213 protein-coding genes and 1 tRNA gene (2 of these 214 only partly in view) are annotated in these 230,686 nt (G+C 37.2%); 123 read left to right on the top strand and 91 right to left on the bottom strand.

Annotation, left to right across the window (positions count from 1 at the left end; translation table 11 throughout):
• The 6 genes in view from G530_RS0101750 to G530_RS0101725 are tightly spaced (at most 25 nt apart) and all read left to right on the top strand, a layout consistent with a single transcriptional unit that may run on beyond the window.
• A protein-coding gene (locus G530_RS0101750) for a GH3 auxin-responsive promoter family protein (RefSeq protein WP_026932890.1) crosses the window boundary here: on the top strand, positions 1 to 474 show its 3' portion. Its footprint begins 1,020 nt before the window's first position; the window shows 474 of its 1,494 coding nt (coding positions 1,021–1,494); the start codon falls outside the window, past its left edge; it ends in the stop codon at positions 472 to 474.
• Positions 475 to 483: 9 nt separating this feature from the next.
• Positions 484 to 2,172 (top strand): DUF6909 family protein, encoded by a 1,689-nt coding sequence (locus tag G530_RS0101745; RefSeq protein ID WP_026932889.1) that lies wholly within the window; start codon positions 484 to 486, stop codon positions 2,170 to 2,172.
• A 9-nt stretch (positions 2,173 to 2,181) separates the two neighbouring features.
• Complete coding sequence (gene rfbC, locus G530_RS0101740; RefSeq protein WP_026932888.1) at positions 2,182 to 2,727, top strand: dTDP-4-dehydrorhamnose 3,5-epimerase; 546 nt, start codon at positions 2,182 to 2,184, stop codon at positions 2,725 to 2,727.
• Positions 2,724 to 3,572 carry a dTDP-4-dehydrorhamnose reductase gene (gene rfbD / locus G530_RS0101735; RefSeq protein ID WP_026932887.1) on the top strand — a complete coding sequence of 283 codons (849 nt, stop codon included), beginning with the start codon at positions 2,724 to 2,726 and terminating at the stop codon, positions 3,570 to 3,572. The genes rfbC and rfbD overlap by 4 nt, the downstream gene beginning before the upstream one ends.
• A gap of 25 nt (positions 3,573 to 3,597) precedes the next feature.
• Positions 3,598 to 4,587, top strand: a complete 990-nt coding sequence (locus G530_RS0101730; protein ID WP_026932886.1) for a UDP-glucuronic acid decarboxylase family protein — start codon at positions 3,598 to 3,600, stop codon at positions 4,585 to 4,587.
• Positions 4,588 to 4,589: 2 nt separating this feature from the next.
• The gene (locus tag G530_RS0101725) at positions 4,590 to 5,375 is read left to right on the top strand and encodes a glycosyltransferase family 2 protein (RefSeq protein WP_026932885.1); all 786 of its coding nucleotides are present in this window, start codon (positions 4,590 to 4,592) and stop codon (positions 5,373 to 5,375) included.
• On the opposite strand, the gene G530_RS0101720 is transcribed toward G530_RS0101725, so the two are convergent.
• On the bottom strand, positions 5,356 to 6,666 hold the full coding sequence (locus G530_RS0101720; protein ID WP_026932884.1) for a phenylacetate--CoA ligase family protein: 1,311 nt from the start codon (positions 6,664 to 6,666) through the stop codon (positions 5,356 to 5,358). The two genes, G530_RS0101725 and G530_RS0101720, sit on opposite strands and share 20 nt — an antisense overlap.
• Positions 6,667 to 6,750: 84 nt before the next feature.
• Here G530_RS0101720 and purD point away from each other — a divergent pair, with 84 nt between their 5' ends.
• Positions 6,751 to 8,022 (top strand): phosphoribosylamine--glycine ligase, encoded by a 1,272-nt coding sequence (purD, locus tag G530_RS0101715; RefSeq protein ID WP_026932883.1) that lies wholly within the window; start codon positions 6,751 to 6,753, stop codon positions 8,020 to 8,022.
• Here purD and G530_RS0101710 read toward each other — a convergent pair.
• The gene (locus tag G530_RS0101710) at positions 8,014 to 8,244 is read right to left on the bottom strand and encodes a DUF6341 family protein (RefSeq protein ID WP_026932882.1); all 231 of its coding nucleotides are present in this window, start codon (positions 8,242 to 8,244) and stop codon (positions 8,014 to 8,016) included. The two genes, purD and G530_RS0101710, sit on opposite strands and share 9 nt — an antisense overlap.
• Before the next feature lie 43 nt (positions 8,245 to 8,287).
• Here G530_RS0101710 and G530_RS0101705 point away from each other — a divergent pair, with 43 nt between their 5' ends.
• From G530_RS0101705 to G530_RS0101695, 3 genes are all read left to right on the top strand, one after another.
• Complete coding sequence (locus G530_RS0101705) at positions 8,288 to 9,211, top strand: DUF6427 family protein (protein ID WP_026932881.1); 924 nt, start codon at positions 8,288 to 8,290, stop codon at positions 9,209 to 9,211.
• Positions 9,212 to 9,331: 120 nt separating this feature from the next.
• Positions 9,332 to 9,940, top strand: coding sequence for a DUF4254 domain-containing protein (locus tag G530_RS0101700; protein WP_026932880.1), 609 nt, complete (start codon positions 9,332 to 9,334; stop codon positions 9,938 to 9,940).
• A 4-nt stretch (positions 9,941 to 9,944) separates the two neighbouring features.
• Positions 9,945 to 11,012 carry a glycosyltransferase family 9 protein gene (locus G530_RS0101695; RefSeq protein WP_026932879.1) on the top strand — a complete coding sequence of 356 codons (1,068 nt, stop codon included), beginning with the start codon at positions 9,945 to 9,947 and terminating at the stop codon, positions 11,010 to 11,012.
• A 3-nt stretch (positions 11,013 to 11,015) separates the two neighbouring features.
• Here G530_RS0101695 and G530_RS0101690 read toward each other — a convergent pair whose 3' ends face one another.
• The gene (locus tag G530_RS0101690; RefSeq protein WP_026932878.1) at positions 11,016 to 12,065 is read right to left on the bottom strand and encodes a ferredoxin--NADP reductase; all 1,050 of its coding nucleotides are present in this window, start codon (positions 12,063 to 12,065) and stop codon (positions 11,016 to 11,018) included.
• Positions 12,066 to 12,160: 95 nt separating this feature from the next.
• Between G530_RS0101690 and G530_RS0101685 the strand changes: the two genes are divergently transcribed.
• From G530_RS0101685 to G530_RS0101595, 19 genes are all read left to right on the top strand, one after another.
• On the top strand, positions 12,161 to 13,645 hold the full coding sequence (locus G530_RS0101685; RefSeq protein ID WP_026932877.1) for a DUF5687 family protein: 1,485 nt from the start codon (positions 12,161 to 12,163) through the stop codon (positions 13,643 to 13,645).
• A gap of 10 nt (positions 13,646 to 13,655) precedes the next feature.
• Positions 13,656 to 14,366, top strand: coding sequence for an ABC transporter ATP-binding protein (locus G530_RS0101680; RefSeq protein WP_026932876.1), 711 nt, complete (start codon positions 13,656 to 13,658; stop codon positions 14,364 to 14,366).
• Positions 14,367 to 14,461: 95 nt separating this feature from the next.
• On the top strand, positions 14,462 to 16,993 hold the full coding sequence (gene porW / locus G530_RS0101675) for a type IX secretion system periplasmic lipoprotein PorW/SprE (protein ID WP_026932875.1): 2,532 nt from the start codon (positions 14,462 to 14,464) through the stop codon (positions 16,991 to 16,993).
• Between the two features lie 12 nt (positions 16,994 to 17,005).
• Entirely contained in the window at positions 17,006 to 17,404 is a 399-nt protein-coding gene (locus tag G530_RS0101670; RefSeq protein WP_026932874.1) for a bactofilin family protein, read from the top strand.
• Positions 17,385 to 17,600 carry an AtpZ/AtpI family protein gene (locus tag G530_RS0101665; RefSeq protein WP_026932873.1) on the top strand — a complete coding sequence of 72 codons (216 nt, stop codon included), beginning with the start codon at positions 17,385 to 17,387 and terminating at the stop codon, positions 17,598 to 17,600. The genes G530_RS0101670 and G530_RS0101665 overlap by 20 nt, the downstream gene beginning before the upstream one ends.
• Positions 17,601 to 17,984, top strand: coding sequence for a hypothetical protein (locus tag G530_RS0101660; RefSeq protein WP_026932872.1), 384 nt, complete (start codon positions 17,601 to 17,603; stop codon positions 17,982 to 17,984). It begins immediately after the preceding gene.
• 135 nt (positions 17,985 to 18,119) lie between these two features.
• Positions 18,120 to 19,223 (top strand): F0F1 ATP synthase subunit A, encoded by a 1,104-nt coding sequence (gene atpB / locus G530_RS0101655; RefSeq protein ID WP_026932871.1) that lies wholly within the window; start codon positions 18,120 to 18,122, stop codon positions 19,221 to 19,223.
• Between the two features lie 24 nt (positions 19,224 to 19,247).
• Complete coding sequence (atpE, locus tag G530_RS0101650; protein ID WP_011711113.1) at positions 19,248 to 19,469, top strand: ATP synthase F0 subunit C; 222 nt, start codon at positions 19,248 to 19,250, stop codon at positions 19,467 to 19,469.
• 85 nt (positions 19,470 to 19,554) lie between these two features.
• Positions 19,555 to 20,049: a F0F1 ATP synthase subunit B gene (locus tag G530_RS0101645; RefSeq protein WP_026932870.1), complete on the top strand. Its 495-nt coding sequence runs from the start codon at positions 19,555 to 19,557 to the stop codon at positions 20,047 to 20,049.
• Positions 20,050 to 20,052: 3 nt separating this feature from the next.
• Entirely contained in the window at positions 20,053 to 20,607 is a 555-nt protein-coding gene (gene atpH, locus G530_RS0101640) for an ATP synthase F1 subunit delta (RefSeq protein ID WP_026932869.1), read from the top strand.
• Positions 20,608 to 20,652: 45 nt separating this feature from the next.
• Positions 20,653 to 22,233 carry a F0F1 ATP synthase subunit alpha gene (gene atpA / locus G530_RS0101635; RefSeq protein WP_026932868.1) on the top strand — a complete coding sequence of 527 codons (1,581 nt, stop codon included), beginning with the start codon at positions 20,653 to 20,655 and terminating at the stop codon, positions 22,231 to 22,233.
• Positions 22,234 to 22,350: 117 nt separating this feature from the next.
• Positions 22,351 to 23,211: an ATP synthase F1 subunit gamma gene (atpG, locus tag G530_RS0101630; protein ID WP_026932867.1), complete on the top strand. Its 861-nt coding sequence runs from the start codon at positions 22,351 to 22,353 to the stop codon at positions 23,209 to 23,211.
• 147 nt (positions 23,212 to 23,358) lie between these two features.
• Positions 23,359 to 23,802 (top strand): hypothetical protein, encoded by a 444-nt coding sequence (locus G530_RS0101625; RefSeq protein ID WP_035715688.1) that lies wholly within the window; start codon positions 23,359 to 23,361, stop codon positions 23,800 to 23,802.
• A 60-nt stretch (positions 23,803 to 23,862) separates the two neighbouring features.
• Positions 23,863 to 25,314 (top strand): oligosaccharide flippase family protein, encoded by a 1,452-nt coding sequence (locus tag G530_RS0101620; protein ID WP_026932865.1) that lies wholly within the window; start codon positions 23,863 to 23,865, stop codon positions 25,312 to 25,314.
• A gap of 3 nt (positions 25,315 to 25,317) precedes the next feature.
• The gene (gene dut, locus G530_RS0101615; RefSeq protein ID WP_026932864.1) at positions 25,318 to 25,752 is read left to right on the top strand and encodes a dUTP diphosphatase; all 435 of its coding nucleotides are present in this window, start codon (positions 25,318 to 25,320) and stop codon (positions 25,750 to 25,752) included.
• Positions 25,753 to 25,772: 20 nt separating this feature from the next.
• Positions 25,773 to 26,783 (top strand): sugar nucleotidyltransferase, encoded by a 1,011-nt coding sequence (locus G530_RS0101610; protein ID WP_026932863.1) that lies wholly within the window; start codon positions 25,773 to 25,775, stop codon positions 26,781 to 26,783.
• A gap of 9 nt (positions 26,784 to 26,792) precedes the next feature.
• Positions 26,793 to 28,157 carry a tetratricopeptide repeat protein gene (locus G530_RS0101605; protein WP_026932862.1) on the top strand — a complete coding sequence of 455 codons (1,365 nt, stop codon included), beginning with the start codon at positions 26,793 to 26,795 and terminating at the stop codon, positions 28,155 to 28,157.
• Positions 28,157 to 28,927 (top strand): lipoprotein insertase outer membrane protein LolB1, encoded by a 771-nt coding sequence (lolB1, locus tag G530_RS0101600; protein WP_026932861.1) that lies wholly within the window; start codon positions 28,157 to 28,159, stop codon positions 28,925 to 28,927. The genes G530_RS0101605 and lolB1 overlap by 1 nt, the downstream gene beginning before the upstream one ends.
• Positions 28,924 to 30,147, top strand: coding sequence for a murein hydrolase activator EnvC family protein (locus tag G530_RS0101595; RefSeq protein ID WP_035715687.1), 1,224 nt, complete (start codon positions 28,924 to 28,926; stop codon positions 30,145 to 30,147). Before lolB1 ends, G530_RS0101595 begins: the two co-directional genes overlap by 4 nt.
• Positions 30,148 to 30,168: 21 nt before the next feature.
• Here the strand turns inward: G530_RS0101595 and G530_RS0101590 are convergent, their stop codons facing one another.
• Positions 30,169 to 30,678: an acyl-CoA thioesterase gene (locus G530_RS0101590; RefSeq protein WP_026932859.1), complete on the bottom strand. Its 510-nt coding sequence runs from the start codon at positions 30,676 to 30,678 to the stop codon at positions 30,169 to 30,171.
• A gap of 61 nt (positions 30,679 to 30,739) precedes the next feature.
• A complete protein-coding gene (locus G530_RS0101585) occupies positions 30,740 to 31,669 on the bottom strand; it encodes an HU domain-containing protein (protein WP_026932858.1) in 930 nt (309 codons plus the stop codon).
• Positions 31,670 to 31,768: 99 nt separating this feature from the next.
• On the opposite strand from G530_RS0101585, the gene dprA reads away from it, so the two are divergent.
• Positions 31,769 to 32,869 (top strand): DNA-processing protein DprA, encoded by a 1,101-nt coding sequence (gene dprA / locus G530_RS0101580; protein WP_026932857.1) that lies wholly within the window; start codon positions 31,769 to 31,771, stop codon positions 32,867 to 32,869.
• On the opposite strand, the gene trpS is transcribed toward dprA, so the two are convergent.
• Entirely contained in the window at positions 32,866 to 33,834 is a 969-nt protein-coding gene (gene trpS / locus G530_RS0101575; RefSeq protein WP_026932856.1) for a tryptophan--tRNA ligase, read from the bottom strand. The genes dprA and trpS overlap by 4 nt on opposite strands.
• A gap of 75 nt (positions 33,835 to 33,909) precedes the next feature.
• On the opposite strand from trpS, the gene G530_RS0101570 reads away from it, so the two are divergent.
• On the top strand, positions 33,910 to 34,650 hold the full coding sequence (locus tag G530_RS0101570; RefSeq protein WP_035715686.1) for a lysophospholipid acyltransferase family protein: 741 nt from the start codon (positions 33,910 to 33,912) through the stop codon (positions 34,648 to 34,650).
• Here the strand turns inward: G530_RS0101570 and G530_RS0101565 are convergent.
• The 4 genes from G530_RS0101565 to recA all read right to left on the bottom strand — a co-directional run bounded on the left by G530_RS0101565 (position 34,647) and on the right by recA (position 38,210).
• Complete coding sequence (locus G530_RS0101565; RefSeq protein ID WP_026932854.1) at positions 34,647 to 36,086, bottom strand: porin family protein; 1,440 nt, start codon at positions 36,084 to 36,086, stop codon at positions 34,647 to 34,649. The genes G530_RS0101570 and G530_RS0101565 overlap by 4 nt on opposite strands.
• The gene (locus G530_RS0101560; protein WP_026932853.1) at positions 36,083 to 36,628 is read right to left on the bottom strand and encodes an RNA polymerase sigma factor; all 546 of its coding nucleotides are present in this window, start codon (positions 36,626 to 36,628) and stop codon (positions 36,083 to 36,085) included. The genes G530_RS0101565 and G530_RS0101560 overlap by 4 nt, the downstream gene beginning before the upstream one ends.
• Before the next feature lie 41 nt (positions 36,629 to 36,669).
• Positions 36,670 to 37,110 (bottom strand): hypothetical protein, encoded by a 441-nt coding sequence (locus tag G530_RS17215; RefSeq protein WP_051199646.1) that lies wholly within the window; start codon positions 37,108 to 37,110, stop codon positions 36,670 to 36,672.
• 86 nt (positions 37,111 to 37,196) lie between these two features.
• Entirely contained in the window at positions 37,197 to 38,210 is a 1,014-nt protein-coding gene (gene recA / locus G530_RS0101550; RefSeq protein ID WP_026932852.1) for a recombinase RecA, read from the bottom strand.
• Between the two features lie 198 nt (positions 38,211 to 38,408).
• On the opposite strand from recA, the gene trhO reads away from it, so the two are divergent.
• The 6 genes from trhO to G530_RS0101515 all read left to right on the top strand — a co-directional run bounded on the left by trhO (position 38,409) and on the right by G530_RS0101515 (position 45,107).
• The gene (gene trhO / locus G530_RS0101545) at positions 38,409 to 39,440 is read left to right on the top strand and encodes an oxygen-dependent tRNA uridine(34) hydroxylase TrhO (RefSeq protein ID WP_026932851.1); all 1,032 of its coding nucleotides are present in this window, start codon (positions 38,409 to 38,411) and stop codon (positions 39,438 to 39,440) included.
• A gap of 213 nt (positions 39,441 to 39,653) precedes the next feature.
• Positions 39,654 to 40,829 carry a PSP1 domain-containing protein gene (locus G530_RS0101535; RefSeq protein ID WP_026932850.1) on the top strand — a complete coding sequence of 392 codons (1,176 nt, stop codon included), beginning with the start codon at positions 39,654 to 39,656 and terminating at the stop codon, positions 40,827 to 40,829.
• A complete protein-coding gene (locus G530_RS0101530) occupies positions 40,822 to 41,310 on the top strand; it encodes a gliding motility lipoprotein GldH (protein WP_026932849.1) in 489 nt (162 codons plus the stop codon). The genes G530_RS0101535 and G530_RS0101530 overlap by 8 nt, the downstream gene beginning before the upstream one ends.
• A gap of 15 nt (positions 41,311 to 41,325) precedes the next feature.
• A complete protein-coding gene (locus G530_RS0101525; protein WP_026932848.1) occupies positions 41,326 to 43,635 on the top strand; it encodes a penicillin-binding protein 1A in 2,310 nt (769 codons plus the stop codon).
• Positions 43,636 to 43,743: 108 nt separating this feature from the next.
• The gene (locus tag G530_RS0101520; protein ID WP_026932847.1) at positions 43,744 to 44,445 is read left to right on the top strand and encodes a CoA transferase subunit A; all 702 of its coding nucleotides are present in this window, start codon (positions 43,744 to 43,746) and stop codon (positions 44,443 to 44,445) included.
• A 2-nt stretch (positions 44,446 to 44,447) separates the two neighbouring features.
• Complete coding sequence (locus tag G530_RS0101515) at positions 44,448 to 45,107, top strand: CoA transferase subunit B (RefSeq protein ID WP_026932846.1); 660 nt, start codon at positions 44,448 to 44,450, stop codon at positions 45,105 to 45,107.
• A gap of 41 nt (positions 45,108 to 45,148) precedes the next feature.
• Here the strand turns inward: G530_RS0101515 and G530_RS0101510 are convergent, their stop codons facing one another.
• The 18 genes from G530_RS0101510 to hemA all read right to left on the bottom strand — a co-directional run bounded on the left by G530_RS0101510 (position 45,149) and on the right by hemA (position 61,280).
• Positions 45,149 to 45,508, bottom strand: coding sequence for a DUF6616 family protein (locus G530_RS0101510; protein WP_026932845.1), 360 nt, complete (start codon positions 45,506 to 45,508; stop codon positions 45,149 to 45,151).
• Between the two features lie 173 nt (positions 45,509 to 45,681).
• Complete coding sequence (locus G530_RS0101505; RefSeq protein ID WP_026932844.1) at positions 45,682 to 46,962, bottom strand: tetratricopeptide repeat protein; 1,281 nt, start codon at positions 46,960 to 46,962, stop codon at positions 45,682 to 45,684.
• 72 nt (positions 46,963 to 47,034) lie between these two features.
• The gene (locus tag G530_RS0101500; protein WP_026932843.1) at positions 47,035 to 47,748 is read right to left on the bottom strand and encodes a DUF4331 family protein; all 714 of its coding nucleotides are present in this window, start codon (positions 47,746 to 47,748) and stop codon (positions 47,035 to 47,037) included.
• A 26-nt stretch (positions 47,749 to 47,774) separates the two neighbouring features.
• Positions 47,775 to 48,452: a DUF4331 family protein gene (locus G530_RS0101495; RefSeq protein ID WP_026932842.1), complete on the bottom strand. Its 678-nt coding sequence runs from the start codon at positions 48,450 to 48,452 to the stop codon at positions 47,775 to 47,777.
• Between the two features lie 151 nt (positions 48,453 to 48,603).
• Positions 48,604 to 49,320, bottom strand: coding sequence for a 3'-5' exonuclease (locus tag G530_RS0101490; RefSeq protein ID WP_026932841.1), 717 nt, complete (start codon positions 49,318 to 49,320; stop codon positions 48,604 to 48,606).
• A 22-nt stretch (positions 49,321 to 49,342) separates the two neighbouring features.
• Complete coding sequence (locus G530_RS0101485) at positions 49,343 to 51,073, bottom strand: DUF4153 domain-containing protein (RefSeq protein WP_035715685.1); 1,731 nt, start codon at positions 51,071 to 51,073, stop codon at positions 49,343 to 49,345.
• A 1-nt stretch (position 51,074) separates the two neighbouring features.
• The gene (locus G530_RS0101480; protein ID WP_026932839.1) at positions 51,075 to 52,217 is read right to left on the bottom strand and encodes a serine hydrolase domain-containing protein; all 1,143 of its coding nucleotides are present in this window, start codon (positions 52,215 to 52,217) and stop codon (positions 51,075 to 51,077) included.
• A 65-nt stretch (positions 52,218 to 52,282) separates the two neighbouring features.
• Positions 52,283 to 52,753 carry a methylated-DNA--[protein]-cysteine S-methyltransferase gene (locus G530_RS0101475; protein WP_026932838.1) on the bottom strand — a complete coding sequence of 157 codons (471 nt, stop codon included), beginning with the start codon at positions 52,751 to 52,753 and terminating at the stop codon, positions 52,283 to 52,285.
• Positions 52,734 to 53,882, bottom strand: a complete 1,149-nt coding sequence (locus tag G530_RS0101470) for a CNNM domain-containing protein (protein WP_026932837.1) — start codon at positions 53,880 to 53,882, stop codon at positions 52,734 to 52,736. Before G530_RS0101470 ends, G530_RS0101475 begins: the two co-directional genes overlap by 20 nt.
• A gap of 130 nt (positions 53,883 to 54,012) precedes the next feature.
• Positions 54,013 to 54,489 (bottom strand): hypothetical protein, encoded by a 477-nt coding sequence (locus G530_RS0101465; RefSeq protein WP_156888583.1) that lies wholly within the window; start codon positions 54,487 to 54,489, stop codon positions 54,013 to 54,015.
• Between the two features lie 99 nt (positions 54,490 to 54,588).
• Complete coding sequence (locus tag G530_RS0101460) at positions 54,589 to 54,945, bottom strand: hypothetical protein (protein ID WP_205619185.1); 357 nt, start codon at positions 54,943 to 54,945, stop codon at positions 54,589 to 54,591.
• Between the two features lie 62 nt (positions 54,946 to 55,007).
• On the bottom strand, positions 55,008 to 55,997 hold the full coding sequence (gene hemB / locus G530_RS0101455; RefSeq protein WP_026932834.1) for a porphobilinogen synthase: 990 nt from the start codon (positions 55,995 to 55,997) through the stop codon (positions 55,008 to 55,010).
• 21 nt (positions 55,998 to 56,018) lie between these two features.
• The gene (gene hemF, locus G530_RS0101450; protein WP_026932833.1) at positions 56,019 to 56,921 is read right to left on the bottom strand and encodes an oxygen-dependent coproporphyrinogen oxidase; all 903 of its coding nucleotides are present in this window, start codon (positions 56,919 to 56,921) and stop codon (positions 56,019 to 56,021) included.
• Between the two features lie 9 nt (positions 56,922 to 56,930).
• Positions 56,931 to 57,413, bottom strand: coding sequence for a DUF6973 domain-containing protein (locus tag G530_RS0101445; protein ID WP_026932832.1), 483 nt, complete (start codon positions 57,411 to 57,413; stop codon positions 56,931 to 56,933).
• A complete protein-coding gene (hemE, locus tag G530_RS0101440) occupies positions 57,414 to 58,439 on the bottom strand; it encodes a uroporphyrinogen decarboxylase (protein WP_026932831.1) in 1,026 nt (341 codons plus the stop codon).
• Between the two features lie 13 nt (positions 58,440 to 58,452).
• A complete protein-coding gene (locus tag G530_RS0101435; RefSeq protein ID WP_026932830.1) occupies positions 58,453 to 59,106 on the bottom strand; it encodes a uroporphyrinogen-III synthase in 654 nt (217 codons plus the stop codon).
• 3 nt (positions 59,107 to 59,109) lie between these two features.
• Positions 59,110 to 60,027 (bottom strand): hydroxymethylbilane synthase, encoded by a 918-nt coding sequence (hemC, locus tag G530_RS0101430; protein ID WP_026932829.1) that lies wholly within the window; start codon positions 60,025 to 60,027, stop codon positions 59,110 to 59,112.
• A complete protein-coding gene (hemA, locus tag G530_RS0101425) occupies positions 60,024 to 61,280 on the bottom strand; it encodes a glutamyl-tRNA reductase (RefSeq protein ID WP_026932828.1) in 1,257 nt (418 codons plus the stop codon). The genes hemC and hemA overlap by 4 nt, the downstream gene beginning before the upstream one ends.
• Positions 61,281 to 61,482: 202 nt before the next feature.
• Here hemA and G530_RS0101420 point away from each other — a divergent pair, with 202 nt between their 5' ends.
• From G530_RS0101420 to G530_RS0101390, 7 genes are all read left to right on the top strand, one after another.
• On the top strand, positions 61,483 to 62,373 hold the full coding sequence (locus tag G530_RS0101420) for an AraC family transcriptional regulator (RefSeq protein ID WP_026932827.1): 891 nt from the start codon (positions 61,483 to 61,485) through the stop codon (positions 62,371 to 62,373).
• Between the two features lie 5 nt (positions 62,374 to 62,378).
• A complete protein-coding gene (locus G530_RS0101415; protein WP_026932826.1) occupies positions 62,379 to 63,089 on the top strand; it encodes a ThuA domain-containing protein in 711 nt (236 codons plus the stop codon).
• A gap of 86 nt (positions 63,090 to 63,175) precedes the next feature.
• On the top strand, positions 63,176 to 64,210 hold the full coding sequence (hemH, locus tag G530_RS0101410) for a ferrochelatase (RefSeq protein WP_026932825.1): 1,035 nt from the start codon (positions 63,176 to 63,178) through the stop codon (positions 64,208 to 64,210).
• A complete protein-coding gene (locus G530_RS0101405; RefSeq protein ID WP_026932824.1) occupies positions 64,210 to 65,550 on the top strand; it encodes an MATE family efflux transporter in 1,341 nt (446 codons plus the stop codon). Before hemH ends, G530_RS0101405 begins: the two co-directional genes overlap by 1 nt.
• Before the next feature lie 143 nt (positions 65,551 to 65,693).
• The gene (locus tag G530_RS0101400; RefSeq protein ID WP_026932823.1) at positions 65,694 to 66,242 is read left to right on the top strand and encodes a CopD family protein; all 549 of its coding nucleotides are present in this window, start codon (positions 65,694 to 65,696) and stop codon (positions 66,240 to 66,242) included.
• Between the two features lie 41 nt (positions 66,243 to 66,283).
• Positions 66,284 to 67,738: a sensor histidine kinase gene (locus tag G530_RS0101395; RefSeq protein WP_026932822.1), complete on the top strand. Its 1,455-nt coding sequence runs from the start codon at positions 66,284 to 66,286 to the stop codon at positions 67,736 to 67,738.
• A gap of 5 nt (positions 67,739 to 67,743) precedes the next feature.
• The gene (locus G530_RS0101390) at positions 67,744 to 68,526 is read left to right on the top strand and encodes an enoyl-CoA hydratase/isomerase family protein (RefSeq protein ID WP_026932821.1); all 783 of its coding nucleotides are present in this window, start codon (positions 67,744 to 67,746) and stop codon (positions 68,524 to 68,526) included.
• 130 nt (positions 68,527 to 68,656) lie between these two features.
• On the opposite strand, the gene G530_RS0101385 is transcribed toward G530_RS0101390, so the two are convergent.
• The 4 genes from G530_RS0101385 to G530_RS0101370 form a co-directional block, all read right to left on the bottom strand.
• Complete coding sequence (locus tag G530_RS0101385; protein ID WP_026932820.1) at positions 68,657 to 69,106, bottom strand: hypothetical protein; 450 nt, start codon at positions 69,104 to 69,106, stop codon at positions 68,657 to 68,659.
• A 10-nt stretch (positions 69,107 to 69,116) separates the two neighbouring features.
• Positions 69,117 to 70,682 carry an energy transducer TonB gene (locus G530_RS17770; protein WP_051199641.1) on the bottom strand — a complete coding sequence of 522 codons (1,566 nt, stop codon included), beginning with the start codon at positions 70,680 to 70,682 and terminating at the stop codon, positions 69,117 to 69,119.
• A 291-nt stretch (positions 70,683 to 70,973) separates the two neighbouring features.
• Positions 70,974 to 71,723, bottom strand: coding sequence for a LytR/AlgR family response regulator transcription factor (locus G530_RS0101375; RefSeq protein WP_026932819.1), 750 nt, complete (start codon positions 71,721 to 71,723; stop codon positions 70,974 to 70,976).
• Between the two features lie 2 nt (positions 71,724 to 71,725).
• Positions 71,726 to 72,598, bottom strand: a complete 873-nt coding sequence (locus G530_RS0101370) for a sensor histidine kinase (RefSeq protein WP_084519362.1) — start codon at positions 72,596 to 72,598, stop codon at positions 71,726 to 71,728.
• A 176-nt stretch (positions 72,599 to 72,774) separates the two neighbouring features.
• Here G530_RS0101370 and G530_RS0101365 point away from each other — a divergent pair, with 176 nt between their 5' ends.
• The 3 genes from G530_RS0101365 to G530_RS16435 all read left to right on the top strand — a co-directional run bounded on the left by G530_RS0101365 (position 72,775) and on the right by G530_RS16435 (position 77,012).
• Entirely contained in the window at positions 72,775 to 73,848 is a 1,074-nt protein-coding gene (locus G530_RS0101365; protein ID WP_026932817.1) for a PA0069 family radical SAM protein, read from the top strand.
• A 197-nt stretch (positions 73,849 to 74,045) separates the two neighbouring features.
• Positions 74,046 to 74,828, top strand: a complete 783-nt coding sequence (locus G530_RS0101360; protein WP_026932816.1) for a DNA-formamidopyrimidine glycosylase family protein — start codon at positions 74,046 to 74,048, stop codon at positions 74,826 to 74,828.
• Between the two features lie 237 nt (positions 74,829 to 75,065).
• Entirely contained in the window at positions 75,066 to 77,012 is a 1,947-nt protein-coding gene (locus G530_RS16435) for an alpha/beta hydrolase family protein (protein WP_240472119.1), read from the top strand.
• A 51-nt stretch (positions 77,013 to 77,063) separates the two neighbouring features.
• Here G530_RS16435 and G530_RS0101350 read toward each other — a convergent pair whose 3' ends face one another.
• The 3 genes from G530_RS0101350 to G530_RS0101340 all read right to left on the bottom strand — a co-directional run bounded on the left by G530_RS0101350 (position 77,064) and on the right by G530_RS0101340 (position 78,964).
• A complete protein-coding gene (locus tag G530_RS0101350; protein ID WP_026932815.1) occupies positions 77,064 to 77,717 on the bottom strand; it encodes an HD domain-containing protein in 654 nt (217 codons plus the stop codon).
• An 11-nt stretch (positions 77,718 to 77,728) separates the two neighbouring features.
• The gene (locus tag G530_RS0101345) at positions 77,729 to 78,460 is read right to left on the bottom strand and encodes a lysophospholipid acyltransferase family protein (protein WP_026932814.1); all 732 of its coding nucleotides are present in this window, start codon (positions 78,458 to 78,460) and stop codon (positions 77,729 to 77,731) included.
• Positions 78,461 to 78,553: 93 nt separating this feature from the next.
• On the bottom strand, positions 78,554 to 78,964 hold the full coding sequence (locus G530_RS0101340) for a BrxA/BrxB family bacilliredoxin (protein WP_026932813.1): 411 nt from the start codon (positions 78,962 to 78,964) through the stop codon (positions 78,554 to 78,556).
• A gap of 184 nt (positions 78,965 to 79,148) precedes the next feature.
• Between G530_RS0101340 and G530_RS0101335 the strand changes: the two genes are divergently transcribed.
• Positions 79,149 to 79,883, top strand: coding sequence for a TerB family tellurite resistance protein (locus G530_RS0101335; RefSeq protein WP_026932812.1), 735 nt, complete (start codon positions 79,149 to 79,151; stop codon positions 79,881 to 79,883).
• Positions 79,884 to 79,967: 84 nt separating this feature from the next.
• Here G530_RS0101335 and G530_RS0101330 read toward each other — a convergent pair whose 3' ends face one another.
• Positions 79,968 to 80,435, bottom strand: coding sequence for a thioredoxin family protein (locus G530_RS0101330; protein WP_026932811.1), 468 nt, complete (start codon positions 80,433 to 80,435; stop codon positions 79,968 to 79,970).
• An 11-nt stretch (positions 80,436 to 80,446) separates the two neighbouring features.
• On the bottom strand, positions 80,447 to 82,804 hold the full coding sequence (locus G530_RS0101325) for a TonB-dependent receptor (protein ID WP_026932810.1): 2,358 nt from the start codon (positions 82,802 to 82,804) through the stop codon (positions 80,447 to 80,449).
• 102 nt (positions 82,805 to 82,906) lie between these two features.
• Between G530_RS0101325 and G530_RS0101320 the strand changes: the two genes are divergently transcribed.
• Genes G530_RS0101320 through G530_RS16430 form a run of 3 tightly spaced genes read left to right on the top strand, consistent with a single transcriptional unit; the run spans position 82,907 to position 84,891 of the window.
• Positions 82,907 to 83,563 carry a metal-dependent transcriptional regulator gene (locus G530_RS0101320; protein WP_026932809.1) on the top strand — a complete coding sequence of 219 codons (657 nt, stop codon included), beginning with the start codon at positions 82,907 to 82,909 and terminating at the stop codon, positions 83,561 to 83,563.
• A complete protein-coding gene (locus G530_RS0101315) occupies positions 83,564 to 84,385 on the top strand; it encodes a ZIP family metal transporter (protein WP_026932808.1) in 822 nt (273 codons plus the stop codon).
• A gap of 50 nt (positions 84,386 to 84,435) precedes the next feature.
• Positions 84,436 to 84,891, top strand: a complete 456-nt coding sequence (locus tag G530_RS16430; RefSeq protein WP_051199639.1) for a hypothetical protein — start codon at positions 84,436 to 84,438, stop codon at positions 84,889 to 84,891.
• Here the strand turns inward: G530_RS16430 and G530_RS17675 are convergent.
• The 4 genes from G530_RS17675 to G530_RS0101290 all read right to left on the bottom strand — a co-directional run bounded on the left by G530_RS17675 (position 84,888) and on the right by G530_RS0101290 (position 88,151).
• On the bottom strand, positions 84,888 to 85,037 hold the full coding sequence (locus G530_RS17675) for a hypothetical protein (RefSeq protein ID WP_169514026.1): 150 nt from the start codon (positions 85,035 to 85,037) through the stop codon (positions 84,888 to 84,890). The genes G530_RS16430 and G530_RS17675 overlap by 4 nt on opposite strands.
• Positions 85,038 to 85,069: 32 nt before the next feature.
• Positions 85,070 to 87,172, bottom strand: a complete 2,103-nt coding sequence (gene feoB, locus G530_RS0101300; protein ID WP_026932807.1) for a ferrous iron transport protein B — start codon at positions 87,170 to 87,172, stop codon at positions 85,070 to 85,072.
• A 1-nt stretch (position 87,173) separates the two neighbouring features.
• A complete protein-coding gene (locus tag G530_RS0101295; protein WP_026932806.1) occupies positions 87,174 to 87,404 on the bottom strand; it encodes a FeoA family protein in 231 nt (76 codons plus the stop codon).
• Positions 87,405 to 87,479: 75 nt separating this feature from the next.
• Positions 87,480 to 88,151 (bottom strand): SCO family protein, encoded by a 672-nt coding sequence (locus tag G530_RS0101290; protein ID WP_026932805.1) that lies wholly within the window; start codon positions 88,149 to 88,151, stop codon positions 87,480 to 87,482.
• 153 nt (positions 88,152 to 88,304) lie between these two features.
• Between G530_RS0101290 and rseP the strand changes: the two genes are divergently transcribed.
• From rseP to G530_RS0101275, 3 genes are all read left to right on the top strand, one after another.
• Entirely contained in the window at positions 88,305 to 89,621 is a 1,317-nt protein-coding gene (gene rseP / locus G530_RS0101285) for an RIP metalloprotease RseP (protein WP_026932804.1), read from the top strand.
• Between the two features lie 228 nt (positions 89,622 to 89,849).
• Positions 89,850 to 89,923 (top strand) — tRNA-Asn (locus G530_RS0101280).
• 233 nt (positions 89,924 to 90,156) lie between these two features.
• Positions 90,157 to 91,353 (top strand): site-specific integrase, encoded by a 1,197-nt coding sequence (locus G530_RS0101275; RefSeq protein WP_026932803.1) that lies wholly within the window; start codon positions 90,157 to 90,159, stop codon positions 91,351 to 91,353.
• Between the two features lie 72 nt (positions 91,354 to 91,425).
• Here G530_RS0101275 and G530_RS0101270 read toward each other — a convergent pair whose 3' ends face one another.
• A complete protein-coding gene (locus G530_RS0101270) occupies positions 91,426 to 91,656 on the bottom strand; it encodes a helix-turn-helix domain-containing protein (RefSeq protein ID WP_026932802.1) in 231 nt (76 codons plus the stop codon).
• An 84-nt stretch (positions 91,657 to 91,740) separates the two neighbouring features.
• Between G530_RS0101270 and G530_RS0101265 the strand changes: the two genes are divergently transcribed.
• The 3 genes from G530_RS0101265 to G530_RS0101255 are packed head-to-tail and all read left to right on the top strand — an operon-like array spanning position 91,741 to position 93,447.
• Complete coding sequence (locus tag G530_RS0101265) at positions 91,741 to 92,193, top strand: hypothetical protein (RefSeq protein ID WP_026932801.1); 453 nt, start codon at positions 91,741 to 91,743, stop codon at positions 92,191 to 92,193.
• 19 nt (positions 92,194 to 92,212) lie between these two features.
• The gene (locus G530_RS0101260) at positions 92,213 to 92,926 is read left to right on the top strand and encodes a hypothetical protein (protein ID WP_026932800.1); all 714 of its coding nucleotides are present in this window, start codon (positions 92,213 to 92,215) and stop codon (positions 92,924 to 92,926) included.
• A 26-nt stretch (positions 92,927 to 92,952) separates the two neighbouring features.
• The gene (locus G530_RS0101255) at positions 92,953 to 93,447 is read left to right on the top strand and encodes a hypothetical protein (protein WP_026932799.1); all 495 of its coding nucleotides are present in this window, start codon (positions 92,953 to 92,955) and stop codon (positions 93,445 to 93,447) included.
• A 90-nt stretch (positions 93,448 to 93,537) separates the two neighbouring features.
• Here the strand turns inward: G530_RS0101255 and G530_RS0101250 are convergent, their stop codons facing one another.
• Genes G530_RS0101250 through G530_RS0101235 form a run of 4 tightly spaced genes read right to left on the bottom strand, consistent with a single transcriptional unit; the run spans position 93,538 to position 103,250 of the window.
• Positions 93,538 to 95,049, bottom strand: coding sequence for an argonaute/piwi family protein (locus G530_RS0101250; RefSeq protein ID WP_205619184.1), 1,512 nt, complete (start codon positions 95,047 to 95,049; stop codon positions 93,538 to 93,540).
• Positions 95,039 to 96,394 carry a toll/interleukin-1 receptor domain-containing protein gene (locus G530_RS0101245; RefSeq protein WP_035715682.1) on the bottom strand — a complete coding sequence of 452 codons (1,356 nt, stop codon included), beginning with the start codon at positions 96,392 to 96,394 and terminating at the stop codon, positions 95,039 to 95,041. Before G530_RS0101245 ends, G530_RS0101250 begins: the two co-directional genes overlap by 11 nt.
• A gap of 45 nt (positions 96,395 to 96,439) precedes the next feature.
• Entirely contained in the window at positions 96,440 to 98,302 is a 1,863-nt protein-coding gene (locus G530_RS16425) for a DUF262 domain-containing protein (RefSeq protein ID WP_051199637.1), read from the bottom strand.
• 46 nt (positions 98,303 to 98,348) lie between these two features.
• Positions 98,349 to 103,250 carry a DEAD/DEAH box helicase gene (locus G530_RS0101235; protein ID WP_026932796.1) on the bottom strand — a complete coding sequence of 1,634 codons (4,902 nt, stop codon included), beginning with the start codon at positions 103,248 to 103,250 and terminating at the stop codon, positions 98,349 to 98,351.
• Between the two features lie 408 nt (positions 103,251 to 103,658).
• Here G530_RS0101235 and G530_RS16420 point away from each other — a divergent pair, with 408 nt between their 5' ends.
• From G530_RS16420 to pncA, 12 genes are all read left to right on the top strand, one after another.
• Positions 103,659 to 104,027 carry a hypothetical protein gene (locus tag G530_RS16420; protein WP_035715680.1) on the top strand — a complete coding sequence of 123 codons (369 nt, stop codon included), beginning with the start codon at positions 103,659 to 103,661 and terminating at the stop codon, positions 104,025 to 104,027.
• Positions 104,028 to 104,145: 118 nt separating this feature from the next.
• Entirely contained in the window at positions 104,146 to 105,036 is an 891-nt protein-coding gene (locus G530_RS0101225; protein WP_026932795.1) for an AAA family ATPase, read from the top strand.
• Positions 105,017 to 106,000: a DUF3871 family protein gene (locus tag G530_RS0101220; RefSeq protein WP_026932794.1), complete on the top strand. Its 984-nt coding sequence runs from the start codon at positions 105,017 to 105,019 to the stop codon at positions 105,998 to 106,000. The genes G530_RS0101225 and G530_RS0101220 overlap by 20 nt, the downstream gene beginning before the upstream one ends.
• 22 nt (positions 106,001 to 106,022) lie before the next feature.
• Positions 106,023 to 106,268 (top strand): hypothetical protein, encoded by a 246-nt coding sequence (locus tag G530_RS16415; protein ID WP_026932793.1) that lies wholly within the window; start codon positions 106,023 to 106,025, stop codon positions 106,266 to 106,268.
• 157 nt (positions 106,269 to 106,425) lie between these two features.
• Positions 106,426 to 107,298 (top strand): hypothetical protein, encoded by an 873-nt coding sequence (locus G530_RS0101210; RefSeq protein WP_026932792.1) that lies wholly within the window; start codon positions 106,426 to 106,428, stop codon positions 107,296 to 107,298.
• 186 nt (positions 107,299 to 107,484) lie between these two features.
• The gene (locus tag G530_RS0101205; RefSeq protein WP_026932791.1) at positions 107,485 to 108,876 is read left to right on the top strand and encodes a primase-helicase family protein; all 1,392 of its coding nucleotides are present in this window, start codon (positions 107,485 to 107,487) and stop codon (positions 108,874 to 108,876) included.
• Between the two features lie 6 nt (positions 108,877 to 108,882).
• Positions 108,883 to 109,542, top strand: coding sequence for an NUMOD1 domain-containing DNA-binding protein (locus G530_RS0101200; protein ID WP_026932790.1), 660 nt, complete (start codon positions 108,883 to 108,885; stop codon positions 109,540 to 109,542).
• Between the two features lie 584 nt (positions 109,543 to 110,126).
• On the top strand, positions 110,127 to 111,332 hold the full coding sequence (locus G530_RS0101195) for a porin (RefSeq protein ID WP_026932789.1): 1,206 nt from the start codon (positions 110,127 to 110,129) through the stop codon (positions 111,330 to 111,332).
• 70 nt (positions 111,333 to 111,402) lie between these two features.
• Positions 111,403 to 113,646: an inorganic phosphate transporter gene (locus G530_RS0101190; protein WP_026932788.1), complete on the top strand. Its 2,244-nt coding sequence runs from the start codon at positions 111,403 to 111,405 to the stop codon at positions 113,644 to 113,646.
• A gap of 209 nt (positions 113,647 to 113,855) precedes the next feature.
• Positions 113,856 to 114,392, top strand: coding sequence for a macro domain-containing protein (locus G530_RS0101185; RefSeq protein WP_026932787.1), 537 nt, complete (start codon positions 113,856 to 113,858; stop codon positions 114,390 to 114,392).
• A gap of 15 nt (positions 114,393 to 114,407) precedes the next feature.
• Complete coding sequence (locus tag G530_RS0101180; protein ID WP_026932786.1) at positions 114,408 to 115,817, top strand: nicotinate phosphoribosyltransferase; 1,410 nt, start codon at positions 114,408 to 114,410, stop codon at positions 115,815 to 115,817.
• A complete protein-coding gene (gene pncA, locus G530_RS0101175; RefSeq protein WP_026932785.1) occupies positions 115,817 to 116,428 on the top strand; it encodes a bifunctional nicotinamidase/pyrazinamidase in 612 nt (203 codons plus the stop codon). Before G530_RS0101180 ends, pncA begins: the two co-directional genes overlap by 1 nt.
• Here the strand turns inward: pncA and G530_RS0101170 are convergent.
• On the bottom strand, positions 116,425 to 117,201 hold the full coding sequence (locus G530_RS0101170; protein WP_026932784.1) for a THC0290_0291 family protein: 777 nt from the start codon (positions 117,199 to 117,201) through the stop codon (positions 116,425 to 116,427). The genes pncA and G530_RS0101170 overlap by 4 nt on opposite strands.
• Positions 117,202 to 117,402: 201 nt before the next feature.
• On the opposite strand from G530_RS0101170, the gene gdhA reads away from it, so the two are divergent.
• From gdhA to G530_RS0101135, 7 genes are all read left to right on the top strand, one after another.
• Positions 117,403 to 118,746 carry an NADP-specific glutamate dehydrogenase gene (gdhA, locus tag G530_RS0101165; RefSeq protein WP_026932783.1) on the top strand — a complete coding sequence of 448 codons (1,344 nt, stop codon included), beginning with the start codon at positions 117,403 to 117,405 and terminating at the stop codon, positions 118,744 to 118,746.
• Between the two features lie 77 nt (positions 118,747 to 118,823).
• Entirely contained in the window at positions 118,824 to 119,543 is a 720-nt protein-coding gene (gene recO, locus G530_RS0101160) for a DNA repair protein RecO (RefSeq protein WP_026932782.1), read from the top strand.
• On the top strand, positions 119,544 to 121,943 hold the full coding sequence (locus G530_RS0101155; RefSeq protein ID WP_026932781.1) for a TonB-dependent receptor: 2,400 nt from the start codon (positions 119,544 to 119,546) through the stop codon (positions 121,941 to 121,943). It begins immediately after the preceding gene.
• Positions 121,944 to 122,081: 138 nt separating this feature from the next.
• Positions 122,082 to 125,483 carry an isoleucine--tRNA ligase gene (gene ileS / locus G530_RS0101150; RefSeq protein ID WP_026932780.1) on the top strand — a complete coding sequence of 1,134 codons (3,402 nt, stop codon included), beginning with the start codon at positions 122,082 to 122,084 and terminating at the stop codon, positions 125,481 to 125,483.
• Between the two features lie 3 nt (positions 125,484 to 125,486).
• Positions 125,487 to 125,870: a TraR/DksA family transcriptional regulator gene (locus tag G530_RS0101145; RefSeq protein WP_026932779.1), complete on the top strand. Its 384-nt coding sequence runs from the start codon at positions 125,487 to 125,489 to the stop codon at positions 125,868 to 125,870.
• 73 nt (positions 125,871 to 125,943) lie between these two features.
• Positions 125,944 to 126,564 (top strand): DUF4097 family beta strand repeat-containing protein, encoded by a 621-nt coding sequence (locus G530_RS0101140; protein WP_026932778.1) that lies wholly within the window; start codon positions 125,944 to 125,946, stop codon positions 126,562 to 126,564.
• Between the two features lie 43 nt (positions 126,565 to 126,607).
• Complete coding sequence (locus G530_RS0101135) at positions 126,608 to 127,231, top strand: lipoprotein signal peptidase (RefSeq protein ID WP_026932777.1); 624 nt, start codon at positions 126,608 to 126,610, stop codon at positions 127,229 to 127,231.
• Here the strand turns inward: G530_RS0101135 and G530_RS0101130 are convergent.
• The 7 genes from G530_RS0101130 to G530_RS0101100 form a co-directional block, all read right to left on the bottom strand.
• Positions 127,228 to 127,644, bottom strand: a complete 417-nt coding sequence (locus tag G530_RS0101130) for a response regulator (protein WP_026932776.1) — start codon at positions 127,642 to 127,644, stop codon at positions 127,228 to 127,230. The two genes, G530_RS0101135 and G530_RS0101130, sit on opposite strands and share 4 nt — an antisense overlap.
• Before the next feature lie 12 nt (positions 127,645 to 127,656).
• Positions 127,657 to 129,111, bottom strand: a complete 1,455-nt coding sequence (locus G530_RS0101125) for a sensor histidine kinase (protein WP_026932775.1) — start codon at positions 129,109 to 129,111, stop codon at positions 127,657 to 127,659.
• Positions 129,112 to 129,164: 53 nt separating this feature from the next.
• Complete coding sequence (locus G530_RS0101120) at positions 129,165 to 129,737, bottom strand: 5-formyltetrahydrofolate cyclo-ligase (RefSeq protein ID WP_026932774.1); 573 nt, start codon at positions 129,735 to 129,737, stop codon at positions 129,165 to 129,167.
• Positions 129,718 to 130,719 carry a succinylglutamate desuccinylase/aspartoacylase family protein gene (locus G530_RS0101115; protein WP_026932773.1) on the bottom strand — a complete coding sequence of 334 codons (1,002 nt, stop codon included), beginning with the start codon at positions 130,717 to 130,719 and terminating at the stop codon, positions 129,718 to 129,720. Before G530_RS0101115 ends, G530_RS0101120 begins: the two co-directional genes overlap by 20 nt.
• Before the next feature lie 3 nt (positions 130,720 to 130,722).
• A complete protein-coding gene (gene rimK, locus G530_RS0101110) occupies positions 130,723 to 131,595 on the bottom strand; it encodes a 30S ribosomal protein S6--L-glutamate ligase (protein ID WP_026932772.1) in 873 nt (290 codons plus the stop codon).
• Positions 131,564 to 132,016 carry an ATP-dependent zinc protease family protein gene (locus G530_RS0101105; RefSeq protein ID WP_026932771.1) on the bottom strand — a complete coding sequence of 151 codons (453 nt, stop codon included), beginning with the start codon at positions 132,014 to 132,016 and terminating at the stop codon, positions 131,564 to 131,566. The genes rimK and G530_RS0101105 overlap by 32 nt, the downstream gene beginning before the upstream one ends.
• 114 nt (positions 132,017 to 132,130) lie before the next feature.
• Positions 132,131 to 134,356 (bottom strand): TonB-dependent receptor, encoded by a 2,226-nt coding sequence (locus G530_RS0101100; protein ID WP_026932770.1) that lies wholly within the window; start codon positions 134,354 to 134,356, stop codon positions 132,131 to 132,133.
• A 251-nt stretch (positions 134,357 to 134,607) separates the two neighbouring features.
• Between G530_RS0101100 and uvrC the strand changes: the two genes are divergently transcribed.
• From uvrC to G530_RS0101050, 10 genes are all read left to right on the top strand, one after another.
• Complete coding sequence (gene uvrC, locus G530_RS0101095; RefSeq protein WP_026932769.1) at positions 134,608 to 136,401, top strand: excinuclease ABC subunit UvrC; 1,794 nt, start codon at positions 134,608 to 134,610, stop codon at positions 136,399 to 136,401.
• On the top strand, positions 136,402 to 138,630 hold the full coding sequence (locus tag G530_RS0101090; RefSeq protein WP_026932768.1) for a patatin-like phospholipase family protein: 2,229 nt from the start codon (positions 136,402 to 136,404) through the stop codon (positions 138,628 to 138,630).
• Between the two features lie 172 nt (positions 138,631 to 138,802).
• Positions 138,803 to 139,975: a homogentisate 1,2-dioxygenase gene (locus G530_RS0101085; protein ID WP_026932767.1), complete on the top strand. Its 1,173-nt coding sequence runs from the start codon at positions 138,803 to 138,805 to the stop codon at positions 139,973 to 139,975.
• A 103-nt stretch (positions 139,976 to 140,078) separates the two neighbouring features.
• Positions 140,079 to 141,221, top strand: coding sequence for a 4-hydroxyphenylpyruvate dioxygenase (hppD, locus tag G530_RS0101080; RefSeq protein ID WP_026932766.1), 1,143 nt, complete (start codon positions 140,079 to 140,081; stop codon positions 141,219 to 141,221).
• Between the two features lie 302 nt (positions 141,222 to 141,523).
• Positions 141,524 to 142,300: a DUF3108 domain-containing protein gene (locus G530_RS0101075; protein ID WP_026932765.1), complete on the top strand. Its 777-nt coding sequence runs from the start codon at positions 141,524 to 141,526 to the stop codon at positions 142,298 to 142,300.
• A 2-nt stretch (positions 142,301 to 142,302) separates the two neighbouring features.
• Positions 142,303 to 143,268 (top strand): tryptophan 2,3-dioxygenase family protein, encoded by a 966-nt coding sequence (locus tag G530_RS0101070; protein ID WP_026932764.1) that lies wholly within the window; start codon positions 142,303 to 142,305, stop codon positions 143,266 to 143,268.
• A 6-nt stretch (positions 143,269 to 143,274) separates the two neighbouring features.
• Entirely contained in the window at positions 143,275 to 144,510 is a 1,236-nt protein-coding gene (locus G530_RS0101065; protein WP_026932763.1) for a peptidoglycan DD-metalloendopeptidase family protein, read from the top strand.
• Positions 144,511 to 146,142 (top strand): glucose-6-phosphate isomerase, encoded by a 1,632-nt coding sequence (gene pgi / locus G530_RS0101060; RefSeq protein WP_026932762.1) that lies wholly within the window; start codon positions 144,511 to 144,513, stop codon positions 146,140 to 146,142. It begins immediately after the preceding gene.
• Positions 146,143 to 146,489: 347 nt separating this feature from the next.
• On the top strand, positions 146,490 to 149,222 hold the full coding sequence (locus tag G530_RS0101055) for a TonB-dependent receptor (RefSeq protein ID WP_026932761.1): 2,733 nt from the start codon (positions 146,490 to 146,492) through the stop codon (positions 149,220 to 149,222).
• A 90-nt stretch (positions 149,223 to 149,312) separates the two neighbouring features.
• Positions 149,313 to 149,750, top strand: coding sequence for a 50S ribosomal protein L27 (locus G530_RS0101050; protein WP_026932760.1), 438 nt, complete (start codon positions 149,313 to 149,315; stop codon positions 149,748 to 149,750).
• Positions 149,751 to 149,890: 140 nt separating this feature from the next.
• Here the strand turns inward: G530_RS0101050 and G530_RS0101045 are convergent, their stop codons facing one another.
• The gene (locus G530_RS0101045; RefSeq protein ID WP_240472117.1) at positions 149,891 to 150,874 is read right to left on the bottom strand and encodes an endonuclease/exonuclease/phosphatase family protein; all 984 of its coding nucleotides are present in this window, start codon (positions 150,872 to 150,874) and stop codon (positions 149,891 to 149,893) included.
• 175 nt (positions 150,875 to 151,049) lie between these two features.
• Here G530_RS0101045 and G530_RS0101040 point away from each other — a divergent pair, with 175 nt between their 5' ends.
• The 3 genes from G530_RS0101040 (at position 151,050) to G530_RS0101030 (ending at position 155,699) form a co-directional block, all read left to right on the top strand.
• Entirely contained in the window at positions 151,050 to 153,869 is a 2,820-nt protein-coding gene (locus G530_RS0101040; protein WP_026932758.1) for a carboxypeptidase-like regulatory domain-containing protein, read from the top strand.
• 11 nt (positions 153,870 to 153,880) lie between these two features.
• Positions 153,881 to 155,260 carry a DUF5689 domain-containing protein gene (locus G530_RS0101035; protein WP_026932757.1) on the top strand — a complete coding sequence of 460 codons (1,380 nt, stop codon included), beginning with the start codon at positions 153,881 to 153,883 and terminating at the stop codon, positions 155,258 to 155,260.
• Between the two features lie 76 nt (positions 155,261 to 155,336).
• The gene (locus tag G530_RS0101030; protein ID WP_026932756.1) at positions 155,337 to 155,699 is read left to right on the top strand and encodes an endonuclease domain-containing protein; all 363 of its coding nucleotides are present in this window, start codon (positions 155,337 to 155,339) and stop codon (positions 155,697 to 155,699) included.
• 118 nt (positions 155,700 to 155,817) lie between these two features.
• On the opposite strand, the gene mfd is transcribed toward G530_RS0101030, so the two are convergent.
• On the bottom strand, positions 155,818 to 159,195 hold the full coding sequence (gene mfd, locus G530_RS0101025) for a transcription-repair coupling factor (protein ID WP_026932755.1): 3,378 nt from the start codon (positions 159,193 to 159,195) through the stop codon (positions 155,818 to 155,820).
• Positions 159,196 to 159,339: 144 nt separating this feature from the next.
• Here mfd and G530_RS0101020 point away from each other — a divergent pair, with 144 nt between their 5' ends.
• Positions 159,340 to 160,695 carry a dihydrolipoyl dehydrogenase family protein gene (locus tag G530_RS0101020; protein WP_026932754.1) on the top strand — a complete coding sequence of 452 codons (1,356 nt, stop codon included), beginning with the start codon at positions 159,340 to 159,342 and terminating at the stop codon, positions 160,693 to 160,695.
• Here the strand turns inward: G530_RS0101020 and G530_RS0101015 are convergent, their stop codons facing one another.
• The 6 genes from G530_RS0101015 to G530_RS0100990 form a co-directional block, all read right to left on the bottom strand.
• The gene (locus G530_RS0101015; protein ID WP_026932753.1) at positions 160,696 to 161,490 is read right to left on the bottom strand and encodes a hypothetical protein; all 795 of its coding nucleotides are present in this window, start codon (positions 161,488 to 161,490) and stop codon (positions 160,696 to 160,698) included.
• A 9-nt stretch (positions 161,491 to 161,499) separates the two neighbouring features.
• The gene (gene pdeM, locus G530_RS0101010; protein WP_026932752.1) at positions 161,500 to 162,135 is read right to left on the bottom strand and encodes a ligase-associated DNA damage response endonuclease PdeM; all 636 of its coding nucleotides are present in this window, start codon (positions 162,133 to 162,135) and stop codon (positions 161,500 to 161,502) included.
• The gene (locus tag G530_RS0101005; protein ID WP_026932751.1) at positions 162,136 to 163,290 is read right to left on the bottom strand and encodes a methionine aminotransferase; all 1,155 of its coding nucleotides are present in this window, start codon (positions 163,288 to 163,290) and stop codon (positions 162,136 to 162,138) included.
• An 80-nt stretch (positions 163,291 to 163,370) separates the two neighbouring features.
• Complete coding sequence (locus tag G530_RS0101000; protein WP_026932750.1) at positions 163,371 to 164,114, bottom strand: succinate dehydrogenase/fumarate reductase iron-sulfur subunit; 744 nt, start codon at positions 164,112 to 164,114, stop codon at positions 163,371 to 163,373.
• Positions 164,115 to 164,173: 59 nt separating this feature from the next.
• Positions 164,174 to 166,177: a fumarate reductase/succinate dehydrogenase flavoprotein subunit gene (locus tag G530_RS0100995; RefSeq protein ID WP_026932749.1), complete on the bottom strand. Its 2,004-nt coding sequence runs from the start codon at positions 166,175 to 166,177 to the stop codon at positions 164,174 to 164,176.
• Between the two features lie 3 nt (positions 166,178 to 166,180).
• Positions 166,181 to 166,897, bottom strand: a complete 717-nt coding sequence (locus tag G530_RS0100990) for a succinate dehydrogenase cytochrome b subunit (protein WP_026932748.1) — start codon at positions 166,895 to 166,897, stop codon at positions 166,181 to 166,183.
• A gap of 267 nt (positions 166,898 to 167,164) precedes the next feature.
• On the opposite strand from G530_RS0100990, the gene G530_RS16405 reads away from it, so the two are divergent.
• Genes G530_RS16405 through G530_RS0100975 form a run of 3 tightly spaced genes read left to right on the top strand, consistent with a single transcriptional unit; the run spans position 167,165 to position 168,896 of the window.
• Positions 167,165 to 167,674: a DinB family protein gene (locus G530_RS16405; protein WP_035715672.1), complete on the top strand. Its 510-nt coding sequence runs from the start codon at positions 167,165 to 167,167 to the stop codon at positions 167,672 to 167,674.
• 17 nt (positions 167,675 to 167,691) lie between these two features.
• Positions 167,692 to 168,609: a DnaJ C-terminal domain-containing protein gene (locus tag G530_RS0100980; RefSeq protein ID WP_026932746.1), complete on the top strand. Its 918-nt coding sequence runs from the start codon at positions 167,692 to 167,694 to the stop codon at positions 168,607 to 168,609.
• On the top strand, positions 168,606 to 168,896 hold the full coding sequence (locus tag G530_RS0100975; protein WP_026932745.1) for a chaperone modulator CbpM: 291 nt from the start codon (positions 168,606 to 168,608) through the stop codon (positions 168,894 to 168,896). Before G530_RS0100980 ends, G530_RS0100975 begins: the two co-directional genes overlap by 4 nt.
• Here G530_RS0100975 and G530_RS0100970 read toward each other — a convergent pair whose 3' ends face one another.
• The gene (locus G530_RS0100970) at positions 168,897 to 169,415 is read right to left on the bottom strand and encodes a GNAT family N-acetyltransferase (RefSeq protein WP_026932744.1); all 519 of its coding nucleotides are present in this window, start codon (positions 169,413 to 169,415) and stop codon (positions 168,897 to 168,899) included.
• A gap of 136 nt (positions 169,416 to 169,551) precedes the next feature.
• Between G530_RS0100970 and G530_RS0100965 the strand changes: the two genes are divergently transcribed.
• A complete protein-coding gene (locus G530_RS0100965; RefSeq protein WP_026932743.1) occupies positions 169,552 to 170,844 on the top strand; it encodes an aminopeptidase P family protein in 1,293 nt (430 codons plus the stop codon).
• 91 nt (positions 170,845 to 170,935) lie between these two features.
• Positions 170,936 to 171,715 carry an alpha/beta fold hydrolase gene (locus G530_RS0100960; protein ID WP_026932742.1) on the top strand — a complete coding sequence of 260 codons (780 nt, stop codon included), beginning with the start codon at positions 170,936 to 170,938 and terminating at the stop codon, positions 171,713 to 171,715.
• A gap of 320 nt (positions 171,716 to 172,035) precedes the next feature.
• Here G530_RS0100960 and thiL read toward each other — a convergent pair whose 3' ends face one another.
• Positions 172,036 to 173,091, bottom strand: a complete 1,056-nt coding sequence (gene thiL, locus G530_RS0100950) for a thiamine-phosphate kinase (RefSeq protein WP_026932740.1) — start codon at positions 173,089 to 173,091, stop codon at positions 172,036 to 172,038.
• A gap of 225 nt (positions 173,092 to 173,316) precedes the next feature.
• Here thiL and G530_RS0100945 point away from each other — a divergent pair, with 225 nt between their 5' ends.
• The 15 genes from G530_RS0100945 (at position 173,317) to G530_RS0100875 (ending at position 185,561) form a co-directional block, all read left to right on the top strand.
• Positions 173,317 to 173,646, top strand: a complete 330-nt coding sequence (locus G530_RS0100945; protein ID WP_026932739.1) for a HesB/IscA family protein — start codon at positions 173,317 to 173,319, stop codon at positions 173,644 to 173,646.
• A gap of 99 nt (positions 173,647 to 173,745) precedes the next feature.
• Entirely contained in the window at positions 173,746 to 174,081 is a 336-nt protein-coding gene (locus G530_RS16400; RefSeq protein WP_240472128.1) for a four helix bundle protein, read from the top strand.
• A 37-nt stretch (positions 174,082 to 174,118) separates the two neighbouring features.
• Positions 174,119 to 175,564 (top strand): Fe-S cluster assembly protein SufB, encoded by a 1,446-nt coding sequence (gene sufB / locus G530_RS0100935; protein ID WP_026932738.1) that lies wholly within the window; start codon positions 174,119 to 174,121, stop codon positions 175,562 to 175,564.
• 23 nt (positions 175,565 to 175,587) lie between these two features.
• Positions 175,588 to 175,974: a hypothetical protein gene (locus G530_RS0100930; protein ID WP_026932737.1), complete on the top strand. Its 387-nt coding sequence runs from the start codon at positions 175,588 to 175,590 to the stop codon at positions 175,972 to 175,974.
• Between the two features lie 50 nt (positions 175,975 to 176,024).
• Positions 176,025 to 176,774, top strand: coding sequence for a Fe-S cluster assembly ATPase SufC (gene sufC / locus G530_RS0100925; protein ID WP_026932736.1), 750 nt, complete (start codon positions 176,025 to 176,027; stop codon positions 176,772 to 176,774).
• 77 nt (positions 176,775 to 176,851) lie between these two features.
• Positions 176,852 to 178,165, top strand: a complete 1,314-nt coding sequence (gene sufD, locus G530_RS0100920; RefSeq protein WP_026932735.1) for a Fe-S cluster assembly protein SufD — start codon at positions 176,852 to 176,854, stop codon at positions 178,163 to 178,165.
• A gap of 24 nt (positions 178,166 to 178,189) precedes the next feature.
• Complete coding sequence (locus G530_RS0100915) at positions 178,190 to 179,428, top strand: aminotransferase class V-fold PLP-dependent enzyme (RefSeq protein ID WP_026932734.1); 1,239 nt, start codon at positions 178,190 to 178,192, stop codon at positions 179,426 to 179,428.
• A 302-nt stretch (positions 179,429 to 179,730) separates the two neighbouring features.
• Positions 179,731 to 180,705, top strand: coding sequence for a zinc metalloprotease (locus G530_RS0100910; RefSeq protein WP_026932733.1), 975 nt, complete (start codon positions 179,731 to 179,733; stop codon positions 180,703 to 180,705).
• 79 nt (positions 180,706 to 180,784) lie between these two features.
• A complete protein-coding gene (locus G530_RS0100905) occupies positions 180,785 to 181,216 on the top strand; it encodes a hypothetical protein (protein ID WP_026932732.1) in 432 nt (143 codons plus the stop codon).
• A 37-nt stretch (positions 181,217 to 181,253) separates the two neighbouring features.
• Complete coding sequence (locus G530_RS0100900; RefSeq protein WP_026932731.1) at positions 181,254 to 181,676, top strand: SufE family protein; 423 nt, start codon at positions 181,254 to 181,256, stop codon at positions 181,674 to 181,676.
• A 1-nt stretch (position 181,677) separates the two neighbouring features.
• Positions 181,678 to 182,001 carry an iron-sulfur cluster assembly protein gene (locus G530_RS0100895; protein ID WP_026932730.1) on the top strand — a complete coding sequence of 108 codons (324 nt, stop codon included), beginning with the start codon at positions 181,678 to 181,680 and terminating at the stop codon, positions 181,999 to 182,001.
• A 9-nt stretch (positions 182,002 to 182,010) separates the two neighbouring features.
• On the top strand, positions 182,011 to 182,523 hold the full coding sequence (locus G530_RS0100890; RefSeq protein WP_026932729.1) for a DUF2480 family protein: 513 nt from the start codon (positions 182,011 to 182,013) through the stop codon (positions 182,521 to 182,523).
• A 2-nt stretch (positions 182,524 to 182,525) separates the two neighbouring features.
• Positions 182,526 to 183,425: a DUF3078 domain-containing protein gene (locus G530_RS0100885; protein WP_026932728.1), complete on the top strand. Its 900-nt coding sequence runs from the start codon at positions 182,526 to 182,528 to the stop codon at positions 183,423 to 183,425.
• A 120-nt stretch (positions 183,426 to 183,545) separates the two neighbouring features.
• The gene (gene hflX, locus G530_RS0100880; RefSeq protein WP_026932727.1) at positions 183,546 to 184,769 is read left to right on the top strand and encodes a GTPase HflX; all 1,224 of its coding nucleotides are present in this window, start codon (positions 183,546 to 183,548) and stop codon (positions 184,767 to 184,769) included.
• Positions 184,770 to 184,838: 69 nt separating this feature from the next.
• Positions 184,839 to 185,561, top strand: a complete 723-nt coding sequence (locus G530_RS0100875) for a hypothetical protein (protein WP_026932726.1) — start codon at positions 184,839 to 184,841, stop codon at positions 185,559 to 185,561.
• On the opposite strand, the gene G530_RS0100870 is transcribed toward G530_RS0100875, so the two are convergent.
• Both G530_RS0100870 and G530_RS0100865 read right to left on the bottom strand, forming a co-directional pair.
• A complete protein-coding gene (locus tag G530_RS0100870) occupies positions 185,562 to 186,368 on the bottom strand; it encodes a Rossmann-fold NAD(P)-binding domain-containing protein (protein ID WP_026932725.1) in 807 nt (268 codons plus the stop codon).
• A gap of 4 nt (positions 186,369 to 186,372) precedes the next feature.
• Positions 186,373 to 188,691, bottom strand: coding sequence for a M28 family peptidase (locus G530_RS0100865; RefSeq protein WP_026932724.1), 2,319 nt, complete (start codon positions 188,689 to 188,691; stop codon positions 186,373 to 186,375).
• A 123-nt stretch (positions 188,692 to 188,814) separates the two neighbouring features.
• Here G530_RS0100865 and G530_RS0100860 point away from each other — a divergent pair, with 123 nt between their 5' ends.
• The gene (locus G530_RS0100860) at positions 188,815 to 189,282 is read left to right on the top strand and encodes a CBS domain-containing protein (protein WP_026932723.1); all 468 of its coding nucleotides are present in this window, start codon (positions 188,815 to 188,817) and stop codon (positions 189,280 to 189,282) included.
• On the opposite strand, the gene G530_RS16395 is transcribed toward G530_RS0100860, so the two are convergent.
• The 4 genes from G530_RS16395 to G530_RS0100835 form a co-directional block, all read right to left on the bottom strand.
• Positions 189,279 to 189,704: a DUF4174 domain-containing protein gene (locus tag G530_RS16395; RefSeq protein WP_051199633.1), complete on the bottom strand. Its 426-nt coding sequence runs from the start codon at positions 189,702 to 189,704 to the stop codon at positions 189,279 to 189,281. The two genes, G530_RS0100860 and G530_RS16395, sit on opposite strands and share 4 nt — an antisense overlap.
• A 46-nt stretch (positions 189,705 to 189,750) precedes the next feature.
• Positions 189,751 to 190,098 carry a hypothetical protein gene (locus G530_RS0100850; protein ID WP_026932722.1) on the bottom strand — a complete coding sequence of 116 codons (348 nt, stop codon included), beginning with the start codon at positions 190,096 to 190,098 and terminating at the stop codon, positions 189,751 to 189,753.
• 317 nt (positions 190,099 to 190,415) lie between these two features.
• The gene (locus G530_RS0100840) at positions 190,416 to 191,039 is read right to left on the bottom strand and encodes a class I SAM-dependent methyltransferase (protein ID WP_026932721.1); all 624 of its coding nucleotides are present in this window, start codon (positions 191,037 to 191,039) and stop codon (positions 190,416 to 190,418) included.
• A 2-nt stretch (positions 191,040 to 191,041) separates the two neighbouring features.
• Positions 191,042 to 191,596 (bottom strand): PepSY domain-containing protein, encoded by a 555-nt coding sequence (locus G530_RS0100835; protein WP_276202545.1) that lies wholly within the window; start codon positions 191,594 to 191,596, stop codon positions 191,042 to 191,044.
• A gap of 167 nt (positions 191,597 to 191,763) precedes the next feature.
• Between G530_RS0100835 and G530_RS0100830 the strand changes: the two genes are divergently transcribed.
• Entirely contained in the window at positions 191,764 to 192,096 is a 333-nt protein-coding gene (locus G530_RS0100830; protein ID WP_026932719.1) for a single-stranded DNA-binding protein, read from the top strand.
• A 69-nt stretch (positions 192,097 to 192,165) separates the two neighbouring features.
• On the opposite strand, the gene G530_RS0100825 is transcribed toward G530_RS0100830, so the two are convergent.
• Positions 192,166 to 193,068 carry a histone deacetylase family protein gene (locus tag G530_RS0100825; RefSeq protein WP_026932718.1) on the bottom strand — a complete coding sequence of 301 codons (903 nt, stop codon included), beginning with the start codon at positions 193,066 to 193,068 and terminating at the stop codon, positions 192,166 to 192,168.
• Between the two features lie 101 nt (positions 193,069 to 193,169).
• A complete protein-coding gene (metG, locus tag G530_RS0100820) occupies positions 193,170 to 195,245 on the bottom strand; it encodes a methionine--tRNA ligase (protein WP_026932717.1) in 2,076 nt (691 codons plus the stop codon).
• Positions 195,246 to 195,368: 123 nt separating this feature from the next.
• Between metG and G530_RS0100815 the strand changes: the two genes are divergently transcribed.
• A complete protein-coding gene (locus G530_RS0100815) occupies positions 195,369 to 195,950 on the top strand; it encodes a hypothetical protein (protein ID WP_026932716.1) in 582 nt (193 codons plus the stop codon).
• A gap of 14 nt (positions 195,951 to 195,964) precedes the next feature.
• Positions 195,965 to 196,324 carry a YraN family protein gene (locus G530_RS0100810; RefSeq protein WP_026932715.1) on the top strand — a complete coding sequence of 120 codons (360 nt, stop codon included), beginning with the start codon at positions 195,965 to 195,967 and terminating at the stop codon, positions 196,322 to 196,324.
• Here the strand turns inward: G530_RS0100810 and G530_RS0100805 are convergent, their stop codons facing one another.
• The 4 genes from G530_RS0100805 to G530_RS0100790 form a co-directional block, all read right to left on the bottom strand.
• Positions 196,325 to 196,789 (bottom strand): DUF6265 family protein, encoded by a 465-nt coding sequence (locus G530_RS0100805; RefSeq protein WP_156888580.1) that lies wholly within the window; start codon positions 196,787 to 196,789, stop codon positions 196,325 to 196,327. It lies immediately after the preceding gene.
• 182 nt (positions 196,790 to 196,971) lie between these two features.
• Positions 196,972 to 199,038, bottom strand: coding sequence for a M13 family metallopeptidase (locus G530_RS0100800; RefSeq protein ID WP_026932713.1), 2,067 nt, complete (start codon positions 199,036 to 199,038; stop codon positions 196,972 to 196,974).
• Positions 199,039 to 199,185: 147 nt separating this feature from the next.
• Positions 199,186 to 199,716, bottom strand: coding sequence for a nuclear transport factor 2 family protein (locus G530_RS0100795; RefSeq protein ID WP_026932712.1), 531 nt, complete (start codon positions 199,714 to 199,716; stop codon positions 199,186 to 199,188).
• A 51-nt stretch (positions 199,717 to 199,767) separates the two neighbouring features.
• Positions 199,768 to 200,313, bottom strand: a complete 546-nt coding sequence (locus tag G530_RS0100790; protein ID WP_026932711.1) for a hypothetical protein — start codon at positions 200,311 to 200,313, stop codon at positions 199,768 to 199,770.
• Between the two features lie 153 nt (positions 200,314 to 200,466).
• Here G530_RS0100790 and G530_RS0100785 point away from each other — a divergent pair, with 153 nt between their 5' ends.
• Positions 200,467 to 201,426 carry an NAD-dependent epimerase/dehydratase family protein gene (locus tag G530_RS0100785; protein WP_026932710.1) on the top strand — a complete coding sequence of 320 codons (960 nt, stop codon included), beginning with the start codon at positions 200,467 to 200,469 and terminating at the stop codon, positions 201,424 to 201,426.
• 52 nt (positions 201,427 to 201,478) lie between these two features.
• Here the strand turns inward: G530_RS0100785 and G530_RS0100780 are convergent, their stop codons facing one another.
• The 4 genes from G530_RS0100780 to aspS form a co-directional block, all read right to left on the bottom strand.
• Positions 201,479 to 201,673: a cold-shock protein gene (locus G530_RS0100780; protein WP_026932709.1), complete on the bottom strand. Its 195-nt coding sequence runs from the start codon at positions 201,671 to 201,673 to the stop codon at positions 201,479 to 201,481.
• Positions 201,674 to 201,766: 93 nt separating this feature from the next.
• On the bottom strand, positions 201,767 to 201,994 hold the full coding sequence (locus tag G530_RS0100775) for a hypothetical protein (protein WP_240472116.1): 228 nt from the start codon (positions 201,992 to 201,994) through the stop codon (positions 201,767 to 201,769).
• 45 nt (positions 201,995 to 202,039) lie between these two features.
• Complete coding sequence (locus G530_RS0100770) at positions 202,040 to 203,830, bottom strand: chloride channel protein (protein ID WP_026932707.1); 1,791 nt, start codon at positions 203,828 to 203,830, stop codon at positions 202,040 to 202,042.
• Between the two features lie 57 nt (positions 203,831 to 203,887).
• Entirely contained in the window at positions 203,888 to 205,636 is a 1,749-nt protein-coding gene (gene aspS / locus G530_RS0100765) for an aspartate--tRNA ligase (RefSeq protein ID WP_026932706.1), read from the bottom strand.
• A 230-nt stretch (positions 205,637 to 205,866) separates the two neighbouring features.
• On the opposite strand from aspS, the gene G530_RS0100760 reads away from it, so the two are divergent.
• Positions 205,867 to 206,232, top strand: a complete 366-nt coding sequence (locus G530_RS0100760) for a toxin-antitoxin system YwqK family antitoxin (protein ID WP_026932705.1) — start codon at positions 205,867 to 205,869, stop codon at positions 206,230 to 206,232.
• Positions 206,233 to 206,312: 80 nt separating this feature from the next.
• Here the strand turns inward: G530_RS0100760 and G530_RS0100755 are convergent, their stop codons facing one another.
• Genes G530_RS0100755 through G530_RS0100740 form a run of 4 tightly spaced genes read right to left on the bottom strand, consistent with a single transcriptional unit; the run spans position 206,313 to position 213,059 of the window.
• Positions 206,313 to 209,828: an efflux RND transporter permease subunit gene (locus G530_RS0100755; protein ID WP_026932704.1), complete on the bottom strand. Its 3,516-nt coding sequence runs from the start codon at positions 209,826 to 209,828 to the stop codon at positions 206,313 to 206,315.
• Between the two features lie 10 nt (positions 209,829 to 209,838).
• Complete coding sequence (locus G530_RS0100750; protein WP_026932703.1) at positions 209,839 to 211,011, bottom strand: efflux RND transporter periplasmic adaptor subunit; 1,173 nt, start codon at positions 211,009 to 211,011, stop codon at positions 209,839 to 209,841.
• A 19-nt stretch (positions 211,012 to 211,030) separates the two neighbouring features.
• Complete coding sequence (locus G530_RS0100745; protein WP_026932702.1) at positions 211,031 to 212,470, bottom strand: TolC family protein; 1,440 nt, start codon at positions 212,468 to 212,470, stop codon at positions 211,031 to 211,033.
• A complete protein-coding gene (locus tag G530_RS0100740) occupies positions 212,460 to 213,059 on the bottom strand; it encodes a TetR/AcrR family transcriptional regulator (RefSeq protein ID WP_026932701.1) in 600 nt (199 codons plus the stop codon). Before G530_RS0100740 ends, G530_RS0100745 begins: the two co-directional genes overlap by 11 nt.
• A 140-nt stretch (positions 213,060 to 213,199) precedes the next feature.
• Between G530_RS0100740 and G530_RS0100735 the strand changes: the two genes are divergently transcribed.
• The 3 genes from G530_RS0100735 (at position 213,200) to odhB (ending at position 218,440) form a co-directional block, all read left to right on the top strand.
• The gene (locus tag G530_RS0100735; protein WP_026932700.1) at positions 213,200 to 214,174 is read left to right on the top strand and encodes a polyprenyl synthetase family protein; all 975 of its coding nucleotides are present in this window, start codon (positions 213,200 to 213,202) and stop codon (positions 214,172 to 214,174) included.
• A gap of 166 nt (positions 214,175 to 214,340) precedes the next feature.
• Positions 214,341 to 217,121 (top strand): 2-oxoglutarate dehydrogenase E1 component, encoded by a 2,781-nt coding sequence (locus tag G530_RS0100730; RefSeq protein WP_026932699.1) that lies wholly within the window; start codon positions 214,341 to 214,343, stop codon positions 217,119 to 217,121.
• Positions 217,122 to 217,165: 44 nt separating this feature from the next.
• Positions 217,166 to 218,440, top strand: coding sequence for a 2-oxoglutarate dehydrogenase complex dihydrolipoyllysine-residue succinyltransferase (gene odhB / locus G530_RS0100725; protein WP_026932698.1), 1,275 nt, complete (start codon positions 217,166 to 217,168; stop codon positions 218,438 to 218,440).
• Between the two features lie 243 nt (positions 218,441 to 218,683).
• Here the strand turns inward: odhB and G530_RS0100720 are convergent, their stop codons facing one another.
• Positions 218,684 to 219,118 (bottom strand): retropepsin-like aspartic protease, encoded by a 435-nt coding sequence (locus G530_RS0100720; RefSeq protein WP_026932697.1) that lies wholly within the window; start codon positions 219,116 to 219,118, stop codon positions 218,684 to 218,686.
• A 107-nt stretch (positions 219,119 to 219,225) separates the two neighbouring features.
• Here G530_RS0100720 and G530_RS0100715 point away from each other — a divergent pair, with 107 nt between their 5' ends.
• The gene (locus G530_RS0100715) at positions 219,226 to 220,785 is read left to right on the top strand and encodes an NAD(P)/FAD-dependent oxidoreductase (RefSeq protein WP_026932696.1); all 1,560 of its coding nucleotides are present in this window, start codon (positions 219,226 to 219,228) and stop codon (positions 220,783 to 220,785) included.
• 108 nt (positions 220,786 to 220,893) lie between these two features.
• On the opposite strand, the gene G530_RS0100710 is transcribed toward G530_RS0100715, so the two are convergent.
• Positions 220,894 to 223,878, bottom strand: a complete 2,985-nt coding sequence (locus G530_RS0100710; protein WP_026932695.1) for a DNA polymerase III subunit alpha — start codon at positions 223,876 to 223,878, stop codon at positions 220,894 to 220,896.
• 168 nt (positions 223,879 to 224,046) lie between these two features.
• Positions 224,047 to 225,267 (bottom strand): DNA polymerase IV, encoded by a 1,221-nt coding sequence (gene dinB, locus G530_RS0100705; protein ID WP_026932694.1) that lies wholly within the window; start codon positions 225,265 to 225,267, stop codon positions 224,047 to 224,049.
• A gap of 161 nt (positions 225,268 to 225,428) precedes the next feature.
• Between dinB and G530_RS0100700 the strand changes: the two genes are divergently transcribed.
• Entirely contained in the window at positions 225,429 to 225,662 is a 234-nt protein-coding gene (locus G530_RS0100700; RefSeq protein ID WP_026932693.1) for a hypothetical protein, read from the top strand.
• A 53-nt stretch (positions 225,663 to 225,715) separates the two neighbouring features.
• Here G530_RS0100700 and G530_RS0100695 read toward each other — a convergent pair whose 3' ends face one another.
• Positions 225,716 to 226,213: a YybH family protein gene (locus tag G530_RS0100695; RefSeq protein ID WP_026932692.1), complete on the bottom strand. Its 498-nt coding sequence runs from the start codon at positions 226,211 to 226,213 to the stop codon at positions 225,716 to 225,718.
• Between the two features lie 153 nt (positions 226,214 to 226,366).
• On the opposite strand from G530_RS0100695, the gene G530_RS0100690 reads away from it, so the two are divergent.
• A complete protein-coding gene (locus G530_RS0100690; protein ID WP_026932691.1) occupies positions 226,367 to 226,990 on the top strand; it encodes a peptidase associated/transthyretin-like domain-containing protein in 624 nt (207 codons plus the stop codon).
• 126 nt (positions 226,991 to 227,116) lie between these two features.
• On the opposite strand, the gene G530_RS0100685 is transcribed toward G530_RS0100690, so the two are convergent.
• Positions 227,117 to 228,913 (bottom strand): DUF885 domain-containing protein, encoded by a 1,797-nt coding sequence (locus G530_RS0100685; protein ID WP_026932690.1) that lies wholly within the window; start codon positions 228,911 to 228,913, stop codon positions 227,117 to 227,119.
• Between the two features lie 152 nt (positions 228,914 to 229,065).
• A complete protein-coding gene (locus G530_RS0100680) occupies positions 229,066 to 229,434 on the bottom strand; it encodes a TM2 domain-containing protein (protein WP_026932689.1) in 369 nt (122 codons plus the stop codon).
• 52 nt (positions 229,435 to 229,486) lie between these two features.
• On the opposite strand from G530_RS0100680, the gene G530_RS0100675 reads away from it, so the two are divergent.
• Positions 229,487 to 230,359, top strand: coding sequence for a hypothetical protein (locus G530_RS0100675; RefSeq protein WP_026932688.1), 873 nt, complete (start codon positions 229,487 to 229,489; stop codon positions 230,357 to 230,359).
• A 72-nt stretch (positions 230,360 to 230,431) separates the two neighbouring features.
• On the opposite strand, the gene ahcY is transcribed toward G530_RS0100675, so the two are convergent.
• Positions 230,432 to 230,686, bottom strand: partial view of an adenosylhomocysteinase gene (gene ahcY, locus G530_RS0100670; protein ID WP_026932687.1) — the 3' end only. 1,062 nt of this gene lie beyond the right edge of the window; the window shows 255 of its 1,317 coding nt (coding positions 1,063–1,317); the start codon falls outside the window, past its right edge; the stop codon is at positions 230,432 to 230,434.

The raw sequence follows: 230,686 nt of genomic DNA, 5'->3' as shown, positions 1-230,686 counted from the left end.
ATTGGAGATACCGTTCAATTTACTTCAACAAAACCTTACCGGGTCATAGTTTCAGGTAGAATTAAGCATTTTATTTCTGCCTTTGGAGAACATGTGATCGCGAAGGAAGTAGAAGAAGCGATGCAGGACGCCGTAGCCGAAACAGGTGCTGAAATTAGCGAATTTACCGTGGCGCCTCAGATAAATCCTGAAGGAGAACAACTGCCTTATCACGAATGGTTTATAGAATTTGAGCAGGAACCGGAAGATTTGAATAGATTTGCTGACATTATTGATAGATCTTTACAGAAGCAGAATTCATATTACCTGGATCTCATAGAAGGCCATATTCTACAGAGATTAAAGATCACCAGGATTCCCAGGAATGGCTTTCAGGACTATATGAAATCCATTGGTAAACTTGGAGGACAGAATAAGCTTCCACGATTATCTAATGATCGTAAGATCGCAGATCAACTCAAAGAGATTATTTAAAAAACTACTATGTCGATATTAAAATTACAGGGACGAACTAGAGCACAGGAGAGTTCTGGAGCTATAGAACGCATGTACATAACCATGAGACACCTCTTTAACAGAGGATTCTACAAGCCTATGGGTGTTTCAGGAGATACTTTAAGAGAATCACTTTTAACCTTAAGGCCGGAAATTTATGGTTCTATTGCTAACGATAAAGCAGAACTGGAAGGATTGTTATATGTAATAGACAGGCTTCCACATGGAATTGAAGAATGTCGTTTTATTAATCTAACCAGTGATGAAGGCTACGGAAATTCACATTTTAAGCCTATAGTTCCGCCAAAAAGGAGAAGGAATTGTTATAGGATAGATGATGAACAAATGAATATTGAGATCACCAGAGGGAGATCTGAAATTTATGATATTCTCACCCACCTAACTTTTCTTTTTGTAGAATCTCACAAGATCATGAAGAGGGTTCTTATAGACGAAGATGGCAGTGTAAATCGTGATTGGGAAAAGCTGGAATTTGCGGTTAAACACCAGGGAGACCTTACCCAGGCTCAGCGTGAAGTGGCTCTAACTCATACCGCGAGTATCTTAGGAAGAACATTTCATGAGATCTCCAATCTCTATCCAAAGTTCTCTACACCCAATAACCCAGATCGTTTTCTAAGAATTATATGGTCACTTGGGAATATGGCTATCAGGGAAGGGGTTAAAAATGAAAAACGAATTATCACCTTTAGTCCGGTGCTAAGAGAGCGCCTTGGACACCATATTCATGGAGAGATTTGGGCAAATGACATCAAGAGTTGCCTGAAGGAAAATAATCTAATGGATCGCCCGCTACATATTATTAGTGCGAACATGCACAGTGTAATGAACACCCTATACACTCCTTACGCTCTTAAGGCAGAACTTAAAAAGAAAAAAGCTCTGGATATTTATGAAGAATTAAGTGATAGTGGGAATGGTTCGCTTAGAAATAAGGTTAATAAAGCCGCATTAGATAAGGGCATGTTCTTTATAGAAGATAAAAGTGGAACCAATATAGATGTGCAGATCTTTGATACTGCAAAACTGGAAGAAGGTTTTAATAACACGAAATTCAGTGATCTTAAGCCGGAAGAGAAACCTGTTATTATTGTAATGGATTATGCATTTGGAGAGCAGGCCTATGAGACTATGGATGAGTTACTGAAGCCATATAGTCTGAAAGATGAAGATCTGAAGATGAACGTAAAATCCATTTCAATTATGGGTAAAGCGGGAATTCTAGAAGGTGGTAAAGGCGATATTATGATTCCTGATGCTCACCTTTTTGAGGGTACGGCAGATAATTATCCGTTTGAAAATCAGCTGAAAAAATCTGATCTTGAAGGGCACGATATTAATGTTGTTGATGGAGCGATGATCACAGTACTGGGAACTTCACTTCAGAATAAGGATATATTAAGGTTTTTCCATGATTCTACATGGAATGTCTGCGGATTGGAAATGGAAGGAGCTCATTATCAAAAGGCAATCCAGGCTGCTTCCAGGCTTAGACGTAGCATTTCTGAAGATGTGAAGGTAAGATATGCATATTATGCTTCAGATAACCCGCTGGAAACAGGAAGTACGCTGGCATCTGGAGGACTGGGAACTTCTGGGGTTAAGCCTACATATCTTATTACTGAAAAGATACTGGATCAAATTTTTAATTCTTAAAGAAATATAATGCAGGTAGAAGAAACACCTTTAAAAGATTGTTTTCTTGTAAAACCTCGAATTTTTGAAGATCACCGGGGAATTTTTCTAGAAACTTACCACAGGGAGCGTTTTGCTGAACTTACCGGGATAGACACAGAATTTGTCCAGGATAATCAATCGGTTTCCTCTTTCGGTGTGTTAAGGGGAATACATTACCAAAAAGGAGAATTTGCCCAGACCAAACTGGTTAGGGTGATCTACGGAAAAGTACTGGACGTAGTGGTAGATTTAAGACCAGGTTCGCCTACTTTCAAAAAAACGTATAAGGCGATTCTTGATGATAAAAACCTTCATCAACTTTATATTCCAAAAGGTTTTGGCCATGGATTTTTAACCCTTTCAGAAAAGTCGGTGTTTGCATATAAGTGCGATGATTATTATAAACCTGGATCTGAAGGTGGGATTATTTTCAATGATCCAGACCTGAATATTGATTGGGACTTTCCAACCAAAGAAATGATCCTGTCTGACAAAGACAGAATTCAACCAACTTTTAAGGAAGCATTTGGATGAAAACCATTTTAGTAACGGGTGCAAATGGACAGTTGGGCCAATGTTTACAAAAACATTCAAAGAAATACCCCAATTTTACCTTTCTATTTTGCAGCTCTAAGGAACTGGATATTACTTCGAAGGAGGACCTGGAGGTCTATTTTCAGAATCACGAAATAGACTATTGCATTAACGCTGCGGCATACACAAATGTTGAGCAGGCCGAAAATGAAAGGGAAAAAGCTTTCCTGGTAAATGCTGAAGGGGCAGAGAATATAGCTGCCATCTGCAAGGCAAATAATGCGATATTAATCCATATTTCTACCGATTATGTTTTCAACGGAAAGGCTAATGAACCTTATAAGGAAACAGATGAGGTTGGGCCTATAAATGTTTATGGAGCGTCTAAATTGAAAGGAGAGGAGGGAATAACTTCAATCCTGAACGAACATTTCATTTTTCGAACCTCATGGTTGTATTCAGAATTCGAACACAACTTTTATAACACTATTCAAAGAAAAGCTGATGAAAAGGCTGAATTGAATATTACAACTTCTCAATTGGGAACTCCTACCAATGCTAATGATCTGGCAGAATATATTCTCGATATCATTAATTCTGGATCCACAGACTATGGTATTTACCATTTTAGCAATGAGGGAGAAGCTACCTGGTATGATTTTGCTGAAGAGATCCTGGATTATTCTGAAAAAAGAGACAGAGTTATATTGAATAAAACAGGTTTTTTTAAGACCTTGGCAGAGAGGCCTGAATATAGCGTACTTTCAAAGGAGAAAGTTATAAATCATTTCGGACCGATAAAAGATTGGAGAATTAGTCTGCATCAACTTATTGATGAAAAATGATTAATTTTTAATCAATTTTACCACTATGGCTAAAAGAATATTGATTACCGGTGCTGCCGGATTTTTAGGTTCACATCTATGCGACCGCTTTATTAAAGAAGGTTTTGAAGTGATTGGAATGGATAATCTAATCACGGGTGACCTAAGAAATATAGAACACCTTATCAAGAATAAAAATTTCGAATTCCATCACCATGATATTACAAAGTTTGTACATGTGGCCGGGGAGCTCGATTATATTCTGCATTTCGCATCTCCGGCGAGCCCGATAGATTATTTAAAGATCCCTATTCAAACTTTGAAAGTTGGTTCTATAGGAACTCTGCATTGTCTAGGTCTTGCCAAAGAAAAGAATGCCCGAATCTTGATAGCATCAACTTCTGAAGTCTATGGAGATCCTTTGGTGCATCCTCAAAATGAGGAATATTACGGAAACGTAAACGCTATTGGTCCACGTGGAGTTTATGATGAAGCAAAGCGTTTCCAGGAATCTATAACCATGGCCTATCACAGGTTTCATGGCTTAGAAACCAGAATTGCACGGATCTTTAATACCTATGGCCCAAGAATGAGGCTCAATGATGGCCGCGTAATACCGGCGTTTATTGGTCAGGCGTTAAGAGGAGAGAACCTAACCGTATTCGGTGATGGTACCCAAACCAGGTCATTCTGTTTTGTAGATGATCAGGTAGAAGGTATCTACAGGTTGCTTTTAAGTGATTATTCAGACCCTGTAAATATTGGAAACCCTCATGAAATAACTATTCTAGACTTTGCTAAAGAGATCATTAACCTTACCGGGACAGATCAGAAGATAGTTTATAAAGAACTTCCCAAGGATGACCCTATGCAAAGGCAGCCGGATATCACCAGGGCTAAAGAGATCCTAAACTGGGAGCCCAAAGTTAGCAGGGCAGAGGGAATGAAGATCACCTATGAATATTTCAAAGGTCTTAGTGACGATGAACTTCAAAAAAGGGAGCACAAGGATTTTTCAGAACACATTAGAAGGTAGTGATGGAAAATAACGGATTGGTTTCAGTGATAATGCCGGCTTATAATTCGGCAGATTTTATTTCTGAATCTATCCAATCTGTAGTCGCTCAAAGTTATGTGAACTGGGAACTTTTAGTTATAGATGATGCTTCAATAGATTCTACAAAGGAGATCATTCAGCAATTCGCCGAAAAAGACGCCCGAATTTATCTTTTAGCAAACGCAGTTAATAAAGGAACCCATCACACCCGTAATAAGGGAATTAAAGTAGCTCAGGGAGATTTTATAGCGTTCCTGGATGCAGATGATCAATGGAAGCCTGAAAAGCTTAAAAAGCAGTTAGATCTTCTTACACGCGAAAATATAACGGCCTGTTTTTCCAGTTATGAGCTGATCTCTAAAAATGGAGACAAATTGAACAAAAAGATACAGGCTTTACCAATTCTTACTTACGATAAACTTCTAAAAGCAAATTATGTAGGAAATCTTACCGGGATTTACAGTGCTAAAGCCCTGGGGAAAATATATTGTCCTGAAATTTCAAAAAGGCAGGATTGGGTCTTATGGCTGAAAGTGATCGAAAAGGGAGGTCCCTTAACTGGAATTCAGGATTCTCTGGCAATTTACCGGGTAAGAAAAAATTCAATTTCAGGGAATAAAGTTGAAATGTTGAAATATAACTTCAATGTATATCATAAGATCTTGGGCTATGGTCTCTTCACAAGCGTATGGAAAATGTTAGTTTTTCTCAACGAGCAGTTCTTTGTGAAGACTAAGCAGATGAAAACTATGAAAGTTGAGAAGTAAACTGTTTTAACTTTCCGCTTCCACTGCGCTTTAATATATCTTTCCTTTCAAATACGATCCTAAGATCTTTTCCCACGTATGTTCCTACCGCCTCAAGAATCTTACTTTTTTGATCTGAAGAAAGTTCGTTTAAACTAACATATTCAATTTTGAATTCATTGATCTTCGTCTGGATGATCACAAACTCCTTGATGTTTCCATTATCCTCAATGATAGTTTTAGTAACGTAGTAAAAAGTTAATCCCGGTACTACTTTGCCATCAGGAAGCCTGGCGATATCATTGGTTCTACCAATAAGTTTTTCCAGAATTGGTTTTTTGAGCGTGCTTTTAGTAGAAAGGCATCCAATATCACCAATATCATAGCGAATCATAGGATGAGCCTTGTTGTAAAGTGAAGTAATAACCACCCGACCTTCCACACCGTAGGGCAGAATCTTATCCTTTTCGTCCAGAATTTCAATATAAAGATCTTCAGAATTTACGATCCAGTGATTTTCTGAATCTTCAAAAGCGATCAACCCAACTTCACTCGCTCCGTATTCATTAATAACTGGTACACCCAGAGCCTGCTCAATGAGCTGCTTATCTTTTTCAAAAAGCCTTTCAGAAGTAACAATGCAGATTTTCAAACTAGGGCAGTGTTCCTTGAGAATAATGCTCTTATCTTTTAGAAACCTTGCAAATAATACAATTGCACTGGTATAACCATTAAGGTAATTGAAATCTGATTTTTTAAAACGCTCCAGAAAAATCTCCATTTTCTTTTCGCTGAGGTCGAAAATATTAAAACGCCTACGTAAACTTATCCTGTCTTTTAATCGTTCCTGAACATTTCCGTAGAAATCCAGCGGAATACCGTAAAATCTCGCCTGTAGTGATTTATTCAGGTCTATATCATACCAGTTATACCTGTCCTGAAAACCAGCCCAGCTTAAAGCATGGGCAAACCGGTTCTTGGCAAAAATAAAAGGATGACCGCTGCTTCCAGATGTTTTTCCAATATAAGCCGTCTTGGTATTATAAGTGGAACTTAGACGATCTTTCAGCGGTTGCTGAAGATCAGATTTTTTCATTATCGGCACATGTTCCCAATTGTCAAATCCTTCCCACTTGAAGAATTCCCTGTAAAATGTATTATGCTGTATATGATAATCTATAATGGAATTCCTTCGTTTTCTCTGGAATTCAGCATAGTGTTCTTCCGGAATACTTTGAATTTTTTCCAGGGTACTTTGTGCCCTTTTTATCGGGAATTTATTAAGCTGTAAAGAAAGTTTAAACCAATCCAAGGGCAGAAAAGCTTTTTTAACGAATTTATTCGTGCTTCAATTTACAAACAATTATTTTTGAAGCAATAATTTAAAACACAACTAATGAATATTCTAATCCTTGGCTCAGGTGGGCGTGAACATACTTTTGCTTATAAGATCGCTCAAAGCAGTAAATGTAGTAAGTTATTCGTAGCGCCGGGGAATGCTGGAACTTCCCAGGTAGCCGAGAATCTGCAATTAAATCCTATAGATTTTGCTGCCGTTGGTAATACAAGTTTAGAGAAGAATATTGATATGATCGTGGTTGGTCCCGAAGATCCTTTAGTAAAAGGGATCGTGGATTATTTTGCCAATGATGACCGGTTAAAGAATATACAGATCATAGGTCCTTCCAGTCGTGGAGCACTATTAGAGGGAAGCAAGGAAAGAGCTAAAGAATTTATGGCTATGCATAAGATCCCTACTGCTGCCTATGAAAGCTTCAGTTATGAAAGTCTTGGTGCGGGTAGGAACTTTCTGGAAACACTAAATCCTCCATATGTTCTAAAAGCTGATGGATTGGCCGCGGGTAAAGGTGTTTTAATTATAGATGACCTGGAAGAAGCTAAGAAAGAGCTGGAGAATATGTTGTCTGGAAAATTTGGTGCTGCCAGTGAAAAGGTGGTGATAGAAGAGTTTCTTGACGGAATAGAGTTAAGTGTTTTTGTACTTACCGATGGTAAGAACTATAAAATTCTTCCCACAGCAAAAGATTATAAAAGAATAGGCGAAGGAGATACAGGATTAAATACAGGCGGGATGGGAGCTATTTCTCCGGTTCCATTTGCAGATGAAACCCTGATGAATAAGATCGAGGAAAGGATAGTTAAACCTACGGTTAACGGGTTACTTGAAGAAGAAATAGACTATAAAGGCTTTATTTTTATTGGTTTAATAAAAGTTAATAATGAGCCTTATGTAATTGAATATAATGTTAGGATGGGTGATCCTGAAACTGAAGTTGTTCTTCCAAGAATAAAGACAGACCTGGTAGGACTTTTTGAAAGTACCTGGAAAGGCGATCTTGATAAGGTAAATCTTGAGATAGATGAAAGATCGGCAACTACCGTGATGATGGTTTCTGGAGGATATCCTGAATCCTATCAAAAAGGAAAAACTATTTCCGGTTTAGACGATATAAAAGATTCTATCGTTTTCCATGCCGGGACTAAGATTGAAGACGGTGAAATTGTAACTAGTGGAGGCCGGGTTATTGCTTTAACCTCCTTTGGGGAAGATTACAAAAAGGCACTAAAAAAATCTTACCAAAGTGCAGAAAAGCTGCAATTTGATAAGATGTATTTTAGAAAAGATATAGGGTTCGATTTATCCTAAGAAAGAGTGAGAAGTAGATTCTCTGTTTTCTTCATTTCTATCGTTGAAAATCTTTAATTGCTTCATCCAGTATAGAAAAGCTAAAAAACCAACGATCATAAATACCCAGTTAAGGATATTTGCAAGAAACCACGAATCTAACTCAAGAGCTCGTAATGCATCTAGAGGATAAAAAAGTATATTTTCAAAAACCCACTGTATTCCCTCAAAAAAATCTTTCATTGTCTGAACTTTATTTGTGATTACAAAAATATAAAAAACCCTAATGCTAACAAGCTTTTTTAGCAAATCGAAGCCTTTTAACCTTGCCGCCATCATTTTATTGATGGGTCTTTTCTACATAGGCGCCAATTTTACTCATTGGGAAAATGGTTTTAACTGGTTAGAATTTCTTGAAAAACTCGGTGTTCTTTTAATTCTGGTTTTAAGCCTGTTGGTATTGAACTTCATTGCAAAAAAGAATGAGCTAACCAAGAGAAGTGCTTATAAAACATTGTTGTTCACGTTATTCTGTATTTCCTTTTTCAGTCTTTTACGCAATGAATCTATTATCATTGCCAATTTATGTGTGCTTTTTGGTCTAAGGAGGATTATAAGTTTGAAATCACATATCTCGGTTCAGAAGAAAATATTTGACGCCACTTTCTGGATTTGTATAGCCACCTTGTATCATTTCTGGTCTGTTTTATTTCTAGCTCTGGTATTCTTTGCGATCCTTAATTTCTCTTCAGCTTTTAAGAACTGGTTAATTCCATTTATAGGATTTCTGGCAGTAACTTCGCTTACAATATGCTTCCATTTAATTGCATATGATGAATTCTACACATTTTCAGACTGGTTCCAGGCGAGTAACTTCGATTTCTCAAAATACGGCGAGTTAAGAATGCTCATCCCGTTAAGTATTTTTCTAGGCTTACTCATTTGGACCTTATTTCAATACTTTTCAGCAATTCAAAAAGCCAGTATTACGAGGAGACCGGTTTTAAGTATGATATTATTTGGTTTAGCCATATCGGCAGCTGTTGCTATATTTTCACCAACCAAGAATGGAAGTGAACTTATATTTTTCTTTATTCCGTTAAGTATTATTGCATCAAATTATTTTGATAGTAAAAAGGATAAGATCTTTAAAGAGATCATTCTGGCAACATTAATATTAATGCCGATAATCGTGGCTTTTTTCGTTTAATTAGGAATGATTGCAACCGGTAGCAGTCCTACTCTTTTTAAAAATAATATCTTTGCAGGGACTTTTATGATCTATAAAAGCAGCTTAAGAACAAAAAAGAATTAGTACAAAAAATACCATATGTTTTCAGATAAGGCAAACACTATTTTTAGAGAGGTAATAAAGAAATATCATGAAATTGACAGTGTAGATCAGGAGTTTAAGAATCCTTATGATGCTGAAAAGAACACGATAGAACATCTATTATATAGAAAATGCTGGATTGATACGGTACAATGGCATTATGAGGATATAATTCGCGACCAGAATATAGATCCTGTCGCGGCTCTTGAATTAAAGAGAAAAATTGATGCCTCTAACCAGGATCGTACAGATACTGTAGAATATATTGATAGTTACTTTCTTGAAAAATACAAAGATGTACAGCCAAACACAGATGCTAAAATAAATTCTGAAAGTCCAGCATGGGCTATAGACAGGCTTTCTATTCTTGCTTTGAAGATTTTTCATATGGATGAAGAGGCGAAACGCGAAGATGCATCTCAGGAACACCAGATGAAGTGTAAGGCTAAGTTGGATGTATTACTGGAGCAAAGAGTAGATCTTTCTAAGGCGATAAATCAACTACTAGAAGATATAGCCAAGGGTGAGAAATACATGAAGGTTTATAAGCAGATGAAAATGTATAATGATGATGAGTTGAACCCGGTACTTCGAGGAAATAAATAATTTTATGAATAGATCTGGCAATTCTTTAGCTGAAAATCAGGGAAAAGGAATGCATATTTTAGTGATCCGTTTCTCTGCAATGGGAGATATAGCTATGATCGTTCCTGTTTTAAGTGTACTGGTAAAGAAATATCCCCAGCTTACAATTACGGTTCTTACACGTCATTTTTACGCGCCACTTTTTAGCCATATCCCGAATGTTAGAATATATGAGGCAGATCTTGAGGGAGTTCATGACGGAGTTCTTGGGCTTGGTACACTTGCCCGTGAGTTGAGGGAAGAGGAAATAGATGCGGTTGCAGATCTTCATGATGTATTAAGAACAAACGTTTTAAAATCTCTTTTCTTTTTCTACGGAATACTTTTTAAACAGATTAATAAAGGAAGGCCTCAAAAAAAGGCGTTGACCAGGGAAAATAATAAGGAATTCAAACAGCTAAAATCTACCCATCAGCGTTATGCAGATGTTTTTGAAGAGTTGGGATTTCCAATAGATCTTTCTGATTATACCCCCCCTCCCAGAAGGGAATTGTTGCCTAAGGTTTATGAAGTAATGGGTAAACAGTCCCAGAAATGGCTTGGTTTAGCGCCATTTGCGCAACATGATTCCAAGTGCTATCCTAAAGATCTTATGGAAGAGGTATTAGCTGAACTTTCTTCCAGAGGCAATATCAAGATTATCATGTTTGGTGGTGGAGATGCTGAAAAGGAGCAATTAGAAGAATGGGAAAACAAATTCAGTAATTGTATTAGTGTAGTAGGTAAACTAAGATTCTCTGAAGAATTGAGCTTAATATCCAATCTTGATGCGATGTTGTCTATGGATAGTGGTAATGCTCATCTAGCTGCTATATTCGGAATTCCGGTAATTAGTATCTGGGGGGTAACGCATCCATTTGCAGGATTCAGGGCTTTTAATCAGCCTATGGAGAATTGTATTTTACCCGATCTGGAGAAATATCCCAAGATCCCGACTTCGGTATATGGAAATAAAGTTCCGGAGGGCTACGAAGATGTTATGCGCAGCATTCCTCCGGAAAAAGTTGTTCAAAATGTACTGGAGAATCTTTAAGACTTAAACGTCGTCAAAATCTACTTTCAGAGTAGGAGTAGTTGGGTGAGCCTGGCAGGTAAGCACAAAACCTTCTTCGATCTCTTCGTCTGTAAGGATCTGGTTCTTGCTCATTTCAGCCTTACCTTCAGTAATTCTAGCCATACAGCTGCTGCAAATACCACCCTGACAGGAGTAAGGTACATCAATATCATTTTCCAAAGCAATATCAAGCACTACCGCTTTTCTATCCATTGAGAAAGTATAGTCCTCATCATCTACGGTAATAGTAACAGCAGTTGCACCATCAGTATCGCCCTGTATCTCTTTTTCTTCCTCGGTAGTAGTGAAAAGCTCGAATAGGATATTTTCCTTCTGAACTCCGTTTGTAGTTAAAACTTCAGAAACATGGTTTATCATTGATTCGGGTCCACATAAATAGAACTTATCAAAAGGATGGTCCTTGAACTTATTCTTAACTATATAATTCACCGTGCTGGTTTCAATACGCCCAAAATGAGCATTGTCTTCACGGGTCCTGCTATAAATGAATTCCACAAATAACCTGTGAGGGAATTCAGCCTGAAGTTCCAGAAGCTCTTTGAAGAAAATTGTGTCATCTACAGATTTATTCCCATAGGTAAGCACAAATTTACTGTGAGGCTCATCTCTAAGTACTGTTTTTATGATCGAAAGTACCGGGGTAATTCCACTTCCTGCAGCAAAAGCAGCATAATTTTTTATTTCTGAACCAGGTTCAAATAAAAATTTACCTTCAGGTGGATGTACATCCAGAACATCACCGGCCACAAGTTTATTATTTGCAATTACAGAGAACCGGCCCCCTTCAACCTCCTTAACCGTTACCTTGAATTCATCTGAATTAGGAGCGGAACAAAGAGAATATGCTCTTCTCAATTCTTCACCGTCTGCTTCGGTCTTAATAGTAATATATTGCCCTGCAGAAAAACTAAATTCCTCTTTTAGATTTTCAGGGATCTCAAAAGATAAACTTACCGCCTGGGAAGTTTCGCGAATTATTTCCTTTATTTTTAGCGGATAGAACTTACTCATTATTTTTTATTTGTGCGCAAAAATACAAAGTATGGTGGTTTTAGAAATGTAACAAAAGTTTAAATTTCAATACCAATTAATTAAATACAGTATTTATGTTCAAAAAATTTGCCTGGCTGGAGTGGAAATCCTTTCTGAGATCTGCCAGTTTTGGAAAAAGTTTAGGCCTTAAGATTCTAATGGTATTTCTGGCTTTATACTTTTCAGCCATGTTTCTTTTCTTTGGGGTAGCTCTTTTTCCGCTTCTTAAAGAATTATTTCCAGGGCAGGATCCATTAGTGATCGTGAACAAATTCGCCCTGGTATATTTCACATTCGAATTAATCTTCAGGTTTGTTCTTCAAAGCTTGCCGGTAATGGATATAAAACCTTTAATGGTCTTACCTTTTAAAAAAACCAAGGTTGTAAATTTTGTACTCGTAAAGTCATTATTTTCCTTTTATAACTTTCTGCCCTTATTATTGATCATTCCTTTCGGATTATTCTGTATTCTGAAAGAAGGTTATAGTACCTCTGGAATGATTGGCTGGATGGTGGCTATGTATGCTACCACCTTATGTATGAATTTCTTCAATTTTATAATTAAGAAGCGATTCACAGAGAATCTGAAAGCTTTGATACCTATTGTAGCTGCAGGAGTTATAATAGCATTACTGGATTATCTGGACTTATTTGATCTTACCGGCTACTTTGGACAGTTGCTTAATTACCTTGTTTTGAATCCTTACCTGGCCGTTGTTCCATTAGTCTTGTTGGTTATACTTTACTTTTGGAACCATCAGAATCTCAAGGGGAAATTTTATCTGGATGCAGATCTTAAAGGTAAGAGTAAAGCTGCAAACACCAGGGAGTTTGGTTGGACCAAAAGGTTTGGCAGCATCGCGCCTTTTCTGCAGCAGGATCTAAAACTTATCTGGAGAAATAAAAGACCTAAAACTACTATATACCTCTCGTTTATTTTCCTGGCTTATGGACTAATTTTCTATCCTAATGATACATATCAGGATATGCCGGCATTTTTTGTTTTCGTGGGAATATTTATAACGGGCATTTTCATGATCAACTTCGGGCAGTTTATACCTTCCTGGGATGCATCTTATTATTCCATGATCATGGCTCAGAATATCCCAATGCGACAATATCTGGCTTCAAAAATGGGACTTATTACTGTTAGTGTGGTAATTCTTGCCATTCTATCTACCCCTTATGTTTATTTTGGCTGGAATATTTTATTGCTGAACCTGGCTTGCGCGCTGTACAATATGGGGGTAAATATCCCTCTATTACTATATTCCGGATCATTTAATAAAAAAAGGATAGACCTGGATAAAAGTCCGTTTATGAACTATCAGGGGACCGGTGCTTCACAATGGCTGGTAGGTTTACCATTAGTATTGATCCCGATTTTCTTTTTCTGGATCTTGAATAAATTTATTAGTTACGAGGTAGCTGTTGGTTTTCTGGCTGGGCTAGGAGTAATAGGCTTAATATTAAGGCCTGCTTTACTTACCTATCTTGCTCAAAGATATCGCAAAAGGAAATATGTAATGCTACAAGGATTTAAACAAAAAGGAGACTAAAAAAATTAAAATGATCACAGCAACAAATCTTTCAAAAGTATACAATGGCACTAAGGTGCTGGATATAGAACACCTGGATATTCCTTCAGGGCAAAATTTTGGTTTAGTAGGAAATAACGGAGCGGGAAAAACGACATTTTTCAGCCTATTGTTAGACCTTATTCAACCTACCACGGGGAATATTTTTAATAAAGATATTACCGTTAGTGAAAGCGAAGACTGGAAACCTTTTACAAATTCTTTCATCGATGAGAGTTTTTTGATAGGTTATCTTACCCCAGAAGAGTATTTCTATTTTATTGGTGAATTAAGGAACCGGAATAAAGCAGATATCGATTCCTTTCTTATGCAATTCGAAGATCTTTTTAACGGTGAAATTATTGGCCGAAAGAAATATCTGAGAGACCTTTCTAAAGGCAATCAGAAAAAAGTGGGAATTGTGGCAGCGCTAATAGGAAATCCTGAAGTTGTTATTCTGGATGAACCTTTTGCAAATCTTGATCCTACCACCCAGATAAGACTGAAGAAATTACTGAAGGATCTTTCTCAAACTACAGGAACCACGGTTCTTATTTCCAGCCATGATCTAATACATGTGACTGAAGTCTGTGAACGTATCGTAGTTCTGGATAAAGGAGTGATTGTTCGTGATCTTGAGACTTCTGAGGCTACTTTGAATGAACTTGAGACCTACTTTTCAGCAGAGATTGCCGAAAGCTAGGGGATCCATCTTATTGGACTTTAGAAAAAGAAGTTTACTTTTACATACTAAACTAGCTGTATCAAAGTTATTCATGATACCACAAAAGGTTCATTTTGAATACGTTTACTCGTTATACCCTTTTTCTGTTGCTTTCGGCGGCAATTTTTAGCTGTTCCAGAAAGAAAGACACGTTTATTAACCGGAATTATCATGCGATAACTTCTGAATATAACACCCTGTATAACGGTCAGTTGGCTTTTGAGCAGGGGAGGGAAGAGATCAATCAGAACTACGCCGATAACTACTGGGATATTTTACCAATTGAACGACTGGATGTAGATGATAAGATCCTGCTTCCAGACAGTATTCGAAATCAGAATTTCGGAATAGCAGAGGAGAAGGCTGTAAAAGCCATCCAGAAACATTCCATGCAGATTAGTGGTAAAGAACGAAATCCACAAATGGATGAGGCCTATATGCTACTGGGTAAATCACGGTATTTTGACCAGCGTTTTATTCCGGCTCTCGATGCCTTCAACTATATTCTTTACAGGTATCCAGCAAGTGATAATATTAATCATGCCCGTATCTGGCGGGAAAAGACCAATGTTAGTATAGGGAATGAAAAGTTGGCTATTAAAAACTTAAAAAAGATCCTTGATTCAGACAGGTTAAAAGAACAGGATCTGGCAGATGCAAGTGCCAGTCTTGCCCAGGCTTATATAAACCTTAATCAGATAGATTCGGCTGTAGCCCCATTATATAACGCGGCAGATTTTACTGATATCAATGCTGAAAAGGGTCGGTATTTCTATATTCTGGGACAACTACATAACCGTTTAGGTGAAACTTCAACGGCAAATGCTGCTTTCGATGAGGTGATAGATCTTCATAGAAAGTCACCAAGGATTTACTATGTGAACGCATATGTCCAGAAGGCGAGAAACTTTGATTTCAACTCAGGTAACAATCAGTATTTGCTTGATCTGTTAACAGAATTGGAGCAGGATAGAGAAAACAGGCCTTATCTGGATAAGATTTATTTTCAGCTAGGAGAATATTACAACAGACTGGATTCTACAGATCTTGCTTTAGAATATTACAATAAATCGCTGAGGTCACCATCCAGCGATATTTTTCTAAAGTCTGTAAATTATGAGATCCTTGCTAATATCAATTTTGACCGTGCACGCTACCAGGATGCCGGGAAATATTATGATAGCACGCTTACATATATGTCTCCAAATTTGCTGGAATACAGAACTATCAAAAAGAAAAGGACCAATCTGGATGATGTGATCAAATATGAGCAGATTGCAGAGGAAACCGATAGTATCCTGAGATTGGCCGGGTTGCCTGACGAGGAACGTTTAGCATATTTCACTACCTATACAGATGATCTAAGAGCGAAAGCTTTAAAAGATATTGAAGAAGGACAATTGCCGGTATATACCGCCAGTATTGGGTCCCAGAATAACTTCCCATCTGCTGGAGCACCACCTGCGGGACAGGGGAATACATTTTATTTTTATAATCCTTTAAGAATTTCGAGAGGAGCACAGGAATTTCTAAGAGTTTGGGGAAGTAGGGAATTAAAAGATAACTGGAGATGGGGATCAAATGCATTAAATCAAAGCTCGGTTAATGCACAGGAAACTTTGATGGATATCAACCTTGACAACGATCCTCTTTATGACCCTATGACTTATGTGGAACAGATTCCGGGTGAACAATCTGTTCTTGATAGCCTGGCAACTCAAAGGAACCTGGCTTATTTTCAATTAGGGGTAATTTACAACGAGAATTATAAGGAATATGACCTTGCTGCCGAGAGACTGGAGTTTCTTCTGGAAAACGATCCCCAGGAGCGCTTGATCCTTCCGGCAAAATATAATTTATATAATATTTATGCTGCGCAAGGAAGAATTCAGGATCAGGAAGCGATTAAGAATGATATACTTCAGAATTATTCAGATTCACGATATGCAGCATTTATAATAAATCCTGAAAGTATTCAAAGAGATGAGAATAGTCCTGAAGTATTATATAATGCACTTTATAAAAAATATGAAGTCCAGGATTATCAGGAAGTGATCGATAAATCTAATGAGTATGTTTCCAGATTTACAGGAGATCCTATAGTGCCGAAATTTGAATTGTTAAAGGCTCGTGCTGCTGCAAGACTGATGGGGGTAGATGCGTATGAACAGGCATTGAATTATGTAGCTTTTACCTATCCTCAGACTTCTGAAGGCAAAAAAGCACAGGATATTATAAATACCAGTATTCCGGAATTGAAGGCTTTAGAATTTACTAAAGACAGTTTACAATCTAATTTCAAGCTTGTCTACCCAGTAGAAAATCCTGTTGATGGGGAAGCAGAGGAATTAAAGGAAACTATTGAAAAGGCTTTGTCAGAATTAAATTACAACAAACAAACAGTTTCTATCGATGTTTATGATGTTGAGCAAACTTTTGTTGTTGTTCATGGGTTATCGAATAAATCCCGATCTCTGGGCTTTCAGGAGTTATTAAAGAAAAATAAAAAATATAAAATAGACAGGGAAGCTTTTGTCATGTCGGCAGAAAATTATAGAATTGTACAAATTAAGAAAACTTTAAGAAGTTTTATGGACAATTACTAAACCCTGCCAACTATGTTCTCTGAGCCCAAAAAATCAAAATCTACTTCTAATCAAAATGAGCAGAATCGTATTTCTGCCGGAACCATAATCAAAGGTGAAATTTCGGGAAAAGGTTGTTTTAGAATAGAAGGTACGCTTGATGGAAGCCTTAAAACTACAGGTAAAGTGGTTATAAGTAAAGGTGGTTTGATCACTGGAACCCTGGAATGCGAAAACGCAGATGTAGAAGGAAGTTTCAAAGGTAAACTTTTTGTGAAGGATGTTTTAGCCCTTAGAAGTCTTGCAAATATTGAAGGGGAAGTAGTAGCCGGAAAACTGTCCATAGAACCGGGAGCGGTATTTAATGCCACATGTGAAATGAATGGGGGCGTAAAACCTCTTACAAAAGAGAATGAAAAAAGATCAGCGTAACAAATATATTGGCTTCGTTAATATTGCCTTTCAAATGGGTATAATTATCGCGGTTGGAGTATTTGCAGGTATCTGGTTAGATGGGAAATTCCCGAATAAATATTCAGTTTATACAATCTCACTATCACTTTTAGGTGTATTTATTGCTCTTTACCAGGTTTACAGGGCGGTTAAAGACCTTAATGAAGAAGAATAAATGCAAGCAAAACTTATTTCCTTTTTAAAGACATTTATACCGTTTTCTATTCTTTTATTTTCAATTCAATTTGCACTGCTCAATTATTTTTTTGAGATAGAGCTTTACTATTCTACCATAGCGATCTATAGCTTTCATGTACTGGCTACATTTTTAATTTTCCTTTTTCTTACGTTCGTACATAAAACTTTTAGTGATAAAACCGGATTCGCTTTTATGGCCTGTAGTCTTTTGAAGATGCTTGCGGCCGTTCTCTTTTTATTACCTATGATGCTGAATGATGTAGCGAATCCATTTATAGATATGATCACTTTTTTTATCCCATATTTCTTATTTCTTATTTTCGAAACTATTTACGCGGTAAGGCTTATCAATACTAAATAACTAACTGTAATTCAGTAAAATCGTTAAAATTCCCGAAACTGCTAAAAAATTATACTGTGTACTTTCAGATAAAAATTAAAAGTATACCTTTGCACGGAAATTTAGAGCCCATAATTTTTAAGTAGAACAGGTACTATGACAGCACATAAATCTTTAGTGATTAGGGTGTACTTTACATTGGCTTTGGCCATTCTTCCTTTATTTACATTTGCACAGGAGCATAATGAAGAGCAAACCTCTGTTGAGGAAGCTAGTGAAGAGTTTAATGCAACCGAGATGATCATGCACCACATTGGTGATTCTCACGAGTGGCATTTCTTTGGAGCTGATGAAAGCTCTGTTACCCTTCCGTTACCTGTAATTCTTTATACAGACAATGGGTTGGTGACGTTCATGTCCAGCGAATTTCATCACGATGCCACTGGTAATACGGTAGTAGAAAAAGATGGGATGCGCTTTGTGAATCTTCATGAGGATATATATAGGTTAAATGCGGGAGCAGAGGCTGTTGAGTTTGATGCAGAGCATCACCCGGTAAACGCTTCTAAGCCCTGGGATCTTTCTATCACTAAAAATGTTGCTGCAATGTTTTTAACGGTGATTTTAATGATTCTTTTCTTCTCTGTAGGATTGGCAAGACACCATAAAAAGAATGAGCACGCTCCTAAAGGATTTAATAATGTTCTGGAGACTTTGGTTCTTTTTGTAAGGGATGAGATCGCAATTCCTCAGATAGGTCAGAAAAAATATATGAAATTCATGCCTTTCCTGTTAACTGTGTTCTTCTTTATCTGGATCACAAATTTAATGGGGCTTTTACCTGGGGCAGCTAACGTAACAGGAAATATAGCAGTTACCGTTTCATTAGGTCTTTTCACGATGTTGATCATGATCTTCAACGGAAATAAGGATTTTTATAAGCATACCTTCTGGATGCCAGGGATTCCTACCTGGGTAAAACCAATTCTTGCGATTGTTGAGGGATTAGGATTGCTTATTAAGCCTGCAGCGCTTATGATTCGTTTGTTTGCGAACATTACTGCGGGGCACATTATCATCCTGAGTTTAATTGGATTGATATTTATACTAGAAAATGCAGGTATCGCTGGAGTTTCGGTTCCCTTTGCCTTATTTATAACAGTACTGGAATTGTTAGTAGCATTCCTTCAAGCGTTTATTTTTACGATTCTGTCGGCCCTGTTTATCGGGATGGCAGTTGAGGAACATGAACATCATTAATTTTAATTTTTAAATTTTTCTATTATGGAATTATTGTATGTAGGTCTTGCAGCTTTAGGAGCTGGACTAGCGGTTCTTGGAGCCGGAGTAGGTGTTGGTAAAATTGGTGGTTCTGCCATGGATGCTATCGCACGTCAGCCAGAAGCTTCTGGAAAAATCCAGACAGCTATGATTATCGCTGCTGCACTTGTAGAAGGTGTTGCTCTTTTTGGAGTAGTTGCCTCTTTACTAGGTGTATTAAGATAATTAATTTCAAAGAGTCCCTTTCGCAACGGTTGGTTGCGAAAAGGACTTCTTTAAATGATGTTTTTAACTATTATTATTTAAAACTATGGATTTAATAACTCCCGAAATTGGCTTGTTCTTCTGGCAAACCATCGTTTTCTTAGTATTACTTTTCCTTATGGCGAAATTCGCCTGGAAACCTATTCTTAGCTCTGTTAAGAATAGAGAGCAGTCTATTAACGATGCTTTAGCTTCAGCGGAAAATGCTCGTAAGGAAATGCAGAATCTTCAATCAGACAATGAACAACTTCTAAAAGAAGCTCGTGCTGAAAGAGATGCTATCCTTAGAGAAGCCCGTGAGTTAAAAGAAAAAGTGATTGCAGATGCTTCAGATGAAGCTAAAGTAAAAGCTGATAAGATTGTTGCAGATGCAAAAAGAAGTATTGAGCTTGAAAAGCAATCTGCAATGGCCGAGTTGAAAAACCATGTGGCTGAACTTTCAGTAGAGATCGCTGAGAAAATTGTTCGTAAAGAACTTTCAGGAAAAAATGAACAACACCAAATGATCGAGAAGATGATTGGTGATGCTAAGCTAAACTAAGTTATGAGAGGAACCAGAGCCGCACAACGTTATGCAAAGGCGATCCTTTCTTTAGCAAAGGATAAGAATTCGGCGGAAGCTGTAAATGAGGATATGATCTCAATTTCCAAAACTGTTAAGAACAGTAGGGATCTTGAAAATATGCTTACCAGTCCTGTAGTAAAAAATAGTATTAAGAAAAGCGCCCTACTTGAAATTTTCAAGGGTCTTAATGCAGTTACCAAAGGTGCTATAGATATTCTGCTGGAAAATGGAAGAATTAATATTCTTCATACCGTTGCCAGCCAGTATATCATTTTATTTAATGAAATGAATAATGTACGGCAGGCGGTTGTTACCACTGCAGTACCTTTAGATAAAGAACTTGAAGCTGTAATTCTCGCCAAGGTGAAAGAATTAACAGGTTCAGAAGCCAGCCTAAAAAGTATCATTGATGAAAGTATCATTGGTGGTTTTGTGTTAAGAGTCGGGGATCTGCAATATGATGCGAGCATTTCACGTAACTTGACCAGGCTAAAAAGAGAATTAAAAGACAACACATACGTTTCAAAAATTTAATTAAAACCGGTACGCCTTTGGCGTCCCATTTTATCTTGAATAATTATGGCAGAAGTAAATCCTGCTGAAGTATCAGCAATATTAAAACAACAATTATCAGGTTTTGAATCCAAGGCCTCTCTAGACGAAGTAGGTACCGTTCTAACTGTAGGTGACGGTATTGCGAACATTTATGGATTGGCTAATGCCCAGTATGGGGAATTAGTGCAATTTGAAAGTGGTCTGGAAGGGATCGTTCTTAACCTTGAAGAAGATAATGTTGGGGTAGTACTTTTAGGTCCTGCAAAAGAGATCAAAGAGGGTTCTACAGTTAAAAGAACTCAGCGAATTGCTTCCATTAATGTAGGTGAAGGTATTGTTGGCCGTGTGGTTGATACACTTGGAGCTCCTATTGATGGTAAAGGTGCAATTGAAGGTGAGACATATGAAATGCCACTTGAACGTAAAGCTCCCGGGGTAATTTATCGTCAACCTGTAACTGAACCTTTACAGACAGGTATTAAATCTATCGATGCGATGGTACCGGTAGGAAGAGGACAGCGTGAGCTTGTGATTGGTGACCGTCAAACAGGTAAGACTGTGGTTGCTATTGATACCATCCTTAACCAGAAAGAATTTTACGATGCCGGTGAACCGGTATACTGTATATATGTTGCTATTGGTCAAAAAGCTTCAACTGTTGCTGCTATTGCAAAGACTCTTGAAGATAAAGGAGCTTTAGCTTATACTACTATTGTTGCTGCAAATGCATCAGATCCTGCTCCTATGCAGGTGTATGCTCCATTTGCCGGTGCTGCGATTGGTGAATACTTTAGAGATACAGGTCGTCCTGCGTTGATCGTTTATGATGATCTTTCTAAGCAGGCGGTTGCTTACCGTGAGGTTTCCCTTTTACTTCGTCGTCCACCAGGACGTGAAGCATATCCTGGGGATGTATTCTTCCTTCACTCAAGACTTCTTGAGCGTTCTGCGAAGGTGATCGCCGATGATGATATTGCAAAACAAATGAACGACCTTCCAGATAGTCTTAAAGACAAGGTAAAAGGTGGCGGATCACTTACTGCTCTTCCAATTATCGAGACTCAGGCCGGTGACGTTTCCGCATATATTCCTACCAACGTAATTTCGATTACAGATGGACAGATCTTCTTAACTTCAGATCTATTTAACTCGGGTGTACGTCCTGCAATTGATGTGGGTATTTCTGTATCTCGTGTAGGTGGTAACGCTCAGATCAAGTCTATGAAGAAGGTTGCTGGTACATTAAAGCTTGACCAGGCTCAGTATCGTGAACTAGAAGCATTTGCTAAGTTTGGATCTGATCTTGATGCGGCTACAATGAACGTGATCTCAAAAGGTAAGCGTAACGTGGAGATCCTTAAGCAGGGACAAAACGATCCTTACCCGGTAGAAAAGCAGATCGCTATCATTTATGCAGGTTCTAAGAACTTATTAAGAGATGTACCTGTAGAAAAGGTAAAAGAGTTTGAAAGAGATTATCTTGAATATCTTGATGCGAAGCACAGAGATACATTAGATACGCTTAAAGCAGGGAAATTAACTGATGAAGTGATTGACACTTTAACTCAGACTGCGAAAGAACTTTCGGCTAAATACAAGAACTAGTATTGAGTACAGAGATCTGAGGTTTAAGATCTTGGATGGTAGTATTTATAAATGAAAATAAAAAGGTATTGAGTAATTATTAAAATCTAATTACTCAATACTCAATACTAAATAAAAATGGCAAACTTAAAAGAATTACGTAGCAGGATTACTTCAGTTTCCTCAACGATGCAGATCACCAGTGCCATGAAAATGGTATCGGCTGCAAAATTGAGCAAGGCTCAGGATGCAATTACATCTATGAGACCTTATGCTGAAAAGTTAACTCAGTTGCTACAGGATTTAAGTGCTACTCTGGATGATGACTCTGGAAGCAAATTTGCTGAAGAGCGTGAGGTGAAAAAAGTTTTGATCGTGGCTATTTCCTCTAATAAAGGTTTGGCTGGTGCTTTTAACACCAATATCATCAAGAAGGTAAAAAATAAGATTCAGAACGAATATCAGGGGAAAGACGTTGAAGTTTATACTCTTGGTAAAAAAGGTAATGATATCCTTAAAAAGACTTTTGAAATTCATAAGAATAACAATGGCATTTTTGATGAACTTACCTTTGAAAACGTATCTGATATCGCTGAAGAATTAATGCAGCTATTCCTAGACGGGAAATACGACAAGATCGATATTGTTTATAACCAGTTCAAAAATGCAGCTACTCAGTATGTGATGGATGAGCAGTTTCTTCCTATCCAGAAATTCGAAAGTGAAGATAACAAGCAGTTAGATTATATATTTGAACCTTCTAAACTGGAGATCGTTAAAGATCTTATTCCTAAGTCTCTTAAGATGCAGCTTTTTAAAGGCCTTAGAGACTCTTTCGCTGCAGAACACGGTGCTCGTATGACTGCGATGCATAAAGCGACAGATAATGCTAAGGAGCTTAGAGATGATCTTAAACTTTCTTACAACAAAGCAAGACAGGCTTCTATTACCAATGAGATCCTTGAGATCGTTGGTGGTGCTGAAGCATTGAACGGATAAAACACGTCAAGCTGAACTTGTTTCAACTTCTTTGAGAACCTGGATCGAGTTCAGGATGACGTTAGGAAATAAGGCCCTCATTTATGAGGGCTTTTTTATTTGGTACAGGTTTTGTTTTCATACCTTCAAATCTTAAAATAGATCGTTATGACTAAAATTTTATTCTTTTTCGCCGCAATCTTTACACTGGCTCTATTTGCTTCCTGCGGAAGCAATAAGGATTTACAGGAACGTGCTCCGGCTCAATTCAGTGATGTTTATTATACCTATAACTCAGATGGCATAGAATTGAATATTCCTGTGGTTAGTATCCAGGATCAGCTAATAAGTCTCGATGCTGTCTACTTTCATGGAATGAAGTCTGCGCTTAAGAAAAGCGAGGAACAGGCAAATCTTTATGTAGCTAATTTCCGCATGGGAATGGGAGATACGGTAATGCATGAAGATCCTGAAGAGGAATATGGAAACACACCGCCACAATTACCAGAGGAAAGTCCATTTTCAATAGAAAAGGATGAAGCTATAATTGTTTTTACTCAGGACGATAAGATCAAATATTATAAACTAACAGGAATTGTCGAAAAGGATTAAGGCTAAAGCTTTTATAATCCTGATTTATTCAGATATTTGTATTAAACCAACCCGCTCCTGTTGAGTACCTTTAAGAAACTCTTTCAACAAACCTTCATTTATGGTTTGGCAACTGTGTTGCCGAGAATGCTTAGTTTTTTATTGATTCCATTATACACCGAAGTTTTGCCGAAAGAAGAATATGGTGAAATTTCGGTGATTTTTGCTTATTTCGTTTTATTCAACGTAGTGCTTGCTTATGGTATGGAAACTGCTTTTTTCAGGTTTTACCATAAAAAGGAAGATCGTAATGACGTTTTAAATACTTCCGGACTAAGTCTAGTGGTTACTTCGCTGGTATTTTTCGGAATTGCCTTTTTGGTAAAAGATTATATCTCACAGATTACTGGAATTGGCATCGAATATATTAGGCTTGCTATTTGGATCCTTCTACTAGACGCATTGGTGATCATACCGTTTGCCTGGTTGCGAGCTTCTGAACGCCCAATGCGCTATGCAGTAATTAAAATATTGAACGTTGCAGTAAATCTTGGACTCAATGTTTTCTTTTTACTTTATCTGGCAGATCTTTCCAAGGATTCAGCCTTTTTTGAAAGTATTTATATTCCCGATTTTGAAATAAGCTACGTCTTCATTTCGAATGTCATTGCCAGTGGGCTAACCTTGCTGTTGATGCTTCCATTTTATTTTAAAATTGAATTTAGATTTAATCCTGTTCTGTGGAAATCTATGATGAAATATGCTTTTCCGGTGCTGATTGCTGGAATTGCCTTTTCTGTAAATGAGGTTTTTGACAGGATCATGCTGGATTATTTGTTACCAGCAGATATTGCCAGGTCTGAAATCGGTGCATACGCGGCCTGTTACAAATTAGCGCTTTTTATGACACTTTTTGCTACAGCATTTAGATTAGGGATCGAACCCTTTTTCTTTAGTCATGCCGGTTCTAAGAATGCGTCTCAAACTTACGCTCAAATTACTAATTACTTCGTGGTCTTCGGTAGTATGATCCTTTTGGCTGTGATAGTATTTGTTGATTTATTGAAAGTTCTATTAATTCAGAATGACACCTACTGGGAGGCAATGGAAATTGTCCCTCTCATACTTTTAGCCAATTTATTTCTGGGTATATATCATAACCTTTCGGTTTGGTACAAGATAACTGATAGAACAAAATTTGGAGGTTATATATCTGTTGCCGGTGCTGTTCTCACCATTGTGCTGAATATACTATTGATTCCTATAATTAGTTACACTGGTTCTGCGATTGCAACTCTAGCGGCCTATGGTTTAATGATGATATTGTCATTTTATTTCGGACAGAAATATTATCCAATACCTTATGATCTCAAAAAGATAATTGGATATCTATGCCTTTCAATAATATTATCAGCCCTTTCATTTTATGTATTCCCGGGAAATTATTTAGTGGGAATACCGTTATTATTACTTTTTATCGGGATAGTCTACGTTTCCGAAAAAGATCAAATTCTCAAAATCATACAATCATAACAGATGGAAATAAAAGTTATCAATAAGTCGGCACATAAATTGCCGCACTACGAAACAGATTTTTCAGCCGGAATGGATCTTCGGGCAAATATAGAAGAGCCTATTACTCTAAAACCTTTAGAAAGGGCTATCGTAAAAACAGGTCTTTTCATGGAATTACCTTTAGGCTATGAAGCCCAGGTAAGACCAAGAAGCGGTCTCGCGGCAAAAAAGGGAATTACCGTTCTAAATGCTCCGGGAACAATTGATGCAGATTATCGCGGAGAGATAGGAGTGATACTCGTAAATTTGTCTAATGAGGAATTCGTCATCAACAGTGGTGAGCGAATTGCTCAAATGGTGATCGCGAAACATGAGCATATTTCCTGGCAAGAAGTTGATATTCTTGGCGAAACATCAAGAGGAGAAGGAGGCTTTGGTAGTACCGGCCATAAATAATTAATTATTAAAAAATTGAAATGAAAATAATCGTACCAATGGCAGGTCGTGGTTCACGACTTCGTCCACATACTTTAACCGTACCAAAACCGTTAATTCCTATAGCAGGGAAACCAATCGTTCATAGACTTGTAGAGGATATCGCGAAGGTTTTAGATGAAAAGATAGATGAAGTTGCATTCATTATAGGCGAAGATTTTGGTGAGAAAGTAGAACAGGATCTAATGAAGATCGCGAATAGTCTAGGCGCAAAGGGAACTATTTATTATCAGGATAAACCTCTGGGTACAGGCCACGCGATCATGTGTGCTAAAGAATCATTGACTGGTCCTGCCGTTGTTGCTTATGCCGATACTTTATTTAAAGCAGATTTTAACCTGGATAAATCGGCAGATGCTGTGATGTGGGTGAAAAAGGTCGAAAACCCTTCGGCTTACGGTGTGGTGAAGCTGAATGATAATAATGAAATTACAGATCTTGTTGAGAAACCTGAAGAATTTGTTTCAGATCTTGCCGTAATTGGGATCTACTATTTTAAAGATGTTGAAGTTTTAAAAAATAAACTTCAGGAAGTTCTTGATGCTAAACTTACCCGTGGAGGCGAATACCAGATAAATGACGGTATTGAAGCTATGCGTAAAAGCGGCCTAAGATTCGTTCCGGGAAAAGTTGATGAGTGGATGGACTGCGGAAATAAGAACGTTACTGTTGAAACTAATGGAAGAATGCTTAATTTCCTTCATCAGGATGGTGAAAAACTGATCTCAGATTCAGTAAAGATCAAAGATTCAGAGATCACGGAGCCATGTTATATAGGAGAGAATGTAGAGCTGATCAATGCGAAGATAGGTCCAAATGTTTCTGTAGGAGACGGTACAAAAATTGAAAATTCAAATATTAAGAATAGCCTTATTCAGACTTTTGCAGACATAAAAAATGCAAATCTTGATAATGCTATGATTGGGAATCATGCTAAATTTGATGGTAAATTCACTCAGATAAGCATTGGAGATTACTCGGTATTAGAATAAACTTTTTATATGAGAAACCTGATTATCATTTTTTTGGCGGTGTTTATGGTATTTCCAGCAAAAAGCCAGGAATTGCCGCAGCTGTTTTTGGATGTTAATCAGGATGATCTTGGAAATGTAAGCAATGAGTTTCAGGAATATTTCTTTAAAGCCTTAAAACAAAAAGGCATTGAAAATTACGAAAAGGCGATCACTGCGTTGGAGAAATGTCTGGAACTAAATACAGAAAAAGCGGTTGTCTATTTTGAATTGGGAAGGAATTACAGAGAACTGGAACAATTTGATAAGTCTATAGAGAATTTAAAAAAGGCCAGGGAACTCGCTCCTAAAGAGGAGTCTATACTGGTTTATTTATTTCAGACATATGGAATGACCAAGGACTATGAAGGTGCAATTTCAACTGTAAAAGAACTTATACCAATAGATGAGGCCTACAAGGAAGATCTTGCTAATCTTTATTTTTTGAATGAAAATTACGATGAGGCGCTAAGTCTTCTGGATAAGCTGGATGAAAATCTGGGAGCTAATAGTTATAGAAATTCTTTGAGACGCCAGGTTTATGCCCGTACAAAGAATAATGGTGCACAGATCAATAATCTGCAGGAAAGTATAACTGCCAATCCAGATATTGAACAGAATTACCTGAACCTTATTTACATTTACACAGAACAAGGAGAGGATGAAGAAGCCTTTCGTGTAGCTCAGGAGCTTTTAGAGACAAATCCCGGATCTTCACTGGCTCACCTGGCTCTTTATAAGTTTCAATTGGATAAAGGCGAAACAGATGCGGCCGTGGCTTCTATGAAAGTTGTTTTCAAAAGTGAAGAAATAGATACAGAATCTAAATTTAAAGTTCTGAATGATTTTTTAAGTTTTGTACAGGATAATCCCGAATATGAAGAGCAGCTTATCGAAGTTGCAGGAAATTTGACTGAATGGGAGAATGCTCCAAAACTATATGAACAGGTTGGGCAGTATTATCTAAAAAAGAATAATAGGGAAGATGCTTTAAAATTCTTTGAATTGGGATTGAATGAAAACCCGGGAAATTTTGAGTTGATCAAAAATACCTTATTGCTTCAACTAGAGTTTAAAAAATATGAATCGGCAAAAGAAGTAAGTGAAGATGCCCTGGAAAGTTTTCCGTCTCAGCCAATGTTATATCTATTACAGGCGGTTGCCTTGAATGAGCTGGAAGATTTTGAAGCTGCTGAAGAGAGCCTTATTTTTGGATTAGATTACCTCATAGATGATAAGAGAATGGAATTTGATTTCTATTCCCAATTGTCAATTAGTTATAGTGGTATGAATAATGCAGATAAGGCAGAAGAATATCGCCGCAAAGCGGAAAATTTGAAAAAAGAAATAAACTGATGTTGAAGAAAATATTTGCCCTGATCCTGCTTTCCACTTTTGTAATATCCTGTGGAAGTCGAAAATCTACTGGAAAGATAGTCACTAAAAACGCCGAAGCGGTTTCGGTTATAGAGAAGCATTACTCTACAGAGACGCAATTTAATACGGTTTCTGGAAAGTTAAGAGCAGTATATCAGGATGATGAGAAGACCCAGTCTGTAAATCTTAGTTTCAGAATGGAGAAGGATAAAGCTATCTGGATGAGTGCCAGTATTCTGGGTTTTCCGGTAGCAAAAGCTTACATCACGCCTACCAGTGTTAGTTACTACGAAAAAGTATCTCAGACTTACTTTGATGGTGATTTCAGCCTGGTAAGTGATTTCCTGGGAACACCTCTTGATTTTCAAAAACTTCAGAATTTATTAATCGGGCAGGCTATTTATGACCTGCGCACCGAAGAATATGACTTTGTGCAATCTCCTCGCGGGCTTCAATTCGTTAAGGATGATGCGATGTTGATGAAAAAGATGTTTTTGCTTAATGCTAGTAGTTTTAAGGCAGAAGCTCAGCAGCTAATTCAGGATAAAGATAATAGAGGATTAACGGTAACTTATGATGAATATCAAAAGGTAGATGGCCTTGTGTTTCCAGAGAATATCAGGATCATTGCCAATGAAGGCGGTTCAAACACTAACATAGATCTTACTTACCGATCTTTGACCTTTAATGAAGAAGTAAGTTTTCCATTTGACATCCCTTCAGGTTATGAAGAAATCAGCTTAAAATGATTGCATTGAATTATCCCAAAACCCTATTTTGTTTACTGGTTTTATTTTTCAGCCTTAATATTTCAAATGCTCAAACCAATAGGGAGGAGCTTGAAAAAAGACGAATTGAACTTCGTAATGAGATCACTCGTATAAACGAGTTAAGGATCTCTAATCAAAAGAAACAACGTTCGGTACTTGGGCAGGTTGAAGATCTTAACCAGCAAATAAAAAGTACAGAAGATCTTATAAAATTAACCAATCAGCAGGCTAATTTACTTAACCGCGAGATCAATACGAATACCAACAAAATTGGTCAGCTTAGAAAGGAGTTGGAAAAACTCAAAGAGGATTATGCCAGGATGATCGAGAAATCCTATAAAAGTAAATCCCAGCAAAGCAGGGTGATGTTTCTCTTGTCTTCCAAAAACTTCTTACAGGCTTATAAGAGGCTACAGTATATGAAACAGTATACGAACTATAGAAAACAACAGGGAGACGAAATTAAGGCTAATACACAGGAATTACAGGAGCTTAATGCCAGGCTGGTTCGGCAAAAGGAGGAAAAGGATAAATTGATTGCCGAAAACCGTAAAACCAGGGCTGAATTAGAAAAGAATAGAAAGTCTCAGCAAACGTTGATGGCGACAATAAGGCAGCGTGAAGGTGAGTTCGCTTCCCAGATAAAAAGTAAGCAACAGGAAATTGATGAGATAGACCGCGCGATAGATAAAATGATACGTGAGTCTATTGCCAAGGCCAATAAGGAAAGTGGTTCAACTTCCAGAAGTACTTATAAACTTACTCCGGCGGCAGAAGCTCTGGCGGCAGATTTTAATAATAACAAAGGGAAATTACCATGGCCGGTACAATCTGGGGTGGTAACTATGAAATTTGGTAAGCAGCCGCACCCGGTTGTAAGATCTGTTATGGTGAACAATAACGGCGTAAGGATAGATACCGATAAAGGCGGAAAGGCCCGTGCGGTATTTAACGGAACCGTAAGTGAGGTTCAAGCCGTAAAAGGCGCCAACCAGGCGGTAATGGTAAGGCACGGAGATTATATCACCATTTACAATAACCTTGAAAAGGTGTATGTAAAAAGAGGTGACAGGGTGGTCACTGAACAGGAAATAGGGGAAGTAGCAACCAGTAAATCTACAGGTAAAACTACTTTACACTTCTTGCTTTATAAAAATGATCAGAAGATGGATCCAGCAGCCTGGATCTACAGAATGTAATCTAAAACTATTCACAGAAGTTTAGTCGAAAAGCGCCTTGAGCTCCGTTGCATCTGCAGGTTTCATTTTGCCTGCAAGTACAAGACTCAATTGCTTTCTTCTTAAGGCAGCCTCAAAGCGTTCCTTTTCAAGATCGGTTTCAGGCTCTAAAGGTGGAATCTGTATTGGAGTTCCAGTTTCATCTACAGCAACAAAGGTGTAAATAGCCTCATTAGCCTTGCTTCTACGACCACTTTCACGATCTTCCACCCAAACATCTATGAATATCTCCATCGAGCTTTTAAAAGCTCTGGAAACAGCAGCTTCTACAGTTACAACACTTCCTAACGGAATTGCCTTATTGAAAGCAACATGATTTACAGATGCGGTAACTACTATTCTTCTGCTGTGTCTTCTTGCAGCAATACTTGCAGCACGATCCATACGAGCAAGTAACTCGCCTCCAAAAAGATTATTTAATGGATTGGTTTCGCTTGGTAGAACAAGATCTGTTAATGTAGTACGTGATTCGCTAGGTGGTTTAGCCTCCATATCAATTTTTTTGCAAAAGTAAGGAGGATTTAGGAGGTTTGGCCGTTAAGGAAGTATTAAATTAAAGTTCCTGAACCAATAACCAGGCAGCTTCATTGCTTCTTTTTACTTCGTACAGCTTATTTATAGCCTCTCTTCTTGACTGGTGACTTGAATAAACAACTTGATGAAGTCCATATTTATTAGCGCCAATAAGCCTTGCTTTATGACCGTCTTCGCGCAGCTCATCAACCTTTTTCTGAGCGTTTTCTTCCACTCTAAAAGCCCCGGCTACGATATGGTAGTCACCAGACTGTTTTTCTACTTCAAAAGTTACAGCTGGTAAAGGATTATCAATAACGAAAGTGGCCTGCTGAATTTGTTCCTGTAGTTTGCTTTCAGCTTCCTGCTGTTCTGCAATATTATGTTTGGATACCTGACTGCTATATATATTCAAGCCGGCGAAGCTAGATACTCCAAGGGCGATAAGGCCAATAGCAGCATATTTAAGGAAAGAAGATCTTCTTCTTTCAGGAGTGAATAATAATGGCGTTTTTTCTTCCAGCTCTTCAACCTGTTTCTTGTAAACCTCACGTTGAATAGGTGCTGTTTTATAAGATGCCAGTCCAAAAGACTGAGTAAGAAAATTGATCTCGCTAAAAGGATCAAACTGAAGTTTGTCTTCCTGGTCTAGATAAAACTTACCAATATTTGCCAATTCTGCCTTCGCATCATTTTGCAGTGAATTCTCCAGGTCGTAAACGAATTCCTGGATCATGTTATTGGCAGTGTTATATTTCACAGATTCCACATCTGCGACGTAATTCGCTAATAAGCCATCATTCTTGATCAACTGCCTGTTGAAAGAAATAACTTTATTTGGAGGATAAAACTCTTTGGAATTCTCGTCTATATATGCTGACTGCTTTTGCGAAAGGAAAGCACCGAAACCGGGCAAAACTACACATTCGTATCTATAAAGCAGGTCCTGGATGTGGTTGGAAATATTCATTGGTCGCAAAAATATAGGTTATTGGTAGTGGGTTAAAGTTACCCAAAGAAATTTTATTAACAAATGTTTTTTTCTGTAATTTTAATCAAATTATCCTGGATGAATTCTGAAGACCTATTATATGCAATGGCATTGCAACACATTCCAAATCTGGGAGATACAACTTCCAAAAAACTGATTGCTAAGTTAGGTGGTGCAAAAAATGTCTTCAAAGAAAAAAGATCAAATCTTCTCAAAATTGATGGAGTTGGCCAGGTTAGAATTCAGGAATTAAATGAATCCAGACATTTTAAGGCCGCGGAAGAAGAGCTTAAGTTTATTGAAGCGAATAATATCAAGGTTCATTATTTTCAGGATAAAAATTACCCCGAGAAACTTAAACATTGCCTTGATGGCCCGATCATTCTATTTTCAAAAGGGAATATAGAACTTGATAGAAGGAGAGTAATTAGCATTGTGGGTACTAGAAAAATATCTGCTCATGGAAGCTCATTTTGCGAGGAGTTTATAGAAAACCTGGCAGTATTGGATCCGGTTATTATCTCTGGATTTGCCTATGGAGTAGATATTACTGCTCAAAAGGCGGCCGTTAAGAATAATTTGCAAACGGTTGGTTGTCTGGCTCACGGATTAAACCAGATCTATCCAAAATCTCATAAAAAGTACATGGCAGAAATTGAAAAAAATGGAGGCTTTTTTACAGATTTCTGGAGTACCGACAATTTTGACCGCAATAATTTTTTGAAACGTAACCGTATCATTGCCGGCTTAAGTGAAGCAACCATAGTTATAGAAAGTGCCGAAAAAGGTGGTGCCCTGGTTACGGCAGATATTGCCAATTCCTATGATAGAGAGGTTTTTGCTGTCCCTGGACGGCCTGCAGATAAATACAGTATTGGTTGCAATAATCTCATTAAAGCACAAAAAGCACATGTATTAACTTCAGTTGCAGACCTGGTATATATTCTAAACTGGGAACTAAACGAGAAGCAACAATCTGTTCAGAAACAACTTTTTGTCGAGCTCGAAAAAGATGAACAAAAGATCTTTGACTTCTTGAAATCCAGCGGTAAAACCGAATTGGATCTCTTGGCTTTAAATTGCCAGTTCCCAACCTTTAAAACCGCCTCGTTACTGTTGAATATGGAATTAAAAGGCGCTATAAGACCTCTCCCTGGAAAACTATTCGAAGTTATTTAATATCCAGATTTAGCTCTAACCTTTTTTAGAACTTCATTAGCAACAAGCCTTGCTTTTTCAGCTCCTTTTTCAAGAGCTTTATCTACCTCTGCAGGATTATTAATGAAGTACTCATATTTTTCACGCGTTTCCTGAAATCTTTCTTTTACGAGTTCAAAAAGTGCTTGTTTGGCATGACCGTAACCATAATTCCCTGCTTCATAATTCTTTCTCATTACAGCTGTTTGTTCTTCATTAGCAATAAGCTTATAAAGAGCAAAAACATTACAGGTATCAGGATCTTTTGGTTCTTCCAATGGAGTGCTGTCTGTTGCGATTCCCATGATCTGTTTTCTCAATTTTTTATCTGTCTGGAAAATATTGATGGTATTACCCTTAGACTTACTCATCTTTTCACCATCGGTACCCGGAACATACATCGTGTCTTTTTGCACATTTGCTTCAGGGATAACAAATACCTCACCCATTTTCGCATGGAACCTGGCGGCTACATCTCTGGTCATTTCCAGGTGTTGTAATTGATCTTTACCCACAGGAACGATATCAGCATCATATAATAGGATATCTGCCGCCATAAGCATGGGATAACTAAATAAACCACTGTTAACATCTTCCAGCCTGTCTGCCTTATCCTTAAAAGAATGTGCAAGTGTTAACCGTTGATAGGGGAAGAAACAACTTAGATACCAGGATAATTCGGTAACCTGGGGAATATCGCTCTGGCGATAGAAAACACTTCTTTCTATGTCCAGACCACAGGCAAGCCAGGTCGCCGCAACAGAATAGGTATTTTGCCTAAGTGTTTCAGCATCTTTTATTTGAGTTAGAGAATGCAGGTCTGCAATAAAAATAAAGGAATCGTTATCTGGCTGATTAGCCATTTCTATAGCTGGTAATATTGCTCCTAATAAATTTCCTAAATGGGGTGTTCCTGTACTTTGTACTCCTGTAAGTATTCTGGACATTGACTTCTTGGATTTTGTTGCAAAGGTAATTTTTTTATAGAATTCGCTCGGTTCATTTTACTACTTTTGGATACTATGAGTTTTATTAAATCGGCGGCAATTTTATTATGGCGAATCTGGTTCTATATATTAATGATCGTGCCGATTATTATTATGCTTCCCTTTTTAATAGTTTTCACTTCTTCTGAAAAATTTTACCCGCAGTATTATGTTTGCGCCCGTATCTGGTCGAAGATCATAATTTATGGAATGGGTTTTCATATTAAAGTTGATGCAGATGAACTTCCCAAAAAGAACAAAAGTTACATGCTTGTTGCTAATCACACGTCTATGCTGGATATAATGCTAATGCTAAGCGTTATAAAACAACCCTTTGTTTTTATTGGTAAAAAGGAATTAGGTAAAATACCGATTTTTGGTTTTTTCTACCGGCGTACGTGTATACTTGTTGACAGGAAAAATCAAAAAAGTGGCAAGGCTGCTTTCGAGGAAGCCCAACGAAGATTAAAACAGGGTAACAGTGTTTGTATATTTCCGGAAGGAGGCGTTCCAGATGATCATACTATAATTCTGGATCAGTTTAAAGATGGGGCCTTCAGGTTAGCCATAGAACATAAGATCCCTATTATTCCTTTAACTTTTCACGATAATAAAAAACGCTTTTCCTATAAATTCCTTACCGGAAGACCTGGAAAATTAAGGGTGAAAATCCATAATTTCATCCATACGAAAGATCTGGAAATTACCTGCAGGAAAGAGTTAAAAGAAAAAACTCATAACATCATTCTGGAAGAGCTTCGTGATCCCAGTCTTTAAAATCTGAAATTCAGCCCGGAATATATTCCAAAATTTGTTGGTTGAACATTATCAACATTCTTAAAAGTGTTCAATTGATATTTAAAAATAGGCTCTACACTAATGCTGAATTTATCTGTAAGTTTATAGTCCATTCCCAGGCCAATATTTGTACTAAAGCTGGTACTGTTTATATTAGAGGCTTTTCCAAGTTTTGTTTTGTTATTTGCGGATATTAGATCAACGCGATTATTGTCCAGGAAGAGGCTACTACCTCCTCCAATAATATTTAATCCGAATTTTCTATTAATCAGGGCAAATTCAAGTTCTACAGGAATTTCTATATACCCGAATTTCTGACTTATTTCCCCGGGAGTAAAAACTGAAGCATTAACAGAATTGCTGAATCCCATAGTGCCTGTTGGAAGTCCGCTGTCTGAAGAGTTATTGTCTCTAATATCGATATTATCTGCTACCGGTGTTATATTGTCAAATCTAACAGAACTGGCTGCAGGAGAGTAAGAAATATCCTGAATGGTGTTGTTGATATCCACTTTGCTTATACCAGTTCTTATACTAAGCTTATTAGAAATTTGATAAGCAACTTTAACGCCATAAGAAAAAGTAACGTCAGAGGATGATGGGTTGCCTGAAAACTGATTGGAAAGCTCATTTCCGCTTCCAAGATTTTTATAGAATACAGGAGCGGCGAAAGTAGAAAGTCTTAATTTTTTTGAATTTACTTCGGCTAAATTTTCATTTTCTTCCTCTGTCTTTTTCTTGTCCTTTTCAATTTCAGCAAGTGCATTTTGTTCTTCGAGAACAGACTTTGTCTTCGTTGAATCTATTAACGTTTTTTCTGTCTGTGCAATTTCACCGGAAGTCTTATTTTGGACCTCTTCTGTTTGAATTGCTCGGTTTTCTGTTTCATATCTATTCTTTGAAGAATCGATTTGCTGAACCGGTATAGTTGCCTTTTTATTTTGATTGGACACAATAGAATTAGTAGTGGCCGATTTTGTTCCCACCGTATTATTTGGCTCTATTTCCTGATTATTCTCGAAAGATCTATTATCTGAATTAGAATTGTCTTTTCCTTTTTCTTCTATATAATTTTCAGAAACAATACCCTCTGAAGATCCACTTTGATTTTCTTTCTTTTTGGGTGTAACCTTTTGATCCTGACCCTGATTCGTTTTTTCAGGATTTTCAAAAACCACTTCAGGTTCATTAGTTAAGGGAGTTTCAGTATCTAAAAATAAAAGGCTGGAGATAATTAAAACCAATACCGCAGCTACACCTCCAATTTTCCACCAAAGTGGAATGATAAATGGTCTTTTCTTTTCTTTTTCATCAAGTCTTGACGAAATTTTCTTCCAAACCTCCTCATTAGGTTCCTGTTCAAAATCCTTGAACTTCTCCTGATAAATCCGGTCTATATTTTTTCTTTCTTTCATGATGATTGAGCCGAATTATGAATATTCTGTTTTCTTTCAATCTTATCTTTTAAAGCCATTCTTGCCCTGGCAAGGTTAGACTTCGAGGTTCCTTCAGAAATTTTAAGCAATTCTGCAATTTCTTTGTGTGAGTGGCCGTCCATCACATATAGATTAAATACCTGTCTATATCTGTCTGGAAGATTTTGAACACACTCCAGCAGAAAATCTACAGAGAGCTCATCGGTCTCTACTTCTATCTCTTCCTGTTGTAAATAATCTTCGTTAGTGATACCATACACCTTTTGTTGCCGGTGTTTCTGCAAAGCAGTGTTAATTAAGATCCTTTTCATCCAACCTTCAAAGGAGCCTTCATTCTTATACTGAGAGATCTTTTCAAAAATGGTTACAAATCCATCCTGAAGATTATCTTCGGCTTCCTGGCGACTATTAGAATATTTCAGACATACCCCGAAAAGCTTAGCCGCATATAAGCGATAAAGCTGTTCCTGTGCATCTCTATCATTATTTCTGCACTTGCGAATAAGCTCTTTTAATCCCAAGTAACTCTCTTTTTAAGTCTAATCTGAAAACTATTTTCAAATCATCCAGCTTCTGTTACGGGTACCGTAACTTCAGTGTAAATAGGCTGGTCATCTGCATCTGTACCTGTCCAAAAATAGAATTTATAATCTTCTGGTTCATCAATAAGGATATTAAAAGTAGTTGTGCCTGAATTACCGGCTACGTCCTCATTGCATTGAGCATTGGTTGATAATATAGAAACCACGGCTGCATAGATCTGTCTTTTTTCGTCTCCGGTACTGCCACCTCTTCTGGCATCAAGTGCCGCAAAACTATGGCATTGAGATGGTAGATCATAGTCTAGCGTAATTGTGTAAGATTTTCCTAATTCGAAGCTGTCTGGGAGATCGTTCCCAGTAATCGTTGCCAATTCATACTCTGCTGCCGGGCCATTATCATCATTAATAGAACAACTAGTTAGGGTGACTATTGATAATAAAATGAGTGCCAATTTTTTCATAAGTTTTTTGCTTTTATACTATAGATGCAGCAATAATTAAATGGTTGCGTAAAAAGCAAAAAAAATCCCCTTTCGGGGATTCTGGTTTATTCTTTAGCGATCTTGATCGCATTCTTGATCTTTTCTTCCAGTTCTTCCATGAGATCTGGATTATCTTTTAGCAATGTTTTAACCGCATCACGTCCCTGCCCCAGTTTGGTATCCTCATAACTAAACCATGAACCGCTTTTCTTCACGATCTCATAATCTACTCCTATATCGATGATCTCACCAATTTTTGAAACTCCTTCTCCGTACATAATGTCGAATTCGGCAGTTTTAAATGGAGGTGCAACTTTATTTTTCACAACCTTAACCCGGGTTTTATTACCCATTACGTTGTTTGCGCTATCTTTTATTTGGGTAGATCTTCTAATATCAAGTCTAACCGAAGCGTAGAATTTAAGAGCGTTACCACCAGTAGTTGTTTCAGGATTCCCGAACATCACCCCAATTTTTTCTCTTAACTGGTTAATGAAAATAACTGTACAGTTGGTCTTACTTATAGAAGAAGTAAGTTTTCTAAGCGCTTGAGACATTAATCTTGCGTGAAGACCCATTTTAGAATCTCCCATTTCCCCTTCGATCTCACTTTTTGGAGTAAGAGCAGCAACAGAGTCAATTACAATTATATCAATTGCCCCTGAACGTATAAGGTTATCTGTGATTTCAAGAGCCTGTTCACCATTATCTGGTTGAGAAATGATAAGATTGTCTATATCTACATCTAATTTTTCAGCATAAAACCTGTCAAAAGCATGTTCCGCATCAATAAAGGCTGCAATTCCACCTTTTTTCTGGGCTTCAGCAATAGCGTGAAGAGTCAGCGTTGTTTTACCTGAAGATTCAGGACCGTAAATTTCAATAACTCTTCCTCTAGGATATCCTCCAACTCCCAATGCAAGATCGAGGCCTAATGAACCTGTAGAAATAGCATCAACATCTACAACAACCTGGTCGCTCATCTTCATGACCGTACCTTTACCGTAGGTTTTATCCATTTTGTCAAGGGTGAGCTTCAGTGCCTTTAACTTCGCGTCTTTTTCTTTATCGTTGCTCATGAATGTATTTTATTATTGTATAAATAAGGTGTGCTAAAATAAGACAAGTTTTTTTGCAATACAATAAAACTTAAAGCTGTTTTTTGGAATTATTCCAAATATTTGGAAATTTGTGATATTTAAAGCTAATATTGGACTATTGAAGTAAAAATGTATCTTTGCAAAAATTTTCTTTAACACTTAAAATATTAGTATAGCATGCAACTGTACAATAAATTGAGCGCTAAAGAAAGAGAAGCCCTTTTAGAAGAAGCCGGAGAAGACAGGCTTACGCTCTCTTTCTATGCTTATGCAAAGATCGGAAATCCCGAATTATTCAGAAATCATTTATTCATTGCCTGGGACCAGATGGATGTTTTGGGTCGTATCTATGTAGCCCACGAAGGTATTAATGCCCAGCTTTCAGTTCCAGCAGATCGTTTTAATGAATTCAAGAAATTTCTTGATGAGATCTATTTCCTGGAAAATGTAAGATTGAATATCGCGATAGAACATGATATTAAATCTTTTCTGAAATTAAAGGTAAAGGTTAGGAAGAAGATCGTAGCCGACGGACTTAATGATGAAACTTTTGATGTTCGTAATAAAGGAGTTCATGTAGATGCTGCAAAATTCAATGATCTTATAAATGATCCTAACACGATCTTAGTGGATATGAGAAACCACTATGAGAGTGAAATTGGTCATTTTCAGGGAGCGATTACACCAGATGTGGATACTTTCAGGGATTCCCTGGATATCATTGAAGAAGATCTTAAGGAGCACAAGGAAGATAAAAACCTGGTGATGTATTGTACCGGTGGAATTAGATGTGAGAAAGCCAGTGCTTATTACAAACATCGCGGATTCAAGAATGTTTTTCAGCTGGAAGGTGGTATTATTGAATATACCCGCCAGGTGGAGAATCAAAAACTTGAAAATAAATTCATTGGAAAGAACTTTGTTTTTGATCATCGCAGATCTGAAAGAATTTCTGAAGATGTGATCGCCCAGTGTCACCAATGCGGTAAACCTTGTGATACTCATGTGAATTGTGCTAATGAAGCTTGTCATTTATTATTTATTCAGTGTAAGGAATGTGCTGAGAAAATGAATGATTGCTGTTCAGATGACTGTAAGGAGATCGCGGCATTGCCTTATGAAGAGCAAAAAGCACTTCGAAAAGGTAAGGGAGCCAGCAATAAGATCTTTAAAAAAGGAAGATCTGAGGTTTTACGATTTAAGCAATAGGTTTCTTTTCTAAAATGGTGGTGCCAATTAATATTGGTATATTTACTGTTGAAAATTTTTATGAACCTCAAGAAGGTGCTTTTATAATGCGTGTTTGGCTGAAATGATCGGCCTTTGAAGATGAAGGAGATTCTGCAATAATTGCCTGAAGGGCAGGACAGAATGATGTTTACTTATCACGCAATAAAGTAACTTCCTCAATATATATAATATATGGCTTGCACAAGTTGCTCGACCGGCAAAGACGGTCAGCCGAAAGGATGTAAGAATAATGGGACCTGTGGAACCGACGGATGTAATAAACTTACCGTTTTCGATTGGCTTTCAAACATGTCTCTTCCGGGAGGTGTAGAACCTTTCGATATCGTGGAAGTTCGCTTTAAGAACGGCCGCAAACATTTCTTTAAAAACACTGAAAAACTAAGTCTTAGTATCGGGGACGTGGTGGCGACTGAAGCCAGCCCGGGTCACGATGTAGGGATAGTTACTCTAACCGGGGAACTGGTACGAGTTCAGATGAAAAAGAAGAAAGTAGACCAGGATTCACCAGAAGTTCTTAAGATATACCGTAAAGCTTCTCAAAAAGATATAGACGTCTGGCAGGAAGCCCGTGACCGGGAAGCAAAGATCCAGCAAAGATCCAGACAGATCGCTATCAGGCTTAATCTTAGCATGAAAATTAGCGATGTGGAATTTCAGGGGGATGCTTCTAAAGCAACCTTCTATTATACTGCTGAAGATCGTGTGGATTTCAGACAGCTGATAAAAGAGTTCGCTCGAGAATTCAATACCAGAATTGAGATGAAGCAAATTGGCCTTCGCCAGGAAGCAGCACGTCTAGGAGGTATAGGTTCTTGTGGTCGTGAGTTATGCTGTTCTACATGGTTAACAGATTTTAGATCTGTTAGTACTTCTGCCGCTAGATACCAGCAATTGTCACTAAATCCGCAGAAACTAGCGGGACAATGTGGAAAACTTAAATGCTGCTTGAACTACGAATTAGATACTTATCTGGAAGCATTAAAATCTTTTCCAAAAACCGACGTTAAGTTAAAGACCAAGAAGGGAACCGCAGTATGTCAGAAAATTGACATTTTCAAGGGCCTTCTTTGGTATGCTTATGAAGGTGAATGGATGAACTGGCATACGCTAACCCCGGAGCAGGCGAATAAGATAATCGCTAAAAATAAAAAGGATGAGGCTGTTAGTAGTTTAGAGGAATATGCAGTTGAATTACAGATCGATGAATCTGAAACAAAAGGCTTTAATAATTCTGTTAGTGAGGATAGTCTAACAAGATTTGACAGACCTAAACAACAGCGTAAAAAGCGTAACAATAAAAAGAGAAAAAAACGTAAAGGTAATCCCTCAAGATCTAAGAATGCGTAGTGCTTTTTTCGTTTCTTTATTGGCTTCAGTAATTATTGCTTTTTCGTCCTGTGACAGGGAAAGGGTGTTTGATGAGTATGAATCATTAAAAGGCTGGAATAAAGATTCAATCGTAACTTTTGAATTTAACGATATAGATTCTTCCAGGGTTTATGATCTATTCATAAACGTTAGGAATAACAATGATTACAACTACAGTAATTTATTTTTGATCACCGAGATCAGGTTTCCGCAGGGAAAAGTGATCAGTGATACTTTGGAATATGAGATGACCAGACCCAATGGTGATTGGCTAGGTGTAGGGTTTGGGGATGTAAAGGAAAGCAAGCTCTGGTATAAGGAGAATGTTAGGTTTGAGGAACCTGGTAAATACAAAGTAACCATTCAGCAAGCAATGCGTAAAAATGGTGAAATAGAGGGGATTCAGGAATTGGAAGGAATCACTCATGTAGGATTCAGGATAGAAAATAGCGATAATTAATTTTTTGTAATATAAATGGCCCGCACTACTAAAAAAACTAAAAAACCTGCTCATAGCAATCGTAAATATATAGTAGGTTTCTGGACACTTTTCTTAATTGGTGTCCTGACTTCAGTATTTATCTTTTTACTTGCTGGATGGGGCGCATTTGGTAAGATGCCAAGCTTTGACGAACTCGAAAATCCCGAAACTAATTTAGCTACAGAAATATTTTCTTCAGACGGAAAAACCCTGGGAAAATATTACAGTGAGAACAGGACTCCTATAAAATATGAAGATCTTCCAGATCACCTTGTTCAGGCGTTGGTGGCCACTGAAGATGAAAGATTCTATCAACATGCGGGAATCGATGCTAAAGGTACATTGCGTGCGGCTGTTTACCTTGGAACCCGTGGAGGAGCAAGTACCATTACTCAGCAGCTGGCTAAACAATTATTTACTGAGGATGTGGCTCAGAATGATTTTGAGCGAGTATTTCAAAAAGTAAAAGAGTGGGTGATCTCTACCAGGCTTGAACGCCAGTATACTAAAGAAGAGATCATTACCATGTATTTCAATAAATACGATTTTGTTTATCAGGCGGTTGGAATTCGTTCTGCTTCAAAGATCTATTTTGATAAGGAGCCGAGAGAATTAAAGATCGAAGAATCTGCCGTTCTGGTTGGAATGCTTAAGAACTCAGCATTGTACAATCCTATGAGAAGACCTGAGTTGGTAAAATCAAGAAGAAACCAGGTCTTTGAGCAGATGAACCGTAATGGGTTTATTTCGGAAACCGAAATGGATTCCCTTCAGAATTTACCAATGAAGATCGAGTTTACTCCAGAGGGACATGATGAGGGAATGGCTACTTATTTCAGAGCTTACCTTCAGGGATTCATGAAAGACTGGATAAAAGAGAATCCTAAGCCAGACGGTAGTGAATACAGTTTATATAGTGATGGTTTAAAAATTTATACCAGTATAGACTCTAAAATGCAGGAGTATGCGGAGAATGCGGTTACAAAGCATATCGCAAATCTTCAGAAAGAATTTGATCGTCAAAATGAGAAAAATCCAACAGCTCCTTTTAGAGACCTGGATAAATCACAGATAGAAAATAGTATTCAAAGTGCCATGAGAGTTTCTGCCAGATGGAAAAAGATGAAAGCTCAGGGTAATTCTGAAGAAGAGATCAGGAATTCTTTTGAAGAAGATGCTGAAATGCGGGTTTTTAGCTGGAAAGGAACTATAGATACGGTCATGACACCGAGAGATTCTATACTTTACTATAAAGCATTTTTACAAGCCGGGATGATGTCTATGGTGCCGCAAACCGGAGAAGTTAAAGCATGGGTAGGAGGGATCAATTTCAAGCATTTCAAATACGAGCATGTAAAACAGGGGAAACGTCAGGTAGGCTCTACCTTTAAACCATTTGTATATGCCACGGCTATAGATCAGTTAAAATTTTCTCCATGTGATACCTTACCTAAAAGTAAGTTTACTATTGAAGCCGGGAAGCATGGTAATATGAATGACTGGGCTCCAAGGAACAGTGATGGGGAATATGATGGTATGTATACGCTTAAAAAGGCACTGGCTAGTTCTGTAAATACAATTACGGCCAGGTTAATAGATAAAACAGGACCAGAGCCCGTAATAGATCTTATTGGGAAGCTGGGGATAGATACCAGGAATATTCCTGCAGTACCTTCTATTGCTTTAGGTACAGCAGATATAAATCTTTTCGAGATGGTTTCTGCTTACAGCACTTTTGCAAATCAGGGAGTTTATATAAAACCGGTAATGGTGAACAGGATAGAAGACAAGAACGGTACTGTTCTTTATCAAAATGTGCCTGAAACCAGGGATGTTCTGTCAAAAGAAGCTGCCTATGTAACTATTAATTTACTTGAAGGGGTTACTCAGGGAGGTTCAGGAACCAGGTTAAGAGGAGTCTGGGGTACTAATAATGCTTTTTATAAAACAGCCATGACAGGTTATCCTTATGACCTGAAAAATCCAATTGCTGGTAAAACCGGTACTACGCAAAACCAGAGTGACGGATGGTTTATGGGAATGGTGCCAGACCTTGTTACAGGTGTTTGGGTTGGAGCAGAAGACAGAGCAGTTCATTTCCCAACGATCACCTATGGGCAGGGTGCAACTATGGCATTACCAATTTGGGGAATGTATATGAAAGATGTTTATGCAGACCCAGATCTTAAGGTTTCTAAAGAGGCATTTGAACGACCCGAAAATTTGAGTATCGCTGTAGATTGTGCGAATTATGGATCCTCTAAGGAAACTGATAATTCGGTTCCAGACGAACTCGATTTTTAAATTTTTCTCAAAAAAATTCATTAAAAATTCCAGATAAATCAGGGAAGTCACATTATAGCATTGTGACCACATTTTTATTTTCGTATTTTCGGGTAAAATTCTGAAAAAATGATCATAAAGACAGTTGATAATGTACAGGATGCTTTAAAGGACGCTAAGGACGGAATGACATTTATGCTGGGAGGTTTCGGTTTATCTGGAATTCCTGAAAATGCGATTTCTGAACTGGTACGTCTCAATTTAAAGAACCTTACCTGTATCTCTAATAATGCCGGTGTCGATGACTTCGGACTCGGCCAATTGCTTCATAAAAAACAAATAGATAAAATGGTTTCTTCATATGTTGGAGAAAATGCCATTTTCGAAAAACAAATGCTTAGCGGTGAACTCGATGTGGAGTTGATCCCGCAGGGGACACTTGCAGCAAGATGCCAGGCAGCTCAACAGGGTTTTCCGGCAATCTATACTCCTGCTGGGTATGGGACAGAAGTTGCACAGGGTAAGGAAACTCGTGAATTCGACGGAAAAATGTACGTTCTGGAAGAAGCTTTCAAAGCGGACTTTGCTTTTGTAAAAGCATGGAAAGGAGATAAAGCTGGAAACCTCATCTTTAAAGGTACAGCAAGAAACTTTAATCCAGTAATGTGCGGATCTGCAAAGATAACGGTAGCTGAGGTTGAGGAGCTGGTAGAGCCGGGAGAACTAGATCCAAATCATATCCATATACCGGGAATCCTGGTACAAAGGATCTTCCAGGGAAAAGACTATGAGAAAAGAATTGAGCAACGTACGGTAAGACAAAAAGCATAATTATGGCATTGGATAAAAACGGAATAGCACAGAGAATAGCCAAAGAGATAAAAGACGGATATTATGTGAACCTGGGAATTGGGATCCCTACTTTGGTAGCCAATTTTGTTCGTGACGATATTCAGGTTGAATTTCAAAGTGAAAATGGAATTCTGGGGATGGGACCTTTTCCTATCGATGGAGAAGAGGACGCCGATCTTATTAATGCAGGAAAACAAACAATTACGGCATTACCTGGGGCAAGTTTCTTTGATTCTGCCATGAGCTTTGGGATGATTAGAGGGCAACATGTAGACCTTACCATTCTTGGAGCTATGGAAGTAGCCGAAAACGGGGATATCGCCAACTGGAAGATTCCGGGTAAAATGGTAAAAGGAATGGGGGGTGCAATGGATCTTGTTGCTTCTGCAGAAAATATCATTGTGGCCATGATGCATACCAACAAGGCCGGCGATTCAAAATTACTGAAAAGATGCTCCCTGCCACTAACTGGTGTGGGCTGTGTTACTAAAATTGTAACCAATCTTGCGGTAATCGAGGTGACTGAAAATGGTTTCAAATTACTGGAAAGAGCTCCAGGAGTAAGTGTTGAAGAAATTGAAAATGCTACAGAAGGAAAACTTATTGTAGAAGGTGATGTTCCAGAAATGAAACTTCAATAAAAAATAGAAAAGCCGGATTTATGATCCGGCTTTTTTTATTTCTAACTCATAGAGGTCGAGTTTTCTTCTATATCTACCAGGAAGTCTATCGCATTATCTTGAGTTATCATTTCCCCTCTGGAATTAGCCTGCGAGAAATAGTCGTACCAGCCAGCATTAGCTAGATTACTTTCCAGTACCTTAACTTCTTCTACAGATGGCATTTTCCATACAGTCATATAGCGGTAATCACTCCTGTAAGGTGTATGCTCGTCATTTATTGCCCATCCAAGGTTTTCAACGCCACTGGCTTTCATATTATTGATACGTTTATGCATATCATCCATTAGCTTCCTTCTCTCCTCATGACTAAGTTTCATCCACTTTGTAGTAACGTTCCACATTTCAATGTATAAGTACATATCGTCTATTTTTGGTTCGAAAAAATGTTTAATTGTTATATAAAGTTAGCATCTATATTTGAGTAAAATCTTAATATTTCCTTATAAGTTGGTTGAAAATCAGATTTATAAAAAAGAACCCATGAAAAACATATAGAATTCCATGGGTTCAAAAATGAAAGAGTAAAAAGGTATTAAAGGTCCATAACTTCTTTATAGGTTACGGGTCCTAATTCAAATCTGGCTTCTAGTAGTTCTTTCTTAATTTTTTTAGCTTCTGAAGTCAAATTATTAGCCTTGTAAATATTGGCCAATGCTAATTGCGCTTCAGGTTCGTAAGTTTTGCCTTCAACTTTATCTTTAACGATCTTAAGAGCTTCTTTCTTGTTTCCGTTCTTAAGATGGGCCAGGGCAAGCAACTGATAAGTTTCGGGAGTTTCCCTGTTTGCTACTTCTTTTCTTGCGAGATCTAAAGCATCGATCTCTTTACCTTTTTCACCTAAAAAGACCTTTAAGTTATATGCATTGTACATTTCACCGTAAGCTGGTTTCTGGGTAAGATTTTTATATTTTGATAAGGAGGATTCATATAGTTCATTATCATCACTATGCTCCGCTATCTCAGCTTTTAAAAGGTAAAGATCGGGCGTACTATGACTTTCCAGAATTGAATCTATAATACGCAGAGCCTCGGTTTCATTATTCTCATGGGAAAAGACGATCCAGGCAATTCCCTTTTTTGCGTAAGAATTAGAAGGATCTATTTCCAGCGTCTTTAAATAATGATCGTAACTATCTTCAATTCTTCCGGCATGGCCGTAATAATCACCCAGGTTAGAATAAACCCAAAGCAATAGACTTCTGTTCTTACTTTCTTCAGCTTTATCTCTGGCTTTTTCCATAAACATAATGGTACGGTCCAGATCTCCCTCAAAGTCGTTCCATTTAGCTGCACGAATCATGTAATTGAAATCATAAGGATCTGCAAATAGCTTCTGAAGACTATCGACCTTTTTATAATTACCTAATTCCATATGTACATCAAAAAGTAAATGCTGATTTACAGTAAGATCTTTTCCTAACATAGCAGCAGAATCTGCATAGATGCGTGCTTCCTTAAAACGATGCTGAGAAATATAATTTCTGGATAGAGATCGGTAATATTTGTCTTTATCAATATTCGCTATTTCAACCGCCTTTAAAAGTGATTGTTCAGCTTTCTTTAAATAGGCTATATCACCCGTAGACTCAAAGAAGGTATTATATTGTCCTGCTACCGCTGCAAAACTTGGTAATTCAAGACTATCTTTCGTGATCTTGGAATTCCATAATTCAAAATATGGAGAGGTAGTTCTCGACTCTTTTACAGCAAGGTATTCGTTATAATCTTCAGGCGCTGTCACCTTTTTATCTGATTCCTGATCACAACTAATCATTAATACAGACATTAGTAAAAGAAAAATATTGATCTTCATGATTTCTGATTCATTAGTTAATAAAAGAGGCTGTAATAAATCATACTACAGCCTCAATTAGTATTGGAAATCTTATTCAGGTGCCCCTATATAAGGGAAACTGTTTGTAATATTATCTGCTGTTAAAGCAACACCATCGGTAACTAGTTGAGGTAATCCACCTTCGCCATTAAATCTGGCACCGCTTTCTCCACCAAATAATAGAATTAACGAGATGTCTATAACATCATCCTGTAGCATTCTTCCTGTAAGCCCTACAGCGCCTTCAAAATTAGGAGCTCCATTACCAGGATTAAAATAAGTAGTTGGAGCATCTGGAGCTACCTCAAGTACGTCTGAAGCCAATACTGTAGTTAATACAGTAGCAGAAACAGGATTTGGGTTATCTTCAGATGTTGGTTCTGATCCATTAAGGATATCACCAAGGATATTCGGTTCAAAATTGATTGCTGCTGGATCTGCTCCTAAAGCAACCGCATAGGCGTCATGTAATCCTTCCAGTTGAGCTTCAAAAGAAGCCTGAAAAGCAGCACCCATTTCTGAAGGGATCGTAGTATTATGCATATTCTTAATTTCTGCACTACTACTTAGGACGGTGTTTATTCCCGGACGTCCCATATGGTCTACCTGGCTATATGATCCACTAAAATCTACTTCCATCATTTCCACTGGAGGGTTTGGGGTAGGTGTTTCAGTCATCATAAAATCATCATCTTCACTACATCCAACCGCTACTACACTAATACATAGGGCAGAGAAAAGGATCTTTATATTATTTATTTTCATAATTCTAATTTTTAAAATTTGATTGACTATTGCTTACGATTAGTAGTAACCCAGGTCTTATAAACCGGAATCCCTAAAACATTGGTTGCCGTTGGAGTTCCAAGTAAACTGTTCGGTATTTCCAGGGCAATGGAAAGCGTGTTGGCGCCGTCAAAAGTATCTGTTCCCGGAACATTGAATCCTGAATTATCTTCAGCGGAAGGGGCTACAACTTCATTAAATCTCACAAAGTCAAAGTAAAATGCATCCTGTCTAGGTCCTGCAAATAGAGATACACCGTTAGAAGTAGTTTCAGTGATGGCACTAGTAGAAGATATTTCTACCATTCCTAAAGCATTATCAACGCTCACTTCACTATTAAGACCAGTAGCACTTGGGCTAAAAGGTCCAAAGAAATACATCATTCCGTCTCTCGGAATGGCTTGAATAACTCTGTCTTCAACCAGGTCACCATCGAGATCGATATTGATCTCTACCAGTACATCTTCATCAAATGCACCATAAGTTAAATCTGGTAAAACATTAGATTGAACATCTACAATGAATACCGTGTTACTGGATCCTGTTGTTGGTTCAAAAGCGTAGAAATCAGCAATATCTGCCGAAGAACCTGCAACACCAGGTGCGTCTACGTGATCTGCTGCGATAAAAATGGCGGCAGAAAGAGCTATTCCTAAAACTGTGAAAAGCTTAACTTTTTTCATAAGGTTTATAATTAAGAGTAAAAACTTTTTTGTCTTTACATACCTTATCTACGCCTTAAGAGATAGTTTGGGTTTTTTATATCTAGTTAAGCTTTTGTTAAAGAAATTCACCTGGTTTGTAAGTAACCTGCTGAGTAGGGAATTAGCTAAATTAATTTACAGCAATTATTTCTGAATCACTTAAAAGAACCTCCTGTCTTAATTTTAAAATTACCTGTGCAATGGCAATAACGTCTCTTTCGCAATATTCCACGATCCTGTTTAATTCTCCTTTTTCATAATATACCTCCCTAACCATAGAACCGTCTATGTCTTCTTTGGGAGAAGGGATGCCGAGTACGTGGGTAAGTAATTTAAGGGAAGTGAAATGTTTATAATCACCAAATTTCCATAGTTCTAATGTATCCAGATGCGGAACTTCCCAGGGTTTTTTCCCGAATAGATTAAGTTTTGAAGGTAAACGCATATTATGAATAAGCATTCTTCGGGCTATATAAGGGAAATCAAATTCCTTCCCGTTATGGGCACATAGCAGATGATAGGGCTGAAAAAAATATTCTTCCAGTAATACGGTGAAATCTCTTAATAATTTTTCTTCTTCGCCTTGAAAGCTGGTTATACGAAAACTTCTACTTCCATTTTTAAAACTGAAAAAACCAACCGAGATACAGATGATCTTCCCGAATTCACTCCAGATACCTGCCCTTTCATAAAACTCTTCCGGAGTAAAATCCTCTTTACGTTGATATTTAGATTTTTCGTCCCAAAGCAATTTTTTCTCTTCGCTCATTTCAGAATAATCCCGAAATTCAGGTACGGTCTCAATGTCCAGGAAAAGTATATTTTCCAGTTTAATCTTATGTAGCATATTTACCTATTAAAAGTTTTTGTTACCTAATAAAAATGTAGGCAGTTATACTTTCTATTTCTACTTTATTATTTTGGTTAATACCACTTAATGAAATAATAACTACTTTAAATTTAGCTTTCTTGTTGAACTCATATACAAAACTACCTTCAGGAATATTGCTAAAGGATTGATATTTTTGAAGTTTTTCAGTAATATCATTTTCCATATCCATTCTAAATAATTCATTAGATGAATTTCTAAGAATTATTTCACTTTGATCAATCTCCAGATTGTAAGTAGACCTTTTTTCTTGGTGTAGAATGGTTGAAGCAGATACTAATATAAACTTTTCGTATCCTTTAATATTTATTTCATCATGGAAGGTATAACTACTGTAGTTAAAACTTTTATCATCAAAATTAAAAGGCTTATTTTCTGTATAATTATTTTTCCCATAAATAGAGTCCAGCATATATTTGCCAGCACTATATGAATATCTTAAATAAGACGTTTCAAAACCAATTTCATCGTCAACTAATTTAAGCTTTTCTCGTGTTTTTAAATAGCGAGCAATATTCTTGAATCGCTCTACTTCATCTCCGGTTAATGCCTGCTCCCCATTATTAGTATTAATTATCAATTCTGAAAGTTCATTTACCTGTGCCTGGATAGAAATCTTGAATACATTCCAAGGCCCATAAATACTAAGTAAACACAGAATAAAGAGACTGATAGGCAGAAGGGATAACTTTCTTTTTTTGCTTATTAAAGTGAAAAGTGTAATGCCAAGTAACCAAAATGCTAATATTAAAAGGAAATACCTGTTCTCTGTAAAATTGTAAGCACTAATTCGAGCGTATATTGCTATAAAAAGCAGTATAAATAGTGGTAACAATGAGACCTGAAGAATTGGATGAAATTTTCTTATAATTAGGTTTTGATGCTTTTCTCGAATGGGATCTATTATGATATAGATTATAAAACCTGTAATTGCAAGAATTGATATTAGATAGGATACCCAACCTTCCGGAAGTTGCCATGTAAGCAATATTGTGAAGGAATAAGCATATACAATTAGAAGGTATAATATAAGTATCGGAATTAGAATATACTTAATTAAAACATCCAAAGCTTTAGAATAATGAAGCTTTTGAGTTTTATAAATTTCTTTTGGAAAATCTGAGAGGTAAATGAACGTATTAATGATTCCTAAACAGAAAATAAAAAGTTCGAAATAAATTTCTTCACCAAAATCGAATGTAAAAAGATTTTCTACCGCTAATAATGCGAGGGATAATCCTAAATATATAATTCCTGAAAAAAGAATACTTCGGGAAATAGCGACAATTATGCGCCGTAAGTAATTCCAGTAATCAACAGTGTTCCAATAAAAAATAAATGGGGCGAAAAATATAAATATATGGCCTGCTAGTAATAATATAAACCACCTAAGATAGATGAATGTCTGTGACGAATCATAAATATCCGGTAAATTAATATAATATATGATTAGAAGTAAAATTATCACTGTCTTTACTCCCCAACCAACTAATCTACTTCTTTGACTTTCTGTAATAAATTGAGCGCCAATTAACCAGCTGACTCCCAGTATTAAAGTGATAACCTCTTTATAATGGATGCCAAATATATTAATACGATTATGTATTAATGAAATAACAAAGAAACTTCCTATCGTAACCCATATTAATGTTAATGGGAAACGCTTGAATGCCATTATCATTTTCGTAGGCAATTCCTTAAAATAGCTCATATTAAAGGTTATTCAACATCTTGTAGATCTGGTCAATATACATATAAAAATCCTGGTAATGCTTATCATCCTTCTTTCGAATAAGTTTTCTTCCCAGTCTTACTATAACTAGATCATCCTCTGGGATCATTATAACGTACTGGCCTAAAATTCCGCGCATGTAGTAAATGTCTTTATCACGATAGTCACTTAACCAGAAACCATATCCATAATATGAAGTTTCAGAGAATCGTGGTTCTGAGGCAGTTTCTATAAAAGAGGAATCTAATAATTGCTCGCCATTCCATTTACCATTATTGATCAATAACTTTCCGAACTTCCCAAAATTCCTTGCATTGCTTGAAATACAGCAATAAGCCTTTTCCATTCCAGATTCCCGGCTATCAATTTGCCAAAGAGCATCATCATTCATTCCCATTGGTTTCCAGAAGGAATCACTTAAATATTCGCTCAAATTTTGTCCTGTGGCTTTTTCGATGACCATCCCTAATAATTGAGTATTTCCACTTAGATATTTGAATTCTTCACCAGGTTTCTCTATTACTTTTAACTCCATGACCTGTTCACGGATATCCTGACCAAAGTAAGCCCTGGCCGTAGATGCGAAAGGATTATAATAATTCTCATTCCAGTTTAATCCAGACGCCATGGAAGAAAGGTCGCCAATACTAAGTCTTGGATCGAATTGTGGAAAGAAATCTGCTACCGGTTGGTTTATATTCTCTAGAAAACCGTCCTGAATGGCTTTAAACATGAGGATCGTAACAAGGCTTTTGGCCATAGAAAATGAATTGGTCCTGGACAGCTTATCATACCCATGGTAATATTTTTCGAAAAGAATGCTATCATTTTTAATGATCAGGAAAGCCGCGGTTTCAAGTTTACTATTTAAACTATCCAGAGTTTTGGTAGCAGGTATAGTATTGTATTTGCTACCTATTGGCCATTTCTGGATACTATCTGAATTTTCGACCACGTGGTTATCAAAATAAGTATGATCGTCTATAAATGCAGTTTTATGACCTGTGAGGTAAGTTGTATTAATAGCTTTGAAAATATAACCATAGCCGGCTACATAGAGAATGAGGGAGGCTAAAAGTAAGAACCCAATGAATAGTAATAATGCTTTAAATAGCTTTTTCATCTATATAATTTTAATCCAGTTCAAATGAATTAGATCTAGGATACTGTTGCTGAAAAATACTAATTTTAGAAGAGGCTCTGCTGTTTAGGAGGGTTTTCATGATCTAGCAACCACTTTTTTCTATGCAAACCTCCGGCATAACCTGTAAGTGAACCATCGCTTCCAATTACCCGGTGACAGGGTATAATGATCCATAATGGATTTTTTCCGTTGGCAGATGCTACGGCTCGTATTGCTTTTTCATCTCCCAGTTGTCTGGATAATTCCAGGTAAGAAGTGGTTGTTGCGTACGGGATATCCAGCAGCTTATTCCATACCTTTTTCTGAAATTCAGTGCCTTGTGGATTCAGGAGGAGATTAAATTCTTTCAATTCACCATTGAAATAGGCTTCAATCTGTTCAACAGGCTTTTTTAGTTCTGCAGGAATTTCTGAAGAAATACTGCCCTCATCCAGTACTTTCACAGAGGCCAGTCCATCTAAGTCACCAGCAATTTCAGCGATCCCAAGAGGAGTTTTAATTCTGGCTGTTTTCATTCTTTTCTTCCTCTTCCTTCTTTTCCTTTTCGGTATTTGTTTCTATAGATTCTTCGGTCTCTTGGTCCTGTTTTCTCTGTATCAATCCCAGGCGTTTTGCTCTTCTTTCCCAGTTCTTCCGGGCGAGCATTTGCATATCTTCCACACTATCACTTTCGTCCATGATCTCCAGACCCAGTAAAGTTTCTATAATATCCTCCATGGTTACAATTCCGGTAACATTTCCATATTCATCCACGATCATGGAGATATGAGCTCTTTTCTGAACAAAGATTTCAAAAAGCTCAGGGATAGGAGTATTATCGTTGGTTACAAGGATATCACGTTTTATTTCGCTCAGCGGCTGATGACCTTTTTCATCTATAACTTCCTCTAGCACATCATCTTTCAGAATAAATCCTGAAATATTATTGGATCTTCCTTCATAAACCGGAATTCGGGAGAATTTCAGATTCTTGTGATTTTTGTGGAATTCCTTAAGTGATAGACTTTCATCCTCTGTAATAGCTACAGAAAACGGAGTCATTACATCCTTAGCTTCCACAGATTTAAAAACCAGTAGATTCTTTATCACAGTGGTTTCACTTTCTTCAAAAACACCCTCTTCTTCTGCTGCATCGGTAATAGCGGCAAATTCTTCCCTACTCATGGAACTTACGTGTGCCGATTTTCCAATCAGTTTTGTAGTGAGCATAAGCAGCCATAAAATCCCAGTGTATTTTAATGGAAAAATCATTATAGTGAGAGAACGTGCTGTGAAATTCCCCAGTGATTTCCAGTAGGTGGCTCCAATCGTTTTAGGAATGATCTCAGATAATATCAATATGGCCAGGGTCATAATGGCTGAAACGATTCCAACAGAATTACCTCCGTCGCCAAAAGTTTTTTCAGCCTGAACACCAACGAGAATAGCACCTACCGTATGTGCGATGGTGTTGATTGTAAGAATGGCAATTAAAGGTTTGTCTATATCCTGTTTAAGGCTGGCCAGTGTTTTAGCGTAAGGTTTACCTTCTTTTTTCTTGATCTTGATGTAAGATGGCGTAATACTTAGCAATGCCGCTTCCAGGATGGAGCACATAAATGAAAAGAAGATCGATAAAACTGCAAAAGTTAATAATAAGCCCATATGCTTAAATGACTGTTAGACTGGCTAATTTATATATTCTGAAAGCATTTTCTTAAAAAGAAATGATAAAAGGGCATTAAAAAAGCCTTCTCGATAATGAGAAGACCTTTAAATTAACCAAAACTAACCATTACACTGCAAGATTTTTCTGTAGTAGATCATCCCAGCGCTTTGCTTCATTTAACCGGATCTCAGCATCTGTACTGTCATGATCATCTTCATCGTAGAAAATTATTTCTGTGATTTTCGATGTATCACGATCTGCCAGCTCAAGGCCAAGATGAATAATTCTCTCTTTCTTGGATTGTTCACGTAGAGTGTTTTTGGTGATCCTAACCTGGCTGATTTCTTTCAAATCTATGACCCTGCGATCTACATCCATTTTAGGATCTAAGACTAAAAGCATCTTTTTAGTGCTATCAAGGCCAAGGGTTAAATGACCTAACGTTTCAAATTTGTCTAGTTTCAGGTCATTTGTTGAAGCCAGCTCAATAAGTTCTTTTTTCAGTTTCGCTTCTTTAGATCTTTGGTTGAGCAAAACGTAAATTATTGGGAACATGAAAATGAAGAACAGCATTGTGCCTATCATTAATGATGATTTATCCATTTTTATAGTATTTAAGGTAATTGAATAGTAACCCGGGACGCAATCATCTGCGCAGGGGTTGATTTTTTGCTTTTTAAAGCCGAAATATTCTTTATTTAATTACCAGAAAAAATGGAAAGGAAATATCTGTGTTTTTAAGATACTTCTATTGTTAGGCTGAAATTCTGAGGTTAATTGATTTTTAGAATCAGCCTTGACCTGGAAATATTCAAATTGTAGATTTGAATAAAACTGAGAAAAGTTATTTTCATTTTCAGGCGAAATCTGAAAACAGGCTTCAGCAATACTTTCTTCGAAAAGAACAGCCTTTCTGTTCTGTTTTGCTTTGAAATATTCCCCGGCTCTGGAATCAAGGTCTAAACCTGGTTCAGAATAGGCAAAAGTGTTGGTAGTTGAGATCAAAAATACGACCTGCAACAATAAAAGACTTACAAAAGAAAACCTTTGAATTTTCACATTACAAACGTACCACGAAAACCAATTCTCAACTCAAAAATTTAGTTATATTTTTCTTACACTTAGGAAATTAATTTCACCGCTTCTTTTGCGAAATAGGAGGCGATCATATCTGCCCCGGCACGTTTAATAGCAGTTAATTGTTCCAGTATCACCGCATCATGATCTAACCAGCCCTTTTCTGAAGCGGCTTTAATCATCGCATATTCTCCACTAACCTGGTAAACTGAAACCGGTACATTCACCGTATTCTTTATATCTCTAACGATATCTAAATAACACAATCCAGGTTTTACCATCACTATATCAGCCCCTTCGTCGATATCCATCAAGGTTTCTCTAATGGCTTCATCACGGTTGGAGGGATCCATCTGGTACGTTTTTTTGTCCTTCGGAATATTCTGCGCTTCAACAGGTGCTGAATCCAGGGCATCTCTAAACGGACCGTAAAACGCAGAGGCATATTTTGCCGAATAACTCATGATTCCTGTATCATGATAACCTTCATCTTCAAGCAGGCTTCTTATTTCGAAAATACGGCCATCCATCATATCACTTGGAGCAACAAAATCGGCACCGGCTTTTGCATGAGAAAGAGACATTTCAGCTAAAATGGCTGAGGTGTCATCATTTAATACTTTTCCGTTAGCAATGATCCCATCATGCCCAAACTGTGAATACGGGTCAAGAGCAACATCGGTCATTACGATCATGTCAGGAACGGCATTTTTCACAGTTTTTACTGCTCGTTGCATTAGGCCTTCAGGATTGATGGCTTCTTTTCCTGCATTGTCTTTAAGATCTTCAGAAACCTTTACAAAAAGTAAAACTGACTTTAATCCTAGCTTCCAGAGTTCCTTTACTTCTTTTTCGATATTATCAAGACTATACCTGAAATATCCGGGCATGGAAGCGATCTCGTCCTTTACATTTTTTCCTTCAACGATAAATAGCGGAACAATAAAATCATTTGGAGATATAATGGTTTCTCGAACCATAGATCTTATGGCTTCATTTGTTCTTAATCTGCGGTTACGTCTTAATGGATACATATTCAAATGGTTTTTCGTTATTTAAACCCAGTCTACAGGGTTTTCAAGAACTTTTAGAAGTTTTTCTTCCTGGCTGCCAGGTTCAGGATGATGGTCATAGACCCACTGTACATGTGGCGGTAAGCTCATAAGGATGCTCTCTATACGGCCATTGGTCTTTAAACCAAATAAAGTTCCTTTATCATGAACCAGGTTGAACTCCACATAACGACCCCTTCTTATTTCCTGCCATGTTCTGTTTTCCTGGGAATAAGGGAGATTTTTTCGTTTTTCGACAATAGGGACATAGGCCTCAAGGAAAGAATTACCAACATCGGTTACAAAATCATACCAGTCTTCAATTTTCATGTGGCTATCAGCCTTCAAATAGTCAAAGAATAAGCCGCCAATCCCGCGTGCTTCATCACGATGGGCATTCCAGAAATATTCATCACATTTCTGTTTATATTCAGTATAAAGGGAAAAGCCGTGAGGTGTACAGGCTTTTTTTGAAACCCTATGAAAATGCCTCGCATCTTCTTCAAATAGGTAATAGGGGGTAAGATCCTGACCGCCACCAAACCATTGGTCTATCACGGTCCCATCTTTATCATACATTTCAAAATACCTCCAGTTAGCATGTACCGTTGGAACCATTGGGTTTTTAGGATGCAGTACTAAACTAAGACCGCATGCAAAGAAATCTACATCTCCAACCTTAAAATATTGCTGCATAGCTGGAGCCAGGGGACCATAAACTGCAGAAATATTAACTCCGCCTTTTTCAAATACAGCTCCGTTCTCTATCACTCTGGTTCTACCGCCACCACCTTCTTTACGTTTCCAGATGTCTTCCTGGAATTTTGCTTTTCCATCGATCTCTTCAATTTTTGAAGTGATCCTGTCCTGTAGTTCCTGAATATATCGGTAAAACTTCTCTTTCATAACTAAAATTCAATCTTCTATATAAACCAACTCCGTTTTTGCCGCTTTAATATCTTCTGAAGAAGAAATTTTTACAGCATTCCTGGTCATTTTCTGTAATTCTTCCACATGATCCAGCTGAATTGTCTGATTTTCAGCAAAAAGATCCCGGCCAATCTTATTGTTATGGAGATCCATTTCTTTTGCCAGTTTTGAATTGGGCGACATATCTTCATGGAGATCGGTAATTCTTTTACTCCATTCCGTAGTCTTTTCGATAGAACCTGTGATTTCAAAACATTGCTCACAGATGAGGTAATTCCATAGTGCATGTCTAAATGCATTGGACCTGGTATCGCCATGATGTTTTTTGCCAAAACACTCATTGCAGGTTGATATGGTTTTCCTGGTTCCTTTATAAGTTGGAACAATTAGAAAAGGCTTTAAAATTAATACTCCCCCTAAAATGAAGAATTTTTTAAATGATAACTTTTTAAGCCTTTCAACGAGCACCTATCCTCTGTATTCTTTAACAGCATCTACAAAAGCCTTCGCGTTGTCTACAGGAATATCTGGAAGGATACCATGACCAAGGTTGGCAATATATCGGTCCTTACCAAAAGCTTTGATCATATCGTTCACCATATATTTTATTTCAATTGGCTTTGAATACAACCTTGCGGGATCAAAGTTTCCCTGCAGAGTGATTTGCCCACCACTTAAATTTCTTGCATTTCTAGCTTCACAAGTCCAGTCTACTCCAAGAGCAGCAGCTCCAGATTGTGACATTTCTTTTAAAGCAAACCAGCATCCTTTTCCGTAGGCGATCACAGGCACTTCATCTTTTAAAGCGTCGATGATCTGCTGCATGTATTTCCATGAAAACTCCTGGTAATCTTTAGGTTCTAATAATCCACCCCATGAATCAAAGAGCTGAACTGCATCTACTCCAGCTTTTACTTTCTCTTTTAAGTAAGCGATCGTAGTATCGGTGATCTTTTGAAGTAAGGTATGTGCTGCGATAGGTTCCATAAAGCAGAATTTTTTAGCCTTATCGAAGGTTTTTGAACCCTGACCCTGTACGCAATAACATAAAATCGTCCATGGAGAACCGGCAAACCCAATAAGAGGAACTTCATCATTTAGCTCCTGTTTGGTAAGTTTTATCGCATCAAAAACATAACCTAATTCCTCATTCACATCTGGAACAATAACCTGGTCTACTTTCTTTGCAGTATCTACGGGATTAGGCAACCATGGCCCAACTCCTGGTTTCATTTCCACTTCGATATTCATCGCCTGGGGAACCACAAGGATATCACTAAAAAGTATTGCCGCATCTGGACCTACTTGTTTTATAGGCATCACAGTGATCTCGGTAGCCAGTTCCGGAGTTCTGCATCGGGTGAAAAAATCGTATTTCTCCTTAAGTTTCATGAAATCTGGCAAATATCTTCCTGCCTGTCTCATCATCCATACCGGTGGACGTTCTACAGATTCTCCTTTTAATGCTTTTAAAAACAGGTCGTTCTTTATCATTTCCTGAGGTGTTTTATTTATTCTTAAAATGTGAAACCACTTTGGCGATCACATTTTCAATTGTTGGTTTTGTTGCTACGATGATAGTCTCAGTATATTTTTTGACTTCTGAAGCTGTTGTCTCACCTATGCAAAAAGCGGTTGTGCTTATCTTATTATTATTATTGGTAAAACTTTGTACTCCACTGGGACTAAAAAAAAGGATGCCATCAAATTCAGAGTCGAAATCCTTTAGATTTAATTCTGTCTTATATACGTTAAGCTCTTTATATTTTATATTTTTTCTTCTGAATAGATCTGGCAATTCCTCTCTGCGTTTATTGCCACTGAAAAATTGAAACTCTCTTTCATTATGATGCGTTACGATCTTAAGAGCCAGGTCCTTCGCATTTTCAGCATTCTCGAGAACCTTAAAATTTCGTTCTTCAAGGTAAGCTCTTGTTTTTTCACCTACACAAAAGCAATTTTCGATCTGTAAATCTTTCTTTTCGATTGCCTTTACCGCATTTTTACTGGTGAAAATGGCATTCTTAACAAATACATTCTCTAAATTAAAATCAATGAACTTTATATTGATCGCATCATATTCTACCAATCCTATTCCGCTATTCAGCAATAATTCCTTTTGATTAACCGCCAGGTTTTTTGTGGAAAGAACAGTAAGCATAGATCAGTTATTTAAAACCGATTTTATGCTGGCCATCAATTCTTTCCCTCCATTAGTCAGGATTTCCATGGCCGCTTCTTTTCCTAGATTTTCAATATCCCTGATCTCCACACTTTTTTCTACTTCGATCTTTTTAGTTCCATCCAGGCTGAATAAGGCTCCGTGGAAATGTACGTGATTGTCCAGAACTTTTGCCAAAGCACCTATTGGAGCGGTACATCCACCTTCCAGAACTTTTAGAAATTCACGTTCTATGTGCACGCAAATTTCAGATTCCTTATGATTTAACATCGCCAGAGCTTCCCTGCAATAATCATCATTTTCCATAGCAACGATAAGCATGGCGCCCTGAGCGGGAGCAGGAATCATCCAGTTAAGATCAATGAAATTTTCTGGCTTTATTTCGATCCTTTCCAGTCCTGCAGCAGCGAAAATTGCCCCGTTCCAGTCATTATCATTCAGTTTTTGCATGCGGGTATTTACATTCCCGCGAAGATCAACAACATTATGATCTGGGTATTTATTAAGCCACTGTGCTTTTCTACGTAGACTTCCGGTGGCTATAGTTCCTTCGCCGTTTTCCAGAAACTTAACCCCTTTATGAACAAGAATGTCCTTATTGCTGGCTCTTTTCATCACCGCACCTTCTACAATCCCTTTTGGCAAAGCCGTAGGAACATCTTTCATGGAATGTACAGCGATATCCACTTCACCTTTGATCATAGCAACATCAAGGGTCTTGGTGAAAATACCGGTAATGCCCATTTCGTATAAAGGCTGATCCAGATTGAGATCTCCGGTAGATTTTACAGGAACCAGTTCGGTTTTATGACCTGTTTTTTCAAGAGCATTTTGTACTGTTTTGGCCTGCCAAAGCGCTAATTCGCTATCGCGGGTTCCAATTCTAATCACTTTGCTCATTTTGTAACTTCTTCTAGTTGAAAGACTTTCTGGATAAGTTCCAGGCTTTCGTCGGTGGTTTCGCTGTCCTCCTTTAAATGATTGGCGAAATGCTTCATGATCTTTTGAATGATCCTGTTGCTTACAATTTCTGCCTGCTCATCATTAAAGTCGGATATTTTTCTACGCTGAAAATTCAATTCGTCATCCTTCATCATTTTAAGCTTTTTCTTCAAAGCCTTGATGGTAGGGGCGAATTTCCTGGTTTCCAGCCACTGGTTAAAGTCTTTTTCAACCTCAGCGATTATTTCTTTGGCTTGCGGAATAAACTGTTTTCTTCTTTCCAGGGTTTCATCGGTCATCTGTGAAAGATGATCCAGGTGAATAAGTTTTACGTTTTCAAGATCATTAACATCATCTGAAACGTTTTTAGGAATAGAAAGATCCAGGATCAAAAGTTCCTTTTTAGGATAGATTAATTCTTTGGAGATCGTAGGATTATGAGCACCTGTTGCGACAATTAGAATATCAGTATTTCTAATTTCTGCCTGTAGATCGGCATAATCTTTAACGATGAGGTTAAATTTTCCAGCGATCTTTTCAGCTTTATCCTTAGTACGATTTATTAAGGTAATATGATTGTTCCTGGTATGCTTGATTAGGTTTTCACAGGTATTACGCCCAATCTTTCCTGTTCCGAAGAGTAGAATATTCTTATCTGAAACATTTTCAACATGCTTCAGGATATATTGAACAGATGCAAATGATACCGAAGTTGCTCCACTGGAAATTTCGGTTTCGTTCTTAATGCGCTTACTTGCCTGGATCACGGCATTGACCAAACGCTCAAAAAAGGTGTTTACCAGGCCTAATTTTTTGGAACGAACAAACGCGATTTTAAGCTGACTTATAATTTCAAAATCTCCCAGGATCTGACTGTCAAGCCCTGTTCCTACTCTAAAAATATGAGATATTGCCTGCTTGTTTTTGTATACATACGCCACTTTTTCGAACTCCTCAACGGTACCATGAGTATGTTCACAAAGTAATTTAATAAGCTGAAATGGGTGCTGCGCGAATCCGTAAATTTCGGTTCGGTTACAGGTGGAAGTAACTAATATACCATCAATACCTTCATTTTTAGCTTGTTCAAGTAATCTCTGCTTAGATTCTTCAGTAAGGCTAAAATGGCCTCTAATCTCAGCATCAGCCTTCTTGTAGCTTAATCCTATAGTATAAAAGTGTTTTCCTGTAGAAATGTGATAATCTTCCATGTATCGGTTTAGGTGGACACGGGGGCAAAATTAATACAAGCATAAATGAAAAAGTAACGCTGGAGGCACTAAATATGTCGATAGATGATAATTATCATGAAAATAGGTCTGAAAAGTTCAAAATGCCATACTTTTGTAGTAATCATAGCGGGTTTAGAATGATTAGTTTAGATTGATTCTAAATAAATTAAAATTATATCCTATGGACGCACACCAAAAAAATAACGCTGTAAGTATCTCTGAAGAAATAAAAATCGAAGATGGTTTTTTTATACTGAAATTTCAGAACGATACAAGTGATACTAAGTTAATGACCAGGGATATAGATAATAGTTTTATCCAGTTTCATTTTAATGTGAAGGGGGGGAGCAAGTTTCTTTTTAATGAAGGGAATTACGAATTGCCATTACCCGAAGAAAATTCCTTGTTATTATATAATCCGCAAAGAGACCTTCCTCTAAATGTGTCTCTGGAATCTGAGTCCTGGTTAATTTCATTGGTGATCTCTATTAAAAAATTCCATGCATTATTTTCCCAGGAAGCAGATTATATAACCTTTCTAAGTGCAGATAATAAGGATAAGAAATATTACAAAGATGCGCCATTATCTCCTTCTATGGCGGTAGTTTTGAATCAATTAATGAATTTTAGCCTAACGCCCAGCATTAAAAATCTTTACTTTAAGGCTAAGGCGTATGAGTTATTGAGTCTTTATTTCAATAAAGCTGAAAATCCTGATCTGGAACAATGTCCTTTTTTAAGTGACGAGGAGAATATCAAGAAAATTAGGAGGGCTAAAGATATCGTGATCGCTCGAATGGCTGAACCACCTTCACTTCAGGAACTTTCAGATGAAATTGGTTTAAGTTTAAAGAAACTTAAAGAAGGTTTCAAACAGATATATGGGGATTCGGTTTACAGTTTTCTATTTGATTATAAAATGGAATATGCACGAAAATTATTGGAAACCGGTGAATATAATGTGAATGAAGTAGGTTTAAAGGTTGGTTATAGTACGGCCAGTCATTTTATCGCCGGGTTTAAGAAGAAATTCGGTACTACTCCTAAGAAATATACCCTTTCTGTAAATTAATATATATGCGTCTTATATTAGTTCTAAGCTTTTCCCTGTTGCTTTCATCTTCATTGACCTCTCAGGAAAATATACTTATTTTCTGCGAGACAGATGGTTTTGTACATAATTCGATTGATGCTGGAACCCAGGCTTTGCAGCAGCTAGGCAGAGAAGACGGTTTTAGTACTACAGTAAGCAGGGACAGCAGGTTTTTAGTTGAAAATGAGCTGAACCAATTCGATCTCATTATTTTCTTTCAAACCACCGGAGATGTTCTAAATTCAGAAGAGCAAATGGAATTTCAGAATTATATGGATAATGGGGGTAATTTCTTCGGAATACATTCCGCAGCAGATACCGAATATAACTGGTCCTGGTATGGAGACTTGGTTGGAGCTTATTTTGACGGTCATCCGGAAATTCAGCAAGCTGAGATCGTTGTGAAAATGCCAGATCACATAACAGTAGGGCATTTACCACGAAAATGGGAAAGGACAGATGAATGGTATAATTATAAAGACATTAATAAAGGCCTGAATGTTCTGTTGACCCTAAATGAGGATTCTTATAAAGGTGGTGAAAATGGTGATTTTCACCCTATAGCCTGGTATCAGAATTATATGGCCGGAGGCAAATCGGTCTATACGGGATTAGGTCATACAATAGAATCTTATTCTGAACCGGATTTCCTGGAACATTTAAGCAGGTGTATAAAATTTGCCATGGCAGATTGAAAATTATGAGACCATAGAAAACTCCGATTGAAAAGGAGTTGGTTAAAATATACAGAGTATTATTTTTGAGTTGAAAAAGAAAAATTATGAGCAAAGGCGTACTTATGGTGAACTTGGGATCTCCAGATAGCACCAATCCTAAAGACGTTAAAAAATATCTTGGGGAGTTCCTAATGGACGAGCGGGTTATAGATGTTCCATACTGGGCGCGAACCTTACTGGTAAAGGGAATAATCCTGAATACCAGGCCTAAGAAATCGGCAGAAGCATACCAGAAGATCTGGTGGGAAGAAGGTTCTCCTTTGATCGTGCTTTCAGAAAGGCTTCAGGCTAAAATTGACGATAATACTTCGGTGCCTATTTCATTAGCGATGAGATATGGTACTCCAAACATCAAGCAGGGACTTCAGGAATTACATGACCAGGGAGTAGATGAGGTTTTGCTATTTCCACTTTATCCTCAATTCGCAATGGCCACTACCGAAACTATTCTGGTACTGGCTGAGGAACTTAGAAAAGAACATTTTCCAGATATGAGCTTTACTACGGTTCCGCCGTTTTATAATCATTCAGATTATATTCGAACCCTAGGAAATAGTATTGCAGAAACTCTGAAAGATGTAGAATATGAACATTTACTATTCTCATATCACGGTGTTCCGGAAAGACACATCAGGAAATCTGATATAACCAATTCGCATTGTAAAATTGATGGTTCTTGTTGCCAGTCCGCTTCTACGGCTCACCAATTCTGTTACCGTCATCAATGTTTTGAAACTACCAGGCTGGTTGCAGAATACCTCGGTATGAAACCAAATACGTATAGCGTTTCTTTTCAATCTAGATTAGGATTTGATCCATGGTTAAAACCATATACAGACAGGACTATTGAAAGATTCGGGAAACAGGGAATGAAAAAGCTGGCTATCGTAACCCCTGCATTCGTTTCAGACTGCCTGGAAACACTTGAAGAGATCGCGATGGAAGGTGAAGAGATCTTTCATGAAGTGGGCGGAAAGGAATTTACGGTAGTTCCATGTTTAAATGACCGTGAGGAATGGGTTAAAGTACTTTCCAGGTGGATTGATGAATGGGCGCACCAAAAGCCGGTTGAGGCCTAATGGCCGTTCGAAATTCTAAAGAGCTAGGCGAAAAGCCTATCGGGAAATTGCTTATTCAGCAAGCTGTTCCTGCATCTATAGGGATATTAGTAATGTCTCTAAATATTCTTGTAGATACCATTTTTGTTGGAAACTGGATTGGCCCTATAGCTATTGCAGCTATAAATGTGGTTCTTCCGGTTTCGTTCTTTATAGCCGCCCTGGGGATGGCGATCGGTATTGGAGGTTCTTCGATTATTTCACGCGCTTTGGGTGCAGATGATCATAAAAAGGCATTGAAGACCTTCGGGAACCAGATCACTTTAACCATTTTGTTATCTACTTTACTGGTTGTGCCGGGGCTTATCTTTGTAGACAGTCTTATTCCCGCTTTTGGAGGTAAAGGGGAGATCTTTGATCCCGCCAAAATTTACTATATCATAGTGCTTTGTGGAGTGCCTTTACTTGCTTTGGCAATGATGGGTAATAATGTGATTAGGGCTGAAGGGAAACCCAGGTTTGCCATGATAGCCATGATCATTCCCTCTGTGGGAAACCTGTTTCTGGATTATATTCTTATAAATCAGTTGGAAATGGGGATGGAAGGAGCTGCAATTGCTACAACTGTGTCCTACTTTTTGTGTCTGGCATATATCGTCTGGTTCTTTCTCTCTAGGAATTCAGAATTGAGGCTAAGCTTTTCTCATTTCAGACTTGATTTCCCGATCTTGAAGGAGATCTCCTCTTTAGGTACGGTGACTTTAGCCAGGCAGGCGGTGGTAAGTGTTACTTATCTGCTAATGAATAACATTTTGTTTGATCTTGGGGGAGAAGACTCGGTAACTGTGTACGCGATAATTGCCAGAATGCTCATGTTCGCCCTGTTTCCAGTTCTTGGAGTTACCCAGGGATTCCTGCCCATTGCGGGCTTTAATTATGGCGCAGCTAAATATTCCAGGGTTCGAAAAAGCATAAATACCGCGATACTATATTCCTGTCTTATGGGATTATTGATATTTCTGGGGATCATGTTTTTTGCTCCAGATATCGTTAAAATATTTACTTCTGAAGCTTCCATTATAGAGCAAACCCCTTCAGCAATGCGCTGGGTATTTGCGGCAATACCTATTGTTGCGATTCAATTGATTGGTGCTGCTTATTTTCAGGCAATTGGGAAGGCTGTACCGGCATTTTTGTTAACCTTATCCAGACAGGGGTTTATCTTTATTCCTCTTATCCTGATCCTGCCTCACTATTATGGGGAGATCGGCGTCTGGATCTCATTCCCGATCGCAGATCTTCTTTCAACCTTTATTACTGCTTATTTCCTGAATAGAGAGATCGTAAAAACCCTTAAATAGGATTTATTGAAAATTCACTTAAATCCTTATCTTTAGAACTAAAGAAAACTGAAATTGAATGATTCCACATCTATTTAGGTCAAATTCGAGAGGTGAATTTTTAAGTTTTATTTTAGCTTTGGCCAATAACTTCTAATAGATTAATGGAATATTACAATTACATAAAGGCCTTGCATCTCATTTTTGTGATCACTTGGTTTGCTGGGCTGTTCTACATACCACGCTTGTTTATTTATCAGATCGAGGCATTTCATAAAGATGAGCCTGAAAAAAGCATACTTACCAATCAATTTAAACTAATGTCTAAAAGGTTATGGTATATCATTACCTGGCCTTCAGCGGTCCTTGCCAGCATATTTGCATTCACCCTTTTATTTATGATCCCGGAATGGTTACAGCAACCATGGATGCATGTAAAACTAGGATTCGTAATATTGCTATATGCTTATCACCTTAAATGTCATTTGATCTTTAAACAGCTACAAAACGATGTGGTAAAATGGAGCTCTAATAAAATGAGAATTTGGAACGAGGGGTCTACGCTCATCCTGTTTTCAGTAATTTTTCTGGTGATCGTGCGAGATGCAATTAACTGGATATATGGAGTGATCGGTATTTTTGTGCTTGCGATCATGTTAATGCTTGGTATTAAACTTTATAAAAGAATACGCTCTAAGAACCCCGAAGCCTGAAGTGGTTCGATAATTGTACGAACTGAGGCAAGTCAGCATCTATGAAACTGCTTAAATTATCCTTACGAACCCGGATTTTTATCTCCATGATCTTATTGGTGCTCGGCGCATCGATCCTGATATTCGGGGTCACTGTTTATCAATACAAGCAGGAAGCTGAAAATTATCATAAGGAACGTCTAGAGAGGAAACAAAAAGCGATTCTTGAGAACATAAAATTTGTTCTGGCAAGTACGACCTATGTTGTAGATACTGAAAATCTTGAACCTATTTTCAACGAACGGGACAAGATCTATGAAATGGCTGAAGTTCACGAAATGCAGATCCATATCTATGACCTGGATGGTAAACTTATTATTAAATCTGATGAATCTTTTTTTAAGGATTCTACTGAAGTAAGGATCGCCAGCGATGTACTGAAAAAACTGGAGGCTTCGGCCGATAAAAGGTTTCTGAAGAAGACCGAAATTAATGGTCAGAAATATCAGTCTTCATACTCCTATATTACAGATCAGCGATTCAAACCACTGGCGATATTGTATTTGCCGTATCTTCAGGATGATAGTCTTTTAAACAGGGATCTGAATAACTTCCTTATGAGGATGGCAGAGGTATATCTTTTCATGCTGCTTATAGCAATAATCCTCTCATTTTTCCTTTCAAAATATATTACGAAGTCGCTAAAAATAGTTTCAGAAAAGATAAATCAAACCCGTTTGGATAAACGGAATCAGAAGATCGAGCTTTCTAATGCCACAGAGGAGATATATGCGCTGGTTTCAGCTTATAATAGTATGATAGATGAACTGGAAGAAAGCGCCGTTAAACTGGCTACCAGTGAGCGGGAACAGGCATGGAGGGAGATGGCGAAACAGGTAGCGCATGAGATCAAGAATCCTCTAACGCCTATGAGACTGAGTGTTCAAAGTTTTCAGCGAAATTTTGATAAGGACGATCCCGAGATCCGGTCGAAAGTAGATGAGTATAGCAACACTCTTATAAACCAGATAGACACGATGAGTTCTATAGCTTCTGCTTTTTCAAATTTTGCCAAGATGCCTGCTCAGCAGAGCGAGGTGCTAAATGTTCCTAAGATCGTAAAGCTGGCGCTGGATATTTTCAATGAAAAATATATCGAGTTCAAATGTGAAAAAGAGGAGATACTGGCCAAATTTGACCGTACACAATTAATCAGGGTTATTACAAACCTTGTGAAGAATGCTACCCAGGCATTGAAAGATGAAGAGGATCCTCATATCCTGGTCATCGTAGAAGAAGAGGAAGCTATGGTTTGTGTTTCAGTGTCAGATAACGGATCAGGTATTTCAGAAGAGAATAAAGTAATGGTCTTTGAACCAAAATTCACCACTAAAAGCAGTGGGATGGGTCTTGGTCTGGCCATGGTAAAAAATATCGTGGAGACCTATAATGGTACCATTAGCTTTGTATCCAAACAAAATAAAGGCACTATATTTAACGTAAGATTTCCAAAATAAAATTTATGAGCTATCAAAACATTTTAGAAGAGATTGATGATAATATACTAACCATCACCATAAACAGACCAAAAAAACTTAATGCTCTAAATCGTGAAACCATACAGGAACTTCACGAGGCTTTTAAAGAAGCAAAAGCAGATGACGAGGTGAAGGTGGTAATAATTACCGGAAGCGGAGAAAAGGCATTTGTTGCCGGAGCTGATATTAGTGAATTTTCAGATTTCTCTCCCAAAGAAGGAAAGAAACTGGCGGCAGAAGGTCAGGAGAAATTATTCAATTATGTAGCGAACTTTCCTAAACCGGTAATCGCGGCGGTAAACGGATTTGCCCTTGGTGGCGGACTTGAACTTGCCATGGCCGCACATTTTAGAATTGCCAGTGATAATGCGAAAATGGGACTTCCGGAGGTTTCTCTTGGAGTGATCCCGGGATACGGCGGTACCCAGCGTCTACCGCAATTAGTAGGTAAAGGACGTGCCATGGAAATGATCATGACCGCAGGGATGATAGATGCAAACCAGGCTTTGCAATATAATCTTGTTAATCATGTGGTTGCTCTGGATGAATTGCAGGAATTTGCTGAAGGTATTGCTGGTAAGATCATGAAGAATTCTAGTGTGGCTATTGGTGCTGCGATCAAAGCTATAAACGCTAATTATGAAGATGGGATAAATGGTTTTGAGACGGAAATCAATGAATTTGGACGTTCTTTTGGAACTGAAGATTTCAAGGAAGGAACTTCAGCATTTTTGAACAAGAGAAAAGCTGATTTTCCAGGAAAATAGTATATGTCAAATAGAAACCGCATAATTTTCAAATTACTGCCTTAAGTCTTCTCCTAAAATTTTAGAGTGTAGATTTCTTACTTAGAGCAATCTGTATAAATTGCTATACTTACACTATTAAGGGCAATGCTTATGGGTTCTTTACTACCTCTGTTTCTACTTCATTAGTTTCTCCCAGGGTATATTTTTTCACGGTTTCAAGCATGTAAGTGATTGCTTTTCTAGACTTATTGAGACTTCCAGCTGCTCTGAGTTTTCTCATCACCGGAGCACTGTCTAAATCATCAATCATGTCGGGAATAATATCAGATAAACTATCGACTCTAGTTTCGATATTTGCAGCTATTTCGTCCTCTATTTCAGCTGGAACTTCTAATCCAGCCTGGGTTAAACTATCGTAAACAAAAATAGTGTTGTAGATATTAAAAGTATGGTCAGAAAAATCGTCTATACTTTTTACTTTACTTTCTTTTCTAGGAGGCGTTATTCTTTCAGTGTCCTGCGCTAATGAACCAAATGGAATAACGAATAATCCTATACTGAATAAAAATGCTGATGTTTTGAATGTGATAATTTTCATAATATGATTTTTAATTGTTGTCTTTTTTTTTCTCCAACTTTAAAAGGTTTCTGAGTTGATTGTTATTTAGGTCTTTGCTTTCAGGATCTTTCTGTTCTTTTTTCGGGGAAGAATTAAGATTCTTATTTGAATTTTCTGTTCTACTATCCTGGACCTTAAAGGCTATCGGAAGAGAATACATTACCCCTACAATTTCACCTCTTTGTTTTCCCGGAGTCATTCTGGGAATTAGGTTTACTACCCTTGCAGCTTCCTGTTCCAGTTTAGGATGGGGTGCCCGTGCTCTTATATCCTCAATTTCTCCCTTATGATTAATTCTAAACTGAACAATTACTCTATTGATCCCTGTTAGCCCTAATTCATTTGCTAAACCAGTATTGAAGTTTTTGTTAACTAGTTGATTTATTTTTTCAGAAGTGCATTTTTTCCTTTGGCTGTTGTCTGGTAAACCTTCACAAGATGGATAAACAGGTGGCTCTTCAATTACAGCAAAGGGTACGTCTTGAATCTGTGGAGTTGAAGATGTGTTTGAGATATAGACTTCTTGATTAGTATAGTTTTGGGCCGAACTGTTTTCTACATTAGGATGTTTTATTGATGTAGCATAATCATTTTTAGCATATGCCATAGCAATTTTTCGGTTTGCTGGTCTACAGGTCGTTGGAAAATCAAAGAAATATAGGCAGTCGGGGAGACCTTTATTATTAAAAACAAGTGTAACCGAACCATTTTTAGTTCCTCCAAATCCAGAAAAGGTATATGAACCTTTGACCTTTTTCGGTCTTCCGTCTAAATCTTTTGAAAGGATACTTATGTTTTTCAGGCTTCCTTTATGGTATTTGTTAAAATTCCATTGTCTAGAATTTTGATAGACTAAATCTTCCAGTAGTTTCTGGATATCCTGCTCCGGAGCGATCATATTATAGTTGGTTTTCCTTTCCGCAATTAGGTTTTCCATTTTAATAGGCTCAATACCATGAGCGTATCTTCTAAGGTTTTCTTGAAATCTTTGCAAGCCTGGGCTATCGCATGCGTTCATTTGTAATAGCCTTATCATATCTAGTTTTATGGCCTTGGTTTCACTCATTAGTTTTACTGAAGTTCCTAAAGCCTCACTACCACCCATCATTTCGCCCATCCATTGCAATTCAAATTGGCTTATAGCATCTTTTGCTCTGGCCATCTCTGGGGACATATACAGATAGAGCGGAACCTGTCTATAGCTTATACAAGTTTCGCTAATTACCGTTCCATAACCGTTTCTGGTAATTTGCTTTTCAGCACATTCCTGGCCGTAGAGCATTTCCTTATCTGCTGGGAGATAAGCATCACATTGCTCGGCAAAACTTTTCACATAAGAATTTAGAAGGAGCCCAAATAAAATATCGCCTCTCTGCCAGGGAACTTCAGGGAAGTTACCCATATAAATATCCATGATCTCCAATTCGTAAGTGAGACCCTCTGTATTAAATTCAATAGAGATAATCTCATTATTATTTGGATCAGTTTCTTCTGGGTTGCCAGTAATTAAAAACCCTGAAAATATGATTACTAAGAAGACAAGCGATGCTTTCATTTTGAAAAATTTTATTTTTCATTAATGGAAGCAGGAAGTTGAGCGGTTAAAAAGGTTAATGAATTTAGTTTATTATTATCTGAATTGAAGTAAGAATTAATAAGTGTGGCTAATTAATTAGCAGCTGCTAATTAAGATAATTTAAGTGTAGATTTCCTAGAGAAGATTTTGGATTTCGAAGCTTCAATATTTCAGTTTAATATAAAAAATGAGAATCAGACAATTAGCTAATATCTAAGTTCACATACAAATAACTATTGAACCTCTTTACATCAGGAGGAGTATATATTTTCAATATTGCTCAGAGAGATACTTCAATAATCCTTCTTTTTTTCGAATGGAGACATTAACTGAGGTGTCATCATCCATTACGAGATAGCCACCCTTACCTCTATAATATTTTTTTACAAGTGCCAAATTGATCATATGTGAATGATGAACTCTAAAGAAATTTGAGTCTGATAACATTTCCTCAAAAAATTTCAAGTTTTTAGAAGCGGTGATTTTTGTTCCCTTTTTCATGAAAATATGAGTGTAATTTCCATCTGCCTCTAATCGAACTATCTTGTTAAGATCTAAAAACTCCAGGCCCTCCTGAGAGGAAATTGCAATTTTCCTTTTGGAGATATCATTTTTGAGATTATTCAGTAAGACATTCATCTTATTTTTTAAATATTTTCGGGATTCTTTGTTTTTATATTCCCTGAGCGCACGTTTAAAATCCTCTGGATTAATAGGCTTTAATAGGTAATCCAAAGCACTAAATTTAAAAGCTTTGATGGCGTATTGGTCGTATGCGGTAATAAATATTAGTTCGAAGTCCCTTTTCTTTATTTTCGATAAAAAATCGAAACCCGTTTGATTGCCAAGGTGAATGTCAAGAAAAATAAGGTCTGGTTTAAATTCTTTGGTTTTATAAACAGCTTCCTCTACCGACTGTGCAGTTATAATAAAGTCAAATTCGAAACTGCACTGTGAGATAAGGTCGAGCATATTGTATATGCAGTGTTTTTCGTCATCAACTATTAGAGTAGTATCCATTTTTAGAATGCTTTTTCATAAGGTAATTCTGCTGTAACAGATACCCCTTCCGCAAGGTCAGATATTTTAAATTCACCATTGATTTCTTCAAGTTGATTTAAAAGTTTTATCCTTTCTTTAGTTATGTTAATACCTCGACTTTCTCGAGATTTAGTTTCTTTTTCCGTGGGCTTAAATCTTCCCACTCCGTTATCTTCTATGCAATAAATTAGCTTTCCGTTTTCTTTTTTAATGTAAATCTTTATCAGGCCATCTTTGGCCATTGGAACCAAACCATGCCAAATGCTGTTTTCTACTATCGGTTGCATTATTCCTGGGGGTACTAAGGTGTTATTTGCCTCAATCGAAGGTTCTATCTCTATGATATAATTGAATTTATTTTCCATTCTGACCGATTCTAAATCTAGGTATAGCCTCAACAGATCGAGATCATCCTCTAGAAGTATCTTACCTTTTTCCGAATTAATCAGAGTTTTGCGCATGATTAGCGCAAATCGATTTATAAAATCAGAAGCAAGTTGCTTTTCATTTTTACAAACGAATTGATTTATAGAGTTTAAAGCGTTGAAAATAAAGTGAGGATTCAATTTAGCACTTAAAATCTTCAATTCAGCTGAAGCTAATTCCATCCTTAAAGATTCGACTTTGTGGCTCAAGCCTTCGATGAGCTTTTTCCTGTGGAAAAGCTTTATCAGAGTTCCAGATATTACAGCTGAACTAATTAAAATACAAGTATAATGGAATGTGCTAGGTAAATAGCTTTTGGCAAAAACTCTTTTTGACTTTCTGTCCTTTCTGCCATTAGAATTTACCTTATCATTCCAAAATTTATACTGAGCGTCTCGCTCCCTACATTTGATAGTCTCAGTCATCATTATTGGATCGCAACAATTCTCTAAAATTGCCTATGAAATATAGTTACAAATAGTCTGATAAACAAACTGTTAGGTGTAAAAAAATTCCTTCTTTCGGTCTCAGGGTTAATAAAAGTCTTACATGATTAAAATTGGAAAAATTCCTTTAAATTGGATAAAATCCATATTTTTGCTTTATGTCTTCAGATGAATTTATAAAGGGAAGAGGAGCGCAACTGAATGTTTCTAATAGGTTTCATGAACACAGTCATGAAACCAGGGATGATTTTCTTAATTTTTGCGCTTCAGAAGGGGAGGAGCCAGAAAATAACCGGACCAGCATCATAGATACTTTTCCCAAAACGATTGTAAATAAAGTTACCAGTCCGGATGTGGGTATGGATTTTTCGCTTAATCCTTACCAGGGTTGTGAGCATGGTTGTATTTATTGTTATGCCCGAAATTCTCATGAATATTGGGGGTACAGTGCAGGTCTGGATTTCGAAAAGAAGATCCTCGTTAAAAAGAATGCGGTAGCGCTTCTGGAAAGAAAATTAAAAAGTAAGAATTGGAAAGCAAAGCCAATAGTGCTTTCCGGAAATACAGATTGTTATCAGCCAATTGAAAAAAAACTGAAGATCACCAGAAATCTGCTTAAAACCTTTCTGAAATACAGGCATCCTGTAGGGATGATCACTAAAAATGCACTTATTCAAAGGGATCTGGATCTTTTAAAGGAACTTGCTCAGGATAACCTGGTGAGTGTTGCGATCTCTATTACCTCCCTGCAGGAAGAAACGCGAAGGATTCTGGAACCAAGAACGGCCTCTATAAAAAAGAGATTGGAGACGGTTGAAAAACTTTCTTCTGTCAATGTTCCGGTTACGGTAATGATGGCACCTATAATTCCATCAATTAATAGTCACGAGATCTTACCACTTGTAAAGGAAATTGCAGATCGTGGTGCCCTGGGCGTTGGTTATACGATTGTACGTCTTAATGGAGCCATAGGGGAGATCTTTAGCGACTGGATAAGAAAAACAATGCCAGACCGGGCAGATAAAGTACTGAATCAAATAGAAAATATTCATGGCGGGAGTTTGAACGATAGCCGGTTTGGTACGAGAATGAAAGGAGAAGGAGAATTTGCAGACCAGGTGAAGCAGCAATTCGCGATCGCCAGAAAACTGTATTTAAAGGATAGAGAAAAACCCAAGCTTAATTGCAAACTACATGAAGATTTTAAGGATGGGCAGATGAAGCTTTTTTAATATTGTTATTCTATTTACCTGAAATTTTTAATAATTTCAAAACATTTTAAATATTCTCATATACCTGTGCCTTGCTGAACTAGTTTCAGCATCTCAGGTACAAGGGAAAACCAAAAGTTATTTATTATTAGACCCTGAAACGAGTTCAGGGTGACGTAATAGATGATGATCTAGAAACAACTCATAAACAAAAAGATATGCCAGAGTTACCGGAAGTTGCCTACCAGAAATTGTATGTTGATTCTACAAGTTTAAACCAGAAGATAATTCGCCTTGATCTTGGAGCAGACAAGATTTTTCAGTCTCCTAAAAAAGAATTTGAGGAAACTCTACTGGGAAATGAATTTGTAGGCACTCACCAAATAGGTAAATACCTTCTTCTGAAATTGAAGAAAAATGGATTCCTGGTGGTACATTTTGGAATGACCGGCAAATTAGATTACTTCAAACATGATGAGATAGAGAAGCATGCTCAGTTAACTGCAACTTTTGATAATGGTGGCAAGCTTTCATTTATCTGTCCAAGAAAATTCGGGAAGTTATTCTTAACCGAAAGTGTTGATTCATTTAGGAAACAGCAGAATCTGGGACCTCATGCAACAGAGATAGATAAAAAGGAGTTTCGGGAATTATTTGAATCTAAAAAAGGGAATGTAAAAACGGCACTAATGGATCAGTCTTTTATTGCCGGATTGGGAAATTTGTATGTAGATGAAATTTTATTCCAAACCGGTATCCATCCTAAGTCTAAAATTCAGGATCTTGGGAAGGATGATATTTTAAACATGTTCCAAAGCATGGTTGAGATATTGGACACCGTTACTAAAAGTAAAACCGAAGGTGTAGCCATTCCAGACTCCTATTTACGTAAACACAGAACAGTTGGTGAAGACTGTCCCAATGGAAATGGAAAAATAGAAATGATCAAGGTTGGAGGCAGAAGCACTTATTTTTGTCCGGAGTGTCAGCAGATAAGATAGATATTACAGTAATATCAACTAATGGTTCTCTTAACTGCCAAATCCCGTAACTCAAAATCCTAATGTTTTATTAGAACTACGGGCCTTCCGAACTTGATTCGGTAGTTTTGCAAGAGAACATTATAACTATAAATTCTGCCAAATTACAAATGACTTATACTGGTACATTTGAAAATGGCAGGATAAGGAACATATAATCAAATGGGAAAAGAATATCCATTAACCTAAGAGAAAACTGTGAAGAAGAAACCAGGAAATACCGCATTGCCATCTACTGAAGCCGAGTTAAATAAACTGGCAGCATTAGAAACAGGCGATTATATATATTCAGTCGAAGATTATTTTAAAACTCCGGAGGCTTATTCATTTCAGCTATCTCCAGATGGTAAGTTCATAGCATATTTAAAGCGAAGACAATCTGGCGAGCGTGATCTATATTTAAAAGAAACTGCCACCCAGAAGGAGAGTCTGCTCAAAAAGCAGGAGGAGGATTTGATACGTGGATTCTACTGGAAAAGTAACGATCGTATTCTATATCTTCAAGATAAAGGAGGTGATGAAAATTTTCATGTGTATGGTGTTGATGTTAACGGTGAAAACGATAGTGATCTAACTCCTTTTGATGGGGTAAGAGTAAATATCATTGCCACTTTAAAAGAAGACGAGGAGCATGTTATTGTGCAAATGAATAAGGATAACCCCAGGCAGGAGGAACCGTACCGGCTTAATATAAAAACAGGAGAAATAACCAAGCTATATACTGTTAAAGAAGGTGATGACCCGGTTGCAGCCTATAACTTTGATCGCAAGGGAAATCTGCGTGCAATTACACGTGTTGTAGATGGTGTGAAGACCGAACTTTTATATAAGGTTGATGGAGATTTCAGGAGAGTAAAACTTACTGAATTTGGTGATTCCTTTGGTATTTCATCGTTCAATCCAAATTCTGGCATTCCTGATGACGCCTATGTCGTATCTAACCTGGAAGGTGATAAAACTGAAATTCAGCTTTATGATCTGAAGGAAAACAAGAAGATAAAAACTATTTTTAGTAATGAAACCTTCGATGTATCGGGGATGTCACTTTCCAGAAAACGGAATTATGAAATTGACTATTTTAAGTATACCGGGGAAAAGTCGGTAATTGTACCGGTAAGCGATACTTATAAAAAAATACATTCTCGTTTAGAGAAGGAGTTTGGAGAAAAACAATTTTTCACTGTTGGTAAAACTGATGAGGAAACTCATTATATGGTTCTTGTTACCAGTGATAAGATCTTTGGAGAGTATTATTTATACGATGTCCAGAAAAATGAAGTCAAGTTATTATATAAAATTCTTCCTCAATTAAAAGCTGAGCATATGGCTTCTATGAAGCCTATTAGTTTTGAGAGTCGTGATGGGTTAACTATTCATGGTTATATTACGCTACCTAATAGCTATAAAAGTGGTCAGAAATTACCGCTTATTGTTAATCCTCACGGAGGTCCTCAGGGAATTCGTGATAACTGGGGCTTTAATCCCGAAGCCCAATTATTCGCAAGTCGTGGATACGCCACTTTACATGTTAACTTCAGAGTTTCCGGAGGCTATGGGAAAGAGTTCCTGAAAGCCGGGTTTGGTGAAATTGGTCGTAAGGCTATGGATGATGTTGAAGACGGAATCGATTTTGTCATAGACCAGGGCTGGGTAGATAAGGACAGGGTCGCTATTTATGGTGCAAGCCATGGAGGATATGCCGTACTTCGGGGTATGACCAAAACTCCGGAGAAATATGCCTGTGGGGTAGATTATGTAGGGGTTAGTAATTTGAACACCTTTATGGAAACGATTCCTCCTTACTGGGAAAAGTATAGGGAATTTCTTTATAAAATATGGTATAATCCCGGTATTGCTGATGAAAAGAAGATCATGGACGAGATCTCTCCTGCCTTACATGTTGATAAAATAAAAAAGCCATTATTTGTAGTCCAGGGAGCAAATGATCCTCGTGTGAATATTGATGAAGCAGACCAGATGGTTAAAAGTTTAAGGAACCGCGGAGTTGAGGTCCCATATATGGTAAAATATGACGAAGGCCACGGCTTTGGTAAAGAGGAGAACCGACTGGATCTCTATAAAGCGATGATGGGATTCTTTGCTGAACATCTTAAAAATGAAAAACCTGAATTGATAAAAGGATAATTTTTTAAATCCTGGTATATTAAAAAGGCTGATGCTTATTGCATTGGCCTTTTATTTTTTTCCATTCCATTCAGAATAAAACTGGTCCAGGTAATGCACCATAAATGCATGCCTGTCTGCAGCAATTCGCCTTCCGGTTTGCGTATTCATCCTGTCCTTAAGAAGTAATAATTTTTCGTAGAAGTGATTTATAGTGGGCGCGTTTGAGGCCTTATATTCTTCCTTGGTCATATTGAGGTTTGGTTCGATCTCAGGATCGTATAATGCTCTTCCTTTAAATCCGCCGTAATTGAAACACCTGGCAATACCTATGGCTCCAATAGCATCAAGTCTATCTGCATCCTGCACTATATCAAGTTCAAGTGAAGTAAACTTCTGATCTGTATTTCCGCCTTTAAAAGATATATTCTGAATGATCTTCACTACATGATCAATGGTCTCTTCCGAAACATTTTGAGTTTTCAGGAATTCCGAAGCAACTTTAGGTCCAACTGTTTCGTCTCCATCATGAAATTTAGAATCGGCGATATCATGTAATAAAGCACCTAATTCTACAATCTCAAGATCTGCTTCTTCCCCTTTGGCTATGAGCCTGGAGTTATTTAAAACTCTTTCAATATGAAACCAGTCATGACCACCTTCGGCTCCTTCAAGCGTTTCTTTTACGAATTTGATCGTATTATCTATCAATGAATTATGGGGCATAAATACGTGTATTACTTAATATCGGCAATAATGGTTCTTTCGATTAGTGCAGCAAGAGCTTCCGGCTCCATAGACCCAATTTCTATAGGTTTATGAGTTTTTAATCTCACATTTACTCCCAGATCTATCGGGAAATTACCGTGTTTAAAAAGTTTCCAGGAATTATTGATGGTTATGGGAACAACTAAAGCATCAGGCAGCTTTTTAAATAACATCATCATTCCATTCTTTCTGAATTCTTTTGGAGCTCCGGTACGGCTTCGGGTACCTTCCGGAAATATTACGGCAGACCTTTTAGTCTCTTTTAGATAATCTCCAAACTGACTCATTTTCAGCAGCGATTCCCTGCGATTCTTTCGGTCTATCAAAACAGAACCACCATGTCTTAAGTTATAGGAAATGCTGGGAATCCCATGTCCTAATTCTTTTTTACTAACAAATTTTGGATGATGTTTTCTAAAATACCATATGATTGGCGGGATATCGTACATCCCCTGGTGATTGGCTACAAAAATGCAGGTTCTGTTTACCGGGATGTCATATTCATTTTTTACAGTGAAAGTGGTGCCGAGTATATTAAGGGAACGTAAAAGAAACCAGTTAAAAATATCAACACTTTTTTTGTGAGCCTGATACCCGCTTAACTTCAGGCAAATCCACTGAATTGGATGGAAAACCAGCATACTAAGAAAAAAGAAAAAATAGAATATGACCGATAAGGGGTAGGAGAAAATTTTTTTCATCTTAATTTAAAAGTACAAAAATAACCATTTCAATCTATGGGTATAAAAAAACCACGCTATATGCGTGGCTTCTCTAAAATATAAGAATTGCTCTTAGCAAAATTCGTTATAAGCTCCAATTAGGTTTTCCGCGATCATATCTGCAGGGCGTCCTTCAATGTGGTGACGCTCTAGCATATGAACCAACTCACCGTCTTTGAACAATGCCATAGATGGAGAAGAAGGAGGGAAAGGTACCATCATATCTCTGGCCTTATCTGTCGCTTCTTTATCTACACCTGCAAAAACAGTAACTAGGTTATCTGGTTTTTTAGCATTCTGTAAAGACATTCTTGCTCCCGGACGTGCATTAGCTGCAGCACAACCACAAACTGAATTCACCACTACTAAAGTAGTTCCTTTAAGTTCCATTGCCTTTTCTACATCTTCTACAGTGTGTAATTCCTGAAAACCAATACTAGTAAGATCTTCTCTCATTGGTTTTACTAAATCTGCTGGATACATATATTTATTCTTTTTTGTATTAAACTTAAGTGAGCCACAAAGATACCAAATTAAGTTCAGCTTGCATATCTCAAATTACTATGTGCTAATAGGTTCAATTTATGACAGAAGCAAAGAACAGATAGCTCTCTATTGCTAATTAAATATTGAAAATGTTATCTTAGCGGCTAAAGAAAATTGCCCAATGATCAAATGGCTTGCCGCAGTTCTGGGATATATCTACTTCAGGTTTCCCGGCGCTATTCTTGGATTTATAATAGGTTCCTTACTGGATAATTACATTCGGTCTTCCGGAGGTATTTTCAATTCAATGATGGGCGAGAAGAATCAAACGGTTTCACCGGGCGATTTTGAATTGAATTTGCTATCGCTTAGTTCCATAGTCATAAAAGCTGACGGAAATGTTTCACAACAGGAACTGGATTATGTAAGATCATATTTTATCCAGGCCTATGGGAAAGAGCGTGCGAATGCTACTTTCAGGACCTTTAATGAAGTGGTTAAGAACAGGCAGGTTTCAGCCTCTAATATTGCCAGGTATCTTGCTGCCAGAACAAAATACCCCACCAGGTTACAGATCATTCATTTTCTATTCGGAATAGCAAAAGCAGACGGTCTTGTTAGCGAAGCTGAAGCTGAAGTAATTCGTGAAATTGCAGGCTACCTGCAAATAGGAGCGAGAGATTTTGAGAGTATCAAAGCGATGTTTTTCAAGAATACAGATTCTGCGTACACCATTCTCGAAATAGATAAAACTGCTAGCGACGCTGAGGTGAAGAAGGCTTATAGAAAGATGGCCAAGAAATATCATCCCGATAAATTGGGGCATATGGACGAAGCTTATAGAAAAGGTGCCCAGGAAAAGTTCACAAAGGTTCAGGAAGCTTACGAGCAGATCCAGAAAGAAAGAGGCTTGTAGAAATAAGCCCCCCGATAATTCACCGGGAGGCCTTCATTAAGACTAGTTATGAAAAAAACCCTTAGATCATACAATGATCTTAGACTAGCCTTTTATCAAGGTTTTCATTTGATCTGTGGTTAGATATTCATGACTTTTTATCTTAACTCTGAATTCCTTATCCAGTACCATTACCACCGGGAAAGACATAGATTTATTCTCTCTGCCGGCTAGTAATAATGGGATCTCATGAATTCCGTTGCGTTTTGTTCTGGCCTGATTATTTATAAAGGTCCTACCTTCAAAATTGATATTTTCAGTGCTTTCGGCATCCATTTTTACGGCGTAATACTCCTTATTTATGGTAGAAATAACTTCTCGATCTTTAAATGCATTTCTTTCCATTTTCTTACAGTACACACACCAGTCTGTGTAAAAATATATCACGACAGGTTTTACATCTGTCTTTAAAGCATCATCCAATTCTTCAAATCCTATCCAATTAATTTCTCTGTCCTGAGCCAGGAGAGAATTAGAAAAAACCACTAATATTAATAAGAGTATTTTTTTCATCGTTTCAGATTTTAATCGTGTAGGTTCCCAAATTTGATTCCGAAGAAAAAAGTACGGGGTCTTGAAGGTCCATAGATGTAATCTGAATCCCGTGTAGGGCCGGAGTCAAAATCATCCTGATATGCATTGAACACATTCTGGACACCCGTACTTAGATTGATATGAAAATTCTCTGTTATATCTACATGCTGGCTTATTTTTAAGTTTATATCCCAGAAATCTGGCGACTCCCTTAATTCTAAATATCCATTGGCATTAATAACTTTAGGGATCGTCATCGTTCCTGTATAGGTACCGGTAAGATCTGCTGAAAAACCTTCAAAAGGAGAGGTATTCACATTGATATAGCCATAAAAATCTGGATTTCTTATAAATTCTGAGATAATAATATTTTGCTCGGCTTCATTTTCCGGAACTGCTTCATATAGGATCTGGTCTTCTTTATAAATAGACCTTTGATAAGTTCCGCCAAGCTGGAAGGCTAGAGCTGAAGATGGTGAAACACCAATTTCAAAATTAGTCCCGGTAACATAGGCGCCACTTCCGTTTCTAACTTCTTTTAGAATTGAACCATTTGGCAGACTTGCTCCTGTACTAACTGTAGAAAATGGGTCTTTTAATTCGGTATAAAAACCTTCCAGAAGAAAATCATACTGAAGTTTATTTATGCTTTTTGAATAATTGAAAGATGCGGTATAAGCGTTAGAATATTCGGTTTCCAGGTCGTTGGATAGAATAACGAATTGTGGTTCTCCACCTACTGAAGATATATGCAGGTCTTCATTAAAAGCCTGTGGGGCTCTGAATCCCCGGGCGTATCCTCCTCTAAATTGAAGCTCCTCAGTGATATCATAAAGAAGAGTGATCCTGGGACTTAATACCGTCTGCTCAATATTTGATTCCCGGTTTATATTCTCAACGGCATAATTTCCGGAAATATCAATATGATCCAGTCTTGCCCCCAGGAGTGCCGTGAAATTTTCTATTGGCTTCCATTCATATTGAGCAAAAGCGGCATAAGAATCAACTTTTTGATTTATAAACCTTTGATAGCCGGCAATATCATCTTCGGTATTACTATGATTATATTCAATACCTGTGGTTAGAACATCATTGTTCTTGAAATTCCTGGTGAACTGAAAGCCTCCTAAAAGCGCCATATCATTGGTGTTTCCGTAGGCATTTGAAGCAGAAGTGCTATCCTGCGCAGTTCTGCCGCCGCCTAATCCGCCATAATAACTTTTTCTGTCTGTATGCTGTCCGGATACATATACCGAATAATTATTTGTCATCTCCTTATTGGATAGATCATAGGTGAGGCCACCAATAAAGGTGTTATGATCTAATTGTTCAGTGATATCGGTTAAATGAGGTGCCAGGTCAAGGCGATCACCACCCCTGCGATATTCTTTAAGTGCGGTAAGGTCTAACGTAAGTTTACTAGTCTCATTCGGCTTTAAAAATGCCTTGGCACCAAGGGTGTTATTGGTTAATTCGGTGATCTCGGTAAAACCATCGCCGTTCGCGTCATAGGCAGACCTGTCCCGGTTCATTCCGTAGATGGTAACCCCGCTGTTAAGATCTTCGGTAACAACAGAGCCGGCAAAATTTAAGGTGCGGTCTGGAATTTCTCCGTCAATTAGAGAAATGTTACTGGCGATATTCCATGTATTTAATACCGGTTCTTTAGTGATGATATTTACCGTACCGGCAATAGCATTTGAGCCAAATAATGCTGAACCACCGCTACGAACAATTTCCACACGGTCCAGAATAGAGGTAGGAATTTGTTCCAGGCCGTAAACACTATTTAAGGCACTAAAAACAGATCTACTATTAATCAAAACCTGGGTGTAACTACCATCAAGACCATTTAATCTTACCTGGGTAAAACCGCAATTCTGGCAATTTGTCTCGACCCGAACACCGGGTTGAAAATTTAAAGTTTCGGCTACAGAGGCAGATTGGGTGGCATTGAATAATTTGGAATTAAGTACATTAACTATTACGGGCGCTTTTTTCAGGTTAATGCGGTTTCTGGTGGCGCTTATAACCACCTGATCCAGTCCTAGTGCATCTTCCTCCATTTTTATTGAAAGTACATTATCTGAATAATCTGTCGTATTTACTGAAACCCGTTGGGTTTTAAATCCGATCGCCTGGATAATGAGATCGGCTTTTTCATCTTCTAAAAGAATACTAAATCTTCCTTTGAGATCTGCGCTAGTACCCTGGTCTGTGCCCTGGATGGAAATATTCGCGAATGGGATAGCTCTCTCTCCATCTGTTACTACACCTTCAATTTCAACATTTTGCGCTCCAGCGGTAGAAAACAATAGGGTGAATACAATCTTCGCTAAATTCTTCATCAACTTATTTTTATGCAAAACTATAAAAATAATTTAGGCTTATCTAAATAATTGATTTATTAAATTTAAAAATGTATTTTTGGCGGAAATAAAAATTAATTCATGTTCAGCTTATCTGAAGAAAATTATTTAAAAGCCATTTTTCATTTGGAAACTGCCTATAAAGGAGGGGTAAGTACAAATGCCCTTGCAGAAGAAATGCAGACCAAAGCCTCATCTGTAACAGATATGGTTAAACGACTTTCTGATAAAGATCTGGTGAATTATAAAAAATATCAAGGAGTAAAGCTTAGTGATGCAGGGAAGGATGCTGCAATTGAAGTGATTAGAAAGCATCGTCTCTGGGAAGTTTTTCTGGTGGATAAATTAAATTTTAATTGGGATGAGGTTCATGAAGTGGCCGAACAATTAGAACATATTAAGTCTGAAAAGCTCACCAACGAACTGGACAAATTTCTTGAATACCCTAAAAGGGATCCGCATGGCGATCCTATCCCAGATGCACAGGGAAATTTTGCTGTTGCCAACCGCGCACTTTTATCTGACCTAAAAAAGGGAGAAACCGGTATTTGCGTTGGAGTAAAAGATTCTTCAGCAGAATTTCTGCAGTACCTGGATAAGAATAAGATTTCCCTGGGGAAAGAGATCAAAGTTCTGGAAAAAGAAGATTTTGACCAGTCCATGATCATTAAAATGGATAGAAATGAATTAATGATATCAAATTTGATATCTGCAAACCTTTTTATTAAAACAACATAGATGGATTTTATATTAGACTACTTTGAATCTTTAGATCCTGTTTTAGCTGCACTTATTGCAACTCTTTTCACCTGGGGTCTTACCGCCTTAGGAGCCTCACTGGTTTTTCTTTTTAGAGGAATGAACAGGGCCTTTTTTGATGGAATGCTTGGGTTTACTGGAGGAGTAATGGTTGCGGCCAGCTTCTGGAGTCTACTGGCACCAGGAATAGAAATGAGTCCTGGAGAAGGATTTGTAAAAGTGATTCCTGCTCTGGTAGGATTTGGACTGGGAGCACTCTTTATTTTCGGCCTAGATAAAGTTCTGCCGCATTTACACGTGAATTTTAAAATGAGTGAATCTGAAGGGATAAAAACTCCCTGGCATAAATCTGTATTATTAACTCTTGCCATAACGCTTCATAACATTCCTGAAGGTCTTGCCGTAGGAGTACTTTTTGGTGGAGTCGCCGCAGGTTTTGAAGGTGCCAGTATAGGTGGTGCTGTAGCCCTGGCTATAGGGATTGGACTTCAGAATTTTCCTGAAGGATTTGCTGTAGCAATGCCATTAAGAAGACAGGGACTTAGCCGTTGGAAAAGTTTTAATTACGGCCAGATGTCTGCAATCGTAGAACCAGTTGCTGCTATTTTAGGCGCATGGGCTGTACTTACTTTTCAACCTATTCTTCCATATGCGTTATGTTTTGCAGCAGGAGCAATGATTTTTGTAGTGGTAGAAGAGGTAGTGCCAGAAGCTCAGCAGGGTAATTTCACCGATATCTCGACTATGGGATTCATAGGTGGGTTTATGGTTATGATGACCCTGGATGTTGGACTAGGATAATTTTCTGCAACAGATTCTTTACATTGTCGTCTTTATAATAAAGACTAAAAATGAAGATCTCTTTAATCATTCTTGCTTTATTCCATTCTGTATTGTTTGCAGATCAGGATCCTGTTCCTCCAAAATATAATATTCAACAGAAGATACTATGTGCTGGTGATACAATGGACCTTGGAAATAAAGCAATCAAATTCAATAAGATCGTTTCAGATTCAAGATGCCCTAATGGTGTAACTTGCATTTGGGCTGGGGAAGTAAAGGTCTTAATTGAATTTTATGAAGATGGAGAATTCAAAGGGGATAAGGTTATTACCGGTTCTAATATTTCTTTAGGGCAGAACGAAGTTGTAAGCGGTACTGATATTTCTATTGCGGAATTCTTTAATGTGAAAGGATTGAAAATTAAAGGTGTGGTTGTTTCACCATACCCACAGGCTAATGAAAAAATCACTGCAGATGAGTATAGTGTTAATCTGGAGATTTCTGAAAGAGTTGAGACGGATTAATCGTCACAACCACAACCAGAAACTCCGCATGCTGTATCCTTCTTTTTGCCACTTAAGAAAGCAGGTTTCCATACAAATTTTGTGATCAAGTAACCAGTTGAAATTAAGAAGGTTATTAGCACCAGTATTTCCTGTAATAGTTCCATAATCATTCAGTCGATTTAGATATAATTCCTTACTATTTCAATAATTGAAAGGCTATAAGCGCAACTACGTATGCAAAGGCGCTCATAATAACTAATTGCAATACTGGCCATTTCCAGGTATTTGTTTCTCGTTTTACGATCGCCAAAGTACTCATACATTGCATAGCAAAAGCATAGAAAAGTAAGAGACTAACTCCGCTGGCAAAAGTGAATAATGGTCCGCCAAGCACGGGATTGGTTTCAGCCGCCATTCTATTCTTTATCGTTTCTTCCTCATCACTTCCTACACTATATATGGTAGCCAGGGTCCCTACGAAAACTTCACGGGCTGCAAATGAACTTATAATGGCAATTCCTATTTTCCAGTCATAACCAAGAGGTGCAACAGCGGGTTCAATTCCTCTTCCCATGATACCTATATAGGAGTTCTTTAATTTGAATGAAGCGATCTCTTCATCTAACTCTGCCTGCGGAATTGCATTTTCTGTATTGTATTTAGAAGTTACAATTTCTTCAGCATTTTGAAAATTATCGCCAGGCCCATAACTCGCCAGTACCCATAAAATCACTGATATCGCGAGAATGATCTTACCTGCTCCAAATACAAAGGATTTTGTCTTTTCTACTACATTGATCGCCACATTCTTGATCATAGGCAATTTGTAGTTAGGCATTTCTATAACGAAGTAACTTTTAGTCTTTGTCTTCATTATTTTATTAAGTGCCCATGCCGAAAATATAGCCATTCCAAACCCTAATAGATATAGGATCATAAGGGTAATACCTTGCAAATTAAGTCCTAAAAATGTACGGTCTGGAATTACCAGTGCGATAATGATCAAGTAAACCGGTAGTCTTGCTGAACAGGTAGTAAATGGAACCACCAGAATGGTGATTAATCTTTCCTTCCAGTGTTCAATATTTCTTGTAGCCATAACTGCCGGAATTGCGCAGGCTGTACCAGAAACTAGTGGAACAACACTTTTACCGCTAAGACCAAAACGTCGCATGATGCGGTCCATTAAGAATACAACACGGCTCATATAACCTGATTCCTCCAGTATCGAAATGAACAGGAAAAGAAATGCGATCTGGGGAATAAAAATTACGATTCCTCCAAGTCCCGGAACGATACCTTCAGCAATTAAATTGGTAAAGGCTCCACCAGGGAAGGTGTTCTTTGTCCATTCGCTTAGAGATGCGAATGCCGCATCTATCATATCCATCGGGTAACTGGACCAGCTATAAATGGCCTGGAATATTAATAATAAGATTCCGAAGAAAATAAAATAACCCCAGACTTTGTGGGTTAAGATGCTGTCAAGTCTGGATCTAAGATCGGTTGCGGCGTTTTTATCAATTACCATGGTTTCTTTAAGGACCCCATTTATAAATTGATACCTTAGGATCGTCTCCTTTTGCTGCATTCGCTTAAGATCACTAATAGATTTTGTGCTAAAATCTGAAGTCTTCTTTAATTCTCCCCGGTTAATATTCCCGAAATTCACATCCTGTGTAATTACCAGCCATAACTTGTATAGAGACTGGTTTGGAAATGCCTTGCGTAGATTTCCGAAATATTCCGGATCTATTACTGAAGCATTCACACAAGGATCTACTGGAATATGTTTGTGATTTAAGATGAGCTCCTTCAAATAATCTATACCCATTCTTTTACGGGCACTAACCAAGGCAATTTTAGTTTTAAGACGTTCTTCGAGAAGTTCGACGTCCAGGCTAATCCCTTTTCTATCCATCCTGTCTGCCATGTTGATAACAAGAATGGTAGGAATTCCAAGATCTTTTATTTGCGTGAAAAGGAGAAGGTTTCTCTTTAGATTTTCAACGTCACTTACTACAACGGCAACATCTGGAAAATCCTTGTCATTTTTATTTAACAGAAGTTCAATTACAACATTCTCATCAAATGAGGAAGCGTTAAGGCTGTAAGTGCCGGGAAGATCCAGGATGTGGACTTTTAATCCACGCGGAAGTTTACAGATACCTTCCTTTTTTTCAACCGTAATACCGGGATAATTTCCAACCTTCTGGTTAAGGCCTGTTAATTGATTAAAAACAGAGGTCTTGCCGGTGTTGGGATTTCCAATTAAAGCAACATTAATTTGCTTACCCATATTAGCCTATTAATTCAATTTCTATTAGTAAAGCGGTTTCTCTTCTTATCGCCAGATGACTTCCGTTTATATTTAGATACATCGGATCGTGGAATGGTGCAGTTTGAACAAGCTCTACTTCGTTTCCTGGAAGGCAACCCATTTCAAGAAGCTTTAGAGGTACCATATCTGCCGAGAATTCCTTGATAATTCCCCGCTGACCCCTCTTTAAATTAGCTACAGTCACCTTCACTTTTTATTTAGATTGATTTTAAACAAGGCAAAAGTAATGGAATTTAGACCAATACAAAAGTTAAAGGGGAAATTATTAGTGCTGCTCGCCTTTAAGCACTTTCAGGTCGTGCATAAGGCTCTCTATAGCTTTGGGATCTGTACCGTCATAAAAACCTCTTATTTGTCTGTTTTTATCAACTAAAATGAAGTTTTCGGTATGGATCATATCGTAAGGGCCACCATCACCGGTAGATTTTGTGGCTAGGTAAGACTTTCGGGCAAGTTCATAGATCTCCTTTTTATCCCCGGTAACCAGATTCCACTTTTCGTCTATCACTCCTTTTTCTAATGCATACTCTTTTAAAACCGGAACGCTATCTGCCACCGGAAAAACGGTATGTGAAAGCAGCAGTACTTCATCATCATTTTTGATCTTCTCCTGGATCTTGATCATATGATCTGTCATGATAGGGCAGATCGTGAGGCAGGTGGTAAAGAAAAAGTCGGCGATATAGATCTTGTCTTTATAATCTTCCTCGGTAATGGTATCCCCGTTTTGATTCACGAGGTCGAAGTCGGCGATTTTATGATATTTCCGAACATATTGTACGGTAGAATCAACCAGTTCGGCATTTACCATATCTGGTTGGTAAACGGGTAGTTTTTCATTGGGCACCTTCAGTGTATAAATTATATAAATTATAATTACTGAAAGGATAAAGAAAACTATGGCAAAGGTTTTGTATCGTGCAAAAAACTTGAGCATAAGTTTAAATTTCTGCAAAGTTATAGCCTGTGGTTTAAATAGTCGAATTCTTGTTGTGAATTTTTCATATTTGAACAAATCACTTGAAACATAAACTTTTGTAGGAGCTTTTAAAAACTTACTTTTGTGCGATTTTAAATTTGAAGTTACTCGATGGATCCATTTTTAGTAAAAGCCATACAATTAATATTAAGCCTTTCTTTCCTTATCGTTTTACACGAATTGGGACATTTTATTCCTGCTAAACTTTTTAAGACCAGAGTTGAAAAGTTCTTTCTTTTCTTCGATGTTAAGTTTGCCCTTTTTAAGAAAAAAATTGGTGGAACTGTATACGGAATTGGTTGGTTGCCTTTAGGGGGATATGTGAAGATCGCCGGGATGATCGACGAAAGTATGGATAAGGAGCAAATGGCTCTACCACCTAAGGAATGGGAGTTTAGAAGCAAACCGGCCTGGCAGCGACTTATTATTATGCTTGGTGGGGTTACCGTAAACCTGGTTTTAGGTTTTCTTATATATATGATGATCATTTTCGTTTGGGGTACCGCTCATGTTGGACCTGAAGAGATGCCGAAAGGATTTGCCGTAGTAGATTCTTTTGAAGAATATGGTTTTCAGGATGGAGACAGAATTTTGAAGGTAAACGGAAAGGATTTCGAAAACAGCCTGGATATTAATAAACATCTCTTTATGAGAGGTATTGAAAATATTACGGTTTTGCATCAGAATGGTGAAGAGGAATCCATCAGTGTCCCTGAGGAGATCGGAACTCAAATGTTTGAGAAGGGAATAATGCAGCCATTCGTTCCTATTATGGCTCCTGTGCTCGATTCCATTCAGCCTGGACTTGCAGCTGAAAAAGCTGGCCTTAAAAAAGGAGATAAACTCATCTCTTTGAATAATGTTGAAATTGGATACTGGCATGAACTGGCCCCGGTTTCTATGGAGAATAAGGAGAAAGAAGTAGAGCTGGTTTATGAAAGAGATGGAGAGATCAAGAGCACTTCAATCACGCCAAATGAAGAAGGAAAGCTAGGTTTTGTTAAAAATTACGATTTTGATATACAGAGAAACAGCTACGGCTTGACGCAAAGTATTAGTAAAGGTTTTGATTATGGATACTGGACATTAAGAGATTATGTATACCAGTTCAAATATGTATTCACAAAAAAGGGAGCAACTCAATTAGGCGGATTTGGTGCAATTGGCGGACTTTTCCCAGATGCATGGAACTGGTATGGTTTCTGGAATACAACGGCATTGCTTTCAATTATCCTTGCTTTTATGAACATACTTCCAATCCCGGCGCTTGATGGCGGGCATGTAATGTTCCTAATGTACGAAATGATAACAGGTAGAAAACCTAATGATAAGTTCATGGAGATCGCACAGATGGTAGGTTTCTTCTTATTGATCGCACTGGTATTATACGCGAACGGGAATGATATTTACCGTTGGTTATTTGAATAAGAGAATTAGTTTATAATATAAAAGAGCAGTGCTATCGCGCTGCTTTTTTATTTGTAGAGGTTTTTTAAAAGCTAATTCCAGAATAAATTAAACAATAAAGAATCTGTAATTTGTTGACTATCCGTAAGATTCAAATCGATATAAAAATTCTTCGAAAAAAATCGAAAAAATCTTTTGACAGCATTTAAAATTTGATTTATATTTGCAACCGCTTTCAGAGCAAAACACTCCTCCTTAGCTCAGTTGGTTAGAGCATCTGACTGTTAATCAGAGGGTCCTTGGTTCGAGCCCAAGAGGAGGAGCAAAAAAGTAAAACCAGTCTTTAACGAGGCTGGTTTTTTTGCTTTAAACCCTTTTGATAATAGGTGATTCAACCTAAAGGTTTAAAAAGTCAATATCTAGTTTTTCTGAAATTCGGGTTTAAAAAGGTACCCAAACGAAAAATTAGGAGTACAATTCGGGTACCCACTTTTTTTCTGGGTACCCATTTAACTATCCGAGAGTATGCCAATTGTTTAACTTAAAATCAATTGGTATGAATTATTCCAAACTATCAATTTTATTCGTTGCCTATTTGGCAAAAACAAATCAAAAGGGACTGTGCCCTTTAAAATGTAGATTGACCTATAAAAAGAAGCGTAAAGAATTTTCTTCAGGTTTAATGGTAGACCCTAAAAAATGGAATTCTAAATTACAAACAGTGGAAAATGATGGTTTGTTCAATTCAAATTTGGAGATAATACGAAGTAAAATTCAAAAAGCTTATATCTCTCTAGAATTGGAACGAGACACTTTTACTGTTCAAGATATTGCGAATAAGTATTTAAGCAAGCCAGGGTATGACAAGCCACATTTGGTTAAATTCTACAATTCTTACCTAGAAAAACTTGAAAGTTTAATCGGTAAGGAACTAAAAAAATCCACCTACAAGAAATTTGAATATATCGAAAAGGACCTAAGAAAATTTATGAGGTCTAAATACAAAAAAAATGATATTGCATTAGAAGAATTAAAACCTCAGTTTTTAGAGGATTTTGATTATTATCTAAAGACCGAGAAAGGGCAGAAGCAAATAACCATTAATAAGTCAATACAGCGTCTTAGAAAAGTGATTAAGGTGGCTTATGCTGAAGGTTTGATAAATTCCAATCCATTCACATTATATAAGCCTAAAAGAGTCAGAAAAGTGGTTACTTACCTTTCTGTTGATGAACTAGAGACCCTAGAAACTTATGATTTCAAATTATCCAGGTTAGAATTGGTACGAGACCTCTTTATTTTTTGCTGCTATACAGGATTAGCGTATCGAGAAATGAAGGAGTTGAGGAAAAAACATATCATTCAAAATTTCGATGGAAAACCTTGGATTCAGATAAGGAGAGAAAAAACGGGTAAGAATTTGTCTATCCCATTGCTACAGAAAGCAAATGAAATCATATATAAATATTCAGGTCATAAAGAGTTAATATTTCCCTCGTACAGTAACCAGAAGATTAATGCTTATTTGAAAGAAATAGCAGTAATTGTTGGAATTGAAACTAATCTAACTCATCATGTAGCTAGGAGAACTTTCGCTACTACTGTATTACTTTTTAATGATGTACCCATGGAAATTGTCAGTGAGTTATTAGGTCATTCTAGTATGCAAATAACACAGGATTATTATGGTAAGATTGTACAGAAAAAGGTAGGCCTTGTAATGGATGAATTAACCAATAAGCTAAAGAAATAAGAGAATTACCATTTAGGAGAAATTCTGGGTGGTAATTTTTAATAAAAAAGTATATCTTTAAAACCTTATAAACTAATTTTTTAGGAAGAATAAGTCCTTTATATCTACTTTTAGTGCTTTAGCGATAGCATTTGCATTCCCTACAGATGTATTTATTATCCCTCTTTCAATTCTACTGATTTGAGAGATTTCTACGCCAATGTCATTGGCTAGTTGTGCTTGGGTAAAACCTTGGGCTTTTCTAACTATTCTTAGGTTTTTACCGAATGCAATTAAAAAGTCTTTCTCATTTAAATATTCCACGAGTTAAAAGTCGTGGAGCTTCATATTTATATTATAGGCATATTTGCCTATTTTTATTGTCAAAATCTAACCAACTAATCAAAAATGAAATTAGAAAATGAATTTCCAAACTATGCTACAGCAATAGCTCAAATGAAGGATACCACCGATTTAACTTTGTTTAAAAGTAATTCTAACGTCTATTCCCACATCATGTCTTATATAGTTTTCGGTAATAGATTAGGTGATATCTATATCAATCTCAATAAGCATGAGGACTTTGTATATGTCTCTTTCGCCACTTACAAAGGCCTAACTGAAAAGGCTAAAACTACAGGGGATAGTATATATAGAGATATGCCTGTGGAAGATTGGATTACCACTATTGCAGAAGTGATGAACAAGCATAATGCGAATCCAGACCACGCTCAATTAGTAATGAATTTTACACGTCAAAGAGTTAGCAGGTCACAAACGGGAAGTCCTGTTAAAAACTCAGGTTGTATGCTAACATTCCTTTTAATTATTATTCCGATTGTTACCTATAGCATTTATTAACCTATAAATTATAAAAATTATGAAAGCTGTCAATTACTCCTGGTGGATAGGAGCCATTATTTCCACAATACTGACATTTGCATTTTTAGGCTCAGATTCATCCTTAGATGTTGGTATGATTTTCTTTGTTGGAATTGTAAATGGTGTATTCTGGGGCTATATTATTGGTCTTATTATCGATAAAGTAAATGAATCTTCCAGTAATCAAGAGAATCCATCTACAAAAAATAATATTGGTGATTCCTCGGCAAGAAATTCTTTGTATAAGTATGATTTGAGGAGAGATGGATATTATCTAGCTTCAATAAATAAAGGGGTAGATAACCCTATATATTATGTCATGTTTTTCACCTCTAAAGGATTTGTTGGCTACCAGGAGTTAGATGAATTTGATGATTCAGAATTGACTAATGAGGATTACCAGCAGATTATAGCAGAAGGAGAAGCTCTTGATGAAATAGAAATTTCTAACAATCTTACCAAGTACAAGAAAAGAGGAGCAGATATATTTATGAAATTCTACAATCCAGAAGAATACTCTAATATAGACCCTATAGAAAAAGTACCTTATGAAGAACCTAATGTTTATAATAAATGGTCGGGTCAAGTTATTCCTGGTGGTCTATTGTTAGACTTAGAAACGAGTACATTTAATTACTCTCTAAAGAATTATTCGAAAGAAAAACCAATTAAGAACCTCAAATTTAAGTTTGTACCTATAAGTATGAACTAAATAGCAAAAGATAAATATTTACAAACATGAGAAAAATCTTCTTTTTAGGAATATTAATTCCAATCTTAAGTTTTGGTCAAACAAAAAATAAAATTGAAGGAATAGTAATAGATACTCCTTGTGAGTTGGAGTATACCAGAAATTTGGGAAATCAGAATAATTACAGCTGTGTTATACAAAAATCCGATAACAAGATTTTTCAGTATTCAATTACTGTTCAAAATCTGTTTGAAGAAATGAAAGGTTTTACTGGAAGTTCCCTTCAAGTTTTTAAGGATGAGTTTTTACAATCGGCAAGGAGTAATTCTATTGCAAATGGTGAAAATGCCGAATATATTAAATTGAATAACCAAAGGAAGGCTTTAAAAACTGAATCTTACTTGACTTATTCTGGAAATAAATTTAAAAACACTTCTATAATATTACTCTATAAACAAAAAAGTTACATTTTTAATTTGACGACTAATGAATTAAATAGCTCTGAACTAAATAAATTGATAGATAGAATTGTAATAAATTAAAATAGTCTTATTAGAATCCCTCTTCATTTTTGTAGAGGGTTTTTTTTGACCTTCTAAGTTGACATAGAAATGTCAAGTTTTTTCAACAATTTATATATAGTGTTTGAAGGGAAGAACTGATGACTTTACGTCCTTACCAGCAGTAAGAATTTCTCCGATTGATTCTGCAAATTTTAAAGTGACAGGTATTCCATCACCATATGAGCAAGTGTTATAGTTCAATTTAGTTAATGCTAGTATGTCTTTACAAACGTCTCTGATATTACTTTCACCTCTTGTAATTTCAACACTTAAAGGATTCGGTACTTCCAGACCTAACTGGGTTTGCAAACGAGGAATAAATCCACGAGTCCATACATAAGCCTTGTCAGAATTAATTGACATTACACTCCCTCGTGGAACACAATAGGAAAAATTTCGATGCAACTTAAAAGCAGAATCGTCTCTTATTCTAATACCAATTATTTTACTCTTACCTTCTGTAGCATCAGTAAATCCCTTCCATTCTGCATTCTCAAAATATGTTTTTGCATGGATAAATACTTCTTTAGGATAATCTCCTGAATAATCTTTAAAAGCTTCTAAAGATTGAGAAATTATTTCAAATGCATCATCTTTACTTAAGTGAAATTCATTTTTAGCAGGATTAAACCAAGGACCTACGTTACCCCGAAATACCATCCCATCTCCAGAATCCAAAAACATTTGGGCAGCACAGCAAGCATTTTTATGATTGGCGTCCTCATTCAATCTTTTAAATACTAATCCTAAATAACATACTCCATTTCTCACATCTCCTAATTTCCAAGGCAAACCACCACACTTATAATATAAGGTAGTTGAGATATTCCAGGCTTTAGCGGAATCAAATTTCTTCTCAGAATCTATCTTAGTTTCATCATCCCAAATTTCTTCATAAGCTATTTTGTCCTCGATGATAATTTGTGAAATTATTTTTTCTTGTAAGAGTTTAGCTTTTAGCTGATTATGGAAATTCACCTGATACTTATATGCCTCCTGTAATTTCTTATTTTCATCTTGAAAAAATAATGAGACCTGTTGAGAATTTCTTTCATTCTTTTTTAATCCAATTTTTATATTCTCATCTGATGAAGGTATTCTTGAATTAGGTCGCCCATATAAGTAAATTTCTTTGGGTATGACAATAAACCAAATAGTTACTGGATTCTCTTCCCTTCTTACATAGTTAAAAATTTTATCTGCAAATAGATTAGTTAAGTTGTGAACCCTTTGGTGGCTGTCGGTATAATGCAAGAACTCTTCTATATCTTCAGTAGGGACATTAATAGAAGCAATATTTTCAAAATTTATATTAATACCATAGGCAGCTTCTAAGCCTGGGAACATTGGCCTAGCTTTATCATTATCTAAACTTTCAACAGGTTTATGGATTTTCTGCAGGTAAGAAATCATCCTTTCACGTGATATTTCCGTGCCAATTACTCCAATATTAATTTTACCTGAAATTTTATGATTAGAATTAGGACCAAATAAGGTGATTCCGTCTCGCGGGTCAATCATTTTCTGTTTATAACCAAAGGTTAGTTTCGGTTCCTCAATATGAAATAAATCAGTTGTCATTATCTTCTACTTGTAGCTCTTTAGTTGGTTCATTATAGCCAAATTCTGCCCAATAATATTCTGGGTACTCTTTCATTACAATTTTTTGTGCTGCTCCTGATTCAATTGATATTTGACCCTTTCTGTTCTTTAATCCTTGTATAAATGCTAACTGTAAATCTCTCCATTCTTCATTAAAGAATCTTTTTCCTTTAGCTCTTCTATTGGAATGCATCGTTTTATTATCATCTAAAGGCTTATGGCCATCAGATGTAAATATTAAATGATGTTTGATGCTATAGCCTAAAATGGGATTTAGAATAGGTATTTGCGAAATAGAGTAATGCCATTTCAGGCTTTTATGTTTTCCTAGAAGCTTCTTTCTTTTTTTTCCTCCTTTTTTGATGGGATATTTAAAATAAACTTGGTCCTTAGGTAATAAATCTTTTGGAAAATAATAGGAGAGATTTTTGCCTGACATTGAGTACCAATATAAGCCTTGTTTTCTCATTAAGAGGTGAAAGGTTCTTCTAAGGAGTTTCTTAAAATGATTTTGAATGTCTCTATCGGTAGGAAAAGCATTTCTCTCCGTTCCTAGTAATACCTCTGCAAGATTGAAGGTATAAGATTCTTTTGGTTCAACTGTAAATTCTTCACCGCTATCACTAATTACTATATTTTCAAGCTTATCTGAGAAGGTGGTTAATACATTAGATATTTTTCCTATTGGAATTGAGGAATTCAAAGAATAAATGCATTCAGCCTGATTTTTATTGTCGTATCTATTTATATAAATATTCTCAGGTAATTCTTCAAAACTCCACCAAGAAGAATAATAGAGTTCTTCTTTAGGTATAATACCTTTACTACTGGTGTATTCATTTTCAAACCATTCGCTAATTACTGTGCTTTCATTAGATTGATTGGGAATATTGTCTTTTTTAAGTTTTTGAATTAAAATTTTTAAACCCTCTGCCCAATTATCAGCGAAATGTATATGATTTAAAGTGTTAGCTCCTACAAATAAATCATACGGAGAATCATCAATTTTTAAAGGGATTATAAAATCTTTTAAGCCATTTTTTCTCCCAATACTTTTTCCTAATTCTAATTCATCTCTAATTCCAGACTTTAGGTTGCCTGGTTCCTGATTATAGCAGATATTATTGCTATAAACTAATAGGAATTTTACCGCTCTATTTCTTATAATCCCATCAATTTCTTGCCAGAATGTCTCACCCCCTAATAGACCCTCTTTATCTATCCAAACTTTATAGCCTAGACTTTTTAATCTGGAAGCAAGCCAAATTGTAAAGCTATTATCCTCAGGAGTTGCATGGCTTATAAAAATTGTATCTCTATCCAAACTAAGAAGTTTTAATCGGGTTATTATATAGGGTGTGGGAAATACTCAATTTAAACTTGACAACTTGACGTCAACTTTTTTCTCTGTTTTTTCTGCCCCCTCATTTAATCTGAAAATCCTTAATGCCTCACTAACTAATTTATCGGTTCTTTTCATTATATTTTCTTCTTTCCATGCATCAATATCTTTAATGGCTTCATTTATCCATAGACCATTTTTAAATCCTATGAATTTTCCTTCTTTATTTTTCTTATTCTGTTTAATATCAAGTGGAGAATTGCTTAATCTAGAATTGTAGCCCGTTAGGGTAAGATTCCCTAATTTATGTACTTGATTTCTTCTTATTTGGTCTGCCTCAGTTTTATCTCCATCGGCAACCATTTTTATCCAGTGCTCAGGTATATTTTCTCCCTGAGGGAATATATGTTCAATAGTCCAGACAAATTTCTTCTTATCTCTTGCGTAAAAGTTGGTGTATAATTCTTTTGTTTCTTTTTTATCTAGTTCAATTGAAGACAAGATATATCTAGTGGCGCCTACATTTTCTTCGTAAATATTACCTTTTAATTTCTCTTCAAAAAATTCATCTGTAGCAGGTTTACCTTTATCCAGAATAATTGACTCTACTTTCTCATAATCATATTCATCAAGATTATTAACCTCTTTGATAATATCCATAAAGTGATTGGTTAAATCTCTTGTAGGCGGTGTATCAGTAACATTTCTTCTTATGAAATATTTGCAGAGTAATTTAATCAGCTGAATTTTTTCCTTCTCTGCAATTGTATAATTTTTTTCTACATGAAGTAGTAGCATATAACCATCAGCTCCATTTACATTTTCCAAATCCCTCAGAGCTCTTATAAGCTCAAAAGAATGTTCGTCTGAGTTGTAGACTATATTTTTATTGTAAATTTCTGAGGCCTCTTCTAATCTATCAAATATGGTATGAACATCTTTATTTATTAATGACTCATAAATCGTAATAAGATTAGAACGTAATGCTTTAGGTATTTTAGGTACTTCAATAACTTTTTCAAGTTTAAATGCATTATAGAACTGCCTTAAAAATCTTTCCTGTACTTTATATTCTTCAGTTAAATTTTGAATTATATCATTCCATCTATTATAGTTAGCATCAAGACTTGTTTCATCTTCTGTTTTTTCTAAATGCCCAAGCAATTTATTTTTAATAATATCTATAGCAGAAAGAGGAACTCCTCGGTTATTTAGGGTTTCAAACAATGTGAAAGCATCTGCATGAGTAGCAACATCTATTTTTACTATAGTAGCACTATTAAGTTTATTTAATAATGCTAAAGCGCTTTTAAAATCATATAATGGTTCATCATTTTCATCTACCTCTGAAAGTCTATCATAAAAATAGTTGAAGGTCTTTTTTATTCTTCTATTCCCTAAATTTTTAGGTTTCTTAATGTGTTTTAATTCGGATATGTTATCTGCAAAAATCCAACTATAATCTTCAAAATTATGGTTAGAATAAGAAGGTGATAACCTTGGTTTTTTCTTGTCCTTGATTATAATTCTATTCCTGAGGCTAAATAATTTTAGTTTATTATCCAGTTCTTTTTCTTCATCTTCAGTTGGAACTAGAGTGTTTTGAAGAAACTTATAGATAGCTAGGTATAATAGACTTATAGTTGTCATTCTCTGCTGACCATCTACAAGCTCTAAATTTGCTGGTTTGTGCGAATCTGTTTCAGTGTTTATGCAGATAATAGAACCTAAAAAATGTCCTCCTTCACTTTCCAGGATATCATCAAATAAAGCCTCCCAGTTCCATTTACTCCAAACATATTCTCGTTGATATTTTGGTATGTAATATGTAACATTGTTGTCACCACTAAATAACTCTGATAGTGGTTTGTTATCAGTATTTTGAATCATTTCGGGAAAGGTTTATTTAGTTAATATCTTGGTAATGGCAGGTTGTTTAAACAGCCTCCATTTCCTCTTCAAATTTTAATTCAGGCAAGCCATTTACAATATCTACAGTTTGAACGCTGACGTTTATAACGCTTAGGAGTAAATCTAGAATATATTTTGGATTTTCTACCTCTTTAGACCAATTATTAGGGTCATTTTTAATTCCACTTTTCTTATCATTCTTTACCTGATATCTATCCATTATCCATTCAATTGCACTTTTACCATTTACAATATACTCATAAGCCTTCTCAGGAATATTCTCAAGCACTATTCGACTGTTGTATATAATCTTATCTTTTTGATTTTTCTTGGGGAATTTTAGTTTTTGTACTCTGTAATATGCATAATCATCTCCCTTGCTATTTTCTTGTAGATGGTTGATTTCAACCTCTTCAAATGGAAGAACATCTTCATATTTCATATGTAAATCTGCTAAATTTCTGCCAGCTTTACTAAATTTCCAGAAATCTCTGGGTTCATCTACTAATGGAATTCTCGGAAGCATTTTCTTTAAATCATTAGCAAAAGTGTTGCGATAATCATAAGAATGTAAGATTCCATATACATAATAGAAGATATCTTCCTTGACGACATTTTTTCCGTATTGATTTTTAGCCCTATCCAATATGAAGTTGCTAATTCCATCCCTCCTGTGATATTTAGACTTAGTGTTTTCATCGAAAAGGCTTCCTTGAGCTTGCTCGTTTAATTCATAATAATAAAGGGGGAAACATTGAGCCTTTTCTATTGTATCAAGACTTGGAATATTACTGCTCATCAAACAAGAAAAACTCTTATTAGACCCTAATCCTGATAAGCAAATAAGTTTATTTTCAACTGCTGGTAGAGGAAAAAATTTTGGTTGTTGATAAGGACGTTGGATAAAATTTTTATCAAAATAAAGGTTCATTTTTGTAAAAGGCCTGTATAGCCCCTTTATCATTTCAGAAGCTTCATAAGCTCGCTCTTTATTTTGTTCGCAAGACCTCTTAAGAGAGTAATTCCAACTAATTTTTGTAGAATCATTTGAGATAAACTGGTCGAAATGTAAATTATCATTATTGAGTGATGCTTTTTGATAATCTAGTCTTTGTTGATTGTAAAAATCAATCATTCTAACCATATTTTCTTTAACCTTTAACTTTGAAAAATTAAAAACCCAAGCATCCCTTGAGGTGGCGGTACCCAAAGAATGGGTTAGAAAAAATGAATTACTTTTTAAGTTAAACTTTTTATCTGCTTGAATAGGAGGGAACTCTTCAAAACCTATACTCCTTTGATTTAACCAGTCACCATGTTCATTAGGATTTATAGTTTTCCAATCAACGTTTTGTATTGTACTGTAATTAGAAATAATTTTCAACTTTTCTTCTCTACTTAGGTAATCACCAATATCATGATACTGAACTTGTGCACTTCCTTTGTGATTAGGATTTTTAATAAGTAAAGTAATGGATATAGGTGTCCGCGACCCAGAACCAAATATCTTTCCCCCCTCTTTTCTCGATAATTCTCCAGAAGTACGTTGGTTTCCTCGTAAGTTGAAAACATAAATAGATGAAAATTCTTTCTCCATCCGTTTCCTAAAACCATCCATGCCATTTGAATCGAGCCAAGCTCCGTTTGAAACGAAACAAATCACACCTCCATTATCACTATCTAATCTATCTGAAGACCATCTGAACGCTTTGATGTAGGCGTCGTAGAGAGCTTTAACAGATGTAGCGTTACTATCTTTAGCATACGTTTCTGAAATGCGAGAATCTAATTTTTCATAGCCTTGATTGGCGGCGTTATCATTTGCAGATTTTTGTCCTATGGAATATGGAGGATTTCCAATTATTACTCGAATGGGAGCTTTTCTTTGAGCTTCTACTCTTTCTGAATTTTTTGGAAACATTTCAGAAAAAAGTTTTTCACCAGATTGTGTTTCACCTAATTGGAAAGTATCTGTAAGGACTATACCTTCAAAGGTTTCATATTCTTCGTCCTTACCTAATAAATCATGATATGTGTTTTCAATATTAACAGCTGCAATATAGTAGGCAAGAAGGACTAATTCATTAGCATGTAATTCATGTTTGTATTTTCTAGCCAGGTCTTTTTTACTTATTAATCCACTTTGAAGAAGACGAGTCATAAATGTTCCAGTTCCAGTAAATGGGTCTAAAATATGAACGTTTTCATCGGATATACCTCTACCAAATTCTTTTTTTAGAATATCATTTACAGAGTGGATAATAAAATCTACTACTTCAACAGGGGTATAAACGATACCTAGCTGTTCAACCATTTTAGGAAAAGCTGTTTTAAAGAACTTATCATATAACTCTATAATAATACGTTGTTTCCCTTCTGCATTGTCTATGCCCTCAGCTCTTCTTCGTACAGAATCATAGAATTTTTCAAGTACTTCTGTATCCTTTTCTATCGCCTGTTTTTCTAATAAATCAAGCATAGTCTGCATCGAAACAGAAATAGGATTGCTTTTTACAAAAGAATATCCCTCAAAAAGAGCTTCAAAAACAGGTTTTGTTATAATGTGTTGTGAAAGCATTTCAACCGCTTGCTGTTGGGATATAGCTGGATTAATATTTTGTTGTAATCCTTTTAAAAATTGTTCAAAAGATTTTTTATGTTCTCCATCTTCTTCAATTAGATTATTAATTCTTTCGACCTGTTTCTCTGCAATTTCAGCAACACTACTAGCCCATTGTTCCCAATACCTTCTATCACCAACTTTTTTAACCATTCGGGCATACATTACACTTTGTAATTGCTCAAACTGTATTGCCAATTGATTATCTAATTTACCATAAGATTCCCCAGATTCTCCAAAACTGCCAGTCCCTTCTTCTCCTTCTACATAATCAGGAGGAGTAGGTCTACCTATTAGTATCTGTTTAGGTTTTTTCTTATTGAGGTCTATTTTATTGATAGTAGCATTAAACCTATCATCATGAGCTCTTAATGCATTTAGTACACTCCAAACAACTTTAAAGCGCTCATTATCGTTCAAGGCTTCAGAAGCTTCTATATTAGAAGGAACAACCACTGGTATTATTATATAACCATAATTTTTACCCTTAGCCCTCCTCATTACTCTTCCAACAGATTGAACTACATCAACCTGTGAATTTCTAGCTGATAAAAACATTACTGCATCAAGTGAAGGGACATCAACACCTTCACTAAGACAGCGTACATTAGTTAATATTCTAGATTCATTAGTACCAGCAGAAGTAGATTTTAGCCAACCTAATAAATCATCCCTTTCAGGAGCAGACATACTTCCATCTATGTGTTTTGAGGAAACTGTTACCAGGTTCTCTCTTTTTGTAAGTGGGATGGAATCTAAGTATTGTTCAGATACATCATTAAATGTTCGGGTTATTTTACGAGAAACATTGATGTTTTGGCAGAATGCTACAGCCCTTTTCATAGGGTTGGGGTCACTGGATTTTATCAATCCTTCGTCACCTAATACTTGTTTAGAAAGAGCATTTATACAGCCTATTAGCTTTGAAGCATCATCAGAATTAATTTCCTGGTCTGAATTTGCTACCATAGCTTGAATTGCAGGTGGTACATCAGCATCACTTAGCGTAAGTATGAGTACTTTATAATCTGATAATAAATCATTTTGAACAGCTTCACCAAAACCAATCCTATAGATTTCTTCTCCATATAAAGATGTATCATCCATTGAGCAGATTATAGCGTCATTTTGAGCAGCTTTAGACTTTGAATCATCACTATATAGCCTAGGAGTGGCAGTCATGTAAAGCCTTTTCTTTCCTTCTAAGAATTCATTGTCATGAACTTTTATAAAATGTGAAGAGTCTTCTGCTGTTAATGCAGTACCAGTGGTACGGTGAGCTTCATCACAGATGATTAAATCAAATTCAGCATTGATTTTATGTTGTTGCTTTAATTCTTTTTGTGCAGCAGCTATTACATCTATTGACTGATATGTGCTGAATACAACAGTCATCCCTTTTTTGTTAGAAGCCTCTAATCCTTTAAACTGCTTTACTATAGTTGGAACATTCGTAGAAGCAGGGAGTGCCAAATCAACAACACTCATTATGGTTGAATCGTCAGCTTTAGAGTGTTTCTTGGTTATCCTAGAATCAGAACATATACAGATTGGGTTTATAGCATATTCTGAATTTGCGGACCATTCACTTAATGTTTGTCCTAATAATGCAATAGAAGGAACAAGAAATAAAACAAGTCCTTCACCCTTAGTTTCATTTTCAGCAATTTTTAAAGACGTAAAAGTTTTACCAGTACCACAAGCCATTATTAACTTCCCTCTGTCATTTTCTTTAAAGTGCTCATGAGTTTTCTCTAAAGCCTGAGTTTGATGAGTTCTAAGTGTGTGCTTTTCTTTACGTGCTAAGTCTCCAGAAATACCATTTTCTAATTTTTCCCAATCTACTGGAGCTTCCTGTAATTCGTTAAGGTTTATACGAGTAACAGGAGGATTTTGATTTTTTATGGTTTCCTCTGCGTTTACTCCCCATTTATTTGTAGTAGAAACCCATAGCCTATTTGAAAATTCAGTAGTTAGAAAACTCTCATTTTTAAAACTTCTACTTGATGTAGATAGAAAGGAATCTACAGCATTTTTATCTATAGTTGAGCTCTCCTGAAAGCATTTACACTGAATAGCCCAGTAGTCACCTTCAAAGGTTAATCCCACTAAATCTATTCCTGTATCTTTCCCTCCGAAATCTTTTTTTCCTGGGAACTCATTCCATAACCAAACATATTTAAACTGATTAGAATATTTTGGGTCAGTTTGTAAATAAGCCTGAATCAATCTTTCAAAGCGTTCACCTTTATCTCTTTCTGAAAATGAATATTTTCGGTATTTCTCAAGTACTTTCTGGAAGGACATATAAGCAATGGTTAAATTAGGGCAATTGCGGAGTAGGGATGGAGCAATTTAAGCCTTACAATTTTAACATTACTTTTCGAAACATGCAATTTAATTAGTTCAGATACCCCATAAGTAATCAACAAAAAAGTTGACAAGGATACGTCAGGTTATTTTGGAGAATTGGAGAACCTATTAATTTTTTTTTAAAAAATTTTCAAGGACTTTTTTAAAGCGAACGCACCATAATCTAGAATACCCACCCCCCATCCAAATAATTTTTGGGTCTATCCCCGTCTTTAAATGGATGAGAAGTATAATTGACATAAATAAATTACTTCAAAAACCTAAATGCCCTGCGGGCTCAACCCCCACTCATCTAAAGCATTGGGGAATAGTCCTCATATAATCTTATAAATTGAAAAAACTATGGTTACAATTGTTGATTACAAAACATTCGAGAATGAGGATGAGAAAAAATTTCATGTTCTAATTGTTCAGGGAGGGCTAGAAGCAGTTAAGAGTAAGGAAACAGGTCAAACCTACTTTACTGCTAAAACTGCTCGTGTATCTTGTACTTTCGATGAAAATACCTGTAAAGGTTTAATTGGTACTGAGATACCAGGTACAATCAAAAAAGTAGAGGTTGAGCCTTATGAAATGATTAACTCCCAGACTGGAGAAGTTTCTTTATATACTAAAAGAAGCGTATTTATTGGTGAAGGAGAAAAAGAAGAAGAGTTACATCAGAATGATGCAATCGAAAATAATTTAGTTGCAGAAGAAAATGTGATTTAGAAAACATCTACAAATAAGAATTAAAGGGAGTTCTATTCAGGACTCTCTTTTTTTATGTCTAATGGTTGCGTTGATTCATTGTACATGAATTGGTGACAACTTCTAATCAAAAATAATTATGAAACTACAACAGGCTCAAAGAAGCCAAGTTAAATTAAGGATAGGTCTTAGCGGACCAAGTGGTTATGGAAAGACTATGTCCGCCTTATTATTAGCCTATGGAATTACAAATAACTGGAATAAGATAGCTGTAATAGATACAGAGAATAATTCAGCCAGTCTTTATTCACATTTAGGAGAATTCAATGTTTTGAACCTTGAGGAACCATACTCACCTGAAAGATATATCCAGGCAATAAAAACCTGTGAAGAGGCTAAAATGGAGGTTGTTATAGTTGATTCTATAAGTCATGAATGGAGTGGAAAAGGTGGTTGTCTTGAAATGCATGAAAAATTAGGAGGGCGTTTCCAAGATTGGGCTCGAATAACTCCATTACATAACCAATTCATAGATGGGTTAATTCAGTCCAAATGCCACATAATAGCTACCACAAGAAGAAAAGTAGATTATTCTCTTGACCGAGATATGAATGGTAAGACCAAGGTAATGAAGCTTGGAACAAAAGAAATTACAAGAGAAGGTTTTGAGTATGAGCTGACAGTCAATTTTGAGTTTATTAATGACAAACATTTGGTTAAGGCTTCAAAGGATAGGACAGGATTATTTATGGATAAACCTGAATTTATCATAAATCCTGCAACTGGAAAAAAGCTAAAGAATTGGTGCAGTGAAGGAGTGTCATTAGATAAGGTCAAAAAAGAAATTGCTCAATGTCATCATTTAAATGGTTTGAAGCATATCTATGAAAAATATCCTGCGCTTGCTAAAGAGATTTATCCTTTAATAATGGAGCGCAAGGGAGTAATTGAAAATACAAATGCTCAGGTAATTGAAGAAAACAATGTTGAACAACCAAAAAATATAGAAAATGGAATTAATCGCAAATAACCCTCTACATAATAATATAGTAGATGAAAAAGAAATAGTAAGTAGTTCTAATCGAAGCTTTATTGAAGCCAACACCAAGAATGTCACCTTGGAACACTTAAGAAAAGACTGTATAATACCAGTTTTTGCGAAAGATAATGAAAGCACGATTAGTCACTATCAATTTGTCCAAAAGACCAGGGAAATAGCTCAGGATTTATTTCCTGAACTTGAAATTTCGGAACCTAATATAAGAACCTCTCACCTAATAAAGGGGAGAATACCTTCAGCTATAGGTAAACCTGCCAAGGAATTAAAAGAACACGAGAAGACGCTTTATTATGAAAGGTGTGCTTTTGTGATGGAAATCCCTGCTGTAGTAGAAAATGTAAATGGCAATAATCTAGCCCTAACTATTGGAGGAGTTAGAGCGTATAATCAGGAGAATCTTTTCAGTAAGAAAAACCCTGAGAAGTTTAAGGTCTTTATTGGCTTCAAAAATATGGTGTGTACTAACCTCTGTATAAGTACAGATGGATTAGCAGACCAGATTAAAGTCACCAATACAGACCAACTATCTTATGCTGTAGAAGGTTTGTTGCAACAATACGACAGGGAACATCATTTAGGATTGATGGAGAGAATGAGCAGGCAATATCTAACTGAAAAGCAGTTTGCTCATTTTATAGGGAAACTCCGAATGTTTCAGTTTATGGATAAAGCTGAGCAGAAGAAATTATTCTCTGTAGCTTTAAATGACGGTCAGATAAATAATGTGGTGAAAAACTACTATACCTGTCCTAATTTTAAGCGTAGTGATGATGGGTCTATCAACCTCTGGAAGTTGTACAATCTGTTTACAGAAGCCAACAAGAGCTCTTATATTGACAACAATTTTGAGCGAAGTGTAAATGCATACGAGTTAACGAATAACCTCGTTAATTCACTGCAAAACAAGTCGGATAACTGGTTCTTACATAATTAATAATATAGCTCTTTTGAGTAAAATGAATGAGAAACACTTAGCGGAAATATTGAAATATAGCTCGCCTAATACATTATATATAGTTACCTGGAATAACCTATTAAAATTACTTTTTTGCCCGTTTGAAGTGGTGGTGAAACACCCAATTGGGGATTTAAAAGAGGGAGAGAAGGTTTTGGTAGAAGCAGTAAAGGTTACTGCTGAAATTAGGACTGTATTTATTGTGAAAGGGCTGGCATATTTTCATTATCACTTTGAAATTGTCTAAACCTTTAAAAGCTATATAATAACAAGGAGTTATGCTGTATTTTGGATAACCAAGCTTTTGAGATGGCTTCTCCTATATCAAAAAGCCACTGAAAATGAAATCATGATTATATTTGCTGGTACAGCCTATTTAAAAGGCTGTACTAGTTTTTATCGATATGAAAAGTTTAGAAAGTTTAGATAGAATTAAAGCCATCCAGCATCCAGGTTTTTTTGAAGAATTGAAAAATGAGTTCTGTAATACATATTTACAGTATCATCCTTGGAAAAGAGATTTTCAATGGAATGGTGAAGATAGTTTTACAATCGACTATCATAACCCCCATCAACAAATTGAGAAATCCTATACCCATAAGTTAAGTGAAATTATTGTTGAAGAAATTAATTATTTATTCAAATCCCTAAAAAATTCTTTGAAAGAAGATTTTATTCATCTATCTGACCCAACTAAAAAACAAAGATTAATAGATACAGTAATGCAGGACTTGAATGAAATAAATGGAAATATTTTATTTAAAAATGTACCTGAAAAATATTGCCAACTTATTAAAAACCAAATTTCAATCGAAATTAAGTCTGTAAGTGAAATTCAAAATAGTAGTGGTAGTAAATCAAGGAAAAGATTAGGATATATTCAGCTTGAAAATATAGATACTTATAATAATGAAAAATTCAGAAATTTCTATACAGCATTAACTAAGGGAAAATTTATTTCTACAGGGTCGTCTGTCAAATTACGTAAAGTATTTGATGGAGCTAACTTGTCTAACGATAGTTCCGATTTGAGAATTGAATGGCTTGGTAAAGCAACTGAAGCTAAATATCTGTTCCAACGGCTCTCCGATAAGAAAGCATTCCCACATATTAACATGAAAAATAAATGGATAGCCATTACAAATAATTTCAAAATATTTAATGCCTCTGGAATAGAGTTAGATTCAGAATCAATTCGTGTAGTAGGTGACATCCCAAAGAAACAAAAAGACCAGGAAAAAGAACTTAATAGTATATTAGATACCTTACGGAATTAAATCTACACTTTACTACAATTATCTACATCAAACTAAATCTTCGTCATTGTAATCTTCTGATAGTTAATTGTTAGTTATCTGGTTATTCTACAATAAAACTCCATTTTCTAAATGTAAATGCTCAAAATAAATCCTTTGTATTCAGAATGCGATGCATATTGCAAAGCTTAGAAAATTTGAAAGTAAATGAATACAAAAGTAAAAATTGAAGTAGATTTTCACTTCAAGGATGACGGAGCAATTAAAATTAATCAAGGTAAACTTATAGATTTCCTAGAAGCTCATGGGTTTCTACATTTAGAGATAGGTAAGAAATCAATTCTAGTTAGAAATATCAATAACATTTTATATAGAGTCTCCAAAAAAGATATAGTCGAACTGGTGAGAAATACACTAGATGTGGATGAGACAAGGGAGGTCTACGATACTTATGCGAAATCTCCTGGAACTTATACTGGTTGGAATAAACTTGAGTTATTGAAATCAACGCAATTAATTGATGACAGAGATGACGACAACATGTCAAGATTTTATTTTGCGAATTGCTATTGTGAGATTACAGAAAATGATATTGTAGAAATTCCTAATGAAAAGCTATCTCACCCAATTTGGCAAAACAGAATTATAGATAGGAATTATAATGAACCTGCATGCAAAAAGCCTGGACAATTTGAGGTTTTTTGTAATAATATTTCAGGGAATTCGCCAGAACGATTTAAAGCTATGAAGTCTTTTCTAGGATACTTATTACATCGAAATAAGGAGAGAGGAGAGCATAAGGCGGTGATTCTCTATGATGAGAAAATGGGAGTAGGTGGAACGGCGAATGGAAGAACTGGTAAAACTTTACTTGCTAATGCTTTAAAGCAATGTAGAGAAACTGAAAAATTTGATGGGAGGTATTTAAAAAATGAAGGTAATTTTAAAAATCAACGGATAAATCTGACTTCAGATATTTTGGTATATGATGATTTACAAAAAAACATAAAGTTTGATATATTCTATTCCATGCTTACTACTGGTATTGAAGTGGAAAAAAAGGGGCAACAATCCTTTTATATTGAAGACGAAAATGCTCCAAAAATTTTAATTACCTCTAACCATTATGTCAATGGGGATGGAGGAGATTCAGATAAAGGTAGAAGATATGAGTTTGAAATAGTAAATTATTATAGTTTAAAATTTAAACCAGAACATGAATTTGGGAATAGATTTTTCGGAAAAAAATGGCCAGTTGAAGAATGGGATAAATTTTATTTTTTCATGTTTCAATGTGTCCAAATTTATCTTTCTAATGGTTTAATTGAAGTGCCCGACCTCAATTTGACTAAATCTAAAATACTAGATAATACCTCTCCCGAATTTTTAGAATTTGCTGAAGAATATTTTGAACTGAATTCTTGGTTAGATAAACGAGAATACCTCGAGTTTTTTCAAGGATTTTATCCCAAATATGCGGATTTGAGTTCTAAACAATTCACATCATGGTCTAAGCAATACGCGGTTTCAATTAAATGTGTATATGAAGATAAATCTTCTGGTTGTGGCCTTTTCTTCAAATTAAACCCTGAAAATTAGAATGATATGGGAAATATAATTGGAAAAGTATATAAGGCAGTAAATCAAGTTACACAGGAAGTTTACATTGGTATTACAAATAAATTAATCAAGACAAGAAAAAAAGACCATCTACAGAAAGCAAGAAAAGGGGTAGGTGGAGCATTTCAAGAAGCTATTCGTACATATGGTGAGGAAGCTTTTGTGTGGGAAGAAATTGATACAGCTAGCTGTTCAAATGAATTAGCAGAAAAGGAAAAGAAATATATCATACAATACTCATCAAACCTCAAAGGATATAATTCTGATTCTGGCGGAGGAATAAAAAAGAATATATATCAATATAATATTGAAACAAAAGAATTAATTCAGGTGCATGAAACTTTGGATGCTGCAGCAATTTCAATAAATGGCAGCAAGCAAGATATTTCAAGGGCGTGTTTAAGTGCTAATGGTTCAGTAAAAGGATATTATTGGAGCTATAAAAAAAATGTTGAATTTATACCAAATGGAGATTCTAGAAAAAAGAAAGTAATACAACTGGACTTAAATTATAATGTAATTGATGAATTTATTTCTGTGACAGAAGCTGCAACAAAAAGTGGGTTAAGCAAGACATGTATTTCTAGAGTATGTCGTGGTGAAAGAGATTCTTCTGGAGGATATATATGGAAATATAAGGATTGAATTGAAAGTAGTTATTTTTGAATATTCTTTTCATTAATTTTATAATTAGTATTAAAAACTTAATAGAAGGCATACTTTTCGGATACCCATAGATAGGGAACCTTTGAAAAAGACTGATATGACTACCATAACCTTCCTTGGTTCGAGCCCAAGAGGAGGAGCTTCAAAACCCATCTTTTTTAGATGGGTTTTTTTATGGAATTTATCAGGGCGGGAGGTTTATCCTGAGCGAATTCGAAGGGAGCCCTAGAGGAGCAACAACAAAAGCCATTCGATTTTCGAGTGACTTTTTCTTTTTAATGCTATTTATTCCTCTACCTATCACTTAAAATAGGGAAACCTTAATTTTAATTTAATGTATTGGTGACAGTAAGTTTAAACTTGTAGGTTTTATTTGTTGCATTAAAAATGCACACTTAAAAATCGTTTAAGTTTTTGTCGACTTGATTAATATAGTGTGTAAGGGCTGTCTCTAGACGGCCCTTTTTTATTTTAAATATTACTATAGCCTTAATGCTTAGGAAACATTAAGTTAACGTTAGAATCGTTTCTTTGCCCCCGACAAAAACTTAATAGACGATTTGATGAAAAATGCTATCTACATAGTAATTGTATGTGTTTTTACTTCTCTGAACCTGCACTCACAGGAAATTAGCGATACTAAATTTGGCAAAGGACTAATTAATTTTACTGCTAAAGACAGTTCTTTTAGTGTGAAATTTGCTCCCAGAATTCAATTTAGGTCTTTTACAACCTGGGATCATGATGGTGAAAGCTATGAAGATCCAGAACAGGCTTTCCTTATTAGAAGGGCAAGATTAAAGTTTGATGGATGGGCACTTACTCCAAAACTTAAGTATAAAATTGAATTAGGTCTTTCTAGTAATGATATTGGAGGTGCTAATCAATTCACAGGAAATGCACCGCGATATATCCTGGATGCCGTTCTGAAATGGAATTTCTATGAGAATTTCGAATTATGGGCGGGTCAAACTAAACTTCCTGGTAATGTAGAGCGTGTGATCTCATCTGGAAACCTTCAGTTTATAGATAGATCTATCTTAAACAGTAGGTTCAACATAGATCGTGATATTGGGCTTCAGCTTCACCATAAGATCAATTTAGGGGAAAAATTTGTTATAAAGGAAAAATTCGCTTTGTCCCAGGGTGAAGGTAGAAATGTGAATGTTGGTAATATAGGAGGACTACAATATACAGGAAGACTTGAGTTTTTACCATTTGGAGAATTTGAAGGGAAAGGTGATTATTCACAATCTGATCTTGAAAGAGAGAAATCACCAAAAGTAATGGTAGGAGCGGTATATGACTTCAATAATAATGCAGTTAAAACTAGAAGTAACCAGGGAAGTTTTATGATCCTTGAAAACGGAGAAATATTTGAAACCGATATAAGCACCATCTTTGTAGACGCTGTTTTTAAATACAATGGCCTTTCATTTTTAGCTGAATACGCAAACAGAGATGCAGAAGAACCTTTAGCTATTCGTACAGGTGAAACAAACCTTCCTGATTTTATTGTTGCTGAAGGTGACGCATTTAATGTTCAGGCTGGTTACTTATTTAAGAATAATTACGAGATTGCAGCGCGTTATTCAATGAACGACTTTAGTGAGGTCACAAATCTTCTGGATCGAGAAGAGTATACTTTAGGAGCTTCTAAATATATCGTAGGTCATAAATTAAAGGTTCAGGCAGATTTGAATTATGCGAGACAGGATGGTCTAAATGATTTTATTTCTTTTAGAGCCGGATTTGATTTTCACTTTTAAAAATTAACAATTTGGTAACGGTAAATCCCTAATTAGGTTGGATACTTGCACCGCTTTTTAAACAGACAAAATGGAAAATATTTATTTGTTAATGTTAGTAGCATTAGTTGTTCTTGCCATCGCAGATCTGGTGGTTGGAGTTAGTAATGATGCGGTAAACTTTTTGAACTCTGCGATTGGTTCTAAGGCGATCTCATTTAAAACAATTATGATCGTTGCCAGTCTGGGGATATTTTTCGGAGCCGTATTTTCCAGTGGTATGATGGAGGTAGCCCGGAAAGGTATATTTATGCCGGGTCAGTTCTATTTTGATGAGATCATGATCATCTTCATGGCCGTCATGATCACAGATATACTCCTGCTGGACTTTTTTAATACACTCGGGATGCCAACCTCTACAACGGTATCTATTGTATTTGAATTACTAGGGGCTGCGGTAGTGATGGCGCTTATAAAAATTAGCGCATCAGATTCACAAACCCTTGCCGATCTCGCAGCATACATTAATACCGATAAAGCAACTGAAATTATTTCAGGAATATTCCTGTCTGTAGTTATTGCATTTACCATCGGGGCCTTAGTTCAATGGCTTTCCAGGCTGGTATTTTCTTTTGAATATGAAAAGAAGGTCAAGAATTTCGGAGCTCTTTTTGGAGGTGTTTGTTTAACTGCCATAGGATATTTTATTTTCTTTAAAGGTTTAAAAGGGACTCCATATTATGATAGTTTTAAAGATGTTCTTGCTAGCCAATGGATAACTGTAGTTGCGGTAAGCTTTGTTTTCTGGACGCTGTTCTCATGGTTATTCATGAAGATCTTTAAGAAAAGTATCCTCATCATTGTGATCGCTATAGGTACTTTTGGATTAGCGCTTGCATTCTCAGGGAACGATCTTGTAAACTTTATCGGGGTGCCTATGGCAGCTTACCATTCTTATGAAGCATGGGCTGCATCTGGACAGGCTGCTTCTACTTTCTCTATGGAAGTTTTAAGAGAAAAAGTTCCTGCTGAACCTATACTGTTATTTATTTCAGGAGGTATTATGGTATTAACATTATGGTTCTCTAAAAAGGCCAGAAGTGTAGCCGAAACTGAAATTGGTCTTTCCAGACAGGGACACGGTACAGAAAAATTCAATCCGAATATGCTTTCCAGAGCGGTTGTTTCTGGTAGTACAGCACTTTCAGATAGTATAAAACGAATTATGCCAACAGGTGCTAGGAGAACTATCAGCAAAAGTTTTGATAAACCTGAAGATATTCTGGTAGGTGACAAGTCTGAAGAGCAACCGGCATTTGATATGATCAGGGCATCTATCAACTTAACTGTTGCGGGTGTGCTAATTTCTATTGCTACATCATATAAATTACCATTATCTACTACATACGTTACCTTTATGGTGGCTATGGGTACTTCATTAGCAGATAAGGCGTGGGGACGAGAGAGTGCAGTCTACAGAGTTGCCGGTGTATTAAATGTGATTGGTGGTTGGTTTTTTACGGCATTTAGTGCCTTTTCCGCTGCCGGTATCCTTACTTATATAATTTTCCTTGGAAAAGGTCCTGCTATTGCTATTCTACTATTAGTAGCTATTGGCTTACTGGCAAGAAATTATATTTCTCATAAAAATAAGGCTATTGCCAAGGCTGATAAATCTGGATTGAGAAAGTCTGATAGTAAAACGGTTCAGGGGATTATTGCTGAAAGTGCAGAGAATATTTCTAACGTTGTATCAAGATCTAATAAGATCTACTCAGATGTACTTACAGGTCTTGCCAAGCAGGATAAGAAGAAACTAAAGAAAAGTAAGAAGGGGGTTGATAAACTCGAAGCTGAAATTGAAGAATTAAGAGATCATATTTTCTTCTTCATTAAAAGTCTTGATGAAACAAGTGTAAGAGGTAGTAGTTTTTACATTACTATACTTGGTTACCTAACAGATATTGCTCAGTCTCTGGAGTATATTTCTAAAAAGAGTTATAAGCATATCAACAACAATCATAAGCCGCTTAGATATAATCAAATTACAGATCTTAAGGAGATAGATGATACTCTAAGTGAACTGCTGGGTAAGATTGATAGAATCTTTACCGAAAAGAGGTTTGACTACATTAGTGATATTGTAGATTCTAAAGGTGAAATTTTGCAGAGTATTAATGATAAAGTTGAAAAGCAGGTTGCAAGAACAAGGACCGAAGAATCCAGTCCTAAGAACACAACTTTATATTTCAACATATTGTTAGAGACTAAAGAGCTTATGCATGCGATCATGAATCTTATGGAAGAGTATAATTCAAGCTATAAGAAAGTCTAGTTTTATAAAATTGAAATTGAAAAAGCCACTCAGATCTGAGTGGCTTTTTTTTTGTTTGTGTAAAGTTTCAGGACATCTCTTAAATTCTAAAATACCTCCGTCTTCTTTAAAAGCTATGTATCAAATAGCAATAAGAGGGTCTAAAAGACTAATACCTCAAATAGTGTTCTCCGTTTTAGTATATATTCAGTAAATTATACCTTGAAAGTATGATGTACTCCCAACATAATATTGAACTGGAAGTTTCCAAAGGTGATATTGCAGATCAGCCGGAATTAGATGTCGTGGTAAACGCAGCTAATGCAGAATTGGCACCGGGAGGAGGTGTTGCAGGAGCTATTCATAAAGCAGCCGGTCATGGCCTTTATAAGGAATGCAAAGCATTGGCTCCAATTTATCCCGGAGAGGCCGTTATTACAAATGCCTATAAGTTACCCAATAAAAAAATAATTCATTGTCTGGGTCCTGTCTATGGAAAGGACAAACCTGAGAAGGAGTTGCTGGCTTCTTGCTACCGTAATAGCCTTAAAATTGCTGAATCAAATCATCTAAATTCTATAGGATTTCCAGGAATCTCTACCGGAATTTTTGGCTTCCCGGCAGATCTTGCTGTAGAAGTTGTATTTAATACAGTTTTAGCAGAATTGCCTCATCTCGAACATCTCAAAAAGATTAAATTTGTTGTGTTCAACGATAAAGACCTTCATCTTTATGAGTCAAAACTGAAAACGATCAGTACTGACTAATCAATTTTGGATCCCATGAATAATTTCTCTGCAACTTACACAGACCAGTACCAGCTGTCTATGGCTCAGGTATATTTTAAAAAAGGTCATAAGGACCATACGGCCATATTCGATTATTATTTCAGAAAACTACCATACCAAGGTGGGTATGCTATTTTTTCCGGTCTGGAAGACCTCCTGGAAATTATATCGAAAATGAAATTTAATGAATCAGATCTTGAATTTTTAAAATTGCAGGGTTTTGATGATGAATTTTTAAAGTATCTGAAAGATTTCAGGTTTCGTGGAACAATTTATTCGGCTCAGGAAGGGGATGTTGTTTTTCCTACCAGGCCAATACTACAGGTAGAAGCAAATATTATTGAAGCACAGATCATAGAAACTATTCTATTGAATCTATTGAATTTTCAAACCCTCATAGCAACAAAAGCGAGCAGGATAAGACTGGTAGCAGGAGATGCAGCTTTACTGGATTTCGGTTTACGCAGGGCCCAGGCAACTGGAGGTTTTTACGCGTCCCGGGCTGCTGTCATTGGTGGATTTAATGGAACGAGTAACGTTCTTGCGGGAAAGGAATTTGATATTCCGGTTTCGGGGACTATGGCTCATTCCTATATTCAGAGTTATGATGATGAGTTGGAGGCATTTCGTGATTTCGCAGTTGGTCGGCCTGAAGATTGTGTGCTATTGGTTGACACCTATAACACTCTTAAAAGTGGCGTTCCAAATGCTATTACCGTAGCAAAGGAAATGGAAGCCAGGGGGCAAAAATTACTGGCTATTCGCTTAGACAGTGGAGATCTTTCTTACTTCGCCAGGCAGAGCAGAAAATTACTGGACGAGGCCGGGCTTAATTATGTAAAAATTGCCGCTTCAAACCAGTTAGATGAACATGTTATAAAAAGTTTATTGGAACAACAGGCACCAATAGATATTTTTGGCGTTGGGACTAACCTCGTGACCGGGGACCCTGATGGTGCACTTGATGGGGTATATAAATTAGCTTTTTCTAACGGGAAGCCTAGGATCAAAATTTCAGAAAGTATATTTAAGGTAACGCTTCCACATAAAAAGCAGGTTTTCAGGATGAAAGATGAAAATGGCAAATGTATTGGTGCAGACGCTATCGGACTTTCTCAAGAGGAAAAAATAACCGAAATGTTTCATCCTTTTGAGCCATATAAATCAATGGATGTTTCTAAATTTCATCAGGAGGCGATCTTGCAAAAGGTGATGGAAAATGGGGAAATGCTGATAAGCAAAAGGACTCTCAAAGAAATTTCAGATTATAGCCTTTCCAGGCTTTCAGAATTACCCATAGAATATAAGCGATTTAATAATCCGCATATCTATAAAATTGGGATTAGTGATCGTTTGAGGGGTGAAAGAGAAAAACTTATTAAGTCATCTAAACAGAAATTATAATGAACGCACTTGTAATTATTGATGTTCAAAACGATTTTATGCCCGGTGGTGCTTTAGCCGTGCCAAATGGCGATGAAATTGTTCCGATTATTAATGATCTCCAGGCTAAATTTGAATTGGTGATAGCTACTCAAGACTGGCACCCGGCTGGGCATGCCAGTTTCGCGAGCTCACATGAGAATGTAAAGGAGTTCGAGGTGATGAAATTAGATGGATTAGATCAGGTTTTATGGCCAGAACATTGTATTCAGAATTCAGAAGGTGCAAAGTTCCATTCAGATCTTAAATCTTCAAATATTGAAACTATCTTTCGAAAAGGAACAGATATAAAGATCGATAGTTATAGCGGATTTTATGATAATGCACATTTAAAATCTACTGGTCTCACAGGCTATCTCAAAGAGAAAAAGGTTGAAAATCTTTATTTTGTTGGACTAGCAGCTGAATACTGTGTTTATTTTTCAATAAAAGACGCAATAAGTGAAGGGTTTAACTGTATCCTGCTTGAGGATGCTACAAGGGCTCTAAATCAAAGTGATTTTGAAAACGCGAGAATAGATATTTTAAGAAAAGGCGGAAAAATTATTAAATCCGGTGATCTGGATTTTTAAAAATCAAGGTAATAGATATACCCGATATTTAACCATAACACGAAGTCATTGAATTTGTTCTGTGGTCCCTGAACATCCAATCCTTCAATGCGGTCAGAGTCATAATAAATTGCCCTGGCTTCCAGTTGTAGATCATTATACCTGCCCAATCTATATCGAACACCTGCCAGTCCCTGAATAGAAAAGGTGTTTCCCGGTTCAAGGAAAATACCATCTTCAAAAGTATTGAACAAAACCTTGGGACTATCTAGGGGGCCTAAATCTGAATAAGCATCTGGCCGGTAATGAACATAATTGACGCCAAGTCCAATAAAGGGAGCAAATAGTACAGCAAAATCTCTGGCTTCCTTGATACCGAAAAAATGGTATTCCAGGGATAAACCACCTTGATATAACTCTGTGCTGCCATGCATAGCCCTTAATTGTTTACCGCCTTCATTGTTCTTTCTAGCAACGGGACCAAAATGATCTAATTTGGACCTCAAATAATCGATCTCTGCCCTTATTCTGAAATGTTTTTTAAAGAATAGATTGGTGGGTTTACAATTACAATAAGGTTTGTAGGCAAAATTTGCATAATATACCAGGCCAACCCCGAAACCTTCATTTTCAAGGTTGTTACGAACATTCCATCTTTCGCCATAATCGGTAAAAAAACCGGCAGGACCTGTTATAACGCCTACTTCATGAGAAATATACAACTGTCCATAAGTCTTACCCGACCAAAGCGAGAGAACAAGCATTAAAAAAAAGATTGCTCTGGTGTGAATCATGAGAGTTGACTTGCAGTATCAGCAAATATAGCAAAACTACATTAACGTAAATTCTATTATTCTTAGTATTGTAGGGGGACTAAATATAAAAGTTAATTTTATATGAAATGATAAAATGAAACTTCTAATCGTTAGAGAATATTTATATTTGCGACACTATTTGGACAAAATTTTTATAATTTAATAATTGTGCCAGTCATTATGGAAGAAAATATCAAAAATTTTCTGGATAAGGTATCAACCAGAAATCAAAACGAGCCAGAATTCATGCAAGCGGTTCATGAGGTTGCTGAAACGGTGATTCCTTTTATTGAGAAAAATAAAAAATACCAGAACAAAATGCTTCTGGAAAGAATGGTAGAGCCTGAGAGAGTGATGATGTTCAGGGTGCCATGGTTAGATGATAATGGGGATATCCAGGTGAATAGAGGTTTCCGTATTCAAATGAATTCGGCGATCGGGCCATATAAAGGAGGTCTGCGTTTTCACCCATCTGTAAACCTTAGTATTCTTAAATTCCTTGCCTTTGAACAGGTTTTTAAGAATAGTCTTACTACCCTGCCTATGGGCGGTGGTAAAGGTGGATCTGATTTTGATCCTAAAGGAAAATCTGACAATGAAGTGATGAAATTCTGCCAGAGTTTTATGACAGAACTTCAAAGACATATTGGAGCTAACTGTGATGTTCCTGCCGGGGATATTGGTGTTGGTGCACGTGAGATTGGTTACCTATTTGGTCAATATAAAAAGATCCAGAATGAATTTACCGGTATACTTACCGGAAAAGGACTTTCATATGGTGGTTCTTTGATTAGACCAGAGGCGACAGGTTACGGTAACGTATACTTTGCACAGAATATGTTGCATACCAGAGGAGAAAAACTTGAAGGTAAAACAGTAGTGATCTCTGGGGCAGGTAACGTTGCTCAGTTTGCTGCTGAAAAGGTTACTCAGCTTGGTGGTAAAGTGGTGACTATGTCTGATTCTGGTGGTTTTATATACGATAAGGACGGAATCAATGAAGAGAAGCTTCAATTCATTATGGAATTGAAGAATGAAAGGAGAGGTAGAATTAGTGAATATGTTGATAAATACTCTTCTGCTGAATACCACGAAGGAAAAACTCCATGGGGTATTAAATGTGATGTAGCGCTTCCTTGTGCAACTCAAAATGAGCTTCAGGAAGAAGATGCAAAAACATTGGTGAAAAATGGATGTATATGTGTAGGAGAAGGTGCTAACATGCCTTGTACTCCAGAAGCAATTTCAGTTTTCACAAAAGAAAAGATCCTTTTCTCACCAGGAAAAGCTTCTAACGCCGGTGGTGTTGCAACTTCAGGTTTAGAGATGTCTCAAAACTCTATGAGATACAGCTGGTCTGCTGAAGAGGTTGATAAAAAACTTCACGAGATCATGAATGATATTCATGAGAAATGTGTTGAGTTTGGAACTGAAGAAGATGGATACGTAGATTATGTAAAAGGAGCGAATATTGCCGGTTTTGTAAAAGTGGCCGACGCGATGCTTTCTCAGGGAGTTGTTTAAAACTCAATAATATTTATATAGTAAGAGCCGCTTTTTTAAAGCGGCTTTTTTTTTAAATTCATGCCAAATATTCCTGAATGCTCATCCACACCAAAGCAATAGTAATTAGTGCTTTAAAATACGGGGAGGCCGATCTGATAGTGAAAGCATTTACGTTATCTGACGGTCTCTGTACCTATATGCTTAAAGGTGTGCTAAAGTCTAAAAAGGGGAGATTTAAAGCTTCCATGTTTCAGAGTCTCACGCAACTGGAAATAGTGGCGAATCACCGAGGAGGTGGAAAAATGGAATATATCAAAGAAGCCAAGGTTTCTGTAAGCTATATCAATCTACATACGCATCCGGTAAAACAGGCCATGACTATGTTCCTGGCAGAAATGCTGAGAAATACAATTCACGAAGAAGGATCTAACGAACCGCTTTTCAGATACCTGGAATATAGTTTTCAGGTGCTTGACAATTTAGATAAAATCGCGAATTTTCATTTACTATTCTTGCTCAACTTAACCAGGTACCTGGGCTTCCAGCCTGAAACAGGGATTCAGGACCTGCCTGTTTTTAATTTACTGGATGGTGTTTTTCAGGATTTTTCTTCAAATGACTATTGTATAGAGGGTAAAAATGTAGTTTTGCTCAAAAGCCTGTTGGGCACTGATTTTGATGCGTTGCATAATATCAAAATGAATCAAACTTCAAGGAATGATTTTCTCAACATGCTTTTATTATACTATGAATTGCATATCGAAGGCTTCCGAAAACCAAAGTCTCTAAGTGTACTAAATGAAATTTTTGGCTAAATGCGATTAGGATTACTTGTCTTATTTCTTTTAATATTTTCAATTTCTTCTGCTCAGGAGATTACGGTAATAGATAATAGTTCCGGGCAACCGGTAGAAAATGTTTCTATCTATAATAAAGACAGATCGGTTTCGGTGAAAAGTGATGTTTCTGGAAAGGCAGATATCACAGATTTTACAGATACCGAAGTGATCATTTTTAACTCTTCTTCTTATATAGAAGCTTATCGAAGAAAGAGAGAGATCTTGAATAACAGTAATATTGTTCTCTTGCATTCCAGTGAAAATCAATTAGAGGAGGTTACCCTATCTGTAGCCAGATTCAAATTGAATAAAGATGAAATTCCTCAGAAAATAGTAAGCATCATACCTTCAGAAATTCAACTGGCCAATCCACAGACTTCTGCAGATCTTCTGGAAAGTACAGGGCAGGTGTATGTCCAGAAGAGTCAGTTAGGCGGGGGGAGTCCTATTATTCGAGGCTTTGCTACTAATAGACTTCTCTTAACGGTTGATGGGGTAAGAATGAATTCCGCGATTTTCAGAAGCGGGAATCTTCAAAACGTTATCTCTGTAGACCCAATGATGGTAGAGAGTGCTGAGGTTATTCTTGGTCCCGGATCAGTAGTTTATGGAAGTGATGCAATAGGAGGGGTAATGAATTTCTATACATTGAAACCGAAATTCAGCTTTGATGGAGGTACTTCCATTTCAGGAAATATATTTACCAGGTTTTCAACTGCCAATAATGAGAATACGGTACATGCAGATGTTAATATAGGTCGTGATAATTGGGCTTTCAGGTCTGGAATTACCTATTCAGATTTTGGAGATCAAAAAATGGGCGAACATGGTCCTGATGATTATTTAAGACCAGAATACGCCGTAAGACAGGATGGTATAGATGTTATGGTGAAAAATGATGATCCTCTGGTACAAAAGCCTACGGGTTACGATCAGTTAAACCTACTTCAGAAAATCAAATATATGCCATCAAAAGACTGGGATTTTAATCTGGGTCTTATCTATTCTGAGACCTCTAATTTTCCTCGTTATGACAGGCTGTACAGAAAAAGATACGGCGTTTTACGTTCTGCAGAATGGTATTACGGGCCTCAAAAATGGTTCCTGGGAGATCTTAATGTCAATCATAGGAGCAATTCTGAATTCTATAATAAGATGCAATTTACCGCGGCCTATCAGTTTTTTGCTGAAAGTAGAAATGATCGAAATTTTGGAGATCCGGTACTGTTTTCAACTGAAGAAAATGTGCACGCCTATTCAGCGAATCTGGATTTTGAAAAAGAACTGTCTGAGAGTAAACTTTTCTATGGTGCAGAATATGTTTTGAATCAAATAGCCTCTAATGGTAGTTTCAGAAATATTGAAACCTCAGAAATTGGGGAAACCGCCAGTCGTTATCCAGATGGATCAGCCTGGCAATCTATGGCTATTTATACCAGTTATCAGTGGAAGCTCACTGAAGATTTTTCCCTTCAGTCTGGGGTAAGGTATAACCACATTCTTGTAGATGCGAGTTTTGATGATAGATTTTATGATTTCCCTTTTGAAAAGGCAGATATCAGTACAGGTGCCTTAACCGGGAGTCTTGGTTTAAACTGGAGACAGAATGATTTTATTGGCTGGAGGCTAGGTCTGTCTACAGCTTTCCGTGCTCCAAATATCGATGATATTGGTAAGATTTTCGATTCTGAACCGGGCTCGGTCGTTGTGCCAAACCCTGGCTTAAAATCTGAATATGCCTATAATGCTGAATTAGGTGCTGATTTTGTATTCTCTGATAATATAAGGCTGGGATTAACCGGATATTACACCTATCTGGATAACGCCATGGTTCGTCGGGATTTCGATCTGGATGGAGTTACCCAAATTGAATACCAGGGAGAGTCAAGCAGGGTTCAGGCTATTCAAAATGCTGCAAATGCTTATGTTTATGGGGTAGAGGCAGGGCTGGAAGTTGACTTTTCAGTCGCATTAAGACTTAAATCTCAATTTAGCTTTACTCATGGTGAGGAAAACGAAGGCGGAGAATATGTTCCTTTAAGACATGCCGCTCCTTTATTTGGAAATACTCATTTGATCTGGAATAAACGGAGATTAAAATTTGATCTTTTTACTGAATATAACGGGCAGTTCGATTTTGAAGATCTGGCGCCGGGAGAGCAGGACAAACCATATTTATATGCTCTGGATGATAACGGCAATCCTTATTCACCTTCCTGGTATACTTTGAATCTTACCGGGCAATATGAATTGAATACTAACTGGCTAGCAACAGTTTCAGTAGAAAATATTACAGATCAACGATATCGTACATATTCATCTGGAATAGCTGCGGTTGGCAGGAATTTGATCATAGCCCTGTCTTATACCTTTTAAGTTAGAGTTTTAAAATTAGTTAAGTTTCAGCTTTTTAAGTTTTTACTTTAGGATAAATACACCTGTATTTTACCATAGATTAATATCTTCTTTCTCTAAAAATCCTTATTTTCGCACATCATTTGAAAAAAGCAGAAAATGAGCAAAAGGTTCCCAGAATATAAAGGTCTTGACTTGCCCAAGGTGGCTAAAGAAATCCTAAACTATTGGGAAGAAAATGATATTTTCGAAAAGAGCGTATCTACCCGTGAAGGAAAGGAGCCATACATATTTTTTGAAGGTCCGCCTTCAGCAAATGGTTTACCGGGTATTCATCACGTGATGGCGCGATCTATCAAGGATATTTTTTGTAGATATAAAACTCAAAAAGGTTTCCAGGTAAAACGTAAAGCCGGTTGGGATACTCATGGTCTTCCCATAGAACTTGGTGTAGAAAAAGAGCTTGGAATTACCAAAGAAGATATTGGTTCTAAGATCAGCGTAGAAAAGTATAACGAGGCATGTAAAAATGCAGTAATGCGTTATACAGATGTATGGAACGATCTTACCAAAAAGATGGGTTATTGGGTAGATATGGAAGATCCGTATATCACCTATAAGTCCAAATACATGGAAACTGTTTGGTGGCTGTTATCTGAGATCTATAAGAAAGATCTTATTTATAAAGGCTACACTATTCAGCCATATTCTCCAAAAGCAGGTACAGGTTTAAGTTCCCATGAGCTTAATCAGCCTGGAACTTACCAGGATGTGACCGATACTACGGTTACGGCAATGTTCAAAGCAAAAGAAGAGACACTTCCTGATTTTCTGAAGGGAATTGATAATCTGTTCTTTATCGCCTGGACCACAACTCCATGGACGCTGCCTTCGAATACTGCTTTAACAGTGGGTTCTAAGATCAACTATGTAACAGTTAAGACCTATAACCAATATACTTTCGAGCCAATAACTATTATTGTGGCGAAGGAGCTTGTAGAAAAGCAATTTGACAAGAAATTTAGAAAAGCAGAATCTGAAGAAGATCTTAAGTCTTATTCTAAAGAGGATAAAAAGATCCCTTATATTGTTGGGGAAAGCTTTACTGGAAAAGATCTTGTGGGTATCCAATATGAGCAGTTACTGCCATACGCTCAGCCAAACGATAATCCTGAAAATGCCTTTAGAATTATTTCTGGAGACTTTGTAACAACTGAAGATGGTACCGGAATTGTGCATACAGCGCCAACCTTTGGTGCAGATGATGCCATGGTTGCAAAACAAGCCACTCCGGAGGTTCCGCCATTGTTGGTGAAAGACGAGAATGGAAATCTTGTTCCGCTTGTAGATCTTCAGGGTAGATTCAGATCAGAAATGGGTGAGTTTGCTGGCAAGTATGTGAAGAATGAATATTATGATGAAGGAGAAGCACCTGAAAAGTCTGTAGATGTTGAACTTGCTATCAAATTAAAAGAAGATAACAGGGCTTTTAAAGTTGAAAAATATGTTCACAGCTACCCGAATTGCTGGAGAACAGATAAACCTATATTATATTATCCATTGGATTCCTGGTTCATTAAAGTGACCGAATTCAAGGATAGAATGCATGATTTAAACCAGACCATTAACTGGAAACCAAAATCTACAGGAGAAGGCCGTTTTGGAAACTGGTTAGCGAATGCTAACGACTGGAACTTAAGCCGAAGCCGATATTGGGGAATCCCGCTACCTATCTGGAGAACAGAGGATGGGACAGAGGTTAAGGTTATAGGTTCAGTAGCTCAGCTTAAGGAGGAAATGGCGAAAGCCGTGGACGCCGGAGTCCTTGAAAAGGATATTTTCGAAGACTTTGAGCCGGGTAACATGAGTGAAGAGAACTATGATAAAGTAGATCTTCATAAAAATGTAGTAGATACTATTACCTTGGTTTCCGATTCTGGAAAACCAATGAAACGTGAAGCAGATCTTATCGACGTATGGTTCGATTCTGGTTCTATGCCTTATTCACAGTGGCATTACCCATTTGAGAATAAAGAAAAAGTAGAAGATAAATGGCGTAAAGCCGATTTTATTGCTGAAGGAGTAGACCAGACCAGAGGTTGGTTCTATACTTTACACGCAATTGCAACCATGATCTTTGATGATGTTGCTTATAAAAATGTTGTTTCTAATGGGCTTGTTTTAGACAAGAATGGTCAGAAGATGTCCAAGCGTTTAGGTAATGCGGTAGATCCCTTTGAGACCCTTGCGGTTTACGGTCCCGATGCTACTCGTTGGTACATGATCTCGAATGCTAACCCATGGGATAACTTAAAATTTGATATTGAAGGCATAGGGGAAGTTCAGCGTAAGTTCTTCGGAACACTATACAACACCTATTCTTTCTTTACGTTATATGCGAATATCGATGAGTTTTCTTATTCAGAAGCTGATGTAGCTCTGGAAGAAAGACCTGAGATAGATAGATGGATACTTTCAGAATTGCACACGCTTATAGAAAAAGTAGATAAGTTCTATGCAGATTATGAACCTACTAAAGCTACCAGGGCGATTTCAGAATTTGTTCAGGAAAACTTGAGTAACTGGTTTGTAAGACTAAGTAGAAGGAGATTCTGGAAAGGTGATTACGAGCAGGATAAGATATCTGCATACCAAACACTTTATACCTGTCTGGAAACCGTGGCTAAGCTTGGAGCTCCGGTTGCGCCGTTCTTTATGGACAGACTGTTTAAAGATCTAAATGCGGCAACAGGAAAAGATAAGTCAGATTCGATACATATTGCCGATTTTCCGGTTTATGAACCAAATTTTGTTGATAAATCTCTGGAGCGTAAAATGGAGAAGGCGCAAACTATCTCTTCTCTAGTGCTTTCGCTTCGTAAAAAGGAAATGATCAAGGTAAGGCAACCTTTGCAAAGGGTAATGATTCCGGTACTTGACGAGGTTCAAAAACAAGAGATCAAGGCTGTTGAGGATCTAATAAAATCTGAAGTTAATGTAAAGGAAATCGAGCTTATCGATGATGCATCAGGTCTGTTAGTGAAGCAGATAAAACCTAATTTCAGAATTCTTGGCCCAAGATTTGGTAAGGATATTAAACTGATTGTCAGTGCGGTAAACAATTTTAGCGCTGAAGAAATCTCAAAAATCGAGCGTGACGGCGAGATTGAAGTAGAAATTAACAAAAAATTAGTTAAATTGTCTCTTGAAGAGGTAGAGATATCTTCTCAAGATATTGAAGGATGGTTGGTTGCCAGCAATGGTGGCCTTACAGTAGCCCTGGACGTTAGTATCAGTCCGGAGTTGAAGAAGGAAGGTGTTGCCAGAGAGCTGGTTAACAGGATCCAGAACCTCCGAAAGGATTCAGGCTACGAAGTGACTGATACAATAGATGTAACCCTACAAAAGGACGGTATTATCGAGGATGCCGTAAACGATAATATAATTTATATTAAAAACGAAACATTAACTGCAAAGCTCGAATTTGCAGAGGTGGTAGATGAAGGTGCTGAGGTAGAATTTGATGAGGTTACCACCCGATTGTTCATTAAAAAACATTAAGCCATGTCTACAGAAGTAAAAGAACGTTACAGCGACGCTGATTTGGCAGAGTTCAAAACTCTGATTAGAAAGAAGATTGATAAAGCTCAGGAGCAGCTGGAGATCTATCAAAACGCTTATAAGAATGATGGTAATAATGGTACAGATGATACCTCTCCAACATTTAAAGCTTTTGAAGAAGGTAGCGAAACTATGAGTAAGGAAGCCAATTCTCAATTAGCTATACGTCAGGAGAAATTCATTAGAGATCTTAAGAACGCCTTAACGCGTATTGAGAATAAAACTTATGGAGTTTGTAGAGTAACCGGTAAGCTTATAGCAAAAGAAAGATTGTTATTAGTACCACACGCTACACTAAGTATCGAAGCAAAAAACATGCAACGATAAATCATTAGAACATATTAAAATTAAAACGTCCTGACTTCCTGTTTGGACGTTTTTTTGTTGAAAAAAAGGAGTGATGCTGAAGAAATTATTTTTGGTAATTGGAGTTTTAATAAGCGCATCTTCTTTTTCTCAAAAAGATACCCGTGAGATAATTGAAGCTAATAATATTGAAATTATTAATATACAAACCGATGAGGTTTACCTTATTAGTATAATTTCAACCAAAACCTCAGAGATTAAGATCAATTCTCATTCTGAAGGTGAATATTTTAATGATATACTTTTAAGTTCTTCCATTATTGGGGATGAATTAAAGATCACTACCAATTATCCACAAAAATTAGCCGGTGGCTACGATAAGTTAAGCGCCCACAAAGTATTTTCTTTAGAAATAGAACTAGAGGTTCCACATGGGATGCGTGTGAATGTAAGTTCAAATATCGCATCTTTGAAAACTAAAGGACCTTTTACTTCGATCTTTGCTGAATTAAAAGGCGGATATTGTCAACTCCTGGATTTCTCCGGAGATGCTGTAATAAATACCTATTCGGGAAATATAATGGTTGAAACATCTGCAGGACTAATAGAAGCCAACAGCCGGAATGGCAAAGTGGATATCCCTGAAATTTTACCTGGCCGAAATCCATTAAGACTCACCAGTATAGACGGTAATATTAAGGTGCTTAAAAACTAAATAATATTAGTATTTTTGACCCGTTTTCAAATTAAATAGATTCATGTCCCTTAAAAAAGCCGGATTTCTAATAGTAGTGATCCTTTTAATAGATCAGATTTCCAAGTTATATATCAAAACTCATTTCTCCCTAGGAGAAGAAATCGAAGTCTTCGATTGGTTTAAAATACTATTCGTAGAAAATGAAGGGATGGCCTGGGGAACTAAAATTCCGGGAGAATATGGTAAGCTGGCTTTAACTCTCTTTCGTCTGGCTGCGATCGTGGGAATTGGTTACTGGCTTTGGGATTCAGTAAAAAAGGGCGGTTCAAGGATTCTTATTGTGTCCATCGCCTTGATATTTGCCGGAGCTTTTGGCAATATTATAGATTCAGTTTTTTATGGTGTTATTTTTAATGATAGTTACGGCCAGGTAGCGAGCTTTTTACCCGAAGCAGGAGGATATAGCTCATTATTTCATGGGAAGGTGGTAGACATGCTCTATTTCCCTCTATGGAAAGGTTATTTGCCGGAGTGGATGCCTTTTTGGGGCGGAAAATATTTTACATTTTTTGAACCGGTTTTCAATATTGCCGATTCAGCTATAAGTGTAGGAGTGGTAATGTTGCTGTTTTTTAATAAAAGAGCTTTTCCTAAGGAGAAAAAATCTGAAGATAAACTTGATTAAGCAGCTGTTCTTTCAAAGATCTTTTCAAATTTCTTCAATTCTATTGGCTTAATAAGATAATCTGTAACCAGGTTAAACGATTTAGCTCTTTCCAGGTCACGAGGATCTATAGAAGAACTAACCACGTATAAGGTAATCTTCTTATTCAGGTTATTCTTGATCTTAATAAATTCTGTAAGAAACTCCCAGCCATCCATAACTGGCATGTTAAGGTCAAGGAAGATAATGTCTGGAAGTTTGTCCTCATCGGTGACATTCTCCATAATTTCCTTGAAATAGTCTAATGCTTCTTTTCCGTTCTTGTAAATAAGAAGGTTCTCAGAAAGTTTTTTGATCTCAATGATCTTCTTAACTAAGTTCACGTATATTTTATCGTCATCGATAATACACGCTAGTTCTACTTTTTGCCCCATAGTAAATAGAATCTAGAATTTGATTTTAAATGTTGTCCCTATGTTCAGGGTACTACTTACAGATATATTCCCGCCAAGGGCTTCTACCTGGTTCTTAGTTATAAATAAACCAATTCCTTTTGCCTCGGGATTACTAGGATGGAAGGTCTTGTACATACCAAACATCTTATCACCATACTCATCGAGGTCTATTCCCATACCGTTGTCGCTAACTTCTAAATATTCTATATCGTTCTCGACGTAGGTCTGTATAAATATGACTGGTTTACGCCCCGGCTGCTTGTACCGGATAGCATTCGTGATTAAATTTAGCAAAATACTTTCAAGATACTCAGGGATATAGCGAATTTCTTTCAAGTCCTGAAATTCAGCGACGATTTTTGCATTTTCTCGATTAATTAGCGATGAAATTGATGCAAGTACAACCTCTAAAGCAGTTTCAAACTTAATTATAACCGGTTCTTTCTTTAATGAGGTTTGAATACTAACAATATTATTTAATCTGGAAATGGCTGAATCCAGATTATCTGAAACATCTTCTACATTTGCTAAAAGGTCCAGTTTGTCCCTATCGGTTTTCGATTCTCGAAGCAATTCAACTATGAGGCTAAGGTTGCTGCTATGAGATCTTAAATGATGAGATACTATATGGGCAAAATTAAAAAGTCTTGAATTTTGAGTAGCGATGATATCCAGTGAATTCTGAAGGTTGAGTTCATTATTCTTGTTCTCATCGATATTCTGTAGTACTCCGCGGATCCCTACAACTTCCTGCTCATCGTTATAAACAGGCTTTCCTGTTAGTCTCACCCAGAATTCCCGATGCTGAAAAGAGACCATCTTGAGTTCCAGTTTAAAAGGAATCCCGAAGTTTTCACATTTATCAAAAGCATTCCTCATGCGGTTATGATGCTCTTTTGCGTAAAACTTCATGCGCTCCTCGTAAGCCGGCTGAAAATCACGAGGGCATTCCACGATCTTCAGGGAGACGTCATCCCAGTATATATTCTTATTTACCGTATCTACGTACCAGCCACCGGTAGAAGTCATTTCTGCGGTTTCCCGGTAATAGAAAAAATTCTCTTCTATAGTGTACTGGTCCCTTTTGGTCTGATGTATATTAACGAACAGAAGAACTGCCGTCTCGCGAAAGTTATTATTCCTGCTTTTCTGATTCTTACACTCGAACCAGCGATACTTTCCATTCTCAAGTTTTAACTTGATCTCAAAACTAAAAGGTTCATTGTCCTTGATTAGTTTTTCAAAATGTATTCTGAAATCGTACCGATAATCGGGGTGGAGGATATGGTTGATAAAGAACTCAAATCGATCCTCCTCAATTTCTGGTTTTCCTACCAGTATATTGAAATGCTCAGACCAAACGATCTCCTTGGAAAAAAGATTTATTTTCCAGTAGGCAATATCAAAGTCTTCAAGTATGCTATTTAACTGTAGGTCGCTGAGCATCAAAGTGATTTGTTCAGGTTAAAAATAACGTATTAACCTTATCATTACAAAAATTATTTATTGCTGAATTCATATATCTTATCTGGTGTAACACAGTAATTTAAAGGGATGTCGTTTTCAAATACCTCTTTAATTTCTTCAATAGGTTCGAAAAAAGACAGGCCTATTTTAATGATATCGGGTTTGCAAGCGGCCAGAAACCGGTCATAAAAGCCTTTTCCATAACCTATTCTATGTCCTTTTTTATCAAAGGCTAGTAGTGGTACAAATACTACGTCTAGCTTATTATTTGTAATCTCTATTCCTTCTACAGGTTCAGGTATATTCCACCGGTTTTTTTTAATTACGGTTTGATCTGTTAACAGGTAATTTATCATTTCTCCTGTTTTAAAATCAGATTTCGAGATGATCACATCTTTATCTTTCCCTTGCAATATGTGTAATAGAAACTCTGTGTCAACTTCTTTTTGTTCAGCAATACTTAGAAAAATATGGTAGTATTTGTGATCCCAGACTGGTAGTTGCAATGATCTATTGGCGATCTCGAGGCTCATTTTCTCAATATCCTCGTTATCTAGCCCAAGTCTTAGATCTTTAAACTTCCTTCTAAGCTCCTCCTTGTTCATGTTCTTCTGTTTTTGGCTGCATAGAAATATGAAAAATTGCATCACCCTGGTAAACTATGGGCGATTCATTCACATTTATCACATATCCTTCGCTATTGCTCTTGATCTTATGCCTGAATTTTCCGTAAGGATCTGTAATAGTGGCGATATATTCTCCTTTTTCCACATGTTTCCCGCAAGGTATCTTTACGTGTAAAAGTCCGCTGTATTTAGCTCTTAACCATGAGCTGCTTCCTATTAGAACAGTTGCTTTTCTAACATCTGGATATTCGAATTTTGGGGCAAGCATATCCAAATGACTAAGGATTCTCATAGCTCCTTCCACTCCATATTTGGCGACATCCTTATTGCTATCCAGAGATTTTCCACCTTCAAATAACAATACAGGTATCCCTAGTTTCGAACAGGTTTCCCGGTAGGATTTGGTGATGGTTTTAGAATGTATAGTAAAGGGTGCATTGAAGATCTTCGCATATTTAATGCTTTGTTCGTCACCTTTTTTCACTCTAATTTGTGGCGCATTGAATCTTGCCGCTCCTCCGGTATGAAAATCGAGACAGAAATCTGCAATAGGTAGGATCTTTTTCACGAACTGGTAGGCAAATCTACTGGCTAATGAACCATTTTTGGATCCTGGAAAAACCCGGTTTAGATCTCTGCCATCAGGAAATTCCCTGGCCATATTCAGAAAACCGAAAATATTTACAATAGGAATGCAGATAATAGTGCCAATTCTTGGTTTATTAATACCCTTTGAAATAATCTGCCTTACGATCTCAACACCGTTTATCTCATCGCCATGAATCCCAGCGGTTAAAAGAACAACCGGTCCAGGCTTTTTAGAACGTTCAATGATAACCGGAACCTCAACAGAGGTTGTAGTATAGAGCTTGGCCATATTAAAATTAATGGTTGCGCCCTTACCGGGTAGTACTTTTTCACCTAAAATTTCAAGAACATTGTTCTTGTCTATACGAGGCATATACTATACGTTTCTTTCAATGTATCTAATAATAGTTTTGGCGATATCTTTACCTGTAGCTTCTTCTATTCCTTCCAGTCCCGGAGAGCTGTTCACTTCAAGAATTAAAGGACCTCGAGTACTTTGTAACATATCTACACCTGCTACTCCAAGAGCCATTGCTTTGGCTGCTTTGATCGCTGCATTTTCCTCTTCATCTGTAAGCTGGATAACAGAAGCAGAGCCACCTCTATGCAGGTTAGACCTGAATTCACCTTCTTTACCCTGTCTTTTCATAGCCCCAACTACCTGTCCGTCTACCACAAAAGCTCTAATATCTGCACCACCGGCTTCCTTGATAAATTCCTGTACGATCACCCTCGCCTGTAAACCATTAAAAGCTTCAATTACAGATTCAGCAGCATTTTGAGTTTCAGCTAGTACAACACCAAGTCCCTGGGTTCCCTCTAGCAATTTGATAATTACCGGAGCACCACCTACGTGTTCTAAAATTTCGGTTACATCTTTAGAATAATTGGTAAATACAGTTTTTGGAAGACCTAGCCTTGCTCTTGAAAGTATCTGGAGACTTCTCAACTTATCGCGACTTCTAACCAGTGCCTGAGATTCTGTAGTAGTAAAGGTTCCCATCATTTCGAATTGTCTCACTACTGCCGTACCAAAAAATGTAACAGAAGCACCTATTCTTGGGATTACCGCATCTGTTTCTTCAAGCCAATGGCCTTTATAGTAGATTGTAGGTTTCTTTTTTTCGATAATGAGATCACATTTTATGGGATCTATCACTTCTACTTCATGATTTCTCTTTTTTGCCGCCTCAACCAGTCTACTCGTGGAATAGAGTTTAGGGTTTCTGGATAGAATTCTTATCTTCATTTAACTTTTGATTAAAAGACACATCGATCAATTCAGTGTCTACTATAAATTTTTTGGTTAAAAACTTCCTTCCTATTAATACTGGAAATCTCATTTCCTGTCTGTCTGAGAGCGAAAGTGATATTTTAAATATTTTACCGAACAGTTTAATGTTAGATTGAACCTGGTATCTTTTCTGAATAATACCGTTACTGCTTCTCACAAAAACAGTGTCATAATCTTCAAAAATGATTTCTTTTTCATTGTAAAGTGGATGTTCCTCGTCCAGAAAAGAACAATGAATACCATCATCTTTTTCAATAATATTGTGACAATGAATAGAGGAAGTGTAGGCCCCGGTATCAATTTTAATGGCAATGTCGTTAAGATTTAATGCTGGGAAATCTGCTTTATCAATCCTTCCGATCACTTTTTTTTCCATACTGCAATATACTAAAATGCTGTCGCTTCACTTAAAAGCAAAAATAAACGATAAACTATTGAAGTTTTGCAAATAAAACTGACTAAAATCGAGAAAATTCAGCCGTATTGAAATCTAAAAATACACGCTCACTTTTCCTCTTAAAAAGAAAGGTGTGCCCGGGGTAAAATGTATTTCTTCAACCGGGTTCAATTCAGGTCCCAGTCTGCTTTCTGTGGCGAACTGAGTTTCATTCCACTTTGTATCGAATAGATTTTCAATGATTATTCCGAACTGAAGATTATTGATACGGTAATTTAAATTAAGATCTGTGACCAGGTAACCGTCTGCAGTGATACTGAAATCTTCATTTGCGGGCCTGTCATTTAAATATCTGTAAGCAATAGCGCCAGAAAAACCTGAAAGATTTTCAATAGCCAGTCCTCCGGTAGAAGTGAATTCAGGTGCTAACGGAATATAATCTTCGCCAGATGCTTCTTCTGTACTTCTTGCATAAGTATAATTTAGGTCACTATAGAGGTATAACCAGTCGGTAGCTTGATACCTGGCACCCAGGTCCAGCCCTAACCTCCTGGTTTTTCCGCTTGGTTCAACAATGGCGGCATCACCTACGTACACAAATTCCTGATCCAGATACAAAAGCCATGCTGCGGTATTAAGGATCCATTTACTGCCTGGTTTGTAAATTAATCCTAGATCTGTACCATAGGCAGCGGGAAGGATCTCTTCACCATCCCTGGCAACCACTACTCGTGAATCATTGGAGTGGAATCCTATTCCGCTTTTTAGGTAAAGCTGTAAAGAATTTGAAGCATTGTAATTAAAATTCAATTTCGGACTTAAAAACAACTTATTCTCGCTCTTATTATCATAAGTTTCAGTGATAAGATTTTCATAAGCGAAGTTGAAATAATCCAGTCTTAAGCCTGGGTTTACCTGAAGTTTGCCAAAATCGAAGCCTGTATTAAAAAATCCATACAAATTGGTTTCATCTACATTTCCGTAAGCCAGTCTTTCCAGAAGTTCATCGCGGTTCTTAGTCCTGGAAAGCTCATTAAGATTACTGTCGTCATACCTGAAACCAATCCCGGCTGAATAATCCATTTCCAAAGGCAGGTTATCCCCTCTGTATTCAAAAACAGTTTCTGCTCCAAGAATGTTTCTGTCTTCCTTTTGCTTGATCTGATCTCCATTTACAGGATCTTCCAGGAAAAAAGTGAAATTAGAATATAACTCGAAATCATAATGAGAATAAAAAGCCCGTGTTTTTAATTTCTTCGAATCTGTAAGGTTACGGGTGTGGTTTACCAGGATATTTGTTCTGCTGGTTTTTCCACCCTCAGTGTCATCTATAGCACCAAACCTGCTGATAGAACCATCGGCAACCGCCCGCTCTGGAATCTGCCCGGAAGCGTCCCACTTACTTTGAAAGTGTGACATGGTAAGGTTTAGCTCTTCTTCTCCGGGAACCTTATAATTATATTTTCCCATGATATTAAATCGGTTGAAATTCTGCGGACTTTCGAATGGTCCATCAAATAAATTAAGGGAACTTGCTATGAATGCATTGCTATAGTCCTTGTCCAGCACATTAAACATTCCAACCAGTCGCTTACTGTTGAACTGACCCAATTCCATGGAAACCATATTTTGCTCAAGTTTATCCACGGTTTTGAAATTTACAAATCCTGCGGTAGCGAAATTTCCATGATCGGGATGGTAAGGCCCCATGCCAAATTCAATATTTTTGATCGTTTCAGGAATAAGGAAGTGCAGGTCACTGTATCCCTGTCCATGTGCATGGGATACCATATTTACTGGCATTCCGTCTACAGAAAGAGAAATATCTGTACCGTGATCAATATCAAAGCCACGTAAAAATATCTGTTCTGCCTTTCCTCCGCCTGCATGCTGCCCTATGATCAAGCCAGGTACTTTTCTTAGAATTTCCTGGGAAGATTTCACTGGGTTTATTTTCAGGTCTACCCTGGTGATTTCGCTTAAAACATCTCTTTCTCCATTTATTACGATCTGGTTGAGGTTCATGGTTGTTTCTTCCAGTTCAAAAATTATCTCTCTGGTAAAATCATCTGGGGTAATGGTATGCTCTATAGTTTTAAAACCAAGGTTAGTTATTTTAAGCACTTCTCCCGCTAAGACATTTTTTAATAAAAATTCCCCGTTAGCATTGGTGTGAGTATGAAATCCAGAACTTTTGCTATATATAGCTACATTTTCCAGGGGGTTGTCTTTTTCATCATATACCTGGCCCTTAAAGGACTTATTTTGAGCAGAACAAATTGTAATCAGAAAAAATATTAGCAGCGGTAGTCTCTTCATAGTTAATTTTTAGTGAGGAAGCCTCTTATAGAAATACGAGTTTTATATAGTTCTGGATTTTGAGGCCGTCAAATATCGGAAAAATCGTTCTGGATAAAGAGCTTGAATTTATTTTTTTCTGAGTGTTGCTACAGGATAGTAGAGGCCTTATACAGGAAGGAAAATGAAATTTATTTTAGTCTAAATCTGATTTTGTAATTTGTTAGGGTAATTTCTCCCGAAGCTTTCAATTATATTTTAAATTTGAACTAATGGAAAAACCTGCCCTGGAAGTTCAATTAAAAACTTTGCCCAACAGCCCGGGTGTTTATCAATATTTCGATAAGAACGGGAAGATACTGTACGTTGGGAAAGCCAAGAATCTCAAAAAACGAGTAACCTCATACTTCAATAAAAGCCATGATAGTCACCGTATAGGTGTAATGGTGAAGAAAATACAGGAAATTAGGCATATCGTTGTTTCTTCTGAAACCGATGCGCTGCTCCTGGAGAACAATCTTATTAAAAAGCTTCAGCCTCGCTTTAATGTGATGCTGAAAGATGACAAGACCTATCCCTGGATATGTATTAAAAATGAACGTTTTCCCAGAGTTTTTCCAACCCGTCGTTTGATCAAAGATGGTAGTGAATATTATGGTCCGTTCACTAGTTTCAAAACTGTGAACACGTTATTAGACCTTATAAAGGGCCTTTATAAATTAAGAACCTGTAATTATGATCTTGCTGAAGATAAGATAAGACAGGGGAAATATAAGGTGTGTCTGGAATATCACCTGGGCAATTGCAAAGGACCATGTGAAGCATTACAGCCTGAAGAGGAATACAATAATAATATTGAAGCTATAAGGCAGATCGTAAAAGGAAATTTCAAAGATTCTTTGCAGCGATTTAGAAACCAGATGAAAGAACATGCCGAAAGAATGGAATTCGAGGATGCTCAGCGTATCAAAAATAAGATTGATGTGCTGGAGAATTACCAGTCAAAATCTACGGTTGTAAATCCTAAGATCACCAATGTTGATGTTTTCTCTGTTGTTACAGATGAAGGATACGGCTACGTGAATTTTCTTCAGTTATCTCACGGTTCTATTATTCGTTCTCATACAATTGAAATGAAAAAGAAACTGGACGAAAGCGATCGCGAACTTCTGGAACTAGCCATAGTGGAGATCCGTCAGCGTTTTAATTCAAATTCAAGAGAAATATACGTTCCCTTTAAGGTAGATGTCGGGGAGGAATTAAAGATCACGGTACCTAAGCTGGGAGATAAGAAAAAGATTGTTGAATTGTCTGAACGTAACGCGAAATATTTCCGCCAGGAAAGGTTCAAGCAAATGAAGATCGTAGACCCAGACAGACATGTAAATAGGGTTATGGCTCAGATGAAAGAAGATCTAAGGCTTAATAAAGAACCCAGACATATTGAATGTTTTGATAATTCTAATATACAGGGGAGTAATCCCGTTGCGGCATGCGTGGTTTTTAAAAATGGTAAACCCAGTAAGAAAGATTATCGTAAATTTAATATCAAGACCGTTGAAGGCCCTAATGATTTTGCCTCTATGGAAGAGGTTGTTTTTAGAAGATATCGCAGGCTTCTTAGTGAAGGGGAGGATCTGCCAGAGCTCATCATCGTAGATGGGGGGAAAGGGCAGTTGTCTAGTGGCGTAAAGGCTTTGGAGGACCTTGGTTTAAGAGGTAAAATTGCTATTATTGGAATAGCGAAAAGACTGGAAGAGATTTTTTACCCTGATGATTCAATTCCTCTTTACCTGGATAAGAAATCTGAAACCCTAAAGATTATTCAGCAACTTAGGAATGAGGCGCATAGATTCGGAATCACTTTTCATCGCAATAAAAGAAGTAAAACTGCGCTAAATACAGAGTTAGATTCTATCCAGGGAATAGGAGAAAAAACTGTAGTGGAATTATTGACACATTTCAGGTCTTTAAAGAGGGTAAAAGAGGCTTCTCAAAAAGACCTTGCCGATGTTGTTGGAGCCTCTAAAGCAGGAATCATATATAATTATTATCACACCAAATAAATGCGAAAATTATTAGTCCTCATTCTACTCGTTTTCACTTTAACTGGTATTAGCCAAGAAAAGAACGAGCCAAAGGTAGGCTTGGTGTTAAGTGGAGGAGGGGCTAAAGGACTCGCGCATATTGGGGTGCTAAAAGTGCTCGAAGAACAGGGAATTAAGATCGATTATATAGGTGGGACCAGTATGGGCGCAATCATTGGAGGTTTGTATGCTTCCGGCTATTCTGCAAATGAGCTGGATTCGATTTTCAATCACCAGAATTTTGACATTTTAATCCAGGATGATCTTCCCAGACGAGCTAAAACTTTTTATGAAAAGGAAGATTCTGAGAAGTACGCTATAACCTTGCCATTCGATAACTTTGATATTTCTTTTCCTACCGGCCTTTTCAAAGGACAAAATATTTATAACCTTATGTCACGTCTTACTATCCATGTAAGTGATGTAAATGACTTTAGTAAGCTGCAAATACCATTCTTCTGTGTTGCCGCCAATGTTGAAACCGGGGAAGCAGTTATTCTTGATAAAGGTTCTCTGGCTAAAGCCATATCTGCGAGTGGTGCTATTCCAACTATTTTGAGTCCTATAAAAGTTGATGATCAGTTGCTAACAGATGGCGGGGTGGCGAATAATTATCCGGTAGAAGAGTTGAGGAGAAGAGGAGCAGATTTCGTTATAGGTGTAGATGTTCAGGATAGTCTTGTAGAGCGGGATAAATTGAAAAATGTGTTCGAGATCATGTCGCAGATCAGTAATTTCAGAACTATCGGTGATATGCGTGAGAAGATTCCACTGACAGATATTTATATAAAACCGAATATATCTCCTTTTTCGGTAATGTCTTTCGATGCAGGGAATGCCATTATAGATTCTGGAAGAGTGGCGGCATTAAAAAAAATACCTGAATTAATAGACCTGGCAAGTATTTCTGAGGATAGATATGAGAGAGAATCGGTTCGTAAAATTGACACCTTCAATATTAGTGGATTAACGCTGGAAGGAAATAATACTTATCCCCGGGCTTATGTTCAGGGGAAACTGAAACTGGACTACGACGAGCCCTATAATTTTGATGATCTTAATATTGGAATAAATAACCTCTCGGCTACAGGAAACTTTGATAGGGTAAATTACCAGTTAATTCCCCAGGATGAAAATGGGAATTATACCCTGGCGATGCAGATAGAAGAGAGTGAGAATAAAATGCTTTTAAGGCTTGGTCTACATTATGATGAACTTTATAAAAGTAGTGCCTTGGTAAATCTAACCCGAAAAAGTCTCCTTTTTACTAACGATGTGGCTTCTTTAGATGTTATCGTAGGTGATAATCTGCGGTATAATTTTAATTACTATCTGGATAAAGGATATTACTGGAGCGTGGGTTTAAATTCCAGGTATAATACATTTGAAAAATATATAAATCTTAATAGCATTAGAAAAATTGAAGACAGCGATGACTTTCCTTCTGTAGCGGAACTGGAGGTTAATTTCAAGGATTTTACGAACCAGTTATATGCGGAAACTCTTTTCCAGCAGGTATTTTCTATAGGTGCAGGAGTAGAACATAAATATTTAAAGTTTAGTTCAACCACCTTCAATGACCTTAATAATGAGAATAATGATCTAATTTTTGATAATAGCCATTATGCGAGCGCCTTTGGGTATGTAAAATATGATTCCTACGATAACCGATATTTTCCTACGAAAGGAGTCAGTTTTAGCGGTGATTTTCATGTTTACCTTTACTCGACAGATTTTAATGATAATTTTGCTGAATTCTCTATTGCTAAAGGAGCAATTGGTTATGCAGTGACGCCTTTCCAAAAATTAACTACACGTATTTCTACTGAAACAGGTTTCAAGATAGGGAATGATGGGACTGAAGTGCTAGATTTTTTCCTTGGAGGTTATGGGAACGATTTTATTAATAATATCAAGCCGTTCTATGGCTATGACTTCCTCAGCTTATCTGCAGATAGTTATATCAAGGCGCTCTTTGAACTAGATTACCAGGTTGCCCGGAAGAATCATATTATAGCTAGTGCCAATTTAGCCAACGTAGAAGATAGATTATACACTTCCGGTAATTGGTTCTCCTGGCCAGACTATACAGGCTACGCGTTGGGTTATGGTATAGATACTTTTATGGGCCCTATGGAGGTGAAATATACTTATTCACCAGAGGTAGAGGAAAGTTACTGGTTTTTTAGCCTTGGCTTCTGGTTTTAAAAATTTTTAGCGGTTCTTAATATTTTAGGCTTCTGAAGCCTTGTTTTTAGTCTACTTTTAAGATTGTTTCGCTAAATTTTCATGATATTTGTAATATTCGAAAAATAAACTCGAAAAAATCCCAATCTTTTAAAGATTTGATGGATTTTAATCGATTAAAAAATTAAAAATTATGCCTTTTTATCATAAACTAGGTAAAATTCCACATAAACGCCATACGGTATTTAGAAAACCAGATGGAAGCCTCTACTATGAGCAGCTTTTTGGTACTATCGGGTTTGATGGAATGTCTTCCAATTTATATCATGAACATCGTCCTACTCAGGTTAAGGAGATAAAAGGTAGTTATGATGTGAAACCTAAAATAGCGATAGAGAATAATTTAAAATCATACAGGCTTAAAGGTTTTCAGGTAACACCACATCCAGATTATCTTAAAAGTCGTAAGCCTGTGCTTACCAATGCAGATTGTGATATCATACTTGCGTCTCCTCAGGGTTCTACAGAAGATTATTTCTATAAGAATTCTGATGCAGATGAGCTTCTTTTCATCCATAAGGGTAGTGGAAAGTTGCGTACTCACCTGGGGAATCTGGATTTTAAATATGGCGATTATTTGTTGATCCCTAGAGGAACGATATATAAAATAGATTTCGACGATGAAGATAACAGGCTTTTTATAGTTGAATCCAGAAGGCCTATTTATACTCCTAAGAGATATAGAAACTGGTTCGGGCAATTATTAGAGCATTCACCATTTTGTGAACGTGATCTTAGGCAGCCTCATGAACTTGAGACTAATGATGAAAAAGGTGATTTTTTGATCAAAATCAAAAAGCAAGGTGAAATATTCGACATGGTTTATGCTACTCATCCATTTGATGTGGTAGGTTATGACGGTTATAATTATCCATACGCCTTTTCGATACACGATTTTGAACCTATAACGGGAAGGATCCACCAGCCGCCGCCGGTGCATCAAACTTTTGAAACAGATGCATTTGTTGTTTGTAGCTTCTGCCCTAGAAAATATGATTATCATCCAGAATCTATTCCAGCACCATATAGTCACAGCAATATAGACAGTGATGAGGTGTTATATTATGTAGATGGTGATTTTATGAGCAGAAATGATATTGAAGCCGGACATATTTCTCTTCACCCTGCAGGAATTCCGCATGGACCGCACCCGGGGGCTGTTGAAAGAAGTATTGGGCAGGTAGAGACAGAGGAACTGGCAGTGATGGTTGACACGTTTAAGCCATTAATGCTTACTGAAGATGCCATGGAGATAGCTGATGATAGCTATCATAAATCATGGTTAGAAGATGGACACGATCATTAATATGAAAGAAGATTTATCAGCACAGGATAGAGCGATGTGGTAATAATTTGAAAAGAAACTTCAATTTATTACAATATCAATAATCCAAAAAAAATAAAATATAATGTCAAAAGATAGCACATCATTAAATTTAGAAAAGGTAGTTCCGCAGGCAGAAGATTTTCTGCCTATTCTAGGGACAGATTTCGTTGAATTATACGTAGGGAACGCAAAACAGGCAGCCTATTATTACCAGCACGCCTGGGGTTTTCAGCCAATTGCTTATGCCGGACTGGAAACTGGAAAAAAGGATAGTGTTTCTTATGTAATGCAACAGGGAAAGATCAGGATCGTATTAACTTCTCCACTAGAAAAAGGAGGTGATATAAATGAACACATCAACAAACACGGGGACGGAGTGAAATTCGTGGCGCTTTGGGTAGATGATGCCAGAAAGAGTTATGAAGAAACTACCAAGAGAGGCGCTAAGTCTTACGTGGAACCATATGAGATAGAGGACGATAATGGTAAAGCAGTGATCTCTGGAATTCATACTTACGGGGAAACTATTCACCTGTTCGTTGAAAGAGGTGAGTATGAAGGGCCGTTTTTACCTGGATACAGAGTTTTTGATACAAAGGCAAAATCTCCAGACACAGGATTGAAGTTTATTGACCATATGGTTGGTAATGTAGGTTGGAACGAGATGGACAAATGGGTTGAATTCTATGGAAAAGTGATGGGATTTGCTCAGTTGGTTTCTTTTGATGATAAGGATATTTCTACAGATTACACTGCTTTAATGAGTAAAGTAATGAGTAATGGGAATGGTCGTATCAAATTTCCTATTAACGAACCTGCAGAAGGAAAGAAAAAATCTCAGATAGAGGAATATATCGATTTTTATAATGGAGCAGGAGTGCAACATATCGCATTAGCAACAGATAATATTATCGAAACGGTAACTCAGTTAAGGGATAGGGGTGTTGAATTCCTTTACGTACCAGAAACTTATTACGATGATCTTCTAGATAGAGTTGGTGAAATAGATGAAGATCTTGAACCATTAAAGGAACTCGGAGTTCTTGTAGATCGAGATGATGAAGGTTACTTATTGCAGATCTTTACAAAACCTGTTTTAGACAGACCAACCATGTTTTTCGAGATTATTCAGCGAAAAGGCGCTCAATCTTTCGGGAAAGGAAACTTTAAAGCCTTATTTGAGGCTATAGAAAGAGAGCAGGATTTGCGAGGAACATTAAATTAAGATTAAAAAATTGCTAAAAATTAAGCTTTGAAATTTAAAAATTGATAATTAGATAATTATTTAGTTAAACTTAATTATCCTATTGTAGGTAAGGTAGAAATATCAGACTTTTGCACCGCATTTTTGGAGTGGTTACCAAAAATCATTTTTAAATTTTTTTCATAATTTAAGTTTTAGTTGGTTAATAAGATAAAATTCCCTGTCATTAATTTGATGGGGTTTTTTGTTTTAATACTTTTGGAATAGTAATTGTAAATGGTGTATTAACCCCAGAAATACTGATACTTAGGAAAAATATTATGATGAAAAAACTTTTTACAATTACCATACTTTGTTTTTTAGTTAGTACCTCCCATTTATTTTCTCAAAAAGCCTTTAAAGACGGCGAGTGGTTTAAATTCCGAATCCATTACGGTATTTTCAATGCTAGCTATGCTACCCTGGAAGTTGACGAAACCAGGTTGGAGAATAAACCAGTGTATCATATTAAAGGTAGAGGGAAATCTACCGGACTATTAAGCTTATTCTTTAAGGTTGATGATGATTATCAGTCTTATATAGATAAAAGAACAGGGAAGCCGTACAAATTCATCAGAAAGATCAACGAAGGCGGTTACACGAAAGACCTGGAAATAGACTTTGATCATGGAGATAATAAGGCACATGTATCAGATCATAAAAATAATACCAAAAAAAGCTATTCTGTACCTGAAAATGTGCACGACATGTTATCCTCATTTTATTATATTCGCAACCAAATTGACAGTGATGATTTAAAGCCGGGAAAAGAGCTGAGATTGAATATGTTTTTGGATGATGAAAACGTTGATTTCAAACTTGTATTTCTAGGTAGGGAAGTGATCAAGACTAAATTTGGAAAAGTAGCGACGCTTAAATTCAGACCCTATGTACTAGCAGGTCGAGTTTTTAAAGAAAAGGAAAGTCTTACTTTTTGGGTTAGTGACGATAAGAATAAAATTCCCGTTAAAATTGAAGCAGACCTGGCGGTTGGGTCTTTAGATGCCGACTTAGAGGCTTATAAAGGACTTAAACATCAGTTTAGTATCTTAATGAAATAAATATGGAAATAAAACCCGAGATCGCGGAACGAATTATTAAACTTGAAGAGAAGTTCAAAAATTCGGGACAGGATATGGGGTCCTATTTGGATGGATTGCTTTATGATAGATATTTATCCTACTGGGATTATATTGAGGTAGACACCTTGCTTAGTCTGCAAAAGACAAATACACACTTTCCTGATGAAATGATCTTTATCACCTATCATCAGATCACCGAACTGTATTTCAAGCTTATAATACACGAACAGAAACAGATCATTGAGAGTGCTACGCTTACGGCTTCTTTCTTTACCGAAAAGCTCAATAGAATAAACAGGTATTTCAGGATCTTGATCGATTCTTTTGATGTGATGATCAAGGGAATGGAAAGAGAACAGTTCCTGAAATTCAGAATGGCTTTACTTCCGGCCAGTGGTTTTCAATCGGCTCAATTCAGAATGATCGAGTTGTATTCTACTCCTTTAGAAAATTTAGTTTCCGCAGAAATTCGAAATGATTTTTCAGAAAAAACTAGCATAGATGAGCTCTATGAGAATATCTACTGGAAAAAAGGAGGTATAGATTTGGAAACCGGCGAAAAAACACTCACTTTAAAACAATTTGAAAAAAGATATACCCCCCGGTTTTTAAGGATTGCTAATGCTGTGTATGAAAATACGATATATCACCGTTATCTAAAGATGCATGAAGACGACCGTAATGATAAAGATCTGGTTAAGGCAATGCGAAATCTGGATGTTAATGTAAACATCAACTGGTTGCTGATGCATATGGGGGCTGCCTACAGGTACCTTAGTAAAGATAAAGAAACAGTTAAAGCTACAGGAGGAACTAACTGGAAGAAGTTCCTTCCGCCAAGCTTTCAAAGAATATCCTTCTTTCCTGATCTATGGAGTAAAGAAGAAAAGGAAAATTGGGGCAAACAATGGGTTAACCATACGTTTAATACAGAAAATAAAAAGTAAGAAAAATTGAAGAAATTAGGTTTATTGTTAATGTTGATGCTGGCTTTTGTTGCCTGCAATGATGAGGAAAAAGACCAGGCTGTAAATGAAGAGGTTAAAAAAAAGAAATTACCTCCAGTTGAAAAAGAATATGGTTTTGTTCTAAACGACTTTGAGGTGGTTAGAGATACCATAGAATCTGGAGATAGTTTTGGATTCATTATGGATCAAAATGGTGTTGGTCATGGAAAAGTATATGAAATATCTAATAAGGTAAAGGATACTTTTAACCCGGCCAGAATTACTGCCGGAAAGAAGTATATGATCCTGAAGGCTAAAGATTCAGCTAAGACACCTCAATATTTTATTTATGAGAATGATAAGATAAATTACACGGTTGTCTCTATTGGGGATAGTATTTATGCTGAATCCAGGAAAAGACCGGTTTCAGTAAAAAGAAGAGAGGTTTCAGGCGTGATCGTTTCTTCTCTTTCTGAAGCTATGCAAACACAGGGCTTAAGTAATCTTCTGGTTTATGAATTATCTAATATCTACCAATGGAGTATAGATTTCTTCAAACTTCAAAAAGGTGATCAATTTAAGATGGTTTATCATGAGAAATATATAGACGATACGGTATTTGTTGGTGTAGAAAAAGTAGATGCCGCTGTTTTTAAGCATTCAGATAAACCTTTCTATGCCTTCAATTATTTAAGTGATACTTTAACAGGGAAACCAAGCTTTTATGATGAAGAGGCCAAGGCATTGCAAAGTTTCTTCCTAAAAGCGCCCCTGGATTATTCCAGAATATCTTCAAGATATACCAAAAGACGGTTTCACCCGGTTCAAAAGAGATGGAAAGCTCACCTGGGAACAGATTATGCTGCAGCCTATAATACTCCCATTGTGAGTACTGCGAATGGAACCGTGATCGCTTCCAGTTACACTTCCGGTAACGGAAATTACGTGAAAATACGCCATAATAGTAAATATACAACGCAGTATCTTCACATGACCAAAAGAGCGGTTAGAAATGGGCAGACTGTAAAACAGGGTGATGTGATTGGATATGTGGGGAGTACTGGTCTTGCAACCGGGCCACATGTTTGTTACAGGTTTTGGGTAAATGGACGTCAGGTAGATCCTTTCCGTCAAAATTTACCTTCGGCCAAGCATATTGAAGAAGAACTGAAAGATGAATATTTTGCACATATAGAGCCATTAAAAGATGAGCTGGAGCAAATACCCTTCAAAAACATTTAAATGAAAAATATAAATCCAACCAAAACAAAAGCCTGGAAGGAATTAGAAGATCATTTTAAGCAAATTGAAAATGAACATATGAAAGATATGTTCGCTAAAGATGATGATCGTGCAGAAAAGTTCACCCTTAAATGGGAAGATTTTTATGTTGACCTGAGTAAGAACAGGATCAACGAAGACACCAGGGATCTATTGATTAAGCTTGCTAAGGAATGTCATCTAGATGAAGCTATAGAAAGTTATTTTGGAGGAGAGTCTATTAACCAGACAGAGAATCGCCCGGTACTTCATACTGCCTTAAGAACAGATAAAAATGCTGAAGTAAAAGTTAGAGGTGAGAATGTAGTTCCCGAAGTTCAGAATGTAAAGGCTAAGATTCGTGATTTCAGTAATGAAATTATAGATGGTACCAGGAAAGGATATACAGGAAAACCATTTACCGATGTGGTGAATATCGGCATTGGAGGATCAGATCTTGGGCCGGCAATGGTTACCGAAAGTCTGGAATTCTATAAGAACCATCTTAAGCTGCATTTCATCTCTAATGTAGATGGAGATCATGTACAGGAAACAATAAAAAACCTGAATCCCGAAACTACACTTTTTATCATTGTATCAAAGACTTTCACTACCATGGAAACTTTGAGCAATGCTACAACAGTTAGAGAGTGGTTTTTAAAATCTGTACCGGAAGTAGAGGTTTCAAAACACTTTGTAGCTGTTTCAACTAATCTTGAGAAAGTAGCCTCATTTGGTATAGATCCTAAGAATATTTTCCCGATGTGGGATTGGGTTGGAGGCCGCTTTTCTTTATGGAGTGCAGTAGGTCTTTCAATAAGTCTGGCTATTGGATATGACAATTTTGATGCTTTACTTACAGGTGCACAAAAAATGGATAAGCATTTTAAAGAAACTCCATTTGAGCAAAACTTACCTGTTCAGCTCGCTTTATTGACTATATGGTATAATAACTTCTTTAAAGCCGAAAGTGAGGCCGTAATTCCTTATTCTCAATATTTAGATAAATTCCCTTCATACCTTCAGCAGGCCATTATGGAAAGTAATGGTAAAAGTGTTGATCGTAATGGGGAAAAGATAAATTACGAAACCGGTACTATTATATGGGGAGAGCCGGGAACAAACTCTCAACATGCTTTTTTCCAGTTAATCCATCAGGGAACTAAATTAATCCCGACAGACTTTATAGGATTCAAAAGATCTCTATTTGGTGATAAAACTCATCAGGATAAGTTAATGGCGAACTATTTTGCCCAAACTGAAGCTTTGCTTAACGGTAAAGATGCTGAAGAGGTTGAATCAGAATTAAAATCCAAAGGATTCAGTCAGGAAGAAATTGATAGAATTAGTTCATTCAAAGTTTTTAAGGGTAATAACCCTACAAATACTCTATTGATTGACAGGCTTACTCCAGAAAGTATGGGTAAATTGATAGCATTGTATGAACATAAAATATTTGTGCAGGGAATCATCTGGAATATTTTTAGTTATGACCAATGGGGAGTGGAACTGGGTAAACAGTTAGCCAGTAAGATATTAGCTGAATTCTCAGTAAAATCTGTGGATAATCACGATTCTTCGACCAGGAATTTACTAAAACACTATATCCAATAGAAATTTCAGAATGATATAGCCCTGTTTGTAAATTAACGACTAGTTTAAAAGTATAATTTACAGTTATTTATATTTAATAGCTCCGGTTTTGCCGGGGCTTTTTATTTTTTATTGAAAAAATTTATTAACAATAAATTGCAATGTAAGTAATGTTATCAAATAATTGAAATACAGTTATATAGGTGTTTTTTCGTAGGATAAATCTTATTTTTTTGATTCAATTCTGTGAAAACTGGCATTTTTCAATCGTTAAAAGTTAAAACTCTTAACACTTAGATAATAATAGATTTGTCAGAATTGTGTTCTTTTGCACCGAATTTAAATCAAACACTCAAACAATTAAACAAATGAGGAAATTATTACTGTTAGCAATGTTATTTGCATCTGCTACAATTTTTGCTCAAGGAACTGTTACTGGTACAGTAATGGATTCTGAAATGGATGGTCCTTTACCAGGTGCCAATGTGATGGTAGTTGGTACGCAACAAGGAGCCATGACCGATTTTGACGGTAACTTTAGTCTTAACGTTGAAGATGCTACCGGAAAAATTAGAATAAGTTTTGTTGGTTACGAGCCAAAAACTGTTCAATTTAACGTTAGCGGAGGTCAAACTGTAGATCTTGGACAAATAACTTTAAGTCCAGATGCAAACGCATTATCTGAGGTAGTGATCACGGGAGTTGTAGATCTTGCAAAGGATCGTCAAACTCCAGTAGCTGTATCAACTATTCGTTCTTCAGAAATTCAGGAGAAATTAGGAAACCAGGAATTTCCTGAGATTCTTAATACTACTCCTTCTATCTATGCTACTAAGCAAGGTGGTGGATTTGGAGATTCTCGTATTACCATTCGTGGTTTTGATACTCAAAACTCTGCGGTGATGATCAACGGTATTCCTGTGAATGATATGGAAAATGGAGCTGTATACTGGAGTAACTGGGCGGGTCTTAGTGACGTAGCTTCAGCTGTTCAGGTACAAAGAGGTTTAGGTTCTTCTAAACTTGCGGTTTCTTCTGTAGGAGGTACTATCAACGTAGTAACTCGTTCAGCTCAAATGTCTGAAGGTGGTTTTGTAAAAGCTAGTGTTGGTAACGATAGTTATTTAAAAACTGTAGCTTCTTATAATACTGGACTTAACGATAATGGTTGGTCTGGATCTTTCCTTTTAAGCAGAACTTCTGGAGATGGTTACGTAAACGGAACTGAATTTGAAGGATATAACTACTTTATTGGTGTAGGTTACCAGGCAAATGAAGATCATGAATTCAACTTCATGTTAACAGGTGCTCCTCAGCAACATAATCAAAGAGGTGCCTTTACTCCGCTTTCAAGTTACCTGGAATATGGTGAAAATGGAGATCCTAATGAAAAATACAATCCAGATTTTGGATATAGAAATGGAGAAGAATTCACATTTGCTGGAAACTTCTATCACAAACCAGTAGCATCTCTTAGCTGGGAATGGGATATTAACAGTCTTTCTAAACTTTCAACCACAGCATACGCATCATTTGGACGTGGTGGATCTATAGGATCTATTGGTAGAATTAATGGAAGACAATCTTTTGCATTACCATTAACAGATGATGGTCTATTACCTATTGATGATATTTTTGCATGGAACTCTGGTGCTGATGTACCTGCTTTTGGAGATCCTAGAGAGACTTATTCTGGTGACGGAACTTACCAGGGGCAATTTGTGAATTCTGGAAACGGAGATCGTTCAGGTGAAAACGGAATGTCTCAACGTTCTTCTGTAAACTCTCATAACTGGTTTGGTGTTATTTCAAACTTTGAAACTGAATTAACCGATAAAATTACTTTAGACCTGGGAGCAGATTTAAGATCTTACAAAGGTTTCCATTACCGTAGGTTAGTAAATCTAATGGGAGCGGATACTTACCGTTCTACTGCAGATAGTAATAACCCATCGAGATTCTTAAATGAAACTTATGATCCTACTATTAGCAATACTTTAAATGTATTCAAGAGTATTGATGATGAGGAGAAAATTGACTATAATAATGATGGTCTTGTAAGATGGGCTGGTGCATTTGGACAATTAGAGTATGCAGGAGATAAATTGTCTGCCTTTGTTCAGGGATCTATCTCTAACCAGGGATTCAAAAGAATTGAATATTTCAACGAAGCTCCTGGAAATCAGGAAACTGACTGGGAAAATATCGTTGGAGGAAACATTAAAGGTGGAGCGAACTTTAATATTGATGCGAAGCATAATGTATTTGGTAACATTGGATATTATTCAAAACAACCACTTTTTGATGCAGTTTACATCAACTTCGGAAACACTCTAAATCCAAATCTTACAAATGAGCAGGTATTTGGATTAGAATTAGGTTACGGTTTCCGTTCTCAATTCTTCAATGCGAATGTGAATATCTACAGAACTTCATGGGCTGATAGATTTGAGTCTGATAACGCGACTTTCTTTGAAGATACTCCTCAGGAAATTAGAGGTACAGCGAACCTTCTTGGAATTACTCAGGTACACAAAGGAATTGAATTCGATTTCTACGGAAGAGTTGGAAATAAATTCAGATGGAATGGTATGTTATCTATTGGAGATTGGGAATATAAGGATGATGTTGTAGCTTCTTACTTCGATGAGAATCAAAACCCAATTCCAGGAGTTGATGATGCTGTACTAAGTCTTGATGGAGTAAAGGTTGGAAATGCAGCTCAGTTAACAGCTAGTTTAGGAGCAGATTATCAAATCATTGATAATTTAAGCGTTGATGCGACTTATAGATATGCTGATAATATATATGCAGATTTCGATGCTACAGATGCATTAGACGATCCTAATTTTGAAGTATTCGAAGTGCCTTCTTATGGTCTATTAGACCTTGGTGCTTCTTACGGGTTAGATCTTGGAGAGAATAGATTAAGTTTCAGACTTAACGTGAATAACGTAACAGATAATATCTATATTTCTGAATCTAATACTAACATTCTTGCAGGTCCTGGAGATGATACTTATGATGGAGTAAACACTAGAAATAATGTTTTCTTTGGATGGGGTAGAACCTGGAATGCAAGTGTTTCTTTTAATTTCTAAGGAAATTCTTATTCTATAATATTAAACGCCCCGATTATTCGGGGCGTTTTTTTATGTATTTCTGTTATCTTTAAAAAAAAATAATTTTATATGTACGAAACAATTCAGTTTATCCATTCATATTGGGCTTATTTAGTATTATTCATGCTGCTTATAGCCACATTTAATGCTATAATTGGTTTTGCCGCGAATAAGGAATATTCTGCTACAAATTTTAGAATTGCTCTTTTTACGCTAATTGTTTCCCATATTCAGTTGCTAATAGGTATTGTTCTATACTTTACTTCCGGTAACATGGGACGCTGGGAAGGTGGTATGGGTGAAGTTATGAAAAACGATACTTTGAGACTTTATCTTGTTGAACATCCTCTTATGATGATCATCGCGATCGTTTTGATAACTATTGGGTACTCTAAACATAAGAAGAAGCTTACCTCCAGGCCTAAATTTAAAATGTTATCCATTTTTTATGGCTTTGCATTTGTGGTAGTCCTTTCAAGAATCCCATGGAGCGCCTGGTTTAACTAGAGATATATCTGCATTAAACTGCAATGCTTAAGTTTGATATTACACAAAAAAACCTCCGGAAATTCCGGAGGTTTTTATTTTAAGTCTGAATTTCATTGAAGATCTTGTTTTAAAAAAACTGCTTTTATTGAATATGATTTCTATTGAGTTTTCACTTCCCTTATTAAATAAAGGTATACCGGAAAATGATCACTATATCCAGGTTCGTAACCTGAACTTCCATAAGTCCTGAATGGATATCCCCTATATTGTCCGGTTTGAGTTATAACATAGGGCGGATTAAAAATTCCTGCTTTATAAAGCTGAAAGCCATCAAAATTTCTTGAAACTAAACTCTGAGATAAGTAAAATTGATCGAATAAATTCCATGAATCTCGATAAGCCAGGGTTCCTTTTCCATTTTTCATCATATTTTCCATAGGATTATAGAGTTCCCCTTCCTTCAATTCTTTAATTTCCGGTTTAGTTTGTAGGAACTTTTTAAAGCTTTTATTGGTAGGATCATCGTTAAAATCTCCCATTCCTATAATTCGCGCATTTGGATTTTCTCGATATAAAGAATCTATGATTCTCTTGTTGAGTTGAGCAGCCTTCTCACGCTTATAACTGCTTTTTGCTTCCCCACCAGAACGGGAAGGCCAGTGATTTACTATGAAATGTATTTCCTCACCATGCATCAGTCCGCTTACCACAAGTTGATCCCTTGTGTAATCTCGTTTATCCTGCTCGTAGATCATTAATTTCCTGGGCCTGGAATTTAAAGGAATAAAACCCTCTTTTCGGTATAACAAGGCTACGTCTATTCCGCGCTCATCTGGTGAATCAAAATGTATAATTCCGTAATTCTTTTCCTGTAAATAGTGGTGGGAAATAAGATCCTCAAGAACTAGCCTGTTCTCTATTTCGCATAGACCTATGATTAATGGAGCTTTACTGGCTTCGTCAATACCAATTTCAGAAAGCACTTTTGCAATGTTCTCTATCTTTTGCGCATAGCGATCCTCTGTCCAGCGATCTTTTCCTAAAGCTGTCCTATCATCATCAAAGGTTAAAGTGTCGTCTACGGTATCAAAAAGGTTCTCTACGTTATAGAATGCCACGGTCTCGATCTGGTAATCTTTCATATTCTGACAATATACCATATTGCCTGAAATGTGGATCAGGTTAAAAACTAAAATAACCGATATGAGGAGTGTCTTCAAATTATTTTCAGGATTAATTAGGTTTAAAGTTCTGATAATTTGCTGGTTATGTCATTAATGATTAACATTATATTACATTTCGATGACGAGGCACTAGATGAAAATTTCGATTTTCTGGGTGTTCACTTTCATTTTTATAAATCTGAATGTGAATTCTCAGAATTCTGCCATCAAGGGCAGATTAGTAGATGCAATCACCGATGTGCCCTTACCACAGGTTAAAATTGCAATTCAGGGTTCGTTTACAGAAACCCTAACCGAAGCCGATGGAACATTTTCTATCGGGCTGGAAACTATTGCGATACAAGAAGTGATACTTATAATTTCCAGAACGGGTTATATAACTAAACGCTTACCCGTAAAAATAACTTCAGAGATTAAAACTCTAGAGAAAATTCTACTTCAACCAGATGAATTTCAAGAGCGAAGCCAGCAATCAACAATAACATTGTCAGAATCTGAAATCCTTTCAGAAGAAGGGGAATTTGATAATATCTCAGGAATTTTACAATCTACCAGGGACGTATACCTAAGCGCTGCTGCATTCGATTTTAGTCAGACTTTTTTCCGCGTTAGAGGTCTGGGCTCTGAATATGGAAAATTGCTCATCAATGGTATAGAGATGAATAAGCTATATGATGGCCGGCCTCAATGGAGTAACTGGGGAGGCTTAAATGATGTGCAGCGTAACCAGGTTTTGAGCAATGGGATCGCATCTGGAGAATATAGTTTTGGTGGGCTTGGTGGTACTACTAACATATTGATGCGGGCCTCAAAATATCAGAAAGGGACAAGGGTTTCAGTTGCGGGATCAAACAGATCATATACTGGAAGGTTAATGGCAACTTATGCATCTGGTGAGAAAGGAAATGGATGGTTCTATGCGTTTTCTATAGCAAGGCGTTATGCAGAGGAAGGTTATATGGACGGAACCTTATATGATTCAAATTCATTTTTCGCTTCTATAGAGAAGAAGATCGATGATAAACATTCACTAAATTTTTCAGGATTTTATACTCCTGTAACTAGAGGTAAATCTTCTCCACTAACACAGGAGGTTCTTGATCTTAAGGGAAGAAAGTATAATCCCTACTGGGGATATCAGGAAGGCGAAATAAGAAATTCAAGGTTGAGAGAAGTTGAAGAACCTGTTCTAATGATTAACCATTTCTGGAAAGTATCCAGTAATATAGATTTGAATACCAATTTCGCATACCAATTTGGGGAGGTGGCGAATTCCAGAATAGATTATGGAGGAACAACGATGGCAAACCTTGATGGACAGGAAGCCTATTTAGGCGGAGGAGCAAATCCAGATCCTTCATACTACCAGAAATTACCCGGATATTACCTTCGGTATCCCGGTTCTGAAAATTATGAGGCCGCTTTTCGTGTGCAGAAAGATTTTAAAATTAGTGGACAACTAGATTGGGATCAATTATACCTGGCCAACACATCAAATTCTGAGAACGGAAATAATGCAATATATGCCCTGACAGATGATGTAAATCAAGACAAGCAACTCACCGCAAACCTTATTCTTGACTGGAAAATACGGGATAATTTTAAAATAAATACTGGGGTTAGATATACCGCTTTAAAAAGTTACAATTTCGCGAGGATTACAGATCTTTTTGGTGGAAATAATTTTCTGGATATCGATGTTTTTGCTGAAGAGGTTGCTGAAAACCCTCTGGTACTGGCGAAACAATCCAATCTTTTAAATCCCAACAGGCTTGTTGAAGCAGGTGAAAAATATAAGTATGACTACGATATTAGTTCAAATTTATCTGAAGCTTTTATTCAAACACGGTATAATTTTAAAAGGCTTGAATGGAGCTTGACCGGAAAACTTGGAACGGTTCAGTATCAACGCAAAGGAAATTATCAGAATGGGATTTTTTCTGAAACCTCCCTGGGGAATAGTGATAAAGTGATTTTTCTCGATTTTGGACTAAAGTCGGGTTTCATCTATAAATTTTCAGGCAGGCAGAATATTGAATTTAATTTAGGTTATTTCAGTAAACCGCCTGGCTTTAGAAATGTATTTGTAAATCCACGACAGAATAATGAAGTTGTAGATAATAGTAGGGAGGAAATCATCCAAACCACAGATCTCAGTTATAGATACAGGTCTTCTAAATTTAATGTACGTCTTACCGGTTATTTGACCAGGATCAACAACGCAACGGAAATTTCCTATTATTTCACGAATGGTCTCGGTGGTTTAGGAGCTGAAAATACAGCGGCTTTCGTTCAGGAGGTTCTCACCGAAATTGATAAACGATTATTGGGACTGGAATTTGGTAGTGAATATCAGGTTACAACTACTTTAAAAGTGAAAGCTGTCGCTTCATTAGGGCAATTTATCTTTGCTAATAATCCGTCGTTGTATTTGAGTTCAGCCAGCTTCAGCAAAGATTTTGGGAAATCAAATCTAAAGGATTATTACCTCGCCGGCGGACCTCAAAGAGCTGCTTTGGTTGGTTTCGAATATCGCGATCCGGCTTATTGGTGGTTTGGGGCGACCGTCAATTATTTTTCGCATGGTTTTATTGATATTAATCCCTTAACCAGAACATCTAATTTTCAGACAGATTATGATGGATTTCCTTTACTGGACTATGATAATCAGATTGCCCAGGATTTATTAAAGCAGGAACAATTTCAAAGTTATTTCCTGGTGAACATGGTGGGAGGCAAGTCCTGGAGGATAAAAGATAAATATCTCGGATTCTTCATGAGTATAAATAATCTACTGGATAAAGAATATAAGTCCGGTGGATTTGAACAGGCCAGAAATTCCAATTACAGGATTTTAAAGGAAGATATGGATAGAGAAATACCTGTATTTGGAAATAAATACTGGCTGGGATATGGCACTAGTTTTTTTGCAAACCTGAGTTTTAGATTTTAAATATTTAGATCATGAGAAAAGGGGTAATAATAAGTTTGATGATGGCGATGATGTTTAATTCTTGCGTGAAGACAGATGATTATGAAATCCCTGATTTAATAGTACCTGAAATAAATATTGAAGGAGATTTTACCACGATAGCAGCAGTAAAAGGGAATTTTTATCCCGGGACAGGAGAGATCTATACCTTTAGCGATTCGAATACCTGGTTCGAGGGCTACGTAGTCTCAAGTGATGAAGGAGGTAATTTTTATAAAGAAATAATAGTTCAGGATAAGCCTGAAAACCCCACTTCAGGAATTCAAATTTTGATCGATGATAATTCAGTATTTGAAACTTTTGATGTGGGTAGAAAAGTTGTGGTTAAACTTGATGGATTGAGCCTCGGATTCAATAATGGTGTATTACAATTAGGCATTCGGGATATGGGTGATGTTGTGGCGATACCAAAATCATTAATTGGCGAACATATAATTAGAACAGGTGAAAAACAGAGTATTGTTCCGCTAGAAATTAAAATTGATGAGTTTTCAGATGAATATAAAAACCTATATATAAAGCTCGAAAATGTACAATTTGATCCTAATCTTGTAAAAACAGATCAACGGTATTCATTTGCCTCAAGTATAGTAGATCAATACGATGGAGAAAGACAATTAGTAAGTTGTGCTACTGGATCAACAACAATTTTGAGTACGAGTACTTTTTCAGATTTTAAATCATTATTGCTGCCCACAGGAAGTGGAAGTATAGAAGGTATTTTAACTCGCGATTTTTATGACGAACATTATGTTGTGGTTGTAAATACACCCGATGCACTTGAAATGAATAACCAACGTTGCGATCCCGTCTACCTGGACTGCGGGACTGGTCTAATAGAAGGCACAAAATTCCTGTTAGAAGAAAATTTTGATGGAGTTACCTCTAATACGACTTTGAATTCTCGCAGATGGACAAATATTAATGTAAGCGGTGGTGAAAAAAAATTCACTCCAACCTTATCTGCGGGAAACAGGATTCTTCGAGTTTCTGCCTACAATACCAATGAAAGTCCGTTAGAAGCCTGGCTGGTAACCCCGGAAATAGATTTAAGTGAAACTACTGATGAAATTCTGAAATTTGATATTCTATCTTCCTATGATAACGGACTTTTAATGCGAGTATTTATAGCGTCATATTTTACCGGAGATCCGCGTAATACGAACTGGACTGAGCTTGATGCAAATATTCCCCTGGGCCCTTCGGGCGCCAATTCTACTATATTCAGAGAGTCAGAAATTAATATTTCCTGCCTGGAAGGTAAAGTCTGGATTGGCTTCAGGTATTTAGGAGCTGCTCCAGATAAAACCACCACTTATGACCTTGATAATATTAGGATCACAGGGAATTAAATTTTAAAAGCTCCTTCCCTAATTTTTAGGGAAGGTGTCACGCTCAGAGCGTGACGGAAGTGTCAAAACAAGAATCATGAATAAAAGAATTCACAACAGAAAATATTTAGAGTCTTACAGAAAAAAGCTTAGGAAATCACTAACTCCCGCCGAAGCAACTCTATGGAAGAATTTGCAAAATCGGAAATTGAAGGGTAGAAAATTCAGAAGGCAGCATAGTATTGAAAATTATATAATTGATTTCTATTCTCCCGAAGAAAGACTGGCTATTGAATTAGATGGTGAGATTCATTTCAATGAATTAGCGCAGGAGAAAGATAAAATTAGAACAGAAAGATTGAATGAACTTAGGATTAGGGTAATTAGGTTCGAAAATAAAATGGTTTTTGAGGGTCTTGCTCAAGTATTACAGGAAATAGAAGATAATTTTAGAAACTGACCACCCCGTCCTTCGGACACCCCTCCTATAAATAGGATGGGAGTTTTAGTTTAAAATCTAAAATTGCTCCTTCCCTAAAGATAAGGGAAGGTGTCACGCCTAGGGCGTGACGGAAAGGTCAGACCTCTACCTCTTTTATCTCTCTAAAATCCAGTGGCTGTAATACTTTTAAAGCTTTTTCTACCGAGGTTATCCTGTCGAAAGTAAGCAGGAGCTTTAATCCACCGCGAGTTTCCTTTTCCTTCATGGTACAGTTCTGCCTATGCGTTTGCACATATTGAAGTACCCTGGTAAAATTATTGGTTTGGTAGAACCTTGATTTCTGGTCGGCAATAAAGTAACCTACCATTTTGTTTTTCTTCATGATCACCCGTTCCAGACCTATTTTAGCAGCGATCCATTTTATTCTTACAGAATTTAATAGATCTACGGCCTGGGTTGGTAATTCTCCAAATCTATCCACTAACTCAGCTTCAAATTTCTGAAGTTCTTCTTCAGTTTTTAGCTCGTTCAGTTTGGTATAAAGATTCAACCTTTCTGAAATGTTGTTAATATAATCATCAGGGAAGAGTAGTTCAAAATCTGTATCTATCTGCGTATCTTTTACAAAATCCTTATGCTCCAGGTCCTCTGTTTCTGCATATAGATCACGGAATTCATTTTCTTTTAATTCTTCAATAGCCTCGTTCAGGATCTTTTGGTAGGTATCAAAGCCAATGTCATTTATAAATCCGCTTTGTTCTCCACCAAGTAGATCTCCTGCACCACGAATCTCCAAGTCCTTCATAGCAATATTAAAACCACTTCCCAGCTCTGAGAATTGCTCTAAAGCGGTAATTCTTTTCCTGGCATCCTCTGTCATTGCTGAATAAGGTGGAGTTATGAAATAACAGAAAGCTTTTTTATTGCTTCGTCCCACACGTCCCCGCATCTGGTGAAGGTCTGAAAGGCCGAAGTTATTAGCGTTATTTATGAATATCGTATTCGCTTCAGAAACATCCAGGCCACTTTCCACGATCGTAGTTGATACCAGTACATCAAATTCGCCATTGATGAAGCTAAGCATTAATTTTTCCAGTTTTTTTCCTTCCATCTGTCCGTGACCCACACCAATTTTAGCGTCTGGCACTAATCGCTGGATCATCCCGGCAACTTCTTTAATATTCTCAACCCTGTTATGAATAAAGAAAACCTGCCCTCCACGCTGAATCTCGTAAGAAACGGCATCACGTATGGTCTCTTCAGAAAATCGAATCACATGACTTTCAATTGGGTAACGATTTGGTGGTGGAGTGGTAATAGTAGATAAGTCACGCGCTGCCATCAGGCTGAATTGAAGGGTTCTTGGTATAGGTGTAGCAGTTAATGTTAAGGTGTCTACATTCTCCTTGATAGTCTTCAATTTGTCTTTTACCGCAACTCCAAATTTTTGTTCCTCATCTACGATAAGTAAACCAAGATCTTTAAATTTCACCGCTTTGCTTACCAGCTGGTGTGTACCAATAATAATATCGACCCTACCGTTTTCAAGATCTTCAAGAGTTTGCTTTCGCTCTTTCGCAGTTCTGAATCGATTCAGATAATCTATCCTTACTGGAAAATCCTTTAATCGTTCAGTAAAAGTCTGGTGATGCTGAAATGCCAGAATAGTTGTTGGAACCAGGATCGCAACCTGTTTATTGTTATCCACGGCTTTGAAAGCTGCTCTAATGGCAATTTCAGTTTTACCAAAACCAACATCTCCACAAACCAGGCGGTCCATAGGGCGTTCATTTTCCATATCTGCCTTCACCGCAGCAGTAGCCGAACTTTGATCTGGAGTATCTTCATACATGAATGAAGCTTCCAACTCGTGTTGTAGATAAGAATCAGGATCGTATTTAAAACCTTTCTCTAACCTGCGCTTTGCATAGAGCTTTATAAGATCGTAAGCAATATGCTTAACTCTTGCCTTGGTTTTCTTTTTAAGATTTTTCCAGGCGTTGCTACCAAGTTTATAGATCTTCGGAGGCTTGCCATCCTTACCGTTGAATTTTGAAATCTTATGTAGTGAATGAATACTCAGGTAAAGAATGTCCCTTTCTCCGTAGATCAATTTTATCGCCTCTTGCTTTTTGCCTTCCACATCTATCTTCTGAAGGCCACCAAATTTTCCTATTCCGTGATCTATATGTGTCACATAATCGCCGACTTCCAGGTTGGTTAATTCCTTTAAAGTAATAGCCTGCTTCTTGGCATAGCCATTCTTTAAATGGAATTTATGATAACGCTCAAATATTTGATGATCTGTATAGCATACTGTTTTAGAGTCTTCATCTATAAAACCCTGAAACATTGAAAAAACCGGGGTTTGATACTTTACTTGCTTCTCCTGATCTTCAAAAATATCATGAAATCGTTTAGCCTGCTGTTCGCTAACGCAGCAGATGAAATTGGAATATCCTGCCTCTTGGTTTTCAATAAGATTTTCAATAAGTAATTCAAATTGCTTATTAAAAGAAGGTTGTGGCTTTGTATGGAATTCTATTATTTTCTCAGCTTTTAAAAAGGCCTGGGTGCTTAATTCAACTGAAGAATATTCCAGTAATTGTTTTTTTATAAGCTCTCCATTGCAAAATAATTCTTTAGGCTCACTATGCTTAACGTCTTCTGAAAGTTCCTTAAAAGCTTCCTCTGCCTTTATGAAAAGCTTATCTGCCTGAGCCGAAAGAAGATCAAGGTTTTTAATAAAAACTATGGTCTTTGCTGAAATATATTTTAAAAAGCTCTCTCTAACTTCATCGAGGTGTTTGTTCTCGACATTTGGCATTACAGAGATCTTCTTTTTTTTATCTGTAGAAAGCTGTGTTTCCACATCAAAAGTCCGGATGCTATCTATTTCATCCCCAAAAAATTCAATTCTATATGGTTCGTCATGACTGAAAGAAAATACATCTATAATACCTCCACGAACTGAAAATTCTCCCGGTTCAGTTACGAAATCCACCCTTTTAAACTGGTATTCAAAAAGAACCTCGTTCACGAAATCTATAGAAAGTTCATCGCCAACGGCGATCTTCAAAGTACTTTTATCAAGTTCCTTCCTGGTTACCACTTTTTCAAATAGTGCATCAGGATAGGTAACAATTAGCGCAGGTTTTTTTCGGGAGTTGATCCTGTTAAGAACTTCAGCCCTTAAAAGAACATTAGCATTATCTGTCTCTTCGATCTGGTAAGGTCTTCGGTAACTACCCGGATAAAAAAGCACATTCTTTTCACCAACCAGTTGCTCAAGGTCATTGAGATAATAAGCTGCTTCCTCTTTATCATTAAAGATCATCAGGAAAGGATGATCAGACTCCTTAAAAGCATTTGCGGCAACAAAAGAAAGTGCAGATCCTACAAGGCCTTTAAGGTGAATATTTGAGTGATTTTTTTGGGAAGAAGCAATAGCATTTTGCAGTTCCTGCTGTTGCGGGGACTGTGCAAATTTCTGGGCGATAAGACTTGTACTCATTATGGCAAATATAATTTCATACAAATTGTCTTACAACCAGTTAATCGATTTTTAACGATTAAATAGCATTTGTCAATTTTTACCATTTTCCTAACGCAAAATCATTGTAAACTTGGCTAATTTCACTAAAAATCATTGGAAATTATGGGATTTGAAGAATTTGACGTTTTTGTGATCGGAACCGGGACGGCGGGGAAAAGTGTGGCGAAAGAATGTGTTGCTGAAGGATTGAAAGTTGCGATTGCAGATAATCGCGAATTTGGAGGTACCTGTGCCAACCGTGGTTGTGATCCAAAAAAGGTCCTGGTTGGCCTGACAGAAATCCTGGACAGAGCAGGTAAGATGCAAGGTCGTGGAATAACAAAAATGCCTGAATTTAGCTGGAATGACCTTATGGAGTTCAAAAAGACCTTTACCAGTGCGGTTCCTGCAGCCACAGAAAAAGATTTGGAAAAGCTGGGCATTAAAATGTTTCATCAGTCCCCAAAATTTCTGGGTGAGAACACCCTTTCTGTGGAAGGAAAGACCGTTACAGCAAAAAAGATCGTGATCGCTACTGGGAATAAGGCAATGGATTTACCTATTCCAGGTAGAGAATTACCAATTAACAGTGATGATTTTTTGGAACTTGAAGAGCTTCCCGAAAGTATAATCTTTATTGGAGCCGGGTACATAGGGATGGAATTCGCCCATATCGCCGCGAGATGTGGAGTAGAGGTGACCGTAATAGATGGGGAATCCAGATCGCTCAATAATTTCGATAAGGATATGGTTGAACATCTTCAGAAAGCTTCAGAAGAGATAGGGATCAAATTTATTTTTGATGCTGAAGTGGCAGAGGTTGAAAAGCTACAGACCAATTTCAGGGTTAAGGCAGATCAAAAAGGCAAAAAGATTGAATTAAAAGCAAAACTGGTAGTTAATGCAGCTGGTCGGGTTCCATCAATAGACGAATTAGATCTGGAAAAAGGAAATGTAAAATATTCTAATAAGGGGATCACTGTTAACGAGCGTTTACAAAGCCCCACGAATAAAAATGTATATGCCTGCGGAGATGTATCGGCTAGTGAAGGTTTGCCGTTAACACCATTATCTTCACAGGAAGCGAGAATTGTTGCAGGAAATATCCTGGATAAAGACAGGGAGAAAAAAGTAGATTATCCGCCACAACCTTCTGTGGTTTTTACACTACCTAATTTAGCTTCCGTAGGACTAAATGAAAAAGAGGCGAAGGAGAAAGGATATGATTTTAAAGTGGAACAGAAGTATGTCCCACAATGGTTCAATGCGAAAAGGATCAATGATGATTACTACGCTTATAAAACACTTATTGATAAGGAAACCGGATTGGTTTTAGGGGCCCACCTGTTAGGACCTGATGCCGGGGAAATGATCAACATGTTCGTGATGGCTATGTGCGGTAAACTGCCTTGTGAAACCTTGAAAGGAATGATCTTTTCTTATCCAAGCTGGGCGAGTGATATAAAAGCTATGGTTTAATTAGCTTTTACCTTTCAGTAATTTATACATTGGATTAGACTTCCTGTTAATAAAACCATGATAAGAAATATTTAGAAATAAGAGTATAGCCCCGGCCAGGGCAACTTTTGCGATAAGCTCCTGTTCGTTCTGGTGTCTTAAATAAATTGCAACTAAAGCCCAAACACCTACAGCGGCAAATTCTCGCATATTGCGAAGGTAGATTATAGCGAGATTGATAATTACCGCTACTCCAATCATGATCACCGTCCATTCAACATCAGTGAAAATTGCTCCATCCCATCCAATTTCGGTAAGCCAGGCAGCCATATTTGCAATAGAAGCTACGCTAATCCAACCTGAAAACAGGCAGATTGGCCACCAGTAAAAAGCAATTACCTTAAATGGAGCATCCCATATTTCCAGGTCATTATTCAAAATGATCTTTAGGAGTTTAGCCAGGATAAGAAACATTAGTACTACAGACATGCCTATAAAATCGTAGACCCAGGTAATTACCCAGAGACTAGTGCCCACATTGGCAACAATAAACCAAAAAGAAGTTTTCTTGATGAAATCTGTATGCTTTCCATTGGTAAATGCCTGTTGGAGCATAAATACGGAGGATGCAATTAACGCAATATAGATCAAACCCCATATGGAAAAAGCATAGTCTGCCGGGGTGAATAGGTTCGTATACTTATTGCTAACCTCACCAATAGTAGTATTATTAATGCTACCTGTTTGAGCGAAAAAATTAGTTATGATCGCAATAATCACAGAAATGAAATTAAGAACAGCAAGCCTTTTAATCATGGGGGGAGTTTAATTAACCTGAATTACTTCTTTACCGGTTATCGCAAATATATAATCTCCTTCTTCAGGCTTCATATAGTAATTACCGGTAAATTCGCCAAAAGCGGGTAGTATTAATTGATTTTTACTTCTAAAGAAACAAGGTAAATTTAATAATTGTCTTCCTTCACCACGCATTTTAAATCCAGGATGAATATGACCACAAATATTGTAGTGATCTTTCTGCTCTTCAGGATGATGACTTAGGTGGAATCCGGCTACTTTAACATCTGAATAGATCTTGATGTCTATCGCTTCATATTTTAAAGGAGAGATAATGTCATGATTACCCGCTATTAAATGTACCTGGTTATCTATATTCCCTTTCCATTCTTCAAACATGTTCCACTCAAGGTTCAGTGAGCTATGGAAGAGATCACCTAAAAATACGATGTGCTCAGGATCAAATTCCTTACGTAATTCATCTAATTTAATAAAGTTCTGTGATGCCGCTTGAAGGGGAACTGCGCTGCCGTGTTTTCTGAAATGCGAGACCTTGCCCAAATGGACATCTGCGACTAACATCACTTCCTGCTCGGGCCAGTAGACTGCTCCGTATGGATGTAATACGAAGTCCTGATCGTGGATCTTAATGTTTAAATTCATCTATAATTTACAAAGTATTTCTGCAGCTTTTTCTAAGGTATCGTCGGTCTTGGCAAAACAAAATCGCAACTGCTTATTATCTTTATTATTTATATTGAATACAGAAACAGGAATGGAAGCTAATCCATTCTCTTTCACCAGTCTTTCAGCGAAAATTACGTCTTTTTCATCAGTTATTTCTGAAAAATTTAAAAGTTGATAGTAAGTTCCCCGCGAGGGAGTATACGTAAATTTTGAATCTTTTATCAAATTGAGAAAAAGGTCCCGTTTAGTTTGATAGAACTTAGAGAGTTCTAAATAATTATCGGGATTTTTTAAATATTCTGCATAGGCTCTTTGCATGGGATGATTTACAGAAAATACTGTGACTTCATGAATTTTTCTGATTTCCTTCATTAATTTTTCAGGAGCTACGCAATAACCAGTTTTCCAGCCTGTGTTATGAAATGTTTTACCAAATGAAGCACATACGATAGATCTTTCTGATAATTCAGGAAATTTTGAAGCACTATGATGCTGTTCCTTGTCAAAAATCAGGTGCTCATATACTTCATCGCTCAGAAGAATGATGTTTGTATCTGAAAGTATATCCTGAAGCTGAAGCATATCTTCTTCAGTTAAAATAGTTCCGCTTGGATTGTGGGGAGTATTTATAATGATCATTTTTGTTCGCGAGGTGATCGCAGATTTTACTTCATTCCAATCCACTCTATAATTCTCACCTTTTAACTGGATCTGAATTGGTTTACCTCCACTCAATATGATGGTAGGTTCATAAGTGTCGTAGGCCGGTTTCAGGACTATAACTTCATCATCTTTTTTTACAAATGCAGTTATAGCAGCATAAAGTGCTTCGGTTGCACCAGATGTTACGGTAACTTCAGAATTTTCATCGTAATGTTTGCCATAAAGCGATTTGATCTTTAAGGAGATTTGCTCTCTAAGTTCCTGTACACCTGAGTCGGGTGGATATTGATTGTATCCGTCATTCATAGCCTTCGAAACAAGATCTTTCAGCTTCTGGTCAGTTTCGAAATTCGGAAAACCCTGGGATAGATTAATTGCATTATGATCATTGGCCATTTTACTCATGACAGAGAATATGCTGGTCTTATTCCCAGGTAATTTGGAATCATGTTTTAATCTGTTCGGCATTTCTGAATTTTTAATTAAAATGCATAAAAAAACCCGGACTGCAAAGTCCGGGTTAATCTATATAATTAAACAAGCGTTAATTATTTTACGCTCGCTTTAAGGTATTCTCTGTTCATTCTGGCAATGTTCTCTAAAGAAATCCCTTTAGGACACTCAATTTCGCAAGCACCAGTATTAGTACAGTTCCCAAAACCTTCTTTATCCATTTGCTCTACCATTTGCAACACTCTTCGGTCTGCTTCAACTTCTCCTTGCGGAAGTAAAGCAAACTGGCTTACTTTTGCTGAGGTGAATAACATGGCGCTCGCATTCTTACAAGCGGCAACGCAAGCACCACAACCAATACAAGTTGCTGCATAGAAGGACATATCTGCATTTTCCTTATCTACAGGGATTGAGTTCGCATCTATGGTATTTCCAGAAGTATTTACTGATACGTAACCACCTGCCTGCTGAATGCGGTCAAACGAACTACGGTCTACCACAAGGTCTTTGATAAGCGGAAATGCCTTTGCACGGAAAGGCTCGATGGTAATAGTATCGCCATCTTTGAATTTTCTCATGTGAAGCTGACATGTAGCCACTCCACGATCTGGTCCATGTGGTTCCCCATTGATCTGAAGACTGCAAGAACCGCAAATTCCCTCACGACAGTCATGATCAAAAGCTACCGGCTCATCTCCTTTATTGATCAATTGCTCATTAAGAACATCCATCATTTCAAGAAAAGACATATCGTTAGAAATGTCAGAAACCTGGTAGGTTACCATTTTTCCTTTTGTGTCGGCGTTTTTCTGACGCCATATTTTTAGTGTAAGGTTCATACTTTAAGTATTGAGTATTTAGAAATGAGATCAAAATCCTGAGATCTCATATCTCAAATCTATTTATAGCTCCTTGTTTTTACTTTGATATTTTCATAATCAAGATCCTCCTTATGAAGAATAGCATCTGCAGGATTACCGGTGTATTCCCATGCTGCTACATACATAAAGTTCTCGTCGTCACGAAGTGCTTCCCCTTCTTCAGTTTGATATTCTTCTCTAAAGTGACCACCACAAGATTCTTCTCTGTGTAAGGCATCCTTAGCGAATAATTCACCTAATTCAAGGAAATCTGCAACACGTCCTGCTTTTTCAAGCTCTGCATTCATTTCAGCGGTAGTTCCCGGAACTCTAACGTCTCTCCAGAATTCTTCGCGAAGTTCCTGGATCTCTTTGATCGCTTCTTTAAGACTGGTAGCATTTCTTGCCATTCCAACCTTATTCCACATGATCTTACCAAGTATCTTGTGGAAGTGATCTACAGATTTAGTTCCGTTATTATTTACCAGCTTTTCGAGTCTTTCCCTTACTTCGGTTTCAGCAGCTTCAAATTCTGCAGAATCTGTTGGGATAGCCCCGGTTCTAATATCATCTGCCAGATAATTACCAATTGTATAAGGCAAAACGAAATATCCGTCAGCAAGTCCCTGCATTAACGCAGAGGCTCCAAGTCTGTTTGCACCGTGATCAGAGAAATTAGCTTCTCCAATCGCGTAACATCCTGGAATTGTTGTTTGTAAATTATAATCAACCCATACACCACCCATAGTATAATGTACGGCAGGATAGATCATCATAGGAGTTTCATATGGATTCTGATCTACGATCTTCTCATACATCTGGAACAGGTTACCATATTTGGCCTCCACGACCTCTTTTCCTAATTGTCTTATTTTTTCGTCTGAAGGATTGCTAATCTTCTGAGTAGTCGCAGCCTCCTTACCATAACGCATAATGGCTGAACTAAAATCCAGATATACCGCTTCTCCTGTTTTATTTACTCCGTAACCTGCATCACAACGTTCTTTAGCTGCTCTTGAAGCAACATCACGAGGTACCAGGTTACCAAAGGCAGGATACCTTCTTTCTAAGTAATAATCTCTTTCTTCTTCTGTAAGCTCAGTTGGTTTCTTTTTACCAGCCTTAATTGCTTCCGCATCTTCTTTTTTCTTCGGAACCCAGATTCTACCATCGTTTCTTAAAGATTCAGACATCAATGTTAGTTTAGACTGATGATCTCCTGAAACCGGAATACAGGTAGGGTGTATTTGAGTAAAACAAGGGTTAGCAAAATACGCTCCCTTTTTATGTATTTTCCATCCGGCTGTAACATTACTTCCCATGGCATTGGTAGAAAGGAAAAATACGTTACCATATCCTCCTGAAGCAACAACGACAGCGTGAGCAGAATGTCTTTCTAATTCTCCTGTTACCAGGTTCCTGGCGATAATACCACGAGCTTTACCATCAACCTTAACGATATCCAGCATTTCATGCCTGTTGTAAGCTTTGATCTTACCACGATTTATCTGGCGGTTCATTGCGGAATAGGCTCCAAGCAATAGCTGTTGCCCCGTTTGTCCTTTAGCATAGAAAGTTCTAGATACCAAAACCCCTCCAAAAGAACGGTTATCTAACATGCCACCATATTCACGAGCGAAAGGTACTCCCTGTGCTACGCACTGGTCAATAATGCTTCCTGAAACTTCCGCAAGGCGGTAAACGTTGGATTCCCTGGAACGGTAATCACCACCTTTAATTGTATCGTAGAAAAGACGGTAAATAGAATCACCATCTCCCTGGTAGTTCTTTGCTGCGTTAATTCCTCCCTGAGCTGCAATAGAGTGAGCTCTACGTGGAGAATCCTGATAACAAAATGTTTTTACGTTGTAACCAAGTTCTGCAAGAGTTGCCGCAGCACTACCACCGGCAAGTCCTGTTCCAACCACAATAACGTCTATGTTACGTTTGTTAGCCGGGTTAACCAGGTCTATTTCATTTTTATGATTGGTCCACTTTTCTGCCAATGGGCCTTTAGGTGCATTAGATTCAAATATTCCCATAGCTTAAATTTTTTCTAGTACAAAGTGAATATAAAAAGGTATCACCGCGAATGCCAGAGGCACTAAAACGGCAAAGGCTAAACCTAACTTTCTAATAAACCCGTTGTATTTTGGATGATTAACTCCTAGTGACTGAAATCCGCTTGCGAACCCGTGAGACAGGTGAAAACCGATAGCCAGCATAGCAATAGCATATGCGATTGCCCAGATTAATCCGTACTGAGCATCCTGGAACGTCTTAATTGTTAATGTATAAAGGTCTTTTACTTCCTCGCCATTAGCAGTAGTATATACTGTTTCGTCAAGCCCACCAAATTTCATTTCTCCCCAGAACATGGTCATGTGAACAACGATAAATGCAAGAATGATCGTACCAAGTATTCCCATATTTCTGGAAGACCACATGGTGTTTGTTGAAGGTTTGAAATTTACATAACCCTGAGGTCTCGCCTTACGGTTATTGATAGTAAGCATCAACCCGTCAATAGCATGAAAAAGAATACTGATGTAAGTTAGGTAAGATAATACCTTAACCGCAGGATTGGTGGTCATGAATAATGCATATTCATTAAAAGTATCCCTTGCTCCTTCACTAACTGGAATAAGCAGTTGTAAATTTCCAATAAGATGTCCTACTAAAAACAGGCACAGAAAAAGGCCGGTGAAAGCCATCCAGTATTTTTTTGCCAATGATGACTTTAAAAGCGCAGATTTCGCCATAAATTTTTTGAATTATTTTGATAAAGTGCAGCAAAAATACGCTTCCTTCTAATTTTTAACAAACTTTGGAAGCCTTTTTAAAGCCTATTTAGAACTAATTTAAAGTACTTTATTATTTGTTGAATCTTTGAATTAGAGTTGCTTGAGCAAAATGCATTCTTTTTACGAAATTCTAATACCGATGTAGAATTTTCAAAAATGATTTGGCAAAAGCTTAACTGCCGTAATTGCTCATTTTTCGTAATTTTCAATTCAAGTAATCCCTACATGAAAGAAAATATAAAAGAAATTATAAGGTCTCTTTCTGAGACCTTTGAAGGAGGTCCATGGTACGGCAAATCGGTTATGAGAAAACTTGAAAATGTACCATATATCATAGGATATAAGTCCTGTGTTCCAGAATCTCATACTGTGGCTCAGATCGTAGGGCATTTGATCGCCTGGAAAAAATTTGCCGTGGAAAAGTTAAAAGGGAATAATGACTATTCACTTGAAATAGATACTAATGACGACTGGCCAAATATAGAGGTTCACTCTCAAAAAGAATGGGAGGAATTAAAAAGAGAACTGGTTGCTACCCAGGGTGAGATCTATGAATTATTGAATGAAAAAGAAGATGATTCTTTTCTGGAAGAAAAAGTAGACGGTAAAGATTATAATTTTGGATATCTACTAAAAGGCCTGGTTCAGCATGATATTTATCATATTGGCCAAATCGGTTTGATCGAAAGTCAGCTTAAGAAAAAAGAAATGGACTCGGGAGTTTTTAAATCATAGTAAACTGGATTTGTTGCATGGAATTTATAGACTACTACAAACTTTTAGAATTAGAAAGATCGGCGTCCAAGGCCGATATCAAAAAAGCTTACAGGAAGCTAGCCCGTAAATACCACCCTGACCTTAATCCTAACGATAAGGAAGCTCAGGCGAGATTTCAGCAGATCAACGAAGCTCATGAAGTTTTAAGTGATCCTGAAAAACGTAAGAAATACGATGAATACGGGAAAGACTGGCAGCATGCAGATCAATTTGAGCAGGCTAAAAAACAGCAGGCAGCTTCTGGTGGTTTTAGCCGGGGCTTTGGTGGAGGAGGCAGGCAGTCTTATTCGGGAAATTTTGATGACGATACATTTTCAGACTTTTTTGAACAGATGTTTGGCGGAAGGGCAAGAGCAGAAGGAGCGCATCGTGGCGCTCATTTTAAAGGACAGGATTTTAATGCAGAACTTCAGTTAAGACTTAGTGAAGTCCACGAAAGTAAAAAACATACACTTACCGTAAATGGCAAGAATATCAGGCTTACGATACCCGCTGGGGTAGAGAATGGGCAAACTATAAAAATCAAAGGCCATGGCGGTCCCGGAATTCAGGGAGGACCTAAAGGGGATCTTTACATCACTTTCAATATTTTGAACGATACTAACTTCCGCAGAGAAAAAGAAAATCTATATTCTACTGAAGAAATAGAGCTTACTACCGCGGTTCTTGGTGGCGAGATACAGGTTAATACGTTTGATGGAAAAGTGAAACTGAAGGTGAAGCCTGGAACCCAGAACAGTAGTAAAGTTAAATTAAAAGGAAAGGGATTTCCGAAGTATAAAAAAGAAGGGCAATTTGGAGATCTTATTATCACCTATGATATTAAGATCCCGGAAAATCTTACCGGTAAGCAGAAAGAATTATTTCAGGAACTTAAAAATACAGGAATATGAGAAATGAAGAGCTAATTCCTGCAGATGAAATTTGTGTGCGATACCAGGTTGAGCGGCAGTTTGTGAGTTCGCTATATGAAAGTGGGATCATTGAGATTGTCACTGTGCAGGAAACGGAGTACATACATTGTGATCATTTAGCCGAATTCGAAAAAATGATGCGCTTGCATAAAGAACTTGATATTAACCTGGAGGGCCTGGAAGCAATAAATCATCTGCTTAAGCAAATACAGGACCTGCAAAAGGATAATGTGCGATTGAAAAATAGGTTGGGACTTTATGAATAATTAAAGCCTTAGTGAATACAGCATAAGTTCGGCTGGATCTTCTGGCAGCCTGATCTTTTCCTTAAATTTGAATTCCAGTTTCTCCAGTAGTTTCCTGGAAGCTTTATTTTCCTCCAGGGTTATCGCGCTTAAATTGGTCAGCCCGAATTCGTCTTTTGCAGCTCTTTTTAAAGTGCTTGTAGCTTCAAATGCATAGCCCATATTTTCGTATTCAGGCAAAAAAGCAAATCCGATGTCTACCTCTTCCAGACCTTCACGATCAAATAAACCGCAGGTGCCAATTTTCACTCCGTCTTCTTTTTTGATGATAGTATTATTGGAAAAACCAAGTTTTTCGAGTTGAGGTAACATTCGGCTTACGATGTAATTTTCAGCATCTAGTGAAGATCTTACATTTCTATCCCCAATATACCTTAACCATTTGGGAGAATTCAATAGTTTATATATGAAATCTTTGTCTTCTATTGAAGTTGGTCTAATGATTAGTCTTCCTGTCTCGAATGCTTTATAAGATTTCATCTATTCTTTAAGGTTGCAAACATGAAATTATAATGATCTAAAATAGCAAATCCCGGTATCTCCTAAAATTTTAATTTCCTTTAATAGCTTTTGCGTTTAATTCCTTTAATTTTGAAAAAATTGAAAAGATTTATTTATGAAATATGACAGAATAGATTCGAAACTCTTTATAAAAAACCGCAAAAACTTCATGGATAAAATGAAGCCTAAAAGCCTTGCGGTTTTTAATTCAAATGATATTTATCCGATTGGTGCCGACAGTACAATGCCTTTTCAGCAAAACCGTGATATATTCTATTTAAGTGGGGTAGATCAGGATGAAAGTATTCTAGTATTATTTCCGGATGCACCTGAAGAAAAGCACCGGGAGATCCTTTTCTTAACAGAAACCAATGAACATATTGCAGTTTGGGAAGGAGCTAAGCTTAATAAAGATGATGCTTTTGAAGTAAGCGGAATTAAGACTGTTTACTGGATGAAAGATTTTGAAAAGATCTTTTTTGAGGTCATGACCCAATGTGAAACAGTTTATTTGAATACAAATGAACATTACAGAGCAAATCATGCTACCGAAACAAGGGATGATCGTTTTATAAAATGGTGTAAGGAGAAATATCCTGCGCATCAGGTGGCTAAGGCAAACCCAATTCTACAAAGATTACGTTCAGTAAAAGATCCTATTGAACTGGATCTTATGCAAAAGGCGTGTGATATTACTGAAAAAGCTTTTAGAAGAACCCTGAAGTTCGTTAAACCTGGAGTTTGGGAATATGAAATAGAAGCAGAATATTACCATGAGATGATAAGAAACCGTTCAAAAGGCTTTGCTTATACTCCAATTATCGCCAGTGGTAATAATGCGAACGTTTTACATTATATAGAGAACAGGCATCAATGTAAAGAAGGCGATCTTATTCTTTTAGATACCGGGGCAGAATATGCTAATTACTCCAGTGACCTTAGTAGAACAATTCCAGTATCTGGTAGATATACAGACAGACAGAAGCAAGTATACAACGCGGTTAATAAAGTTAAGAACGAAGCCACAAAATTACTTGTTCCTGGTACAATGTGGAAAGAATACCATGTGGAGGTCGGGAAAATGATGACTTCAGAATTGATAGATCTGGGATTACTGGATAAAGCAGATGTTCAGAACGAAGATCCAGACTGGCCAGCCTACAAAAAGTATTTTATGCACGGAACTTCACATCATATTGGTCTTGATACTCATGATTATGGAATTTTGACTGAACCAATGCAGGCTAACCAGGTATTCACAGTAGAGCCGGGGATCTACCTTCCAGATGAAGGTTTCGGGATTAGACTTGAGGATGACGTGGTGATCCAGGAAAAAGGAGAACCTTTCAATTTAATGAGAAATATACCTATAGAAATTGAGGAGATAGAAGATATCATGAATTCTTAATTATTTCGGATTTAAAGAAAATTTAAACTTCAATATTTGCCGCGAATTCTGGAATTTCTTTTCCTGGATTCGCGGTTTTTTTATTAATACAATGAGCGAGATAACATTTAAAGGAGCAAAGATTTTTTACAGTATATATGGAATGGGAAAAAAAGTTCCACTAATATTATTACACGGATTTTTAGAGGACTCTTCAATCTGGGATCCCATTGTTAAGGAACTTCAAAATGAACGGCAGGTAATTTGCATTGATTTACCCGGTCATGGAAAGTCGGAAGGAATTGCCGGAATACATACTATGAGTTTGATGGCTTTAGCTATTAGGGAGGTGCTTACAAACCTTGGAATAAAGGAGTTTAGCGTTGCCGGTCACAGTATGGGAGGTTATGTGAGTTTGGAATTGCTTAAGATTTTTCCTATGATAATAAAGAGCGTGATGTTGATAAATTCAACACCAATTGAGGATACTGTAGAAAAGCAGGAAATACGAGATAGATCTGTTAAACTGGTTGGGGAAAATAAGGAAGCCTATATAAGTATGGCGATCTCTAATCTGTATTCTGAAGAAAGCAAAGAGAAATTATCTTCAGAAATAGAGAATTTGAAGTCCCGGGCAGTTGAAATGAGAACTGAAAATGTACAGGCAGCTCTAAATGGTATGAAAATTCGTACGAATTATTTAGAGGAACTTAAAAGGTTTTCGGGACAGAAGATCGTCGTAGCTGGAAAAGTGGATCCGATATTGGATGTTAATGAGTTACAAAGAGTTTCGGAAGGATGTGACTGTGATTTTTATATACTGAAAAACGGACATAATTCTTATATGGAAGCTCCAGTAGATTTAACAGAAAAGATGCATTTTATCGATTAATTAACGCTTTTTGTCGAACCATTAACTTTTTTTTATAATTTAGTAACCTAGAAACCAGAAATTTAACCTTATATGAAAAAAGCTAACCCTACTTTGTTTTCATTTGCCAAGGTTTATTGCAGTCTTTTTGGACATCGATTAAGGGTGTCAAAAAACATTACCAATCATGTACATGAGTATCAATGTAAGAAGTGTGGCATGGAAATGACAGATACTGCCGATGGACTTTTGGCAAGGCTCACCCCAAAATTCAAGGAAACCAATGCATACCTTGCGAAAATACATAGAAGACGCAAGAGGGTATTTCTTGCAAAGGCCTCTTAATCTTCTTTGTTTTCCATAGAATTCCAGCCCCTGGCGATTAATGGTAATTTTTGATTGGCTCGCGTGACAAGATGCATGCCTTCATTTTCTTCAGTCATATGGCCTATCACCGTTAAATGTGGATTTCCTTTAATTTTATCAAAATCATCCTGTGAAATTGTGAATAGTAATTCATAATCTTCACCACCACTTAACGCGATCATCGTGCTGTCAATTTCAAATTCCTCACAAACTGAAATTACCGCGGGATCTAAAGGAATCTTTTCCTCGAAAAGGTTTGCTCCTAACTTAGAGCTCTTGCAAAGGTGTATCACTTCAGAAGATAGTCCGTCGCTAATGTCTATCATAGATGTTGGTAAAACATCCAGGTCTTTTAAAAGTGGCGGAATGTCTTTTCTCGCTTCAGGCTTTAATTGTCTTTCAATCAAATAAGTATATTGATCAAGGTCAGGTTGAGAATTCGGGTTTGCTTTAAAAACTTCTTTTTCTCTTTCCAGAACCTGCAATCCCATATAGGCTGCACCAAGATCTCCAGTTAGCACCAGTAGATCGTTAGCTTTTGCTCCGTCTCTGTAGACGATGTCTTCTTTTTCTGCCATTCCAAGGGCAGTAATACTAATCATTAGCCCGGAAGTGGAAGATGTGGTGTCACCACCAATCACATCTACATTATACATTTTTGCGGCTAGTTGAATTCCTGCATATAATTCTTCCAGAGCCTCTACAGGGAAACGGTTGGAGACAGCGAAAGAAACAGTGATCTGGGTTGCTGTAGCATTCATGGCATAAATGTCTGAAAGATTAACCATCACAGCTTTGTATCCAAGATGTTTCAAAGGCATGTAAGCGAGGTCAAAGTGAACACCTTCAACCAGAAGATCTGTACTTACTAATGTCTGCTTATTTTCAAAATTTAGAACCGCAGCATCATCGCCAATGGCTTTGATAGTAGATTCTAACTTAGGGCTAAAACCTTTGGTTAAGTGGTCTATTAAACCAAATTCGCCTAATTCTGAAAGGTTTGTCTTGCTTTCCTGACTATTCTCAAACATGCAATTGAATTTTAAAACGCAAAAGTACGATTATAAAATTCAATGAGGAAGAATGTGTTAAAAGGTTTAAGAGGTGTGAAAGCTATAGTTTCCTGGGTTAAACCGGGCTTGATTTTTTGATTGACTAGCTTTATATCTCAATTCTTAAAACATATGCTTAGTCTATGGTAAAACACATGCTTTGTAGTATATTTGTGCCCAATTTAGAATTAATCTTTATAACTTATGATTAAAGTTAGCGAAGAGGCTAAAAAGAAAATTTCTGCTCTAATGACCGAAGGCGGTTTCAATGCTGAAGCCGACTATGTTCGTGTTGGTGTAAAGAGTGGAGGTTGTTCTGGTTTGTCTTATGAATTAAATTTTGATAAAAGCCAGGCTGAAGGCGATAAGGTCTTCGAAGACAATAATGTAAAGATTGTTGTTGATAAGCGCAGCGTTCTTTATCTAGCCGGCACCATTCTGGAATATTCCGGTGGTTTAAACGGTAAGGGTTTTGTTTTTAATAACCCCAATGCGCAAAGAACCTGTGGATGCGGTGAAAGTTTTTCACTGTAATAGATTCAGAATTCTGAATTTAAAATTCAAGATTAGAAATTGTAGATGAGTAAAATTGAAAATTTTGAAGATCTTGAAATTTGGCAGAAAGCCAGATAAATTTGTAATAAAATCTTTGAAATTCGGAAAAGAACTCAGTTAAAGTCAGATTACCGACTTTATGATCAGATAAATGCTTCTTCTGGTTCTATTATGGACAATATTGCAGAAGGGTTTGAAAGAAATGGGAATAAAGAGTTTATTCAATTTCTGTCAATTGCAAAGGCATCATGCGGTGAAACCCGATCCCAATTGTATAGAATCTCTGATCGGAAATACATTGAGGATACTGATTTTGAGATGTTATTGAATGAATTGAAAAGTCTGAGTATGCGAATAGGAGGTTTCATAAGTTATTTGCAGAAAAGTGATTTTAAAGGCAGTAAGTTCAAATAATTTTGAATTTTAAACCTTAAACTTTGAATTAAGAAACATGGCATATACTGAAGACGATTTAAAGAAAGAGCTCGAAACCAAAGAGTATGAGTATGGATTTTATACAGATATAGAATCTGATACTTTTCCTGTGGGCTTGAACGAGGATATCGTGCGAGCAATTTCTAAAAAGAAGGAAGAACCTGAATGGATGACGGAATGGCGTTTAGAGGCATACCGTGCCTGGGAAGATATGATCGAGCCAGAATGGGCTAATGTGAAATATCCAAAACCAGATTTCCAGAATATTTCTTATTACTCGGCACCGAATAAAAAGCCGAAATATGAGAGTTTAGATGAGGTAGACCCGGAATTGCTGGATACCTTTAAGAAACTCGGTATTTCCCTTGATGAACAAAAGAAACTTGCAGGTGTAGCGGTAGATGTGGTAATGGATTCAGTTTCTGTAACCACAACTTTCAAAAAAACACTGGCGGAAAAAGGAATTATTTTCTGTTCAATTTCTGAAGCGATCAAGGAGCATCCAGAACTGGTGAAGAAATACTTAGGAACAGTAGTACCTAAAAAAGACAATTTTTATGCTGCTTTAAATTCAGCAGTATTTAGTGACGGATCTTTCTGTTACATACCTAAAGGAGTTCGTTGCCCAATGGAGCTTTCAACTTACTTTAGAATTAACCAGGCTGGTACAGGGCAGTTCGAAAGAACCCTTGTAGTTGCAGATGAGGATAGTTATGTAAGTTACCTGGAAGGTTGTACTGCACCTTCCCGTGATGAAAATCAACTTCACGCCGCGGTAGTGGAACTTGTTGCTTTAGATGGTTCAGAGATCAAATATAGTACGGTTCAAAACTGGTTTCCTGGAAATAAAGAAGGTAAAGGAGGAGTTTTCAATTTCGTGACTAAAAGAGGGATTTGTGAAGATAATGCAAAGATCTCCTGGACACAGGTTGAAACTGGTTCGGCAGTAACCTGGAAATATCCTAGTTGTATCTTAAAAGGTGATAATTCTGTTGGAGAATTTTATTCTATCGCTGTGACCAATAACTGGCAGCAGGCAGATACCGGAACTAAAATGATCCACCTTGGGAAGAATACCAAGAGTACAATAATTTCAAAAGGTATTTCCGCAGGACAATCTCAGAATTCTTATCGTGGTCTTGTTCAAATAAATGGACGGGCGCATAATGCGAGAAACTTTTCACAATGTGATTCCCTTTTAATGGGTAATAAATGTGGAGCTCATACTTTCCCATATATCGAGGTTAAGAACAAATCGGCTCAGGTGGAGCACGAAGCGACGACCAGTAAGATAGGGGAAGACCAGATATTTTATTGTAATCAACGTGGCATAGATACTGAGAAAGCCATCGCATTAATTGTGAATGGATTCAGTAAAGAAGTGTTGAATAAATTACCAATGGAGTTCGCTGTTGAGGCTCAAAAATTACTTGAAATTTCACTTGAAGGTTCAGTTGGATAATTAAACCAGAAGTGAGATCTGTTATGAAGAAGTTATTGGGATTACTGATGTTAAGTTTAGCTCTTTTCTCCTGTCAGGATGATGAAAGAAAAGATCTAATGGATCAGCCGGAAACTGAAAAAGTTCCGGATAGTATTGAGGTCCTGGAAGGCAATTTTGTCTATACGGCAGATGCTGCAGTGATTAGAGGGGAGAATTTTGTTTATGGAGTGACTCTGGACTCAATGTCTACCGTGCTTTCAGAAAAAATTTCACCTTTAAAATTTGATGATTTCGACATGGTTCCGGTAAAAGTGAAAGCTAAGATTTTACCGAATCCGTCTCAGGAAGGTTGGGAAGAAGTAATTGAGATTCGAGAAATTCTTGAAGTCCCAGGCCTTAAAAAAGTTTCAGATACTATAGAAGACTAAAAAAGAAAAATTAATCCATCTACCGAAAGGTAGATTCAGAATTGATAAACATGCTTAAAATAAAGAATTTACACGCTAGCATAGAAGGTAAAGAAATCCTTAAGGGTATTAACCTTGAGATAAATCCTGGGGAAGTTCACGCAATCATGGGACCTAACGGATCTGGGAAAAGTACTTTATCTTCAGTGATCGCAGGAAGGGAAGAATATGAAATGACCGATGGAGAGATCATTTTTGAAGGAGAAGATCTTAATGATATGGACCCTGAAGTGAGAGCTCATAAAGGAGTGTTCTTATCTTTTCAATATCCTGTGGAGATTCCAGGTGTTTCCGTAACTAACTTTATTAAAACGGCTATCAACGCTAATCGTAAAGCTCACGGGAAAGAGGATATGCCGGCAAATGAAATGCTGAAGGTGATTCGTGAGAAATCTGAAATGCTGGAAATAGATAGAAAATTCCTTTCTCGTTCTCTTAACGAAGGATTTTCTGGAGGAGAGAAAAAGCGTAACGAGATCTTCCAGATGGCAATGCTAGAGCCTAAGCTGTCAATTCTTGATGAAACAGATTCAGGATTGGATATCGATGCTCTTAAGATTGTTGCTAATGGGGTAAACAAGCTGCGAACTGAAAATAATGCTGTAATGCTTATTACTCACTACCAGAGATTATTGAATTATATCGTACCAGATTTTGTTCATGTATTGGTAGATGGTAAGATCGTGAAATCTGGAGGAAAAGAGCTTGCTCATGAACTAGAAGAAAGAGGTTACGATTGGGTAAAGGAAGGAGCAGTTTAAATAATTCAAAATTCTGAATTCATTTTCCGGATAAGGAAGAGCCTGAATTTTAAATTTTGAACTTGAAATTGAAAAAAATGGAATTAAAAGATAAATTAATCTCATCGTTTTTAGCCTTTGAAGAAGGGTTGGATCCAGATTCTAATCTGGATAGCTTAAGAAATGAAGCTATCAAGGATTTTGAAAACCTTGGTTTTCCGAATAAAAAAGATGAGAACTGGAAATATACTTCGCTAAATTCTGTGTTGAAGCACGACTACAGTGTTTTCCCAAAGAAAGAGGATGCGATCGAGTATCGTGATATCAAGAAGTATTTGATCCACGATATAGATACTTATGATCTTGTATTTATCGATGGAATTTTCTCTTCTCACCTGTCACAAACAACACATGATAATATTGATGTTTGTTTGATGTCTTCGGCTTTGAATAAGGATAAGTATCGTCCGGTGATCGATAACTATTATAATAAGATAGCACCTAAATCTGGACTTAATTCTTTAAATACTGCTTTCGCAAGGGAAGGGGCTTATATTCATATTCACAAGAATAAGCTTACAGATAAGCCTATACAGATAATTAATTTCGCGACAGGAAATGAATCATCTCTTTTGCTACAACCAAGGAATCTAGTGGTGGTAGATGAGAATTCTCATGTGCAGATCATAGAGAGGCATCAAAGTCTTACAGATCATCCTGTACTTACCAACTCGGTAACCGAAATTTTTGCAGACAGGAGAGCGATCGTGGATTATTACAAGATCCAGAATGATAATAGTGCTGCTTCATTGATAGACAACACTTATATCGAGCAAAAGGATGAAAGTAATGTGTCTGTGCACACTTTTTCATTTGGAGGAAAGCTAACGCGTAATAACCTTAACTTTTATCAGAAAGGTGAACGTATAGATTCCACCATGAAAGGTGTAACCATCATTGAAGATAAGCAGCATGTAGATCATAATACCTTGGTTCATCATATACAGCCTAACTGTGAAAGTCACCAGGATTATAAAGGGATCTTTGGTGATAGCTCAACCGGAGTTTTTAATGGAAAGGTAGTGGTAGAAAAAGAAGCACAGAAGATTAATGCCTATCAGTCTAATAACAACATATTAGCAGATGATAAGGCGACGATCAATTCTAAGCCACAGCTAGAGATCTTTGCTGATGATGTTAAATGTAGTCATGGTTGTACCATTGGTCAGTTGGATGAAGAAGCTCTATTTTATCTACAGTCAAGGGGTATTCCTAGAAAAGAAGCTCGTGGACTTATGATGTATGCTTTTGCCAATAATGTACTGGAAAGCGTTAAGATCCCTGAAGTTAAGAAAAGGATCAATAAGCTAATCGCTTCTAAGTTAGAGGTCGATCTAGGCTTTAATCTCTAATATAAATTCAAAAAAACATAAAGGATGAGTCAGCAAACTCAGGCTAAAACTTTTGAGGTTGAAAAGATCCGTAAGGATTTTCCAATTCTTAACCGTGAGGTTAATGGCTATCCTTTGGTTTATTTTGATAATGCGGCCACAGCCCAGACACCTACGCAGGTTATGGATGCGATCGTAGATTACTATTCAAATTACAACGCTAATATTCATAGAGGCGTTCACTCCCTGTCTCAGGAAGCTACAGATAAATATGAGCAAGCCAGGATCAAGATCCAGAAGCATTTTAATGCAAAAAATGCTCACGAGATCATATTTACTTCGGGAACAACTCATGGGATTAACCTGGTAGCTAGCGGCTTTTCTTCCATTCTAAAAGAAGGGGATGAGATTCTGGTTTCGGCCATGGAGCATCACTCTAATATTGTGCCCTGGCAAATGCTTTGTGAAAAGACAGGAGCTCAACTTAAAGTAATCCCTATGGATCAAAAAGGAGAGCTGGTTTATCCAGAATTTGAAAAACTTATTAGTTCAAAAACAAAGCTGGTTTTTTTAAATCATGTTTCTAATGCTCTGGGTACGGTAAATCCTATCAAAAGGATTATTGATAAAGCTCATGAAAATGAAGCAGCAGTGCTGATAGACGGAGCCCAGGCGGCACCTCATATCAAGGCTGATGTACAAGAGCTAGACGTAGATTTTTATGTGGTTTCTGCGCATAAAATGTGTGGGCCAACCGGCGTTGGAATTCTCTACGGGAAAGAAGAGTGGCTGGAGAAACTTCCTCCTTACCAGGGTGGAGGTGAAATGATCGCCACAGTTTCTTTCGAAAAAACGACTTATGCAGGTCTGCCGCATAAGTTTGAAGCGGGAACCCCAAATATTTGTGGCGGAATAGCTTTTGGAGCGGCTATAGATTATATGAATGCTATTGGTTTTGAAACTATAGCACATTATGAGCATGAGCTTCTTGAGTATGCTACAATGAAACTTAAAGAAATAGAGGGTATGCAGATCTACGGTGAAGCTGCCGAAAAGACTGCGGTGATCTCTTTTAATATTGCAGGCTTGCATCCGTATGATATTGGTACTCTTGTAGACAAAATGGGTATTGCAGTACGTACAGGACATCATTGCGCACAGCCAATTATGGATTTTTTCAAAATTCCAGGGACCGTGAGAGCTTCATTTTCGTTCTACAATACTTTTCACGAGATCGATTTGTTTATTGAAGCAGTGAAAAAAGCTAAAATGATGCTTCAATAAAGTTACTTCCACCTAATAAATTCTTTTTATTTAAAATTTTAACATCCTCATCGAGCCGACGTATGTACTGGTTTTATCGATGAAATACCTGTTTGGTTTAAATTTTCATCATTGTTTGGTTAAGGAATGCTTAAAACTTTGGCTATATTCGGCGTGTATTTTTTGATAAATCACTCGAAATAGTGCCAAATATTCTAAACAAAAACCAAACATTTAGAAAGTCGGTAATAGTATTTTTTTTGGCCAATACATCAATCTATTATCTGACGGAAAAACAATTTTTTAACCCTAAAACTTTTTTAATGAAAAGAATTTACTTACTGGCTTCGGCCCTGACTCTGGTTTTCGCTTCCTGTCAGAAATCTTCGGAAGAAACGATCGATGATACTCTAGTCGCAGAACAGGAAACTCTTGCTATAGCTGCAGACCAATGTGGTACGATGGGAGTCCTGGAAGAGAAAATGGCCGAAAATCCTGAACTCGCACAGAAAATGGCCGCTGTAGAAAAGCATACCGAAGAAGCAATAGAAAGAGGATTAACTAAACGTCTTGCTGCAGATGGCAAAATTGAAATTCCAATTGTTTTCCATGTTCTTTACAATGCTGCTAGCGAGAATATTCCACTTTCTCAATTGGAAGATCAGGTGACAGCTTTAAATGAAGATTTTAGTCTTAATAACCCTGGAAGAAATTCTATACCAGCTGAGTTTGCTGCTGTGGAGGCAAATGTTGGTGTTCGTTTCGTACTTGAAGACGTTATTCGAGTTAAAACTAAGAAGCGTCAATGGAGACCAGACGATAGCATGAAATTTTCTTCAAGTGATGGGTCTGATGTTGTAAACCCACAGGAATTCCTTAATATCTGGGTGGTAGGTAACATGCCATACCGTGGAGGAAACATTCTTGGTTATGCTCAATTCCCTGGAGGAAGCTGGGCTACAGATGGGGTTGTAATGGATCACAGATTCACGGGAACTACTCAGTATTCTACTGGTAGAACTGCAACTCATGAAGTTGGTCACTGGTTGAACCTACGCCACATTTGGGGTGACGGTGGCTGTGGAGCTACAGATTACGTAGCAGATACACCAGATTCTGATGCTGCTTCTAGAGGATGTCCTTCTTATCCAACTGTAAACTGTGGTACTGCAGATATGACTATGAATTTCATGGATTATTCTGATGACCCATGTCTTAATATGTTTACTGAAGGCCAGAAGTCAAGAATGCTTAGTGTATTTGCTAACGGAGGTTTCCGTGCGACAATGGCTGACTAATTGTTTCAGTTAATAAAATTTAAAAGAGGCACCCTTGTGGTGCCTTTTTTTGTAATATGTACCTATAAATTATACGATTATGAGAATTACTTTTTTAGCTCTTTTTATATTTCTGTTTTCTGAAAATGACTGTTCCAACCAGGAAGTAAGCAATACCGAGTCTTTCTCCTACGAAACCTTTACCAGGGGTTCTTCGACAATGTACACTGTAACTCCTGAAGGGATAAAAGTTAAAAGTACAGGTCTAAATGCTAAGGAGGATTCTAATAGCATTACTGAAGAAGAATGGAAATCTTTACTGAATCGTCTGGAAGAAATAAATGCTTCAGAAATGAGCAAACTTAAAGCTCCATCAGATGACAGAGCATCAGACAGGGGTTTGCATGCGATTTTAAGTGTACGTAAGAATGATACAATATATAAGACTAATTCATTTGATCATGGAAACCCTCCCACTGAAGTACAGCCATTAGTTGAGGCTATCTTAAGATTGGCAGAAAATGTTGAATAGCACTTCTTCTTATTGTACTTTTGCGTAAAATTGAAATATGACGATTCAGGAAAAACAACAGGAAGTAGTAGATGAGTTTTCAATGTTCGATGACTGGATGCAGCGCTATGAATATATGATAGAGCTTGGAAAATCATTACCTCTTATTGATGAGAAATACAAGATCGATGAGAACCTGATCAAAGGTTGTCAAAGTCGAGTATGGGTTCATGCTGAACTTGAGGGTGATAAACTTGCTTTTACTGCAGATAGTGATGCTATTATTACTAAAGGTATTGTTGCTATTCTTATCAGGGTATTTTCTAATCAGCATCCTTCACAGATCATTGAAGCTGACACCAAATTTATTGATGAGATTGGGTTGAAAGAACATCTTTCTCCAACTCGTGCCAATGGATTGGTAAGTATGATCAAACAACTAAAAATGTATGCTGTAGCATATCAAACGCAATTGAATTAAGATGGAAAAAGAAATCAATACACAGGAATTGGGAGAAAAGATCGTTACTGTTCTTAAGACGATCTACGATCCTGAGATCCCTGTAGATATATATGAGCTTGGGCTTATTTATGATGTGATGGTGAGCACAGATTACGACGTTAAAATATTAATGACTCTTACCACACCTAACTGTCCGGTAGCTGAAACTCTGCCTTTGGAGGTTGAAGAAAAAGTTAAATCCCTGGACATGGTAAAAGATGCTGAAGTGGAGATCACCTTTGATCCACCATGGAGTCAGGATCTTATGAGTGAAGGCGCGAAGCTTGAACTGGGTCTTTTATAAATTATAATTATGGCGGAAGAGATAATAAATCGGGTCGCTAATAGTAAACTGATAACCTTTAATCTTGAGGACCATTATCCTCAAGGTCAAAGGTTAATATTTGACCTGAGTAAGTGGTTATTTGAAGGCTTCGTATTAAAGGAAAAAGATTTTAGAGATCAGGCTAAAGAACATGACTGGTCGCAATATCAGGATAAATTTATAGCTTTAAACTGTTCCTCAGATGCTATTGTGCCTGCATGGGCCTATATGCTTATAACAACCTATCTGGAACCCTATGCTAAAAAAGTGGTAATAGGAGATCTTGAAAATCTGGAGAGTCATCTTTATCAGGATGTGATAGAGCGCCTAGACGTAAAAGATCTTAAAGACAGAGCTGTAATTATAAAGGGTTGTTCACATAAGCCTGTGCCAAAAAATGCTTATATTTTCCTAATCAAAAAGCTCCAGCCTGTTGTGAAAAGCCTGATGTATGGTGAAGCATGCTCATCAGTTCCTTTATATAAACAACCAAAAAAATAAAAATGAAAAAAACTTTACTACTCGCTTTTTCATTGCTGCTAAGCACAGGATTAGCATTTTCACAGGAAGAAGAAACAGATACCATTCCCAATGGATGGAAGAAAGAAGGAAATATTCAACTCCTTTTTAACCAGTCAGCTTTTAATAAAGAATGGACAGGTGGAGGAACTTCAAGCATTGCCGGTAACCTCTCTGTAGATTATCAGTTTAATTACAAAATGGACGATTTTACCTGGAATAATAGAATTTATGGTAATTATGGTCTTACTAAGGTAAAGGATGACGAATTTACACGGAAGACAAGTGACCGGTTGGAATTAAATTCGATCGCTGGTAAACAGATCCAGGAGTCAAATTGGTATTATTCCTGGTTTTTGAATTTCAGAACCCAGTTCGCTAAAGGATATGAGTTTAGTGAAGATGCAGATACTGGAGAAACTATTCGAACTGAGATTTCAGATTTTATGTCTCCGGCCTATTTACAAACCGGTCCCGGTATCATGTGGAAAAAGAATGACGATCTGTTTTTCAACTTTGCTCCGGCCACGGCCAGGTTCATTTTTGTAGATAAAGATTTTACGAGTGGTCCCGGATATATTGATGGCGACTATTTTGGAGTAGACGAAGGTGAATCTATGAGATTTGAATTGGGAGCCTCACTTAGTGGATATTCAAAATATGAGATAATGGAGAATGTTGCTATGGAACATACCCTTTCTCTTTATTCTAATTATCTGGATAAACCGGGTAACATCGATATAGATTATCTGCTTAATGTAGAAATGGGAATAAATGATTATCTGTCTGCAAATCTTGTATTCCAAGCGGTTTATGATGATAATGCCGTGGGAGCATTTCAGATTAGAGAAGTATTTGGTTTAGGGATCAATTTCGGATTCTAATACAGACCTTTTATAATATTTAAAAGGCTCGCTTAATTTAGCGGGCCTTTTTCAGTTAAATTTTTGTTGAAGTATTTCTAGTTTTAAACTGGTAGCTTTCTATTGATTACCTTTGTACATATGATTGAAAAGACCGATTTATCTTACGAAAGAACTGTTCTGGTTGGGATCGTAACCAAAGATCAGGATCAGGAAAAACTGGAGGAATATCTGGACGAGCTGGAATTCCTTACATATACCGCCGGAGGGGAGGTTATAAAGACATTTTCACAACGTTTAGATCGTCCAGATCCAAAGACTTTTATAGGTTCAGGGAAGATGAACGATGTAAAGGAATTTGCAGATGAAAATGATATTGGAGCAGTGATCTTTGATGATGAACTTTCTCCAGCGCAGCAAAAGAATATTGAAAAGATCCTGAAATGTAAGATCCTGGATAGAACCGGTCTTATCCTGGATATTTTTGCCCAGCGAGCTAAAACAAGTTATGCCAGGACTCAGGTTGAACTAGCACAATACGAATACCTTTTACCAAGGCTTGCCGGGATGTGGACTCACCTTGAGAGACAACGTGGTGGTATTGGTATGCGTGGTCCCGGTGAGACAGAGATCGAGACCGACCGTAGGATCGTTCGTGACAAGATCTCCCTGCTTAAAAAGAAACTGGAAACGATAGACCGCCAAATGGAAGTTCAGCGAGGAAATCGTGGACAATTAGTTCGTGTGGCTCTGGTAGGATATACCAATGTTGGTAAGTCAACACTTATGAATGTCATAAGCAAAAGTGAAGTTTTTGCTGAGAATAAACTATTTGCAACACTGGATACAACAGTTAGAAAGGTTGTTATACGCAATTTGCCGTTTCTGCTTAGTGATACGGTAGGATTTATTAGAAAGTTGCCTACACAGCTTGTAGAGTCGTTCAAATCAACTTTAGATGAGGTAAGAGAAGCAGATCTTTTGCTTCATGTGGTGGATATCTCACATCCTAATTTTGAAGATCATATAGATTCCGTTAATCAGATCCTTACCGAGATTAAAACTTTGGGTAAACCTACGATCATGGTATTCAATAAAATTGATGCTCATGAACCTGAGGTTATCGAAGAGGATGATCTAATCACTGAAAAAACTTCAGCTCACTATACCTTAAAGGAATGGAAAAAGACCTGGATGAATAAAGTGGGAGATAATGCCATTTTCATTTCAGCTTTAAATAAAGAGAATATGGAAGATTTTCGCAAGAAGGTTTACGAGGCGGTTCGCCAAATTCATATTACCAGGTTTCCTTATAACAACTTCCTGTACCCGGAATATGACAAATACGGGGAACAGAAAGAATAGCTCAATAAACTTTTAATTGAAATTCATCGCAATCTTTTTAAATTTATGAGGAACAAAAAATTATAAATCATGAAAAGATTGCTTATACTTTCAGTTCTACTATTTACCACTGGTGTTTTTGCTCAAACGCTGGAAGGTTCCTGGAAACTTGTTGAGAAAAATGGTAGTTCTATTACAAAAGAAGAAGTGGTGAGGATCTACCAGGATAATTATTTTGCCGAAGGCGCTAAAAAAACTGGAACGAATGCATTTCTTTGGGCCCTGGGAGGTGAATATACTACCGATGATTATTCAGAAATGATGGACTTTAATACAAAGTCTCCAGAAAAGATAGGGGAAGTTTCTAATCTTAAATTAAGCTTTGCAGGGGACCAAAAAATCATAATCAATAGTGAGAAAGGATCAGAAACCTGGGAAAGAATTTCAGATAGCGAGAATGCTTTGAACGGCAATTGGGTCATCACTGGAAGAGAAAGAAATGGGGAGATGAATAAGATGAAACCCGGGGACCGCAGAACCATAAAGATCCTTAGTGGAGATAGATTTCAATGGGTGGCTTTCAATTCTGCTACCAGGGATTTTATGGGTACAGGTGGGGGAACCTATTCCGCCGAAAATGGAAAATATATAGAGCAAATTGAATTCTTTTCCAGGGATGATAGCCGGGTAGGAGCAAAGTTAAACTTCAATTTTGAAGTTAAAGACGGTGAATGGCATCACTCCGGCAAAAGTTCTAAAGGAGATCCTATATACGAGATCTGGTCACCCTATGCTGACGCATATTCCAAATAGTTACCAGATACTTTTTGAAAATTCGAGGTTAAGTACTTTACTGATCTTTTCAGAACTAATTTTTTTCCCTTTAGATGGCTGTGAATGGTCAAATTCCGGAACTTCAAAATTTCTTTCTCTAGCAATACGAGTATAATATTCTTTTTTCGAAGGGTGCTCCGGATATACCAGGTTCCAAACAGAATTATCTTTTTCTTTTTCAATAAGTTTACAAACTGCAGCGATGCAGTCTTCCTTATGCACAAGATTTACGGGCGCTTCTGGATTACTAATTCCGGTTTTTCCAGATAGGTATTTAACCGGATGTCTCTCAGCACCTATAAGACCGCCAAACCTGATTATGGAAGCATTGAACTTTTCATTATTTAAAAACAATAATTCCACATTTCTTAGTTGAACAGCGATATTATTGGAGTTGTCTATATCTGCTTCTTCATCATATACCGGGTAATCCTCTGTATCCTGATAAACCGAAGTTGAGCTGGTGAAAATGACCTTCTTTAAATAGGAATTTTCTATATGTGGAATTAACTTTTTGATCTTCTTTAAAAAATTAACCTCCGGATTTTTCCTTAATCCCGGTGGAATGTCTAAAATAAGAATGTTTGTGCCTGCAAGAAATGATCGTATATCTCCCTGGATCCCTTTCTCAAAAAGCTTGATAGAATAAGGAACTATCCCTGCTGACCGTACTTCCTGCATCCTTTCCATACGGGTTACCGAGCCTCTTACCTCATGATTTTCTTCACGAAGCCTTTTTCCCAGTTCCATCCCTAACCATCCGCATCCTAATATCGATATCTTCATTCTTCTATTTTATTCTTATTGTCTTCTTTAAAATCGTTGCGTCATTTAATACAAAAGGCCGTGGGATCATCTCCTCAGGGCGCTCTTTTACTTTCAAGAGTTCATTGCCAACTAGATCATAAGCAGATTCGTAAAGTACAAATTCTGGCTTATCGCCTTTTTTAATACTGAATTCTATTCTTAAGGTATCCTGGTTAGAGGCGTAATAGGTTAATAATCGTTCTTTCCATCGTCTTTTAAACATATGAAAAGGATTTTCACCAAGATATACTTCTTCAGCTTCTAAACCATTAACCCTGAATTCTTCAAAATCCACATCCTTGATCTCGAACAATTCCATTTTATTGATCGGTCTGTTCGGTGCTATTTTCAGTCGATAACTTTCGTTATTCAGACTGTCCAGACCTGTATTTTCAATAGTAATACCGGGTTCCGGAATATTTATGAAAGGAGCTTCCGCCTTATAAGTAAAAGCACTTCCATACTTACTGCTAAAATTGGATTCTGTATGAGAACTTTCCTGTGCATTTTCACCAAAATACTCAGAGGTCCAGCCATCGATCATTCTGTCGTAAGAATACCAGTAGGAAGTATTTTTATCCTGATCCTGAATATATACAAGACTATTTGGTTTCGGCCTTTCTATGCTGAAATCTGAATAATAATGCGCGATGAATATAAGAACATTAAATGTTAGAAAACAAAGAACCGCGAAGGATTTTAATCGCCTGAAATAGCCAAAAAGTGGTAAGAAAAGGCTGAAAAGTAAACTTATAAGTATTCCGCTGGCAAAAAGTAATTTTAACCCAAGTGCAACCGGAAGACTCCATATAAATGGCAGGAGTATAAAAATTGCAGGGTACGAAAGTAAAACCATCAATATCCTGTTCGGTTTTTCCTGGCGTATCATGATAAATAGCTGAAGCAGTCCGAAATATACCGGAATGATAAAATAGGAAGCCCCTTTCAAATAAACCGATAATAGGGCACATAATGCCAGCCATAGCGCTATGGGTGCTACGAATACCGAAGCAGTTCTCAGGCTACGTCTAAGCAGATGATAGATCATAAAACAGACCGAAAGAGCAAGGAAAATGGAAAGCGCAATATAATAATAGCCATTATAGGTAAAGCCCTGTTCCATTTCAGAATACTCAGGATATATGAAAAGACAGAATTTCCAGAAAGCCCAGACCAGCAGTCCCGAAAGGCTAACACTTAATAAAAGCGGGATAAAGCCCTTAAGAATACCAACAATTGTAAGTCTTTCTCTTTTAATCCCGTAGATAACCAGGATTAAAAAAATAATAATTGCCAGGATTAGCATGGGGTTGATCCAATTGAAAGGATATTTTACAAATTCCCCAAAAGGAAGGGAAAAGTATATAAGATCCCGGTCACTGGAAAGGTTATTAATGTCCTCATTGCTAAAATGATTGAGTAATGGCATTAAGTAACTTCCCTGGTGGGCCAACGTTTCTTTATCAAGATTTTCTGGAAGATCATTAGCTGTATGATAATCGAAATGATCATCTATAAAAGCAAAATTATATCCGTTTATATCGGCCTTTTCTCTTAGAACCGTAAGATCTGTATCATTTGGCAGCATTTTATAGATGCTGTAGGCTAGTGAATTTGAAACAGGATAATTAGTTTCTGCTTCATTAAAAGCTTCTATCAATTTTGCATTCTTGCCATTGGTTTCCAGAAGCATAAAAGGACTTCCGCCGCTACCACGAGCTTCAAAATTAAGAGCCAATTTCGCATCTTCTGCCCATGGATGGTCATTAACAAATAGTCCGGCACCATTTAATCCCAATTCTTCGGCATCTGTAAATAAGAGGATAATATCATTTTTATGAGAAGCCTTCTTTTCCAGAAATGCCCTGATCCCTTCAAGAATTGTTGCTACCCCACTCCCAGCATCACTGGCACCATTAGAAGAATGCATCGCAGAATCATAATGGGTCATTAGTACAATTGCATCTCCATTTCCTGTACCATCGATCCTTGAAAGTATGTTTTGCGGACTGGCCAGAACACCATTTTTATTTAAATTGTAGCCTTCCTGGGTTTGCACTTCCAGACCCATAATTTGAAGTTGATCTACAATGTAGTTTCTCACTTTACTATGATCTGGACTTCCCAAATAATGAGGTGAATTTCCAATTGCCTCAACATGTTTAAATGCTCTTGAAGTTGAGAATTGTGTCGAACTTTTTTGAGTATCAGTTTCAAAATGAGGCTGGTCAAAATTAAAGCTGAGCCAGACCGCAATAATGATGAGGAGAAAGGCGATCAGGCCGGTAAGTCGGTTATTCATGGATTCGGATTCAAAAGTCCCTAAGTTAAGTAAGTTTTTGATTTTTATACAAGCAAAATGTACAAGTAGCTCCTTAACTAAAAATCGTTATATTTAAGTGATTAAGAATCAAAATATTATATCATGGGCATTAAAAATTTTATGGGTAAGCGGGCAGAGCCTGAAAAACCTAAGGAAGAACCAATTTCGGTTAAGGATTATATGACAGAGAACCTGGTCACGTTCCGTGAGAATGAGAACATCATGGATGTGATGGAAAAACTCATTAAGCATGGAATCTCTGGTGGTTGTGTAGTAAATGAAAATATGGAATTGCTAGGAATGATCTCTGAGGGTGACTGTATGAAACAAATTTCAGATAGTCGATATTATAATATGCCAATGTCTGATCTTACAGTTGAAAAACGAATGGTAAAGAAGGTTGAAACCATCGATGGGAATATGAATGTACTTGAGGCAGCAAGAAAATTTACAGAGCTCAAATTCAGGCGTTTCCCTATTCTGCAAGATGGCCGTCTCATCGGGCAGATCAGTCAGAGGGATGTTCTTAGAGCGGCATTGAAGTTAAAAGCACACACCTGGAATTATTAATTATCGTTTCTACGCATTTCCGCTTTCCGCATAGGCATAGAATCTATGAGATCGAATAGTTTTTCGATCTCAACAGGTTTTATTTCTCTTAATTTCACTCCGCCATCTAATCCAATCAGAATTACTTCAAAATCTACTTTAGATTCTTTTTTCTGGTATAGGTTTGAATTTTGCCAACCTGATTTCTCCGGAAAAACGATTTGATGTTTGTCCGGTATGACGTGTATCACTTTTAGTTTTCGGTCGTTTAAACCTGCCTGATCCTTATTTAAGATTTGCATTTGCTTCTGAAACTCCCTGGAATTACTGGTCTCTGTAAATATTACGATCAACCTGTTTTTCCATTGATATTCAGATAATGATTGTGAGAGCATAGTGAGTGGAATGGTTAGGAATATAGAAAGCAATAAAAACCTTTTCATAATTCTTAAAATATGAAATTGACTGTATTTTAGTGTCAATGAAATGCTAATTACGTTTTACCAACGCATAAAGATCCTTCTCGAGTTTCAGATAACCCATATCATAAACAAAGAAATATTGATTTCCGGTTTTGGTAGTATAGATACTGGTGAAGTATTCAAAATTAAATCCCTTCGTTAGTAATTTGGTCCTTGCAACCGTGGTCTTGTCTGTAGGATTTAACTCTTCCAGGATGCGATAGTTCTTCCGCAGTAAATTATTAGTGTTCCTAATAAGATTGCTGGTGTTTTTATTAGCCTTGTTATGATGAGAATTACGACAATAGTCGCTGCAGAATTTCTTATCTGTCCTTCCTAACAACTTTTCCCCACATTCTGGACATGCTTTTTCCATGTTCGAAATATTTTAAAACCTGTAGGGAAGCTGTGTTATAAATGAACTTTTAAATTACACATTATTTTTAAAAGTTTGTATTCTGAATAACGGAAATACATGTTAACTCTGGGCGTAATCCCGCTCTACTTTAGCGATGCTGATCTTATAATGTATATCCCATCTTTCATTCCCGGTTTCTAAGCGACAGATGTTCGGTATCCATTTTTTTCAGTTTTTTATACTTTCCAGATCTTTCCCGTGGGAAATACTCAAGCCTATTTCATCTGTGACCGATTCAAAACCTGGACATTCCGGTGTTTCTGGAGTATTAACGATCATAGTTTTTGAAATAATAAACTTAAAATTCGGGGAGGATCAGTTTTATCTAGATCAAACCATTCGTCTAACTGTTTCATTTGAAAACCTGCTGTAATTGCTGAGTCAAGAAATTCAGAAATATGATGGGTGTAGGTTTCCAGTTCAATAAGTTCTCCTTTGGTTTCAAATCTTGCTTTTGAGCCTATATACTGTTTAAAAGGATGTAATTCTGAAATAAAAAAATAGCCTCCAGATTTCAATTTTGAATAAGCCGCTTGAAAAATGAAACTCAAATCCTTGATATGCTCCAGGATCAGGTTACAGGTGATCAGGTCAAATTTTCCATCAGTCCAGTTCCAGGGTTGAGTGATATCTGCCTTCTGAAAACTAACATTTTCCGCATTGATTTTTTTCCTGGCGATCTTTAGCATCTCTTCTGAAAAGTCTACTGAGAAGACACTTTCCGACCTGGTTTGCAACCACTCTGTGTTTTTACCCGTTCCGCAGCCGAGCTCCAGTACAGATTGAAAATGTACATTAGAAAGCACATCTGTAGTTACCTTCTTGTCGAGATCGCGCGTCCTGTTCTTATTAGTGTCATACTGCGATGACCATTGGTTATATGCTTTTTCTATGCTCATCTCTAAACGAAAAGTAAGATCAGGGTTAAAATAATTCCGCCAATAGTAAAGAAGACTCCTTTTCTAAAGATCTTGGTGGAAGGCATGAACATCCAGAATGCGGATATCACGAAAAATAATAAGCAAAGTCCGAATATGATATTTAGAAAAAAGAGAGGCCTGGTTGTATTTGCCTTATGAAGTTTAGTCATGTTTTCCAGGATTAAGGGCAACTTTTTTATCTTATAAGTCGCTAATCCAGTGCTCCTGTCTAATTCTCCCTGTTCAAAATAGATCTTTTCACCTTCGATTCTATCTACCTTGAAATTTTTAATCTTTAATGTTTTTCCAATTTGCTCATCACTAAGATCCCGGGGAAGCTTTTTTTCAATAGTATTCTCAATTTTAAAAGCATCCGTATTTCTGAAGATCAAAACGATACCACTAATCGCATACATTGCCATGATCCCGGCCAGGAAAAAGCCTAAATATCTATGGTAAACCCTGAATTTATTACTGATCTTCCGGTTGTTCATCTTTTTATTTTGAGACTCTAAAAATAGGATATAGCCGGTAATTACTAATCATTTCTTTGTCTGAAATATTTGAATAGTTATTTACAAACGTTTACAAACACAAGTAAACAGATACAAATACTTTCTATACGAATAGAATTTGGTGGTTGATACATCTTTGCCCTGTTGAAATGAACGAATGATTTTCAACTGCAATAAATTCTATAGTTATGAGCACTTTAAGAAACACAGTACAATTGATTGGGCATGTAGGAAACGAACCAGAGATCGTAAATCTTGATTCGGGTAAAAAACTGGCTAAGTTTTCCGTGGCTACGAATGAAAGTTACAAGAATGCTAAAGGAGAAAAGATCACAGATACCCAATGGCATAATATCATAGCCTGGGGAAAGACCGCAGAGCTTATCGAAAATTACGTTCCGAAAGGGAAAGAGGTTGGAATAGAGGGTAAACTAACCAGTAGAAGTTATGAGGATAAAGATGGGGTTAAAAGATATATCACAGAGGTAGTTTGTAATGAACTATTGCTTTTAGGGAAATAGTTTTTCAGGAATTTAATTAACCCCGCTAATTGTCGGGGTTAATTTTTATTTATGCTATCAAGTTTGCATCTAGAAATATATTTCCTGAGCTAGTCTGTATGTATTGGCGTGAGCATCGATAATAAGTTTGATGTCTTTAGAATAACCGCCGCCCATACTGCACTCTACCGGAATTCCCAGGTCGTAACAGGTTTGTAGAACGAAACGGTCCCTTTCTTTACAGCCATTGATAGAACAGGAGAGACGACCCAGTTTGTCGGTTTCCAGGATGTCTACACCACAGAGGTAGAAAATGAAATCGGGTTTGGTTTCGTCTATAAGTTCTGGAAGCGTCTCTTTTAATTTTTGAAGGTATTTTTTATCACCTGTACCATCAGGTAGCTCTATGTCCAGATCTGACTCTTCTTTTCGAAATGGATAATTCCCTTTACCATGCATGGAAAAAGTAAAGACAGAATCATCATTTTTAAAGATCTCCGCCGTTCCGTTTCCCTGGTGAACGTCCAGGTCTACAATCAATATTTTTTTGGATAGTCCTCTTGCCTGCAGATATCTCGCACCGATGGCCTGGTCGTTCAATAAACAAAAAGCTTCCGCTCTATCGGAATAGGCATGATGAGTTCCCCCGGCGATATTCATTGAAATACCGTGATCTAAAGCATAATGACAAGCTTTAATTGTACCGTCTGCAATAATTTGTTCACGGTTCACCAACGCCCGTGACAATGGAAACCCAGAAACACGGATCTCCTTTTTAGTTAATTCCAGGTTTTTAAGTCTTGAGAAATAATCTTCTTCATGAACCTTTAAAATATCAGATTCATCTGGAAAACTGGGTTCAAAGAAATTAGCTTCTTCACAGGTTCCTTCATGTAATAATTGTTTTGGAAGGAGATCATACTTCTCCATAGGAAAGCGATGGCCTTCTGGTAAAGGATGCTTATAGATAGGATGAAAGGCTATTTTGAGCATTTAATGAAATAAAAAAACCTGTCAATTTGAACGAAGTCGAAAAAGACAGGTTTAATTTTCTTTATCACATTTAAATTACGCTAAATGTGATAAAATATAATTTAGTTTATAGTAGTTCCGCTGTTAACTCCGTCTTCATCAGGATTTACAAAAACAAGCTTTCCTTCAGCATTTTCGGTCATTAAGATCATCCCTTCGCTTTCTACTCCGCGTAATTTTCTTGGAGCGAGATTTACCAGAACAGTTACTTTTTTACCTATAATATCTTCAGCTTTAAAATGCTCTGCAATTCCTGAAACCACTGTCCTGTGGTCGATTCCTGTGTCTACCTTTAAAACCATCAGTTTCTTGGTTTTCGGCATCTTTTGAGCTTCGATAATAGTCCCTACACGAAGATCCATTTTGGTGAAATCTTCAAAAGTAGCGATCTCTTTTTGAGGCTCTGCTTTTTGATCTTCCATAGCATTGGCAGTTTTGGTAGCTTCTAATTTTTCCAGTTGTTTTTCCATTTGCTCATCCTCGATCTTACTGAATAATAATTCAGCTTTTCCAATTTGATGACCACCTGGAATTAAAGCTTCTTTAGTTCCGATAATATCCCAGTCTGGAGTATTATCTGAGTTCTCATCTACATGATTCAGCATTTTCTTCAATTTTGCTGAGGTAAACGGCAGGAATGGTTCACTAATAATCGATAATGCGGAAGCAATTTGAAGCGCCACGTACATGATCGTTTTTACTCTTTCCTCATCAGTCTTGATCAGCTTCCATGGTTCTTCGTCTGCCAGGTATTTATTACCCAACCTCGCCAGGTTCATCAATTCTCCCTGAGCTTCTCTAAAACGGTATCTTTCTATAGAGCTCGCGATAACTGATGGATAGGCTTTTAATTCAGCAATGGTTTTTTCATCTACTTCAGTGTATGCACCCGGTTCAGGAACAATCCCGTTATAATACTTATTGGTTAATACTACTACACGGTTAATAAAGTTCCCGAAAATGGCAACCAGCTCATTGTTATTTCTAGCCTGGAAATCTTTCCAGGTAAAGTCGTTATCTTTTGTTTCCGGAGCGTTGGCGGTAAGAACATATCTTAATACATCTTGTTGGTCTGGAAAATCTTCCAGGTATTCATGTAGCCAGACAGCCCAGTTCTTTGAAGTGGACAGTTTCTTTCCTTCCAGGTTCAAAAATTCATTCGCCGGAACATTTTCTGGAAGTATGTATTCTCCATGAGCCTTCAGCATTACCGGGAAAATGATACAATGGAAAACGATATTGTCTTTCCCAATAAAATGCACCAGCTTGGTATTCTCATCTTTCCAGTACGGCTCCCAATCTTTTCCTTCACGCTCAGCCCATTCTTTGGTAGATGAAATATAGCCGATAGGTGCATCAAACCAAACATACAGAACTTTACCGTCACCCCCTTCAACCGGAACAGGAATACCCCATTCAAGATCACGGGTTACCGCACGAGCACGAAGCCCATCGTCGATCCAGGATTTCACCTGACCATAAACATTCGATTTCCAGTCTGCTTTGTGACCTTTGAGGATCCATTCCTTTAAAAAATCTTCATATTGATCTAGCGGAAGGAACCAGTGTCTTGTATTCTTAAGCGTAGGAACTGCCCCGGTAATTGCAGATTTTGGATTGATAAGATCTGTAGCATTCAAAGAAGTTCCACAGCTTTCACATTGATCGCCGTAAGCTTCTTCATTTCCACACTTCGGGCAGGTTCCGGTCACAAATCTGTCGGCCAGGAATTGTCCTGCTTCTTCATCATAAAGTTGCTTGGTAGTTTCTTCTATGAACTTACCATCTTCATACATTTTCTTGAAAAATGCCGAAGCTGTATCATGATGAGTTTTTCCGGAGGTTCTTGAGTAATTGTCAAAACTCACTCCGAAATCTTCAAAAGACTTTTTAATGATCCCGTTGTATTTATCAACTACATCCTGTGGAGTCACCCCTTCTTTTTTCGCTTTTATGGTAATTGGCACACCGTGCTCATCACTACCGCAAACAAAGGCCACATCGTGCCCCTGCATTCGCAAAAAACGGGAATATATGTCTGCCGGTACATATACGCCGGCTAAATGTCCAATATGAATAGGCCCGTTGGTATAAGGTAAGGCCGCTGTAATCGTAAATCTCTGAGGATTTTTGCTCATTATTCTATCTCCTTTTTTAAGAGCCGTAAAGTTAAGCAAAGGCGTTCGAATACGCGTTAAATTCTTGTAAAAGGCGAAAGGCATGCGGAATAACTTTCTACTTTTACCTCAAATTGAATCAAAATGCGTAAAATAATATTGATTGTTGCCGTAAGCTTAATGGCTGCGTGTAATTCTGCAAAAAAAGGAACTTCTAATAGTACTTCAAAATATACTGTTGAAAATCTGGGTAGAATGGATGCGGAAGATCTGATGAAGAATTATCCAGATGCAAGCCTGGAGGAAGGGACAGATATGTTTGAGGAAGGAACAGATGAAAGGCCTTATACGATCTTATACCCGGGAACTGAAAATGAATTGCATATTACCTGGCAGGATAAGGATAGAACAGAGGTTCACGACCTAAGATATTCTAAAAGCGGAAAATGGAGATCTGAAACCGGTATTAACGTTGGAACCAATTATGATGAGCTCGTTAAAATGAATGGAAAGGATATTTCCGTATATGGTTTTGGTTGGGATTATAGTGGAGCTGTGGACTGGAACGGAGGAAAACTTGAAAAAAGCGGATTAAGAGTGTTCTTAACTCCTGGTAATGAACCTGAAAATAAATTTTACGGAGATAAGATTATTAACGCAACTCCTGAAGAGATCGAAGCATTGGATCTTAAAGTTGGGGCCATCGTAATTAACTATGCTATCTAATAAATCCTAATATCATGGCAGATCATAACGAACTTGGAAGAAAAGGGGAGGTGATGGCTGTCGAATATTTGAGGCTGAAGGAATATGAGATCCTTGAGCTTAATTATCGCTATCAAAAGGCAGAGGTAGATATAATTGCCAGAAGAGGGAATTTGCTAATCGCTGCTGAGGTAAAAACCAGGAGCACTCCTGAATTTGGAAACCCCCAGGATTTTGTCAAGCCTAAACAGATACAGCAATTAGTAAAAGCTGTAAATCATTATGTGGAAGAATCTGGTCTGGACCTCGAAGTGAGATTTGATATTATCGCCATAATAAAAAATAAGTCAGGCACAAGGATAGAGCATATTCAGGATGCATTTTTATATTTTTAATTAGTCCCTTTTAAATTCAAATACGATCTTTTTGTCTTCATCTGAAATTACCGCGACAAGTTTCTCGTCTTTATAGACGTATTCAATTTTTTTTGGAAACGGATTGTCTGGATTATTAGCGATAAAACTATTTTCTGAAAAAAACTGAATCACGAAATTAGTAGTGTCGGCATTTACTCCGGTAACCTCGTAAATCCAATTACTTCCTTTTTTGATAAGCCTTAAATTTTCTTTGAAAACAATCTCATTATTCTTTTTGGTTAGGCCGGTTCCCAGATATAAATTACCTGAAGCTTTTTCCCATATCTCTGTAGTAATAGATTCTTTTTTACCATTGGTTCTTATCCATTCTCCGATAAGCCAGTCAAAATTTTCAGTTTGTTGAAGCTGATTTAGATATGGCTCTTGGTACTTATTATTAAATGAAAAGAGCATAGTTATAATTAAGATTATACTTAGTTTCATATTTCAATTATTTACTTCAAACTATAAGTCCGTCACCCTGAACTTAATTCAAAATCTAAACAGGGATACTGAAACCAATTCAGCATGAAATTATTTTTTTATTGAATTTACTCAATTAAAAAATATGAATTAAAAAAGGCCGGTCCATAGACCAGCCTTTTTATATAAAACATTAGAGATGATTACCAGATTCTAACTCTTTCATCTGGTTTAACATACATTGCATCACCTTCTTTAATAGTAAATGCATCATACCACGCATCGATATTTTGAAGTGGCACATAAGCTCTATACATTCCAGGAGAATGGGAATCAGTTTTGATTCTGTTTCTTAAAGCCTCTTCACGCATTTTAGTACGCCATACAGTTGCCCAGGAAAGGAAGAAACGTTGCTCAGGAGTAAATCCATCGATCTCACCAGGATTTCCATTTTCTTCTAAGTGTATCTTAAGGCCGTCATAAGCAGCATTTACGCCACCTAGATCACCAATATTTTCTCCTAAAGTGAATTTCCCATCAATATAAACGCTATCCAATACTTCAATAGCACTGTATTGCTCGGCAAGTTCGCTACCAAGTCCTTCAAATTGCTCAAGATCTTTGTCTGTCCACCAGTTGTTCAGGTTTCCTTCAGCATCAAAACGAGCACCACTATCATCAAAACCATGAGAGATCTCATGACCAATTACAGCTCCAATTCCACCATAATTTACAGCAGCATCTGCCTTGTAATCGTAAAATGGAGGCTGAAGAATTGCAGCAGGAAATACGATCTCGTTGTAACGAGGGTTATAATATGCATTCACAGTTTGTGGAGACATGAACCATTCAGTTTTATCTACAGGCTGTCCAAGTTCAGCCATGTTTTCAGCAACTCTCCATTTTTGAGCATTCAACATATTCTGGAAATAAGAACCACCTTCTTCAGGACTCTGAATTTCAAGTGCGCTGTAATCTTTCCAGGAATCAGGATACCCAATTTTTACATTAAATGTTCCTAATTTCTCAAGTGCTTTTTTCTTTGTATCCTCACTCATCCATGAAAGATTGTTGATGCGAGTTTCATAAGCCTTAAGGATGTTATCTACCATTTCCTTAGCAGTTTCCTTAGCTTGTGGAGGGAAGTGCTTGTCAACATAAAGTTTTCCAAGAGCCTCTCCAACTACTCCATTTATAGTACTTAGAGCTCTTTCATTTCTAGGTCTCTGTTCTTTAGCGCCACGTAAAGTTTTACTATAGAATTCCCATGATTCTTTTTCTAGATCTGTAGAAAGCGCTGAAGCAGCATCATTGAAAAGATCCCACTTAAGGTAGGTTTTCCATTCCTCTACTGAATTTTCAGCAAGAAGATCCTGTAAAGCTTTCATGTATTTTGGCTGAGAAACGATGATAGTATCAAGGTTTTTAGCTCCAATTCCTTCAAAATAAGAATTCCACTGCATTGCCGGAGTGATCTTTTGCAATTCAGCAACGGTCATTGGGTTGTAGGTATTTCGAGCATCACGTCGTTCTACTTTATCTAAACGAGGTTTGGCAAGTTTAGTTTCAAAAGCAAGGATGGTTTCAGAAGCTTTTTTAGCATCTTCTTCTGTATAATCTATATACTGAAGCATATTGGTGATGTATTCCTTGTACTTTTTTCTTGTATCCTTAGAATCTGAATCTTCAAGTAGATAATAATCTCTCTCTGGAAGACCTAATCCTGATGGATTAAGATAAGCCGCATTCATATCTGAGTTCTTGCTGTCTGCACCAACTCCAAAGGAGAAAAATCCGGCACTTCCATACTCACTCATCTCAACAAGGAAAGCCTGAAGATCTTCTTTAGACTGAATCTTGTCTATTTTAGCCAGATATGGTTTTACAGGTTCAACTCCCTGTTCATTTCTGGTAACGGTATCCATTATACTTTTATATAGATAAACCGCTTTTCCCTGATCTGTAGCTCCATCCAGGCTATCGCTTTCAGCAGTTTTTTCTAAAAGTGCGAGTGCATCTTCGTCTGTTCTTTGGCGTAATTCATCAAAACTTCCCCATCTGGTGCGATCATTTGGGATCTCTGTACTATCCAGCCAGGCTCCATTCACATAACGGAAAAAGTCTTCTTTTGCGGTAGTAGTGGTGTCCATATAGGCAAGGTTAATGCCGTGAACTTCCTCTTTTTCTTCTACTTTTTTATCATCGTTACAAGCTGTAAAAATACTAGCTCCAACTGCAGACAATAGCAGAATTCTGTTTATTCTTTTCATTGTTTTAATTAAAAATTAGAAATAAAGTCGCTAAAGTAAAAAATTGACTAAAATATCAAAGTGATTACTTGTGGATTTTTAGGTGTAAGAAACTGTTAGTCAAAAACTGAGCATATATAGAACTAACCAAAGAAGAAATAAAAAGGCTTAGTTTTTCTTAAATTTTGAGATAAGATCCTGATCAAATTCTTTTTTTATTTTAGTGATCTCATCAACGTTTTCGTTAGGTATAGCAATTGAAAGGACATAATGGTGAATTTTCCATTTACCTTTTTCTTTCATTACAACACCCGAACCACGACAAATTCCCATTTGAGTGTCCAGGAGTTCATCAAACCATGCTACCCGTAGATTCTCATGCACATATAGATCTCTATTAAGGGTTGAAAAACTCCAGGCTTTTCCCGATTCAAAATATGGTCTTGAAAATTTTTTAAATTCCGGTAAATTCCATTTTTCGGTGGGATCTGTTCCTATAAAAATAGCATCATCTGTCATTAACTTAAAATAATTCTCAAAATTAGCCTCACTAGCCGCTTTGTGCCACTTTCCTATAGTTTTGTTGACCTGCCTTTTTACAGCATTGATATTTTCTTCAGTATTCTTGACCTGAGCATTAAGACCTGGTGGGATAAGAAATCCCATTAGAATAAGACTTAAAAGAGCTAATTTCTTCATTTTTAAAATTTACATTAAGTTACGACTTTTAAGTCATGGCTAAAAGTTTTCTCAAATACTATCCTGTTCTCTCTCTTCTCTTTCAAAATCATCCAATTCCTTTTCAAATTCTTCCAGGGTTTTAAGGAATAATTCATTCATCTGAAGCTTTAGATTATTGAACTCTAAATGGAGTTCCTTTGTAGTTTCTGCAATATCTTCAGCATCTGGATCCTGCCTGCTAGAATATTGTTTTAATAACTGGGCTTTGGTGTTAACTACATTCAGTCTTGCCTCTACCGCTACAGATTTCAGACTGTCTGGGACCGAATTCTTCAAGGATTCCATGATCTGGGCAATAGCCCCGGCATTATTCTTGACCTCATTTATTGTGGCTGTTTCCAGCTTATTTACTTCATTTTGGGCGGTGATATATTCAACCCATTTTAAAGCGTAATCTTTAGCTTCAGGCTCAAGTGCATAATTTGGATCTTCAATCTTTAATTTTTTCTGAAAAGCGGTAGTATCTTCTATGTTGCTGGCAGATTCTTCAGCATCCTTGTCGGTTTTACAGGCTGCTATTAAAAGGATAAGTATGAGATAGATGAATTTATGCATAAAAGGATTTCAGTATTCAACAAAGTTATTCATTATTTATCGATCTGTTCAGCTTAAAAATTCATTGAAGGATTCTTAGTAAAATACGCCAAGAAAATACTAAGATTACGAATTCCTCTATATAAATAAATATATTTGCAAAAAATTTAATTTATGGCCGGAAGGATTTTGATAATCGGTGCCTGCGGACAAATTGGTACTGAACTTACGCTGAAGTTAAGAGAGATTCATGGCAATGATCAGGTGATCGCCAGTGATATCAGAGAAGGAGCAGAAGAATTAATGCAATCGGGTCCTTTTGAAATTTTAAATGCTACAGATGAACCTCATATAAAAGAGGTCGTTCAAAAATATGAAGTAAAGCAGGTGTATCTAATGGCAGCTATGCTAAGTGCTACTGCAGAAAAAGCTCCTATGAAAGCCTGGGATTTAAATATGGATTCCTTATTTCATATTTTGAACCTGGCTAAAGAGGGAACTATAGATAAGATATTCTGGCCTTCAAGTATTGCCGTTTTTGGACCTAGCACACCAAAGGATGATACTCCTCAAACTACGGTTATGGAGCCTACAACCGTTTACGGGATAAGTAAGCAAACCGGGGAAAGATGGTGTGAGTACTACTTCAATAAATTTGGTGTGGATGTTCGTAGTATAAGATATCCTGGAATCATTAGTTACAAAACACTGCCTGGCGGAGGTACTACAGATTATGCGATAGAGATCTTTCACGAGGCCATAAAGAATTCTGAATATACCAGTTTTCTTGCAGAAGATGCTGCATTGCCAATGATGTATATGGACGATGCGATAAAGGCTACAGTAGATATCATGGAGGCTCCGGCAGAAAAGGTTAAGGTAAGATCTTCTTATAATTTATCTGCGATAAGTTTTACTCCAGATGTTTTAGCGAAAGAGATAAGGAAGCATATCACAGATTTCGAGATTAAATATGAACCAGATTTCAGGCAGAAAATTGCTGAGTCCTGGCCTTCTAGTATTGATGATAATGCAGCAAGAGAAGATTGGGGTTGGGAGCATGAGTTTGATCTTGAGAAGATGACTACTACTATGCTTGAGGGAGTTGGTAAGACTTTAAAGGAAAAAGCCTAAAAATAAAAAAGCCGCTGAAAAGCGGCTTTTACTTTCTCTCAGAAAAAATATATTAATCGACTAAACGTACATCTGTAGCGTTTATTCCTTTTTTTCCTTCTGTTTCTTCGTACTCTACTCTATCACCTTCCTGGAGGGTTTCTCCGTTAAGAGCAGTGATGTGTACGAAAATGTCTCTTTTTGTGTCGTCGTTGGTAATGAATCCATAACCTTTAGATTCATTGAAAAATTTTACTGTGCCTTGCATAAAAATAATAATTAATAAAGCACAAACATAATAGATAATATTTTAGAATCTGCTGAAAATCAGAATTTTTTGTGATTTTTTTATGTTAACGTCCTAATCAATACCGGTCTCTCTCATCTTCTTCATGTTTTCTTCAGAGAGGGTATAATCTTTCAGTTTTTTACCTCTCCATCTAACGACAAGGAAGATAGGCATTAAGATAAAAGCACTTGCCAGTACGGCAATTCCTATAATTCTATCTCCTGTAACCAGGTCATCTGTAAGTCGAAAATAGAATCCAACTCCTATTGCAATAAGGATGGCAATTCCTAAAATTTTCATAAATAATTTCATCTCTTTCTAATATTTTATTGACCAGTATATTTACTAAACGGTCACTTCAATTAATTTTTTCCGGTAGGCGGTAAGCATCTTGGATTTAGAAATAAATCCTACGTATTTACCTTCTTTCACCACCGGTAGATTCCAGGCATCACTTTCCTGAAATTTCTTCATGATCGCTTTCATTCTATCAGTTTCCAGGTAAATAATTTCAGGTGCCTGCTGCATAATATCCTGAACTTTTACTTCGTCATACAGCTTTTCATTGAACATGATAGAACGTATATCATCTAGTAAAATGATGCCCATAAAATTATGGTTTTCATCTACCACCGGAAAAATATTCCGGGAAGATTTTACAACTCCTTCATGAATTACATCACCCAGGTTCATATCAATTCTGAGCGGAATGAAATTCTTCTCGATAACATTTGAAATATTCATCAAAGTTAATACCGTTTGGTCCTTATCGTGAGTTAAAAGATCTCCCCGCTGAGCCAGTTCCATCGTGTATACAGAATGTGGCTGGAATTTACTGGTGATCATATAAGATATGGCTGCAGTGATCATTAGCGGTATAAAAAGTTCATAGCCATGAGTAAGTTCAGCGATAAGGAAAATCGCGGTTAGCGGTGCATGTAGTACCCCGGCCATTAATCCTGCCATGCCTACCAACGTAAAATTACTTACAGAAATAGGATCTTTGAAAATTCCGAGGTTATTCAGAAATAAAGCAAAACCATGACCCAAAGCGCTTCCCATGAACATCACCGGGGCAAAAATACCTCCAACTCCGCCAGCACTTAAAGTAAGAGAAGTAGCCACGATCTTAAAAATCACCAGACCTAATAGAAGAACTATTACAACCCATATACTATCCAGATATGCATTAAATAAATTAGTACCCAGAGCTTCGAGGTAGTTTTCCTGAAGCAGGTTATTTACCACGCTATAACCTTCCCCGTATAATGGCGGAATGAAAAATATAATTAAGCCTAATAGCAATCCACAGGTTATTAATCTTAGGATATTAGACCTGATCCTGGACATTAATCTAGTTAGTCTAAAATGAATGCTGGAGAAATATATTGAAAAGCCAGCGGTTACGATTCCCAATAAAATATAATAAGGCACTTCTGAAACCTTAAATGCGTCTTCTAGCTTAAAAGGCAGAATTATTTCGGTGCCAAAAAAGAAATAGGAGGTAAGCACTGCTGATACTGAGGCTATCAATAATGGTAATAATGAAGCTAGTGTTAGGTCCAGGCTAAAGACTTCTATGGCAAAAATGATCGCCGCAATGGGTGCATTAAAGATCGAAGACATAGCTCCGGCTGCAGCACATCCAATTAATAATGTTCTGGTAGTTTGATTTAAAAGGAATAATCTGGAAAGGTTAGACCCTATGGATGCTCCTGTTGCCACTGTTGGAGCTTCCAGTCCTACAGATCCGCCAAAACCTACGGTAATAGGAGCGGTAATTAAGGAGGAATACATCTGGAAACGTTTCATGATCCCTTTTTGCCTAGAAATGGCATAAAGCGTCGCCGGAATACCCTGACCTACTTTCTTTCTTAAAATGAATTTGAAGATCAGGTAAACTATTAAAAGACCTATTACCGGAAATATAAAATAAAAGGCATTGTGGTAATTTATGATGTTATCACCTTTTAGGAAAACCTGTATAAAATGGGTAAGGTTCTTAATGGTGACAGCACAAATACCGGCGATAAAACCTATCAGGGCACTTATGATCATTAAAAACTGGCGATGGGATAAGTTTCTGGATTTCCAGTTCAAGAATTTGTGCAACAAAGATTTCCTGAATTTCGCCACCGTGATATAATTAGCCTATGAATATAAAAAATCCCGCCTTAAGCGGGATGTTTATTTTTATGATTTCAATTGAAGATGCAACTCATTTAGTTGCTCATTGTCAAGTTTTGCAGGAGCGTCTATCATCACATCTCTACCAGCATTATTTTTAGGGAAGGCGATGAAATCTCTAATACTTTCCTGGCCACCTAATATAGCCACAAGCCTGTCAAATCCAAAGGCAATACCACCGTGTGGAGGAGCACCATACTGAAAAGCATCCATAAGGAAACCGAATTGTTCCTTTGCTTCTTCTGGAGTGAATCCAAGGTATTTGAACATTTGTGATTGAGTCTCCTTATCATGGATTCTTATAGATCCTCCGCCAATTTCGTTACCATTCATTACAAGATCATAAGCGTTTGCTCTAACTTTTCCAGGTTCTGTTTCCAATAGAGCAAAATCTTCTTTCTTTGGAGATGTAAACGGGTGGTGCATTGCGTGGAATCTTTCGGTTTCCTCGTCCCATTCTAAAAGTGGGAAATCTACAACCCATAATGGAGCAAATTCATCAGATTTTCTTAAACCAAGTTCATTTCCTAAATGCATTCTTAAAGCACTTAATTGAGTTCTGGTCTTTGCAGCGTCTCCTGCCATTACCAGGATAAGGTCTCCTGGATTAGCTCCTGTAGCTTCAGCCCAGGATTTCAGATCTTCCTGTGAATAGAATTTATCTACGGAAGATTTCAAACTTCCGTCTTCGTTATATTTCGCCCAAACCAGTCCGTTAGCACCAACTTGAGGTCTTTTAACCCACGAAATAAGATTGTCGATCTCTTTTCTGGTATAGCTTGCGGCACCGGGTACAGCAATTCCAACTACCAGTTCCTGTTGATCAAATACATTAAAGCCTTTATTTTTAGCCAGATCATCTAATTCAGCAAATTCCATCCCGAATCTAATATCTGGTTTGTCATTCCCATATTTCTTCATGGCATCCTCGTAGGTCATTCTTGGGAATTCAGCTACATCAACACCTTTTATCTCTTTCAGCAAATGTCTGGTAAGACCTTCAAAAATATTCAGAATATCTTCCTGGTCAACAAAAGCCATTTCACAATCTATCTGAGTGAATTCTGGCTGACGATCTGCTCTAAGATCTTCATCTCTAAAACACTTTACGATCTGGAAGTATTTATCCATTCCACCAACCATCAATAACTGCTTGAATGTTTGAGGAGATTGAGGAAGAGCATAGAACTGGCCTTCATTCATTCTACTAGGTACAACAAAATCACGTGCACCTTCAGGAGTAGATTTTATTAAATATGGGGTTTCAATTTCTATAAAACCTTCATTAGATAGATAGTTCCTCACTTTCATACCTACCTGATGGCGGAACATAAGCTTGTTCTTTACTGGATTTCTTCTAATATCAAGATACCTGTATTTCATTCTAAGATCCTCACCGCCGTCAGTCTCATCTTCAATCGTAAAGGGAGGCGTTTTAGAAGCATTTAAAATTTTGAAATCTTCTACCAGAACTTCAATTTCTCCTGTAGGGATATTCGGGTTTTTAGACACTCTTTCTATAACGGTACCTTCTACCTGAATAACGAATTCACGAGCCAGACTTCCAGCCTTATCCATCAAATCTTTTGAAGATCGTTCCTCATCAAATATTAACTGAGTTAAACCATAGCGATCACGAAGATCTACCCAGATCATGAAACCTTTATTTCTAACCTTTTGAACCCATCCTGAAAGGGTTACTTTGTTACCGATCTGTTGTGCGCTTAGTTCACCGCAGGTATGACTTCTATACATCTTATCCTTCAAATTTAGAATGGGCACAAAAGTAAGAAGTTAAACACTTTTACTGAACCTTTCCTGATTAAAAATTAAATGAATTTATTTCAATGTTACTTGAGGTTAGTAGTGTAAACTGCTGAAATTCAGTTTAAAACATCTTCAATGTTAACTTAATGTTACGTAAATATTGCGTTTTTGTAAACTTTCGTTATATTTGTAATATTAACCTTAATTGAAAAAGAGCTATGAAGACAATAAAAAATATACTATTAGCAGGTATCTTCCTTGTGGGAGGAGCTGCTATGTCGCAGAATGAAGATGAAAAACCTGTTTTTGAAAATCAGGGAGATTTAATTAAAGGAACGTTTTATTATGAAGATGGAAGTGTTAGACAGGAAGGTACGTACAAGGACGGTAGACTCCACGGAGAGTGGATTTCTTACAACCAGGACGGTAAAAAGACAGCCATCGCGAATTACGAAAATGGTAAGAAAAGCGGGAAATGGTTTTTCTGGTCTGAAGATAAACTTACAGAAGTGGACTACCAAAATAGCGTAATTGCTAGTGTTAATAGCTGGAAAAGCGACAGCTCACTGGTAAGTAATCAATAAATAAAAGAATTTAGAATATAAAAACCCCGAAGCAATGCTTCGGGGTTTTTTTGTTGTCATAACTATAATGAAATTAGCTTCTATTCTGCATATTCTGCTTCTTTGACCTTTGTTCTATCAGTCTCCTCATCTTTGTTACGAATTGAATGTACCCACATTTTAATTCTTATTGCTATATAGAATAAAAGCGGCACTATGATCAAAGTAAGGAAAGTTGCTATTATTAAACCGTAGATCACGGTCCATGCTAATGGCCCCCAGAAGATCACGTTATCTCCACCAAAGTAAATATTAGGGTCAAATTCACTGAAAAGAGTAAAGAAATCCAGGTTAAGGCCTATTGCCAGAGGTATCAATCCTAAAATAGTGGTGATAGCGGTTAGCAATACTGGTCTCAAACGGGCTTTACCAGATCTAATAATGGTAAGTAATAATTCATCTTTAGGTAGAAATTCATCTTCAGGAATTCCCATCCTTAGTTTTTTCCTGTCTATGAGTAGCTGCGCATAATCGAGCAAAACCACACCATTGTTTACCACGATCCCGGCCAGGGAAATAATTCCCATCATGGTCATCATGATCACGAAAGGTGCTCCTGAAATTACAATTCCGCCAAATACCCCGATCAAACTTAAGAAGATCGCGATCATAATGATCAACGGTTTAGATATAGAATTGAACTGGAAGATCAGGATAAGGAATATTAATCCTAATCCGCTGAAGAATGCTCCCATTAAGAAAGCCTGTTGTTTGTTTTGCTCCTCTAACTGACCTGTATAATCTACACTAATATTTTCAGGAATTCCATTAAAATTTCTCATCTCGTTCTGGATCTGGCTTACTGCCGCTCCAGCATCTGTATAACCCGGTGTTAATGCCGAATACACAGTAACTACTCTACGAGTATCTCTATGCTTTATTGCGCTAAATCCAGACTTATTGCTTTTAGAAGTAACGGCAGATAAAGGTATTTCCCTCAATTGCCCTTTGTTGTTCCTAAAGGTTATAGCCTGATTGAATAATGCACTACTATTGTACCTACTATCTTCATCGAATCTTACGTAGATATCATAGTCTTCACCGCCTTCTTTGTAAACTCCTGCTTTGGTCCCGAAGATGGAATTCCTCAATTGCTGACCAACCTGTCCTGCGCTTACTCCAAGTTCACCGGCTTTTTCCCGATCAACTTCAACAAGCATAGAAGGCTTATCTTTATTCACATCAATTTTAAGTTCATCGATAGCAGGGATATTTTTGCTATTAATGAATTTTCGCATTTCTTCTGCTGTTGCGATCAATTCATTATAATCCTCACCTTCCAGTTCGATATTGATCGGTGCTCCCGCAGGCGGTCCATTCTGGTCTTTTTCCACAGAAATAAGCACCCCAGGGTAAATGCCATCTAAGGCTTCCTGAACTTTTTGACGTAAAACCTCACTGTCTTTTCCTCTTCGATATTTATACTCTCTCATAGAGGCGGTGATCTTACCCTTATGAGGCATTTCTGCTGCAGAGCCACCATCTGTTTGTGGATTTCCTGCTCCTTCACCTACCTGGGAAACGGCGCTTTCTACAAGGAAGTTATAGCCGTCATCCATATATTCATCACTATTGAGAATACTATAAACTCGTTCTTCGATCTCCTTAGTGATAGCATTGGTTTTTTCAATCGCAGTTCCTTCAGGATATTCGATATATACAATGATCTGGTTTGGTTTATTATCCGGGAAGAATTCTACCTTGGTTCGTTGAGAGGCCAGCGAAGCTCCAAATGCCATAAATGCGACAATGAGCAGTAGAAAGGTACTTCCAACGATCCAGTATGGACGCTTCTTTTTGAAAGAAGAAGTAAGTCTCCTTTCATACCAGTTTTCAAGCTTAACCAGAAAACCAGTTTGAAATTTATTAGCTGCTTTTCTAAGAAACAATCTGTAGACCCACACCATTATTGCGGTAAAGATCATTAGGGATCCTAATGCACTATATTCGCCCCCAAAAAAGAATATTAATAATCCTATGGTAATAATAATACCTGAAACCCTGATGATGGTTTTTAAAGGCATATTCCTGTCTTCGGTCCGCATAAATTGAGATACCAAGACTGAATTGAAAAATATTGCCACAAATAAGGAGGAACCTAACACTACCGAGAGGGTTATTGGGAAATAGATCATAAACTGTCCCATTAAACCCGGCCATAATCCCAGCGGAATAAATGCAGCTACTGTTGTTGCTGTAGAAATGATAATTGGGAATGCGATCTCACCAATACCTTCCTTGGCTGCTTCCAGCCTGGTATAACCTTCCTCGTCCATGAGTCGGTAAACATTTTCTACGACCACAATTCCATTATCCACCAGCATCCCCAGACCCATAATAAGTCCGAAAAGGATCATAGTGTTCATGGTATAGCCCAATTGATTAAGGATCATAAGGGACATAAACATAGACATGGGGATCGCAAACCCTACGAACAATGCATTCTTGAATCCAAGGAAGAACATTAGTACTGTTACCACCAGGATGATCCCGAAAATGATATTATTAACCAGATCATCTACCTGTCCAATTGTTTTGGAAGACTGGTCATTGGTAATCGATATTTTTAAATTAGAAGGGAAAACATTGGCCTTTGCATCTTCCACGATCTTTTCGACCTTTTCTGCAGCGGCAACCATGTTTTTACCAGACCTCTTTTTTACGTCAAGCATTACTACACTTTCACCATACTCGCGGGCGAAGGTTGTTCGGTCTTTTTCTTTAAAAGTTATATCGGCGATATTCTTTAGATACACATTATCACCGTCTTCAGACTTCACTACAAAATTCTCCAGTTCTTCAGGATCATCAATTTCTCCAAGAATCCTAATCGTTCTTCTTTGACCGCTGGCTTTGTAGTTACCGGCAGACATGGTCATATTCCCATTGCTGATGGCGCTGGTGATATCATTGAAACTTACTGATGAAGCCATCATTTTATAGATGTCTACCGCAACCTCAATTTCCTTTTCCTGTGCTCCACGAATATCTACCTTCTTAATTTCCGGAAGATTTTCAATTTCATCCTCAAGGTATTCACCAAACTCTTTCAATTTCATCACCGGATAGTCTCCAGAAATATTAATATTCAGAATTGGCATTTCCTCAGACATACTGAGCTCGAAAACGTTTGGTTCCACTTTTGCGCCATTAAAGGTAGGCCAGTCTTCTCCAGACGTTTCAGAATCTATTTCATCCTTTACCTTTTGTTTGGCAAGTTCTACCGAGATGTCTTCATCAAACTCAACAGTGATCATCGAGTAGTCTTCCTGAGAAGTAGAAACGATCTCTACTACATTACTTACCGTTTTTAATTTATCCTCTAAGGGATTTGTGATAAGCTTTTCAATATCTTCAGCTGTATTCCCGGGATATAGAGAGCTAACATATATCTTGGTTTCCTTAATTTCCGGGAAACTTTCACGTGGCATACTAAAGTAGGCAGAGATTCCGAAGAATAGAATAAGAATCATACCAATATATATGGTAGTCTTATTCTTTATAGCCCATGATGAAAGAGGAAATTCTTTCTCTAAATGTGTTTTTTTCTTAGCCATAAATGCCTTGTTAGTAATTGATTAATTTTACAGTTTGGCCTTCTTTTACACTACGTGCGCCTTCCTGGATTACCAAATCTCCATCATTAAGTCCTTTTAGAACTTCAATCTTGTCTCCCTGGGTCTTACCAGTTTCTATGATCACCTGCCTGGCGGTTCCTTTTTCATCCTTTACTTCCTGAATAACAAAAAGATATTGTTCACCTTCAGCATTTTCAGATATTATATTTTGAGGAACAAGGATCGCATTTTCATTCGTGTAATCGTTTATCTTTAATCTGGCCGAAAGGTTAGGCTTGATATTTTTGTTCTTATTTGGTACTTCTACTTCGGCATTGAAAGTTCTGTTATTCGGATTAATATAACTACCTGTTTGTCTTACTTTGGTTTCAACAGTTTCACCAAGAACAGGGAAAGTGACTTCTACAGATTTGCCTTCGGTCACATCTGAAATATAATTCTCTGGGACATCGGTCTTAATATACATATCATCGAGGTTAACCAATCTTAAGATCGGTGTTTGACCGGGAGAAACCACATTTCCTTCTTCTGTGATAATATCATCTACAACTCCTGAAAATGGAGCGGTAATTACAGATTTGGAAAGCTGACTTTTCATTTGATTTACGGCATTTACCTGCCCTTCATAGGATGATTTAGCCTGCAAAAACTGAATTTCACTACCAATTTGCTGATCCCATAGACGCTTTTGACGTTCGTAAGTTGTCTTGGCCAGGTCTAGTTGAATTTGCATTTGAGCAAGTTGCTGGCTTAATCCGCCGTCATCAATTTTGGCTAAAGTCTGCCCTTTAGAAACTCTTTGCCCTTCGGTTGCATAAACCCTTTCCAGAACTCCTGCCATTTCCGCATTAAGAACTACATTCTTTTTTGTTTCCACACTTCCCTGAAGTTCCAGGAAATGATTGAACTCCTCAGATTTCACTTCATAAGAGGTGACCAAAGGAATATTTCTTTCGGGATTTATTTCCTTTAATTTACTATCAAGCTGTTTAATTTCGCCTTCTAATGCGACAAGCTGATTAGTTAATTCGTCCCTTTTTTGCTGAATTTTTTCAACATCGTTACTTTCCAGAACAGCTTCTGTGGAGTTCTTTTTTGGTTCTCCGCAGGAAACACCTAGCAAAAGGAGTGAAAGCGAAAGGGTGTAAAATATATTTTTCATTTGTAAGGAGTTAATGTTCTTAATTTTCAGATGAATAAGTTCTTGTGTCTAATAAATTCTCCAGCTCTACTTTTGCTGAAATTACATCCAGCATAGACTGCAGATAGTTTTGCTGGGCAGAATATAGTTGTCGCTGAGCTTCGTTTAATTCAAAACTACTGGCTATTCCTTCAAAGAATTTGATCTGATTTTTATTTTCGATCCTTTCTGCCAACTCAAGGTTTCTAATAGCGTTTTGATAATTTTCTATTGTGAATTCATATTCGCTTTTAGCCATGTTGATCTGTCCCTTTACTTCATTCTCTGTTCGTTCAAGGTCTAAAAGGGCTTGCTCATATTCAATTTCCCGTTGTTTTGTTTTGGAACTTCTCATTCCGCTGCTGAAAATTGGAATATTAAGGCTAACACCTAAAACAGATTGCCCAAAATATTCCTGGTCGCTGTCTAAAAAGGTGAATTTATCGCTGAAGGATTGGTAACCATAATTAACAAATCCAGTAAGCGTAGGTAAGGCCTTGGCTTTCTGAAGTTTCACCTGAATCTGGGCAGATTCAGCTGAATTTTTAGCGATACGGTAATCAATATTTTCTTCTATTGGGATCTGTTCTTCAAGGATAGCAGGTTCATAGAATTTTATCGCTAGCTGGTCAAGATCATCTGTTAGCATTACCTGGTCTTCAACAGGAATCCCAAGACTTAAATTCAACATTTCATAAGAGATCTGTGTCATTCTTTCACTTCTGTTCAAACTGTTTTTAAGGTTTATAAGAGTGATCTCTAATTGTTCTACATCTTCCTGTTCCGTAAGTCCGTTTTCGAAGATCTTTTTAGTATCGTCGTAAGTTTTTTGTAGGGCTTCAACGTTTTTTTCAAGGATTTCGACACTTTCTTCAGCTAGAAGTACATTGCCATAAGCGTTAATAATTGCCTTTTTTATTTCAAGGTCGGTTTTCGTTTTGGCGTTTTTCGAGATCTGTAAAAGTGTTTGTACAGATTGTATCCCAACGATATATGAACCATCAAATATCAACTGACTCCAGGTTGCGGTAGCGTTTACACTTTGTTTAGTTCCAAACCTTACCGGAATAAACCCTTCTGGAGTATTTACCGGAGTGTTATTTCTCTGAACATCATCAAAATATTCCTGAACCACATCTATTGTGCTTTGGGTATTATCAAAAGCTGATGCTGGCAATAAGGTTACTGGTTGTTTAAGGAAATTTTGATAATCTACTGCTCCGCTAATTTGTGGTAATCCCTGCGCAATGATCTCCCATTTTTGTTTCAGAGCGATCTCCACATCTTTTTCAGCGATCCTGGACTGGTAGTTATTTTTAATTCCAAACTCAATTGCTTCTTCCAGGGAAAGGCTGTAAGTGCTTGGTTTTTCTACCTGGGCAGTTAATGCAGCGGTAAATAAAAGTAAAATACTGAATATTTTAAGGGCTTTATTTCTCATTTAAAAGTTCTTCTAGTGTTTCTATTCCTTTTGGAGTGCAAATGGCTCTCAAGTGGTATTCAAGGAAATAATCCATTAATTTTGCGTGGCTATATTTTTCTACCGGAAAAAGATTGGTGTCTTTAATTCCCATCATGCCTACAAAATGAATACGGCTAATAAATTCTATTGGCATATCTTTTCTATAATCGCCACTTTCTATTCCCCTGTTAATATTATCGCTAATACAATTATCTAAAAGTTCAAATTGTTTGTTTTTAAGACTTTCAAATGCCTTGGGGTAATATTTTTGTAGTTGAAAATTAGGAGAGGTTTTCTCATCCTTCAGGTGGTGGATCACAAATCTCTTGATCTCAAAATTTTCTTTTATAGGGTTCTGTTTCTTTTCCCTGATCTGTTCAATCCCGCAATTAATATTCTCAAAAACATGGTGACTGGTGGCTAATACTAATTTACTTTTGGTAGAATAGTGGGTGTAAATGGTTTTTTTTGATATACCCATTCTTTCGGCTATATCATCCATGGTTACACTTTTAAAGCCATAATTGAGAAACATCTCGGCGGCCGTATTTAATATATCATCTCTCACTGTGGAAAAATTTTTGGCAAATTTAGGCTTTGGAAACTTTAAAAACAATAGAAGTTTCCAAAGTTTTACTATTATTTAACATTGGCTTAAAATTTGAAATACTATCAATTATGGTATTTTAGCGGAAAATTTTTTATTTCATGCTTGCCATTTCCCAGTATAGAGAAGCGATAATCGACTATCTGCACGAAAAGATCAGGGTTAAGGAACCTGCTAATTTATATGAGCCAATGGTTTATATACTTGAACAGGGCGGTAAAAGGTTAAGACCTGTCCTGGTCCTTATGGCAACAGAAATTTTTGACTGTGATTACAGGAAAGCTTTAGATGCTGCTTTAGCAATAGAAATATTCCATAATTTTTCGCTTGTTCATGACGATATCATGGACGATGCTCCTATAAGAAGAGGTAAGGAAACAGTTCATGAAAAGTGGGATATCAACACCGGGATACTTTCTGGAGATGCAATGCTTATCAATGCCTACCAGTTATTTGAAAGTTACGAAGGAGAAACTTTTAAAGAGTTGTCTAAACTTTTTACAAAAACTGCCATAGAGGTTTGTGAAGGTCAGCAATATGATATTGACTTTGAGACCTTAGACAATGTGAGTATAGAAGATTATTTAAAGATGATCGAATATAAAACAGCGGTGCTTGTTGGGGCTTCCCTTCAAATGGGTGCGATCGTAGCTGGAACTTCAAATGAATGTAAAGAAGCCATCTATCAATATGGAAGACTGCTTGGAATTGCCTTTCAGCTTCAGGATGATTACCTGGATGCATTTGGAGATCCAGAAACATTCGGGAAACAGCCAGGTGGAGATATTATTGAAAACAAGAAAACTTTCCTTTATTTAAAGACACTCGAGCTTGCAGGTAGAAGTGAAGCATTACAGTTAGAACACTTATATTCTATTTCTCCTGTAGATAATTCCGGAAAAATAGAAGCTGTTAAGGCGCTATTTGAAAGTTCTGGTGCTGCTGAGCTTACCAGGAATGAGATAGAAATTTATACCGAAAAGGCTTTTAAGATCCTGGAGCAAATAGAAATGCCGGAAGATAAAAAAGAGCCTCTGCGTAATTTCGGTCAGATGCTGATGGAGCGTCAGGTGTAGTTTTTCAATATCTCTATAATTTTCAGCTTATTAAACCCTCATTATCAAGCATTGTTAAAATTCCTATAATCCCATAGAGAATTATCATAATGCCTGCAAGCTGTTTTTTTTAAAAATTGTATTTTTGCTATGTTTTCAAAACAAAAGAAACATTGGTTTCAATTTTATGGATAGATTTTCATTTCTAAATGCTGCTCATACTGCATATTTCGCAGAACTTTACGATCAATACTTAAAGCATCCCGATAGTGTGGAGCCCAGTTGGAGGGCTTTTTTCCAGGGATTTGATTTTGGAATGCAACAAGATGGCGTTTCAGAAGAAGTATTAAGTGAGGCTCCTGTAGATTTTTCAGAAGGTGAGATTCCGGCACACGTTATAAAAGAATTTCAGGTAATTCGCTTAATTGACGGTTATCGTACCCGAGGGCATTTATTTACTAAAACCAACCCGGTTCGAGAGCGTAGAAAATATGCTCCAACCCTGGATATTTCCAATTTTGGTCTTGAAGATAGCGATCTTCAGACCACTTTTAATGCAGGAGATATTCTTGGCATTGGACCAACCTCGCTTAAGGAGATCATTAGACATCTTGAAAGCATTTACTGCGAATCTATAGGGATCGAATATATGTACATTCGTAAGCCCGAAGAGATCGAGTGGATTCAGAATAAACTTAATGTTAATGAGAATCATCCTAAATTCGATGAGACAGAGAAGAAACAGATTCTGAAAAAGCTTAATGAAGCGGTTTCTTTTGAATCTTTTCTTCATACCAAATATGTAGGTCAGAAACGTTTTTCACTGGAAGGAGGAGAGAGTCTGATCCCTGCCTTAGACGCGCTTATTGAAAAAGCGGCAGAGTTAGGAGTTAAGGAATTTGTAATGGGAATGGCTCACCGTGGAAGGTTGAACACTCTTACAAATATCTTCGGAAAAAGTGCTAAAGATATCTTTAGTGAATTTGACGGAAAAGATTACGAGCAGGATATTTTTGACGGGGATGTAAAATATCATCTTGGCTGGACTTCATGCCGAACTACCGATAACGGTAACGAAATAAATATAAATATTGCACCAAACCCTTCGCACCTTGAAACTGTAGGTGCCGTAGTAGAGGGTATTGCACGTGCAAAACAGGATCGTCGCTACGAAGGCGATAATTCTAAGGTTCTTCCAATTCTTGTTCATGGTGATGCTGCCATAGCAGGACAGGGACTGGTGTATGAATTAGTACAAATGGCTCAGCTGGAAGGTTATCAAACCGGCGGGACCATTCATATTGTGGTAAATAACCAGATTGGATTTACCACCAATTATCTTGATGCGAGAAGTTCAACATATTGTACAGATGTTGGGAAAGTTACCCTTTCTCCAGTGTTACATGTGAATGCAGATGATGCTGAAGCAGTGGTTCATGCAATTCTTTTTGCATTGGATTTCAGAATGAAATTTAAAAGAGACGTATTTATAGATCTACTTGGCTATAGAAAATACGGTCATAATGAGGGTGATGAGCCTAGATTTACGCAGCCCAAGCTTTATAAGGCTATTTCGAAGCATGAAAATGCTAGAGATATCTATTTTGAGAGGCTTAAGAAAGAAGGAGTCGCAGATGAGGGTTACCTTAAAAAACTTGAGGAATCCTATAAAGCTGCACTAGAAGAAAAACTTGAAGATTCCCGAAAGGAAGAAACTACCAGAATTACTCCATTTATGGAAGATGAATGGGATGGTTTTGAAAATGTTCAGGAAGACGAAATGATGGGGGATGTAGATACCACATTCAACGTTGATAATTTAGATAAGGTAGCCGAAGCCATTTCTCAATTGCCTGAGGGCAAGAAATTCATGAGGAAGATCAAAAAGATCATAGACGGTAGAAAGAAAATGTATTTTGAAGACAATAAGCTGGACTGGTCTATGGCCGAGCATCTCGCTTATGGATCTTTAATGGCTGAAGGTTATAATATTAGAATAAGCGGTCAGGATGTAGAAAGAGGGACTTTCTCTCACCGTCATGCAGTATTAAAAGCTGAAGACAGTGAAGAGGAAATTATCCTGCACAATAATATTAAGGACAGGGACGGAGATTTCTTCATTTATAATTCCCTTCTATCAGAATATGGGGTGGTAGGTTTTGATTATGGTTATGCCATGGCTAGTCCTACGACGCTCGCAATTTGGGAGGCGCAGTTTGGAGATTTCGTAAATGGCGCGCAGATCATGATAGATCAATATATTTCTGCAGCTGAAGATAAGTGGAAACTTCAAAATGGCCTGGTGATGTTATTACCTCATGGTTATGAAGGTCAGGGAGCAGAACACTCTTCAGGTAGAATGGAGCGTTTTCTTCAGCTTTGTGCGAAGGATAATATGTATGTGGCAGATGTTACAACACCAGCCAATATGTTCCATATTTTGAGGAGACAGATGAAGGCGAAATTCAGAAAGCCTTTGATCATATTCACTCCAAAAAGTTTGTTACGTCATTCAAAAGTGATCTCAACCAAAGAGGAATTTGCCAATGGTAGTTTCCAGCCGGTTTTAGATGATCCCGATGCGAAAGAAGATAAAGTTAAAACACTGGTATTCTGTACTGGTAAATTCTATTACGATCTTCTAAAGCATAAAGAGGAGAATGAAAGAGGTGATGTTGCTTTGATAAGAATTGAACAATTATTCCCATTACCTATTTCAAAAATGAAAGAGTTAATGGATAAATATAGTAATGCAGACGATATTGTCTGGGCTCAGGAAGAGCCTCGTAATATGGGAGCATATGCACACTTATTATTGCATTTTGAAGAATCACGCAAATTTAGAGTATGCAGCCGTAAATTTTATGGTTCGCCTGCTGCAGGTAGTTCAGTACGTTTCAAAAAACGTCACGAGCGCGTGATCAATAGTGTATTTGATAAGAATTTAAACGAAGAAGAAAATAATTAAGAATCAATTTCCTGAAATTTCAGGAGAATAAATAGATAACAATCATGGCCTTAGAAATGAAAGTTCCTTCACCCGGGGAAAGCATCACTGAAGTTGAAATAGCTCAGTGGCTGGTAGAAGACGGGGATTACGTTGAAAAAGATCAGGCGGTAGCCGAAGTAGATAGCGATAAAGCTACTCTTGAACTTCCGGCAGAAGCAAGTGGTATTATCACTCTAAAGGCAGAAGAAGGCGATGTAGTAGCAGTAGGGGAAGTAGTTTGTCTTATAGATACTGAAGCTGAAAAGCCGGGTGGCGGAGATAGTTCAGACGATAAACCTGCGGAAGAGGAAGAAAAAGAAAGACAGGAAGAGACTGAGGATAAAAAGGACAGTGATAAGGCAGATGCTAAGACTGAAACTCCTTCCAAATCAAGCACTCCTTCTCAAAAGCAGGATACTTATGCCACTGGAAGTCCATCCCCGGCAGCTAAGAAAATTCTTGATGAAAAAGGGATAGCTTCTAAAGACGTAAAAGGAACAGGACGTGATGGTCGTGTAACTAAAGAGGATGCAGTTGAAGCAAAAGCTTCTATGGGAACCCCTGGAACTGGTACCAGAGGAGAAGAGAAGAAAAAGATGTCTATGTTCCGTCGTAAACTGGCAGAACGTTTAGTAAGCGCTAAGAATGATACTGCGATGCTTACTACTTTTAACGAAGTAGATATGTCTCCAATCTTCGAATTAAGAAAGAAATATAAAGAGGAATTTAAGGATAAACACGGCGTAAGTCTTGGTTTCATGTCCTTTTTTACTTTAGCGGTTATTCGTGCATTAGACGAGTATCCTGCGGTAAACTCTATGATAGATGGAGATTACCAGGTAAGCTATGATTATAAGGATATTAGTATTGCTGTTTCGGGACCTAAAGGACTTACGGTACCTGTTATAAGAAATGCTGAAAACTTAAGTTTCCGTGGAGTGGAAGCAGAGGTAAAACGACTGGCTCTTAGGGCTCGTGACGGAAAGATCACTGTAGATGAAATGACGGGTGGTACTTTTACGATCACAAATGGCGGAGTTTTTGGATCTATGTTATCAACACCAATTATCAACCCTCCACAAAGTGCGATCCTTGGAATGCATAATATTGTAGAAAGACCGGTTGCAATAGATGGTCATGTTGAAATAAGACCTATTATGTATGTAGCTTTATCTTATGATCACAGGATCATTGATGGTAAAGAATCTGTTGGATTCCTGGTTGCGATTAAAGAAGCCTTAGAGAATCCTGAAGAATTACTAATGGATAATGATGTAAAAAGAGCTTTGGAATTATAAGTTATCCGAGGAAATTAGAATAAAAAAAGGGTCTGTAATTGCAGACCCTTTTTTATTCTAACGAAAATTAAAACAAAACTAACAAACGAATAAGATTCAATGCTAAAGTTCCCACCGTTACAACGGCTAGAAGGATATATAAGAACTGTGAGAAGGCTTTAGCTTTGATAATATTTCTTTTTTATTTGAAACTATTCAAATCTACTTTTTAATAGTTTACCAGTCAAAGGGGATTTTTCCCTTTTATTTCAAAAATAAAGCCTTGTTCTTATAATCTATTACTGCTTTGCCTTTTTTGAGAATATCGGCACCAATAATTCCGTGCACTTTTTCAGCTTTGTGGTTAATAAGGGCTTCGTTCACATGCTTAAGATCAAAAAGCACCAGATCCACTTTTTTCTTTTTCCAGCCTTTTATTTCAATCCGATTCTTTTGAGAGATCTGGGTAAGCATATTTGTAGCTCCAGCTCCAGCTGCCTTTATATCACTATCTTCCGGGAGTAGATCAAAATGTTCAATAGTATCTATACCTACACATGTACTGGATGCACCGGTATCAAGAATAAAATTCCCTTCAATATCATTTATCTTGGCAACTACCTCTAGGTGATTGGTTTTTGTGAACTTCATTTTTATGCGATGAAATCCTTTTTCTTCTAATAGCTTCTTTAGTGACATTGCTTTTTTTACAAATATAGGATTATAGGAATAGTTGAAATTGATGATTTTATCTATAAATATTTTAATCTGAAAATTAGAAAAAATACATACTATCTTTGTCGCCTATGAGCACATTGGTACAAATCACCGCTTTACCACAGGAGCAGGAAGATCGCGATCTTTTGCTGAATAGAGCAATTCAAAAATCTAGAATTCGAAAGGACGATATCCAGGACTGGAGAATTAGAAAGCGTTCTATAGATGCTCGAAGAAAACCAGTGAGACTGAACTTGCAGGTTGAAATCTGGAAAAGAGGTGAACAGAAAACTGAAATTTCTTCCTTTGTTTTAAGTGATGTGACAGGAGCTAAAGAAATTGCTATCATCGGTGCTGGTCCTGCTGGTTTATATGCAGCGCTACGTGCGGTTGAGGCAGGTTTGAAACCAATTGTCTTTGAAAGAGGAAAGGATGTTAGATCCAGAAGATTCGACCTGGCTAAGATCAATAAAGAACAGGTCGTGAATCCCGAATCAAATTATTGTTTCGGCGAAGGTGGTGCAGGAACCTATTCTGATGGTAAATTATATACCCGATCTAAAAAACGGGGCAACGTGCTAAAGGCATTGGAATGGTTTGTGAATTTTGGTGCCGATCCTGATATTCTTGTGGATGCTCATCCTCATATAGGGACTAACAAGTTACCAAAGATCATCACCGCAATGCGGGAAGCTATAATTGAAGCTGGTGGGGAAGTGAATTTTAATTCAAAGCTCACAGACCTTAAGATACAGGGAAATAAAATTGACGCTATACAGATCAATGGTGAAAATTGGCGTCCTTTTAATGAGGTTATACTGGCAACAGGTCATTCTGCCCGGGATATTTTCTATCTTTTAGATGACAGAAATATTAAGATCGAGGCTAAGCCATTCGCTTTAGGTGTTCGTATTGAACATCAACAGAAATTAATAGATCATATCCAGTATCACGGGGAAGACGAAAACCCTTATTTGCCCCCGGCATCTTATAGTCTGGTAGAGCAGGTAGACGGGATGGGTGTGTACTCCTTCTGTATGTGTCCTGGTGGAATCATCGCACCTTGCGCTACTTATCAGGAGGAAGTGGTGACCAATGGGTGGAGCCCAAGCAAACGAAATAACCCATATTCCAATTCGGGTATTGTGGTTAGTATAGAACCTTCAGATTTGCCCAATTACAGCCCAGACGATCCTTTTGTTTGTCTGGACTTTCAGAAGTTAGTTGAAAGGAATTGCTGGGAAGCGGCCGGAAAAACACAGCAGGTTCCAGCTCAGCGAATGAAAGATTTTGTAGAAGGAAAGGTTTCAAAGGATTTTCCGAAGACGTCCTATCAACCTGGAATCGTTAGTGTGGATCTTAATAAGGTACTTCCAGATCTTATTGCCCGCCGATTGCGAAAAGCATTTGTTCAATACGGAAAGAAATTGAAGGGTTATTATACAAATGACGCAGTATTACATGCACCGGAAAGCAGGACTTCTTCTCCGGTTTTGATTCCGCGTGATCCTGAATCGTTGGAACATGTAGAGATCAAAGGTCTTTATCCTTGTGGTGAAGGAGCTGGTTATGCCGGTGGTATTATTTCTGCCGCGATTGATGGTATTAATTGCGTGGATGCAATCGCTAGGAAATATACGGAAGTGTAATTAATGAGACCCTGAAATCGAAGATTAGACGAAGTGAAGAATCTCAGGTTCTATTCTTCTATTCATTATTGTCAATCATACCGAGCTGAGCGAGGCGAAGTGTACTTTTTAATTTTGAATACCGGTCTTAAATCCTGTTTCCACCAATCTCGGATCTGTTTGAGTTGCCTGCCGGGCGATCCATTTTATATCTAAAGAAATAAAACCAAGGTCACTGGTTACTTTTCCGAAGCATTTATAAATACCGCGACTCCTTAGCGGATATTTCTCGGCTACCTTAGGGAAAAGCACCACGTCGAAAATCCCGCCCACTATATCGTAGAAGGTTCCGAAGTACATATATTTTCCATTAGAAGTTCCATTCTTCTTCGCGTTTACCAGGTTCCCGAAGATCTCCACATCCTTACCAATATTCTTCTTAAGGTCATTCGCGGTAAGTCCGTTTTCAACAGGTTCTTTCAAAAGATCAAAATGACTGCATAGAGGAAAGCCAAGCAACTCCATTTGATCATAAGCTTCTATCATTTTTGAACGTTCAAATTCCGGTAGTTCAAAATCTCTGTGTTGAGGTTTGAATAATAATGCCTGATTACTTTTTGGTTTGGATTTATTCAGTTTAAAATAGGCTTTCCAGAGTAATTCATGTTTGTCTACACCTGTAAACCTGAATGCATTTATCTTCAGCAAAAGACTTAACTGATCAATGGAAATATAAATACGATCTATAAAATCATCCAGCGATTTAAACGGACCGAAAAACTGCCTGTTTTCAAGGATCTGCTGAATGGTTTTATTTTCCAGTTCCTTGATATATCCCAATCCCAGATATACATCACTAGCATAGATCGTGTTGGGATGGTCGCTTTTGTTGATGCAGGGGGCATGCACCTTACCACCACATTTTCGAATCTCCTGAATATAGGTTTGAAGATCGTAAAAACCTCCACCGTTATTGATCGCCGCTACCATAAATTCCAGTGGGAAATATTTTTTGAGATATAAACTCTGATAACTCTCTACCGCATAGGATGCAGAATGACCTTTCGGAAAGGCGTATCCGGCAAAAGAAGAGATCTGTTCCCAGACTTCATCGGTGAGTTTATCGCTGTATCCACGCTTCTTACAATTCTCCCTGAAGGTCTGTTCGATCTTCTCCATCTGGCCTTTAGATGTTTTCTTTCCGCTCATGCCACGGCGAAGTACATCGGCATCATCCAGATCCAGACCAGCAAATTCGTAGGCAACCTTCATTACATCTTCCTGGTAGACCATCACGCCATAAGTTTCTTTCATGATTTTTAGCATGACCGGGTGGGCATTCTTTCTAAGTTCAGGATCACGATGACGGCGAATAAACTCTTCCTTCATTCCGGCGCTGGAAATTCCCGGCCTTATGACCGAGCTAGCCGCGACCAGGTTCATATAATTATCGGTTTGCAGTTTGGTGAGGAGTCCGCGCATGGCTGGTGATTCCACATAAAATACACCCATACAATCTCCAACTTTTAAAAGGCTATTAATAGCTGGATCTTCTTTAAATTTTTTGATGTTTTCGATATCTTCAATTTCAGCATCGGGCTGGTTTCGTTGTATGATCTCAATAGCATCAGTGATCTTGGAGAGTCCGCGTTGAGCCAGAATATCGAATTTGTGAATTCCCACATCCTCGGCGATATTCATATCTATCTGAATGGTTTGAAAACCTTTAGGTGGCAGAAAAGTGCCGGCATAATTGTGAACCGAATCATTCAGAATGAGAATTCCACCGGAGTGAACACTTAAATAATTCGGGAAACCGTCAATCAATCTGCTGTATCTCAACACCAGTTTTTCCAGGTAATCCAGTTGATTATAATCAAAAAAAGTAGAAGATAATTTATCTATATTCTCTTTTGGAAGTCCGAAGACTTTTCCCAATTCCCTTACCACTGCCCGGTATTTAAAGGTTACGTAAGTTCCCATTAAAGCGGTATTGTCGTAAGTCCTGAAAATATAATCGGTGACATCATTCCGGTCTTTCCAGGAGAAGTCGATATCAAAATCGGGAGGGGAACTACGGTTTGGGTTTATAAAGCGTTCAAAATAAAGGTCGAGTTCAATAGGATCAACATTGGTAATACCCAGAATATAAGCAACGACGGAATTCGCTCCGCTACCACGCCCTATAAAAGGATATTTCTGGGATCTAGCATAATTCACAATATCAAGGTTGATAAGAAAATAGGAGACGAATTTCAGCCTGATGATCACTTTAAGTTCTTTTTCTACCCGAACATAGACTACCTCTTTTTTATCCGGATACCTTTCCGGAAGCTTCTTATAACAAAGCTGAATTAGTTTTTCTTCATCTTCTTTTTCGCTATTCCCGGCAATCTGTAAATTCCGGTTTTGTTCACGCCCGAATTCAAAATTAACTTTACAGGAATCGATCAGTTTTTTCGTGTTTTCAATAATATGTGGAAATTCTTCAAATTCATTCTGAAGTATCTCTAAGGGCAACATTTTATTTAAAAATGAGCCTTGTTCGCTATCGGGAAGTTTACTCAGTAGCGTATTGTTATCTATAGCTCGAAGCAGGCGGTGAGCGTTATGATCTTTCTTATTCCGGAAACTTACCGTTTGCAGAATGATGAGCTTATCTTCCAGTTTTCGATATTCTGAAAATTTCAATTTACGGAGGTTGTCTATAGAAACACCGATAAATTCATTTGCTCTGAATTTGTTCTTTTTGAGACTTACTACTTTTTCATAAGGATAAATAACAAAGCAATCGGGCAGGAGTGGAGCTTCATCTTCAAAATCCTTTTTTTTATGTAGATGATGAGAAAGGTGGGCATTCAATTGCCGGAAACCTTCATTATTTCTGGCAATTCCAATATATATTGGAGCAATTCCATTTCGATAATCGATCCCGACCAGTGGTTCTAGATCGGTCTTTTTGTTGAGTTTAATGAATTCCAAGCAGGCTGAAGTGTTGTTAATGTCGGTAACAGCGAGGTATTTTACACCGTTCTGCTTCGCCAGTTCGCATAGTTCGGCGGTAGACATTGTGCCGTAGCGTAAAGAGTAGTATGTATGGCAGTTTAAGTACAATTGTTCATTATAATTTATTGAGACCTGAAATCGAAGATTCGACGAAGTCGAAACTGAGGACATCTTCCTGCTGTCATTCTGAACGAAGTGAAGAATCTTATCTTAGTGAGAATCTCACATTCAATCACTTTTCCTATATCAATTGTCAATTCTCCATTATCAATTATTTTATTGTTTTCTATGCGCCAGCACAATTGGAGGTTCCCCGTTAAACGGATTTCCCATCCGGCCGATCGTTTTTGCGTCCATAGAAGTGGCTCGCATCACACTATGTTCCCCAAACCGGTTTTTAATCTTATCCAGCGAATTATAAAGATTCAGCATCTCTTGAGAATCATCAAAAAGATTGATTTGATAATGCCCTCCTACGAGTCCGCTAAAGCGAACGCCTATCAACCTGATGAGTAACCTTCTACTATAAAGCTGCCGGAATAGCTCCTCTACTTTCGGGATAAGAATATGATCTGCGCTGGTATAGGGTATCTTCGCCTGTTTGCTGTGTGTTTGGAAATCTGAATACCTGATCTTCACACTCACATTAGATGTCAGTTTGTTGCCTCGTCTTAACTGGTAGGCAAGACTTTCAGCCATTGCTACCATCGTCCCATGCAGGCGGATCATATCTATCGTGTCCCGGTTAAAAGTACGTTCGGTAGAGATCGATTTTCGCTCGTGGAAGGGAATGATCGGCGGGTTATCGATTCCGTGGGCTCTTTTCCATATAGTACGGCCGTTCTTGCCTAAAACACTTTCCAGTACTTCCACCGGCATCTTTTGTATGGTTTCGATTCTGCGTACACCAAGATTTAACAGCTTCTGAAAAGTTTTGTTTCCTATCATCGGGATCTTGTTCACTGCCAGCGGAGCCAGAAAACTTTTTTCGGTGCCTGCTTCGATGATCTTTTGCGCATAAGGTTTCCCCTCGCCGGTAGCGATCTTGGAAACCACCTTGTTTTGTGAGAGTCCGAAAGAGATGGGTAAATGTGTTTCTTTTTTAATGGTTTCCTGAAGTTCTTTCGCGAACTGAGTGATCCCGAAAAAGCGATCCATTCCTGTTAGATCGGCATAGAATTCATCTACACTGGCTTTTTCAAAAGAAGGTACTTTACTGCGAATGATCTCGGTCACTTCATGAGAAAATTTGGTATACGTGGAAGCATTCCCTTTAATGACCACAGACTGCGGACAAAGTTGTCTCGCCACTTTCATAGACATACCCGAGTGCACCCCGAATTTCCGGGTCTCATAACTGCAGGCAGCAACCACACCACGGTCTCCCAGCCCACCTACAATAAGCGGTTTATCATTTAACTTGGAATCCAGGCGCCTTTCTGCCGAAACAAAAAACGTATCCAGATCCAGGTGAATTATAGATTTTGTATTCTTCATAAATAGGAATAATTCCTTTTAATTGGAAATATTCCAAAATTATAAAATTATTCCGGTTTAGGATGTGGAGCGAACGTTAAAAAATGAAATGTAGAAATGAATGAAATATCACCAATAGATTTTTTTCGTACCTTAATTGTTCTAACCAAAAACCAAAAACTATGAAAGACTCTTCAGGTAAAAGCAGGTTGGTAAAGAAATATGTGTCAGATTTTGTTTTTTCAGAAAAGACACGTTTTGTTTTAGATGGTACAAATTATCAGTTCTCTGGCGATGACCCGGGAGGGAAATTCATAAAATTCCGCTTTGAGAAAAGTCCGGAAAGGAAAAAACGGAAATTCGTTTTTAAAGTTATTTATAAAATGATGAAGAACTTTCAGTCTTCACTCAACTAAAAAGAAAGCTCTTTCAAACGAAAGAGCTTTTTGTTTTTTCGAACAGAAAGAATTTATTCTTCTTCAATATCTGTAGAAGTTGTGTCCTCATCTTTTCCGGCAATATTCATTACCTGGATCTTCCAGTCGTTATCCATCTTTTTCCAGATAAAAGTGTAAGTACCTTCATAAGTGCCCTCTAAACTGTCATTTTTAATACCATGACTATAGGTTCCAGCCTCGTATGCCACTTCCTGATTGGCATACTCTACTTCAGGAGAAGTTTTAAGGTCTTTCATCATTGGAGCCACATTATTATACCAGGAACGAATACTATCTGTATTCATGGTTTCTCCTTCCATATAAAGTACTGCATCTGCAGAAGTTAGCGTATCCAGTTCCTGTGGGTTATTACGGTTCCAGGCATCTATCCATTGTTTATTGGCATCTGCAGGATCACGGACTTCAGCCTGCTGAGCCATATCATCCATGTCGTCGGTTTCTTTTTCATGGTCGCCACAACTAACGAATAAAAGCAGGGCGAAAACGGGGAGTAACTTGAGTAATTTCATAATTATCGGTATTGGTTAGACTTCAATTTAAATAAAAACGCGCACTTGAATTAATTCTCCGGCTTTTTTTGGATCAAATGAAATTTTTCCGGGGTCAGTGGTTAATTGTTTGATAATCAATTTTTAAGTAAATTAAGATGCAATAATATAATTATGGACTTAAGAATTGTCATTTTTGGAATTTCCCTTCTACTTTTTTCATGTGCCAGATCTCAACAGCAAGGTGAACCGAGACTTGTAGGTGGACCTTGCGAAGGTTGTGAGGCAGTACTGGAGTATGAAGACAAGGATTTGAATGCTATAGATACACTTCCAGAATTTTCTTCCGCAGAAAATAAACTGAAAGTAACTGGAATTATTTATGAGGCTGATGGAAGTACACCGGCTGAGAATATTGTGCTGTACATTCACCATACCAATGCCAAAGGTATTTACCCAACTAAAGGAGATGAAAAGAACTGGGCAGACCGGCACGGATATATTCGCGGCTGGATAAAGACCGGCAAGGATGGGCGTTATACTTTTTATACACAGGTTCCCGGAAGTTATCCAGATAGCGCGAATCCCGCACATATTCACCCCTTCATTCTGGAGCCCGACGGGAAATATTATTATTTATCTGCCTATCACTTTGAAAAAGACCCTTTGCTTACCAATGACCATATGGAAGATCCTCCACGTGGGGGTAACGGTGTGGTTAAACTTCAGAAAAATGGTGAAATGAAATTGATTGAACGTGATTTCATTCTCGGTAAGGGAATACCAGGTTATCAATAGAAAAGCCCGTCTGGAAATTTTAGCCGTCAAGCTGGACTTGATTCAGCTTCTCTAGAGATCCTGAATCAAGTTCAGGATGACGATAATTAAAATTTCAGACGGGCCTTTCTGCTATTTATAAAAATTTTATTTCGCTTCGGCGATCCAGTTGTCTATCTTATTTTCCAGTAATTGAAGCGGAACACAGCCGGTTTCCAGAACTTCTTTATGATATTCCCTGATATCGAAATTGTCCCCAAGTTCAGATTTAGCTCTTTCTCTTAGTTCCTGGATCTTTAGCTGTCCAATCTTATAAGACAATGCCTGTCCCGGATTGGCCATATATCTCTCAATTTCGGAGATCACACTGGCTTCTGGTTCAGCTTCATTATCCAGAGAATACTGGATCGCTTCTTCACGAGTCCAGCCTTTGCTGTGTAAGCCGGTATCAACTACTAATCTCACCGCTCTATGCATTTCTGCACCCAGAGTCCCGAAATATTGATAAGGATCTGTATACAACCCGAGTTCCTTTCCCAGGGATTCTGAATATAATGCCCAGCCTTCGCCATAACCGCTATACCATAATGTTTTTCTAAAATCTGGCAGATTCTCATTTTCCTGCGTGAGAGAGATCTGGTAATGATGCCCGGGAATGGCTTCGTGCAGGAATAATGATTCATCGCTGTAAGTGTTGTAGGAAGAAGCGTCTGGAATAGGAACATAGAAAATGCCGGGTCTGGTCCCGTCGAGAGATCCCGGGTTATATTCGGCACTAGCTGAATTTTCACGGAATTCTTCAGTTCTTCTAACTTCAAATTCTGTTTCTGGAGTTACACTGAAAAGTTTGTCGATATTTGGTTTCATAGTTTTATGGATCTCCTCAAAATTTGTGATCACCTCTTCAGGTTTAGTAAATGGCATCAACTCTTTACTTTCACGCACATGGTTGAAAAAGGATTTCAGGTCACCTTCATATCCAACTTCTTCTTTTACTTTTTCCATTTCCCTGGAGATCCTGGCCACTTCATCAAGTCCAAGCTGATGAATTTCTTCAGCGGTCATATCTGTAGTGGTATAAAGCTTTATTTGATGTTTGTAATATGCCTCACCTTCCGGAATATCTGCAATTCCGCTAGACTCCCGGCCTTTTGGTAAATAATCCTGCTTTAAGAAGCTATGCATTTTTTTATACTGCGGAATCACCTTTTCCGTGATCATCGTTTTATATTCTTCAGTCAGACATTTCTTCTCTTCATCTGAAAAACTATCCGGAAAATTATTTATGGGTCCGTAGAATAAATGATTTTCAACATTGCTGCCGGTCATAGATTCCATCTGCGGGATCACTTTCTGAATCAATGAGGCAGGTAACACATATCCCTGCTCCATGCCTTCACGCATATTCTTTTCAGCAGAATCCATCCAGGTAAGATAACCTTCAACACGTTTTATCCAGTTTTCGTAATCTTCAACAGTTTTGAAAGGTTGGGCGCCTGCACCACTAGCCAATTGACCCATAAACAGGTTTACAGACCACATTTGATCTATTGGCATATACTTTTGCTTTTTAAATTCCATGGTAGCAAGATTCATATTACATTCCCAAAGCAGAATGTCCTTGCTCATTTTTTCGGTATCACTAAGATGCTCGGTATTTATAGCATTAACTTCATCCCTGGATTGGGTGTAATAATTTCTTAAGCTGTCTTCATAATCTTCTGATAGAAAATCTGGAAACTGGTCATTATAACGCATATCTCCAGATGTAGTTGCCGAAATTGGATTCAGCTTCAATCCATCTTCATAATAATTGTTCAGGATAGTGTCGAACTTTGCACTTACCTGAGCTTTTTCATCCTGGACTGGATTCTTCTCAGGCTCGTTCTTACAGCCGATAAGGCTTAAGGCAAGGAAGAATAATAAAATATTGTTTTTAAGCATCTTTAATTTTTTGCGATTAATACTTAAAGATAGGAAAAAGGCCTTAGTTAAATTTTATAACTGTTCGCTATGAAAAAATCATCGGGCTTCTATAAAAATAAAAACCCGCCTTTGGGCGGGTTTTATATGTAGGGTCAGATTTTGATTGTTTTCTAGAAGAAGTCTTTCTTATATCTTCCATTTCTAGGCTCGTAGCTTCCGGTAACGATACCGATGAAATCTACAATAGCCCAGATCCCTAATCCACCCAAAGTGATGATGTAAAGTACATTCCAATACCATGGGCTACCAAGGTACCATCTGTGAGCTGCTACGATTCCAGCGAAAAGAAGAAGCATCATTGCTACTCCCTGGCTTTTTTCTCCAGCTAAAGCTGCCGGGGAAAAAAGGTCTCCACCTTCTTCAGTTTCAACTGAAATAGTTTCAGTTGCTGCTACGGTACGTTGAACAGGAAAAGATGCGTAGCTTGAATTAAAAGCTAACGCGAAAACAAAAATCGTCAGAAATAATTTTAATTTCATTCTTAAAAGATTAACGGTTATGTTTGCCAAATTAAATAAAAAAGTTAATTAAATGCTAAATAAATTATTAGTTCTGTTCATTATTTTGTTTGGATTTGAAAGCTATTCTCAGCAAAATGCTGAGTATATGGGAACTATAAAATTAAATGATACTTCTTATATATCTTATAAAATTGCTTTTGAACTCGAAAATGATAGGATTTCGGGATATTCCTTAACAGATCTTGGTGGTAGCCATGAAACAAAATCTATTGTAAAAGGCACCTATAATAAAGATACCAAAGAATTCAAATTTCACGAAGAGCATATTATTTACACCAAATCACCAATTGTACAGGATGATTTTTGCTTTGTACATTTTAGTGGAAAGGTTAGAGATGTTCATGATATTGAGGAAATCGAAGGTAGTTTTGAGGGACGTTATACTGATGGTGAGAAATGTATAGATGGAGAAATTAGAATGGCCAGTATTCAAAAGCTTATCAAGAAAGCTGAAAAAATGGACAAAAAGATCCAACGCACAAATAAAGTAGAGGCTGAGGTCAAGAAGAAAATTAACCTGGTAAAATCTCTGGATACATTGAGTATGAACATCATCGCCAATGATGAAAATCTCAACATACTTACTAAAGACCAGGTAGTGGAATTCACCATTTTCGATGCAGGGAAAGAGGACGGTGATATGATAGATCTAATCATTAACGGAGAACATTACTTTAAAGACTTTACCGTAACAAAAGAGAAGAAAGTGATCACTCTTAAATTAAAGGAAAAACAAACTAAAATTGAAGTGATTGCCCTGAATGTGGGAACATCTGCTCCCAACACCGTAAAAATTCAATTTAAGGATTCAAGGAATTTCGTTTCTACACTTACCAATCTAAAAGAAGGCGAAAAGGCCGCGGTCACTATTGTAAAACAGTAGAATTCAAAATTTTAAAGCATAAAAAAACCCCGCATTCCGCGGGGTTTTTTATATCTAATATTTTAGATCTATTTAGTATCTGTAGTATTCAGGTTTGTAAGGTCCTTCAACCGTTACCCCGATATATTCTGCCTGGTCTGGCTTAAGCTCTGTAAGCTCTACACCAATTCTTTCCAGGTGAAGTTTTGCTACTTTTTCATCTAAATGCTTAGGCAGCATATAAACTTCATTCTTATACTCATCAGTATTTTTCCAAAGTTCTATTTGAGCTAAAGTCTGGTTTGTGAATGAATTACTCATTACAAAACTTGGGTGACCTGTAGCACA

Origin of the sequence: Christiangramia echinicola DSM 19838, assembly GCF_000423065.1 — a bacterium.
Taxonomy (GTDB): domain Bacteria; phylum Bacteroidota; class Bacteroidia; order Flavobacteriales; family Flavobacteriaceae; genus Christiangramia; species Christiangramia echinicola.
The sequence above is the reverse complement of the archived record's forward strand: the minus strand, read 5'-3'. Positions and strand labels throughout refer to the sequence as shown.

Excerpts from the sequence above, each read along its gene's own strand:
- G530_RS17770 (WP_051199641.1), bottom strand. The coding sequence starts at position 70,682 with ATGAAAGCATCGCTTGTCTTCTTAGTAATCATATTTTCAGGGTTTTTA.
- G530_RS0100815 (WP_026932716.1), top strand. The coding sequence starts at position 195,369 with ATGCGTAAAATAATATTGATTGTTGCCGTAAGCTTAATGGCTGCGTGT.
- mfd (WP_026932755.1), bottom strand. The coding sequence starts at position 159,195 with ATGAGTACAAGTCTTATCGCCCAGAAATTTGCACAGTCCCCGCAACAG.
- G530_RS0101170 (WP_026932784.1), bottom strand. The coding sequence starts at position 117,201 with ATGATTCACACCAGAGCAATCTTTTTTTTAATGCTTGTTCTCTCGCTT.
- lolB1 (WP_026932861.1), top strand. The coding sequence starts at position 28,157 with ATGTTGAAGAAAATATTTGCCCTGATCCTGCTTTCCACTTTTGTAATA.
- G530_RS0100675 (WP_026932688.1), top strand. The coding sequence starts at position 229,487 with ATGCTAAATAAATTATTAGTTCTGTTCATTATTTTGTTTGGATTTGAA.
- G530_RS0101645 (WP_026932870.1), top strand. The coding sequence starts at position 19,555 with ATGGATTTAATAACTCCCGAAATTGGCTTGTTCTTCTGGCAAACCATC.
- G530_RS0101140 (WP_026932778.1), top strand. The coding sequence starts at position 125,944 with ATGCTGAAGAAATTATTTTTGGTAATTGGAGTTTTAATAAGCGCATCT.
- trhO (WP_026932851.1), top strand. The coding sequence starts at position 38,409 with ATGCAACTGTACAATAAATTGAGCGCTAAAGAAAGAGAAGCCCTTTTA.
- G530_RS0100895 (WP_026932730.1), top strand. The coding sequence starts at position 181,678 with ATGGAAAAAGAAATCAATACACAGGAATTGGGAGAAAAGATCGTTACT.
- G530_RS16415 (WP_026932793.1), top strand. The coding sequence starts at position 106,023 with ATGAATGAGAAACACTTAGCGGAAATATTGAAATATAGCTCGCCTAAT.
- G530_RS0101570 (WP_035715686.1), top strand. The coding sequence starts at position 33,910 with ATGAGTTTTATTAAATCGGCGGCAATTTTATTATGGCGAATCTGGTTC.
- G530_RS0100960 (WP_026932742.1), top strand. The coding sequence starts at position 170,936 with ATGAGCGAGATAACATTTAAAGGAGCAAAGATTTTTTACAGTATATAT.
- G530_RS0100810 (WP_026932715.1), top strand. The coding sequence starts at position 195,965 with ATGGCAGATCATAACGAACTTGGAAGAAAAGGGGAGGTGATGGCTGTC.
- G530_RS0100745 (WP_026932702.1), bottom strand. The coding sequence starts at position 212,470 with ATGAGAAATAAAGCCCTTAAAATATTCAGTATTTTACTTTTATTTACC.
- G530_RS0101695 (WP_026932879.1), top strand. The coding sequence starts at position 9,945 with ATGAATAGATCTGGCAATTCTTTAGCTGAAAATCAGGGAAAAGGAATG.
- G530_RS0101050 (WP_026932760.1), top strand. The coding sequence starts at position 149,313 with ATGTACGAAACAATTCAGTTTATCCATTCATATTGGGCTTATTTAGTA.
- rseP (WP_026932804.1), top strand. The coding sequence starts at position 88,305 with ATGGATCCATTTTTAGTAAAAGCCATACAATTAATATTAAGCCTTTCT.
- G530_RS0101665 (WP_026932873.1), top strand. The coding sequence starts at position 17,385 with ATGAAAAAAGATCAGCGTAACAAATATATTGGCTTCGTTAATATTGCC.
- G530_RS0101120 (WP_026932774.1), bottom strand. The coding sequence starts at position 129,737 with ATGAACAAGGAGGAGCTTAGAAGGAAGTTTAAAGATCTAAGACTTGGG.
- G530_RS0101525 (WP_026932848.1), top strand. The coding sequence starts at position 41,326 with ATGGCCCGCACTACTAAAAAAACTAAAAAACCTGCTCATAGCAATCGT.
- pncA (WP_026932785.1), top strand. The coding sequence starts at position 115,817 with ATGAACGCACTTGTAATTATTGATGTTCAAAACGATTTTATGCCCGGT.
- G530_RS0101085 (WP_026932767.1), top strand. The coding sequence starts at position 138,803 with ATGCCTTTTTATCATAAACTAGGTAAAATTCCACATAAACGCCATACG.
- pgi (WP_026932762.1), top strand. The coding sequence starts at position 144,511 with ATGAAAAATATAAATCCAACCAAAACAAAAGCCTGGAAGGAATTAGAA.
- purD (WP_026932883.1), top strand. The coding sequence starts at position 6,751 with ATGAATATTCTAATCCTTGGCTCAGGTGGGCGTGAACATACTTTTGCT.
- hppD (WP_026932766.1), top strand. The coding sequence starts at position 140,079 with ATGTCAAAAGATAGCACATCATTAAATTTAGAAAAGGTAGTTCCGCAG.
- G530_RS0100685 (WP_026932690.1), bottom strand. The coding sequence starts at position 228,913 with ATGCTTAAAAACAATATTTTATTATTCTTCCTTGCCTTAAGCCTTATC.
- rfbC (WP_026932888.1), top strand. The coding sequence starts at position 2,182 with ATGCAGGTAGAAGAAACACCTTTAAAAGATTGTTTTCTTGTAAAACCT.
- G530_RS0100885 (WP_026932728.1), top strand. The coding sequence starts at position 182,526 with ATGAAAAAAACTTTACTACTCGCTTTTTCATTGCTGCTAAGCACAGGA.
- G530_RS0100915 (WP_026932734.1), top strand. The coding sequence starts at position 178,190 with ATGAGTCAGCAAACTCAGGCTAAAACTTTTGAGGTTGAAAAGATCCGT.
- G530_RS0101670 (WP_026932874.1), top strand. The coding sequence starts at position 17,006 with ATGTTCTCTGAGCCCAAAAAATCAAAATCTACTTCTAATCAAAATGAG.
- G530_RS0101070 (WP_026932764.1), top strand. The coding sequence starts at position 142,303 with ATGGAAATAAAACCCGAGATCGCGGAACGAATTATTAAACTTGAAGAG.
- rfbD (WP_026932887.1), top strand. The coding sequence starts at position 2,724 with ATGAAAACCATTTTAGTAACGGGTGCAAATGGACAGTTGGGCCAATGT.
- feoB (WP_026932807.1), bottom strand. The coding sequence starts at position 87,172 with ATGGGTAAGCAAATTAATGTTGCTTTAATTGGAAATCCCAACACCGGC.
- G530_RS0100850 (WP_026932722.1), bottom strand. The coding sequence starts at position 190,098 with ATGGAAAAAGCATGTCCAGAATGTGGGGAAAAGTTGTTAGGAAGGACA.
- G530_RS0101730 (WP_026932886.1), top strand. The coding sequence starts at position 3,598 with ATGGCTAAAAGAATATTGATTACCGGTGCTGCCGGATTTTTAGGTTCA.
- G530_RS17675 (WP_169514026.1), bottom strand. The coding sequence starts at position 85,037 with ATGGAACTATTACAGGAAATACTGGTGCTAATAACCTTCTTAATTTCA.
- G530_RS0101315 (WP_026932808.1), top strand. The coding sequence starts at position 83,564 with ATGGATTTTATATTAGACTACTTTGAATCTTTAGATCCTGTTTTAGCT.
- G530_RS0101415 (WP_026932826.1), top strand. The coding sequence starts at position 62,379 with ATGCGTCTTATATTAGTTCTAAGCTTTTCCCTGTTGCTTTCATCTTCA.
- G530_RS0100840 (WP_026932721.1), bottom strand. The coding sequence starts at position 191,039 with ATGAGCATAGAAAAAGCATATAACCAATGGTCATCGCAGTATGACACT.
- G530_RS0101235 (WP_026932796.1), bottom strand. The coding sequence starts at position 103,250 with ATGTCCTTCCAGAAAGTACTTGAGAAATACCGAAAATATTCATTTTCA.
- G530_RS0101125 (WP_026932775.1), bottom strand. The coding sequence starts at position 129,111 with ATGCTCAGCGACCTACAGTTAAATAGCATACTTGAAGACTTTGATATT.
- G530_RS0101475 (WP_026932838.1), bottom strand. The coding sequence starts at position 52,753 with ATGAAAACAGCCAGAATTAAAACTCCTCTTGGGATCGCTGAAATTGCT.
- G530_RS0101700 (WP_026932880.1), top strand. The coding sequence starts at position 9,332 with ATGTTTTCAGATAAGGCAAACACTATTTTTAGAGAGGTAATAAAGAAA.
- G530_RS0100995 (WP_026932749.1), bottom strand. The coding sequence starts at position 166,177 with ATGGGAATATTTGAATCTAATGCACCTAAAGGCCCATTGGCAGAAAAG.
- G530_RS16395 (WP_051199633.1), bottom strand. The coding sequence starts at position 189,704 with ATGAAAAGGTTTTTATTGCTTTCTATATTCCTAACCATTCCACTCACT.
- G530_RS0100690 (WP_026932691.1), top strand. The coding sequence starts at position 226,367 with ATGGACTTAAGAATTGTCATTTTTGGAATTTCCCTTCTACTTTTTTCA.
- hemC (WP_026932829.1), bottom strand. The coding sequence starts at position 60,027 with ATGAGCAAAGTGATTAGAATTGGAACCCGCGATAGCGAATTAGCGCTT.
- trpS (WP_026932856.1), bottom strand. The coding sequence starts at position 33,834 with ATGTCCAGAATACTTACAGGAGTACAAAGTACAGGAACACCCCATTTA.
- G530_RS0101115 (WP_026932773.1), bottom strand. The coding sequence starts at position 130,719 with ATGCCTCGTATAGACAAGAACAATGTTCTTGAAATTTTAGGTGAAAAA.
- G530_RS0101530 (WP_026932849.1), top strand. The coding sequence starts at position 40,822 with ATGCGTAGTGCTTTTTTCGTTTCTTTATTGGCTTCAGTAATTATTGCT.
- atpB (WP_026932871.1), top strand. The coding sequence starts at position 18,120 with ATGACAGCACATAAATCTTTAGTGATTAGGGTGTACTTTACATTGGCT.
- G530_RS0100735 (WP_026932700.1), top strand. The coding sequence starts at position 213,200 with ATGCTTGCCATTTCCCAGTATAGAGAAGCGATAATCGACTATCTGCAC.
- G530_RS0101495 (WP_026932842.1), bottom strand. The coding sequence starts at position 48,452 with ATGAAAAAAGTTAAGCTTTTCACAGTTTTAGGAATAGCTCTTTCTGCC.
- G530_RS0100980 (WP_026932746.1), top strand. The coding sequence starts at position 167,692 with ATGGAATTTATAGACTACTACAAACTTTTAGAATTAGAAAGATCGGCG.
- G530_RS0101585 (WP_026932858.1), bottom strand. The coding sequence starts at position 31,669 with ATGAATATTTCCAACCACATCCAGGACCTGCTTTATAGATACGAATGT.
- G530_RS0100775 (WP_240472116.1), bottom strand. The coding sequence starts at position 201,994 with ATGAAAATTTTAGGAATTGCCATCCTTATTGCAATAGGAGTTGGATTC.
- odhB (WP_026932698.1), top strand. The coding sequence starts at position 217,166 with ATGGCCTTAGAAATGAAAGTTCCTTCACCCGGGGAAAGCATCACTGAA.
- G530_RS0101660 (WP_026932872.1), top strand. The coding sequence starts at position 17,601 with ATGCAAGCAAAACTTATTTCCTTTTTAAAGACATTTATACCGTTTTCT.
- G530_RS16430 (WP_051199639.1), top strand. The coding sequence starts at position 84,436 with ATGAAGATCTCTTTAATCATTCTTGCTTTATTCCATTCTGTATTGTTT.
- G530_RS0101370 (WP_084519362.1), bottom strand. The coding sequence starts at position 72,598 with ATGATGACTGAGACTATCAAATGTAGGGAGCGAGACGCTCAGTATAAA.
- thiL (WP_026932740.1), bottom strand. The coding sequence starts at position 173,091 with ATGTTTGAGAATAGTCAGGAAAGCAAGACAAACCTTTCAGAATTAGGC.
- sufB (WP_026932738.1), top strand. The coding sequence starts at position 174,119 with ATGGCATATACTGAAGACGATTTAAAGAAAGAGCTCGAAACCAAAGAG.
- G530_RS0100900 (WP_026932731.1), top strand. The coding sequence starts at position 181,254 with ATGACGATTCAGGAAAAACAACAGGAAGTAGTAGATGAGTTTTCAATG.
- G530_RS0101220 (WP_026932794.1), top strand. The coding sequence starts at position 105,017 with ATGGAATTAATCGCAAATAACCCTCTACATAATAATATAGTAGATGAA.
- G530_RS0101205 (WP_026932791.1), top strand. The coding sequence starts at position 107,485 with ATGAATACAAAAGTAAAAATTGAAGTAGATTTTCACTTCAAGGATGAC.
- G530_RS0101470 (WP_026932837.1), bottom strand. The coding sequence starts at position 53,882 with ATGGGCTTATTATTAACTTTTGCAGTTTTATCGATCTTCTTTTCATTT.
- G530_RS0101330 (WP_026932811.1), bottom strand. The coding sequence starts at position 80,435 with ATGAAAAAAATACTCTTATTAATATTAGTGGTTTTTTCTAATTCTCTC.
- G530_RS0101590 (WP_026932859.1), bottom strand. The coding sequence starts at position 30,678 with ATGGAGGCTAAACCACCTAGCGAATCACGTACTACATTAACAGATCTT.
- G530_RS0100930 (WP_026932737.1), top strand. The coding sequence starts at position 175,588 with ATGAAGAAGTTATTGGGATTACTGATGTTAAGTTTAGCTCTTTTCTCC.
- G530_RS0101105 (WP_026932771.1), bottom strand. The coding sequence starts at position 132,016 with ATGGAAAAAAAAGTGATCGGAAGGATTGATAAAGCAGATTTCCCAGCA.
- G530_RS0101405 (WP_026932824.1), top strand. The coding sequence starts at position 64,210 with ATGGCCGTTCGAAATTCTAAAGAGCTAGGCGAAAAGCCTATCGGGAAA.
- gdhA (WP_026932783.1), top strand. The coding sequence starts at position 117,403 with ATGGAAGAAAATATCAAAAATTTTCTGGATAAGGTATCAACCAGAAAT.
- G530_RS0101680 (WP_026932876.1), top strand. The coding sequence starts at position 13,656 with ATGATCACAGCAACAAATCTTTCAAAAGTATACAATGGCACTAAGGTG.
- G530_RS0101195 (WP_026932789.1), top strand. The coding sequence starts at position 110,127 with ATGAAAAATGCTATCTACATAGTAATTGTATGTGTTTTTACTTCTCTG.
- G530_RS0101510 (WP_026932845.1), bottom strand. The coding sequence starts at position 45,508 with ATGTACTTATACATTGAAATGTGGAACGTTACTACAAAGTGGATGAAA.
- G530_RS0101595 (WP_035715687.1), top strand. The coding sequence starts at position 28,924 with ATGATTGCATTGAATTATCCCAAAACCCTATTTTGTTTACTGGTTTTA.
- hemF (WP_026932833.1), bottom strand. The coding sequence starts at position 56,921 with ATGAAAGAGAAGTTTTACCGATATATTCAGGAACTACAGGACAGGATC.
- G530_RS0101390 (WP_026932821.1), top strand. The coding sequence starts at position 67,744 with ATGAGCTATCAAAACATTTTAGAAGAGATTGATGATAATATACTAACC.
- dinB (WP_026932694.1), bottom strand. The coding sequence starts at position 225,267 with ATGAAGAATACAAAATCTATAATTCACCTGGATCTGGATACGTTTTTT.
- metG (WP_026932717.1), bottom strand. The coding sequence starts at position 195,245 with ATGAGCAAAAATCCTCAGAGATTTACGATTACAGCGGCCTTACCTTAT.
- G530_RS0100905 (WP_026932732.1), top strand. The coding sequence starts at position 180,785 with ATGAGAATTACTTTTTTAGCTCTTTTTATATTTCTGTTTTCTGAAAAT.
- G530_RS0101340 (WP_026932813.1), bottom strand. The coding sequence starts at position 78,964 with ATGTATCCAGCAGATTTAGTAAAACCAATGAGAGAAGATCTTACTAGT.
- G530_RS0101020 (WP_026932754.1), top strand. The coding sequence starts at position 159,340 with ATGGGATTTGAAGAATTTGACGTTTTTGTGATCGGAACCGGGACGGCG.
- G530_RS0101100 (WP_026932770.1), bottom strand. The coding sequence starts at position 134,356 with ATGAAGAGACTACCGCTGCTAATATTTTTTCTGATTACAATTTGTTCT.
- G530_RS16405 (WP_035715672.1), top strand. The coding sequence starts at position 167,165 with ATGAAAGAAAATATAAAAGAAATTATAAGGTCTCTTTCTGAGACCTTT.
- G530_RS0101480 (WP_026932839.1), bottom strand. The coding sequence starts at position 52,217 with ATGAAAAAGCTATTTAAAGCATTATTACTATTCATTGGGTTCTTACTT.
- G530_RS0101345 (WP_026932814.1), bottom strand. The coding sequence starts at position 78,460 with ATGAAAAAAATTTTCTCCTACCCCTTATCGGTCATATTCTATTTTTTC.
- G530_RS0101520 (WP_026932847.1), top strand. The coding sequence starts at position 43,744 with ATGATCATAAAGACAGTTGATAATGTACAGGATGCTTTAAAGGACGCT.
- sufD (WP_026932735.1), top strand. The coding sequence starts at position 176,852 with ATGGAATTAAAAGATAAATTAATCTCATCGTTTTTAGCCTTTGAAGAA.
- G530_RS0100910 (WP_026932733.1), top strand. The coding sequence starts at position 179,731 with ATGAAAAGAATTTACTTACTGGCTTCGGCCCTGACTCTGGTTTTCGCT.
- G530_RS0101075 (WP_026932765.1), top strand. The coding sequence starts at position 141,524 with ATGAAAAAACTTTTTACAATTACCATACTTTGTTTTTTAGTTAGTACC.
- G530_RS0101325 (WP_026932810.1), bottom strand. The coding sequence starts at position 82,804 with ATGAAGAATTTAGCGAAGATTGTATTCACCCTATTGTTTTCTACCGCT.
- G530_RS0101055 (WP_026932761.1), top strand. The coding sequence starts at position 146,490 with ATGAGGAAATTATTACTGTTAGCAATGTTATTTGCATCTGCTACAATT.
- G530_RS0101185 (WP_026932787.1), top strand. The coding sequence starts at position 113,856 with ATGATGTACTCCCAACATAATATTGAACTGGAAGTTTCCAAAGGTGAT.
- G530_RS0100825 (WP_026932718.1), bottom strand. The coding sequence starts at position 193,068 with ATGCTCAAAATAGCCTTTCATCCTATCTATAAGCATCCTTTACCAGAA.
- G530_RS0101045 (WP_240472117.1), bottom strand. The coding sequence starts at position 150,874 with ATGAAAGATTACCAGATCGAGACCGTGGCATTCTATAACGTAGAGAAC.
- G530_RS0101320 (WP_026932809.1), top strand. The coding sequence starts at position 82,907 with ATGTTCAGCTTATCTGAAGAAAATTATTTAAAAGCCATTTTTCATTTG.
- G530_RS0100795 (WP_026932712.1), bottom strand. The coding sequence starts at position 199,716 with ATGAAGAAATTAGCTCTTTTAAGTCTTATTCTAATGGGATTTCTTATC.
- G530_RS0101385 (WP_026932820.1), bottom strand. The coding sequence starts at position 69,106 with ATGAAAATTATCACATTCAAAACATCAGCATTTTTATTCAGTATAGGA.
- G530_RS0101500 (WP_026932843.1), bottom strand. The coding sequence starts at position 47,748 with ATGAAAATAAATAATATAAAGATCCTTTTCTCTGCCCTATGTATTAGT.
- G530_RS0100785 (WP_026932710.1), top strand. The coding sequence starts at position 200,467 with ATGGCCGGAAGGATTTTGATAATCGGTGCCTGCGGACAAATTGGTACT.
- G530_RS0101290 (WP_026932805.1), bottom strand. The coding sequence starts at position 88,151 with ATGCTCAAGTTTTTTGCACGATACAAAACCTTTGCCATAGTTTTCTTT.
- G530_RS0100750 (WP_026932703.1), bottom strand. The coding sequence starts at position 211,011 with ATGAAAAATATATTTTACACCCTTTCGCTTTCACTCCTTTTGCTAGGT.
- recO (WP_026932782.1), top strand. The coding sequence starts at position 118,824 with ATGCTCATCCACACCAAAGCAATAGTAATTAGTGCTTTAAAATACGGG.
- G530_RS0100830 (WP_026932719.1), top strand. The coding sequence starts at position 191,764 with ATGAGCACTTTAAGAAACACAGTACAATTGATTGGGCATGTAGGAAAC.
- G530_RS0100720 (WP_026932697.1), bottom strand. The coding sequence starts at position 219,118 with ATGTCACTAAAGAAGCTATTAGAAGAAAAAGGATTTCATCGCATAAAA.
- G530_RS0101265 (WP_026932801.1), top strand. The coding sequence starts at position 91,741 with ATGAAATTAGAAAATGAATTTCCAAACTATGCTACAGCAATAGCTCAA.
- sufC (WP_026932736.1), top strand. The coding sequence starts at position 176,025 with ATGCTTAAAATAAAGAATTTACACGCTAGCATAGAAGGTAAAGAAATC.
- G530_RS0101260 (WP_026932800.1), top strand. The coding sequence starts at position 92,213 with ATGAAAGCTGTCAATTACTCCTGGTGGATAGGAGCCATTATTTCCACA.
- atpA (WP_026932868.1), top strand. The coding sequence starts at position 20,653 with ATGGCAGAAGTAAATCCTGCTGAAGTATCAGCAATATTAAAACAACAA.
- G530_RS0101360 (WP_026932816.1), top strand. The coding sequence starts at position 74,046 with ATGCCAGAGTTACCGGAAGTTGCCTACCAGAAATTGTATGTTGATTCT.
- G530_RS0100865 (WP_026932724.1), bottom strand. The coding sequence starts at position 188,691 with ATGAATAACCGACTTACCGGCCTGATCGCCTTTCTCCTCATCATTATT.
- G530_RS0100990 (WP_026932748.1), bottom strand. The coding sequence starts at position 166,897 with ATGGCGAAATCTGCGCTTTTAAAGTCATCATTGGCAAAAAAATACTGG.
- G530_RS0100800 (WP_026932713.1), bottom strand. The coding sequence starts at position 199,038 with ATGAAAAGAATAAACAGAATTCTGCTATTGTCTGCAGTTGGAGCTAGT.
- atpG (WP_026932867.1), top strand. The coding sequence starts at position 22,351 with ATGGCAAACTTAAAAGAATTACGTAGCAGGATTACTTCAGTTTCCTCA.
- G530_RS0101225 (WP_026932795.1), top strand. The coding sequence starts at position 104,146 with ATGAAACTACAACAGGCTCAAAGAAGCCAAGTTAAATTAAGGATAGGT.
- G530_RS0101350 (WP_026932815.1), bottom strand. The coding sequence starts at position 77,717 with ATGCCCCATAATTCATTGATAGATAATACGATCAAATTCGTAAAAGAA.
- G530_RS0101200 (WP_026932790.1), top strand. The coding sequence starts at position 108,883 with ATGGGAAATATAATTGGAAAAGTATATAAGGCAGTAAATCAAGTTACA.
- G530_RS0101130 (WP_026932776.1), bottom strand. The coding sequence starts at position 127,644 with ATGGGGCAAAAAGTAGAACTAGCGTGTATTATCGATGACGATAAAATA.
- hemE (WP_026932831.1), bottom strand. The coding sequence starts at position 58,439 with ATGATAAAGAACGACCTGTTTTTAAAAGCATTAAAAGGAGAATCTGTA.
- G530_RS0101565 (WP_026932854.1), bottom strand. The coding sequence starts at position 36,086 with ATGAAAGAAAGAAAAAATATAGACCGGATTTATCAGGAGAAGTTCAAG.
- ileS (WP_026932780.1), top strand. The coding sequence starts at position 122,082 with ATGAGCAAAAGGTTCCCAGAATATAAAGGTCTTGACTTGCCCAAGGTG.
- G530_RS0101685 (WP_026932877.1), top strand. The coding sequence starts at position 12,161 with ATGTTCAAAAAATTTGCCTGGCTGGAGTGGAAATCCTTTCTGAGATCT.
- G530_RS0101490 (WP_026932841.1), bottom strand. The coding sequence starts at position 49,320 with ATGCTACATAAGATTAAACTGGAAAATATACTTTTCCTGGACATTGAG.
- G530_RS0101135 (WP_026932777.1), top strand. The coding sequence starts at position 126,608 with ATGTCCCTTAAAAAAGCCGGATTTCTAATAGTAGTGATCCTTTTAATA.
- G530_RS0100760 (WP_026932705.1), top strand. The coding sequence starts at position 205,867 with ATGAAGACAATAAAAAATATACTATTAGCAGGTATCTTCCTTGTGGGA.
- G530_RS0101030 (WP_026932756.1), top strand. The coding sequence starts at position 155,337 with ATGAATAAAAGAATTCACAACAGAAAATATTTAGAGTCTTACAGAAAA.
- G530_RS0101145 (WP_026932779.1), top strand. The coding sequence starts at position 125,487 with ATGTCTACAGAAGTAAAAGAACGTTACAGCGACGCTGATTTGGCAGAG.
- G530_RS0101745 (WP_026932889.1), top strand. The coding sequence starts at position 484 with ATGTCGATATTAAAATTACAGGGACGAACTAGAGCACAGGAGAGTTCT.
- G530_RS0101725 (WP_026932885.1), top strand. The coding sequence starts at position 4,590 with ATGGAAAATAACGGATTGGTTTCAGTGATAATGCCGGCTTATAATTCG.
- G530_RS0101035 (WP_026932757.1), top strand. The coding sequence starts at position 153,881 with ATGAGAAAAGGGGTAATAATAAGTTTGATGATGGCGATGATGTTTAAT.
- G530_RS0101375 (WP_026932819.1), bottom strand. The coding sequence starts at position 71,723 with ATGGATACTACTCTAATAGTTGATGACGAAAAACACTGCATATACAAT.
- G530_RS17215 (WP_051199646.1), bottom strand. The coding sequence starts at position 37,110 with ATGAAAAAATTGGCACTCATTTTATTATCAATAGTCACCCTAACTAGT.
- G530_RS0101090 (WP_026932768.1), top strand. The coding sequence starts at position 136,402 with ATGCGAAAATTATTAGTCCTCATTCTACTCGTTTTCACTTTAACTGGT.
- G530_RS0100715 (WP_026932696.1), top strand. The coding sequence starts at position 219,226 with ATGAGCACATTGGTACAAATCACCGCTTTACCACAGGAGCAGGAAGAT.
- atpH (WP_026932869.1), top strand. The coding sequence starts at position 20,053 with ATGAGAGGAACCAGAGCCGCACAACGTTATGCAAAGGCGATCCTTTCT.
- G530_RS0101535 (WP_026932850.1), top strand. The coding sequence starts at position 39,654 with ATGGCTTGCACAAGTTGCTCGACCGGCAAAGACGGTCAGCCGAAAGGA.
- G530_RS0100700 (WP_026932693.1), top strand. The coding sequence starts at position 225,429 with ATGAAAGACTCTTCAGGTAAAAGCAGGTTGGTAAAGAAATATGTGTCA.
- G530_RS0101365 (WP_026932817.1), top strand. The coding sequence starts at position 72,775 with ATGTCTTCAGATGAATTTATAAAGGGAAGAGGAGCGCAACTGAATGTT.
- atpE (WP_011711113.1), top strand. The coding sequence starts at position 19,248 with ATGGAATTATTGTATGTAGGTCTTGCAGCTTTAGGAGCTGGACTAGCG.
- G530_RS0101005 (WP_026932751.1), bottom strand. The coding sequence starts at position 163,290 with ATGCCGAACAGATTAAAACATGATTCCAAATTACCTGGGAATAAGACC.
- G530_RS0100805 (WP_156888580.1), bottom strand. The coding sequence starts at position 196,789 with ATGAAACTAAGTATAATCTTAATTATAACTATGCTCTTTTCATTTAAT.
- G530_RS0100730 (WP_026932699.1), top strand. The coding sequence starts at position 214,341 with ATGGATAGATTTTCATTTCTAAATGCTGCTCATACTGCATATTTCGCA.
- G530_RS0100780 (WP_026932709.1), bottom strand. The coding sequence starts at position 201,673 with ATGCAAGGCACAGTAAAATTTTTCAATGAATCTAAAGGTTATGGATTC.
- G530_RS0101335 (WP_026932812.1), top strand. The coding sequence starts at position 79,149 with ATGATCAAATGGCTTGCCGCAGTTCTGGGATATATCTACTTCAGGTTT.
- G530_RS0101190 (WP_026932788.1), top strand. The coding sequence starts at position 111,403 with ATGGAAAATATTTATTTGTTAATGTTAGTAGCATTAGTTGTTCTTGCC.
- hemH (WP_026932825.1), top strand. The coding sequence starts at position 63,176 with ATGAGCAAAGGCGTACTTATGGTGAACTTGGGATCTCCAGATAGCACC.
- G530_RS0100680 (WP_026932689.1), bottom strand. The coding sequence starts at position 229,434 with ATGAAATTAAAATTATTTCTGACGATTTTTGTTTTCGCGTTAGCTTTT.
- G530_RS0101155 (WP_026932781.1), top strand. The coding sequence starts at position 119,544 with ATGCGATTAGGATTACTTGTCTTATTTCTTTTAATATTTTCAATTTCT.
- G530_RS0101210 (WP_026932792.1), top strand. The coding sequence starts at position 106,426 with ATGAAAAGTTTAGAAAGTTTAGATAGAATTAAAGCCATCCAGCATCCA.
- G530_RS0101705 (WP_026932881.1), top strand. The coding sequence starts at position 8,288 with ATGCTAACAAGCTTTTTTAGCAAATCGAAGCCTTTTAACCTTGCCGCC.
- G530_RS0101040 (WP_026932758.1), top strand. The coding sequence starts at position 151,050 with ATGAAAATTTCGATTTTCTGGGTGTTCACTTTCATTTTTATAAATCTG.
- G530_RS0100875 (WP_026932726.1), top strand. The coding sequence starts at position 184,839 with ATGAAAAGATTGCTTATACTTTCAGTTCTACTATTTACCACTGGTGTT.
- G530_RS0100695 (WP_026932692.1), bottom strand. The coding sequence starts at position 226,213 with ATGAAATTACTCAAGTTACTCCCCGTTTTCGCCCTGCTTTTATTCGTT.
- G530_RS0101625 (WP_035715688.1), top strand. The coding sequence starts at position 23,359 with ATGACTAAAATTTTATTCTTTTTCGCCGCAATCTTTACACTGGCTCTA.
- aspS (WP_026932706.1), bottom strand. The coding sequence starts at position 205,636 with ATGTATAGAAGTCATACCTGCGGTGAACTAAGCGCACAACAGATCGGT.
- G530_RS0100860 (WP_026932723.1), top strand. The coding sequence starts at position 188,815 with ATGGGCATTAAAAATTTTATGGGTAAGCGGGCAGAGCCTGAAAAACCT.
- G530_RS0101420 (WP_026932827.1), top strand. The coding sequence starts at position 61,483 with ATGGACGCACACCAAAAAAATAACGCTGTAAGTATCTCTGAAGAAATA.
- G530_RS0101605 (WP_026932862.1), top strand. The coding sequence starts at position 26,793 with ATGAGAAACCTGATTATCATTTTTTTGGCGGTGTTTATGGTATTTCCA.
- G530_RS0100965 (WP_026932743.1), top strand. The coding sequence starts at position 169,552 with ATGAAATATGACAGAATAGATTCGAAACTCTTTATAAAAAACCGCAAA.
- G530_RS0100890 (WP_026932729.1), top strand. The coding sequence starts at position 182,011 with ATGGCGGAAGAGATAATAAATCGGGTCGCTAATAGTAAACTGATAACC.
- hemB (WP_026932834.1), bottom strand. The coding sequence starts at position 55,997 with ATGTATCCATTAAGACGTAACCGCAGATTAAGAACAAATGAAGCCATA.
- pdeM (WP_026932752.1), bottom strand. The coding sequence starts at position 162,135 with ATGAATTTAAACATTAAGATCCACGATCAGGACTTCGTATTACATCCA.
- G530_RS0101465 (WP_156888583.1), bottom strand. The coding sequence starts at position 54,489 with ATGGATAAATCATCATTAATGATAGGCACAATGCTGTTCTTCATTTTC.
- dut (WP_026932864.1), top strand. The coding sequence starts at position 25,318 with ATGGAAATAAAAGTTATCAATAAGTCGGCACATAAATTGCCGCACTAC.
- G530_RS0101610 (WP_026932863.1), top strand. The coding sequence starts at position 25,773 with ATGAAAATAATCGTACCAATGGCAGGTCGTGGTTCACGACTTCGTCCA.
- G530_RS0101395 (WP_026932822.1), top strand. The coding sequence starts at position 66,284 with ATGAAACTGCTTAAATTATCCTTACGAACCCGGATTTTTATCTCCATG.
- hflX (WP_026932727.1), top strand. The coding sequence starts at position 183,546 with ATGATTGAAAAGACCGATTTATCTTACGAAAGAACTGTTCTGGTTGGG.
- G530_RS0100975 (WP_026932745.1), top strand. The coding sequence starts at position 168,606 with ATGAGAAATGAAGAGCTAATTCCTGCAGATGAAATTTGTGTGCGATAC.
- recA (WP_026932852.1), bottom strand. The coding sequence starts at position 38,210 with ATGAGCAACGATAAAGAAAAAGACGCGAAGTTAAAGGCACTGAAGCTC.
- G530_RS0101435 (WP_026932830.1), bottom strand. The coding sequence starts at position 59,106 with ATGCTTACTGTTCTTTCCACAAAAAACCTGGCGGTTAATCAAAAGGAA.
- G530_RS0100945 (WP_026932739.1), top strand. The coding sequence starts at position 173,317 with ATGATTAAAGTTAGCGAAGAGGCTAAAAAGAAAATTTCTGCTCTAATG.
- G530_RS0101690 (WP_026932878.1), bottom strand. The coding sequence starts at position 12,065 with ATGAGTAAGTTCTATCCGCTAAAAATAAAGGAAATAATTCGCGAAACT.
- G530_RS16425 (WP_051199637.1), bottom strand. The coding sequence starts at position 98,302 with ATGATTCAAAATACTGATAACAAACCACTATCAGAGTTATTTAGTGGT.
- G530_RS0101515 (WP_026932846.1), top strand. The coding sequence starts at position 44,448 with ATGGCATTGGATAAAAACGGAATAGCACAGAGAATAGCCAAAGAGATA.
- dprA (WP_026932857.1), top strand. The coding sequence starts at position 31,769 with ATGAATTCTGAAGACCTATTATATGCAATGGCATTGCAACACATTCCA.
- uvrC (WP_026932769.1), top strand. The coding sequence starts at position 134,608 with ATGGAAAAACCTGCCCTGGAAGTTCAATTAAAAACTTTGCCCAACAGC.
- hemA (WP_026932828.1), bottom strand. The coding sequence starts at position 61,280 with ATGGAAGATTATCACATTTCTACAGGAAAACACTTTTATACTATAGGA.
- G530_RS0101250 (WP_205619184.1), bottom strand. The coding sequence starts at position 95,049 with ATGACAACTGATTTATTTCATATTGAGGAACCGAAACTAACCTTTGGT.
- G530_RS0101710 (WP_026932882.1), bottom strand. The coding sequence starts at position 8,244 with ATGAAAGATTTTTTTGAGGGAATACAGTGGGTTTTTGAAAATATACTT.
- G530_RS0100970 (WP_026932744.1), bottom strand. The coding sequence starts at position 169,415 with ATGAAATCTTATAAAGCATTCGAGACAGGAAGACTAATCATTAGACCA.
- G530_RS0101485 (WP_035715685.1), bottom strand. The coding sequence starts at position 51,073 with ATGAGCTATTTTAAGGAATTGCCTACGAAAATGATAATGGCATTCAAG.
- G530_RS0101180 (WP_026932786.1), top strand. The coding sequence starts at position 114,408 with ATGAATAATTTCTCTGCAACTTACACAGACCAGTACCAGCTGTCTATG.
- G530_RS0101015 (WP_026932753.1), bottom strand. The coding sequence starts at position 161,490 with ATGATTAAAAGGCTTGCTGTTCTTAATTTCATTTCTGTGATTATTGCG.
- G530_RS0100870 (WP_026932725.1), bottom strand. The coding sequence starts at position 186,368 with ATGAAGATATCGATATTAGGATGCGGATGGTTAGGGATGGAACTGGGA.
- G530_RS16420 (WP_035715680.1), top strand. The coding sequence starts at position 103,659 with ATGGTTACAATTGTTGATTACAAAACATTCGAGAATGAGGATGAGAAA.
- G530_RS0101505 (WP_026932844.1), bottom strand. The coding sequence starts at position 46,962 with ATGAAGATCAATATTTTTCTTTTACTAATGTCTGTATTAATGATTAGT.
- G530_RS0101275 (WP_026932803.1), top strand. The coding sequence starts at position 90,157 with ATGAATTATTCCAAACTATCAATTTTATTCGTTGCCTATTTGGCAAAA.
- G530_RS0100755 (WP_026932704.1), bottom strand. The coding sequence starts at position 209,828 with ATGGCTAAGAAAAAAACACATTTAGAGAAAGAATTTCCTCTTTCATCA.
- G530_RS0101255 (WP_026932799.1), top strand. The coding sequence starts at position 92,953 with ATGAGAAAAATCTTCTTTTTAGGAATATTAATTCCAATCTTAAGTTTT.
- G530_RS0101400 (WP_026932823.1), top strand. The coding sequence starts at position 65,694 with ATGGAATATTACAATTACATAAAGGCCTTGCATCTCATTTTTGTGATC.
- rimK (WP_026932772.1), bottom strand. The coding sequence starts at position 131,595 with ATGAAGATAAGAATTCTATCCAGAAACCCTAAACTCTATTCCACGAGT.
- G530_RS0101000 (WP_026932750.1), bottom strand. The coding sequence starts at position 164,114 with ATGAACCTTACACTAAAAATATGGCGTCAGAAAAACGCCGACACAAAA.
- G530_RS0100790 (WP_026932711.1), bottom strand. The coding sequence starts at position 200,313 with ATGCATAAATTCATCTATCTCATACTTATCCTTTTAATAGCAGCCTGT.